The 191,302-nt window shown below is 68.3% G+C and carries 150 protein-coding genes, 4 tRNA genes and 1 pseudogene; 84 read left to right on the top strand and 71 right to left on the bottom strand.

All coding sequences use genetic code 11. The annotated features are described in order from the left end of the window. Nucleotides 1-159: 159 nt before the first annotated feature. The 4 genes from IP92_RS15835 to IP92_RS15820 all read right to left on the bottom strand — a co-directional run bounded on the left by IP92_RS15835 (nucleotide 160) and on the right by IP92_RS15820 (nucleotide 5,858). Entirely contained in the window at nucleotides 160-1,128 is a 969-nt protein-coding gene (locus IP92_RS15835) for an IS1595 family transposase (RefSeq protein ID WP_229418813.1), read from the bottom strand. 99 nt (nucleotides 1,129-1,227) lie between these two features. Continuing rightward, the gene (locus IP92_RS15830) at nucleotides 1,228-3,168 is read right to left on the bottom strand and encodes a PAS domain S-box protein (protein ID WP_229418812.1); all 1,941 of its coding nucleotides are present in this window, start codon (nucleotides 3,166-3,168) and stop codon (nucleotides 1,228-1,230) included. A gap of 71 nt (nucleotides 3,169-3,239) precedes the next feature. Beyond that, nucleotides 3,240-3,572, bottom strand: coding sequence for a hypothetical protein (locus IP92_RS15825; RefSeq protein ID WP_145876569.1), 333 nt, complete (start codon nucleotides 3,570-3,572; stop codon nucleotides 3,240-3,242). Nucleotides 3,573-3,728: 156 nt separating this feature from the next. Continuing rightward, complete coding sequence (locus IP92_RS15820) at nucleotides 3,729-5,858, bottom strand: putative bifunctional diguanylate cyclase/phosphodiesterase (RefSeq protein WP_145876567.1); 2,130 nt, start codon at nucleotides 5,856-5,858, stop codon at nucleotides 3,729-3,731. Nucleotides 5,859-6,169: 311 nt separating this feature from the next. Here IP92_RS15820 and IP92_RS15815 point away from each other — a divergent pair, with 311 nt between their 5' ends. The 3 genes from IP92_RS15815 (at nucleotide 6,170) to IP92_RS15805 (ending at nucleotide 11,764) form a co-directional block, all read left to right on the top strand. Continuing rightward, on the top strand, nucleotides 6,170-6,481 hold the full coding sequence (locus tag IP92_RS15815; RefSeq protein ID WP_145876565.1) for a hypothetical protein: 312 nt from the start codon (nucleotides 6,170-6,172) through the stop codon (nucleotides 6,479-6,481). Nucleotides 6,482-6,734: 253 nt separating this feature from the next. Beyond that, a complete protein-coding gene (locus tag IP92_RS15810) occupies nucleotides 6,735-10,847 on the top strand; it encodes a PAS domain S-box protein (RefSeq protein WP_145876563.1) in 4,113 nt (1,370 codons plus the stop codon). Further along, nucleotides 10,844-11,764: a GGDEF domain-containing response regulator gene (locus IP92_RS15805; RefSeq protein WP_158206658.1), complete on the top strand. Its 921-nt coding sequence runs from the start codon at nucleotides 10,844-10,846 to the stop codon at nucleotides 11,762-11,764. The genes IP92_RS15810 and IP92_RS15805 overlap by 4 nt, the downstream gene beginning before the upstream one ends. 12 nt (nucleotides 11,765-11,776) lie before the next feature. On the opposite strand, the gene IP92_RS15800 is transcribed toward IP92_RS15805, so the two are convergent. Next, nucleotides 11,777-13,177 carry an amino acid permease gene (locus tag IP92_RS15800; protein WP_145876558.1) on the bottom strand — a complete coding sequence of 467 codons (1,401 nt, stop codon included), beginning with the start codon at nucleotides 13,175-13,177 and terminating at the stop codon, nucleotides 11,777-11,779. Nucleotides 13,178-13,398: 221 nt separating this feature from the next. Between IP92_RS15800 and IP92_RS15795 the strand changes: the two genes are divergently transcribed. Together IP92_RS15795 and IP92_RS15790 are read left to right on the top strand one after the other, a co-directional pair. After that, the gene (locus tag IP92_RS15795) at nucleotides 13,399-14,169 is read left to right on the top strand and encodes a lipid-binding SYLF domain-containing protein (RefSeq protein ID WP_145876556.1); all 771 of its coding nucleotides are present in this window, start codon (nucleotides 13,399-13,401) and stop codon (nucleotides 14,167-14,169) included. A gap of 2 nt (nucleotides 14,170-14,171) precedes the next feature. Then, nucleotides 14,172-15,656: a bifunctional aminoglycoside phosphotransferase/ATP-binding protein gene (locus IP92_RS15790; RefSeq protein ID WP_229418811.1), complete on the top strand. Its 1,485-nt coding sequence runs from the start codon at nucleotides 14,172-14,174 to the stop codon at nucleotides 15,654-15,656. An 87-nt stretch (nucleotides 15,657-15,743) separates the two neighbouring features. Here the strand turns inward: IP92_RS15790 and IP92_RS15785 are convergent, their stop codons facing one another. Further along, nucleotides 15,744-16,241, bottom strand: coding sequence for a flavodoxin family protein (locus tag IP92_RS15785; protein ID WP_158206657.1), 498 nt, complete (start codon nucleotides 16,239-16,241; stop codon nucleotides 15,744-15,746). A 193-nt stretch (nucleotides 16,242-16,434) separates the two neighbouring features. On the opposite strand from IP92_RS15785, the gene IP92_RS15780 reads away from it, so the two are divergent. Genes IP92_RS15780 through IP92_RS15765 form a run of 4 tightly spaced genes read left to right on the top strand, consistent with a single transcriptional unit; the run spans nucleotide 16,435 to nucleotide 20,669 of the window. Continuing rightward, entirely contained in the window at nucleotides 16,435-17,418 is a 984-nt protein-coding gene (locus IP92_RS15780) for a zinc-dependent alcohol dehydrogenase family protein (protein WP_145876697.1), read from the top strand. After that, nucleotides 17,415-18,719, top strand: a complete 1,305-nt coding sequence (locus IP92_RS15775; RefSeq protein WP_145876551.1) for an efflux RND transporter periplasmic adaptor subunit — start codon at nucleotides 17,415-17,417, stop codon at nucleotides 18,717-18,719. Before IP92_RS15780 ends, IP92_RS15775 begins: the two co-directional genes overlap by 4 nt. Further along, nucleotides 18,706-19,467 (top strand): ABC transporter ATP-binding protein, encoded by a 762-nt coding sequence (locus tag IP92_RS15770; RefSeq protein WP_145876549.1) that lies wholly within the window; start codon nucleotides 18,706-18,708, stop codon nucleotides 19,465-19,467. Before IP92_RS15775 ends, IP92_RS15770 begins: the two co-directional genes overlap by 14 nt. Then, complete coding sequence (locus IP92_RS15765; RefSeq protein WP_145876547.1) at nucleotides 19,467-20,669, top strand: ABC transporter permease; 1,203 nt, start codon at nucleotides 19,467-19,469, stop codon at nucleotides 20,667-20,669. The genes IP92_RS15770 and IP92_RS15765 overlap by 1 nt, the downstream gene beginning before the upstream one ends. On the opposite strand, the gene mgtA is transcribed toward IP92_RS15765, so the two are convergent. From mgtA to ftsH, 3 genes are all read right to left on the bottom strand, one after another. Continuing rightward, the gene (mgtA, locus tag IP92_RS15760) at nucleotides 20,609-23,332 is read right to left on the bottom strand and encodes a magnesium-translocating P-type ATPase (RefSeq protein ID WP_229418810.1); all 2,724 of its coding nucleotides are present in this window, start codon (nucleotides 23,330-23,332) and stop codon (nucleotides 20,609-20,611) included. The two genes, IP92_RS15765 and mgtA, sit on opposite strands and share 61 nt — an antisense overlap. After that, entirely contained in the window at nucleotides 23,329-23,748 is a 420-nt protein-coding gene (locus IP92_RS15755; RefSeq protein ID WP_145876545.1) for a bacteriohemerythrin, read from the bottom strand. Before IP92_RS15755 ends, mgtA begins: the two co-directional genes overlap by 4 nt. Before the next feature lie 134 nt (nucleotides 23,749-23,882). Further along, nucleotides 23,883-25,856: an ATP-dependent zinc metalloprotease FtsH gene (gene ftsH, locus IP92_RS15750; protein ID WP_145876543.1), complete on the bottom strand. Its 1,974-nt coding sequence runs from the start codon at nucleotides 25,854-25,856 to the stop codon at nucleotides 23,883-23,885. Between the two features lie 182 nt (nucleotides 25,857-26,038). Between ftsH and phbB the strand changes: the two genes are divergently transcribed. From phbB to IP92_RS15730, 4 genes are all read left to right on the top strand, one after another. Beyond that, a complete protein-coding gene (gene phbB, locus IP92_RS15745; RefSeq protein WP_145876541.1) occupies nucleotides 26,039-26,761 on the top strand; it encodes an acetoacetyl-CoA reductase in 723 nt (240 codons plus the stop codon). A 328-nt stretch (nucleotides 26,762-27,089) separates the two neighbouring features. Further along, nucleotides 27,090-27,890 (top strand): TorF family putative porin, encoded by an 801-nt coding sequence (locus tag IP92_RS15740; protein ID WP_145876539.1) that lies wholly within the window; start codon nucleotides 27,090-27,092, stop codon nucleotides 27,888-27,890. 10 nt (nucleotides 27,891-27,900) lie between these two features. Then, nucleotides 27,901-30,036 (top strand): methyl-accepting chemotaxis protein, encoded by a 2,136-nt coding sequence (locus tag IP92_RS15735; protein ID WP_229418809.1) that lies wholly within the window; start codon nucleotides 27,901-27,903, stop codon nucleotides 30,034-30,036. 151 nt (nucleotides 30,037-30,187) lie between these two features. After that, complete coding sequence (locus IP92_RS15730) at nucleotides 30,188-31,570, top strand: MFS transporter (protein ID WP_145876536.1); 1,383 nt, start codon at nucleotides 30,188-30,190, stop codon at nucleotides 31,568-31,570. 12 nt (nucleotides 31,571-31,582) lie between these two features. On the opposite strand, the gene IP92_RS15725 is transcribed toward IP92_RS15730, so the two are convergent. Beyond that, on the bottom strand, nucleotides 31,583-32,170 hold the full coding sequence (locus IP92_RS15725; RefSeq protein ID WP_145876534.1) for a hemerythrin domain-containing protein: 588 nt from the start codon (nucleotides 32,168-32,170) through the stop codon (nucleotides 31,583-31,585). A 152-nt stretch (nucleotides 32,171-32,322) separates the two neighbouring features. Here IP92_RS15725 and IP92_RS15720 point away from each other — a divergent pair, with 152 nt between their 5' ends. Next, nucleotides 32,323-34,824, top strand: a complete 2,502-nt coding sequence (locus IP92_RS15720; protein ID WP_145876532.1) for a sensor domain-containing protein — start codon at nucleotides 32,323-32,325, stop codon at nucleotides 34,822-34,824. 8 nt (nucleotides 34,825-34,832) lie between these two features. On the opposite strand, the gene IP92_RS15715 is transcribed toward IP92_RS15720, so the two are convergent. Beyond that, nucleotides 34,833-35,171 (bottom strand): hypothetical protein, encoded by a 339-nt coding sequence (locus IP92_RS15715; protein WP_145876529.1) that lies wholly within the window; start codon nucleotides 35,169-35,171, stop codon nucleotides 34,833-34,835. Nucleotides 35,172-35,290: 119 nt separating this feature from the next. Between IP92_RS15715 and IP92_RS15710 the strand changes: the two genes are divergently transcribed. Both IP92_RS15710 and IP92_RS15705 read left to right on the top strand, forming a co-directional pair. Next, nucleotides 35,291-35,842, top strand: coding sequence for a dihydrofolate reductase family protein (locus IP92_RS15710; RefSeq protein WP_145876527.1), 552 nt, complete (start codon nucleotides 35,291-35,293; stop codon nucleotides 35,840-35,842). A gap of 3 nt (nucleotides 35,843-35,845) precedes the next feature. After that, on the top strand, nucleotides 35,846-36,724 hold the full coding sequence (locus IP92_RS15705; RefSeq protein WP_229418808.1) for an alpha/beta fold hydrolase: 879 nt from the start codon (nucleotides 35,846-35,848) through the stop codon (nucleotides 36,722-36,724). 342 nt (nucleotides 36,725-37,066) lie between these two features. Here the strand turns inward: IP92_RS15705 and IP92_RS15700 are convergent, their stop codons facing one another. After that, on the bottom strand, nucleotides 37,067-38,416 hold the full coding sequence (locus IP92_RS15700; RefSeq protein WP_145876524.1) for an MFS transporter: 1,350 nt from the start codon (nucleotides 38,414-38,416) through the stop codon (nucleotides 37,067-37,069). Nucleotides 38,417-38,622: 206 nt separating this feature from the next. On the opposite strand from IP92_RS15700, the gene cyoA reads away from it, so the two are divergent. From cyoA to IP92_RS15625, 15 genes are all read left to right on the top strand, one after another. Beyond that, on the top strand, nucleotides 38,623-39,678 hold the full coding sequence (gene cyoA / locus IP92_RS15695) for a ubiquinol oxidase subunit II (RefSeq protein WP_145876521.1): 1,056 nt from the start codon (nucleotides 38,623-38,625) through the stop codon (nucleotides 39,676-39,678). Further along, complete coding sequence (cyoB, locus tag IP92_RS15690) at nucleotides 39,659-41,662, top strand: cytochrome o ubiquinol oxidase subunit I (protein WP_145876519.1); 2,004 nt, start codon at nucleotides 39,659-39,661, stop codon at nucleotides 41,660-41,662. The genes cyoA and cyoB overlap by 20 nt, the downstream gene beginning before the upstream one ends. Continuing rightward, complete coding sequence (gene cyoC / locus IP92_RS15685; protein ID WP_145876517.1) at nucleotides 41,655-42,290, top strand: cytochrome o ubiquinol oxidase subunit III; 636 nt, start codon at nucleotides 41,655-41,657, stop codon at nucleotides 42,288-42,290. The genes cyoB and cyoC overlap by 8 nt, the downstream gene beginning before the upstream one ends. Next, nucleotides 42,287-42,709 (top strand): cytochrome o ubiquinol oxidase subunit IV, encoded by a 423-nt coding sequence (cyoD, locus tag IP92_RS15680; protein WP_145876515.1) that lies wholly within the window; start codon nucleotides 42,287-42,289, stop codon nucleotides 42,707-42,709. Before cyoC ends, cyoD begins: the two co-directional genes overlap by 4 nt. Continuing rightward, entirely contained in the window at nucleotides 42,706-43,530 is an 825-nt protein-coding gene (locus tag IP92_RS15675; RefSeq protein WP_145876513.1) for an SURF1 family protein, read from the top strand. Before cyoD ends, IP92_RS15675 begins: the two co-directional genes overlap by 4 nt. Next, nucleotides 43,514-44,878 carry an ATP-binding protein gene (locus tag IP92_RS15670; RefSeq protein WP_145876511.1) on the top strand — a complete coding sequence of 455 codons (1,365 nt, stop codon included), beginning with the start codon at nucleotides 43,514-43,516 and terminating at the stop codon, nucleotides 44,876-44,878. The genes IP92_RS15675 and IP92_RS15670 overlap by 17 nt, the downstream gene beginning before the upstream one ends. Before the next feature lie 18 nt (nucleotides 44,879-44,896). Then, a complete protein-coding gene (locus IP92_RS15665) occupies nucleotides 44,897-45,436 on the top strand; it encodes a response regulator transcription factor (RefSeq protein WP_145876508.1) in 540 nt (179 codons plus the stop codon). Nucleotides 45,437-45,848: 412 nt separating this feature from the next. Then, nucleotides 45,849-47,597 (top strand): putative bifunctional diguanylate cyclase/phosphodiesterase, encoded by a 1,749-nt coding sequence (locus IP92_RS15660; RefSeq protein ID WP_145876506.1) that lies wholly within the window; start codon nucleotides 45,849-45,851, stop codon nucleotides 47,595-47,597. 106 nt (nucleotides 47,598-47,703) lie between these two features. Then, on the top strand, nucleotides 47,704-49,146 hold the full coding sequence (locus IP92_RS15655; RefSeq protein ID WP_145876504.1) for an efflux transporter outer membrane subunit: 1,443 nt from the start codon (nucleotides 47,704-47,706) through the stop codon (nucleotides 49,144-49,146). Further along, a complete protein-coding gene (locus tag IP92_RS15650; protein WP_145876503.1) occupies nucleotides 49,139-50,218 on the top strand; it encodes an HlyD family secretion protein in 1,080 nt (359 codons plus the stop codon). Before IP92_RS15655 ends, IP92_RS15650 begins: the two co-directional genes overlap by 8 nt. Then, entirely contained in the window at nucleotides 50,218-52,923 is a 2,706-nt protein-coding gene (rbbA, locus tag IP92_RS15645; protein WP_145876501.1) for a ribosome-associated ATPase/putative transporter RbbA, read from the top strand. The genes IP92_RS15650 and rbbA overlap by 1 nt, the downstream gene beginning before the upstream one ends. Nucleotide 52,924: 1 nt before the next feature. Continuing rightward, nucleotides 52,925-54,046 (top strand): ABC transporter permease, encoded by a 1,122-nt coding sequence (locus tag IP92_RS15640; RefSeq protein WP_145876499.1) that lies wholly within the window; start codon nucleotides 52,925-52,927, stop codon nucleotides 54,044-54,046. A gap of 92 nt (nucleotides 54,047-54,138) precedes the next feature. Continuing rightward, entirely contained in the window at nucleotides 54,139-54,585 is a 447-nt protein-coding gene (locus IP92_RS15635) for a carboxypeptidase regulatory-like domain-containing protein (protein WP_145876497.1), read from the top strand. Between the two features lie 103 nt (nucleotides 54,586-54,688). Beyond that, nucleotides 54,689-57,373 carry a bifunctional acetate--CoA ligase family protein/GNAT family N-acetyltransferase gene (locus tag IP92_RS15630; RefSeq protein WP_145876495.1) on the top strand — a complete coding sequence of 895 codons (2,685 nt, stop codon included), beginning with the start codon at nucleotides 54,689-54,691 and terminating at the stop codon, nucleotides 57,371-57,373. Next, nucleotides 57,370-57,963, top strand: a complete 594-nt coding sequence (locus IP92_RS15625) for an NAD(P)H-dependent oxidoreductase (protein ID WP_145876493.1) — start codon at nucleotides 57,370-57,372, stop codon at nucleotides 57,961-57,963. The genes IP92_RS15630 and IP92_RS15625 overlap by 4 nt, the downstream gene beginning before the upstream one ends. Before the next feature lie 10 nt (nucleotides 57,964-57,973). Here the strand turns inward: IP92_RS15625 and IP92_RS15620 are convergent, their stop codons facing one another. Both IP92_RS15620 and IP92_RS15615 read right to left on the bottom strand, forming a co-directional pair. Beyond that, complete coding sequence (locus IP92_RS15620; RefSeq protein WP_145876491.1) at nucleotides 57,974-58,813, bottom strand: universal stress protein; 840 nt, start codon at nucleotides 58,811-58,813, stop codon at nucleotides 57,974-57,976. Nucleotides 58,814-58,837: 24 nt separating this feature from the next. Then, on the bottom strand, nucleotides 58,838-59,221 hold the full coding sequence (locus IP92_RS15615) for a TraR/DksA family transcriptional regulator (protein WP_145876489.1): 384 nt from the start codon (nucleotides 59,219-59,221) through the stop codon (nucleotides 58,838-58,840). Between the two features lie 154 nt (nucleotides 59,222-59,375). Here IP92_RS15615 and IP92_RS15610 point away from each other — a divergent pair, with 154 nt between their 5' ends. The 4 genes from IP92_RS15610 to IP92_RS15595 are packed head-to-tail and all read left to right on the top strand — an operon-like array spanning nucleotide 59,376 to nucleotide 63,376. Next, nucleotides 59,376-60,854: a sensor histidine kinase gene (locus tag IP92_RS15610; protein WP_229418807.1), complete on the top strand. Its 1,479-nt coding sequence runs from the start codon at nucleotides 59,376-59,378 to the stop codon at nucleotides 60,852-60,854. Next, nucleotides 60,851-61,264 (top strand): response regulator, encoded by a 414-nt coding sequence (locus tag IP92_RS15605; protein ID WP_145876486.1) that lies wholly within the window; start codon nucleotides 60,851-60,853, stop codon nucleotides 61,262-61,264. The genes IP92_RS15610 and IP92_RS15605 overlap by 4 nt, the downstream gene beginning before the upstream one ends. After that, nucleotides 61,261-62,745: a response regulator gene (locus IP92_RS15600; RefSeq protein ID WP_145876484.1), complete on the top strand. Its 1,485-nt coding sequence runs from the start codon at nucleotides 61,261-61,263 to the stop codon at nucleotides 62,743-62,745. The genes IP92_RS15605 and IP92_RS15600 overlap by 4 nt, the downstream gene beginning before the upstream one ends. Further along, nucleotides 62,738-63,376 (top strand): response regulator transcription factor, encoded by a 639-nt coding sequence (locus IP92_RS15595; protein WP_145876482.1) that lies wholly within the window; start codon nucleotides 62,738-62,740, stop codon nucleotides 63,374-63,376. The genes IP92_RS15600 and IP92_RS15595 overlap by 8 nt, the downstream gene beginning before the upstream one ends. 56 nt (nucleotides 63,377-63,432) lie before the next feature. Here IP92_RS15595 and IP92_RS15590 read toward each other — a convergent pair whose 3' ends face one another. Further along, entirely contained in the window at nucleotides 63,433-64,413 is a 981-nt protein-coding gene (locus IP92_RS15590; RefSeq protein ID WP_145876480.1) for an IS1595 family transposase, read from the bottom strand. A 241-nt stretch (nucleotides 64,414-64,654) separates the two neighbouring features. Here IP92_RS15590 and fnr point away from each other — a divergent pair, with 241 nt between their 5' ends. Next, nucleotides 64,655-65,428 (top strand): fumarate/nitrate reduction transcriptional regulator Fnr, encoded by a 774-nt coding sequence (gene fnr, locus IP92_RS15585; protein ID WP_145876478.1) that lies wholly within the window; start codon nucleotides 64,655-64,657, stop codon nucleotides 65,426-65,428. A 46-nt stretch (nucleotides 65,429-65,474) separates the two neighbouring features. After that, nucleotides 65,475-66,503 (top strand): 2-hydroxyacid dehydrogenase, encoded by a 1,029-nt coding sequence (locus IP92_RS15580; protein WP_145876476.1) that lies wholly within the window; start codon nucleotides 65,475-65,477, stop codon nucleotides 66,501-66,503. Here IP92_RS15580 and IP92_RS15575 read toward each other — a convergent pair whose 3' ends face one another. Genes IP92_RS15575 through IP92_RS15565 form a run of 3 tightly spaced genes read right to left on the bottom strand, consistent with a single transcriptional unit; the run spans nucleotide 66,504 to nucleotide 71,678 of the window. Continuing rightward, a complete protein-coding gene (locus IP92_RS15575; RefSeq protein ID WP_145876474.1) occupies nucleotides 66,504-69,020 on the bottom strand; it encodes a cation-translocating P-type ATPase in 2,517 nt (838 codons plus the stop codon). Further along, a complete protein-coding gene (locus IP92_RS15570; RefSeq protein WP_145876472.1) occupies nucleotides 69,017-70,804 on the bottom strand; it encodes a PHA/PHB synthase family protein in 1,788 nt (595 codons plus the stop codon). Before IP92_RS15570 ends, IP92_RS15575 begins: the two co-directional genes overlap by 4 nt. A 37-nt stretch (nucleotides 70,805-70,841) precedes the next feature. Next, nucleotides 70,842-71,678, bottom strand: a complete 837-nt coding sequence (locus IP92_RS15565) for a universal stress protein (protein WP_145876469.1) — start codon at nucleotides 71,676-71,678, stop codon at nucleotides 70,842-70,844. Between the two features lie 199 nt (nucleotides 71,679-71,877). On the opposite strand from IP92_RS15565, the gene IP92_RS15560 reads away from it, so the two are divergent. Beyond that, nucleotides 71,878-72,330, top strand: coding sequence for an Hsp20/alpha crystallin family protein (locus tag IP92_RS15560; protein WP_145876468.1), 453 nt, complete (start codon nucleotides 71,878-71,880; stop codon nucleotides 72,328-72,330). Between the two features lie 325 nt (nucleotides 72,331-72,655). Here the strand turns inward: IP92_RS15560 and IP92_RS15555 are convergent, their stop codons facing one another. The 9 genes from IP92_RS15555 to IP92_RS15515 form a co-directional block, all read right to left on the bottom strand. Next, complete coding sequence (locus IP92_RS15555; RefSeq protein WP_145876465.1) at nucleotides 72,656-74,752, bottom strand: TonB-dependent receptor plug domain-containing protein; 2,097 nt, start codon at nucleotides 74,750-74,752, stop codon at nucleotides 72,656-72,658. Nucleotides 74,753-74,842: 90 nt separating this feature from the next. Further along, entirely contained in the window at nucleotides 74,843-75,658 is an 816-nt protein-coding gene (locus IP92_RS15550; RefSeq protein WP_145876463.1) for a citrate synthase family protein, read from the bottom strand. Then, nucleotides 75,655-76,455: a citrate synthase family protein gene (locus IP92_RS15545; RefSeq protein WP_145876461.1), complete on the bottom strand. Its 801-nt coding sequence runs from the start codon at nucleotides 76,453-76,455 to the stop codon at nucleotides 75,655-75,657. The genes IP92_RS15550 and IP92_RS15545 overlap by 4 nt, the downstream gene beginning before the upstream one ends. Before the next feature lies 1 nt (nucleotide 76,456). Then, nucleotides 76,457-78,316 (bottom strand): thiamine pyrophosphate-binding protein, encoded by a 1,860-nt coding sequence (locus tag IP92_RS15540; protein ID WP_229418806.1) that lies wholly within the window; start codon nucleotides 78,314-78,316, stop codon nucleotides 76,457-76,459. Between the two features lie 414 nt (nucleotides 78,317-78,730). Beyond that, nucleotides 78,731-78,967, bottom strand: a complete 237-nt coding sequence (locus tag IP92_RS30795) for a hypothetical protein (RefSeq protein ID WP_371860939.1) — start codon at nucleotides 78,965-78,967, stop codon at nucleotides 78,731-78,733. After that, the gene (locus IP92_RS15530) at nucleotides 78,958-79,218 is read right to left on the bottom strand and encodes a hypothetical protein (protein WP_145876459.1); all 261 of its coding nucleotides are present in this window, start codon (nucleotides 79,216-79,218) and stop codon (nucleotides 78,958-78,960) included. The genes IP92_RS30795 and IP92_RS15530 overlap by 10 nt, the downstream gene beginning before the upstream one ends. Nucleotides 79,219-79,289: 71 nt before the next feature. Then, nucleotides 79,290-83,306 (bottom strand): EAL domain-containing protein, encoded by a 4,017-nt coding sequence (locus tag IP92_RS15525; RefSeq protein WP_145876443.1) that lies wholly within the window; start codon nucleotides 83,304-83,306, stop codon nucleotides 79,290-79,292. A gap of 1 nt (nucleotide 83,307) precedes the next feature. Continuing rightward, the gene (locus tag IP92_RS15520) at nucleotides 83,308-84,420 is read right to left on the bottom strand and encodes an ABC transporter substrate-binding protein (protein WP_145876441.1); all 1,113 of its coding nucleotides are present in this window, start codon (nucleotides 84,418-84,420) and stop codon (nucleotides 83,308-83,310) included. Nucleotides 84,421-84,526: 106 nt separating this feature from the next. Further along, nucleotides 84,527-85,405 (bottom strand): ABC transporter substrate-binding protein, encoded by an 879-nt coding sequence (locus IP92_RS15515; RefSeq protein ID WP_145876439.1) that lies wholly within the window; start codon nucleotides 85,403-85,405, stop codon nucleotides 84,527-84,529. A 188-nt stretch (nucleotides 85,406-85,593) separates the two neighbouring features. Between IP92_RS15515 and IP92_RS15510 the strand changes: the two genes are divergently transcribed. Next, nucleotides 85,594-86,379, top strand: a complete 786-nt coding sequence (locus tag IP92_RS15510; RefSeq protein WP_145876438.1) for an SDR family NAD(P)-dependent oxidoreductase — start codon at nucleotides 85,594-85,596, stop codon at nucleotides 86,377-86,379. 33 nt (nucleotides 86,380-86,412) lie between these two features. Here IP92_RS15510 and IP92_RS15505 read toward each other — a convergent pair whose 3' ends face one another. The 5 genes from IP92_RS15505 to IP92_RS15485 form a co-directional block, all read right to left on the bottom strand. Continuing rightward, nucleotides 86,413-87,015, bottom strand: a complete 603-nt coding sequence (locus tag IP92_RS15505; RefSeq protein ID WP_158206655.1) for a DUF3304 domain-containing protein — start codon at nucleotides 87,013-87,015, stop codon at nucleotides 86,413-86,415. Between the two features lie 71 nt (nucleotides 87,016-87,086). After that, the gene (locus IP92_RS15500) at nucleotides 87,087-89,132 is read right to left on the bottom strand and encodes a T6SS phospholipase effector Tle1-like catalytic domain-containing protein (RefSeq protein WP_145876434.1); all 2,046 of its coding nucleotides are present in this window, start codon (nucleotides 89,130-89,132) and stop codon (nucleotides 87,087-87,089) included. After that, entirely contained in the window at nucleotides 89,110-89,553 is a 444-nt protein-coding gene (locus tag IP92_RS15495) for a DUF3304 domain-containing protein (RefSeq protein WP_158206654.1), read from the bottom strand. Before IP92_RS15495 ends, IP92_RS15500 begins: the two co-directional genes overlap by 23 nt. 190 nt (nucleotides 89,554-89,743) lie before the next feature. Beyond that, on the bottom strand, nucleotides 89,744-90,595 hold the full coding sequence (locus IP92_RS15490; RefSeq protein ID WP_158206653.1) for a DUF4123 domain-containing protein: 852 nt from the start codon (nucleotides 90,593-90,595) through the stop codon (nucleotides 89,744-89,746). 2 nt (nucleotides 90,596-90,597) lie between these two features. Beyond that, complete coding sequence (locus tag IP92_RS15485; protein ID WP_145876428.1) at nucleotides 90,598-93,447, bottom strand: type VI secretion system Vgr family protein; 2,850 nt, start codon at nucleotides 93,445-93,447, stop codon at nucleotides 90,598-90,600. Nucleotides 93,448-93,617: 170 nt separating this feature from the next. On the opposite strand from IP92_RS15485, the gene IP92_RS15480 reads away from it, so the two are divergent. The 3 genes from IP92_RS15480 (at nucleotide 93,618) to IP92_RS15470 (ending at nucleotide 97,406) form a co-directional block, all read left to right on the top strand. Further along, nucleotides 93,618-94,190, top strand: coding sequence for a hypothetical protein (locus IP92_RS15480; RefSeq protein ID WP_145876426.1), 573 nt, complete (start codon nucleotides 93,618-93,620; stop codon nucleotides 94,188-94,190). Nucleotides 94,191-94,399: 209 nt separating this feature from the next. After that, entirely contained in the window at nucleotides 94,400-96,430 is a 2,031-nt protein-coding gene (locus tag IP92_RS30660; RefSeq protein WP_158206651.1) for a glycoside hydrolase family protein, read from the top strand. A gap of 10 nt (nucleotides 96,431-96,440) precedes the next feature. Next, the gene (locus IP92_RS15470) at nucleotides 96,441-97,406 is read left to right on the top strand and encodes a hypothetical protein (protein WP_145876422.1); all 966 of its coding nucleotides are present in this window, start codon (nucleotides 96,441-96,443) and stop codon (nucleotides 97,404-97,406) included. Nucleotides 97,407-97,750: 344 nt separating this feature from the next. On the opposite strand, the pseudogene IP92_RS15465 reads toward IP92_RS15470, so the two are convergent. Beyond that, nucleotides 97,751-98,824, bottom strand: a pseudogene (locus IP92_RS15465) (DUF2345 domain-containing protein); the annotation flags it as partial. Nucleotides 98,825-98,965: 141 nt separating this feature from the next. Here IP92_RS15465 and IP92_RS15460 point away from each other — a divergent pair. After that, entirely contained in the window at nucleotides 98,966-100,180 is a 1,215-nt protein-coding gene (locus IP92_RS15460; protein ID WP_145876417.1) for an MFS transporter, read from the top strand. 21 nt (nucleotides 100,181-100,201) lie between these two features. Beyond that, nucleotides 100,202-100,597, top strand: a complete 396-nt coding sequence (locus tag IP92_RS15455; protein ID WP_199271878.1) for a hypothetical protein — start codon at nucleotides 100,202-100,204, stop codon at nucleotides 100,595-100,597. Between the two features lie 272 nt (nucleotides 100,598-100,869). Here IP92_RS15455 and IP92_RS15450 read toward each other — a convergent pair whose 3' ends face one another. Beyond that, a complete protein-coding gene (locus IP92_RS15450) occupies nucleotides 100,870-102,309 on the bottom strand; it encodes a PA domain-containing protein (RefSeq protein ID WP_145876413.1) in 1,440 nt (479 codons plus the stop codon). Continuing rightward, on the bottom strand, nucleotides 102,296-103,354 hold the full coding sequence (locus IP92_RS15445; protein ID WP_145876411.1) for a choice-of-anchor J family PEP-CTERM protein: 1,059 nt from the start codon (nucleotides 103,352-103,354) through the stop codon (nucleotides 102,296-102,298). The genes IP92_RS15450 and IP92_RS15445 overlap by 14 nt, the downstream gene beginning before the upstream one ends. A 365-nt stretch (nucleotides 103,355-103,719) precedes the next feature. Between IP92_RS15445 and msbA the strand changes: the two genes are divergently transcribed. Next, nucleotides 103,720-105,540, top strand: coding sequence for a lipid A export permease/ATP-binding protein MsbA (gene msbA, locus IP92_RS15440; protein ID WP_145876409.1), 1,821 nt, complete (start codon nucleotides 103,720-103,722; stop codon nucleotides 105,538-105,540). Nucleotides 105,541-105,564: 24 nt separating this feature from the next. Here the strand turns inward: msbA and IP92_RS15435 are convergent, their stop codons facing one another. Beyond that, complete coding sequence (locus tag IP92_RS15435; RefSeq protein ID WP_145876407.1) at nucleotides 105,565-106,659, bottom strand: AI-2E family transporter; 1,095 nt, start codon at nucleotides 106,657-106,659, stop codon at nucleotides 105,565-105,567. 8 nt (nucleotides 106,660-106,667) lie between these two features. Then, nucleotides 106,668-107,534 (bottom strand): c-type cytochrome, encoded by an 867-nt coding sequence (locus IP92_RS15430; RefSeq protein ID WP_145876405.1) that lies wholly within the window; start codon nucleotides 107,532-107,534, stop codon nucleotides 106,668-106,670. Between the two features lie 168 nt (nucleotides 107,535-107,702). Here IP92_RS15430 and IP92_RS15425 point away from each other — a divergent pair, with 168 nt between their 5' ends. Genes IP92_RS15425 through IP92_RS15410 form a run of 4 tightly spaced genes read left to right on the top strand, consistent with a single transcriptional unit; the run spans nucleotide 107,703 to nucleotide 111,780 of the window. Then, nucleotides 107,703-108,044: a c-type cytochrome gene (locus IP92_RS15425; protein WP_229418805.1), complete on the top strand. Its 342-nt coding sequence runs from the start codon at nucleotides 107,703-107,705 to the stop codon at nucleotides 108,042-108,044. Beyond that, nucleotides 108,041-108,970 carry a cytochrome c oxidase subunit II gene (locus tag IP92_RS15420; protein WP_145876403.1) on the top strand — a complete coding sequence of 310 codons (930 nt, stop codon included), beginning with the start codon at nucleotides 108,041-108,043 and terminating at the stop codon, nucleotides 108,968-108,970. The genes IP92_RS15425 and IP92_RS15420 overlap by 4 nt, the downstream gene beginning before the upstream one ends. Beyond that, complete coding sequence (locus IP92_RS15415) at nucleotides 108,967-111,477, top strand: cbb3-type cytochrome c oxidase subunit I (RefSeq protein ID WP_145876401.1); 2,511 nt, start codon at nucleotides 108,967-108,969, stop codon at nucleotides 111,475-111,477. Before IP92_RS15420 ends, IP92_RS15415 begins: the two co-directional genes overlap by 4 nt. A 3-nt stretch (nucleotides 111,478-111,480) precedes the next feature. Further along, nucleotides 111,481-111,780 (top strand): hypothetical protein, encoded by a 300-nt coding sequence (locus IP92_RS15410; RefSeq protein WP_145876399.1) that lies wholly within the window; start codon nucleotides 111,481-111,483, stop codon nucleotides 111,778-111,780. A 135-nt stretch (nucleotides 111,781-111,915) separates the two neighbouring features. Here IP92_RS15410 and IP92_RS15405 read toward each other — a convergent pair whose 3' ends face one another. Beyond that, nucleotides 111,916-112,665, bottom strand: coding sequence for a DUF481 domain-containing protein (locus IP92_RS15405; protein ID WP_145876397.1), 750 nt, complete (start codon nucleotides 112,663-112,665; stop codon nucleotides 111,916-111,918). A 178-nt stretch (nucleotides 112,666-112,843) separates the two neighbouring features. On the opposite strand from IP92_RS15405, the gene IP92_RS15400 reads away from it, so the two are divergent. Then, a complete protein-coding gene (locus tag IP92_RS15400) occupies nucleotides 112,844-113,986 on the top strand; it encodes a DNA topoisomerase IB (RefSeq protein ID WP_145876395.1) in 1,143 nt (380 codons plus the stop codon). A gap of 2 nt (nucleotides 113,987-113,988) precedes the next feature. On the opposite strand, the gene lipP1 is transcribed toward IP92_RS15400, so the two are convergent. Then, the gene (lipP1, locus tag IP92_RS15395) at nucleotides 113,989-115,032 is read right to left on the bottom strand and encodes a LipP1 family hormone-sensitive lipase (RefSeq protein WP_199271877.1); all 1,044 of its coding nucleotides are present in this window, start codon (nucleotides 115,030-115,032) and stop codon (nucleotides 113,989-113,991) included. Between the two features lie 139 nt (nucleotides 115,033-115,171). Here lipP1 and IP92_RS15390 point away from each other — a divergent pair, with 139 nt between their 5' ends. From IP92_RS15390 to IP92_RS15380, 3 genes are all read left to right on the top strand, one after another. Continuing rightward, nucleotides 115,172-115,549 (top strand): four-helix bundle copper-binding protein, encoded by a 378-nt coding sequence (locus IP92_RS15390; RefSeq protein ID WP_145876393.1) that lies wholly within the window; start codon nucleotides 115,172-115,174, stop codon nucleotides 115,547-115,549. Nucleotides 115,550-115,695: 146 nt separating this feature from the next. After that, nucleotides 115,696-116,583, top strand: a complete 888-nt coding sequence (locus tag IP92_RS15385) for a hypothetical protein (protein WP_145876391.1) — start codon at nucleotides 115,696-115,698, stop codon at nucleotides 116,581-116,583. Next, the gene (locus IP92_RS15380) at nucleotides 116,580-117,500 is read left to right on the top strand and encodes an NAD(P)/FAD-dependent oxidoreductase (RefSeq protein ID WP_145876389.1); all 921 of its coding nucleotides are present in this window, start codon (nucleotides 116,580-116,582) and stop codon (nucleotides 117,498-117,500) included. The genes IP92_RS15385 and IP92_RS15380 overlap by 4 nt, the downstream gene beginning before the upstream one ends. Before the next feature lie 316 nt (nucleotides 117,501-117,816). Here the strand turns inward: IP92_RS15380 and IP92_RS15375 are convergent, their stop codons facing one another. The 6 genes from IP92_RS15375 to IP92_RS15350 all read right to left on the bottom strand — a co-directional run bounded on the left by IP92_RS15375 (nucleotide 117,817) and on the right by IP92_RS15350 (nucleotide 129,571). Then, nucleotides 117,817-120,441 (bottom strand): FAD-dependent oxidoreductase, encoded by a 2,625-nt coding sequence (locus IP92_RS15375; protein ID WP_145876387.1) that lies wholly within the window; start codon nucleotides 120,439-120,441, stop codon nucleotides 117,817-117,819. A 164-nt stretch (nucleotides 120,442-120,605) separates the two neighbouring features. Continuing rightward, on the bottom strand, nucleotides 120,606-122,393 hold the full coding sequence (locus tag IP92_RS15370; protein ID WP_145876385.1) for a glycoside hydrolase family 2 protein: 1,788 nt from the start codon (nucleotides 122,391-122,393) through the stop codon (nucleotides 120,606-120,608). Nucleotides 122,394-122,418: 25 nt separating this feature from the next. Continuing rightward, nucleotides 122,419-123,492: a galactokinase gene (gene galK / locus IP92_RS15365; protein ID WP_145876382.1), complete on the bottom strand. Its 1,074-nt coding sequence runs from the start codon at nucleotides 123,490-123,492 to the stop codon at nucleotides 122,419-122,421. A gap of 408 nt (nucleotides 123,493-123,900) precedes the next feature. Next, entirely contained in the window at nucleotides 123,901-125,193 is a 1,293-nt protein-coding gene (locus tag IP92_RS15360; protein ID WP_371860942.1) for an NCS2 family permease, read from the bottom strand. A 92-nt stretch (nucleotides 125,194-125,285) separates the two neighbouring features. Then, nucleotides 125,286-127,091: a phytase gene (locus IP92_RS15355; RefSeq protein ID WP_145876378.1), complete on the bottom strand. Its 1,806-nt coding sequence runs from the start codon at nucleotides 127,089-127,091 to the stop codon at nucleotides 125,286-125,288. After that, nucleotides 127,091-129,571: a TonB-dependent receptor gene (locus tag IP92_RS15350; protein ID WP_145876376.1), complete on the bottom strand. Its 2,481-nt coding sequence runs from the start codon at nucleotides 129,569-129,571 to the stop codon at nucleotides 127,091-127,093. The genes IP92_RS15355 and IP92_RS15350 overlap by 1 nt, the downstream gene beginning before the upstream one ends. A 266-nt stretch (nucleotides 129,572-129,837) precedes the next feature. On the opposite strand from IP92_RS15350, the gene IP92_RS15345 reads away from it, so the two are divergent. After that, the gene (locus IP92_RS15345; protein ID WP_145876374.1) at nucleotides 129,838-130,713 is read left to right on the top strand and encodes a GGDEF domain-containing protein; all 876 of its coding nucleotides are present in this window, start codon (nucleotides 129,838-129,840) and stop codon (nucleotides 130,711-130,713) included. Beyond that, entirely contained in the window at nucleotides 130,710-131,732 is a 1,023-nt protein-coding gene (locus IP92_RS15340; protein ID WP_145876372.1) for an AraC family transcriptional regulator ligand-binding domain-containing protein, read from the top strand. The genes IP92_RS15345 and IP92_RS15340 overlap by 4 nt, the downstream gene beginning before the upstream one ends. Nucleotides 131,733-131,759: 27 nt before the next feature. Here IP92_RS15340 and cphA read toward each other — a convergent pair whose 3' ends face one another. The 5 genes from cphA to IP92_RS15315 form a co-directional block, all read right to left on the bottom strand. Next, nucleotides 131,760-134,405 (bottom strand): cyanophycin synthetase, encoded by a 2,646-nt coding sequence (gene cphA / locus IP92_RS15335; protein WP_145876370.1) that lies wholly within the window; start codon nucleotides 134,403-134,405, stop codon nucleotides 131,760-131,762. Then, complete coding sequence (locus tag IP92_RS15330; protein WP_145876368.1) at nucleotides 134,402-135,301, bottom strand: cyanophycinase; 900 nt, start codon at nucleotides 135,299-135,301, stop codon at nucleotides 134,402-134,404. Before IP92_RS15330 ends, cphA begins: the two co-directional genes overlap by 4 nt. Then, complete coding sequence (locus IP92_RS15325) at nucleotides 135,298-136,203, bottom strand: isoaspartyl peptidase/L-asparaginase (RefSeq protein WP_145876366.1); 906 nt, start codon at nucleotides 136,201-136,203, stop codon at nucleotides 135,298-135,300. Before IP92_RS15325 ends, IP92_RS15330 begins: the two co-directional genes overlap by 4 nt. Nucleotides 136,204-136,223: 20 nt before the next feature. Continuing rightward, complete coding sequence (locus IP92_RS15320; protein ID WP_229418803.1) at nucleotides 136,224-137,252, bottom strand: methyltransferase; 1,029 nt, start codon at nucleotides 137,250-137,252, stop codon at nucleotides 136,224-136,226. A gap of 69 nt (nucleotides 137,253-137,321) precedes the next feature. After that, nucleotides 137,322-138,758, bottom strand: a complete 1,437-nt coding sequence (locus IP92_RS15315; RefSeq protein WP_199271875.1) for an iron-containing redox enzyme family protein — start codon at nucleotides 138,756-138,758, stop codon at nucleotides 137,322-137,324. Between the two features lie 243 nt (nucleotides 138,759-139,001). Here IP92_RS15315 and IP92_RS15310 point away from each other — a divergent pair, with 243 nt between their 5' ends. After that, a complete protein-coding gene (locus IP92_RS15310) occupies nucleotides 139,002-140,204 on the top strand; it encodes a glycosyltransferase (protein WP_145876364.1) in 1,203 nt (400 codons plus the stop codon). 9 nt (nucleotides 140,205-140,213) lie between these two features. Here IP92_RS15310 and IP92_RS15305 read toward each other — a convergent pair whose 3' ends face one another. Then, nucleotides 140,214-141,287, bottom strand: a complete 1,074-nt coding sequence (locus IP92_RS15305) for a flavodoxin family protein (RefSeq protein ID WP_145876362.1) — start codon at nucleotides 141,285-141,287, stop codon at nucleotides 140,214-140,216. A gap of 356 nt (nucleotides 141,288-141,643) precedes the next feature. Between IP92_RS15305 and IP92_RS15300 the strand changes: the two genes are divergently transcribed. The 5 genes from IP92_RS15300 (at nucleotide 141,644) to IP92_RS15280 (ending at nucleotide 146,889) form a co-directional block, all read left to right on the top strand. After that, complete coding sequence (locus IP92_RS15300; protein ID WP_145876359.1) at nucleotides 141,644-143,029, top strand: class I SAM-dependent methyltransferase; 1,386 nt, start codon at nucleotides 141,644-141,646, stop codon at nucleotides 143,027-143,029. Continuing rightward, nucleotides 143,029-144,369: a sensor histidine kinase gene (locus tag IP92_RS15295; RefSeq protein WP_145876357.1), complete on the top strand. Its 1,341-nt coding sequence runs from the start codon at nucleotides 143,029-143,031 to the stop codon at nucleotides 144,367-144,369. Before IP92_RS15300 ends, IP92_RS15295 begins: the two co-directional genes overlap by 1 nt. Further along, nucleotides 144,369-145,481: a hybrid sensor histidine kinase/response regulator gene (locus tag IP92_RS15290; protein ID WP_145876355.1), complete on the top strand. Its 1,113-nt coding sequence runs from the start codon at nucleotides 144,369-144,371 to the stop codon at nucleotides 145,479-145,481. Before IP92_RS15295 ends, IP92_RS15290 begins: the two co-directional genes overlap by 1 nt. Beyond that, the gene (locus tag IP92_RS15285) at nucleotides 145,478-146,467 is read left to right on the top strand and encodes a response regulator (protein ID WP_145876353.1); all 990 of its coding nucleotides are present in this window, start codon (nucleotides 145,478-145,480) and stop codon (nucleotides 146,465-146,467) included. Before IP92_RS15290 ends, IP92_RS15285 begins: the two co-directional genes overlap by 4 nt. A gap of 77 nt (nucleotides 146,468-146,544) precedes the next feature. Beyond that, a complete protein-coding gene (locus tag IP92_RS15280; RefSeq protein ID WP_145876351.1) occupies nucleotides 146,545-146,889 on the top strand; it encodes a hypothetical protein in 345 nt (114 codons plus the stop codon). 34 nt (nucleotides 146,890-146,923) lie between these two features. Here the strand turns inward: IP92_RS15280 and IP92_RS15275 are convergent, their stop codons facing one another. Beyond that, on the bottom strand, nucleotides 146,924-147,559 hold the full coding sequence (locus tag IP92_RS15275; RefSeq protein ID WP_145876349.1) for a LysE family translocator: 636 nt from the start codon (nucleotides 147,557-147,559) through the stop codon (nucleotides 146,924-146,926). 82 nt (nucleotides 147,560-147,641) lie between these two features. Between IP92_RS15275 and IP92_RS15270 the strand changes: the two genes are divergently transcribed. From IP92_RS15270 to IP92_RS15260, 3 genes are read left to right on the top strand one after another with little or no spacing between them, the layout of a single operon-like run. Continuing rightward, nucleotides 147,642-148,595 carry a helix-turn-helix transcriptional regulator gene (locus IP92_RS15270; RefSeq protein ID WP_145876347.1) on the top strand — a complete coding sequence of 318 codons (954 nt, stop codon included), beginning with the start codon at nucleotides 147,642-147,644 and terminating at the stop codon, nucleotides 148,593-148,595. A gap of 12 nt (nucleotides 148,596-148,607) precedes the next feature. Beyond that, entirely contained in the window at nucleotides 148,608-149,420 is an 813-nt protein-coding gene (locus IP92_RS15265) for a DNA/RNA non-specific endonuclease (RefSeq protein WP_229418802.1), read from the top strand. Next, a complete protein-coding gene (locus IP92_RS15260; RefSeq protein ID WP_145876345.1) occupies nucleotides 149,417-149,671 on the top strand; it encodes a hypothetical protein in 255 nt (84 codons plus the stop codon). The genes IP92_RS15265 and IP92_RS15260 overlap by 4 nt, the downstream gene beginning before the upstream one ends. Here the strand turns inward: IP92_RS15260 and IP92_RS15255 are convergent, their stop codons facing one another. Together IP92_RS15255 and IP92_RS15250 are read right to left on the bottom strand one after the other, a co-directional pair. Next, the gene (locus IP92_RS15255) at nucleotides 149,672-150,244 is read right to left on the bottom strand and encodes a hypothetical protein (RefSeq protein ID WP_145876343.1); all 573 of its coding nucleotides are present in this window, start codon (nucleotides 150,242-150,244) and stop codon (nucleotides 149,672-149,674) included. It abuts the gene before it with no gap. Nucleotides 150,245-150,329: 85 nt separating this feature from the next. Continuing rightward, complete coding sequence (locus IP92_RS15250; RefSeq protein ID WP_145876341.1) at nucleotides 150,330-150,902, bottom strand: helix-turn-helix domain-containing protein; 573 nt, start codon at nucleotides 150,900-150,902, stop codon at nucleotides 150,330-150,332. 193 nt (nucleotides 150,903-151,095) lie between these two features. Here IP92_RS15250 and kbl point away from each other — a divergent pair, with 193 nt between their 5' ends. The 6 genes from kbl (at nucleotide 151,096) to moaD (ending at nucleotide 157,852) form a co-directional block, all read left to right on the top strand. Next, complete coding sequence (gene kbl, locus IP92_RS15245; protein WP_145876339.1) at nucleotides 151,096-152,313, top strand: glycine C-acetyltransferase; 1,218 nt, start codon at nucleotides 151,096-151,098, stop codon at nucleotides 152,311-152,313. Between the two features lie 16 nt (nucleotides 152,314-152,329). Next, nucleotides 152,330-153,292, top strand: a complete 963-nt coding sequence (locus IP92_RS15240) for an NAD-dependent epimerase/dehydratase family protein (protein WP_145876337.1) — start codon at nucleotides 152,330-152,332, stop codon at nucleotides 153,290-153,292. Between the two features lie 50 nt (nucleotides 153,293-153,342). Then, nucleotides 153,343-154,734 carry an L-serine ammonia-lyase gene (locus IP92_RS15235; protein ID WP_145876335.1) on the top strand — a complete coding sequence of 464 codons (1,392 nt, stop codon included), beginning with the start codon at nucleotides 153,343-153,345 and terminating at the stop codon, nucleotides 154,732-154,734. A gap of 158 nt (nucleotides 154,735-154,892) precedes the next feature. Then, the gene (gene thrC, locus IP92_RS15230; protein ID WP_145876333.1) at nucleotides 154,893-156,380 is read left to right on the top strand and encodes a threonine synthase; all 1,488 of its coding nucleotides are present in this window, start codon (nucleotides 154,893-154,895) and stop codon (nucleotides 156,378-156,380) included. Between the two features lie 22 nt (nucleotides 156,381-156,402). After that, complete coding sequence (locus tag IP92_RS15225; protein ID WP_371860941.1) at nucleotides 156,403-157,593, top strand: molybdopterin molybdotransferase MoeA; 1,191 nt, start codon at nucleotides 156,403-156,405, stop codon at nucleotides 157,591-157,593. Between the two features lies 1 nt (nucleotide 157,594). After that, nucleotides 157,595-157,852, top strand: a complete 258-nt coding sequence (gene moaD, locus IP92_RS15220; protein ID WP_199271874.1) for a molybdopterin converting factor subunit 1 — start codon at nucleotides 157,595-157,597, stop codon at nucleotides 157,850-157,852. Nucleotides 157,853-157,857: 5 nt separating this feature from the next. On the opposite strand, the gene IP92_RS15215 is transcribed toward moaD, so the two are convergent. Continuing rightward, nucleotides 157,858-158,070 (bottom strand): hypothetical protein, encoded by a 213-nt coding sequence (locus IP92_RS15215; protein ID WP_145876327.1) that lies wholly within the window; start codon nucleotides 158,068-158,070, stop codon nucleotides 157,858-157,860. A 220-nt stretch (nucleotides 158,071-158,290) separates the two neighbouring features. Between IP92_RS15215 and IP92_RS15210 the strand changes: the two genes are divergently transcribed. The 3 genes from IP92_RS15210 to IP92_RS15200 are packed head-to-tail and all read left to right on the top strand — an operon-like array spanning nucleotide 158,291 to nucleotide 163,538. After that, on the top strand, nucleotides 158,291-159,127 hold the full coding sequence (locus IP92_RS15210) for a phosphate ABC transporter substrate-binding protein (protein WP_145876325.1): 837 nt from the start codon (nucleotides 158,291-158,293) through the stop codon (nucleotides 159,125-159,127). A gap of 18 nt (nucleotides 159,128-159,145) precedes the next feature. After that, nucleotides 159,146-162,262: an EAL domain-containing protein gene (locus IP92_RS15205; RefSeq protein ID WP_158206649.1), complete on the top strand. Its 3,117-nt coding sequence runs from the start codon at nucleotides 159,146-159,148 to the stop codon at nucleotides 162,260-162,262. A 28-nt stretch (nucleotides 162,263-162,290) separates the two neighbouring features. Then, the gene (locus IP92_RS15200; RefSeq protein WP_145876321.1) at nucleotides 162,291-163,538 is read left to right on the top strand and encodes a TIGR03862 family flavoprotein; all 1,248 of its coding nucleotides are present in this window, start codon (nucleotides 162,291-162,293) and stop codon (nucleotides 163,536-163,538) included. Between the two features lies 1 nt (nucleotide 163,539). On the opposite strand, the gene IP92_RS15195 is transcribed toward IP92_RS15200, so the two are convergent. From IP92_RS15195 to hpnC, 16 genes are all read right to left on the bottom strand, one after another. Then, nucleotides 163,540-164,625, bottom strand: coding sequence for a ferritin-like domain-containing protein (locus IP92_RS15195; protein WP_158206648.1), 1,086 nt, complete (start codon nucleotides 164,623-164,625; stop codon nucleotides 163,540-163,542). A gap of 22 nt (nucleotides 164,626-164,647) precedes the next feature. Further along, a complete protein-coding gene (locus IP92_RS29910) occupies nucleotides 164,648-166,513 on the bottom strand; it encodes a hypothetical protein (protein WP_158206647.1) in 1,866 nt (621 codons plus the stop codon). Nucleotides 166,514-166,550: 37 nt separating this feature from the next. Then, the gene (locus IP92_RS15190; RefSeq protein WP_145876317.1) at nucleotides 166,551-167,048 is read right to left on the bottom strand and encodes a VOC family protein; all 498 of its coding nucleotides are present in this window, start codon (nucleotides 167,046-167,048) and stop codon (nucleotides 166,551-166,553) included. Between the two features lie 45 nt (nucleotides 167,049-167,093). Then, a complete protein-coding gene (locus IP92_RS15185; protein WP_145876315.1) occupies nucleotides 167,094-167,312 on the bottom strand; it encodes a hypothetical protein in 219 nt (72 codons plus the stop codon). Between the two features lie 35 nt (nucleotides 167,313-167,347). Further along, nucleotides 167,348-168,073 carry a UbiA family prenyltransferase gene (locus IP92_RS15180; RefSeq protein WP_158206646.1) on the bottom strand — a complete coding sequence of 242 codons (726 nt, stop codon included), beginning with the start codon at nucleotides 168,071-168,073 and terminating at the stop codon, nucleotides 167,348-167,350. Continuing rightward, nucleotides 168,070-169,434: an alkaline phosphatase family protein gene (locus tag IP92_RS15175; RefSeq protein ID WP_145876312.1), complete on the bottom strand. Its 1,365-nt coding sequence runs from the start codon at nucleotides 169,432-169,434 to the stop codon at nucleotides 168,070-168,072. The genes IP92_RS15180 and IP92_RS15175 overlap by 4 nt, the downstream gene beginning before the upstream one ends. Then, a complete protein-coding gene (gene eboE / locus IP92_RS15170; protein ID WP_158206645.1) occupies nucleotides 169,412-170,599 on the bottom strand; it encodes a metabolite traffic protein EboE in 1,188 nt (395 codons plus the stop codon). The genes IP92_RS15175 and eboE overlap by 23 nt, the downstream gene beginning before the upstream one ends. After that, entirely contained in the window at nucleotides 170,596-171,783 is a 1,188-nt protein-coding gene (locus IP92_RS15165) for a 3-dehydroquinate synthase (protein WP_145876310.1), read from the bottom strand. The genes eboE and IP92_RS15165 overlap by 4 nt, the downstream gene beginning before the upstream one ends. Nucleotides 171,784-171,804: 21 nt before the next feature. Continuing rightward, nucleotides 171,805-172,701 (bottom strand): TatD family hydrolase, encoded by an 897-nt coding sequence (locus tag IP92_RS15160; protein WP_145876308.1) that lies wholly within the window; start codon nucleotides 172,699-172,701, stop codon nucleotides 171,805-171,807. 18 nt (nucleotides 172,702-172,719) lie between these two features. Further along, nucleotides 172,720-173,622, bottom strand: a complete 903-nt coding sequence (locus tag IP92_RS15155) for an EboA domain-containing protein (protein WP_145876306.1) — start codon at nucleotides 173,620-173,622, stop codon at nucleotides 172,720-172,722. Nucleotides 173,623-174,002: 380 nt separating this feature from the next. Then, nucleotides 174,003-174,815 carry a head GIN domain-containing protein gene (locus tag IP92_RS15150; RefSeq protein WP_307724855.1) on the bottom strand — a complete coding sequence of 271 codons (813 nt, stop codon included), beginning with the start codon at nucleotides 174,813-174,815 and terminating at the stop codon, nucleotides 174,003-174,005. Between the two features lies 1 nt (nucleotide 174,816). Continuing rightward, nucleotides 174,817-175,587, bottom strand: coding sequence for a DUF1700 domain-containing protein (locus IP92_RS15145; protein ID WP_145876304.1), 771 nt, complete (start codon nucleotides 175,585-175,587; stop codon nucleotides 174,817-174,819). A gap of 15 nt (nucleotides 175,588-175,602) precedes the next feature. Next, nucleotides 175,603-175,725, bottom strand: coding sequence for a hypothetical protein (locus IP92_RS30655; protein WP_260071211.1), 123 nt, complete (start codon nucleotides 175,723-175,725; stop codon nucleotides 175,603-175,605). 104 nt (nucleotides 175,726-175,829) lie between these two features. Continuing rightward, complete coding sequence (gene hpnE / locus IP92_RS15140) at nucleotides 175,830-177,170, bottom strand: hydroxysqualene dehydroxylase HpnE (RefSeq protein WP_229418801.1); 1,341 nt, start codon at nucleotides 177,168-177,170, stop codon at nucleotides 175,830-175,832. Nucleotides 177,171-177,272: 102 nt separating this feature from the next. Further along, the gene (hpnD, locus tag IP92_RS15135) at nucleotides 177,273-178,106 is read right to left on the bottom strand and encodes a presqualene diphosphate synthase HpnD (RefSeq protein ID WP_145876302.1); all 834 of its coding nucleotides are present in this window, start codon (nucleotides 178,104-178,106) and stop codon (nucleotides 177,273-177,275) included. A 57-nt stretch (nucleotides 178,107-178,163) separates the two neighbouring features. Beyond that, nucleotides 178,164-178,988 (bottom strand): squalene synthase HpnC, encoded by an 825-nt coding sequence (gene hpnC / locus IP92_RS15130; RefSeq protein ID WP_145876300.1) that lies wholly within the window; start codon nucleotides 178,986-178,988, stop codon nucleotides 178,164-178,166. Between the two features lie 163 nt (nucleotides 178,989-179,151). On the opposite strand from hpnC, the gene IP92_RS15125 reads away from it, so the two are divergent. The 11 genes from IP92_RS15125 to IP92_RS15075 all read left to right on the top strand — a co-directional run bounded on the left by IP92_RS15125 (nucleotide 179,152) and on the right by IP92_RS15075 (nucleotide 191,004). Next, entirely contained in the window at nucleotides 179,152-180,303 is a 1,152-nt protein-coding gene (locus tag IP92_RS15125; RefSeq protein WP_229418800.1) for an efflux RND transporter periplasmic adaptor subunit, read from the top strand. After that, nucleotides 180,300-183,386 (top strand): efflux RND transporter permease subunit, encoded by a 3,087-nt coding sequence (locus IP92_RS15120; RefSeq protein WP_145876298.1) that lies wholly within the window; start codon nucleotides 180,300-180,302, stop codon nucleotides 183,384-183,386. Before IP92_RS15125 ends, IP92_RS15120 begins: the two co-directional genes overlap by 4 nt. Nucleotides 183,387-183,710: 324 nt before the next feature. After that, nucleotides 183,711-183,797: transfer RNA gene (locus IP92_RS15115), tRNA-Leu, on the top strand. A gap of 31 nt (nucleotides 183,798-183,828) precedes the next feature. Further along, nucleotides 183,829-185,169 (top strand): trigger factor, encoded by a 1,341-nt coding sequence (tig, locus tag IP92_RS15110; RefSeq protein WP_145876296.1) that lies wholly within the window; start codon nucleotides 183,829-183,831, stop codon nucleotides 185,167-185,169. A 110-nt stretch (nucleotides 185,170-185,279) separates the two neighbouring features. Further along, complete coding sequence (gene clpP / locus IP92_RS15105) at nucleotides 185,280-185,897, top strand: ATP-dependent Clp endopeptidase proteolytic subunit ClpP (RefSeq protein WP_371860940.1); 618 nt, start codon at nucleotides 185,280-185,282, stop codon at nucleotides 185,895-185,897. A gap of 236 nt (nucleotides 185,898-186,133) precedes the next feature. Then, a complete protein-coding gene (gene clpX / locus IP92_RS15100) occupies nucleotides 186,134-187,402 on the top strand; it encodes an ATP-dependent Clp protease ATP-binding subunit ClpX (RefSeq protein ID WP_145876292.1) in 1,269 nt (422 codons plus the stop codon). Nucleotides 187,403-187,687: 285 nt separating this feature from the next. After that, nucleotides 187,688-190,099, top strand: a complete 2,412-nt coding sequence (gene lon / locus IP92_RS15095) for an endopeptidase La (RefSeq protein ID WP_145876289.1) — start codon at nucleotides 187,688-187,690, stop codon at nucleotides 190,097-190,099. Nucleotides 190,100-190,330: 231 nt separating this feature from the next. After that, nucleotides 190,331-190,603 carry an HU family DNA-binding protein gene (locus tag IP92_RS15090; RefSeq protein ID WP_107142294.1) on the top strand — a complete coding sequence of 91 codons (273 nt, stop codon included), beginning with the start codon at nucleotides 190,331-190,333 and terminating at the stop codon, nucleotides 190,601-190,603. A gap of 80 nt (nucleotides 190,604-190,683) precedes the next feature. Further along, nucleotides 190,684-190,759, top strand: a tRNA-Val gene (locus tag IP92_RS15085). A 49-nt stretch (nucleotides 190,760-190,808) separates the two neighbouring features. After that, nucleotides 190,809-190,885: transfer RNA gene (locus IP92_RS15080), tRNA-Asp, on the top strand. A gap of 42 nt (nucleotides 190,886-190,927) precedes the next feature. After that, nucleotides 190,928-191,004: transfer RNA gene (locus IP92_RS15075), tRNA-Asp, on the top strand. Nucleotides 191,005-191,302 lie beyond the last annotated feature (298 nt).

Here is a 191,302-nt window from a genome sequence, read left to right as displayed (position 1 = left end):
GCTACTTCGCCGCGCGCGGCATGGCTGCGCAGGCGATGCACAGCAACCACTGAGCGGCGCGCACTGCGCAGCAAATGAGCCGGCCATGTGCCGGCTTTTTTTGTCCGCGCTGTTCGCGTTGGCTGAGCTTTCATCCCGGAACGGAACTTATCGCAGATATTACGGTCGCTCCTGCTGCCGGGGTGCAACGGCCGCCCGCAGCCAATGCTCGGGGATGATGAGTGCCGCCGCGTCGAGCACCATTTGCCAGCCGGCGTAATTGGCCAGGTAGCGGCTCGCGACACCGCAAAAACTGCGCAGCCAGGTCTTGAAGCGGCTGTGCCAGCCATTGACGCCGTTGACGTGGATGGCGCCGCGCGCGTACTCGCCGGCGCGCACGTTGATCGCCCGATGGCTGATCCCGGCCAGCTTCGCAAAGGCCGGATAGGCGGCAGCACCGTCGCTGACCAGCAATGCATCGCCCGCCAGCACCGGTTTCAGGAAGCGCAGCAGGCGCCCGGCGTCCGGCTCGCCCTGGCCGGCATGAAAAGCGTGCGTGGTGTCGCCGCGATCGCGCGCGACCAGCACACACTCGTGCTGCTTGCTTATGCCGCGGCACGTCGCCTTGCCCCCGCGCTTGCGCGGCGGCCTGTCGAGATGGCGCGAGCCCTTCTGCGATTCAAGGACATACGTTTCGTCGGCCTCGACGATGCCCTTCAGCGTTGGCGGCTCCTCGCGCCGCACGGCGGCAACGAAACGGTGGCGCCAGCGAAAGCTGGTCGACTTCGCAACCGCGACGCGTTCGGCGGCAGCGCGCACCGTGCGCGACTCGATCAAGCACTGAAAATATGGGAGCCATTTGTCGCGATGCCGTAGGCGCGCCAACTGCGTGCCGGTCAGCGCATTGAAGCTGTGCCGGCAGGCGATGCAGCGATACCGCTGCAAGCCGTTCGCGTGGCCGCTGCGGTGACAGCGCGCATTGCCACAATGAGGACAGGCACACCGCCCCTTCGCTTGTTCGATCAGGGCGAGGCAGCGCCCGGGCGCCTCCAGCGCGGCGAGCCAATCACGCAAGCAAGCGATCTCGTCAGCCGATAGCGGCAGCTGGGCCAGTGTGCGAAACAGGTGTTGAAAGCCGCTCGTGCCCATCTTTGCCTCCTGTTATCGATGAGTTATCTCAACAGAAGATCAGACAGCGTTGATGCCTGGAAGTTCCCCAACCTTACGCGAACAGCGCGTTTTTGTCCGTCAGGGCAGGGGACGAATCCAGCCCCGGCCGGCCTGCTTGGCCAGGTACATCTGCCGGTCCGCTTCCCGCAGCAGCTCGGCGGCGTCCAGCTCTCCCTCGAGAGCGTGCAATGCGATGCCGATGCTGGCGCCGATGGCCGCTTCCCCTGCGCCTGCCGCCACCGGCTGCACCAGCGCGGCAATCAGCTTTTCCGCCACCGTGCGCGCTTCCGCCAGCGTGTAGGGTTGCCCCTCCAGCACGACGACGAATTCGTCGCCGGCCAATCGCACCACGCTGTCGTTCGCCCGTACCGCAGCGCGCAGCCGGCGCGCGACCTCGCGCAGCAGCTCGTCGCCCGCCTCGTGGCCGAGGCGGTCGTTGACGGCCTTGAAGCCATCCAGGTCGATGAACAGCACGGCAAAGCCGATGCCGTGGCGGCGCGAGCGTGCCTGCGCCTGCGGCAGCAGTTCGGCCAGCGCGCGCCGGTTCAGCAGCCCCGTCAGCGGGTCATGGCGGATGTCGTGCTCGCGCTGCGCCTCGGCGCGCTTGCGCTCCGTGATGTCGTGCAGGAAGGCGGAGAACGTGACACGGTCGTCGATGCGCGTCGCGTGGATCCGCACCTCGACCGTCAACGCGCTGCCGTCCTTGCGGTGGGCCGGCAGTTCCAGCCGCTTGCCCAGCACCACCGCCTCGCCGGTGGCGCGAAAGCGGGCGATGCCCCGCTCGTGCTGGGCGTGCATCTCCTGCGGAATGATCAGGTCTTCCAGGCGCCGGCCCTGCGCTTCGTCGGCCGTCCACTGGAAGGTGCGCTCGGCCTGGCGGTTCCACGCGATCACGCGGCCCGTGTCGTCGATGCCGATGTAGGCGTCGTTCGCGTATTCCAGTACGCTGGTCAGCTGCGCCTCGCGGGTGCGCAGCGCCTGCTCCGCGTGCCGCTGGCTGGCGATCGCGGCCGTCAGCCGTTCGTTGGCGCCCTGCAGCTCGCGGGTGCGGGCGCGGACGCGGTCTTCCAGGTCCGCATGCAGCGCGGCCAGCTGCTGTTCCGCTTCCTTGCGCGCCTGGATGTCGATGACGGCCACGATGAAGTAGGCCGGCTGTCCCGCATCGTCGCGCTTCAGGCTGATGGTCGTGTGCACCCACACGGCGCCGCCGTCGTGGCGCAGGTAGCGCTTCTGGCGTTCGTACTGGCCGATCCGGCCGGCCAGCATTTCCTGTACGGCCGCCTTGTCGACGGCCCGATCGTCCGGGTGGGTGATCTGCCAGAACGTGAGCTGGCGGAATTCCTGCTCGCTGTAGCCGAGGATCGCGCAGGCGGCCGCGTTGACGGTCATCCAGCGCCCTTGCATGTCGATCAGCGCGATGCCGAAGCTGGCCAGTTCGAAGATCGAGCGCAGCCGCTCCTGCGTGGCGCGCATCGCCACGTCGGCCGTGTGCAGGTGATCGCGCGCGGCCGACATTTGTTCGCGCCGCTGCACTTCGTCGGCGACGATCGCCGCCAGATCTTCCAGCGCGGCCAGCTCGGCGGCGGCGAGCGCGCGCGGCCGGGTGTCCATCGCGCACAGCGTGCCGATCGCATGGCCCGCCGCCGTGCGTACCGGCACGCCGGCGTAGAAGCGCAGGCCCGGCAGCCCCAGCACGAGGGGATTGGCGGCGAAGCGGGGATCTTCCAGCGTATCCGGCACGACGAGCGGCGCGTCCTGGGCGATCGCGTGGGTGCAGAACGAGATGTTGCGCGGGGTTTCCGTGAGCGGTGTACCGACGCGCGACTTGAACCACTGGCGCTCGGCATCGACCAGCGAGAACAGCGTGACGGGCACGCCAAGCAGCTGGCTGGCGAGCCGCGTGACGCGGTCGAACACGGGCTCGGGCGGCGTGTCGAGCAATTGCAGTGCGTGCAATAGCGCGACGCGCCCCGCTTCGTCGGGCGGCCGTGGATCGCGGCTTGATATCGGCTCGTTCATGGCCGCATTGTAGCGGCTGCAGTGAGGCGCGCCGCGCGGGTGGCGGGCTGCCGTGCCGACGGTGCCGGCGCTCAGTGCCGCAGCCCGGCGCCGTCCTGTCCCCGCACGGGAGCGCGGCGCGGCACGCGGCCGTCTGCCGGGGGCGACAGCACGCGCAAAATGGTTTCCGGCGGCAGGCCGTGCTGGCTCAGGTAGGCCCAGGCCAGCGCGGCGCCGCGCTCCGCGTCGAAGCGGATACCCTGGTCGACGACGTCGGCAAGTGCCGAGTTACTGCGGCGCTCGCCATCGCGTGCGGGGTCGCTGCGCCGGTCGCCGGCGCCATCGCGGGGGTCGTCGCTGCGTCCGTCATTGCGTCCGTCGTTGCGTGTTCCTGCGCTTCTATTGCTGCGTTTGTCGGAATTCATGCGGGCTCCCTGAGCGGAACACGGGCGGTTTGGACAGCATCCGCTGTTGCAAACCGCAAGTCAAGCTGACTCATGTATTTTCTGGCGTACCGGCCGGGATTATCGCACCGGCGCGGCGCCTGCTCCGCACGGCAGACACCGCTTCGGCGCGCCATCTCAATGGTACTGGTAGCGTTGTTCGAACTCGTCCAGCGGCAGCGGCGGCGCGAACAGGAAGCCCTGGAAGGCGTCGCAATGCTGCTCGCGCAGGAAGGCGAACTGGCGCTCGTTTTCCACGCCTTCGGCAATCACCTTCAAGCCCAGCGTCTTGCCCAGCGCGACGATCAGCTCGGCGATGGCGCCCGCGTTCGCCTCGGCATCGACGCCGCTGACGAACGAGCGGTCCACCTTCAGCGTGGACAGCGGGAAGCGCTTCAGGTAGCTGAGCGACGAGTAGCCGGTGCCGAAGTCGTCCAGCGAGAACAGCACGCCGTGGGTGCGCAGCCGCGCCATCTTGGCGATCACATCCTGCACGTCGCCGGCAAACGCGCTTTCCGTCAGCTCCAGCGACAGCCGTTCGGGCGGCGCACCCGTTTCGGCCAGGACCGCCAGCACCCGCTCGGCGAAGTCGGGCTGCTGCAACTGGCAGACGCTGACGTTGACGGCCAGTGCCAGGTGCGCCAGCCCCGGCAGGTGGGCCCACCGTTCCAGGCAGACGCAGGCTTCGCGCAGCGCTTCCAGGCCGATGGCGACGATCAGCCCGGTGCTTTCCGCCAGGTCGATGAACTCGCCCGGCCCGACCAGGCCACGGCGCGGGTGCTGCCAGCGCACCAGGACTTCGCCGCCGACGAGCCGGCCTTCGGCATTGAACTGCGGCTGGCAGTGCAGCGGGAATGCGTGCTGGCCGAGGCCGTCGCGCAGGTCCGCCTCCAGCGTGCTGCGCTGCTCGATGGCGGCCTGCATGGCCGGGTCGAAGAAGCGCAGCGTATCGCGGCCGGCGCGCTTGGCGTGGTACATCGCGATGTCGGCCTGGCGCAGCGCCGCTTCCACCGAACCGACCTCCTTGCCGAACAGGGCGATGCCGATCGACGGCGTGATTGTCGCGTTGCGCGGCGGCGCGCCGGGCCGTGCCAGCGCGTGCGGCCGCGCCAGCACGTCGAGGATCTTGCGCGCCACCTTGCCCGCCTCGATGGCCGCATCGCCCGGCGTCGCCGCCAGTTCTTCGAGCGCGACTGCGAATTCGTCGCCGCCCAGCCGCGCCAGCTGGTCCGTATCGCGCACGGAATGACGCAGCCGTTCCGCCACCTGGCACAGCAGGCGGTCGCCCGCCTCGTGGCCGTGCGCGTCGTTGATCTGCTTGAAATTGTCGAGGTCGACGAACAGCAGCGCGCCGACGGACGCCGTGCGCGCGGTCCGCAGCGCGATGCGGCGCAGCTGTTCGAGCAGGTGGCGGCGGTTCGGCAGCCCCGTCAGCTGGTCGAAATACGCCAGGTCGTGGATGCGCCGCTCGTGTTCCTTGCGCTCCGTGAGATCGGTATTCGTGCCGGACAGCCGCACGGCCCGGCCGCTGCCGTCGCGCAGGACGAAACCGCGCGACAGCACCGGCACGTAATGGCCGTCGCGGTGGGCCAGCCGCATCTCGATCGCGAACGTGCTGTCGTGTCCCGTCAACAGGGCGCGGATGAATTCGCTCACGGAACCGATGTCGTCCGGGTGCGTGTAGCGGCGCCATGTGCTCTGGTCGACGGCTTCCACCTGGGGCGGATAGCCCAGCATGTCCCACCACCGGTCGGAGTAATGGCATTCGCCGGTGCGCAGGTCCACGTCCCACGTCGCATCGGTCGAGCCCAGCAGCGCGAGGCGCAGCCTTTCCTCGGACTTGCGCAGGCGCGCTTCGGCCTCCTTCAGCTGCGTGCAGTCGATGAAGCAGATGACGACCTCGCACACGGCGCCAGCGTGGTCCAGCACGGGATAGCCGCTGCACAGCAGCCAGCACGGCTCCGTATCGCCGGGCCGGCGCAGGCCGACGACGAGGTCGCTCAGCTCGCGGCGGCTGTGCAGCACGCGCCACATGGGGTGGTCATGCTCGGCCAGCGGCTGGCCATCCTCGTCCATCAGCACCCAGTCGTCGCGCGACGCGGCCGCGCGCGGCAGCGACGTGTGGTCGCGGCCGAGTATGCGCTGCGCTGCCCGGTTCGCGTCGCTGACGCTGCCGTCGGCCCGGTGCACGACGACGCCGGCCGGCAGATGGTCGAGCAGCTCGCGCAGGCGGAGGTTCGTCCGCGCGGCGGTTTCATCGGCTTTCATGGTGATCTCCGATCGCATCGTAGCGCGGTGGCACGGGCGGCGGCGCGTCGCACGATATTGCGGAAAAAGCCACACCGCACGTGCCGATTGCCTTTAAAGAATTTTTCGTGCAATATGGTAACCGTCCGCCGCCCCCAAACTCCTGCCGCGCGGACCGAGTTCCCTTCCGCACCTCCGCGGGGACGCCGCTCCTGGCGCATCTCACCACCACCGGTTGTTGTACCCGACGCACCCCTTGCAGGGTCCCTCGCGCACACGCCGGCCGACAAGGCCTTTCCTGGCCCGTGAACTGCAAACCTTTGGAGATAGACATGACGACCCTGAACCTGAACAACGACGGCCTGCTGAACTACGACCCGAACCGTCTGCTCGACCACCTGATCGAGCGCCTGAACCTGAAGAATGACGCTGCCCTGGCCCGCGTGCTGGAAGTGGCGCCGCCGGTGATCAGCAAGATTCGCCACTTCCGCCTGGCGATCGGCGCTTCGCTGCTGATCCGCATGCATGAAGTGTCGGACATCACGATCGGCGACCTGCGCATGCTGATGGGCGATCGCCGCGGCAAGTTCCGCGTGGCGTTCTCGCAGAACGACGTGCCGGCCCAGCACCTGCACGCGGCGTGATGCGGCCGGCAAGGATGATGCGGGAAGGCAACACCCAGCTGCATCCGCGTGCCGTCCGCGTCATTCCTGCGCTACACTGACGGGCGCCGCCCCATCGCGGGGCCGCCCAGTATTCCCCACCGCGAACCCCCGCCCCCGGTTCCCTGAGATCCACCCTGTCAGGAAATTCGATGCCAGCTTGCCGGGCGGCCGTTCGCCCCTCCCATTTCGACCCTCGATTCGTTCCCGTCCCGTGCATGCGCCGGAGCGCGGCATGATCGGCTGCCTGTCGGCGCGCCGGCGGCGCATCCGTTCCTGGCTGGCGCTGTGGCTCGCGCTGTCCGTGCTGCTGTTGACGGCAGTGCTGGTGGCGCTCGTCGGCTACCTGGCGACGGGCGAATTGAAGCGCACCATCGGCGGCGGTCTCGCCGAGCGGGCGCGCTATGCGGCGCAGCAGCTGGACGGCATCATGTACGAACGCTATCGCGAAGTGCAGATGCTGGCGGCGCGGCGCGAGTTCACGGCGGCCGACCTGTCCCCGCTGGACAAGCGCCGCGTCGTCGAACGCCTGCAGGAAAGCTATCCGCTGTACGCGTGGATCGGTCTGGCCGACACGCACGGCAAGGTCGTCGCCGCGACGGGCGGCCTGCTGGAAGGCGCCGACGTCAGCCGGCGGCCCTGGTTCAGCGGCGCGCCGGCGGGGCATCACGTGCACGACGTGCACGAGGCGGCGCTGCTGGCGCAGCTGCTGCCGCGCGAGGAAGGCGGCCTGCCGCGCTTCGTCGACATCGCCTTTCCCATCCGCGACGCGCAAGGCAAGTCGCATGGGGTGCTGGCCGCGCACCTGAACTGGCGCTGGGCCGAGCAGATCCGGCTGCGGCTGGACGCGGCCGGCGCGACGGAGGCGCAAACGCTGATCGTCAGCCGCGACGGCAAGGTGCTGGCCGGCCCCGCCGTGATGAAAGGCATGGCGGTGCGTTCGGCCACGCTGGACAGCGCGCGCGGCCAGGGCTCCGGCTATGCCGAGGAACTGTGGGGCGACGGCCGGCGCTACCTCGTGGCGGCCGCCGCCACGCAGGGCGAGGCGGGCTATCCGGGCCTGGGCTGGGTCGTCGTGGCCCGCCAGGACACGCAGACGGCGTATGCGGCCGTGCGCCGCCTGCAGCTGCAGGTGCTGTTTGCCGGGATCGCCGTGGCCGCCGCGTTTTCGCTGCTGGGCTGGCGCGTGTCGCGCCTGATTACCCGGCCGCTGCAGAAGGCCGCGGCATCGGCTGCCGCGATCGCCCAGGGTGATGCCGAGGGGGCGATCAGCGTGCCGCGCGGCGGCTTCGTCGAACTGGCCGCCCTGACGGGTGCCGTCAACGCCAGCCTGTCGCGCCTGAAGGACAAGGAACGCCAGCTGACCCGCATGAACGTCGAGCTCGAGGAGCGCGTGGCGCTGCGCACGCAGGACCTGGCGCAGTCGCTCGACGCGGCGCGCCGTGGCGAAGCGCGCATCCGCGCGATCCTGGAGACGGCGCACGACGCGTTCATCGGCATGGACAGCGAAGGCCGCATCACGGACTGGAACCCGCGTGCCGAGCAGGTGTTCGGCTGGCGCCGCGACGAGGTGCTGGGCCTGGCGCTGCAGGACACCATCGTGCCGCCGGCGCAGCGCGCGGCCCATGCGGCGGGACTGAAGCGCTTCCTCGCCAGCGGCGCGGCACGCATGCTGGGGCAGCGCATCGAGGTGACGGCGCTGCGCCGCGACGGCACCGAATTCCCCGTCGAGATGACGATCGGGCTCGTCGACGTGAACGGCATCCGTTCGTTCGGCGCCTTCCTCAACGACATTTCCGCGCGACGCGAGGCGAAACGCCTGCTGGCCGAGAGCGAACGCTTCCTGCGCGCGATCACCGACCATTCGACCGCACTGATCGCCTATCTCGACCGCGACGAGGTGTACCGCTTCGCCAACCGCCGCTTCCAGACGCTGCTGGGAGTCGATCCCGATGCGCTGCTGGGCCGGAGCCTGGGCGATCTGGTGGGCGCCGAGGCGTATGCCGGCCTGCGCCACCACATCGACGCGGTGCTGGCCGGCCGCGCCGTGCACTTCGAGACGGAGTTCGACATGCCGGGCTGGCCGCGCTGGTTCATGGCCGACTATATTCCCAGCATCGGCCCGGACGGCACTGTGCAGGGCTTCCACGTGCTGGCGATGGACATCAGCGATCGCAAGATGGCCGAGCTGGCGCAGGCCCGCAACGAGCGCCTGGCGCAGGCGGCCAGCCGCGCCAAGAGCGAATTCGTCGCCAACGTCAGCCACGAGATCCGCACGCCGATGAATGCCGTGCTGGGGCTGGCGCACCTGCTGGAAAATTCCGGCCTGTCGCCGCAGCAGCGCGAATACGTGGGCATGATTCAGTCGTGCGGCAAGACGCTGGTGGGCATCATCAACGACGTGCTGGACTTCTCGAAGATCGAGGCGGGCCGGATCGACATCGCCGCACTGCCGTTCGAGCTGGGCGAGATCGTCGAGGCGGCCGCCACGGCGATGCGTGCCAGCGGCAAGCCGCTGGAACTGGTCGTCGACGTTGACCCGGCGCTGCCGGCCGCGTACATCGGCGACGCGATGCGGCTGCAGCAGGTGCTGCTGAACCTCGTCGGCAATGCGCTGAAGTTCACGGGGCAAGGGCAGGTCGTGTTTTCCGTGACCCGCATCGCGCAGCACGGCAGTACCGTGACGTTGCGCTTTGCCGTGCGCGACACGGGCATCGGCATCGAGCCGGAGCAGCAGGCGCGCCTGTTCACGCCGTTCGAGCAGGCCGATGCCGGCATCTCGCGCCGCTTCGGCGGCACCGGCCTGGGGCTGGCGATCGCCCGCCAGCTCACCGAACTGATGGGCGGCCGCATCGCGCTGACCAGCACGCCCGGCGAAGGCAGCGAATTTTCCGTTACGTTGGCGCTGTCGTGCGCCCAGCCGCTGCCGCTGGCGCCGGCCGCGCCGCTGCGCATGGCCGTCGTCGGACCTGCCCGCACGAGCCGCGTCGGGCTGGCCCGCGCCGTCGAGGCGCTGGGCTGGAGCGCCTGCTGGGCCGATACGCCGGATGAGGCGGCGGCCGCGGCCGAGGCCCCGGTGGACGCGATCCTCGTCGATGGCGACGCGGCGCTCGTGCAGGCGGCGCGGGCCGCACTGGCGCGGCGCTGGCCCGGCCAGGCACCCGTCGTGTTGCAACTGACGGGCGGGCCGGAACAGGTCGCTCCGGCGCCGGATGCCACCCCGCTGGTGCGGCCGGTGACGGCGCAAAGCCTGCGCGCGGCGCTGGCCGGCGTCGTCGCGGCCGCGCCCCATGCCGAGCCGGCCGAGCCGGGCGGCGCGGCAGCCGCACCGGCCGAACTGGCCGGCGTGCGTGTGCTGCTGGTCGAGGACAACGCGCTGAACCAGCTTGTCGCGAAAGGTATACTGGAGCCGGTCGGTGCCGTCGTGACGACGGCCGCCAATGGACAGGAAGCGGTCGACCTGATGACGGCCCAGCGCCAGGGCAACCGCAACGACTTCGACATCGTGCTGATGGACGTGCAGATGCCGGTGATGGACGGTTACACGGCGACGCGGATCCTGCGTACCCGGCTGGGCTTGCGCGTGCCGATCATCGCGATGAGTGCGGGCGTCACGCCCGCTGAGAAGGAGCAGTGCCTGGCTGCCGGCATGAACGATTTCATTCCGAAGCCGATCGACGTGGAGCAGATGATGACGATCATGCTGGACAATTTGCGGCAATCCTCGCCGGCCCCGGCGGCGCCACCGGCCGCGCCGGCGCAGGCGTTCAATGTGGAGCGGCTGGCGGCGCTGTCGGCGCGCGATCCGGCCCAGCGCCAGTCGCTGGTGACCCTGGTGGCGCGGATGGCACGCGAGGCGCCCGCCGACCTGGTGCGGGCGCGCACCACGTGGCAGGGCGGCGACGGCAAGGCCGCCGGCAAGATCCTGCACGGCTTGCGCGGCTCCGTCGGCAGCCTGGGCGCACGCAGCTTCGCCGCCGTTACCGTCGAGCTGGAAGCTGCGCTGCGCGACGAGCGTCAGGACGTTGCCGCCCGCCTGTTCGACAGCGCGGCGCGCGAACTGGACGCGACGACGACGGCCGCCCGCGCGTGGCTGGCCGGCCAGGAACGCGAACCGCAGCCCGACGGCGGCCCGGCCACGGCCGCGCAGCCGGAGCAGGTACGGCGCTGGATCGCGCTGCTGCGCGAGCGCGACCTGGACGCGGCCACCGCGTACGAAACGTTGCGCGCGCCGCTGGCCGCCCGGCTGACGGCCGACCAGCAGGACGCCGTGGCGGCGGCGATGGCCGCCCTCGACTTCGACGCCGTGCTGGCCGCGCTGCCGGCCGCGCTCGTGGAGGACAAGTGACGCCCACCAATACGATCCTGATCATCGACGACAGCCCCGACACGATCCGCCTGCTGTCGGCGATGGTACGCGAGCAGGGCAGGGTACTGTTCGCCACCAGCGGCGCGGCCGGGCTGGAACTGGCCAAGGTGCAGCGCCCGCAGCTGATCCTGCTGGACGTGGAGATGCAGGGGATGGACGGCTTTGCCGTCAACGAGCAGATCCGCCGCGATCCCGACCTGCGCGGCAGCGCCGTCATCTTCGTCACGGCGCAATCGTCGCCGGAAGCGGAGATCGCCTGCCTGGATGCCGGTGCCGTCGATTTCATTCCGAAGCCGCTCAACGCGGCCGTCGTGCAGGCCCGCGTGCGCACGCACCTGCGCTTGCAGGCGGCGTTGACGGCGCTGGACGAGCTGGCCAACCAGGACGGCTTGACGGGCCTGTACAACCGCCGTTATTTCGACCGCCAGCTGGCGGCGGAATTCGCCCGCCACCGGCGCCATCAGTTGCCGCTCGGGCTGGCGCTGATCGACGTCGACGACTTCAAGCTGTTCAACGACCGTTATGGCCACCAGCGTGGCGACGGCTGCCTGCAGGAAGTCGCGGAGGCGCTGCGCGACGGTGCCCGCCGCCCCGGCGAACTGGCGGCGCGCTATGGCGGCGAGGAATTCGTCGTGCTGCTGCCGAACACGACACCGGACGCGCTGGAGCGCTATGGCGACTGGATGTGCCGGCGCATCGGTGCGCTGGGCATCGCCCATCCGGGCGCCTCGGCCGCGCCGCACGTCACGTGCAGCATCGGCCTGTGCGCATTGCTGCCCGGGCCGGACGATACGGCCGAAGCGATGCTGCACGCGGCCGACATGGCGCTGTACCGCGCCAAGCGCGCCGGCCGCAATCGCAGCGTGATGGCCGGCCCGGAACCGCAGCCGGCCTGACGGCCCGACCGCCTAGTCGTGCGTGCCGCTGGCCAGCGGCGGCACGATGCCGGCCTTTCTCTGCTTGGCCCAGTAGCCGGCGCACAGCACCAACAGCCACACGGGGATCAGGTACACCGAGATGCGCAGTTCCGGCGTCAGGTACATCACGACCAGCACGCCGGCCAGGAAGGCCAGGCACAGCCAGTTCGTGAACGGCGCCAGCGGGCTGGGGAAGCCGCTGCTCGCGCCGCTGGCCCGCTTGGCGGCACGGAAGCGCAGGTGGATCCAGCTGATCATGCCCCAGTTGATGATCAGCGCGGACACGACGAGCCCCATCAACAGTTCCAGCGCCTTGCCCGGCATGAAGTAGTTGACGCTGACGCAGATCGCCGTCGCCAGCGCCGACACGGCCAGCGCGGCCAGCGGTACGCCGCGGCGGTTCACCTTCAGCAGCGCGCGCGGCGCATTGCCCTGCATCGCCAGGCCGTACAGCATGCGGCTGTTGCAGTACACGCAGCTGTTGTAGACGGACAGCGCGGCCGTCAGCACGACGACGTTCAGCGCATGGGCGACCCAGTTCGCATTGAGCGCATGGAAGATCAGCACGAACGGGCTGCCGCCGGCGACGACCTTCTGCCACGGGTACAGCGACAGCAGCACGCCCAGCGCGCCGATGTAGAAGATCAGGATGCGGTAGATCGCCTGGTTGGTCGCCTTCGGGATCGTGTGCGACGGATCGTCCGCCTCGGCCGCCGTGATGCCGACCAGTTCCAGCCCGCCGAACGAGAACATGATGACGGCGATCGCCATCACGAGACCCGTCACGCCGTTCGGGAAGAAGCCGCCGTGGCGCCACAGGTTCGTCACCGACGCTTCCGGCCCGGCGCCGCCCGACACCAGCAGCCACAGGCCGAAGCCGATCATGCCGACGATCGCCAGCACCTTGACGATGGCGAACCAGAACTCCATCTCGCCGAACGCCTTCACATTGGTGAGACTGATCGCATTGATGACGACGAAGAAGCCCAGCGCCGTCACCCAGGTGGGCACGGCCGGCCACCAGTACTGGATGTAGACGCCGACAGCCGACAGTTCGGCCATGCTGACGAGCACGTACAGCACCCAGTAGTTCCAGCCCGACAGGAAGCCGGCCAGCTGGCCGCAGTACTTGTCCGCGAACCAGCTGAACGAGCCGGCGACGGGTTCGTCGACGACCATCTCGCCCAGCTGGCGCATGATCAGGAACGCGATGATGCCGGCCACCGCGTAGCCGAGCAGCACGGCCGGGCCGGCCATCCGGATGGTCTGGGCGATGCCGAGGAAAAGCCCGGTGCCGATCGCGCCGCCCAGCGCGATCAGCTGGATGTGCCGGCTTTTCAGGCCCCGCTTGAGCCCGCCCCCGTCGTGGCCTGGTTGTGCGTCCGCTGTCATGTTCTCCTGCCGCAGATGTTCAAAGAGCACGATTCTATAGCATCGGCCGGGGTGGGGCGGAAGCGGCGTTGCCCAGCACGATTTGCCCAGTCCGGTTTTGACGGCCGCCTTGCCGACGGCTCGGGCAATGCGTGCAGTTTTGATCCTGTTCAAGGTTGCTGCGGCTTGCACTGGTTAGCATCTTTGCATCGATCGTCTTTACCCACCCACAGGAGCGCATCATGAGAAAAAGCGGAAGCGGTTGGATGCAATGGATGGCGGCGCTGGCCGCACTGGCCGTGCTGGCCGGGCCGGCGGCGGCGCAGGATGCGAAGCAGGGCGCCAAGCAGGATACAACGCAGGAGGCGAAGCACGGAACGGATACCACGTCGGCCGGCGGCAAGCAGGGCGCGACCGCGAGCCGGCACGTGACCGACGCGGTGGCGGTCGCCCGCAAGCTGGAGGGTGAAGAACGGATGCGCACGCTGCTGCACGATGCGAAGGGCGTGTTCATCATCCCGAAATACGGCCGCGCGGCGCTCGGCGTGGGTGGCTCCGGCGGGGCCGGCGTGCTGCTGGTGCACCGCCCGGACGGCGCCTGGAGCGACCCCGTCTTCTACAACACGGGCGGCCTGTCGATCGGCCTGCAGGCCGGCGTGCAGGGCGGCGCGCTGGCGCTCGTGCTGAACAACGAAAAGGCCGTCAACGAGTTCCTGAAGAAGAACAACTTCTCGCTGAACGCCAAGGCGGGCCTGACCGTCGTCAACTGGAGCAAGATGGCGCAGGGCTCGGCCGGCGCCGGCGACGTGCTGGCATGGAGCGACACGAAGGGCCTGTTCGGCGACGTGCTGACGCTGGAAGTGAACGACATCCGCTTCAACCAGCAGCTGACCAACGCCTACTATGGCCGCACGCTGTCGGCCAGCGACGTGGTGGCCGGCAAGACCAGCAACCCGCAGGCCGAACCGCTGGTCCAGGCGGTGGCCGGGGCAGCGGGCGGCGCGGCGCGCTGAACGTGACGGCGCTGGAGGAGCAGCGCGCGCTGGTCGCCGCGCTGGTCCGCACGCTGGCGCCCGCCGAACTGTTCGAGACGCATATCTCGTGGGTCGTCGTGGCGGGCGACATGGCCTGGAAGATCAAGAAGGCCGTGCGGCTGGCCTTCCTGGACTGGCGCGCGCCGGCGGCGCGGCGCGCGTGCTGCGACGAGGAGGTGCGCCTGAACCGGCGTTACGCCCCCGGCCTGTACCTGGGCGTGGTGGCCGTCACGGGCAGCGTGGCGGCGCCGCGCATCGGCGGCGCCGGGCCGGTACTCGAGTACGTGGTGGCGATGCGCCGCTTCCCGCAGCACGCGCTGTGGACGGCGCGCCTGGCCGCCGGCGAACTGGGCAGCGCGGACGTGCAGGGGCTGGGCCACGTGCTGGCTCAGTTCCATGCCGTGGCGGCGCCGTGCCCGGCCGATGCGCCGTGGGGCACGGCGGCGTGCGTCATTGCCCGCACCGCCACCGACCTGGCGGAGCTGCGTCCGTTGCTGCCGGACGAAGGGCCGGCGCTGGACGCGCTGTGCCGCTGGCATGCGCGGGCCGCGTGGGGGCACCGGCGGTTCACCTGGCGGCATGCCCACGGCGCCGTGCGCGAATGCCACGGCGACCTCCATTGCGGCAACCTCGTCACGCTCGACGGCGCGGCGATGCCGTTCGACGGCATTGAATTCGACCCCGCGCTGCGCTGGATCGACACGATGCACGACCTTGCCTTTGCGTGGATGGACCTGCGCTTCCACGGCCGGCCCGACCTGGCGGCGCGCCTGCTGAACGCTTACCTGCACGCGGGCGGCGACCATGGCGGGCTGTGCGTGCTGCGCTACTACACGGTGCAGCGCGCACTGGTGCGGGCCAAGGTGTGCGCGCTGGCGGGCGACGCCGCGTTGGCGCGCCGCTACCTGCTGTATGCGCACACGCAGGCCGCGCCGGCACGGGGCGCGCTGCTCGTCACGCATGGCTATTCGGGCAGCGGCAAGTCGACGCTGGCCGACGGCCTCATCGAACCGCTGGGTGCGCTCGTGCTGCGTTCCGACGTCGAGCGCCGGCGCACGGTGGGCGCGCAGTACACGTCGGCCGCGACCCGTGCCACGTATGCGCACCTGCTGCGGCTGGCACGCCGGGCGCTGGCCGCGGGGCTGCCGGTTGTCGTCGACGCGGCCTGCCTGCAGGGCTGGCAACGGGCCGCCTTTGCGGCGCTGGCGCACGCGCGCGGCGTGCCGTTCCTGCTGCTCGACGTGCATGCGCCGCTGGCGGCACTGCCGGCCCGGCTGCGCGCGCGTGCCGCGGCGGGCGCCGATCCGTCCGATGCGGACGAGGCCGTACTCGCGAGCCAGCTCGCCCACGCGGAACCGCTCAGCGCGGCCGAGCGGGCCGGTGCGCTGGCGGTGGCCGGCGGGGAACCTTGCGTGCCGCTGGTGCGCCAGGCGCTGACGCGGCTGGGTTGGCGGGACGCGCGATGAACGGGATCGACATGCGCCCGCTGCCGACGGATTCGTCCAAGCGGCGGTGCGGCAAGGCTGCCGAGCGCGGCACCGCCGGCGGCGAACTCAGGGCAGCGGCGCCAGCGCGACGTGCTCGGACAGCTCGCGCGTGTACGCCGGTGCCTGCGACTGCAGCTTGCCGGCCTCGATGTCGCGGTCCGTCAGCACGAGGCGGCCGGCCAGCGGCTTGCCGGCCAGTTCGGCGATCTTGTCGAGCACCTTGTCGCCGCCGCTGCCGCCCATCGTGCAGAACGCCGCCAGCCGGCGGCATTGCGCGCCATGGTGCGACAGGAAGCTGTACACGGGAGCCGGAACGTGCCCGGCCCACACGGGCGTGCCGACCAGCACCAGCTGGTAGGCGGATGGGTCGTGCGTCAGCGGCTGCAGTTCCGGCGTACGCAGGCGCAGCGTGTCGAGCGCGGCGCGCAGGTAGCCGCCGATGCCCTGGTAATCGCGCAGCGGCCGCAGCTCCTCGATGTCCGCCGCACAGCCGGCGGCGATGGCCTCGGCCACGCGCCGGGTGTAGCCGGAGCGCGAGAAATAAACGATCAGGTAAGGGTTCATGTCGACCTCACGTAGCGGAAGACGGCCCACTGGATGCCGGGCCGCTTCCCATGTTCTGCGCTTTATCATGCACAGTGGGTGATCGGGATCAAATTTGGCGCATTGCGCTTGCTCCCGCCGCTGTCCGACCTCGCTAAGCTGGCGTCAGGAGGTTGCGATGCGTACTGAACACCCGCCACGGCCCGGCGCGACGATGCGCGCGATGGTGCTCGACCGCCCCGGCGCGCCGCTGCGCCCGTCACGCCTGCCGGTACCGGTACCGGGGCCCGGCCAGATCCTGCTGCGCGTGGGCGCCTGCGGCGTCTGCCGCACCGACCTGCACATCGTCGACGGCGACCTGGCGCCGCACCGTGCGCCGCTCGTGCCGGGCCATGAAGTGGCCGGCACCGTCGCGGCGGTGGGGGCGGACGTGCCCGCATGGCAGGTGGGCGAGCGCGCCGGCATCCCGTGGCTGGGCGCCACCTGCGGCCGCTGCCCGTTCTGCCGGCAGGGGCGCGAGAACCTGTGCGACGACGCGCGCTTCACCGGCTACGATGTCGACGGCGGCTATGCCGAGTATGCGCTGGCCGATGCGCGCCATGCCTGCCGCCTGCCGGACGGCTACGACGACGTGCACGCGGCACCGCTGCTGTGTGCCGGGCTGATCGGCTATCGCGCGTATGCACTGGCGCCCGACGCGCGGCGCATCGGCCTGTACGGCTTCGGCGCGGCGGCCCACCTGATTGCCCAGGTCGCACGGGCGCAGGGGCGCGACGTGTATGCGTTCACGCGACCGGGCGACGTGCGCGGGCAGCGCTTCGCGCGCGAGCTGGGTGCCGTATGGGCCGGCGGTTCGGATACGCCGGCGCCCGTGCCGCTCGACGCGGCGCTGCTGTTCGCACCGGTCGGTGCGCTGGTGCCGCTGGCGCTGGCGGCCGTGTGCAAGGGCGGCAGCGTGATCTGCGCGGGCATCCACATGAGCGACATCCCGGCGTTTCCATATGCGCTGCTGTGGGGCGAACGGAGCGTGCGCTCGGTGGCCAACCTGACCCGCGCCGACGCGGCCGCGTTCATGGCGCTGGCCGCGGCGATCCCGCTCGTCAGCGCGACCACCGTATTCCCGCTGGAACAGGCCAACGAGGCGCTGGCCGCGCTGCGCGGCGGCAGCTTCGACGGCGCCGCCGTGCTGGTGCCATGAACGCGCCGCCGTCGCAGGAACGCCTGCCGCCGGAGCGCGAGCGCGTGCCTTCGCAGCAGGCCGTGCAGGCGGCGCTGGCCCCGGCGCGGCGCTGGCCCCGCTGGACCGGCTGGCTGCTGGCCGCCGTGCTGCTGGCGGGCGCGCTGGGCGGTACGGCATGGTGGCACCAGCGGGCGGCGCAGACGCGCATCGTGTACGACACCACACCCGTCACGCGCGGCGACCTGCGCCTGACGGTGACGGCGAACGGCACGTTGCAGCCGACGCGCACGGCCAACATCGGCAGCGAGCTGTCCGGCATCGTGGCACGGGTGGATGCGGACGTGAACGACCGGGTCCGCACCGGCCAGGTGCTCGTCGAACTGGACACCGCGAAGCTGAACGACCAGGTGCAGCGCTCGCGCGCGATGCTGGCGGCGGCGGACGCGGCCACCGCGCAGGCGATCGCCACGCGCACGGAAAGCGCGGCCACGTTGCGCCGGCTGGACGACATGTCCCGCATGTCCGGCGGCACCTTCCCGTCCCGCGCCGACCTCGATGCGGCGCGGGCCGCGGCCGCGCGCGCCGAGGCCGCCGTGCACAGCGCCGCGGCGAATGCGGCGGCCGCACGGGCGGCGCTCGCGACGGACGTGAAGAACCTGGCGCGGGCCGCCATCCGCGCACCGTTCGACGGCATGATCCTCAGCCGCAACGTCGAGCCGGGCAATGCGGTGGCCGCATCGCTGCAGGCCGTCACGCTGTTCACGCTGGCCGAGGACCTGCACCGCCTGCGCCTGCTCGTCAACGTCGACGAGGCCGACGTCGGCGCGGTGCGCGTCGGCCAGCATGCCACGTTCACCGTCAGTTCCTGGCCGGAGCGGCAATACCCGGCGGCGATCGCGCGGCTGTCGTATGGCTCGACGATCGCCGACAACGTCGTCACCTACGTCGCCTGGCTCGACGTCGACAACGCCGACCTGAGCCTGCGGCCCGGCATGACGGCCACTGCGACGATCGCCGCCGCCGTGCACGCGGGCGTACTGCTGGTGCCGAACGGCGCGCTGCGCTATACGCCAGCCGAGATGGCGCACCGGCCGGCGCCCGGCATCGCCAGCCGGCTGCTGCCGCGCCCGGCGGCCCAGCAGCGCAGCGCCGGCACGGCCGCGGCACCGGGCAGCCGCGTCGTCTGGGTGCTGCAAGGCGGCGTGCCGGCGCCCGTGCAGGTGACGACCGGGTTGTCGGACGGCCGCCACACCGAGGTCACCGGCGGCGCGCTGCGGCCCGGCATGGCCGTGATCACGGGCCAGCATGAGCGCCCGTGACCCGTCGACGAGCGCGCTGGCGGACGTGCCGGCCGGCGTTCCCGTCATCGCGCTGCGCGGCGTGCGCAAGCGCTACGGCAGCGGCGCGGCGGCGCTGGCGGCGCTCGACGGCATCGACCTGGCCGTCGGTGCCGGCGAGTTCGTCGCCATCATGGGTCCCAGCGGCTGCGGCAAGTCCACCGCGATGAACATCATCGGCTGCCTCGACACGCCGGATGAGGGCAGCTGCCTGTTCCAGGGCGTCGACGTGGCGCCGCTGACGCGCGACCAGCGCGCGCAACTGCGGCGCCGCTGGCTGGGCTTCGTGTTCCAGGGCTTCCACCTGCTGCCGCGCACGTCCGCGCTGGAAAACGTCGAGCTGCCGCTGCTGTATCGGGGCGTGCCGGCTGCACGCCGGCGTGAGCTGGCGCGCGCGGCGCTGGCCGCGGTCGGCTTGCAAGGCTGGGAGCGGCATCTGCCGAACGAACTGTCCGGCGGCCAGCAGCAGCGGGTGGCGATCGCCCGCGCCATCGTCGGCGACCCGGCGGTGCTGCTGGCGGACGAGCCGACGGGCAACCTGGACAGCCAGCGCAGCCGCGAGATCATGGACCTGCTGGCAAACCTGAACCGTACGCGCGGCATCACCGTGCTGATGGTCACGCACGAGCCGGACATGGCGGCCTATGCCGACCGGATCGTGCATTTCCGCGACGGCCGCATCGAGCGCGAAGAGCGCAACCCGGCACCGCTCGCGGCGGGGGCGCGCTGATGCTGGCCAACGCGATGCTCCTGGCGCTGCGTTCGCTCGCACGCAATCCGCTGCGCTCGGCGCTGACGATGCTCGGCATCGTGATCGGCGTGGCTGCCGTGATCACGATGGTCACGCTGGGCAATGGCGCGACCCTGGCCGTGCGCCAGCAGATTTCCGCGCTGGGCTCGAACCTGCTGATGGTGCGGCCGGGCCAGCGCCAGTTCGGCGGCCCGGCCGGCGCGCCGCCGTTCCGCGAGGCCGATGCGCAGGCCGTCGCCACGCAGCTGGGCGGCGTGCGCGACGCGGTGCCGGAAAGCCGCACCAGCGTCACCGTGATCGCAAACGGGCGCAACTGGAGCACGTCCGTCATCGGCGGCGGCGCCGGCTGGCTCGCCGCCGGCAACTGGACGGTCGCGGCCGGGCGGCCGTTCGAGCCGGCCGAACTGCGCTCGGGCGCGGCCGTGTGCGCGCTTGGCGACACGGTGCGGCGCACGCTGTTCGGCGGCGCCGATCCGCTGGGCCAGGCCCTGCGCGTGCGCCAGTTCTCGTGTCGCGTCGTCGCGCTGCTGGCACCGAAAGGGCTGGGGGCGATGGGCAACGACCAGGACGACCTCGTGCTGCTGCCGCTGCACACGCTGCAGCGCCGCGTGACGGGCAACGTGCACGTCAACACCTTGCTGGTGTCGCTGGAGGAAGGCGCCGACAGCCGCACCGTCGCGCGCGCGCTGGGCGTGCTGCTGCGCGAGCGGCGCAAGCTGGCGGCCGGCGAGGAAGACAACTTCAACATCCTCGACACGCGCCAGCTGGCCGACACGCTGTCCGGCACGACGCGGGTGATGACGACGTTGCTGGGCGCCGTCGCCGCCGTCAGCCTGCTGGTGGGCGGCATCGGCATCATGAACATCATGCTGGTCGGGGTCACGGAGCGGACCCGCGAGATCGGACTGCGCCTGGCGATCGGCGCGCTGGAGCGCGACGTGCTGCTGCAGTTCCTCGTCGAGGCGGTCGTGCTGTCGGCCTGCGGCGGCCTGGCCGGCATCGCGCTGGCGGCCGCGGCGAGCGCCTTGCTGGCCGGCGCGATGGGCCTGCCGTTCGCGTTCGATGCCGGCATCAGCGCGCTGTCGTTCCTGTTTTCCGGCGCGATCGGGATCGTGTTCGGCTACTTCCCGGCGCGGCGCGCGGCCCGGCTCGATCCGATCGACGCGTTGCGCCACGAGTGAGCGGGCGGGCCGGCCACATACGCCTTCAGCCACTGCGCCATGCCCAGGTAGCCGGCCAGCAGCGCCGGCAGCACCAGCCAGTACACCGGAGGCAGCGGCACGAAGCCCAGCGCGGCGCCGACGCTGGACGACGGCAGCCAGACCCCGACCGCGCAGACGGCCGCCGTCGTCATCGCCAATGCCGGCGTCGAGCGGCTTTGCACCAGCGGCAGGCGGGCCGTGCGCAGCACGTGCACGACCAGCGTTTGCGACAGCAGCGACTCGACGAACCAGCCGGTCTGGAACAACGCGGGATTCGTCGCGCCGCCGCACAGGTACCACAGCGCGGCAAAGGTGAGGTAGTCGAACAGCGAGCTCAGAGGCCCGAGCACGGCCATCGCGCGGACGATCTCGCCCATCTCCCAGCGCCGCGGCCGGCGCAGCCAGCCGGGATCGACGCGGTCGCCGGCCAACGCCGTCTGCGACAGGTCGTACAGCAGGTTGTTCAGCAGGATCTGGGCCGGCGCCAGCGGCAGGAACGGCAGCAGCACGCTGGCACCGACGATGGACAGTACGTTGCCGGCCGCCGAGCTGGCGCTGATGCGCAGGTGCTTGCTGATGTTGCCGAACACGCGCCGCCCTTCGCGCACGCCGTCGGCCAGCGCCAGCAGGCTTTTCTGCAGCAGGATCACGTCGGCCGAATCCTTGGCGATGTCCACCGCGCCATCGACCGAGATGCCGACGTCGGCCGCGCGCAGCGCCTGCGTGTCGTTGATGCCGTCGCCCAGGTAGCCGACGACGTGGCCGCGGCGCTGCAGCGCGCGGATGATGTCGGCCTTCTGCTGCGGCGTCACGCGGGCGAAGATGGTCGCCTGCGCCACCTGGTCGTCCAGTGCCGGCCCGCCGGCGGCCAGCTCGGCGCCCGTCACGCTGCCGTGCACGGCCAGGCCCACGTGGCGGCACACGCTCGCGGTCGTGACGGGGTTGTCGCCGGTCAGTACCTTGACGGTGATGCCCCGTTCGGCCAGCAGCGCCAGCGCGCGTGCCGCGCTTTCCTTCGGCGGATCGAGGAAGGCGATGTAGCCCTGCAGGACCAGGTCGCGTTCATCGGCCACGGTGCACGCGGCCGCGCCGTGCGGCAGTTCGCGGGTGGCCACGGCGATCACGCGAAAGCCGTCCCCGTTCAGCGCATCGGCGGCGTCGGACAGCGCGGCGCCGTGGTGCGGCTGCAGCGGCACCAGCGTGCCGTTGTCGTCCGCATGGCTGCACGCCGGCACCACTTCCTCGACGGCGCCCTTGCAGACCAGCAGCCGGCTGCCGTCCGGCCGCGCGACGATGACGGACATGCGGCGGCGCTCGAAGTCGAATGGCAGCTCGTCGACCTTGTCGTAGCCGCCGTCCGGGCGTAGCGCGGGGCGCGCGGCGACGTATTGCAGCACGGCGTCGTCAAGCAGGTTGCGCAAGCCGGTCTGGTAATGGCTGTTCAGCCAGGCGTAGCCGGTCACGCGGTCCGACTCGCGGCCCAGGTAGTCGACGTGGCGTTCCAGGATCACGCGGTTCTGCGTCAGCGTGCCCGTCTTGTCGGTGCACAGCACGTCCATCGCGCCCATGTTCTGGATCGCGTTCAGGCGCTTGACGATCACGTGGCGCCGCGCCATCGCCAGCGCGCCCTGGGCGAGATTGACGGTGACGATCATCGGCAAGAGTTCCGGCGTCATGCCGACGGCAACGGCCACGGCGAACAGCAGCGCCTGCAGCCAGTCGCCCTTGCCGGCCGCGTTCAGCAGGAACACGAGGGGCACCAGCACCAGCATCGTGCGCAGCATCAGCCCCACGTAGCGGGCCACGCCGCGATCGAACGCCGTGATCTCGCGGGCGTCGGCTGCCGCGCTGGCGATGTGGCCGAACATCGTCGCGTCGCCCGTTGCCAGCACGACGGCCGTCGCGCTGCCGCTCAGCACGTGGCAACCGGTCCATGCCAGGTTCGGGATGGCCAGCGGTGCCAGCGTGGCGGCGTCCGGCACCGCGTGCGCCGTCTTCTCGACGGGCATCGCCTCGCCCGTCAGCGCCGATTCGTCGATGAACAGGTCGCGCGCTGCCACGATGCGCAGGTCGGCGGGAATGCTGTCGCCGGCGGCAAGCAGCACGACGTCGCCAGGCACCAGCGCCGCCGACGGTACCTCGGCGCGGCCGTCCGGCGCACCGGGCCGGCGCACCACGACGGTGGTGCGCACCAGCGCGCGCAGCCGCTCGGCGGCACGCCCGGAGCGGCGCTCCTGCACGAATGACAGCAAGGTGGACACCAGCACGATCGCCGCCACCAGCAGCGCGCTCCAGCGCGCGCCCGTCAGGTAGTTCAGCACGGCCAGCGCGAGCATCAGCAGCGATAGCGGGCTGGCGGCCAGGCGGGCGAAATGGCGCCAGGCCGCCAGGCGCGCTCCGGCCGGGGCGGCGGGGGCCGCATGCCGGGCCGCGGCGACAGCGGATGGCAGGCCGGCGGATGCGGTGCCGAGGGCGGCCAGCGCATCATCCGAGGACAGCGCGGCCAGCGCTGCAGCCGTAGGCAGCGCAGCCGGCGCAGTGGTCGGAGGCAGCGCAGCCGGCGCAGTAGGGGAATGCAGGGCGGCCGGCCCCTGCGGGGCGGCGTGGCCCGGCGTTGCAGGCCCCTGCCGCATGCCGTTCATCGCGTGGCCGCGCGGACCTCGCGGGCAAGCAGGGCGGCAGCGGCCAGTGCCTGGTCCATCGTCGTGATATGCAGGTGCAGCCATTCTGCCAGCAGGTCCACGGCGCGCCGCGCCGGCGCCGGATCGCCTTCGGCCAGCGCGGCCGACGCGTGGTGCAGGCCGGACAGGGCGCGCGCATGCTGCTCGCGGTGGCACGCGAGGCCCGGGTAGCCCATGCGTTCCATCAGGTCTTCCTCGCCGCGGAAATCGCGCTCCAGCGCGGCCACGGTGGCCTCGTAGGCGGGCAGGAAGCCGTCTTCCGGCATCGCCGCGAGGTGGGCCAGCGCGTCGAACAGCGCCCGGTGGGTGGCGTCCAGCGCCGGATCGCCCAGCGACAGCTCGTCGCTCCAGCGGGTATCGTCTTGGGATGTAGCCATGGCATCTCCTTGCGGCTCGGGTTCGTTGGTCGAATCGCTCCAGTGTCGTCGCCGCCTTGTCGGAAATCCATGATCGAAGTCAAGCGCAGGGCTGCGCAACCTGGCGCAAACCGGCGAACGGCGCGGCGTACGGCTCAGCGCATCGCCAGTGGCGGGCGCTCCGGCTGCGCTGCCGGCGGCGGCGACGCGGCGTCGCGCGCGCCTTCCTCGATCAGGCGCGTCAGCATCGTCCGGTCCACGACCTCGACGTCGAGCAGCCGGCGCGCCAGCGCGTCGAGGGTGGGGCGGCGCACCCGCAGCGTGTCGCGCACCCGCGCATGGGCCGCCTGCAGCAGCGTGCGCACTTCGTCGTCGATCTCGCGGGCCGTGCGCTCGCTGTAGCCGCCCCGTTCGGCCGGCAGCGGCTGGCCGCCGTTCCACCATGGCGGCGCGGCCGGGTGTTCGTAGCTGGCCAGGCCGATGCGGCTGCTCATGCCGAACTGCGCGACCATCTGGTGCGCCATGCCGGTGGCGCGCTGCAAGTCGTTCTGCGCACCGGTGGAGACATCGCCGAACGCCAGTTCCTCGGCCACGCGGCCGCCCAGCAGCACATCCAGGCGGTCGAGCAGCTCGCTGCGGCGCAGCAGGTAGCGCTCTTCCGCCGGCGTCTGCTGGGTGTGGCCCAGCGCGCCGATGCCGCGCGGGATGATCGAGATCTTCGTCACCCGGTCGGCGCCCGGGCGCAGCTCGGCGATCAGGGCATGGCCCGCCTCGTGCCACGCCACGGTTTCCTTCTCGCGCCGGTTCATCACGCGGCTTTTCTTTTCGATGCCGGCCACGATGCGGTCCAGCGCCTTGTCGAAGTCGCTCATCGTCACGCTGGCCTGGTCCTGGCGCGCGGCCAGCAGCGCCGCCTCGTTGACGAGGTTGGCCAGGTCGGCGCCCGCGAAGCCCGCCGTGCGGCCGGCCAGCGCGGCCAGGTCGACGTCGGCCGCCAGCACCACCTTCTTCGCGTGCACGGCGAGGATCTGCGTGCGGCCCTTCAGGTCCGGCCGGTCCAGCGCGATGTGACGGTCGAACCGGCCGGCCCGCAGCAGCGCCGGGTCGAGGATTTCCGGGCGGTTGGTGGCCGCCATGATGATCACCGCCTTGCTCGACGCAAACCCGTCCATCTCGACGAGCAGCTGGTTCAACGTCTGCTCGCGTTCGTCGTGCCCGCCGAAGCCGGTGACGCCGCGCGCCTTGCCCAGCGCGTCGAGTTCGTCGATGAAGATGATGCACGGCGCCTTGTCCTCGGCCTGGGCGAACAGGTCGCGCACGCGGGCGGCGCCGACGCCGACGAACATCTCGACGAATTCGGCCCCGCTGATCGAGAAGAACGGCACGCCGGCCTCGCCGGCCACCGCTTTCGCCAGCAGCGTCTTGCCGGTGCCTGGTGCGCCGACGATCAGCACGCCCTTCGGGATGCGCCCGCCCAGGCGGCGGTAGCGCTCCGGGTTCTTCAGGAACTGGACGATCGCGATCAGTTCGTCGCGCGCCTCGTCGATGCCGGCGATGTCGTCGAACGTCACGCCGGTGTCCTGCTGCATGTAGACGCGGGCGCGGCTCTTGCCGATCTCCAGCGCACCCGTCAGGCCGCCGCCCAGCTTGCGCGCGGCCGAGTTCCACAGCATCGCCATCAGCAGCAGCGGCACGGTCCAGATCAGGATGGAGCTCAGCCAGGAACGGTCCGGCGCCGCGTCGAACGTCACGCCGGCCGTTTCCAGGTCGGACACGAGGTCGGGATCGTCGATGCGGCGGGTGATGAAGGTGCGGTCGGCGCGGTGCTCGGTGCGCAGCGCGGCGGCGCGAGCGGCCGGCAGCACGCGCTCGAGGCCTTCCAGGTTCAACTGGCCGGAGATGTCGGCGCTGCCGACGACGACGTCGGCCACCTTGCCGGCCGCCAGCAGCGTCTTGAACTCGCTGTACGGCACGGTGCCGCCGGGAGTGCCGCGCAACATCAGGAACATCGACAGCCCGAGCAGCGCCAGCAGATACCACCCGGAAAACCGCAGGTTCGGGATGCCGTCGGCGCCGTCGCTGCCTCGCTTGCCCGCCGCAGGCGGCGGTTCCCGCTGATCGCTCTGCATTTGCAAGTCCCTCTCTGTCAGGAAAATACTGTAATGGTGCGTACTGCGTCACGTCATCACTTGAGCATGATTCAAGTCAAACCGCAGGCAGATTCCTCGTTGGACCCATGCCCGGCGGGGAAGTTTCTGCCTATGCTGGCGTCTCGCCGTGCAGCCGCGCGGCTATCGAACAAGGAGGAGAGATGAAGCGCATCGCATTGGTGACCGGGGGCACACGGGGGATCGGGGAAGCCGTCTCGATCGCGTTGCAACGGGCGGGGCACGACGTGGCCGCCGTCTACCACAGCAACGAGGAAGCGGCTTGCGCGTTCTCGGACCGGCACCGCATCCCCGTGTTCCGCTGGGACGTGGCCGACTACGACGCGTGCGCCCAGGGCGTCGCGCTGGTCGAGCGCGAGCTGGGGCCGGTGGGCATCCTCGTCAACAACGCGGGCATCACGCGCGACGTCACCTTGCACAAGATGACGCCGGCGCAGTGGTGGGAAGTGATCCATACGAACCTGGGATCGATGTTCAACATGTCGCGCCGGGTGATCGAAGGCATGCGCGAGCGGGGCCATGGGCGCATCGTCAACATCAGCTCGATCAACGGCCGCAAGGGCCAGGCCGGCCAGTGCAACTACGCGGCCGCGAAGGCCGGCATCTTCGGCTTCACGAAGTCGCTGGCGCTGGAGAACGCCAAGCGCGGCGTCACCGTCAACGCGATCGCGCCGGGCTATTGCGACACCGCGATGGTGGCCGCCGTGCCGCAGGACGTGCTGCAGGCCATCGTTGCGCAGATTCCCGTCGGCCGGCTCGGCACGCCGGACGACGTGGCGCGGCTGTGCGCTTTTCTCGCCGACGACGCGGCCGGCTTCATCACGGGCGCCACGTTCGACGTGAACGGCGGCCAGTACCTGGGGTAGTCCGGTCAATGGCGCGCCGCCCGGGACACACCGGGCGACGCGTGGCGTTGGTCGCGCCGGCGCCATCTTCCGCAGCGGTCATCTCCATGCCCCGAACCCTGTCGGGCATGGCCGTTCTTGCCATGCCCACTCTTCAATTGCTTGCTTCGCCTGCAACGGCGGGCGCCGTTTGTTGTCGGGATACCGCAACGAATGTGAATATTCCGTGACCAAAAGGTCAAATCTCACCAAATCTCACGGAATTCGGCTGTAGTATTTCCCTGCGGATATACACATTCCACCGGCGGCCGCAAGCCGCCTCGTCAAACGACCATCAAACGGGATTCACATGAACAAAGGCCACTTTACGGGCCAGGGCGTCCTATTGCCCGCGCTTTTCGCTTGCAGCCTTGGCGCCGCGCAGGCGCAGGAAACGGCTGCAGGGGAAGCGCCGGCCGCACAGCTGACGGCCAACGCCAGCGTCGTGTCGCAATACGTGTCGCGCGGCGTGCGGCAGACGTGGGGCAAGCCGGCCGCGCAGGCCGGCGTCGATTACGTGCACCCGAGCGGCTGGTCCGCCGGCACGTGGGCATCGACGATCAGCGACCGCTTCGTGGAAAAGGGCACCGTGGAATGGGACCTGTACGGCGGCTACGGCGGCGCGGTCGGCGACATCGGCTACAGCGTGCTGGCCTACTACTACAAGTACCCGGGCGCCGTGATCAGTGCGACGGGCACCAAGTTCGATTACGCGGAACTGTCGTTCGGCCTGACGTACAAGATGGCCTACGCGAAGTACAACCGCACGGTGACGCGCGACTTCTTCGGCATCACGAACGCCCGCGGCACCGGCTACCTGGACGTCGGCGTCAACCCGGAACTGGGCAACGGCTGGACGCTGAACCTGCACGCGGGCGACGGCCGCGTGGCCGGCGCCGGCAACGACATCTGGAACTGGCGCGACGCGAAGGCCGGCGTGACGAAGACGCTGGGCGGCGGCTGGAGCGCGTCGGCCGCGCTGACGCGCGCCTGGGGCAAGACGGACATCTACAAGACCTACACGACCGGCATGCCGAACGGCGCCGGCATCGTCGAGTATTCGAACGTGGCGAAGGCGACCTTTGTCGTCGCGGTGACCCGCACCTTCTAAGGAGAACGATATGACGCAAGCAAAGGAACGCCGCGGGATGTCGCTGAACGCCCGCATCTGCGCGGCCGCCACGACGCTGGTGGTGCTGAGCCTGGCCATCACGGCGGCCGTGACGGGCCTGCGCAGCCGCGACAGCGCGGAGGACGCTTCGATGCAGCTGGCGCGCACGCAGGCGGCCGAAGCGGCCGATGCGCTGCAAAGCCGCATCAACAGCAACCTGGCCGCCGTCGTCACGCTGGGCGGCAGCGTGCGCAACACGCTGGCGGCGAAGCACGCGCTGGACCGCGACCAGGTGGGCGAACTGACCAAGGCCATCCTCTCCGGCTCGCGCGACCTGATCGGCGGTGCGGTGACGATGGAACCGAACGCGCTGGACGGCAAGGATGCCGAGTTCGCGAACCAGGCGCCGCGCTTCGATGCGACCGGCCGCTACATGCCGTACTACACCCGCAAGGCCGATGGCGGCGTGCTGATCGAACCGATCGTGTTCGGCACCGCGCCGGGCGCCAATGACTGGTACGACATCCCGAAGAAGACGCAGAAGCTGTTCTTCACGGAGCCGTACGCGTACCCGATCAACGGCAAGGACGTGCTGATGGCATCGCTGGTGGCACCGATCGTCATCGACGGCAAGGTGCAGGGCGTGGCCAGCGCGGACTTCGCGCTGACGACGCTGACCGACATCCTGGCGCACATGAAGACGGTCGAATCGGGCCAGCTGTCGCTGGTGTCGAGCGGCGGCCTGTATGCAAGCCATCCGGAAGCTGCCCGCAACGGCAAGAAGGCGGACGATATGCCAGCGGCGGCGCTGCAGGCAATCGGTGCCGGCAAGCCGTATCAGTACGAGGAAGCGGGCATGGTGCATTTGCTGCAGCCACTGCACCTGCACGACGACATCGCGCCGTGGGCCGTGCGCCTGACGTTCCCGAAGAGCGTGGCGACGGCGCCCGCGCGCGACCTGCTGCTGTTCACGGTGATCGTGTCGGCGCTGTGCGCCGTCGCGGCGGGCTTCGTGATGGTGTGCGTGCTGCGCCGCCTGACCCGCCCGGTGCGCGACCTGGCCCGCACGATGACGCAGCTGGCCGGCGGTAACGCCGACCTGTCGAAGCGCCTGAAAGTGCGCGGCAACGATGAACTGGCCGTGATCGGCACTGGCTTCAACCAGTTCGTCGCGAAGATCGAGCAGGTGCTGGCCCGCGTGCGCGACAGCGCCGACAGCGTGGCGGCGGCCAGCGGCGAGATCAGCCAGGGCAACCTGGACCTGTCCGGCCGCACCGAGCAGCAGGCCAGCGCGCTGCAGCAGACCGCAGCGTCGATGGAAGAGCTGACCAGCACCGTGCGCCAGAACTCCGAGAACGCGACGCAGGCGCGCGAACTGGCCGCCAACGCATCGGATGTGGCAACGCGTGGCGGCGCCGTCGTCGCCCAGGTGGTCGATACGATGGCGGCGATCAACGCTTCGTCGAACAAGGTGGTGGACATCATCTCCGTCATCGACGGCATCGCGTTCCAGACCAATATCCTGGCGCTGAACGCGGCCGTGGAAGCGGCCCGGGCGGGCGAACAGGGCCGCGGCTTCGCGGTCGTCGCCAGCGAAGTGCGCAACCTGGCACAGCGCAGCGCCAGCGCGGCGAAGGAGATCAAGGCGCTGATCGGCGACTCCGTGCAGCAGGTCGAGCGCGGCAGCACGCTGGTGCACGACGCCGGCACGACGATGGACGAAGTGGTGGGCAGCGTGCGCCGCGTGGCGGACATCATCGCCGAGATCGCGTCCGCGAGCGCCGAGCAAAGCGGCGGCATCGGCCAGGTGAACCAGGCGATCGGCCAGATGGACGGCGTGACGCAGCAGAACGCCGCCCTCGTCGAAGAAGCGGCCGCCGCGGCCGAAAGCCTCAAGATGCAGGCCGCCGTGCTGGTGTCCCTGGTGGGCGAGTTCCACATCGGCGAGGCGGACGATGGCGCGTCCCTGGCTGTTCCGGCTCCGGCTCCGGCACCTGCCGCGGCCACGCCGGCGCCCGCCAAAGCCGCGGCCAAGCCGAAGGCCACGCTGGCCACGCCGGCAACACAAGCCGCCCAACCGGCCCGTTTCAAGGCAACGGCCGGCAAGCCGGTGACGGCCGGCGGCGACGAGTGGGAAGAGTTCTAACGAGCCGCTGTAACCGAGTTCTGTCTTGCCGCGTTCTCTCGCGGTATCCGGACCGTCAGCGGGCCGGTTCCACGGTGTCGCACGATGCCGCGGAGCCGGCCCGTTTGCTTTTCTCGGCTATATTGCTGTTTTTTTACAACATAGCACGCCGATGTCCGACACCCCCGCCGAACGGCGCGCCCGCGCCGTCCCGTGGCTGGTGGCTTGCGCGTTCTTCATGGAGAACCTGGACGCCACCGCGATCACCACGTCGCTCCCGCAGATGGCGGCCAGCTTCGGCACGCGGCCGGAACACCTGTCGATCGGCCTGTCCGCCTACCTCGTCGCGCTGGCCGCGTTCATTCCGGCCAGCGGCTGGCTGGCCGACCGTTACGGACCGCGCCGCGTGTTTGCCGCGGCGATCGGCGTGTTCACGTTCGCGTCGGTGCTGTGCGCACTGGCGCCATCGCTGGCCGCGTTCACGGCCGCGCGCGTGCTGCAGGGCATGGGCGGGGCGCTGATGGTGCCCGTCGGCCGGCTCGTCGTGCTGCGCAATACGCCGAAGGAGCACCTGGTGCGGGCGATCGCCACCGTCACCTGGCCGGGCCTCGCGGCACCGATCATCGGCCCGGCGCTGGGCGGCTTCATCACGGCCACGTGGAGCTGGCACTGGATCTTTCTTGTCAACGTGCCGCTGGCCGCCGCGCTGCTGGTGGCGGCGTGGTGGATCATCCCGTCCGCCGGGGCGGCGCCGCGGCCGTTCGACCTGCCGGGCTTCGCGGGCAGCGGCGCGGCCTGCACATTGCTGATGGTGGGTGTCGAACTGCCCGGTCACGGGCAGTGGATGGCGGCCGGGCTCACGCTGCTGGCCGGCGCCGCGCTGCTGTGGTGGTCGGCGCGGCACTTCCGCCGCGTGGCGGCGCCGTTGCTGGACCTGCGGCCGCTGGCCATCCGCACATTCGCCGTCACGGTGCGCGGCGGCTCGCTGGCGCGGATCGCGATCGGCAGTGCGCCGTTCCTCGTGCCGCTGATGCTGCAACTGGCGTTCGGCCTGCCCGGCACGACGGCCGGCATGCTGCTGTTGGCCCTCTTTGCCGGCAACCTGGCGATGAAGCCGCGGACAAGCTGGGCGATGCGGCGCTTCGGCCTGCGCAATGTACTGGTGGGGAATGGGATGCTGCTGGCCGTGGGGTTCTGGCTGTGCGCATTGCTGCGAGTGGACACGCCGCTTCCGGCGGTGGCCGCCGTGCTGTTCTTCTGCGGTGCCAGCCGCTCGATGCAGTTCACGGCGCTGAACACGATCGCGTTCGCCAACGTGCCGCCACCGCAGATGAGCGGCGCGTCGACGCTGTTCTCCGTGCTGGCGCAGGTGAATGCGGGGCTCGGCATCGCGGCCGGCGCGCTGCTGTTGAAGGTGGCCGAACTGGCCGGGTGGGGCCATGAACCCGCCGCCTTCCGCTTCGCGTTGGGCGCGATGGGGCTCGTCGCCCTGGCGGGCGTCGTCGACAGCCTGCGCCTGCCGGCCGATGCCGGGGCGCAGGTGGTTGGAAGGTAAGCCGTCAGCGCATCAGGCCTGCGCTGGCTTGCGCGGCAGCAGCTTGGTGGCCGCGAACGCGGCGCCGGCAATGCCGAGCACCATCGCCATCGTGCTGCCGGAGAAGCCGACCGCCGTGTTGGCGGCGATCCTGCCGGCCTGCGGCGTGACGAGCTGCAGGCGCCGGCGCGTCATCTCGGCACCCAGCTCACTGAGGCGCTCGCGCGGCAGCTTGCGCTCCGCATCGGGCAGCAGCACCGTTTCCTCGTCCGCCACGTGGTGCATCACGTCGCGCATCAGTTCATGCATCAATTCGTCATGCTTTGCCTCGGTCGGCTTGGTGGCGCGCAGCTGCGCGATCACGCGGCGCATGTCGTTGTGTTCCGGCTCGGCTTTCAGCATCGTCGGGTCGGTGCCTTCCAGCTGCCGCATCACCGGGTAGAAGATTTCCTCTTCCAGCGTGGCGTGGATTTCCAGGGCGGTGCAGATGGTTTCCGCAAGCGCCTTCTTCACTTTCGGCTTCTGCGACGTCGTGTACTGGTGGAACGTCACCAGCACGTGCGAGTGGTCGAAGCGGATCATGTCGGTAATCGTCGGGCTGAGCTTGTTCAGTGAAAACATGTTCTTCTCCTTGTGGGTTCCGGCAACAGCCCATCTTAGCCGCGGCGCCGCGTTGCTTGCGTAGGAATAGCCCTCAGTGTGCTGTCGGCGCATTGCGCACAAACGGCAGGGGACGGGTTATAGTTCACTACAGAACCCGCCAGGAGCCGAGGATGAGATTCCAGCACCGCGCCCCCACGCGTAGTACGCTGCCCATGCAGGGAAGGGGGTGGCGCAGCCGCCGCCCGCTGACGCGCTTCGACGACCTGTTCCAGGACCATCCGCAGCCGATGTGGATCTACGACCTCGTCACGCTGCGCTTCCTGCGCGTCAACGCGGCCGCATGCAGCCATTACGGCTACTCGGAAGCGGAGTTCCTGCACATGACGATTCGTGACATCCGTCCGCCGGCCGAGCAGGCGAAGCTGCACGCCGACCTGGCGTCGTCGCCGGCGGCGCTGCCCCAATCGTCCGGCATCTGGACCCACCTGAAGCGCGACGGCCGGCCGATCTCGGTGCGCATCTCGTCGCACGCGCTGATCTACGAAGGGCGCCGCGCGCGCCTCGTGTTCGCGCTGGACGTGACGCAGCAGGTCGCGACGGAACGGGCGCTGTACAAGTCGCAGCAGCTGTACCGCAACCTGATCGACACGATGCCGCTGCAGGTGTTCTGGAAGGACCTGCAATTGCGCTACGTGGGCTGCAACCGCCTGTTCTCGCGCGCGGCGGGGCTGGACGACCCGGCCCGCGTCGTCGGCAAGCGCGACCAGGATTTTCCGTGGCAGCACGGCACGGGCGAACAGGCGGCCGAGGACCGCGCCGTGATCGCCACGGGCCAGCCGGTGCGCGAGCGCGAGCAGACGCTGGCCGGGCCGGATGGCCGCCAGCGCTGGCAACTGGTGAACAAGCTGCCGCTGTACGGGCAGAACGGCGAGATCGCCGGCCTGCTCGGCACGATCGAGGACATCACGGCGCGCAAGGAAGCCGAGGAGACGCTGCGCCTGCAAAGCCGCGCGCTCGATGCATCCGTCAATGCGATCCTGATCACGCACCGCATCGGCCGGGACGACGTGATCGCGTACGCCAACCCCGCGTTCGCGAAGATCTCCGGCTACGAGCTGGCCGAGGTGATGGGCAAGGATTGCCGTTTCCTGCAGGGCGGCGACCGCGAACAGGAAGGCTTGTACGCGCTGCGCGATGCGCTGCGCGCCGAGCGCGAAGTGACCGTCGTCCTGCGCAATTACCGCAAGGACGGCTCGCTGTTCTGGAACCAGCTGCACGTGGCGCCCGTGCTGGACGCGCACGGCGTGCGCACGCACTGGGTCGGCGTGATCAACGACATCACGGCGGCGATGCGCTACCAGCAGGAGCTGGAACACCAGTCGACGCACGATGCGTTGACGGGGCTGCCGAACCGCCACCTGTTCCAGGACCGGCTCGAACAGGCCATCGCCTATGCGTCCCGCTATGGTCACCAGCTGTGGGTCGTCGTGCTGGACCTGGACAACTTCAAGCTGATCAACGATACCCTGGGCCACGCCGTCGGCGACAGCCTGCTGCAGACGGTGGCGGCGCGGCTGCGCGGCGCGCTGCGCGATTCGGACACGGTGGCGCGCCTGGGCGGCGACGAATTCATCCTGCTGCTGCCGGACCAGCCGGGGCAGGGCGGCGCGACGCTGTCGCCGCGCACCGTGCAGACAGTGCTGGACGCCGTCAGCGCACCGATGCGCCTCGGTGCGCACGACCTGGCGCTGACGTGCAGCATGGGCGTCTCCGTCTATCCGCGCGACGGCGACACGGCGCCGGCCCTCTTCAAGCATGCCGACATCGCGCTGTACCGCGCCAAGGACGGCGGCCGCAACCAGCTGCAGTTCTACACCAGCGAGATGAATGCGCGGGTGACCGAGCGCACGCTGATCGAGGGCCACCTGCGCAATGCGCTGAGCCGGGGCGAGTTCGTGCTGTACTTCCAGCCCCGCATCGATTGCCTGACGGGGCGCGTGGCCGGCCTGGAAGCCTTGATCCGCTGGCTGCAGCCGGAGCTGGGCCTGGTGCAGCCGGACCGCTTCATCGGCGTGGCCGAGGAGACGGGCCGCATCGTCGAAATCGGCGAGTGGGTGCTGGTCGAGGCCTGCCGGCAGGCGCGCGCGTGGCAGGATGCGGGCTTGCCGCGGATACCCGTCGCCGTCAACGTGTCGGCACGGCAGTTCCGCCAGGCCGGCTTCGTGCAGGAAGTGTTCGGCGCGCTGGAAGCGGCCGGCCTGCCGGCGCAATACCTGGAACTGGAGCTGACGGAATCGCTGATGATGCAGAACGTCGATGGCGTCATCGCCGCGATGCGGCAGCTGAAGGAGGGCGGCGTGCGGCTGTCGATCGACGACTTCGGCACCGGCTATTCAAGCCTGTCCTACCTGCGCCGCTTCCCGCTGGACTACCTGAAGATCGACCGCAGCTTCGTGCGCGACATGTTGCACGATAAGCCGGGCGAGGCGATCGTCCGCTCGATGATCACGCTGGGCCACAGCCTCGGTTGCCGGATCATCGCCGAAGGCGTCGAGACGCGCGACCAGCTGGGCTACCTGACCCGCGAAGGCTGCGACGAGATCCAGGGGTTCCTGTGCAGCCGGCCCGTGCCGGTCGAGGCGGCTGCCGAGATGCTGCACGCGGAATCGTGAGGGGCCGCTTACGGTTTCACCGCGCGCAGGCCGCCGGTGAGCGCAGTCGTCCACGCCTCGGTCATCATCGTGAACGCCTGCTGGTGGGCGCCGCACAGCTGCAGGAAGGTGCGCTGCTGCACCTCGGCGGCGTTCTGCGCCAGCGCGACGACGCTGCGCTGCGCCGCCTCCATTGCCGCATGCGCCGTCTGCTGCTGGACGATGCGGCCGGTGCTCGTCCATAATTCCTGGAATGCGTTCTGCAGCGGCGTCGCATAGGCGTTGTGCAGCCGCGCCACGATGTCGACCAGCGGCGGCGCGCTCGGTGTGGCGCCCGGGAACGTGAACTGGAACGTGGTGGTATTCATGAGTTTCCCTCCAGATAGCGTGAATGGAATGCTGCAGTGCCGCACGGTACAGGGAAAGTATAGGCAAAGGGCGGCGAACGCGCTGTCCTGTTGGCCGCCACGACGAAGGAGATCAAGCAATGAAGACGCAGTACTACTCGGCGGCCAGCCTGGACGGCTATATCGCCACCGAAGACGACTCGCTGGACTGGCTGTTCGCCCTCGGCAGCCTGGGCGAATCGAGCTATTCCGACTTCATTGCCGGCGTCGGCGCGCTGGCGATGGGCGCCACCACGTACGAATGGGTGCTGCGTCACAGCGCGGCGGTGATCGCCGAAACCGGCTCGCCGTGGCCGTACGCGCAGCCGGCCTGGATCTTCACGCACCGCACGCTGCCGGCGATCGACGGCGCCGACATCCGCTTCGTGCAGGGCGACGTGGCGGCCGTGCATGCGCAGATGCGCGCGGCGGCGGGCGACAAGAACCTGTGGGTGGTCGGCGGCGGTGAACTGGCCGGGCAGTTCCTCGACGCGGGCCTGCTGGACGAGCTGATCGTGCAGGTCGGTTCCGTCACGCTGGGCGGCGGCAAGCCGCTGCTGCCGCGTCGCTTGCTGCCGCCGGTGCTGCGCCTGACGTCGGCGCGACAGATGAGCGCGGGCATGGTGGAACTGCGCTACGACATCCAGAAGTAACGTGTGCAAGCGGCGCCACGCCGCATCGACAAGGAGAAGGCGATGCTGGAAGCGGACCTGAAGCTGGACAATGGGCACACGCTGCATTACTACGACCAGGGAGCACGGGACAGCGATGCGCTCGCGGTGTTCTGGCTGCACGGCACGCCGAACATCGGGCGCCCGCCCGAGCCGCTGTTTGCCGAAGGCGCCCGGCTCGGCATACGCTGGCTGGGCTACGACCGGCCGGGCTACAGCGGCTCGACCCGGCGGCCGGGCCGCGACATCGCATCGGCCGCGACGGATGTGGCGCGCATCGCCGACGTCCTCGGCATCGAGCGCTTCGCCGTGATGGGCCATTCGGGCGGCGGACCGCATGCGCTGGCCTGCGCGGCGCTGCTGCCGGACCGGGTGGAGGCAGCCGTCAGCGGCGCCGGCCTGGCGCCCTACAACGCGGCGGGCCTGGACTGGTTTGCCGGCATGCGTCCGTCCGGCGTGGCGGGCCTGCGCGCGGCGCTGGCGGGCCAGGATGCGAAGGCCGCGTACGAAGCGGCCAAGCCGGAATTCGATCGCGAGATGTTCACCGGCGCCGACTGGGCCGCGCTGGCGGGGCCGTGGGGCTGGTTCGAGAGCGTGGTCCAGCCGGCGATCGTGGCCGGCCCGGACGGCCTGATCGACGACGACATCGCGTACGTAACGCCATGGGGTTTCGACTGCACGGCGATCACCCGGCCCGTGCTGCTGCTGCACGGCGGCGCGGACCGGCTCGTGCCGCACAGCCATTCGGCGTGGCTGGCACGGCGCTGCCCGACGGCCGAGCTGTGGGACCAGCCGGATGACGGGCATATCTCGGTGCTGAGCAATGCGCCGCGGGCGCTGGAGTGGCTGCGCAGGCAGGGGTAGCGTCAATAAGCGGGGCATTACCGATGCCGCCGAGCTGGAAGCGGTCGAGATCGACTTGACGCTTGCGCGCCTCGAAGAGTTCGAGCCCGATTTCGATGACATATCGTTCACTGCCCTGAAGGCGATTCATCGACACCTTTTTCAGGATATCCCGGCAAGCAATTAAAAAGCGCTGTCACCCGAGCTTGTGGAATGGCCATCGCGCTGTACGGATGTCGCTCCCTCCTGTCGTCATCCATGCCATGGAGGTGGGCAGCCGAACGATTCCACAAGCTGAGGTGACAGCGCGAAAAAAAAAAGCGGCGAGCTCGCAGCTCGCCGTTTCTATTGACACGCAGCCGTTCAGTCCCTGATCTCCAGCGCCCGGTTCACCGACAGGGCCGCCAGCGAGCCGACCGCGCCGGACAGCAGGTACAGGCTCACATAGCCGAGTCCGAAGTGCGCCGACAGGCCCAGTGCGACCAGCGGGGCGAAAGCGGCGCCCACGAGCCAGGCCAGGTCGGACGTCAGCGCGGCGCCCGTGTAGCGGTGGCGCGCGGCGAAGTTCGCCGTCACGGCGCCGGCGGCCTGGCCATACGACAGGCCCAGCAGGCCAAAGCCGACGATGATGAAGATGTTCTGGCCCAGCTCACCGCCTTGCAGCAGGGTGGGCACGAAGCCCGAGAACACGGCGATCAGCGCGGCCAGCGTGCCGAGCGTCGTGCGGCGGCCGAAGCGGTCCGCGATCAGGCCGGAAGCGATCGTGCCGACGATGGCCAGCGCCGCGCCCCACATCTGCAGCACGAGGAAGTTGTCCAGCGCGCGGGTCGAGTACAGCTGCACCCACGACAGCGGGAACACCGTCACCAGGTGGAACAGCGCGTAGCTGGCCAGCGCGGCCAGTGCGCCGATGATCACGTTGCGGCCCTGCGTGTGCGACAGCTCGGACACGCTGACCGGCTCGAGCTCGCGCTCGTCCAGCAGCCGCGCATATTCCGGCGTGGAGACCAGGCGCAGGCGGGCGAACAGCGCGACGACGTTGATCGCGAACGCGACGAAGAACGGATAGCGCCAGCCCCAGTCGAGGAAGTCCAGCGCCGACAGGTTCGCGACCATGTAGGCGAAGATGCCGGCCGCGATCAGGAAGCCGGCCGGTGCGCCCAGCTGGCCCAGCATCGCATACCAGCCCCGCTTGTTCTGCGGCGCGTTCAACGCCAGCAGCGACGGCAGGCCGTCCCACGAGCCGCCCTGGGCGAGCCCCTGGCCGATCCGGAACAGCGCCAGCATCACGACAGCGGTCGTGCCGGCATCCGCGTACGACGGCAGGAACGCGATGCCGACGGTGGAGCTGCCGAGCAGGAAGAGGGCGCCCGTCAGCTTGCCTTCGCGCGAGAACTTCCTTTGCACCCACATGAAGAACAGCGTGCCGAACGGCCGAGCGATGAAGGCAAAGGAAAAGATGACAAATGAATACAGCGTCGCGTTCAGCCGGTCGTCGAACGGGAAGAACAGCGAAGGGAAGACGAGCACCGAGGCGATCGCGTAGACGAAGAAATCGAAATATTCGGATGCCCGCCCGATCACCACTCCGACCGCGATTTCGCCGGGATGAATTTCTCCATCGCGCGCATTAATGTTGCGTGCGCCGCTGCTGGTGGGACTTGGCTGATAATCCGCCGGGATGTTACTTCCGTCATAGGTAGTCGTTGCCATAATCGTCTCTCATGTCGTTTTGTTCACAAGTTCAAGCGAACGGACGGGAAACCTTGATGGAACCCCTGAAGACGACTTTGACCGAGCCCCGACGGACGGTGATACAGAACCTGCCAGCGGGGGTGAGACAAAGTGTCCAATTCCATTTCGCATGCCTGTGACGGTACAGTAGCATGTTCTCAATCCTCTGTAGCGCACATAACTTAATGAAATCATCAATTGTTCGCAGTGGACTGGGTCTTCTCACCATGTTGTGGCTCACCGGCTGCAATACGGTGGTGTTGAATCCGTCCGGTGATATCGCGGCGCAGCAGGCCCATCTGGTAATGGTCTCCGTTTACCTGATGCTGCTGATCGTCGTTCCCGTCATTGTCCTGACGCTGTGGTTCGCATGGCGTTATCGTAAGAGCAACACCGCGGCGAAGTACGATCCCGACTGGGATCACTCCACCAAGCTGGAGCTCGTGATCTGGGGCGTGCCCCTGCTGTTGATCATCGTGCTGGGCCTGATCACCTGGATCAGCACCCACCTGCTCGACCCTTACCGTCCGCTGCAGCGCATCGACGATAAGCGTCCGATCCCGGCCGGTGTCCAGCCGCTGGAAGTGCAGGTCGTGGCACTGGACTGGAAGTGGCTGTTCATCTATCCGGAGCAGGGCATCGCCACCGTGAATGAACTGGCAACGCCGATCGACCGGCCGATCAAGTTCCGCCTGACGTCGTCGACCGTGATGAATGCCTTCTACATCCCCGCGATGGCCGGCATGATCTACACGATGCCGTCGATGGAAACCCAGCTGAACGCAGTGATGAACAAGGTTGGCACGTACGACGGCTTCTCGTCGAACTACAGCGGCGCCGGCTTCACGCACATGAAGTTCAAGTACCACGCGATGAACGATGCTGACTTCAATGCCTACGTGGCGAAGGTGAAGGCCGGCGGCGGTTCGCTCGAGCGTTCCGAATACCTGCAGCTGGCCAAGCCCAGCGAGAAGGACCCGGTACGCCGCTGGGCCTCGGTCGACGGCACGCTGTACAGCGCGATCCTGAACCTATGCGTCGAGCCGGGCACGAAGTGCATGGCGCAGACGATGCACGAGGATGCGCAGCGCAACAGCAAGCACCACGCCCACGAGGCGGCGCGCAAGCAGGGCGCCAGCGAAGTCGCCCGCCTGGCGCAGGCCGAAGCGGAAGTCTGCGAGACGCCCGCACAGAAGTCCACCCTTACGATGAAGAGTCACAATGCAAGCGTATCCAACTGAAACCGATCCGATCTTCGGCCGGCTGACTTGGGAAGCGATTCCGTTCCATGAACCGATTCTGCTCGCCACGTTCGCCGCGGTCGCCCTGGGCGGCCTCGCGCTGCTCGGCGCGCTGACCTACTTCCGCCTGTGGGGCTACCTGTGGAAGAACTGGTTCACCAGTATCGACCACAAGAAAATCGGCATCATGTACATGATCCTGGGTCTCGTCATGCTGCTGCGCGGCTTCGCCGACGCGCTGATGATGCGTGCCCAGCAAGCCATCGCCTTTGGCGACGGCGCCGGCTTCCTGCCGCCGCACCACTACGACCAGGTCTTCACCGCCCACGGCGTGATCATGATCTTCTTCGTGGCGATGCCGCTGGTGACGGGCCTGATGAACTACGTGGTGCCGCTGCAGATCGGCGCGCGCGACGTGGCATTCCCGTTCCTGAACAACTTCTCGTTCTGGATGACCGCGATGGGCGCCGTGCTGGTGATGGCGTCGCTGTTCGTCGGCGAGTTCGCCCGTACCGGCTGGCTGGCGTTCCCGCCGCTGTCCGGCATCCTCGCGTCGCCTGACGTCGGGGTGGACTACTACATCTGGTCGCTGCAGGTGGCCGGTGTCGGCACCTTGCTGTCCGGCGTGAACCTGATCGTCACGATCGTCAAGATGCGTGCCCCCGGCATGGACATGATGAAGATGCCGGTGTTCACGTGGACCGCGCTGTGCACCAACATCCTGATCGTCGCCGCCTTCCCGGTGCTGACGGCCGTGCTGGCCATGCTGGGCATGGACCGCCTGCTGGGCACGCACTTCTTCACGAACGAACTGGGCGGCAACGCCATGATGTACGTGAACCTGATCTGGATCTGGGGCCACCCGGAGGTGTACATCCTGATCCTGCCTTGCTTCGGCATCTTCTCGGAAGTCGTCGCGACGTTCTGCAACAAGCGCCTGTTCGGCTACACCTCGATGGTGTACGCGACCTGCGTGATCATGGTCCTGTCCTACCTCGTGTGGCTGCACCACTTCTTCACGATGGGTTCCGGCGCGTCGGTGAACTCGTTCTTCGGCATCACGACGATGATCATCTCGATCCCGACGGGCGCGAAGCTGTTCAACTGGCTGTTCACGATGTACCGCGGCCGCATCCGCTACGAACTGCCGATGATGTGGACCGTCGCCTTCATGGTTACGTTCACGATCGGCGGCATGACGGGCGTGATGCTGGCGATCCCGCCGGCCGACTTCGTGCTGCACAACTCGCTGTTCCTGGTGGCGCACTTCCACAACGTGATCATCGGCGGCGTGCTGTTCGGCCTGTTCGCAGGTATCAACTACTGGTTCCCGAAAGCGTTCGGCTTCAAGCTTGACGTCTTCTGGGGCAAGGTCTCCTTCTGGCTGTGGGTCGTGGGCTTCTACGTGGCGTGGATGCCGGTGTACGCACTGGGCTTCATGGGCGTGACCCGTCGCCTGAACGTGATCGAGGACGCGTCGATGGCGCCGTACTTCCAGATCGCCTTCCTGGGCGTGGTGATGATCGCCGGCGGTATCGGTGCGATGCTGCTGCAGTTCGCCGTGTCGTTCATGCGCCGCAAGCAGTTGCAGGACGTGACGGGCGACCCATGGGGCGGCCGTACGCTGGAGTGGTCGACGTCGTCGCCGCCGCCGGACTACAACTTCGCGTTCACCCCGGTCGTGCATGACAACGACACGTGGGCCGACATGAAGAAGAACGGCTACCAGCGTCCGTTGAAGGACTTCGTGCCGATCCACATGCCGGCCAACACGGGCGCGGGCTTCATCATCGCGGCACTGTCCGCCGTGATCGGCTTCGCGATCATCTGGCACATGTGGATCCTGACCGGCCTCGCGTTCGTCGCAATGCTGGTGGTGATCATCGTCCACACGTTCAACTACAAGCGCGATTACTACATTCCGGCGGACGAAGTGACCCGCACGGAAGACCGCCATACCGCTCTGCTGGGAAGCCATGTCTGATATCTCTGTAACCTCCGCCGGCGCCGTGGGCGCCGATCCGAGCTCGCGCTACCTGGTGCGCGAGCATCATCCGGAAAACGGCACGATGCTGGGTTTCTGGATTTACCTGATGAGCGACTGCCTGATCTTCGCCTGCCTGTTCGCGACCTATGCCGTATTGGGTCGCAACTACGCCGGCGGCCCGGGCGGCGCCGAGCTGTTCGACCTGAAGCTGATCGCGCTGAATACGGCGTTCCTGCTGTTCTCGTCGATCACGTACGGCTTCGCGATGCTGTCCGCGAAGGTGAAGAACCAGTCCGCCACGTTGCTGTGGCTGGCCATCACGGGCCTGTTCGGCCTGGCCTTCCTCAGCGTGGAACTGTATGAGTTCAACCACCTGATCCACGAAGGCGCGGGCCCGCAGCGCAGCGGCTTCCTGACGTCGTTCTTCGCGCTGGTCGGCACCCACGGCCTGCACGTGACGTTCGGTGCGATCTGGCTGGTGACGTTGATGGTCCAGATCGGCAAGCACGGCCTGAACCCGGTCAACCTGCGCCGCCTGAACTGCCTGTCGCTGTTCTGGCACTTCCTGGACGTGATCTGGATCGGCGTGTTCACCTTTGTCTACCTGATGGGAGTCCTGCCATGAGCGAGCACAATCACCACCACGGTCATGGCGACCACGGCCACGACCACCACGATGACCACCACGATGGCTCCGCCATCCATGGTTCGATGAAGGATTACGTGATCGGTTTCATCCTGTCCGTGATCCTGACGGCGATCCCGTTCTACCTGGTGATGAACCACGTGATCGAAAGCCCGGCCACCACCGGCTTCGTGATCCTCGGTTTCGCCGCCGTGCAGATGGTCGTGCACATGGTCTACTTCCTGCACATGAACAGCAAGTCGGAAGGCGGCTGGAACATGCTGGCGTTGATCTTCACCGTGATCATCGTCGTCATCACCCTGGCCGGCTCGATCTGGGTCATGTACCACATGAACAAGAACATGATGCCGAACATGCCGCACGTGACGACGCCGCAGCAGCTGCACGACATGCCATGAACGACGCGCCTTTCGGCGCAAAGGCAACGCCGCACGGTAACGAGGCGGCGCGCTTCAACGGGGCGCGCATCGCTCTCGCCGCCGCTGCGGCGTTTTTCTTTTGCGTTTTCGTTTCGCTGGGCACCTGGCAGGTCAAGCGCCTGCAATGGAAAGAGGACCTGATTGCTCGCGTCGAAGCGCGCGTGCATGCCGAGCCGGTAGCCGCGCCGCGCGCGGCCGAGTGGCCGCAGGTGACGGCCGCGTCGCACGAGTACCGCCGCGTGCGGGTGTCGGGCACGTTGTTGTACGGCCTGACCACGCGCGTGCAGACGACGACGGCGCTGGGCATCGGCTTCTGGTTGATGACGCCAATGTGCACCGAGGATGGCATCGTGCTCGTCAACCGGGGCTTCGTGGCGCAGCAGGCGGGGGATTACGAGCGGGGGACGGCGCCGAAAGCGACCGCGCCGGTGTGCCCGGCTGCCGGGCCGCGTGTCGAGGTGACGGGTTTGCTGCGCCTGGCCGAACCGAAGGGCCGCATCCTGCGCGACAACGATCCCGCCCGCGACCGCTGGTACACCCGCGACATCGCCGCGATCGCCCAGGCCCGCGGCCTGGGCCCGGTGGCGCCGTACTTCGTCGACGCCGAAAAGGGCCAGGAACACGCCCAGGCGGGCGAGCAGGTCACCGCCGGCCTGACGGTGATCGCGTTCCCGAATAACCATCTTGCCTATGCGGGTACCTGGTTCGCTCTGGCAGCGATGGTCGCCGGCGGCTATTATCTCGTCCTGCGCTACGAACGCACGCGCAAGGCGAGAGGAATGGATGACAGGGAAGACTGAACCGCCCGAGCGGCTGGAACGGCGTCGGGCCGACGGCCGGCGCGAACGGGTGTCGGCCGCCGGGGTCGAATACGCGGCCGGCCACCAGAACATGATGCAGCTGATCCAGCTGCGCTGGATCGCCGTGTTCGGCCAGGTCGCCACGATCGTTGGCGCCACCTATGTGTACGGCATCCGCCTGCCGCTGGTGCCGATGCTGCAGGTGCTGGCGTGCCTGATCGCGTTCAACGTCGCCAGCCACCTGCGCTGGCACGAGGTGCGCTACGTCCGCAACACCGAGCTGTTCATGGCGCTGCTGGTCGACGTGGCGATCCTCACTTCGCAGCTGTACCTGTCCGGCGGCGCCACCAATCCCTTTGCCTTCCTCTATCTGCTGCAGGTGATCCTGTCGGCCGTGCTGCTGCGCCCACCGTATGCGTGGACGTTCGTGCTGATCACGGCCGCCTGCCTGGCCGGGCTGTCGCGCTACTACCTGCCGCTGCCGCTGGCAGTGGACCACGAGCGCGGCATCCTGTCGCTGTACGTGCAGGGCATGCTGATCTGCTTCATGCTCAATGCCGCGCTGCTGGTGTTCTTCATCACGCGCATCAATGCCAACCTGCGTGCCGGCGACGCCCAGCTGGCCAACCTGCGCCAGCGCGCGGCGGAGGAGGAACACGTCGTGCGTATGGGCCTGCTGGCGTCCGGCGCGGCGCATGAACTGGGCACGCCGCTGGCGACGCTGTCCGTCATCCTGGGCGACTGGAAGCGCATGCCGGAATTTACCGGCAACCCGGAGCTGCTGGAGGAAGTCGTCGAAATGCAGGCGCAGGTGCAGCGCTGCAAGGCGATCGTGTCCGGCATCCTGCTGTCGGCGGGCGAGGCGCGCGGCGAGTCGTCAGTGAAGACGACGCTGGCCACGTTCCTCGATGCGCTGGCGCAGGAATGGCGCACCAGCCGTCCGGTGCAGCACTTCGTCTACGACAGCCGGCTGGGCAGCGACCTGCCCGTGGTGTTCGACGAGACGCTCAAGCAAATGGTCTGCAATGTGCTCGACAACGCGCTGGAAGCGTCGCCCGGCTGGGTGCGCATGGAAGCGATGCGGGGTGGCGACGAGCTGACGCTGCGCGTCACGGACAAGGGGCCGGGCTTCGAGCCGGCGATCCTGGCGCAGATCGGCAAACCGTATAATTCCACCAAGGGCCGCCCCGGCAGCGGCCTGGGGCTGTTCCTCGTCGTGAACGTCGCCCGCACGCTGGGCGGCACCGTCAGCGCGCGCAACCTCGACGGCGGCGGCGCCGAAGTGGCGATCCGCCTGCCCGTATCGGCCATCGCCCTCGAGGGCGCCCCTGCCTCCACTGATGTTTGAAGCAATGACCCTGACGTAATGACCGAATCCCAACGCTGCCTGTTGATCGTCGAGGACGACGATGCCTTTGCCCGCACCCTCGGCCGCTCGTTCGAGCGGCGCGGCTACCATGTGCTGCATGCCGCCAACGTCGACGAAGCGGCCGCGCTGCTGGAGCACGACACGCCCGGCTACGCCGTGGTCGACCTGAAGCTGAAGGGCAATTCGTCGGGCCTGGCCTGCGTGCAGATGCTGCACCAGCACGACCCGGAAATGCTGATCGTCGTGCTGACCGGCTATGCGAGCATCAACACAGCCGTCGAAGCGGTCAAGTTGGGCGCCTGCCAATACTTGGCGAAACCATCCAACACGGACGACATCGAAGCCGCTTTCGCCCACGTGGCCGGCAACGCGGACGTCGAAGTGACGGGCCGCACCACCTCCGTCAAGACGCTGGAGTGGGAGCACATCCACGCGGTGCTGGCGGAAACGGAGTTCAACATCTCCGAAGCAGCCCGCCGCCTCGGCATGCACCGCCGCACCCTGGCCCGCAAGCTGGAAAAGCAGCGCGTGAAATGACCCCGTACGCCGCCGTCCAGCAATATTTCCAAAATTCGGGGACTGTCCCTCGTTTTTGGAAATTGTGTGGCGCCACAGCTGCACCGCTTCATATTCCCGCAGTTTTTCGCCGGCGATCGTGTCAATAGACGCGCGATCGCGACATTGGCTTTTGGGCAAGCGAAAAAGTTTCCAAAATCGAGGGACAGTCCCCTGTTGTAAAGCGACCAGCTCAGCTTTATGTAGTCCGACCTGTTGCCGCGATAGGACGACGCTATCGCACGGATCGCCAAATTGTCGTGCGTGGCACGGCAAAGGTCGCTACAATGATGTTGCCCCGACTCAACATTGATTGTTGCCGGGCGTACCGGTGCCCAAGCCATGCATCGCCAAATTCACGGCGCCCTCACGGGTGCATACCCTGATTTGACCGATGACCGCCCATAACGAAGCCGCGCGCATCGACGCGCTGCGCAAGCTGGACTTGCTGGACACCCCGCCTTCCGAGGCTTTTGACCGCATCACCCGCATGGCCGCGCGCCTGTTCGACTTGCCCATCGCCGCCGTGTCGCTGACCGATACGGACCGGCAGTGGTTCAAGTCGCGCGTCGGCGTCGCCCACTGCTCGATCCCCCGCGAAAAAGCGCCGTGCGACGGCGTCTGTTCGAGCGGCACGGTGCTCGTGATTCCCGACATCCTCGCCGACGAGTACTACCGCGACAGTGCGCTGGCTGCGACCGGCGCCCGCTTCTATGCCGGCGCGCCGCTCGTCACCCGCGAGGGCTATACGCTCGGCGCGATGTGCGTGCTGGGCATGGAGCCCCGGCAGATCCGCGCCGACGAGGCATCCCTGCTTGTCGACCTGGCCGCGATGGTGATGGCGCAAATCGAGCTGCAGCACGCGCTGGGCCGCATCGACCCGATCAGCGGCCTGCCGAACCGTAACCAGTTCATCGACGATCTCGGCGACATCGAACGCGACCGCCCCCGCGGCGAGCAGCGCCTCGCCGTGCTGGCCCACCTGGCCAGCCCCGCGCAGCTGGCCAATGCGGCGCGCGTGATGGGCTCGACGTACCTGGACACGATGGTCGGCGAGGCCGTGCGCTCGCTGCGCGCCGAGTTCGGGCTGGAAGCGAAGATGTACCAGGTGGCGGCCAGCCAGGTCGCCGTGCTGTTCCCGCCCGAGATGACGCTGGCGGCCTGCCGCACGCGGTTGCGCCGCTGGCTGGCCGGGCAGGGCGACTGGTCGACGTCGCGCTTCGTGACGACACCCGCCGTCGGCATCGCCCCGTTCGAACTGGGCCTGACCGCGGCGATGGACGTGCTGCGGATCGCCCAAAGCGCCGTGCACGACGCGTTCACCGCACCCCAGCAGATGGCCGTCTACTCGTGCGAGCAGGATGCCGCCTATCGCCGCCGCTTTACATTGCTGGGCGAATTCGGCCGCGCGCTGGAAGGCAGTGGCCAGCTGCGGCTCGTCTACCAGCCGCGCATCGACCTGGCCAGCGGCGGCTGTGTCGGCGCCGAGGCGCTGCTGCGCTGGCGCCACCCGGAACTGGGCGACGTGTCGCCGGGCGAATTCATGCCGGTGATCGAGCAGACGTCGATGGCCCGACCGACCACGGCGTGGGTCGTCGACGCCGCCTTGCGCCAGCTGCGCGCGTGGCAGGATGCCGGCATCGCGTTGACCTTGTCCGTCAACGTGTCGGCGCCGAACCTGCTGGAAGCGGACTTCGCCGACGTCGTCGCCGAGCGGCTGCTTGCGCACGGCGTGCCGGCCGCGCACCTGGAACTGGAGATCACGGAGACGACGGCGATGGAAAACTTCGCCGCCGCCGAACGCACGCTGGCGGCGCTGCACGCGGTCGGCGTGCGCATCGCGATCGACGACTTCGGCACCGGCTACAGCAGCCTGTCCTACCTGCAGAGCATCCCGGCGCACGTCGTGAAGATCGACCAGAGTTTCGTGCGCGGCATCGAGTCGGACGAGCGCAAGCGCGCCCTGGTCGCGGCGATGATCTCGCTGTCGCACGACCTGGGCTACCGCGTCGTTGCCGAAGGCGTCGAGACGGAAGGCGCGCGCGAGCTGGTGCGCGCCGCCGGCAGCGACGAAGCGCAAGGCTGGCTGTACGCGAAAGCGCTGGAAGTGGATGCATTCACGGCCTGGCATGCGACGCATTGACGCTCGGCACTGTTAGTAATTGATCAGGATCATGGTTCGCTAGGGAGGGGACGGCCTATAGTGGCGCTGCGCCCGCGTGTTGCGGCGCACAACGCATTTATCGACCATGGCCGAATTCACCGATACCACCCGCAAGCTCGCCGCGCTGCTGCTGGCCGGCGCCTTGTCCGCCTGCGCCGGGCCAGCCCAGCGGGTCGCCATGCCCGTGCCGCCGGAACGGTGGCCCGCCGACGCCGCTGACGACGGCGCCGCCGCCACGCCGCTCGACTGGCGCGACTACTTCGACCATCCCGCATTGCAGGCGCTGATCGCCCGCGGCCTCGCCTGCAACGGCGACGTGCGCACGGCCGCCGCCCGCGTACGCGAAGCGGCGGCGCTGGCCGGACTGCAGCACGCGAATCGTTTTCCCGCCATCGGCGCCGGCATCGACGTGCAGCGCAACCGGATTCCCCACGACCTGAGCCCTACCGGCCACGACCTGCTGAGCACCCAGTACCAGGCCGGCGTGCAGGTCAGCTGGGAAGCGGACCTGTGGGGCCGCCTGGCCGCGCTGGACGATGCGGCGCTGCAGGCATGGCTCGGCAGCGAGGCATCGCGCCGCGCGGTCGCGCTGGCGCTGATCGGGCAGGTCGCGGAGCGCTATCTGGCGCTGCGCGAACTGGACGAACGCATCGTGCTGGCCGAGCGCACGCTGGCCAGCCGCAATGCATCGCTGCGCATCTTCCGCCGCCGCGTGGAGGAGGGCGCCACGGCGCGCCTCGACCTCGCCCAGGTGCAGACCTTGCAAACCCAGGCCGAGGCCCTCGTCTCGCAGCTGCGCCAGCAGCGCGCGCTGCAGGCGCACGCGCTGGACGTGCTGACGGGCGGCGCCGGCGAACCGCCGCCGGAACAGGGCCGCTTCGACGACTTGCTGGTGCTGCGCCCGCTGGCGGCCGGCCTGCCGTCCGACGTATTGCTCGCCCGCCCGGACGTGGCGGCCGCCGAACGGCAGCTGCGCGCCGCGCGCTACCAGGTCGATGCGGCCCGCGCCGCGTTCTTCCCCCGCATCAGCCTCACGGGCAGCTACGGCAGCGCCAGCGCCCAGCTGGCGGGCCTGTTCGACAACGGCAGCCATGCATGGACGTTCGCGCCGACGCTGGCCCAGCCGCTCTTCGACTTCGGCCGCAACCGCGCCAACCTGGGCGCCGCCGAGGCCCGCACCGAGGCGGCGGTGGCCACCTACGACAAGACCATCCGCACCGCGTTTCGCGAAGTGGCCGATGCGCTGGCGTCGCGCCATCACCTGGCCGACCAGGTGCGCATCGGCGAGACGGCGCTGGCGGCGCAGCGCGAACGCGATCGGCTGGCGCGGCTGCGCTACGACAACGGCGCGACGACTTACCTGGAAGTGCTCGACGCGCAGCGCGACCTGCTGACGGCCGAACAGCAGCAGGTGCAGGTGCGCCGCGCGCTGCTGTCCGCGCAGGTCAGCCTGTATCTCGCACTGGGTGGCGGCAGCGGCGCCGTCGACACGGCGGCATGTACACAACAAGGACGGGATCATGGATAAGAAGAACGTGGTGCGCTGGCTCGTGATCGGCGCCGTACTGCTGGCTGGCGTGGTCGGCGTGGCGTGGGGCTGGCACCGCCTAGCTGCGCCGTCCGGGCCCGGCGCGGGCTTCATCAGCGGCAATGGCCGCATCGAGGCGACCGAGATCGACGTGGCGACCAAGCTGCCGGGCCGGGTGGCAGACATCCTTGTCGACGAAGGCACGTTCGTCAACGCCGGCCAGCCGCTGGCCGTGATGGACACCCAGTCGCTGCGCGCCCAGCGCGACGAAGCGGCCGCGCGCGCGCAGCAGGCCCGCGACGCGGTGGCGGGTGCCGAAGCCCAGTTGGCCGTGCGCCAGAGCGACCGCGCCGCCGCGGCGGCCGTCGTCGCCCAGCGCGAGAGCGAGCTCGATGCCGCGTCGCGCCGGCTGCGGCGTTCGACGACGTTGTCGGCCGACGGCGCCGCATCGGCCCAGGAAATGGACGACGACCAGGCCCGCGTGCGCGGCGTGAACGCGGCGCTGGCCGCGGCGCGGGCGCAGGAAAAGGCCGCGCAGGCGGCCGTCGCGGCGGCCCAGGCGCAGCTGGTCGGCGCCCGCTCGGCCGTGGTGGCGGCGCAGGCGACGACGGCGCGCATCGACGCCGACCTGGCCGACGCCACGTTGCTGGCGCCCCGCGCCGGCCGGGTGCAGTACCGCGTGGCGCAGCCGGGCGAGGTGCTGGGCAGCGGCGGCAAGGTGCTGAACCTGGTCGACCTGCGCGATGTGTACATGACGTTCTTCGTGCCGGAAACGGCGGCGGGCCGCATCGCACTGGGCAGCGAAGTACGCATCGTGCTGGACGCGGCGCCCGGCATCGTGATCCCCGCGCGCGTGTCGTTCGTCGCCAGCACGGCGCAATTCACGCCGAAGACGGTGGAAACGGCCAGCGAGCGGCAGAAGCTGATGTTCCGCGTGAAGGCGCAGATCGATCGTGGGCTGCTGGAACGCCACCTGGCGCAGGTGAAGACGGGCGTGCCGGGCGTCGCCTGGCTGCGCACGGACCCGGCGCGGCCGTGGCCCGAGCAGCTGACGGTGCGCAAGGACCTGTGATGGAGCCGGTTGCCGCCGTCACGGGCCTGACCCTGCGCTACCGCGACGTGGCTGCCCTGGACGGCGTCGCGCTGGCCGTGCCGGCCGGGATCGTGGCCGGCATCATCGGGCCGGACGGCGTCGGCAAATCGAGCCTGCTGGCGGTGCTGGCCGGGGCGCGGCGGATCGGCGCGGGCGACGTGCGCGTGCTGGGCGGCGACATGCGTTCGCGCCGCCACCGCGCCGCCGTCTGCCCGCGCATCGCCTATATGCCGCAAGGGCTCGGGCGCAACCTGTATCCCACGTTGTCGGTGCGCGAGAACCTCGTGTTCTTCGCCCGCCTGTTCGGCCACGGCGGCGCCGAGCAGCGCCGCCGCATCGCGCTGCTCACCGATGCGACGGGGCTGGCGCCGTTCCTGGAACGGCCGGCCGGCCAGCTGTCCGGCGGCATGAAGCAGAAGCTGGGGCTGTGCTGCGCGCTGATCCACGATCCCGATTTCCTGATCCTCGACGAACCGACCACCGGCGTCGATCCGCTGGCCCGCGCCCAGTTCTGGGACCTGATCGGCGCGATCCGCGCCACGCGGCCCGCGTTGTCCGTGCTGGTCGCCACCGCCTACATGGACGAGGCGGCCCGCTTCGACTGGCTGGCGGCGATGGATGAGGGCCGCGTGCTGGCCACCGGCAGCCCCGCCGAACTGCTGGCGCGCACCGGTACGGCCAACCTGGAGGAAGCTTTTGTCGCGCTGCTGCCGGCCGAGCGCCGCGCCGGCCACCATGAGCCGGTCGCGCCGCCGCGCGGCGTCAGCGGTACCGAGGTGGCCATCGAGGCGCATGCGCTGACTTGCCGTTTCGGCGATTTCACGGCCGTCGACAACGTCAGCTTCCGCATCGGCCGCGGCGAGATCTTCGGCTTTCTCGGCTCGAACGGCTGCGGCAAGACGACGACGATGAAGATGCTGACAGGCCTCTTGCCCGCCACCAGCGGCACAGCCACGTTATTTGGCCAGCCGGCGCAGGGCGGCTCGGTGGCGATGCGCCGCCGCGTCGGCTACATGTCGCAGGGCTTTTCGCTGTACGGCGAGCTGACCGTGCGCCAGAACCTCGTGCTGCACGCGCGGCTGTTCGGCGTGCCGCCCGCCGACATCGCCGCCCGCTGCGACGAGATGGTCGCGCGCTTCGGGCTGGCCGACGTCGAAGCGGCGCTGCCGCCGCACCTGCCGCTGGGCGTGCGCCAGCGGCTGTCGCTGGCGGTGGCGATGGTGCACCGGCCGGACCTGCTGATCCTCGACGAGCCGACGTCCGGCGTCGACCCGGTCGCGCGCGACGCGTTCTGGCAGCTGATGCTGGAACTGGCGCGGCGCGACGGCGTGACGATCTTCATCTCGACTCACTTCATGAACGAGGCACTGCGTTGCGACCGGATCTCGCTGATGCACGCGGGCCGGCTGCTGGCCAGTGGCGCGCCGCAGGAGCTGATCGACGCACGCCATGCGGCCACGCTCGAAGAAGCCTTCATCGGCTACCTGAAGGATGCCGGCGGCAGCGGTACGCCGCCCGATCCGGAGGCGTTGCGGCCCGCGGTGGCGGGGGGGGCGCGGGGTGGCGGCGCGGGCCGGCTGCTGGCCTGGCTGCGGCGCGAGGCGCTCGAACTGCGCCGCGATCCGGTGCGCGCCACGCTGGCGCTGTGCGGCTCGCTGATCCTGCTGGTCGTGATCGGCGTGGGCATCAGCCTGGACGTGGACAGCCTGCGCTTCGCCGTGCTGGACCGCGACAACACGGCGCTGTCGCGCGATTACGCGCTGAACCTGGCCGGCTCGCACTACTTCGTCGAACGCCCCGCCCTGACGGACGAGGCGGAGCTGGACCGGCGCATGCGCTCCGGCGAACTGGCGCTGGCGCTGGAAATCCCGCCCGGCTTCGCGCGCGACGTGACGCATGGCCGGCCCGTGCAGATCGGCGCGTGGATCGACGGCGCGATGCCGATGCGCGGCGAGACGGTGCAGGCCTACGTGCAGGCGATGCACCTGCTGTGGCTGCAGCAGAAGGCGCAATACCGCTACGGGCTGACGCTGTCCAGCGCGGCCGGCATCGAAACGCGCTACCGCTACAACCCGGACGTGCGCAGCCTGCCGGCGATGGTGCCGGCCGTGATCCCGCTGTTGCTGCTGATGCTGCCGGCGATGCTGGCCGCGCTGGCCGTCGTGCGCGAAAAGGAGATGGGCTCGATCGTCAACCTGTACGTGACGCCGGCGCGGCGCGCCGAATTCCTGCTCGGGAAGCAGGTGCCGTACGTGCTGCTGGCGATGCTGAACTTCCTGCTGATGACGGCATTGGCGGTGACGGCCTTCGGCGTGCCCGTGCGGGGCAGCTTCCCGGCGCTGTGCCTGGCCGCACTGGTGTATGCGATCGCATCGACCGGCATCGGCCTGCTGTCCTCGACCTTCACGCGCAGCCAGATCGCGGCGATCTTCCTGACGATGATCGGCACGATGATCCCGGCGATCCAGTTCGCCGGGCTGCTGAACCCCGTCGCATCGCTTGAAGGCGTGGGCCGGGTCGTCGGCGCCGTCTACCCGGCGTCGCACATGCTGTCGATCAGCCGCGGTGTGTTCAACAAGGCGCTGGGCCTGGCGGACCTGGGCCCGGACTTCCTGGCGCTGGCGCTTGCCGCGCCCGTCATCGTCGGCGCGGCCATCGCGCTGCTGCCGAAACAGGAGCGTTGACATGGCCAGCCTGCTGCGCATTTACCGCCTGGGCGTCAAGGAGCTGTGGAGCCTGTGGCGCGATCCGATCATGCTGGCGCTGATCGTCTGGACGTTCTCGATGGCGATCTGGATCGCCGCCACCGCCCGGCCGGACACGCTGACGCATGCGGCGCTGGCGATCGTCGACGAAGACCAGTCGCAACTGTCGATGCGGCTGCGCCTTGCGTTCGCGCCGCCGCAATTCAACCCGCCCGTGCTGCTGACGCACGACCAGATCGATCCAGCGCTGGACGCTGGGCGCTACACGTTCGTGCTGGTGATCCCGGCCGGCTTCCAGCGCAAGCTGCTGGCGGGCCGGCAGCCGGCGCTGCAGCTGAACGTCGACGCCACCCGCATGAGCCAGGCCTTCACGGGCAGTTCCTACATCGGCCAGATCGCACAGGGCGAGATCGCCGAGTTTACCCAGCGCTACCGGGGCGCCGCCGCGCAGCCGGTGGAGCTGGCGCTGCGGGCGCGCTTCAATCCCGCGCTGTCGGAACGGTGGTTCGGCGGCGTGATGGAGCTCGTCAACAACGTGACGATGCTCTCCGTGATCCTGGCCGGCGCGGCGCTGATCCGCGAGCGCGAGCACGGCACCGTCGAGCACCTGCTGGTGATGCCGGTGACGCCGCTCGAGATCCTGTTGGCCAAGGTGTGGTCAATGGGCGCCGTCGTGCTGCTGGCGGCGCTGCTGTCGCTGACGTTCGTCGTGCGCGGCGCGTTGGGCGTGCCGATCGAAGGCTCGGTGGCGCTGTTCCTGGCCGGCACGCTGCTGCATCTGTTCGCGACGACGTCGCTGGGCGTGCTGATGGCGACGCTGGCGCGCAGCATGCCGCAATTCGGGCTGCTCGTGATCCTCGTGCTGCTGCCGCTGGAAATGCTGTCCGGCGCGACAACGCCGCGCGAGAGCATCCCGTTCGGCGTGCGCGAGCTGATGCAGCTGGCGCCGACGACGCATTACGTGGAGCTGGCCCAGGCCGTGCTGTACCGCGGCGCGGGGCTCGACATCGTGTGGCGCCCGCTCGTCGCGCTGGGCGCGATCGGCGCCGCGCTGTTCGGGTTGACGCTCGTCCGCTTCCGCCGCGCGATGGCCGCCCTGTAGGGGAACCCCGACCGCGCACCGCACGATCGACCGATGGCATCCTGGCATCGTTCGCGCGATACTGTAAGGGTCGCACAACAAGGGGAAATCGAATGAAGCCGATCAGGACGATGGTGACTTTCGCGCTTGCGTGCGGGCTGCAGCTGGGCATGGGCAGCACGTGGGCGCAGGATGGACTCGTGACGGGCAGCAGCGGCGCCGTCACCTATGCAAGCGGCGGTGTCGGCAGCGAGCAGCGCGAGGCGCTGGCGGCGATGCGCGCCGATTTCAACCTGCGGCTGACGTTCGCCACGCGGGGCAGCGGCGAGATGCGCGCGGACGTGGCGCTGACGATCACGGACCGCAAGCGCAATCCCGTGCTGTCGCTCGACGCGGCGGGCCCGCAGGTGTATGTGAAGCTGCCGCCGGGGACCTACTGGGTCAACGCCAAGGCGGACGAGCAGGAACAGAGCCGCAGTGTGACGATCGGCCGCAATGGCGCCGCCCGCGAGGTGTATTTCTACTGGGGCGCGAAGCCGGATCAGGCCACGACGCAGTAATCGCACGTGTTTGGGTTGATTTTGATTCAAATCAACTTTCTTGCGCTGTACATTCGCTAACCTTTGCGGCAGCGCACAATTTTCGCTGACGCAAGGAGAGCCGATGACCATCCGCAACCTGCAACACCTGTTCGCGCCGCAGTCCGTGGCCGTGATCGGCGCATCCGACCGGCCTGGCAGCGTGGGCGCCACCGTCTACCGCAACGTGCTGGACGGCGGCTTCGGCGGCCGGATCTTCGCCGTCAATCCCGGCCACGACATGGTCGCCGGGCGGCCCGCCTACGCCGACGTGGCCGCGCTGCCGGAAGCGCCCGAGCTGGCGGTGATCTGCACGCCGGCCGCCACGGTGCCCGGCCTGATCGACGCGTTGGGCCGGCGCGGCACGAAGGCTGCCATCGTGCTGTCGGCCGGGCTGGGCGCGGCGGGGCCGGGCGGCAAGCCGCTGCGCCAGGCGATGCTGGACGCGGCGCGGCCGCACCTGCTGCGCATCCTGGGCCCGAACTGCCTGGGGTTGCTGGTGCCCGGCATCGGCCTGAACGCCAGCTTCGCGCCCGTCGGCGCGGCGCCGGGGCGGCTTGCGTTCGTGTCGCAGTCCGGCGCGCTGGTCACGGCCGTGCTGGATTGGGCCCATGCGCGCCGCATCGGCTTCTCGACGTTCGTGTCGGTGGGCGACGGCAGCGACATCGACATCGGCGACCTGCTGGACTGGCTGGCCGCCGACCCGAACACGGATGCGATCCTGTTGTACGTGGAAAGCGTGCGAAAGGCCCGCAAGTTCATGTCCGCCGCGCGCAGCGCCGCGCGTGGCAAGCCGACGTTGATCGTGAAGGCCGGCCGCGCCGAGCAGGCCGCCAAGGCCGCGTTCAGCCACACGGGCGCGCTGGCCGGCGCGGACCTCGTCTATGACGCGGCGATCCGCCGTGCCGGCATGCTCCGCGTGTACCGCACCGAGGACCTGTTCGACGCCTGCGCGATGCTGGCGCACAGCCGGCCGTTGCGGGGGCCGCGGCTGGCCATCGTCACCAACGGCGGCGGCCTGGGCGTGATGGCCACCGACGCGCTGGTGGCCGGCGGCGGCCAGCTGGCCGAGTTGTCCGGTGCGACGATCGGCCGGCTCTCGGCCGTGCTGCCGGCCACCTGGTCGAACGCGAACCCCGTCGACATCATCGGCGACGCGCCGCCGGAGCGCTACCGCCAGGCGCTCGAAGTGCTGCTCGATGCGGCCGAAGTCGATGCGGTCGTGCTGCTGCACGCGCCGACGGCGATCGTGCCGTCCGCCGACGTGGCGCGCGAGGTGCTGCCGCTGTTGCGCAGCGCCAACCGGCCCGTGCTGACGTCGTGGGTCGGTGGCGACAGCGTGGCCGGCGCCAGGGCGCTGTGCCTGGAGGCCGGCGTGCCCGTGTTTGACACGCCGGAAGGTGCCGTCGAAGGCTTCCTGCAGCTGTGGCAGTACCGCCGCAACCAGGACGCGCTGATGCAGGTGCCCGCGCCGCTGGCGCCGGCAACGGTGGACCGCCGCCGCGCGCGCACGGCCGTCGATGCGCTGCTGGCGGCCGGCACGTTGCGTGTGCCCGAGGCGGACAGCAAGGACATCCTGGCCGCCTACGGCATTCCCGTCGCCCGCACGGCAGTCGTCGCCAACGACGAGGAAGCGCTGGCGGCCGCCGTGTCGATCGGCTACCCGGTCGCCGTCAAGCTGCTGTCGCCGGACGTCGTGCACAAGTCCGACGTGGGCGGCGTCGTGCTGGACGTCGACCATCCCGATGCGTTGCTGGCCGCGCTGCGCGACATCCGCCAGCGCCTCGCCGCCGCCCGGCCCGACGCCCACATTACCGGCTACACGGTGCAGCAGATGGTGCGCCGGCCCCGCGCCGTCGAACTGATCGTCGGCATCACGACCGATCCCGTGTTCGGCCCCGTGGTGCTGTTCGGCCAGGGCGGCGTGGCCGTCGAGGTGACGGCCGACCAGGCGATCGGCCTGCCGCCGCTGAACCGCGTGCTGGCGCGCGAGCTGATTGGCCGCACGCGCGTGGCGAAGCTGCTGGCCGGCTACCGCGACCGGCCCGCCGCCGACTTCGAGGCGCTGTGCGACGCGCTGGTGCGCATCGGCCAGGTCGCCGCCGACCTGCCGGAGCTGGCGGAACTGGACATCAATCCGCTGCTGGCCGACAGCGACGGCGTCATCGCGCTCGATGCGCGCATGCGCCTGGCGCCGGTGCCCGCCGGCACGGGCGCGCTGGACCGGCTGGCGATCCTGCCGTATCCGGCCGGTCTGGAACGCAGCGTGCCGTGGAACGGCGGCAGCGTGACGATCCGCCCGGTGCGGCCGGAAGACGGCGCCGCCCACCAGGCGTTCTTTGCCGCGTTGACGCCGGAGGACGTGCACTTCCGCCTGTTCGCCGCGCTGCGCGAGCTGTCGCCGGCCCAGCTGGCCCGCTTCACGCAGATCGATTACGCGCGGGAGATGGCGCTGATCGCGACGCGGCCGGGGCCCGATGGCCGCGCCGAGACGCTCGGTGTGGCCCGCGTCGTGGCGGACCCGGACAATGTGCGCGGCGAATTCGCCGTCACGATCCGTTCGGACCTGAAGGGCAGGGGGCTGGGCCACCTGCTGCTGGGAGCGCTGGTCGACTACTGCCGCGCCAGCGGGCTGGCCGAGATCGTCGGCACGGCACTGCCGGACAATGTGCGGATGATCGGCCTGGCCCGCGCCGCCGGCTTCGCCGTCGAGCGCAGCGGCGACGTGATGGCGCTGCGGTACACGTTGCGCCCGGAGGCGGCGGCATGACGCACGTGCTGATCGTGCAGGGCCATCCCGATCCGGCCGGCGGCCACCTGTGCCACGCGCTGGCGCAGGCGTATGCGGAGGGCGCGGCCGCGGCCGGCCACGCCGTCGAGACGGTGACGCCGGCGCTGCTGGAGTTTCCGCTGCTGCGCAGCGCGGCCGAGTGGGAGCATGGCACGTTGCCGCCCGCGCTGGCCGATGCGCAGGCGGCGCTGGGCCGGGCGGACCACGTGCTGCTGGTGTTCCCGTTGTGGCTGGGGGATATGCCGGCGCTGTTGAAAGGCTTCCTGGAACAGGTGGCGCGGCCCGGCTTCGCGCTGGCGCGCGATGCGGACAATTCGCGCAATCCGCTGAAAGCCGGCCTGCTGAAGGGGAAAAGCGCGCGCGTGGTCGCGACGATGGGGATGCCGGCGGCGATCTACCGGTGGGTCTACCGTGCGCACAGCGTCAAGTCGCTGGAGCGCAATATCCTCGGCTTCGTCGGCTTCGCGCCGGTACGGCACACGCTGGTGGGCACCGCCGGCAACCTCGACGAGGCGGCCGTGCGGCGCTGGTGCGGCCGCATGCGCCGGTTGGGGGCGCATGGGCAATAGGCATCGTTCGTCAGTGCGCCAGCAGCACCGGCACGTGCTGGTTGTCCAGCAGCGAGCGGGTGGCGCCGCCGGCGATCCATTCGCGGTAGCGGCTGTGGCCATACGCGCCGGCGACGATCAGGTCGGCGCTCGCGTGCTCGGCCTGGCGCAGCAGCGCGGTGCCGGCCTCCGTCTCGGCATCGTCCACGGCAACTTCGACGCGCACGCCGTGGCGCGCCAGGTAGGTGGCCAGGTCGGCGCCGGGCTCCTCGCCGTGCCGCAGCGGCAGCAGTTGCGGCGCGATGACGGCGATGCGCACCAGCTGCGCCTTGCGCAGCAGCGGCAGCGCGGCCATCACGGCGCGCGACGCTTCGGTGCTGGCGTTCCAGCCGACGACGACGCGCGTGCCGACGGCCGTGTTGCGGCTGGCGGCCGGCACCGCGAGCACGGGGCGCGTGCAGTGCAGCGCCACGTAGTCGGCCACGCCGGTCGCGACGGGGGCGCCGAACGTCGTGCCGGCATCGTTCTGGCCCACCACGATCAGGTCCGCATACGGCGATTGCAGGACCAGCGCGCGTTCCGCGTTGTCCTCGATCAGGCGGGTTTCGACGGACGGCACGCCAAGGCGGCGGGCTTCGTCCTGGAAGCGCGCCAGCGCATCGGCGGCGCGTTCGCGCAATTCCTGCAGGTCGACCAGCGGCAGCGGGCCGAACGGCGATGCGGCGACCATCGCGTAGTCGTGCGCGGCAATCCCGGTCACGGCGCTGCCGATCAGGTGGGCGCCGTGGCGTTCCGCGAGGTCGGCGGCAATCTTGAGCCGGGTGGGAAACTGGCTGCCGTCGTCGACGTGCAGCACGATCGTCTTGTACATGATGGCTCCTTCGGTGAAATGTACTCAGGCGGGATGGCGGCGCCGCTCGCGTTCGGCGGCTTCCTGGCACGCCACGCAGCTTTCCGCCGCCGGCATCGCCTGCAGCCGCTCGGGAGGAATGTCGCCGCCGCAGTAGATGCAGGTGCCGTAGCCGCCGATCGACAGCCGACGCAGCGCCGCGTCCAGGCGGCGCAGCACGATGGTCTCGTGGCCCAGCCACGCCAGGTCGTCGGCCAGCTCTTCGTAGGCCTCGCTGGGGTCGACGCCGGCGCCCAGGTAGTCGCGCAGGCCGGCCGGCACGTCCTGGCCGCTGGTGTGCAGGCGCTCGCGCAGTTCGGCCGCCAGCAGGTCGCGGCGGCGGCGCAGGTCGGTGCCCAGGGCCTGTGTCTGGGCAGTGGTGAGGCTCATGCTGGTCTCCATCCTTGTCGCAAGTTCGATGCTTTCAATGTATTACCGCGGGCGCCCCGCGTCATCCCTGGGGTTTGACCGAAGTCAAAAATCGGTTGATGATTAACACTTTGCGCCGCGTTCGCTGCGGCGCGCCGACTGGAAGGAGTCGCCGTTGAACGTCCCACTTGCCGCCCGCAGCCTGGGCTGGCTGCTCGATGCGGCCACCGATGCGATGCTGATCTGCGATGCGCGCGGCCGCATCGTGCTGGCCAACGGCGCGCTGGCCAGGCTGTTCGGGCATGCCCCCGGCGCCCTCGACGGGCAGGAGCTCGAGGTGCTGCTGCCGGCCGGCCTGCGGGCCGCCCATGCCCGTCTGCGCGAGCAGTACATGGACCAGCCACGCCCACGGCCGATGGGCATCGGGCTGGAACTGGAAGCCGTACGTGCCGACGGCACCGGGTTTCCCGTCGAAGTCAGCCTGTCGCCGCTGCGCGACCCGGAAGGCCCGTCGCTGGTGCTGGCGACCCTGCACGACATCAGCAAGCGCAAACGCGCAGAACACGCGCTGCAGGCCAGCGAGGCGCGCATGCGCGCCGTGTTCGAGACGGCCGTGGACGGCATCATCACGATCGACGAACGGGGCATCATGGAGCGCCTGAATCCCGCCGCCGAGCGCATGTTCGGCTGGTCCGAGGCGGAGGTGGCCGGCCGCAACGTGTCGATGCTGATGCCCGAGCCGGACCGCTCGCGCCACGACGGCTACCTGGCCCACTACCTGGGCACGGGGGAGCAGCGCATCATCGGCAAGGGCCGCGAGGTGCACGGCCTGCGCCGTGACGGCAGCGTGTTCCCGATGGAGCTGGCGGTGGCCGAGATGCGTATCGGCGAGCGCCGCATGTTCACGGGCCTGGTGCGCGACATCACGGCGCGCAAGGCGGCCGAGGACGAGGTGCGCCGCCTGCTGCAGGAACTGACCGGCGCGAACGAGGAATTGACGAGCTTTGCCTACGTCGTGTCGCACGACCTGAAGGCACCGCTGCGCGGCATCGGTTCGCTGGCGGACTGGATCGCCACCGACTACGCCGACAAGTTCAACGACGAAGGGCGCGAGCACATGCGCCTCTTGATCAACCGGGTGCACCGGATGGGCGCGCTGATCGACGGCATCCTGCAGTATTCGCGGGTGGGCCGGGTGCGCGAGACGCGCGTGCCGGTGGACCTGAACAAGGTGCTGGCCGAAGCGGTCGACCTGCTGGCCCCCAGCACCGGCGTCACGGTGCGCGTCGCGCCCGGCATGCCGACGATCGTCACGGAACCGACCCGCATCGGCCAGGTGTTCCATAACCTGATCTCGAACGCGATCAAGCACATGGACAAGCCGGACGGGCATGTGGACGTCACCTGGGCCGACGAGGGCGCGCAGTGGCGCTTCGCCGTGACGGACAACGGCCCCGGCATCGAGGCGCGCCATTTCGAGCGCATCTTCCAGCTGTTCCAGACGCTGGCGCCGCGCGACCGGGTCGAGAGCACCGGCGTCGGCCTCGCGCTCGTGAAAAAGATCGTCGAGATGTATGGCGGCACCGTGACGGTACAATCCGAACCTGGCGCGGGCGCCACCTTTTCCTTTACGCTGCCGAAGGCGCAACGATGAAAGTACCGAACAAACCCATTCTGCTGGTCGAGGACGACCAGGTCGACGTGATGACGATCCGCCGCGCGCTGCGCGAGATCCACGTGACGAACCCCGTCGTGACGGCGGAAAACGGCGAGGACGCGCTGCGCTACCTGCGCGACGCGGCCAGCGACACGCCGTGCATCATCCTGCTGGACCTGAACATGCCGATCATGAACGGCATCGAGTTCCTGCAGCATGCCAAGGCGGATGAAACGCTGCGGCGCATTCCCGTGATCGTGCTGACGACGTCCGAGGAACAGCAGGACAAGGTGAGCAGCTTCGACCTGGGCGTGGCCGGTTACATGGCCAAGCCGGTCGACTACCGCCGCTTCGTCGAGATGATGCGCTCGATCGACCTGTACTGGACCATCAGCGAAATGCCATGAGTGCCGACCCGATCCGCGTGCTGATCGTCGAGGACGACCTGGTCGATCGCCTCGCGTGCCGGCGCATGCTGGCCGCGTCCGGCGGGCGCTTCGAGCTGATCGAGGCGGACAGCGGCGGGCAGGGGCTGGAAATCGCGGCCACGGAAGCGCCGGACTGCATCCTGCTCGACTACCGCCTGCCGGACCTGACGGGCCTGGAGTTCCTCGGCCGGCTGGCGGAGCAGCGCCCACGCGGTGGCCAGCCGCCCGTGCTGATGCTGACGGGCGCGGACAGCGCCGCCGTGGCCGCCGAGTCGATCCGCCGCGGCGCCCGCGAATACCTCGTCAAGGATGTCGAGGGCGCCTACCTGCAACTGCTGCCGGGCGCCGTCGAGCGGCTGCAGCGCGAGCAGCGGCTGATCAACGAGCAGCGCCGCACCGAGGCGCGCTTTCGCACGCTCGTCGAGCAGATTCACGCGATCAGCTACGTCGTCGCGCCGGGCGACCCGGAGCGGCTGCAGTACATCAGCCCGCAGGTGCGCGTGCTGGGCTACACGGCCGAGGAATGGCTGGCCGACCCCGGCCTGCATGCGCAGCGCATGCTGCCGGACGAGCGCGAGGGCGTGCTGGCGGCGATCCGCGCCAGCCGCGCCAGCGGCCAGCCGCTGCGGCTGGAATACCGGCTGGTGACAAAAAGCGGCGCCACGCTGTGGTTCCGCGACCAGGCCGACATGGTGCAGGGCGACGACGGCGAGCCGCTGTTCATGCAGGGCATTCTGGTCGACATCACGGCGAACAAGCTCGCCGAGCAGGAACTGGAACGTTCGCACCGCGAGCTGCGCCGCCTGGCCGCGCACCAGGAAACGATCAAGGAGCAGGAGCGCCAGCGCATCGCGCGCGAGATCCACGATGAGCTGGGCGGCCTGCTGACGGGTATCAAGGCGTACATCTCCGTGGCGGCCGAGCGGGCCCGCGCCGGCACCGTCGGCACCGATGGGCTGCTGGACGAGGCGGCCGGGCTGGCGCAGACGGCGATCGAGACGGTGCGCCGCGTGATCACGGACCTGCGCCCCAGTGTGCTGGACCAGCTGGGCATCTGGGCCGCGCTGGAATGGTACGTGGCGCAGGTGGCGCAGCGCTCAAACCTCGATTGCCGCTGCACGATCGACGAGGACACGGCCGCGTCGACGCTCGACGACGAGCGCAGCATCATGCTGTTCCGCGTGGCGCAGGAAGCCCTGACGAACGTCGTGCGGCACGCCGGGGCCAGCCGTGTGCAGCTGTGCGTGCGCCGCACCGGCAACGTGCTGGAAATGACCGTCGACGACGACGGCAAGGGGATCGGCGCGACCGACGGGATCGACGGCACGCGCGATGCATGGGGCATATTGGGCATGCAGGAACGGTCGCGCCGCTTTGGCGGCGACGTGACCGTGTCGAGCCAGCCGGGGCGGGGTACCCGCCTGCTGCTGCGCGTGCCGCTGGAGGAAGTGGATGGATAAGAAGATCGAGGTGCTGCTGGTGGACGATCATACGATCGCCCGCAACGGCGTGCGCCTGATGCTGGGCACGGCGGACGACATCGCCGTGCAGGGCGAGGCGGCCGACGCGCAGCAGGCCGTGGAATTGCTGAAGACGCGCACGTTCGACGTGGCGCTGCTGGACATCACGATGCCGGGCAAGAACGGCCTGGAGCTGTTGAAGACGCTGCGCAGCGACTGGCCGAAGATGGCAGTGCTGATGCTGTCGACGTATTCGGAAGAGATCTACGCGGTGCGCGCATTGAAGCTGGGCGCGGCCGGCTACCTGACCAAGGACGTGCCGACCGCGGTGCTGATCGGCGCCGTGCGCAAGGCGGCCGCCGGCGGCAAACACGTCAGTCCCGCGCTGGTGGAAAAGCTGGCGATGCTGATCGGCGGGGGCGGCGGCATGGCCACGCACGAGGAGCTGTCGAACCGCGAGTTCGAGGTGTTCAAGCTGATCGCGGCAGGCGAATCGCTGGTGCGCATCGGCGAACTGCTGCACCTGTCGCCGAACACGGTGACGACCTACCGCACCCGCATCCTGGAAAAGATGGGCATGACGACGAATGCCGACATGACGCGCTACGCGCTGGAGCACGGCATCATCTAGGCGCTGTCACCCGAGCTTATGGATGGCCTCGGTTGCTCGGTGATGTGCGACCTTGTTCACGGCGGGACGGCCGGCACCGTCCTGACGCCCAGCGCCGCGGCCAGCAACACGGCGGGCGCGGCGATGCGGCCGCCATCGAGCGCGTAACGCCAGCCGAGGTAGTTGACCAGGTAGCGGCTGGCCACGCCCCGGAAGGTCCGTAGCCACTGGTGCAGCCGGCTGTGGTAGGCATTGACGCCCTGCACATGATAGATACCGCGCACCCGGATGCGGGCCTGTACGCTGACCGGCTCGTGGCGGATCCCCGTGGCGGTGGCGAAGCTGTGATACGCCGCCGCACCATCGGAGACCAGCACGGCGGAAGATGCCAGCGCCGGCCGCAGCCAACGCTCCAATTTCACTGCCGTGATCTGGCCACGCCCGGCCACCCAGTCGCAGGTGCCTCCGCCGCGCTGGCGCGCCACGAGTAGGCAGTCGTGTTCGTTCGTGATGCCGCGCGAGTGCGCCACACCACCCCGGCGGCGTGCCGGCCGGGCCAGATGGCGCGATCCTTTCTGCGATTCGAGCAGGTAAGTCTCGTCCGCCTCGACGATGTGTTTCAGCTCCTCGGGCCGGTCATTGCGCGCCTCCGTCAGGAACCGGTGGCGCCAGCGAAAGCTCGTGTTGCGATGGATGCCCGTGCCGGTGGCGGCTGCGCGCACCGTGCGCGAGTCGAGCATGCTTTGCAGATACGGCAGCCAAGCGTCGCGCCGGCGCAGGAACGCCAGCGGCGTGTTGGTCAGCGCGTTGAAGCTGCGGTCGCACTCCCGGCAGCGGTAGCGTTGCAGCCCGCCGACGACGCCGTGCCGGTACAGCCGCGCATCCCCGCAGTGCGGGCAGCACGTGACTGGCCGCAGCTGTGCGATCAGTTGCAGGCATTGCGCCAGCGCCGCGCTGTTGTCGAGCAACGCCCGCAAGCCCGCCCGTTGCGCATCGGTCAGTTCGGGCAGCCAGCCGCGTACCTGCGCGCAGGCGTTTGCATAGCGTTTGGTCTCCATCGCTCCTCCCGTTGTCTGTCGGTATGACAACGGATGAGCCGGATGGTTCCATCAGCTCGGGTGACAGCGCCATCATCTAGGCGCGGTTCGCGTTAGGTGAGCGAACAGCGCCTCATCTGATCGGACAGGCCGTGTAGTGGATGCCCTACACGAAGTCGCCGCCTTACCCGCTGCCGCTTCGCGTCTACAGGAGCGATACTGGCCTCATTGCAAATCGCACCACAAATACAAAGAGGCCACCATGCACATCGTCCTGCACCCCGAACCGACCGCCGCCCGGCCCACCGCGGCGCGCTGCGCGCAGTGCGCGTTCCGCGCGCTGTGCCTGCCGGAGAACCTGTCCGACAGCGAAGTGGTGCGGCTCGAGCAGATCATCGGCCGGCGCCGCCGCGTGCTGCGTGACGACGTGCTGTTCCGCATGGGCGAGCAGTCGGGCATGCTGTACGCCGTGCGCTTCGGCCACTTCAAGAGCGTGCAGACGGACCGCCGCGGCGACCAGCACATCACCGGCTTCCAGATGGCCGGCGAACTGCTGGGCATCGACTCGATCGGCACGGGCCAGCACGCCAGCACGGCGATCGCGCTGGAGGACAGCGAAGTGTGCGAGATCCCGTATGCGAAGCTGCAGGAACTGCTGGTGCAGATCCCCCGCCTGATGGCGCACTTCCACCGCATCATGGGCCGCGAGATCCTGCGCGAACAGGCCGTCATGATCTTCCTCGGCAATATGCGCGCCGAGCAGCGCCTGGCCAGCTTCCTGCTGAACCTGTCGGAGCGCTATGCGATGCGCGGCTACTCGTCGCGCAGTTTCCAGCTGCGCATGTCCCGCGAGGACATCGGCGGCTACCTGGGCCTGACGATCGAATGCATCAGCCGCCAACTGGCGCGCTTCCGCCAGAACGGCTGGATCACGCTGAACAAGCGCTCGGTCGAGCTGACCGACCGCGAGGCGCTGGTGGCGCTGGCCGCCGGCCTGCAACCGGCGCTCGACGAACGGCAGCAGCGCGCCGCCTGACGGTCCTTTGCTAGAATCGGCGGGCCCGTCAACTGAAAGGACCCCGATGGCCGTACCGCAATCGACCCGGCTGGCGCTGTTTTCCGCCCAGCCGTACGACCGCCGCTTCTTCGAGGAAGCGCGTGCCGGCCTTGCCCAGCATGGCCGCGCGAGCGTCGACATCGTCTATCACGACACCGCGCTCGATATCGGCACCGCCGTGCTGGCCCAAGGCTGCGACGCCGTGTGCGTGTTCGTCAACGACGTGCTGGACGCGGCCGTGCTGCACAAGCTGCACGATGCCGGCGTGCGCGCGGTGCTGCTGCGCTGCGCCGGCTTCAACAACGTCGACCTGGGCACGCTGGCCGGCCTCGGCATGTTTGCCGCCCGCGTGCCCGCCTACTCGCCGGAAGCCGTGGCCGAGCATGCGCTGGCGATGATCCTCACGTTGAACCGCCACACGCACCGGGCGTGGAACCGCGTCCGCGAAGGCAATTTCGCCCTCGATGGGCTGCTGGGGTTCAACCTGCACGGCAAGACGGCCGGCATCGTCGGTACCGGCAAGATCGGCCTGGCCACGGCGCGCATCCTGCGCGGCTTCGGCTGCCGGGTGCTGGGCCACGATCCGTATCCGGCGCCCGCGTTCGAGGAACTGGGCAGCATGGTGCCGCTGGACGACCTGCTGGCCGAATCGGACATCGTATCGCTGCATTGCCCGTTGATGCCGGCCACCCACCACCTGATCAACCACGCGACCCTGGGGCGCATGAAGCAGGGCGCGATGCTGGTGAACACGTCGCGCGGCGGCCTGATCGACACGACCGCCGTGATCGGCGCGTTGAAGTCGCGCCGGCTCGGCGCGCTGGCGATCGACGTCTACGAGCAGGAAAGCGCGCTGTTCTTCCGCGACCATTCGTCCGAGATCATCGCCGACGACGTGTTCGGCCGCCTGACGACGTTCCCGAACGTGCTGATCACGGGCCACCAGGGCTTTTTCACGATCGAGGCGCTGCGCGAGATCGCCGCGATCACCTTCGACAACCTGGAGTGCTGGCGCGCCGGCCAGCCGTGCGCGCACCTGCTGCCGGCCGCGTGATCAGGCGGCCCGGCGGCGCGCCGGCACGAGGCGCCCGGCCAGTTCCAGTACCGCCACCGTGAGCAGGCCGACGCCGGCCGCCGCGCCGGCCAGGCCCGCGTCCAGCACCGTGAAACGGAACAGCGCGGCGGCCGGCGGCACGTACAACGTCACCGCCAGCGCGGCCAGCGCCGCGGCGGCGATCGCCCAGAACACGGGGTTGGCGATGCGCAGCGCCGCCAGCGCGCTGCCGTCCCGGCCCCGGTGCGACAGCAGCAACGCGAGGTTCGCCAGTACCAGCGCGGCAAAGCCGAATGCGCGGGCCTGCGGCGCCGGCAGGTGCGCGACGGCATATGCGTAGGCGCCCGCCAGCAGCACCAGTACCGCGCCCCCCTCCAGCACGGCCCGGGCGATCGCGGCGCCGCTGAACAGGTGACTGCCGCGTGCGCGCGGCGGGCGGCGCATCGCGTCGTCCTCGGCCGGCTCGTTCTCGAACACGAGTGCGCAGGCCGGATCGATCACCAGTTCGAGGAACACGATGTGCAGCGGATACAGCAGCACGGGCCAGCCGAACAGCGCCGGCAGCAGCGCCATGCCGGCGATCGGCACGTGGATCGCGGCCACGTACGCCATACTCTTGCCCATGTTGGCGAAGATACGCCGGCCCGCCGCGATCGCCTCGACGATCGATGTGAAGCGGTCGTCCAGCAGGGTCAGCTCGGCCGCCTCGCGCGCCACGTCGGTGCCGCGCTTGCCCATCGCGATGCCCACGTCGGCCGCGCGCAACGCCGGCGCGTCGTTGACGCCGTCGCCCGTCATGCCGACCACGGCACCCCCGCGCTGCAGCGCCTGCACGATCGCCAGCTTCTGTTCTGGCACGATGCGCGCGCACACGTCCACCGTCGCCAGCCGCTCGGCAAGCGCGGCCGGGTCCAGCGCCTCCAGCTCCGCTCCCGTCACGACGGCGGCGCTGCGCAAGCCCGCCTGGCGCGCGATGGCGGCCGCCGTGTCGGGATGGTCGCCGGTGATCATCACGATGCGCAGGCCGGCCGCCTGGCACGCGGCGACGGCGGCCGGGATGTCGGCACGCAGCGGGTCTTCCAGCGCGCACAGGCCGGCCAGCTCGAACGGCAGGCCGGCGGGGTCCACGGGCCACGCGCCGTCGTGGAACGCGGCGGCGACAGCCAGCACGCGCAGGCCGTCCGCCGCCATGGCGGCCGCGGCTTGCAGGGCCGCCTCGCGCTGCGCCGGCGCGATACGGCACAGCGCGATCACCGTTTCAGGCGCGCCCTTCGCAGCCAGCAGCGCGGGGCCGCCGTCCGCCGGCTGCCAGGCCTGCATCAAGGCACGGCGCTCGGCACTGAGCGGGTATTCGTGGACGAGCGTCCATCCCGGCGGGATGGCGGGGGTGGGCAGCAGGCCGGCACGGCCTTGCAGCGCGTGTTCGAGCGGATCGTGGGAACGGACCGGCGTGGCCAGCAGCGCCGTGCGCAGCACGTCCAGCAGCGCCGGCGGCATGCCGGGCCCCGGCTGCGCCGCGATACCGCGTTGCCACAGCCGGCGCAACGTCATCCGGTTCTCCGTCAAGGTGCCCGTCTTGTCGACGCACAGCACGGACGTCGCGCCCAGCGTTTCGATCGCGGCCAGGCGGCGCGTCAGCACGTTGGCGCGCGCCAGCCGCCACGCGCCCAGCGCGGGAAACACCGTCAGGATCACCGTGAACTCTTCCGGCAGCACGGAGATCGCGAGCGCCACGCCGGCCAGCAGCGCCTGCAGCCACTGACCGTCGCGCGCGGCCAGCACCAGCACGAGCAGCGCGCTAATTCCGAGTCCCAGCGCGGCGAACCTGCGTGCCAGCTGGGCGCTTTGCTGTTGCAGCGGCGACGGCGGCCGCACGACTGTGCCGAGCGATGCGCCGATCCGCCCGATCTCGCTGCGCGGCCCCGTCGCCGTGACGCGGGCACGGCCCTGGCCCTGCACGATCAGCGTGCCGGAATAGACCCACGGCTGGTCGTCGCCGCCCGGCCGCGCCGGACCCGGATCGCCGGCCGCCACGGCCTTGCGCACGGGGACCGATTCGCCGGACAGCAGCGCTTCGTCGGCCATGATGCCGTGGCAGGACAGCAGCAGCGCATCGGCCGGCACGCGCGCTCCCTCGGCCAGCAGGATGACGTCGCCGGCGACGAGGTCGCGCGCCGGGATGCGCTGCTTGGTACCGTCGCGCAGCACAAGCGCGAGCGGGCTGCCCAGCTCGCGCAACGCCTGCAGCGCCCGTTCCGTCTTGCCTTCCTGGTAAAGCGTCATGCCGATCGTCACGCCGACCATCAGGGCCAGCACGCCGCCTTCCAGCGCCTCGCCCAGCAGCAGGTAGAGGAGGGCGGCGCCGCACAGCAGCAGGAACATCGGTTCGCGCGCCGCATCGGCGGCAATGGTCCATGCGGTGCGCGCTTCGCGCTCGGGCAGCGCGTTCGGGCCGTCGCGGGCCAGGCGGCGCGCGGCCTCGGCGGACGCGAGGCCGGCGTCGTCCGGCACCGTCATGGTTGCAGCACGTAGCGCCCCGGCGCCGCGTCCAGGGCCGGGCTGGCCGGCGGCGGCGGCATCAGCGGCCCGGCCTGGTCGGCAAGCCATGCTTCCCATGCCGGCCACCACGAGCCCTGCACGACGGGCACGCAGGCGTGCCAGCGCTCGGCGTCGATGAACGCCGTGTCCTGGCTGTGCGTGGCGATCTGGTAGCTGCGCTTGCCGCTGTCCGGCGGCGCGACGACGCCCACGTTGTGGCCGCCGGACGTCAGCAGGAACGTCACGTCCGTATCGGCCAGCAGTACGATCTTGTAGACGGAACGCCACGGCGCCACGTGGTCCGTCAGCGTGCCGACGGCGAACATCGGGACCTCGACATCCGTCAGCGCGACGGGGCGGCCGTCGACCTGGTAGCGGCCGTGCGCCAGGTCGTTGTGCAGGAACAGCTGGCGCAGGTATTCCGAGTGCATCCGGTACGGCATGCGCGTCGCATCCGCGTTCCACGCCATCAGGTCGGTATCGCGGTCCGGCAGGTTCAGCAGGTAGTGCTTCAGCCGGCGCGACCAGATCAGGTCGTTCGAGCGCAGCAGCTGGAACGCGCCGGCCATCTGGCGGGTGTCCAGGTAGCCCTGGCTCCACATCGCCGCTTCCAGGTAGCTGACTTCGCTCTCGTCGATGAACAGCGACAGCTCGCCCGGTTCCGTGAAGTCGACCTGCGCGGCCAGCAGGGTGACACTGGCCAGGCGGTCGTCGCCGTCGCGGGCCATGGCGGCCGCGGCGATCGACAGCAAGGTGCCGCCCAGGCAGTAGCCGCAGGCGTTGACGCTTGCCGCGCCGGTCTGCGCGCAGATCGCGTCGATGGCGGCCATCACGCCGAGCCGGCGGTAGTCCTCCATGCCGAGGTCGCGGTCGTCCGCCTGCGGGTTCTTCCACGAGATCATGAACACGGTATGGCCCTTGCCGACCAGGTAGCGCACCAGCGAGTTGTGCGGCGACAGGTCGAGGATGTAGTACTTCATGATCCATGCGGGCACGATCAGGAGCGGCGTCGCATGGACCTGCGGCGTGACGGGGTCGTAGCGCAGCAGCTCGATCAGTTCGTTGCGCAGCACCACCTTGCCGGGCGTGATCGCCACGTCGCGGCCCGGCATGAAGGCGCTGTCCGCCGGCGTGCCGCCCAGCGCCTTGCTGGCGTCGACGGCCGCACGCATCGCACCGGAGAGCAGGTTCATGCCGCCGGCCTGCAACGTGGCGGCCTGCACGACGGGATTGGTCAGCACGAAGTTAGACGGTGCCGCGCAGTCGAGCAGCTGGCGTGCGACGAAGGTGATGACTTCGCTGTGGTGCGGCGACACGCCGCGCACGCCCATCGTGGCGTGGTGCCACCATTGCTGCTGCAGCAGGAAGCCCTGCGACAGCACGTTGTACGGCCAGCGCTGCCAGCCGGGATCGGCAAAGCGGCGGTCCTGCGCCAGCGGTTCGATCACCTGGCACGGGTCGCAATGGGGTTGCACGGCCTCGGCCGCATAGCGCAGCCAGCTGACGACGCTGGTCGTGCCCTGCACGAAGAGTTCCTGCTGCTTCGACGGCGCCAGCAGCAGGTGGCTGGCCCAGTCGAACCAGGCCGTCGCCAGCGCGGCCGGCGACACGGAGTTCGTCATCCGCGCCAGGATGGCGTTCAGCAGCAGGTCGGCCGCGGCGTTGTCGGTGCCCCGTTCCGGGGTCTCATGCAATGTGCCGCCTTGCCAGGCGCTGCCTTCCGGTTGATAGGCACAGTAGGAGGTAAGGGGAACCCGCGTCATGGCCGGGCTCCCCTGGTGGGGATGGTGGGGCGCATGGTCAGTGCGCCATCAGCAGCGGCATCGTCATCTTCTCGAGCAGGCCGCGGGTGACGCCGCCGGCGATCCATTCGCGGTAGCGGCTGTGGCCATATGCGCCGGCCACCAGCAGGTCGGCCCCGGCGTCGCGCGCCAGGCCGATCAGCGCCGGCGCCGTGCCGGCGTCGCTGCGCTCGCGCACCACCTCGACGTTGACGCCGTGGCGCGCCAGGTAGGTGGCCAGGTCGGCACCCGGCTGCTCGCCGTGCCGCTCCGTCATCTCGTCCGCGTTGATCAGGGCGACCAGCACCGACTTGGCCGTTTTCAGCAGCGGCAGCGCGCCGGCGATCGCGCGCGACGCTTCCATGCCGGCGTTCCAGCCGACGACGACCGTATTGCCGACCTCGTCCGTCGGATAGTCGTCCGGCACGACGAGGACGGGGCGGCTGCAGTGCAGCGCCACGTATTCGGACAGGTCAGTCATCAGGCGCACCCGGCTGCGCGCGCGGGCGCCGCGGCTCAGCACGATCAGGTCGGCGTACAGCGATTCGAGCAGCAGCGCGTGCTCGGCGTCGTCCTCGACGGTGCGCTGCTCCCACGACGCGACACCGAGGCGTTGCATCTCGGCCGTGAAGCCTTGCAGCTGGCCCTCGGCGCGCTCGCGCAGCTTGTCGAAGTCGCCGTCCGGCAGCGCCCCCATCGGCGATGTGCCGAGCAGCAGGTAATCGCGCTGGCTGATCCCGGTGACGGCGCTGCCGACGAGGTGGCCTTCGTTCAGCGCGGCCAGGCGCGCCGCGACGGCGAGGCGGGGCCGCAGCTGCGGGCTGTCATCCACATGCACCACGATGGTCTTGTACATGGTTCACTCCTTCGGTATGGCACCGCGGCACGGCGCCGTGATTGGTAGGTGTCCGTAGACCAGTGTACGAGCGTCCTTGTCGCGAGTCAGTCCGCTTATTTGATAAAGGTCAAATACGGCACGAAAGATCGGGGTGTTGAAACTGCGCGCGGGCGGCGTAAACTAACGGATGCAGAACATGAAGCAGAAGGAGGACATCATGGCCAATCATCTGATGAACTTTGATCCGTTTTCCGGACTGAGCTCCGAACTGAGCCGCTTCGATCCGCTGCGCAATGTGGAAGAGCTGCTGCGCGACTTCGGTGGGCGCGGCATCCACGGCACGCAGCCTGCGATGCGGCTGGACGTGTCCGAAAGCGAGCAGGGCTATTGCGTGAAGGCGGAAATTCCCGGCGTGAAGAAGGAAGACATCCACGTGGACGTCGACGGCAACCGCGTGACGATTTCTGCCGAGACGCGCCAGGAACACGACGAGAAGAAGGAAGGCAAGCTGGTGCGCAGCGAACGCTACTACGGCCAGCAATACCGTTCGTTCACGCTCGACAAGCCCGTCGACGAAGCCCAGGCGCAGGCGCGCTACGAGAACGGCGTGGTGGCGCTGACGTTGCCGAAGAAGGCGGGCGGCAACGGCCGCAAGGTGCAGATCACCTGAGGGTCGGACCCCGCCGGGGTCTGACCCAAGGATGTTGGGCCTTGGGTCTCAGCATGAGCCCGTGCAGCGCCTGCTTTCACCCCAAAATGCAGCGTCTAGGGTCAGACCCGGGATCCGGGTCTGACCCCAGATGTTGGGTCTTGGGTCTCAGCATGAGCCCGTGCAGCGCCTGCTTTCACCCCAAAATGCAGCGTCTAGGGTCAGACCCGGGATCCGGGTCTGACCCCAGATGTTGGGTCTTGGGTCTCAGCATGAGCCCGTGCAGCGCCTGCTTTCACCCCAAAATGCAGCGTCTAGGGTCAGACCCGGGATCCGGGTCTGACCCTTACATCGTATAAACGGCCTGCACCGTGAACGCACGCGGTGCCATCGGCAGGTCCTTCGGAATCGACAGGCCCGGTGCCAGGCTCGGTTCGCGCACGTCCGCGTCGAACAGGTTGCGCACCGAGGCCGTGAAGTTCCAGCCCTGCCGGTTGCGGCGCGTGCCCAGGGTCAGGTCCACCGTCGTGTAGCCGCCCAGCGGGGCTCTGGCGTCGCCGGCGGCGCGCTGGCGTTCGCCCACCCAGTTCAGCTGCGAACTGGCCATCATGCCGCTGGAGAATTGCCAGTCGGCCCGGGCATTCACGTGGTGGTGCGGCGCATAGCCGGCGTCGCGGTCGGTGGCCTTGTCGACCGAGCGCTGGTAGGCGTAATTGCCGACCATGCGCACGGTGCGCAGCGGCGTCCACGTGCCTTCCAGTTCGAACCCGCGGCCCATCTGGTCGCCCGTGTTCGCATACGTCGCGCCCGTGTTCGGGATGCGGTTGGCGACGGTGCGGATGATGTTGCTCATATCGTAGTGGAACAGCGTGGCGTTCAGCTGCGCGTCGGCCGTGGCCTGCCACGCGAACGACAGTTCCACCGTGCTGTTCTTTTCCGGCTTCAGGTCCGGATTGCCCAGCGCGACCGGGTTCGTGATGCTGTAGCTTTCGTTGAACGACGGCGCCCGGAACGCGCGGCCGTACAGCAGCTTCGCGGTCAGGTCGTAGCTGGCATCCCACACCAGCGCGACGCGCGGATTGGTCGTGCCGCCGAAGTCCGAGTACTGGTCGTGGCGCACGCCGGCCGTCAGGTTCCAGTCCTGCGCCAGGCGCCACTCGTCCTGCAGGTAGATGTAATCGATGCGGCGCCGGTGCGGCAGGATGAACGGATCGGTGTCGACGAAGTCCACCACGGCCGGCAGCGGGATCGGCGTCCCGCCCGGCGTGTAGTTGAAGTTGCGGCTCTCGTGCGTGCGGTACATGTCCAGGTCGTCGTGGCCGACGCCGATGCGCACGTGGTGATCATCCCAGCCGCTGTAATCGGCCCAGGCGGACAGGCGCACGATCCGTTCGTATTCGTCCGGACCGCCGCGCATGCCGTTCGGGAACGTCCCGGTCGGCAGCCTGGTACCCGGCGGCAGCAGCATGAAGTCGACGGGGAATTCCTGCTCGTAGTGCTGGGTGTTCAGCGCGGCGCCGAAGCCCCAGTTGCGCGTGACGTTCGGATCGGCCCACGACAGGCCCGTGGTGATCCGCTCGCTGCGCTGCTGGCCGGTCGGATCCAGCGCGGAGGAGATGCCGGCGCCGGTGCCCAGGTCGTCGCGCAGCTTGTAGCCGAAGCGCGCCTTCCACTGCCGGTACGACAGCTCCAGGTTCGCGTCGGTGGCCGTGTAGCCCACGTTGACGGGGCCGGGCGCCAGGCTGACATGGGTGCCGAACAGGGCGTCGTTGCGGGTTTGCGCATCCGCCTCGATGATGCGCTTGAAGCCGTCGCTGCTGCCGCGGCGCAGGTAGGCCGCCACTTGCACGGGGCCGATCATGCCGCCGTGCTGCACCCAGCCGTCGCGCGTCTGGAACGAGCCGGCGCGCGCGCCGATCTCGGTGCCCGGCGTGTCGGTGGCCGCCTTGGTGATGATGTTGATGACGCCGGAGAACGCGTCGGAACCGTACAGCGCCGAGCCGGGGCCGCGCATCACCTCGATGCGGGCGATGTGCTCGACGGGGTAGCCTCCCCACAGATTGCCCTTGCTGCCCGTGAAGGCCGTCGTCACCGGCACGCCGTTCTGCAGCACCAGCAGCTGCGGCGTGAACTGGCTGACGATGCCGCGCACGACATATTGCGGCGTGTAGTTGTTGGCGCTGCGGTTGACGTGCAGGCCGGGCACCGTTTCCAGCACCTGGTCCAGGTCCGTGGCGCCCATCGCCGCGATGTCGGCCGCCGTGATCACGGTGGCGACGCCGGGGGCGCGGCGCAACGTCATGCTGTTGCCGGTGGCAATGCTGACACTGTCGTTGTCGCCATAGACCAGGCTCAGTTCCTCTTCTTCCGTGGCCGGCTGGGCCAGCGCACCTGCCAGCGGCAGTGCGCAGGCAACCAGCACTACCAGGGTTTTCCGCCTCATGTTCTGCAACTTCACAAGCGCTCCTCACTTCTCTTGCCGAATACAAACGATTGCATTGTAGCCTGAGCAATGAAAGATGCACACGAAAAATCAGTCTGGAGTGCGGCGCCGTTGCCACGTTCGCTCGGCAACCCCGTGGTAGGCGACTCCGGAGCAGGGCGTCGGGAACGTCGTGCCGGCCGGCCGGGCGGCCGCTTCGGCCTGGCACGGCGCCATTCCGGCCAGGAATGTCGGCACACGCAGCAGCTGGTAGTCGCGCACCGTCAGGCCCATGTCGGCGATCAGCGCCGCGTGCAGCGCCGCATAGTTCATGCGCAGCTGCGGCCAGTGCGGCAGCAGGATGCGCTCGATCGCGTAGGCGGCGCGCAGGTGCGGGCCCTGGTCCAGGCCCAGCCGGCCGGCGATGGCGCGCACGACGGGGATGCGCTCGTCGGTCGAATTGATCGGCCGGCCGTAGCCGTAGATGCGGCGCGCGCGCGCCTCGGCCAGCACCAGCGCTTCCAGGTCGTCGCCGGCTTCCATCGCCGCGGCGGCCTGCTGCAGGAAGGCGAACGCGCGGATGCCGGCGCCGCCGCCGTACACTTGCGCTTCCGACAGCGCCAGGCCGGCGACGATGCCGAGATTGGCGGAAGAGCGCGTGCTGCCGGCCAGCGCGGCGACGCGGTTGTTCCACAGCCGGCCGTCCGGATAGCTGGTGTTGACCCAGATCGCGTGCAGCAGGCGCACCTCGGCCGGGTCGAGCCGGCGGCCGACGATGCCGAGCACGTACAGGTCGACCCAGTCCGCGTCGGACAGCTCGCGGTGCAGGTCGCGGCCGCGGAAGATCGCATGGCTGCCGGGCCAGCAGGCGCCGACCCTGGTGGTCAGCTTGCCGGCGTGGCGTTGCAGCAGTTCGGGCCCGTTCATGCGGCCTCCAGTTCGACCGAATAAAACGGGAAGCGCTTGAAGCCTGTTTCGCCTTGCTCCAGCGCGTGCGCGGCGGCGCCGGGCAGGCGCAGCAGCAAGGTCAGCATCTCGCCTTCGGCCGGCGTGAAGCCCAGGTCCGTGAAGACGCAGGCCGCGACGCCCATCAGCGCCAGCGGCCGGCCGATGGCGGCGCGGGCCGCCTCGACGTTCTCGGCCAGCCAGCGGGTGCGCGCCCCGGCGCTGCGGACGGCGCCAAGCAGCTGCATGACCGGCAGCGGCGTCGCGACGCCATGCGGATCGCAGCCCGGCACGTGTTCCCGCGCCGGCCACGTATCAACGGGTTGTTCCCGTTCGCACCAGGCCAGCCACGCGGCGAAATCGCCGCCGCAGTCGCGCCACATCGTCATCGCATCGTGCACTTCGCGCGCGCCGCCGATGCGGCCGGCACCGACCGACAGCGCGGCGATCAGCGCCGCCGCCGCGGCCGAGCCGCCGACGGCGCCGCACATCGCGGCATGCACCGAGGGGTCGCGCGGGCCCGGGTTGGCCAATGCGACGGCCAGTGCTTCCAGCGCATCGAGCGCCGCGTCACCGGGCAGTTCGTCGCGCAGCAGCAGTACCAGCATCTCGATCCAGCGCGCATTGCCGGCCAGCGTGCCGAACACGTCGTAGCCGCGGCAGAACGCCGTGCGGGCGGCGAACGGATTATCGGGCTGGGCTTCCTCGCGCCAGATGCGCGTGTGGACCAGGTCGCGCACGGCCGCTGCCGGCGCTTCGAGTTCTCGCGTGTCGCGCATGTCAGGCTCCGTCGTCCAGCAGCACGCGCAGGCGGCTGGCCATCGGCGGCACTTCCTCGCCGTCGATGTGCACGTCCAGCATGGTCGGGCCGGGGTGGTTGCAGATGGCCTGCATGTCCAGCGCTTCCAGGTCAGCGGGCGAACGGATCGTGAACGCCTGGCCGCCCAGCGAACGGGCCAGCATCGCGAAGTCGGTCGGCGGGAGTGCATAGCCGATCCGCTCGCCGCCACCGAGGCGCTGGCCGTGCTTGACCATGCCCAGCGCGCCGTCGTTCAGCACGACGAAGATCACGCACAGCTGCTCGGCGACAGCCACCGACAGTTCCTGGCCGCTCATCAGCATGCTGCCGTCGCCGGTGATGCAGACGACCGGCACGTCCGGATTGGCGGCCGCCGTCCCGACGGCGGCGCCGATCGCCCAGCCCATCGGCGCGAAGTGGCTCGTCAGGCGCAGCCAGCCGCCGTTGCTGCGGCGCCGGCCCGCGCTGCGCTTGCGCTGGGCCGGACCTTCCTCCAGCCGGCGCTCGCCCAGGCGGCGGTCGTGCGGCTGCAGGTAGTGGGCGGCCCAGGCCACGCTGTTGCCGGCATCGGCGAAGAAGCGGGTGCTGGGTGGGAACATGAGCGACAGCTCGCGCATCAGGCGCTGCGGCTTGACGGGCGCGGCATCGCTGGTGAAGGCGGCCGCGGAGTCGAGCATGCTGTCCGGTTCCCAGTCGATCGCATCCAGCGTGCGGGCCGTGCGGCGGCGTTCGAACTCGATGACGGCGTCGCGGCGCACCTGGTGGGTGCGTTCGACGAGGCGCGTGAAGATCGGCAGCAGGCTGCCGCGCAGGTGGGCGCGCGCCATCGGCGTACGGGCCAGGTGTTCTTCCGATTCGTCGATGTGCACGAGGCGCTCGTTGAGCAGGCTGGCGTTCCAGCCGCCCGTGTTCCATTCGCCCATGCTGCAGCCGATCGCCAGGATCATGTCCACTTCGGGATCGCGCAGCGCCATCTCGGCGGCGGCGTGGCCGCCAAAGCCGAACACGCCGCGATAGAGCGGGTGCTGCGGGCTGACGAGGCCCTTGCCGTCCGGCGTCGTGACGAACGTGGCGCCTTTCAGCACGGCGAATTGCAGGATCGCGTGGATCGCGTCGCCGCAGGCGCCGCCGATCAGCATCACGACCTTGCGGCTGTCCGCCAGCATCTGGCGCAGGCGTTCGATGGCGCCGTCGTCGACCAGTTCCGCCGGTTGCAGCAGCGCGTTCAGGTCGTACGTGGGCTTTTGCTGCAGGGCGGGAGCGCGGAACACGTCCACCGGCACGGACAGGTGCACGGGCCCGCGCGGCGCGCGCATCGCGTGCTGCAGTGCGGTGATCAGCTTCCATTCCAGCTGCATGGCATGCGACACGAGCGAGTTGTAGCGCGTGCAGTGGCGGAACATCGCCATCACGTCGATGCCAGTGCAGGCCGATTCCTGCAGGCCGTGCTTGCCGAACGACGGCAGCGCGGGCTGGCCCGTGATGACGAGCAGCGGCACGTCGTTGCCGTAGGACGTGGCGACGGCGGTGATCAGGTTCGTCGCGCCGGGGCCGGACGTGGCCACGCAGACGCCGATCTTGCCGGTCTCGCGGGCATAGCCGTCGGCCATGAACGCCGCGCCGGCCTCGTGGCGCGCGACGATGTGCGACAGGTTGCCGCCACGGCGCTGGTTGCGCGCGATGGCGTTGTACAGCGGCTCGATGGCGCCGCCGGGAATGCCGAAGACGTAGTCGATGCCAAGTTGTTCCAGGTAGGCGACCAAGAGGTCGGCCATGTCGAGGGATGCGGAGTGCTGCTGCGGGCGCGCGGCTTGTGACGGCGCGACGGTCGTGTCGAACATGCTGAATTCCCAGTTAAATGGACAGCGGCCGCGCCGGGTTCGCCGGTGCGGGCCATCGAAGTTATTCTTTGTTAATGAACGGAATTTTGCTGCGGTGCGGAATGATAGCGTATTTTGGTGAGAATTGCTCGCCGGATATAAAAATTACTAAAAAGAAATTTCCGGGCGAACGGAAACAAGCTGGTGCGGCGGCCGGGCGCAGGGCGGGAATCCAGAGGGGCGGGGCAGCCGGATGGGCGCGCGACAGCACGGCGCGCGTCGGGAATACAAGCGGAAACGGGAGGGAATGTAGCGGTGTCGGTGGCGGTGGAGTTTTTAAAAAAATATGCCGGCCGATTTAACAAAGGCGCTGTCACCCGACCCTGTTGGATTCCGAGGCCGGGGTAGGTCCGCATGCCGCGGTTTCGCGGTTACTCAGCACGCCGCTGCCGCGCGGGTGCGCCAGCCCGGCGCGGATTTCAGCAGGTCCGCCGGCGTCGTGATCCGGCCGCCGCCCAGTGCATGGCGCCAGCCCAGGTAGTTCGGCAGGTAGCGACTCGCCACGCCGAGGAACGTGCGCAGCCACGTCTTGAAGCGGCTGCGATAGTGGTTCACGTTCTGCAGGTGGTAGGGGTCGCGTTTCCGGATATCGCGCGCGAGGTTCAGCGCCACGTGGTCAACGGATGGGCAGCGATGGAGGCGCGGTAGGCGTCGGCGCCATCGGTCACCAGCACGGCGTCCGTATCCAGTGCCTTCGGCAGGCACGAAGACAGCTGCTTGCCGGTGACGCGGCCGCGCCCCGTCCACCAGTCCCGCGTCTTCCCGCCGCGATCGCGCGCGACGAGGATGCAGTCATGCTCCCGTATCGCTGCCGTCGATACAGCTGAGACAACACAACAGCCGGGAAGTTCAGTTCGTTCCAACACGGCCGGGGCACAGCGCCCTTGACAAAGGCGCTGTTCGAGCGGCGGCGAACAGCGCCCTGGCAAGCCGCTCAGGCGGCGGCTTCCCGCTCGGCGACGAGCTGCGCGAACTGCGCCGCCGGCACCGGTGGGCTGAGCAGATAACCCTGCAGCAGGTCGCAGCCGCGCGCCTGCAGGAAGTGCAGCTGGGCTTCCGTTTCGACGCCCTCGGCCACGACTTCCAGGCGCAGGCTGTGCGCCAGCGCGATGATCGCCGTGACGATGGCGGCGTCGTCGACGTCCTGCGGCACGTCGCGCACGAACGAGCGGTCGATCTTGATGATGTCGACGGGGAAGCGCTTCAGGTACGACAGCGACGAGTACCCCGTGCCGAAGTCGTCGATCGACAGCCGCACGCCCAGGTCGCGCAGCGCATGCAGCGCGGCCAGCGTATCCTGCGCGTTTTCCATCAGCGTGCTTTCGGTGATCTCCAGCTCCAGCAGGTGGGACGGCAGCCGCGTCTCGGCCAGCACCTGGCGCACCGTGTCGGCGAAGCCCCGCTGCAGCAACTGGCGCACGGACAGGTTGACGGCGACGCGCAGCGGCGGCAGGCCGTCGGCGATCCAGCGCTGCAGTTGGGCGCACGCGCGCCGCAGCACCCAGTCGCCCAGCGGATTGATCAGGCCCGTCTCCTCGGCCAGCGGAATGAACTCGGCGGGCGGCACCATGCCGCGCGTCGGATGGCGCCAGCGCACCAGCGCTTCCATCGCGACGATGCGGCCCGCTTCGACGGTCGCCTGCGGCTGGAAGTAGACCTCCAGCTGCTCCTGCTCCAGCGCGCGGCGCAGGTCGCTCTCGAGCCGCACGTGCTCGGAAATCGACTGTTCCATCGACGCTTCGTAGAACTTGAATCCGGTATTGGTGCGCTTGGCGCGGTACATCGCGCTGTCCGCATGCTTGACGAGCGTGGCGACGTCGGTACCGTCGTGCGGGTACATCGCGATGCCGACGCTACTGGTGACGAAGATGTCGTGGCCGTCGATCTGGAACGGGCTTTCCAGCGCGCGGCAGATCGCATGCGCGGCGGCGGCCGCCCCGGCCGGGCCATCCAGGTCGCCCAGCACGACGGTGAATTCGTCGCCGCCCAGCCGCGCCACCGCATCGACGTTGCGCACGCTCTGGCGCACCCGCTTGGCGACAGCCACCAGCAGGCGGTCGCCCACGTCGTGGCCCAGGTTGTCGTTGACGTACTTGAAGCGGTCCAGGTCCATGAACAGCACGGCCAGCTGCTGCTGGTGCTGTCCCGCGCGCTCGATGCCCTGGGCCAGCAGCTCGAAGAACAGCGTGCGGTTCGGCAGCCCGGTCAGGAGGTCGTTGTAGGCCAGGTGGCGGATCTTCTTCTCGGCGCGATTGGCCTCGATGATGCGGCGCACCCGCTGCGACAGCACGGCATAGTGGATCGGCTTCGGAATGTAGTCGGAGGCGCCGGCCGCGAACGCGCGCTCGACGGACGTGTTGTCCTGCAGCGCCGTGATCATCAGCACGGGAATCCCGCTGCCGCCCGGCATGTCCTGCAGCCGCGCGCACGCTTCGAAGCCGTCCATCACGGGCATCACCGCGTCCATCAGGATCACGTCCGGCTGGCAGCGCGGCAGCATCGCCAGCGCCTGCGCGCCATCCTCGGCCTCCTCGACGAGGAAGCCGTCGCGCTGCAGCGTGTGGCGCAATGTGGTGCGGGTGCTGCGGTCGTCGTCGACGATCAGCACGTGGGCCTGGGCCGCCAGCGGCAGTTCGCTGTCGGCCTGCGGCGTATCGACTTCCGCGCGCAGCAGCCGGTCGACGGCCGCATGCGCCTCGCGCAGCGCCGGCAGCAGCGGCTTGATCGCCGCCGTGTCGTCCTGGGTCGCCAGGTGTTCCGCTTCCTGCGCCAGCGAGGCGAGGGCATAGGCGCCCAGGTTGCCGGCCGCGCCTTTCAGCGCGTGGGCGCGGGCCCGGGCGATGGGGGCGTTCTCCGCGATCAGCGCCTGTTCCAGTTCGGCCAGGTACACGGGCGCGTCTTCGAGGAACGGCTCGACGGCCTGCGGCAGCGCCGGCCCCAGAATTTCGCGCAGCTTGTCGAACACGGCGCGGTCGATGACGCCGTCCTGGTTCGGCACGGTGCCCGTGTGCGCTTCGTGCACGACGGGCGGCAGCGCCTCGTCCGCGTGGGGCAGCCAGCGCTCCAGCTTCTGGCGCAGCTCGACCAGCGTGATCGGCTTGGCCAGGTAATCGTCCATGCCGGCGGCCAGGCATTTCTCGGCATCGCCGCGCTGCGTGTTCGCCGTCATCGCGACGAGCGGCGTGCGCCGGCCCAGCGCCTGTTCCAACACGCGGATGTGGGCGGTGGCTTCGTAGCCGTCCATCTCCGGCATGCTGCAATCCATCAGGATCAGGTCGAAGCGGGCGCCCTGCGCCGCCTCGATGGCTTCGCGGCCGTTCGACGCGAACTCGCACACGCAGCCGTGCAGCGACAGCATGCCGGCCGCCACCATCTGGTTGGTGCGGTTGTCCTCGGCGACCAGCACCCGATACGGCGCGCTGGGTCCTGGCAGCGCCGGCAGCCGTGCGGCCGCCGGCGGTTCCGGCTGCAGCAGCGCGGCCGCGCAGCGGATCGTGAATTCGAACGTCGTGCCTTCGCCGAACGTGCTGGTGACGCCGATCTCGCCGCCCATCAACGTGGTCAGCTGGCGGCAGATCGCCAGGCCCAGGCCCGTGCCGCCGAAGCGGCGCGTCGTGGACGGATCGGGCTGGACGTACGATTCGAACAGCATGCGCTGCACGTCCTCGCTCATGCCGATGCCCGTGTCGCGCACGATGAAGCGCAGTGTGTCCGCGGTCGGCATGTTGACCCGCACCGTCACTTCGCCGCGCTCGGTGAACTTGACGGCGTTGCCGAGCAGGTTGATCAGGATCTGGCGCAGGCGCAGCGCGTCCGCGTGGATCGCCGCCGGCACGCCCGGCGCCACGTCGTAGCCGATCGCCACGCCTTTCTGGTGCGCCGGGCGCGCCACCAGCTCGATCGTCTCGGCCAGCAGCTTGGCCAGCTCGAAGTCCGATTCCTGCAGCGCGAGCTTGCCCGCGTCCATTTTCGAAAAATCGAGGATGTTGTTGATCAGTTCAATCAGCGTGCGCGACGCGTTCCACGCCACATCCACGCATTCCTGCTGGCGCGGCGTCAGTTCCATCTCGCGCAGCATGTCGAGCATGCCGACCACGCCGTTCAGCGGCGTGCGCACCTCGTGGCTGACGGTAGCCGCGAACTGCGCCTTGACCTGCGCCATGTTGACGGCCGCGTCGCGCGACTCCTTCAGCTCCTGCTCGCGCTCTTCCAGCACCGTCATCATCTGGTTGAACGCATGGGCCATGTCGATCAGTTCGCGCGGGCCGGCCGCCTCGGCGCGCAACTGCGACTCGCCGGCGCGGGCGCGCCGCATCAGGTTCGACAGCGCGGCCAGCGGATTCGTCATCCGCCGCGTCAACAGGCGCACGGTGACGAGCAGGATCGCCGCGACGGAGAACGTGATCGCAAGGTTCCCCAGCATCAGCGACCATGTGAGCTTGTTCAGCGTGCCTTTGCCGACCTGCACGTGGACGTAGCCGAGCAGCTGCGGTTTCTGTTCCTGCATGTCGAACGGCGAGGCTTCCGTCTGGCCGCCCAGCACGGGCGCGGCGAACAGCCACGCATCGCCGTTCTCGGCGATCAGGCGGGCCCGTTCCGGCGCGGCGTCGACGGGCGGCGGCAGCACCCATTTGCCGCCATGCGCCTGCGACAGCAGCACGCGGTTCTTCGCGTCGGTGATCTGCACGCCCGTCACGTCCGGGAAGGCCAGGGTGCTGCCGACGACGTCGCGGGCGTTTTCCGGCGAGTGGAACAGCAAGGCCAGCGTGCTTTGGCGGGCGAACGTGTCGGCGATGCGCTGGCCCTGGCCGATGAAGTAGTCGCGCATCCGCGAGCTTGCCTGCATCGAGTTCATCAGCGACGAGAACAGCGCCAGCCCCAGGATCGCCGCCGAGACGATCACCGACAGCTGCAGGCCGAACGCGGTGCGGCGCAGGTATTTGTCGAACATGTTACGGCTGCGGGAACACGAAGTCGAAACTGCGCTGCTGCTGGTGGCCGAGCTGCAGGCCCATGTGGCTGGCGGTGCGCACGTTGATCGCCGTCTGCAACGTGCGCGACGGCGCCAGGCTGCCGCGCCGGCTGCCGCCGTTCAGCATGCCCATCGCGGAGCTGGCCAGGGTGCGGCCCATCTCCACGTTGTTCGGCACCATCGCAAACAGCGCGCCTTTCTTCACATGCTGCACGTTACTGGAGAACAGCGGCACGCCGGCGTTCCACGTTTCGCGCAGCACCAGCGGCAGGATCGTGCTTTCCTCGACCGTCGTGGCGTCGTGCGGCAGCCAGACGGCGTCGCGCCGGCCATCCGCGCCGGAGATCAGGGAAGGGTACAGCTGGGCGGCGCGCGCCATGTCGCCGGCCACGTAGGCGGCCAGTTCGAGGCCCTGCGAGCGCGCCGCTTCGCGGGCCAGCCGGATCAGCCACTCGGAATTCTTCGGGTTGTAGACGACGATCACGCGCCGCAGGTCCGGCAGCAGCGCGTGCAGGCGGGCGAACAGCAGCGCCGGGTCGGGCGTCAGGCTGATGCCGGCCACGTTGTCGGCGTCCGACAGCAGCAGCACGCCGCCGACGACGACGGAGATGTCGCGGTCCAGTCCCGCTGCGGCAGCCAGCCCCTGGCGGCCCAGCGCGATGACGACCTTGGTGCCGTTCTGCTTGAGCATCGCATTCAGTTCGTTCGCCTCGATGCGCGTATCGACGGGATAGCTGCGCACCGGCAGGCTGGTACGTTCCTCGATCCCCTGGATCATGCTGGTGAACGCGGAGCGGAACGGCTGCTCGACGTTCGGATACAGCACCGCGATCGTGCCCTTGCCGATCGACGCGCGCACGTCCGGGCGGCGCAGCTGGTCCTCCAGCTGGGCCAGCGTGACGTGCTTCACTTCCGCAGGCCAGGCCATCGACGAGATGCCGCCATCGATCGTTTCAAACAGCGCGCCGACCGTGTCGCGCGCCTGCGCGGGCACGCCGGGCAGCTCGATCGTGGGGGACGCAACGGCCTCTTTGCAGCAAAGGGCGAGGATGACGGCGCACGCCAGCGCGCGCCGAAGACGGGTACGGATCATGTTGTTCTTTCAACGCAAGCAGACGTCGCTTGCCGGCACCCTATAGTATATTCGCAATGCTTTAGCCAATAAGAAATAAATTTACTAAAAGCATCAGAAACGGCGGCTATGGGAAGATTGCATCGAAAGAGTGTTGCTCCATATTAACAGTAAGGCCAATGTGCCCGGCCGTCCGGGTATTGAACGCCACCTTGACGGCCCGTAGCGGCTGCAGGCCAATCTTCGCTGTGGCATCCGGCGCCTGGGCCAGCGCGGCCAGCTCGCGGCCGAGCGCCGCGTTGTCGGGGTAGAGCGCGAACAGCACGCCTTTTTTCACGTGCAGGATGCTGCTGGAAAACAGCGCGACGTTGCGATTCCACGACTCGCGCAGCACCAGGGGCAGCACGGTGGCATCGTCGGCGGTGACGGCGTCCTGCGGCAGCCACACGGCGTCGCGCTTGCCGTCGATGCCGGCAAATGCCGTTTCGTAGCGGCGCACGGCGGCGGCCAGGTCCTGCGCCTCGAGCGCAACAAGTTCCAGGCCCTGGGCCCGCGCCGCGTCGCGCGCCAGGCGTACGGCGCCGGCGCTTTGTTGTGGACTGTACACGACGATGACGCGTTTCACGCCCGGCACCAGCGTCTTCAGCCACGTGAACAGTAGCGCCGGGTCCGGCATCAGGCTGATGCCCCTGAAGCGCTCCTGCTCGGGCAGCGCGCTGATGCCGCCGACGACGACCCCCAACGCATCGAAGGCGCCGGCCGTCTTCAGGCCCTGGCGCCCCAGCGCGATGACCGTGCGCACGCCGGTGCGGCGCAGCGTCGTCTGCAGTTCAGCCGCGTCCTGCGCGGGCCCGACGGCCACGCTGCGCACCTTGCCGCGCGCCTGCTGCTCGACGCCGTCGATGATTTCAGTGAACACCTTGCGGTAGGGCTCGCCGATATCGGGGAACACCACGGCCAGCGTATCCGGCCCGGCACCGACGGACGCCCAGGCGCAATTGCCCATGACCGCACCCGCCAGCAGAACCAGCGTGAACGTGCGCCGCGGAAGGTCGGAAAAAATGCGGATCAAGTAAGGAGTGACGCAAAAATATTGCACTAGTGTATCCCCGGCCCGTGGGTTTGGACAGTTTTTTTGCCGCCTGCACGAATGGGACAGCCACGCTATAGTGGTCTTTTTGCCAAGGAGGGACCATGCATATCGATCTGACCGGAAAAACCGCCATCGTCACGGGCTCCACACGCGGCATCGGCTTCGCGATCGCCGCCGGCCTGGCCCGCGCCGGCGCCGCCGTCGTCGTCACGGGCCGCCAGCAGCAGGATGTGGATGCGGCGTTGGCCCGCCTGCGCACCGACGCGCTGGGGGCTACCGTGCGCGGCCACGCCGTCGACCTGGGCAACGCGGCGGGCTTCGCGCAACTGGCGCAACTGGAACCGGAATGCGACATCCTCGTCAACAACCTGGGCATCTTCGGCCCGCAGCCGTTCGACGAGATCCCGGACGAGGAATGGACCCGCTTCTTCGAAGTGAACGTGATGTCCGGCGTGCGCGCCAGCCGCGCGTGGCTGCCCGGCATGCGCCGCAAGAACTGGGGCCGGATCGTGTTCATCTCGTCCGAATCGGCGATCAACATCCCGGCCGACATGATCCACTACGGCTTCACGAAGACAGCGAACGTGGCGATCGCGCGCGGCCTGGCGAAAAGCCTGGCCGGCACGGGCATCACGGTGAACTCGGTGCTGCCGGGGCCGACGTTGTCCGAGGGCGTGCAGCACATGGTGGCGCCGGGCGAGAGCGCGGCAAGTGCGCTGGAAAAAGCCAACGCGTTCGTGCGCGAACACCGCGCGAGCTCGATCCTGCAACGGGTGGCAACGCCGGAGGAGGTGGCCAATATGGTCGTCTACGTGTGCTCGCCGCAGGCGTCGGCGACGACGGGAGCGGCGTTGCGGGTGGATGGGGGGACGGCGGATACGATCTGATTAACGGGCCGCTACCTGGGGCCGCCGGCTCGTTCATGCGTCGGGCTTGCGGTCGTTCGGACACCTTGGGTAGCGGGATTTATCCTCTCGCTCAGCGGGGAGCTGCAGGCGGGGTAACGCAATTTCAGACGTGATCGCTGCGCGGATCGAGCCGTCGGGATAAAAATGCACTTCGAAATTCTGGGGCTCTTGTGGTATGTCTTCGTCAATGACGACCTCGCGCTCCTTGAAGATCGGATGCAAGTCGTCGTAGACCTCGTTCGACATCGTTGATTTCACGTGGTAGTAGCATGCGTCGGCCTCCCAGCGCACAGTCACCTTGCGGACCTGTTTTCCAGGTACGTATGAAACGCAGCATGTGCTGCCGCCACCACCGCTCGTTGGGGTGCTGACGAAAATATTGCCGCCGCCTTGGCCGTTAACGCTGAACGATCCGATGTGGCGGTTCGTGTAGTTGTAGCCCGAGATCGCCAGCATGACCGGTTTCCTTCGCGCCTCCCTGGCCTGCGTATGATGCTGTTGCGGGGTGCACCCGACCAATGCCGGGAAAGCAAGTCCCAGCGCCACAATGACGGCCGCCAGTCTGGATTGCCCGTCTGTGGGGAGCCGCTGGTGGCGACGGCGTTGAACGTTCATGTAAAACACCGATGGTCTTGGTTTTATTATCGGGTGCATCGAGCGTCGATACGGTATGCGGGGCCGGCTCGTCATGCATCCTCTACGAGCGCATCGCGCCTGACACTCGCATACTGACGCTCATGGGTTTCCGGCACTGCTTCCCTGCGCGCATAGCGGTACTTCTCGTCACCGCCGAGATAAATAACGCGAGGATCAGACGGGAGTGTTGCATCCGTCGCGAAGCCACTCAAAGAGTCGTGTACATAATGTTCGAAGAACGCAAAAATCTTCTCGTCCTTCAGCCCGCGGTTGTGGATGTATTCGTCCTCGTACGCATCCATCAAGGCCCTGTAGTGAGGACGGAGTTCCTTGCGCAATTCCGTCCTTGGCGCACCGCCGAGCCATCCCGTCTCTGCGTACACACGGCGTATCGCCTTGACGTCCTCCAACAACTGCCGGTCATACATCGAGATCGCTTCGTGCAAGGTCGACATATCCGGCAGAGCGTCTGCTTTTGCCTTCTCACTCAAGTACCGATTCCGCGTGGCGGCGCGGCGCGCCTCCGCGAGCTTGATCGACGCATCGTATTCCCGGAGGTCCAGCCTTGGATTGCCGTATTGGCTCTGGATATACGCTTGCCTCCGTGCGATCGCAAGGCTATGGGCACGCTCGGCTTCGCTGTCGGCCTTTTCCAGCTGTTCAAGCTGTGCTTTCAAGGCCTTCGCCTCCGCACTGTACTGCTGGCGCGCCTGGCTGACCCGCTGTGCTTCCGATCGGTCCCCCGCCGCTTTCCGGCGAATCGAAGCAAAGCGCCAGGCGTAGTAAAGGCGCATCTGGGAGTTGATGCTGTCGCCGAGTGATGTTGTCGAGGGCAGCTTTGATAAGTAATAGTTGAAATGCTCGTGTAATGCGGTGCCCACGTCAAAATCAAGTGCGTTGGCCTCCATCCAGGCAGTTTTCGGCAGAAGCGGAACCCCTCGTGCGAGAGCTGCCTCGTACATGCAATTTAACGGAATCTGACTCAGCTTCTCGAGCGCGTCCGGAGATCTGCCGCCTTCTCCGGGACGGTACCCGCCGCCGACGTCCGAATGGGCGCCCGGATAAACAACCTCGTGAAAGTGGTCCACCACGTCAATATGGCCATCGGCTGCCACCCACACACTGTCGAGGGGGAACGAATTCCTGAACTCGTGCGCGGCGACGAAATGTTGCACTTCCTCCACCGCACGTGGGATTGCGAGTTCACCTCCCCAGGCCTGGTGTCCATCCGCGTAGCCTGGCGCGGGATCGGCCCCAGATTTTCCTTCGGGCGCAAACGCCAATTCGGATGGCAGTGTGTCCTTATATTTCGGAGCATTCAGCCTCACCTGCATTGACCATTTTCCCCCACCAAAGTACGCCGCGCCAGGGTCGGTTGTATTGCTGCTCAGGCCCATGCCCACCGAAGCAACGGTGTCGAAAAGCCCCATGAAGCGAACGTGCAATGGCGCACCCCCAGCGCGAAGGCGCCACCCTTCGTCGCCGACGTCCGCCCGTTGGCTGATCACCCGATTGACGAATGCGCGCGCCAGTGCGGCGCCACGGCTGAATCCAAATGCCGCGATGTTCACTTCAACGATGCGATTGCTTGGCGAGTTCGCACGTGCAAGATGCGGCTTCAGCAACTTGTCGAATTGACTCAGTGCCCAGTCGAGCCGTCGATCACCCATCCTTCCCATGACCAGCCCCAATTTGCCTCCGCCATCGTCGCCAACTTCTTTGAAATAGGTTCCGACACCCGGGATGTAGATGCGATAAATGCCTCTCGTTTTATCTTCAGGCGCGTGGGCGTTGTACAACCGCGCGACGTTGCTGTGCTTGAGGGTTCCCGCGTCCGCGTCCAGGTTGTTGCCGGTTCCATCGAAGAAAAAACTCAGCCAAAGACGCTGCAAGCAACTCCCGGGGCTGGGTTCCTTGGGCGCAGAGTGGGCGGCAAGTTGCAACGTCCGTAGTCCAGGGAGCGCCTTGAAAGTGCCAGCTTTCTCCGCAGGCATCCGGCACGCCTGATCCACACCGTCGCGCAGACCCTCCGGCGATGGGCCGATCGGAGGCGACTTACCATCGCCGACCTGATCATTCTGCTGGTTTCTGGTCATTTGGGCACCTCGGATATCGGGACTTGTCTTCCCTCGTAGAATCCAAATGCAGTCGTGGGTCCGAAGCCTCGGCGGTGATCGCCGCCTGCACCTCTCCTCCCGGGTAGAAATGCACTTCGAGTACTTCCGGATGAGAGGGGATCGGACCGGCGACGGCTACCTCCCGCTCCTCGAAGAAAGGGTACAAAGCGTCATAGACCTGACCGGAGTACTCAACTTTTTTATGGTAATAGCAGCCGCCTGTCTGCCAACGGACCGTCACCTTGGGCACTGGGCTGCCAGGTTCGTAGAGAACGCAGCACGCTCTTCCCCCGCCACCGCTGGTCGGAGTACTGACAAATATATTGCCTCCGCCTTGGCCGTTGACGCTGAACGACCCGATTGACCTGTTCGTGTAGTTGTAGCCCGTGATCGCCAGCATTACAGGCTCACCTGCCACGGGCGGGCTAGGATCACCGCCGGCATCGTGCGGCGTACAGCTCGATAGCGAGGGTACGGCCAACGCGACCATAAGCGTTATCGTAGTTGCAGCCCGCGTTCGTGCGTGAGGTTTCCTAAGCCCTGCTATCGTTCCCATCCGTGTGTCGTCCATTGCTAAGTCTGTTCAGTGATCATGATTGGGCTAGCGCACTGCTGAAATCCATCTCGCCTCGCTGTACCGCGCCCAGCAGCGGGCGCCACTTCGCAGTGGCGCAAAAGTCTTCGCCTTCGAGCAGCGCAATGCCGCAGTAGAGCGTAAGGTCACGCGTGGAAGTCAAGCCTATCCGCCGTGCATCTGCGATGTGCCGCTCCAGGAAATCGGCGCGCTGCGGAAGCGACACCTTGCGCCACGGTTCCGGAACGAGCGCGGCCAACTGTTCGGCCACCTGATCCGGTTCGCTTGCGGCGAGCAAAGCGAATTCCTGCGTGGCGGTCAGCCGTAATGGCACAGTGTGTTCGTCGCACGCGGCACAGCGCGAGGGCTGCGCTACGAGTGCTCCCCGCCGATCGAAGTACCACCAGCCGTCGGCGACGCCGAGGAATGCCTCCTTCCGCTGTGCGTCCAGAACGCCCAGCAGCGCCTCGAAGACGCGCGGATCGAAAAAACGCAGCAGTACGTTCATCTCCTCGGACAGCATCGCATCGAGTCGGCATGCGAGCCGTGCCGCCACTTCGTCGATGGGCAGCGGTGTCGCGAGCAGCAGCAGCGACGATGTATAGGTGCCATGTTCCGCAACCCATTCGAGCAGCCGGCGATGCCCGTCGGCCCAGGCTTCGGATAGCGAAAACAGCAGGGGTGCCACGGCCGCCGCGCCTTCCTCGTGCGAGCCCTCGAAGAGAGTGCGCCAGGCGATGCCGGCACGTGCAAGTTGCTTGTCGAGGCCCGGCATGCCGCCATGGTCGGCAAGGCCGTACACTTCGCTGCCGGGAAAGTCAGATGTGGCAACCGCGGCGAAGCCCACCAGGTCGAAATAGGGTTCCATCGTCACCTCATCGCAAACGGAGCGCCCGACGCACGTGCCTTCATCAGGCATTCGACGCAGATGGCCTGTGGAAGCAACGGCAGCGGGTACTGCATCCTGTCCGGCCCCTTGAAGCTCTTCGTGCCCGCACGGATAGTGAGCTTGCCCGGGCACTGCACGGTGATGTTGCCACCATCGATCGTGATGTTGGCGCCGCCGGCCGTCGACAGCGAGATGCTTTTCTTCGCCGCCCACTCGGCGAACGATGCGGCGCTGACCACTTTGACGTCGTCGCGGGCCTGGATCGCCAGCGTGTCCGACTGCGCCTGCACGTCGATCGCATCCTTCGCGGCGATCGCCTGCAGGCCGACTCCCTCGGCGCCCGCGGCGACGGCGCCTGCCAGCACGCCGATCGCCTGGCCTGCATGCACGCGCATCTGCGCGCCGGACACGACCTGCGTGTCGGCACCGCTCATCAGCGCGACCGCTTCGCCGTTCGCCAGCTGCAGCGCCTGGCCCGCGGTCACCGCGAGGCCCGCCTTGGCGCTGATCGCCACGACGGGGTCGGTGGCGTGCGGGATCTTGCCGTCGGCCGGCTTGGTGGATTTGCCGGCGGCGTCGCCGCGCGCGGCGCCCACCTCCTTGCCGTCGACCATGCCCGACACGGCCTTCAACATCGCTTCCAGCGGCGCGGCGCCGTCATCGAGGACGCTGCTGTTGGCCTGCTTCGCGCCCGTGTGGGTCGCCAGCGTGACGGTGCCGTGCGTGCCGGCTGCCTCGCTGAACGTCTCGCCCAGTTTGACGGCTTGCTTGAGCAGCGCGATGCCGGCGGCGTTGTCGCCGGCCGGGTCGCGCGCATCGGCGCTGTGCTGCATCTTGTAGCTGGAGACGAGCAGGCCGGCGCCGGCGCGTACGGCGCCGTAGGCATCCGTGCGCAGTTCGCCGCCCTGGCCGCGCAGGCTGCCGCGGTAGTTGTCCGCCGTGTGGATCAGGTGGCCCAAGGTCAGTTCCGATTGCGCGTGGGTGCTGCGCAGCTGTACGCGGCCTTGCGCGTCGGTGTCGTCGAACAGCAGCTGGTTGTAGCCCTGGCCGCCGAACTCCTTGCTGCGCAGGCCCCACTGGGCCGCCGCGTTGCGGTGGCCGTCCGCGCCGGCTGACGCCCCGTGCCACACGGGGCTGTTGCCGGCGGCCAGATTGCCCTGCGCGGACGGCGCGCGATCTGCCGCGTGGCCGAACAAGCTGGCGTCGTCGTTCGCGGCGGCCGCGCCGCCCGGTGTCGGGGCGACGCCGCCTTCGCCCTGGCCGTTGTACAGCGCGCCGACGATCAGCGGACGGTCGATGTCGTTCTCGATGAATTGCACCAGCACTTCCTGGCCGATGCGGGGCAGGAACTGGCTGCCCATGCCGCCGCCGGCGGCGCGCTGCGCCACGCGCACCCAGCACGATGCGTCGCCCTGTTCCTGCCAGTGGAAGCGGATGCGCACGCGGCCCAGCGCGTCGCAATACAGTTCGTCGGCGCCGGACGGCTGGTCGGCGCCGTCGGCACCGATCACGATCGCGCTTTGCGTGCCGAGCGCCGTCGGCTTCGTGCGGCCGTGGGGCAGGGCGGGGCGCCAGACCACATCAACGGCGATCGCCTGGAAGGTGTTGCCATAGCCGGTCGCGCGGGCTTGTTCGAGTACGAGGGGCAGGTCGCCCGATGCCGCGTCGCGTTCGCGCAGCGCTTCTTCGAGCAGCTCGGGGATCGGGCCGAACAGCTCGGCCAGCCCGAGCACGGCCGGTGCCGGCAGGTTGTTGACGCCGACGCTGGTCACGTGCAGCACGGTGAACGCAGGCGGCGTGCCGTCGTCCGCCAGTGCCAACGGGCCCTGGGTGACCGCCACGCGCGTGCCGGCGCGCAAGGTGCGGACGGTGGAGCGGCCATGCCATTGCAGGACGCCCGCTTCGCGCGATTCCATCCGCAGGCGGGCGTAATGCTCGGCTTCGTCCGCGTTCGCGTAGCCGTACTGGCCCGGTACTTCATAGTCTTCCAGCGCGGGCAGCTTGGCGGCGCGGGTGCGTGCCGGCACGCTGGCGGCGACCGCCTTCTTGGCCTTGTAGTCGTAGGAAAGGAGGGTGGCCGTCGTTGCCGTCAGGCCGTGCCGGGACTGCAGCGCCTGGATCGCGTCCTGCTGTTCGCGGGCGCGGGCGCCGTGGAAGCGGATGCCGCCATCGGCGGCGCTGATCGGGTCTTCGGCGATGGCCTCCTCGCGCGTGCTGTCCGCGAACAGCACCATGCGCTCCTCGCCATCGGCGTGTTCGAAGCGCCACGCGAGGCCTTCTTCGGTCAGCAGGCGGCGCACGAAATCGTAGTCCGACTCGCGGTATTGGCAGCAGTAGCTGCGGATCGATACCGCCGCGAGGTGCGCGTCGACTTCATCGCTCCAGCGCCATTGCGCCAGCGGAGAATAGCCGCCCAGCACGTCGTCGACGATCTCGATGACGCTCTTGTCCTGCCAGACGCGGCTCGCGCGCGCTTGTGTCAGGCGCCACAGCCAGGGCGTCAGGCGCAGGCGGTAGCGGGCGAAGCCGCCTTCGCTGCCCAGCATCGCGGCCTGGGTGATCTCGCCGCCGTATTGGGCGCGGCTGCCGTCGGCCAGGCTGGCTTCCAGCGTGGCGCGGGTGCCCAGCAGCGCGGCCGTGTCCAGGTGCGCGCTGGTCGACAGCGCGATGACGTCGCGCGTGCCGATGCCGTGCACGGTGTCATCGGCGGCGAAGGCTTCGACGAGCAGGTCGGCGTCGGCCGGGCTTTCCAGCTTGAGCTCGTACAGGCGGGTCTCGGACGAGAACTGGGCGAGGGCGGTGGTGATCCGGGTGAGCAATTCCGACGACATGGCGTGTGACCCGCAAAAAGTTAATACGAATATAAACGCTGCCCGCTTGGCCGGTCAACGAGCTCTGCGGATGGAAAAAACTGCGCGGCGCGCTGTGACATTGCGCGTATTTTCAGCAGGCATGATTGCCCTATAATCAGGCGCATTCATCCACAGCCGCCGCCACCGCCTTGACCTTCACGACGCTCCTCCGCCGCGCCGCCTGCGCGCTGACGCTTGCCGCCAGCGGCGCCGCCATCGCCGGCACCGCCGCGCCGCGGCTGTGGGAAGCCGTCAAGCCGTCCGATCCGAACGTGCGCATCTACATCCTGGCCGCAGGAGCGGACGACGACGACGGCTACTTCGACCGCATCGTGATGCCGGCCTTCGCCCTGTCGCACGTGCTGCATCACGAGGTGCCGGTCGCCAGTGCGGCGCATGGCGGCCTGTGCGGCGTCGCGCAGATCCACGCCGTGGACGTCGATCCCGCGAGCGGCACGCCGTTCCCGTCGTGCCTGGCAACGGACCGCGCCGCCTTGCTGCGCGCCGCCAGCGCGCCCGCGGCCGCCGACCCGCAATGCGCGCGCAGCGCGGCCTGGCTGGGCGAGTTCGCGAGGATGGACGACGGGTTGACGCATTTCGTCATCGCCGACGTCGACACGCGCGAGCGCGGCTGCAAAGGGTTGTTGGGCGAGCTGGCCGAGGCGGGGTATGTGCTGTGGCCGGTGGCGGAGTTCGGCACGGAGCGGGCGGACGCCGGGTGATGTTCGCGCACAGTTCAGTGATGCCTGCGGGAATTCTTTCAGATATAATATTGCTTCAATGATAATCGTCGCGCCGGTGCGAGCAGCCCGGCGTGCGTGCGCAACCAACGGAAAGCAGTGGAATGCCAGGTGCCCAGAAACCCGGATCGGACGATCAGAGTCATGTCAAATTGCAGCTGCTGGACCCGCTCGGGAACAGCATCGCCGGTTTGAAATATTTGGTCCTGGACCAGGGCCGTATCGTCGCCAAGGGCGTCACCGACGCCAAGGGCAATATCGAGAAATTCGTCGCGAAGATCGGCACCGAGCTGAGCTTGCACGTGGAGCGCTTCGGCACCGACGAGATGAAGAAGGTCAAGACCCTGGTGCCGTGGGCGGACCAGTTCTCCGTCAAGCTGCTGAGCGGCAAGGTCAAGCAGGAAGTGCCGCTGCAGGAGGCCAAGGGGAACGCTGGGGAATACCAGCGGCGCACGTACAAGGTCAAGCCGAAGGACAACCTTTGGCGCATCGCGCGCGACAACGGCACGTCGGTGCAGGAGCTCGCGCGCCTGAACGGCATCAAGCCTACCGACATGATCCATCCGGACCAGGTGCTGAAGCTGCCGCTGCGCAAGGATGGCGCGGCGCCCGATGCGCCGGACGGCCCGCCACCGCCGCCACCGCCGCCCCCACCGGCGCCACCGCCGCCGGCCCCCGTGCCGCATGATGACGGCCCGGTCGAGCCGCAACCCGCGCCGCCGCCGCCATCGCCGCCGATTCCGGAACAGAAACCGGAAGCGACGCCACCGGCGGGTGCCGGCCAGCCGGTGCCCGCCAAGCCCGAGCCGGGGCGCGGCGAGAACGGCACGCCGAAGACGACGATTCCGCTCGTGTGCGACCAGAGCGGCTGCATCAAGCTGGGCGACAAGGGGCCGCTGATCGAGGAGATCAACATCCGCCTGACGGGCTTCGGCGGCACCGCCACCGCCGACAAGCCGTTCGCCGAGTTCACCGCGAAGACCGAGGCGGCCGTCAAGCGCTTCCAGGAGGATTACATGGGCGTCGCCGGCACCGGCAAGGTATGCGGTGCCGTGCTGATCGCGCTCGACGAGTTCCGCACCAAGTATCCCGTCAGCATGGCGGGCATGGCCTGCCCCTGCGGCAAGTGCAAGGGCTTCGGCAATGGCTACACGACCTCCGAGAAGGCCGGGATCAAGAACGGCAAGGGCTGGCACGCCGGTACGGAATTCCCCGGCATGCATCGTGCGCTGCTGTGGGCGATGCGCGCCGCGCTGTTCTACACGTCGGTCAAGGAGAAGGCGCTGGGCTACAAGTTCCTGGCCGTGTCGTCCGGCTACCGCTGCTGGTACAACAACAAGCAACACAGCCGCACGTCGACGAACCACATGGGCAATGCGCTCGACCTGCAGTTCACCCGCAACGGCGGCAAGGTCCGCTGCGCCGGCGCGGACGTCGATACGCTGCGCGCCAAGGTCTTCGTCGCGCGGATGGGCGCCCAGCTGTCGTGGCCGAACAAGAACAAGGTGTCGCTGGAAACGGCGAAGCAGGGCGCCAAGAGCTGGGTGCACATGGACGTGCGCGAATTCCACCCTGCGCTGAAAGCCGACCGCTACTACGCGACATCGCAGGGCGCGGTGGACGGCTTGCCGCTGATGGAGCTCGCCAAGCAGGAAAACCGCCTGAAGCTCGTCAACTGCGCCGGCATTCCGCCGGCTGCGCCGAAGGCCGAGGAAAAGACGGATCGCCTGCCGATCGACTCGCTGAAGCTGTCGGCCGAAGGCATCGAGTTCATCAAGGGCTGGGAAAAGTATGGCGAGAAGCCATATGACGACTCGGAAGGCTATTGCACCGTCGGCTTCGGCCACCTGCTGGCGAAGAAGACTTGTGCGAGCATGAAAGCTGCCAAGGATGCAGAATACGAGCTGTACAAGGACGGGGTGACGAAGGACGAAGCGGAAAAGATCCTCAAGAAGGATATCAAGCGCATCACCGACAAGGCCAAGCTGGCGATCCAGGTGCCGATGTACCAGCACGAGTTCGACGCGGTGATGAGCCTCGCGTTCAACTGCGGCGGCATCAGCAAGTTCCCGAAGCTGATGTCCAAGCTGAACACGAAGGATTACAACGGCTGCTGCGACGAGTTCGCGGACATCACGAACGGCGGCCAGGGTGGTCTCGTCAAGCGCCGCCAGGCCGAGATGAAAATGTTCAGGAATAAGATCTATGATTCAACGCACTAAAGGAACACCCATGCGCAAGCTCATTCCGTTCGCCTTCGCGGCCGCCGCGCTGGCACAGCATGCCGGCGCCGCCGAGCTGTCGGGCACGTGGCGCTTCGAGAAGAGCGCGGATTACCACGGCCAGACGAAGATCCCGGCACCGAAATCGCCGGTACTGCAGATCGTCAACCAGCAAGCGGCGTTCTCGCCATCGTGTCTGGTCAAACTGGACAAGGCCCGCTACGCCTATTCCGAGCCGTTCCAGGGGCTGCTGAAGGAAGGCGTCGACGAACCGAAGCTGGAAAAATACCTGGGCAAGAACTTCGGTTTCTCGATCACCGGCAGCAAGGACTACTACGAAGCGGACGTCGACAGCGATTGCAACGGCATGCAGCGCGAATTCCTCGTCAGCGGCGACAAGCTGCTGGTGCCGGTTGCCGGCTCCGGCTTCTACAGCTATGTGCGCAGCGACGGCGGCACGGCGGCTGCCGTCGATCCGAAGCTCCCGTTGGGCGGCCGCAAGCTGAGCCAGCTGCCGTTCTCGGTGCCGGCCTACACGGGCTTGTGCCTGGACCTGGTGCCGCTGGTGAAAGGCGTGCCCCAGGCAACCGCCAAGTGCGCACCGGTCTACTATCCGTATGTCGCCAACGCGAAGGATGCCGATGCGTTGGCCAAGCTCATTGGCAATCACGACTACAAGAAGGGTGGCGGAAGCCACGCGGCAGACTACGCGCCGCCGTTCGCGAGCAAGCTGCACCCGACGTTTGCCGTGCTGCCGCCGCTGAAGGACGTGCTGCTGGTGCGCGTGGACGACCTGGAGGGCGGCAACGAGAAGCGCGATGTGATGTCCGGCGTCTTCCTGGCCATCAAGGACGGCAAGGTGACGGACCAGCTCAACGAAGGCTGCACGATCGACACTGCCTACAACTGCGTCGACGCGGATGGCAAGAAGCAGTATCAGCTGCTGGAGAGTGGCAAGTTCAAGAAGCTGCCGTGACTGCGTGACAAGGCAGGCGTCGCGCGACGCCTGCCTGCCTTCGGTCCCCTGCCGGGACCGCTCCATTTCACATCACCTCACGCGGCGCTGCCGCCGCTGTTCTGCTCCAGATCGTCGTAGTCGACGATCAGATCCCATTCATCCAGTGAGCGGCCGGTGAGGATTTCCATCTTCTCGCCTTGTTCGGCATAGATCTGCGCCGAGCGGCCATGCTCGTCCAGCGTACCCCGCTTGACGCGCTGGTCGCCCACCTTCGCGGCATACGACACGGCGCCGAAATCGTGCTGGACGAACAGGTCGTGCACGTCGAGCCGCTGGCTGAAAGCAGCCGGCAGGTTCGGCACCGGCAGATACGGCATGCTGACTTCCTTGCGCTCCGGCCCTTTGAAGCTCTTCTTGCCCGCATGGATCGTGATCTTGCCCGGGCACTGCACGGTGATGTTGCCGCCGTCGATCGTGATGTTGGCGCCGCCGGCCGTCCACAGCGAGATGCTTTTCTTCGCCGCCCACTCGGCGAACGACGCGGCGCTGACCACCTTGACGTCGTCGCGGGCCTGGATCGCCAGCGTGTCCGACTGCGCCTGCACGTCGATCGCATCCTTCGCGGCGATCGCCTGCAGGCCGACGCCGTCGGCGCCCGCGGCGACGGCGCCTGCCAGCACGCCAATCGCCTGGCCTGCATGCACGCGCATCTGCGCGCCGGACACGATCTGCGTGTCGGCACCGCTCATCAGCGCAACAGCCTCGCCGTTCGCCAGCTGCAGCGCCTGGCCGGCCGTCACCGCGAGGCCCGCCTTGGCGCTGATCGCCACGACGGGGTCGGTAGCGTGCGGGATCTTGCCGTCGGCCGGCTTGGTGGATTTGCCGGCGGCGTCGCCGCGCGCGGCGCCCACCTCCTTGCCGTCGACCATGCCCGACACGGCCTTCAACATCGCTTCCAGCGGCGCGGCGCCGTCATCGAGGACGCTGCTGTTGGCCTGCTTCGCGCCCGCGTGGGTCGCCAGCGTGACGGTGCCGTGCGTGCCGGCTGCCTCGCTGAACGTCTCGCCCAGTTTGACGGCTTGCTTGAGCAGCGCGATGCCGGCGGCGTTGTCGCCGGCCGGGTCGCGCGCATCGGCACTGTGCTGCATCTTGTAGCTGGAGACCAGCAGGCCGGCGCCGGCGCGTACGGCGCCGTAGGCATCCGTGCGCAGCTCGCCGCCCTGGCCGCGCAGGCTGCCGCGGTAGTTGTCCGCCGTGTGGATCAGGTGGCCCAAGGTCAGCTCCGATTGCGCGTGGGTGCTGCGCAGCTGTACGCGGCCTTGCGCGTCGGTGTCGTCGAACAGCAGCTGGTTGTAGCCCTGGCCACCGAACTCCTTGCTGCGCAGGCCCCACTGGGCCGCCGCGTTGCGGTGGCCGTCCGCGCCGGCTGACGCCCCTGGCTGAGCATTTTTTGACCGAAGCAAAGTTGCTTGGAATATATCATGCGCAGCGCCATTCGTCACCGCTGAGCTGTTTCAGGCGGGCTGGACACCCGTCGGCCCAGCAGCCACATAAACGTTTGGCAACGGAACCGGTCAATGAGCAGTGCACACCGCACCCTGGCGATCCTAGCGTTCACGCAGATCGCGTCGTGGGGCTCCCTGTACTACGGCATCACGATCCTCGGGCCGGCACTCGGTGCCGAGCTCGGGTGGCGCAACGAGCTGGTCTACGGCGCATATTCGTGGAGCCTGATCCTGTCGGGGCTTGCGGCCACGCCGGCTGGCGCGCTGCTGGACCGCCATGGCGGCCGCGCGGTGATGGGCCTGGGCTCGCTGCTGGGTGCTTTCGGCATGCTGCTGCTGGCCGGCACGCAGTCGGTACCCGTGTATTTCGTCGCCTGGACCATCCTGGGTTTCGCGATGGCGCTGACCTTGTACGAAGCCGCGTTCGCGACGATCAACCGCGAGTTCGGCTGGGATGCGCGGCAACTGATCTCGACGTTGACGCTGTTCGGCGGCTTCGCCAGCACCGTGTTCTGGCCGCTGACGATGCGGCTCGACGGCGCGATCGGCTGGCGCGCCACGTGCGTCGCCTACGCAGCGTTGCACCTGTTCGTGTGCCTGCCGCTGCACCTGTGCCTGCCGCGTCGTGCGCACGGGTCTGCGACCCCCGCGAACGAGTCCGGCGCGGTGGGCGCGGTGGCGGACCTCGACCTGCGCACGGCGCTGCGTCATCCGGCGTTCTGGAAGCTGGCTTGCGCGTTCGCCGTCAACGCGCTGATCTTCTCGGCGCTGGCCGTGCACCTGATCCCAATGCTGAAGGACTTCGGCCACGGCGCCGCGGCGGCCGTCACGATGGCCGCGCTGATCGGCCCTGCCCAGGTGGCCGGGCGGATCGCGGAGCGGGTCTGGTTCCGCGACGCGCCACCCGCCAACATCGGCCGGCTGGCCTTCGCGGCGATGCCGGCGGGGCTGCTTGCCATCGGCCTGTGGGCCGAACACCAGTGGGCGGCCGGGCTGTTCTGCGTGCTGCTGGGCGCCAGCAACGGTGTGCTGACGATCGTGCGCGGCACCGTGCCGCAGCAGATGTTCGGGCGGCGTCACTACGGCGCGATCGCCGGCGCGATGGCGGGGCCGTCGCTGCTGGCGCGTGCCGCCGGGCCGCTGTTGACCGCCGCGCTGCTGGGTGCCGGCGTGCCGGGGCGCATGCTGCTGCTGGTGTTCCTCGTTTGCGCCGTGCTGTCGTTGCTGTGCTTCCTGTCCGCCCTGCAGGCAAAGCGGCGAGCGGCTATCATGGACGCCCCCCTGTAACGAGAACGACTGGAGAAACAAGTGACCGACCCGACCCGCGCCGCGCTGCGCGACCTGGCCAGCAGCGCGCGCAAGCTGCACAAGGCGATGCTGGACGTCGAAACGCAGTATTTCGGCGCTGTCGGCGGCGTGCTGGAACACCTGCAGCTGGTGACGAACCACCCGCATTTCGCGTGGTTGCTGAAACTGTCCGGCCTGATGGCGGAACTCGACGAGCGCCTGGACGACGACGAGCCGTTCGACACGTTCACCGCCGGAGAGTGGCGCACCGCATTCGAACAACTCGTCGGTCCCCGCCCGCCGATCGACGAAGACTTCCGCAAGCGCTACCTGGCGCTGCTGCACGACGCACCCGAAGTGGCGATGGCCCACAGCGTACTGCGCCAGGCGCTGGCCCGGCTGCCCCAGGCGGAGTAAACGCTGCAATCTTTCCAAAAAACGGGGACTGTCCCTCGTTTCAGGAAACTTTTTGCTTCACTCTTGCCGTGCAACACGAGAAACCCGCTAAGGTCGGACATCTTCGGCGAATCGGGGCAGGACTGTTTCCGGTGTCGTCGCGGAGCTAACAAAATTTCCAAAAATGAGGGACAGTCCCCTGTTGTTTAGCGACCAGCTCAACTGTTGAGGGACGAAAAAAAGGCCGGGCAATGCCCGGCCTGTCAATGCAAAACAACTGAAGAGGGTAAGGCTTACCAGCCGATGTCTTTCAGCAGCGGCAGCGTCAGGTCCTTCGGCGGCTCGACTTCGTGCGTCAGGTCGCCGTTGATCGCCGGCTCCATCAGCTGGTTCGGCGAAGCGGCCGTCGTGTAGTGCGAAACGGACGAACCCGGCTCGAACGTCGTCGGCGTGTACATCAGGATGCGCTTCTGCTTGTCGGTGCCGGCCAGTTGGGTCGGATCCGCGCCCAGCGTTGCCAGTACGCCCGAAGCCGTGCGGCTGCGGTAGGCCAGCGCTGCCTTCAGGGCCAGGCCGTCGGCCTGCGAGATGCGCACGGCGGGAATCGTGATGGTCGGATCGCTGCCGCTCATGCCGGCCGGGTCGCCAGGCGCGTTGTCGGCGACGATCATCGCCTTCGCGCCAGCGGCTTGCACGTTCAGTGCCTTCTGCACGAACGGGCAGGTGCCGCGGTCGACCAGCGCGATATTGCCTTGCACGGCCTTCGCGTTGGCGGCCGACAGCGGCGCGCACGCCAGGCCCGTGTTCGTGGCGCGGTCTTCGACCACCGGCATGATCTGGCCGGTCAGGGGGGCGTCGATGATGCGCGGGCCGAAGCTCGCCTCGCCGAATGCCTTGTCGCCGGCGGACGCGCCCGCGGCCGGGCCGGAGATCGTCACGACGCCTTTCGCACCCAGCACATCCGGCACGGCGGCGTTGACGTTCGGGCCGTCCCACGACAGGCCGTTGCCGCTCACCGCGTTGGCGACGCGCTCTTCCTCGGACAGGTCGATCCACTTCGTGTTGGTGCGGTTGTCCGTCATGAAGTGGTCCCAGATCGCCGGCGAGCCGGCCAGGTATTCGCCCGTCTCCTCGTCGGTGAAGCTCTGGAAGCCCAGGCCGTGGCCCATCTCGTGCAGCAGCACGGTGACGAAGTCCGTCGAGCTGCCGTGGTTGCCGTCCAGGCCCAGGTAGAACTTGGAACTCGGCAGGCAGTCCGGGAACAGGCCCAGGCGCGAGTTGAAGCGCGCGCGGATGTCCGGCGTGTCAGGCGACTGGTCGACGCCCGACAGCTTGTTGGCCAGCGCGCCCGGATACCAGGTGCCCGCTTTCGGCGCGTTCGCGAAGTCGCCGAACACTTCCAGCGTGCCGGCCGAACCCAGCACGGCGCTGTTCGCCGTGCAGGTCAGCGGTTCGAAGCTGGCCTGGATGCGGATCGGCACCGAGCTGTCCAGCTTCGCGCCCCAGATGTTGGCCGCGTACGTGAACGCGATCAGGCGCTGTTCGCCCAGGGTCGTGCCGGTATTGCCGCCGACAGGTTCGACCGGGGTCGTGTCGTTGAAGCCCACGCCCGGGGCGTTGGCATTGACGATGATGATCTGCGTGGCGGCATGGGCCGCGCCGGCGGCGCCGAACGCGAAGGCGACAGCGGCGGCGATCTGTTTTACGCGGGCGTGCATGTTATTGCGCTTCATAGTGCTTGTCCTTGGCTTGCGCGGTGCGCTGGTTGTCGATCAGTGCGTTGGCGGCGTCTTCGCCGGTGACGCAAGCTTCGGTGACGGAGCCGTCCGCGTTACGCGTCAGCACCGAGTAGACCGCCTTGTGCTCTACATTCAGAGAGCGGGCGCCATGCTTGTTGACGACCACTTGCGGAGCCTTCGACACGCCGCGCGCCAGATTGGCTTCGCGAGCCGCGGCGGCTTGCGGCACCAGCTTGCGGTATTCGGCCGGTGTCGGCGCGCGCAGCTGGCCGGATTCGGCGTCGCGCACGACGACCATGCCGCTCTCCTTGACGGCGCTGCTCTGCGTCACTTCCTGCGCCGTATCGGCTGCCAGCGCACCGGACGACATGCCCAGCGCGGCCAGCGCCAGGCCGGCACCCGCGGCGGCGCGGCGGTTGCGGCGTGCCGCGAAGCCGACGCCGGCCAGGCCCAGGCCCAGCATCAGCCAGGTCGACGGTTCCGGCACGGCGGCGATCGCCACGCTGTCGATGCCGATGTAGTTCGACGTGTCATAGCTGCCGGTATAGTGGAAGCCGAAGCGGCCCGTGCCCGTGCCGGTGACCGTCGCCGTGTACTGGGTCCAGCCGTCCGGGTAGGCGGTGCCGCCGCCGATCGTCAGCAGTACGTCGCTGAAGCCAGCCGGCGCCGTGCCCGTGCCGAATGCCACGTGCAGCGTGTCGCCGAAACCTTCCGCACTCGAGCCGCGCGTGTAGAACGTCAGCTGCGTCGTGCCGCTCAGCGTGAACTCCGGGGTGATCAGCCAGTTGTCGATCGCGCCATTCGCCGCGGCGGTATCGAAGTTCGACGCGATATAGGACGCCGCACCGCCGGCATAGGCGTTGAAGATGCCCGTGTTCCCCTGGAACCACGACTCGGCACTGCTGCCGTTCAGGGTCCAGCCGCTCAGCGCGCCGACGTCGTCGAACCCTTCGATCAGGGACGTCGGCGGCGTATCCGCATGCGCGGCCGCCGATAGTGTCAGCGCCGCCGATGCAAAGAGAGTGAGGAAGGTTTTCATTGATTCACTTTCGTTGACTTGTGGAAGAGAGGTGCAAAATGTTTTGCAAATTGCAAGACGAGTATAAGACCAATAATTGTCGAGATGCACACAACCTGCTTACAATTTGTAATGTTTATTTGATTCGTATCGAAAATGCAACGCAACGCGTGTTTCTCTACCGAAAGCCCAGTATCCATGCGGGTTCCAGGGCATTCGAGGCGATCTTCGCCCGCACGCTTGCGCTGCCTCTTGACGACAGAAACGATCTGTGATGTGTAATCAGATGTAACGGCTGTTACATCTGCCGTCCCGGGCGGGGCGGGATTTCGTCACGGCATCGAAGGCAGGTACAATGCTGCCTTTACCTCTGTCAGCCCCCTCACGTGTCGAGCCGCCAACTGTATTACCGCCTGCTGCAGCAGTTCTCTCCCTATGCCGGTGCGCTGGTCGCGACGCTGTTCGCCGTCGGCATCGCGTCGCTCACCGACGTGGTGCTGATTCGTCAATTGCAGAACGTCGTCGACGCGCTGGGGCCGAACGCGGGCACCCATGGCGCCGCGGTGGCCGGCGGCGTGCTGGCATCGGTGCAGGGCTGGCTGCATCGGCTGCCCGCCGTGGACGCCCGCGAGGCCGCGCTGTGGACGATCCCCGCGATCATCATGGCGCTGGCGTTCCTGCGCATGGTCAGCAGCTTCGCCGGCGACTACGGCTCCGCATGGCTCAGCAACCGCGTGCAGGCTGACCTGCGCGGCAAGATGTTTGCCCGTATCCTGCGCCTGCCGAACGGCTATTTCGATCGCTCGTCCACCGGCACCACATTGTCGCGCGTGGCGTTCGACGCGAGCCAGGTGTCGCAGGCGGGCCTGAACGTCGTCAACGTCGCCGTGCGCGACTCGGTGGCGACGGCCGGTTACCTGGTGTCGCTGTTTACGATCGACTGGCAGCTGGCCGTGTTCTGCCTCGGGCTGTTGCCGCTGGTGGCCGCCGTCGTCATCTTCGCGGGGCGCCGCATGCGCCGCCTGTCCGAGAGCGCGCAGCACGCGATGGGCGAGCTGACCCGCGTGCTCGACGAGAGCATCGGCGGCCAGCGCGTCGTCAAGATCTTCGGCGGCCAGCACTACGAACAGCGCCGCTTCGACGACGTCGTCAAGCTCAATCGCCAGCTGGCCGTGAAGCATGCGGCGACGGCGGCGATGAATTCCGGGATCATCATGATGCTGATCGGCGTCACGCTGTCGGCCGTGATCTACTTCGCGCTGGTGCGCGCGCAGGCCGGCGCGCTGTCGGCCGGCGCCTTCGTCGCCTTCATGGGCTCATTGATGGCGATGCAGTCGCCAATCAAGAACCTCACCAAGATCAACGAGCCGCTGCAGCGCGGCCTGGCGGCGGCGAAATCCGTGTTCGGCCTGATCGACGCACCGGCCGAGCCGGATACCGGTACTCGCACGCTGACGCGCGCGCGGGGCGACGTGGTGTTTGACGCCGTCGGCTTCCGCTACGGCGTCGACGTGGATGCGGCGTCCGCGCTGGCCGACGTGTCGCTCGACATCCGCGCCGGCGAAACGGTCGCCCTGGTGGGCGGCTCCGGCAGCGGCAAGACCACGCTGGCCAGCCTGCTGCCGCGCTTCTACGACGTGACGCAAGGCCGCATCCTGCTCGACGGCGTCGACTTGCGCGAATACCGTCTGGCCGATCTGCGCGCGCAGATCGCGCTGGTGAGCCAGGACGTGGTGCTGTTCAACGACACGCTGGCCGCCAACATCGCGTATGGCGACCCTGCGCCGGACCAGGCCCGCATCGAAGCGGCGGCACGCGCCGCGTACGCGCACGAGTTCATCGAACGCCAGCCGCAGGGCTATCTGACGGAGGTGGGCGAGAACGGCCTGCGGCTGTCCGGCGGCCAGCGGCAGCGCCTGGCGATCGCCCGCGCGCTGTACAAGGATGCGCCGATCCTGATCCTGGACGAGGCCACCAGCGCGCTCGACACCGAGTCGGAACGCCAGGTGCAGGCCGCGCTGGAGCGGTTGATGAAGGGGCGCACGACGCTCGTCATCGCGCACCGGCTGTCGACGATCGAAAACGCCGATCGCATCGTCGTCATGAGCAGCGGCGGCATCGTTGAAATGGGCACGCACGACGTACTGCTGGAACGCGCCGGCCAGTACGCCCGGCTGTACCAGACCCAGAAGCAACTGGCGCACTGACGCCGGCAGCCGCGTCGCAAGCCGTCAGTCGCCGTTCCGCTGCGACGGCGTGCGCACCGGGTCCTTCAGCACGTCCTGCACATACAGCATCGACACCAGCACGGCCAGCACGGCCGTCAGCGGCGTCGCCAGCGCCACGCCGGCCATGCCGAACAGCGCGCCGAACAACAGCTGCATGACGATCGTCAGCGCCGGCGGCAGCGACACGGTGCGCTTCTCGATCAGCGGCGACAGCAGGTAACCTTCGGCCAGCTGGATCGCGCCGAACAGCAGCACGACGTACAGCGCCTGCTGCGGGCTGTCCGAAAACGCGATCAGCACGGCCGGCACGCCCGCCATCAACGGCCCCAGGTAAGGGATGAAGTCGAGCAGGCCGGCGATCAGGCCGAGGATCAGCGCCAGCGGCACGCCCAGCAGCGCCAGGCCGGCGGCCGACGCGACGCCGACCAGCAGCATCGACGCGGCCTTGCCGAGCAGCCAGCGGGCCAGCGTGCGGCCCAGTTCATCCATGACCTCGCGGGCCCGGGCCCGTTTCCTCGGCGGGACCAGCGTGACCAGGCCGTCGATGTAGAGGTGCGGCTGCGCCGCGAAATAGACGCCGACGAACAGGATGATGACGGCATTGCCCAGTGCCCCCATCAGGCCGGTGAAGAACAGGCCAGCATTGGGCACGAGCTGCGTCAGCTGCTTCTGCATCTGTTCCGGCGACGGCATGCTGCTCATCAGGCGCTTCAACAGCGGCTGCTGTTCCATCGCCGCGCGCAGCCGGTGCAGCGCTTCCGGTACCGCGGCGCCCAGTTTATCCGCCTGTTCGCCGATCTGCGGCGCCATCAGCCAGCCGCCGACGCCGAACACGAGCAGCAGCATGGCAACCACCAGCGCGAGCGCGACCTGGCGGTGCACATGCAGGCGCTTGCGCAGCAGGCCGGCCAGTTCGTACAGCAGGATCGCGAACAGGATGCAGGCGAATACGAGCAGCAGTGCGTCGTAGGCGAACCAGATTGCCGCCAGCGCCAGGATGGCGAGGATGCCGATGCCGTTGACGAGGGCGACCCGGCGCGTGAAGCGGTGGTCGCCATGGTGTTCCTGCCGTTGCCGGCTGTTGTCGTGATCGTCCATTTGCCTCCTCAATCCCTGGCCAGCAGATAGGCCGCCATGTCGCGCGCATCGCGCTCCGTGACGCCCAGCGCCGGCATCGTCGTTTGCGGATCCACCGCCTGCGGCGTGCGGATCCAGCGCACCAGGTTGTCCGGCGTATTCGGCAGCACGCCGGCCACGTACTTGCGCCGCCCCAGCCCTTGCAGCGGCGGACCGACATAGGTATCCGGCCCCGTCACGCCCGGGATCTTGTGGCACGCGCTGCAAGCGTACTGCGTCAGCGCGATGCGGCCGCGGCGCGCATCGGGTGCGCCGAGCGGCGGCGCAGCGGGGGCGGGCGATTCGGCCGCGTCGGCGGCCGCCGTGACCTCGCGGTAGCTGGCCGCCGTGTGCAGCGGCAGCCGGCCGAGGAAGGCGACGATGTCCCACATCTCCTCGTCCGCCAGGCGGTATTCCCAGGCCGGCATGCCGCTCATCTTGATGCCGTGGCGCGTGATCCAGTACAGTTCGCGGGGCCGCCAGCGCCGCGCCGCGTCGACCAGCGGTCCGGGCAGCGGTTGCATGCTGCGGCCGATGTCGTGCTGCGCCACGCCCGGGCCGCCATGGCATTGCTCGCAATAGCGGCGGTACAGGCGTGCACCGCGCCGCAGCTGTTCGCGCTCCTGCGCCGCGCCGGCCGGTGGCGGCACGACGACGTCGCGCGCGTGGAAGCGCACCGACTCGTGCATCCCTTTCTCGAGCAGCGTGTGCACCACCTGGAAGTGCTGCCGCGTGGCGGCCACGCTGTACCAGCCAGCCTCCAGCACCAGATACCCGCCCACGGCGGCGCCCAACGCCAGCAATGCCGTGGTGGCCAGTGCGGTCGTGGCGATCAGGCGGAGGCGGTTCGAGGCCATGCAGGGGTGCGCACCATTGAAAAATCCGATCTTGTCTTTGTTTTATTATATGGATTCCCCCGGTTTCTGCAGGAAGAGTGCGTGCGCGAAACAAACCGTCTGCCGATCATCCGACCCGCGGCGGTGAGCGCGAGGATAGGACCTCTGTTTGCAGCCCTGTATGCACCCTTGCTCGCATCCATGCTGGCCGCATGCGGTGCGGACAAGGAGTCGATGCAGCGCGTGGAAGGCGGCGATGCGGCGCGCGGCAGGCGGCTGCTGGTGCAGTTCCAGTGCGGCGCGTGCCATTCGATCCCCGGTGTCGAGGCGGCGCGCGGCACCGCCGGCCCGCCGCTGGACAAGTTCGGCCGCCAGAGCTACGTGGCCGGGCGGCTGCCGAACGTCCCGGAGCCGCTGGTGCGCTGGATTGTCGATCCGCCCGCCGTCAAGCCGGGCACGCTGATGCCGAACCTGGGCGTCACGCCGGACGATGCGCGCGACATGGCGGCCTACCTGTACACATTGCGATGACCGCGCCGTATCCGCAATCGGCGCTGGCCGGCGCCGGCCCGGATGCGGCCCTGATCGGCCAGCTGGGGTGGACGATGACGATCGCCGGCACCGTGCTGTTCGTCGCCGTGATGTTCCTGGCCTTGCGCGGATGGCGGGCGCGCCGCCATGTCGATACCCGCGTGTGGATCATCGGCGGCGGGATCGCGCTGCCGCTCGTGCTGCTGACGGCACTGCTGTGGTGGAGCCTGGCGACGACGGCGCGGCTGGCGCGGCCATCGTCGCTGACGCCGCTGCGCATCGCCGTCACGGCCAAGATGTGGTGGTGGGAGGTGCGCTACACCGATCCGGCGACGGGCCGCGACATCGTCACCGCCAACGAGATCCGCATCCCGGCCGGCCGCGCCGTCTACCTTGGCCTGACGACGAGCGACGTGATCCACTCGTTCTGGGTGCCGGCGCTGGCCGGCAAGGTGGACATGGTGCCTGGGCGCGTGCACGGCCTGACGTTGCGCGCCGACCGGCCCGGCGTCTGGCGCGGCCAGTGCGCGGAATTCTGCGGCGCGCAGCACGCGAAGATGGCGCTGCACGTGGTGGCGCTGGCACCAGGCGAGTTCGATGCGTGGCTGGCGGCGCAGGCCCGGCCAGCCCCGCAACCGGCCGACGCCCAACTCGCGCGCGGCCGCGCGGCGTATCTGGCACGCCGCTGCGATGCGTGCCATACGGTGCGGGGCGTGGGCGCGGGCGGCACGCTGGGACCGGACCTGACGCACGTCGGCGGCCGGCGGTACCTGGCGGCCGGCACGTTGGCGACGCACCGCGGCACCCTGGCCGGCTGGATCGCCGACCCGCAGGCCATCAAGCCTGGCGCGCGGATGCCGGCCACGCGCGGACTGGAAGGCGACGAGCTGCGCGCGCTGGCCGCCTGGCTGGAGTCGCTGAAATGACGCGCAAGCTGCCCAACAGCGTACCGCGTCCGGCCGGGGAACTGGAGCGGCTGAAGGCGGTATGGCGTACGCCGCGCGGCTGGCGCCTCTTGAGCTCCGTGAACAACTCGACGATCGGCCTGCTGTACATCGGCACGTCGCTGCTGTTCTTCCTGCTGGCCGGGGTGCTCGGCCTGTTGATGCGGGTGCAGCTCGCGGTGCCGGAGAACGGCCTGCTGGGGCCGGGCACGTACAACCAGGTGTTCACGATGCACGGCACCGTGATGATGTTCCTGTTCGCGATTCCCGTCGTCGAGGCGATCGCCGTGTTCCTGCTGCCGGCGATGCTGGGCGCGCGCGACCTGCCGTTCCCGCGGCTCTCGGCCTATGCCTACTGGGCATATGCGCTGGGCGGGCTGGGCTTCTTCTGCACGCTGTTCGTCGGCCTGGCGCCGGACGGCGGCTGGTTCATGTACCCGCCGCTGACGGGCAAGACGTATTCGCCCGGCCTGAACGCCGACTTCTGGCTGCTGGGGATCGGCTTCATCGAGATCTCGGCGATCGCCGGTGCGATCGAACTGATCGTCGGCATCCTGTTCACCCGTGCGCCCGGCATGACGCTGGCGCGCATGCCCGTGTATGCGTGGGCGATGCTGATCGTCGGCGTGATGATCGTGTTCGCGTTCCCCGCCGTGATCGCCGGCACGGCGCTGCTGGAACTGGAACGGGCATGGGACTGGCCATTCTTCGTTGCCGACCGCGGCGGCGATCCGATCCTGTGGCAGCACCTGTTCTGGTTCTTCGGCCACCCGGAGGTGTACATCATCTTCCTGCCGGCGGCCGGCATGGTGTCGACGATGATCCCGACCATTGCCGGCACGCCGCTGGTGGGCCGGCGCGCCGTCATCGTCGCGATGGTCGCCGTCGCGTTCTTCAGCTTCGGGCTGTGGGCGCACCACATGTTCACGACGGGGCTTGGGCACCTGGAAGGAGGCTTCGTGTCCGCGGCCAGCATGGCGGTGGCCGTGCCGACGGCGATCCAGGTGTTCGCGTGGATCGGCACGGTGTGGAAGGGGCGCGTGTGCGTCACCGCGCCGGCGCTGTTCCTGCTCGGCTTCCTGTTCATCTTCGTGCTGGGCGGCCTGACGGGCGTGACGGTGGCCGTCGTGCCGTTCGACTGGCAGGTGCACGACAGTTACTTCGTCGTCGCGCACTTTCACTACGTGCTGATCGGCGGGATGGTATTCCCGATGTTCGCGGCGCTCTGCTACTGGCTGCCGCTGGTGAACGGCCACGCGATCGGCGAACGCACGGCGCGCTGGTCGTGCGGCCTGATGTTCGTCGGCTTCAACGTCGCGTTCTTCCCGATGCACATCACGGGCTTGCTCGGCATGCCGCGGCGGGTGTACACGTATCCGTCGGGGCTGGGTTGGGACGTGTGGAACCTCGTGTCGACGGTGGGCGCGTTCGTGTTCGCGGCCGGCGTCGTGCTGTTCTTCGTCGGGATGACGCGCGCGTTGCTGCGGCCGGAGCGCGAGCATGGCAACCCGTGGCAGGCGGGCACGCTGGAGTGGCTGCCGGCCGACAGCCATGCGACGCGCAGCATCCCGCAGGTCGATTCGACCGACCCGCTGTGGAGCAACCCGGACCTGGCGCGCGAGGTGGAGGAGGGCGCGCACTGGCTGCCCGGCACGGCGACGGGACTGCGCGAGACGATCGTCACGACACCGGTACGCGCCGTGCTGCGCTACGTGCTGCCGCTGCCGACGGACAGCTGGTGGCCATTCCTGTCCGCGGCGGGAACGGCCGGCTTCTTCCTGCTGCTGACGGCCAAGCAGACCTTCATCGCCTGGCTGTGCGGCTTTGTCGCGATCGGCGCACTGCTGGCGTGGCTGTGGCAGCAGGATCGTCCGGCGCCGTGCCGGGACGTGGAGGTGGGCGAGGGCGTGCGGCTGCCGGTCGGTGCAGTCGGCACGGCCAGCCACAGCTGGTGGGCGACACTGATCATGCTGGCCGTCGACGCGGGCATCTTCCTGTCGTTCCTGTTCGCATACGTGCACGTGTCGATGCGGCTGGACGTGTGCCCGCCGCCCGGTGCGCGGCTGCCGGCGCCGTGGCTGCCGGCGCTGTCCGTGCTGCTGACCGCGGGCGGCGCCGTGTTGATAGCCTTGGCGCTGCGCACGCCGTTGGGCGGCCGGCAAAGGCGGATGCGCTGGCTGGTAGGTGTCGCGTGCGTGCTGATGCTGGGCGGGTATGGACTGGAGCTGGGCGGGCAGTTGGCCAGCGGCCTGAATCCGGTCCGGCATGCCTGGGGCGCCGCGGTCGCGACGCTGGTTGCGTACCAGGGCTTGCACGTGCTGTTGTGCGTCTGCCTGGGCGCGTACGTCGTCGCCCGCTCGCTGTGTCGCCACCTGACGCCGGCCAGCCGGGGCTCGCTCGATAACGCGGCGCTGATCTGGTACTACACGGCGCTGCAAGGTGTGGCGAGCAGCGCCGCCGTGCACGTGTGGCCGCTGCTGATGGGGTGACGCATGGGCGACGGCTTCTTTCGCAAGCTATGGCTGGGCACGGCGCCGCTGATCCTGTGGGCGGCGCACTTCTTCTTTTGCTACCTGTACGTGGCGGCCGGGTGCGGTGCGGCGACATGGGCGGTGCTGCTATCCGTCACGGCCGTGGCGCTGGCCCTCGCGGGATGGCTGGTCGCGAGCGCATGCCGGGCCGGCGTGCCCGATACGCTGCTGGAGATCACGCGGCTGGGCGCCGCGGTATTGGGCATCACCGGCATCGCGTGGAGTGCGTTGCCGCTGCTGGCTCTTGGTGCTTGCGGCTGAGCTTGTGTCACCGGTGCCAGGCACCAGTGACACGGACTCGGCAACTGGTAGAGCCGAGTTCGTGTCCTTTTTGGGGCCTTCCGGGGTCTGACCCCAGCGGGACACGAAGTCGACAGTGGGGCGCTCTGCCGGTGGTCAGAACGAGTACACGAGCGTCAGCGACGTTTGCGTATCCGTGTTCTTCTTGTCGACGGGGACGTTGCTGTCGTTGCGGGCGCTGAAGGCCGCTTTCATCTGCATCGTGCCGTTGATCTTCGTCGACAGCGACGTCTCGGCCACCGAGTGGGTGTTCGACGTGCCGCGCTCGACGGCCACCGATTGGGCGAACAGTGCGGACGGGCTGATCTGCCAGCGCACATTCGCCGCGCCGCGCACGGTGACGCCGTCTTCTTCCTCGCCGGTGGCGCGTACGCCCGAGAAGTAGCCCGGGCCCAGTTCGACTTCGACGATCTTGTCAGGCGACTTGTACAGGCGCTTGCCGCGGCCGATCGACACGGACGAGTAGCGCGTGTAGGCGCCGAAGCGGTCGTCGACGTGGGAGCCCAGCACGTACAGGCGCTCGCCGTCTTCCATCAGCTTGTAGGCGGCCTTGGCCGAGAAGGCGAAGCGCTCGGCCGAGCGGACGTACTTCTTGCCGTCGCCCTCGTCCGTCTGCACCTGGTCTTCCTTGAAGAAGCCGGTCAGGATGTACTGGTTGCTCCAGTCTTCCAGCTCCTGGCGGGCGTCGATCTTGCCCGTGACGGAAGTACCGGTGGTGTTGCCCGAAGTGGTGATCGCGCCCAGCTCGGCGGACGTACTCCAGGTGCGTTCTTCGATCGTGTCGGCGGCGAACGCTGCGCCGTGCCCAAAGGCCATCGCGAGGATGAGTACAGAACGAAAAGTCATTGGTGTCTGTGGCTCGTACGGAAACGGTGGAGCCGGCATTGTACCCCAGCATCGGGAAGGATGTCTCAAGGGAAGTCTGTACCGTAGTCGGCCGTTGTCCTGACGTTCACGGGTGTTGCCCACCGTACGGAACGTCTTGCCGGCCGCTGACACACTGTGTCCACAACCAGGAGCTCCGATGAAACCCGAAGAACTCGTCACCGACCCGCCGCAGGCCGCGCGCGCCGCCGGCTTGCGCTATGTGAACGACGCCAGGCCGGGCCTGTCCCGCCTGCCCGCCGACGGCGGCTTTCGCTATGCCGATGCCGACGGCGCCGCGGTCACCGATGAGGCCACCCTGGGCCGCATCAAGTCGCTGGCGATCCCGCCGGCGTGGACGGACGTGTGGATCTGCCCACATGCGAACGGCCACCTGCAGGCGACGGGGCGCGATGCGCGCGGCCGCAAGCAGTACCGCTATCACCCGCGCTGGCGCAGCGTGCGCGACGAGGTCAAGTACGAACGGATGATCGCGTTCGGCCAGGCGCTGCCGGGTATCCGCAAGGCCGTCGACGGGGCGCTCGGCTTGCCTGGCCTGCCGCGCGAAAAGGTGCTGGCGACGATCGTCTACCTGCTGGAACACACGATGATGCGCATCGGTAACGAGGAATATGCGCGCGACAATAAATCGTTCGGCTTGACGACGTTGCGCAACCGTCATGTGCGCATCGACGGCAAGGAGGTCGAGTTCCGCTTTCGCGGCAAGAGCGGGGTGTTCCACGACGTCAAGGTGGCGGACCGCCGGCTGGCCCGCATCATCGGCAAGATCCGCGACCTGCCGGGGCAGGAGCTGTTCCAGTACGTCGACGACGACGGCACCACGCATTCGGTCGACTCGGCCGACGTCAACGAGTACCTGCGCACGATCACCGGCGAGGATTACACGGCGAAGGATTTCCGCACGTGGTCCGGCACCGTGCTGGCCGCGCTGGCGCTGCAGGAATTCGAGAAGTTCGATTCGGAAACGCAGGCCAAGAAAAACATCGTGCGGGCCATCGAATCGGTGGCGAAACGCCTCGGCAACACGCCGTCCGTGTGCCGCAAGTGCTATGTGCACCCGGCCGTGCTGGAAGCCTACATGGATGGCGCGGAACTGGCCGCGCTGCGCGCCCGCGCCGAGGAGGAATTCGAGAAGGAGCTGCACGCGCTGCAGCCGGAGGAGGCGGCCGTGCTGGCGCTGCTGCAGGAGCGCCTGGCGCGGGCCGAGAAGACCGTGCAGCCCGCCAAGGGCAAGCGCAGCCGGGCCGCGAAGAGTACCCGGCTGCAGGCGGCCGCCGCCTGACCTTATTTGGCGGCGAACGCCTTCTTCAGGTTGTCGATCGCGAACTTCTGCGCATCCTCGGCCTTCGGCACGACCGGCGCCATGCCGAAGAACTCGTGGGTGACGCCGTCGAACTGGCGGTACTCGACCTTCACGCCGTCCTTTTTCAGCTTCTCGACATAGCGCTCGCCTTCGGTAGCGAGCGGGTCGATCTCCGCCGTGATGACGGTGGCCGGAGGCAGGCCTTTCAGGCTGTCCGCCTTCAGCGGCAGCGCGTACGGGTTCTGCGCATCGTCCGGCCCGTTCAGGTACTGCTTGAAGAACCACTGCATCATCGGCTTGTTCAGCGGCTTCGCGTTGGCGTTGCGCTGGTATGAAGGCGTGCTCATGTCGTCGCCGACGACGGGGTAGATCAGCAGCTGGTGCAGCGGCGCCTTGGCGCCCTTGTCGCGCGCCATCAGCGCGACGACGGTGGCGAGATTGCCGCCCGCGCTTTCGCCGGCAACGGCAACGCGGGCCGGGTCGCCGTTCAGTTCCTTCGCATGGTCGAGCACCCAGCGGTAGGCGGCGAACGCATCGTCCGGTGCGGCGGGGAACTTGTGCTCCGGCGCCTGGCGGTACTCGACCGACACGACGACGGCCTGCGCGCCTTTCGCCAGCGCGCGCACCGATGCGTCGTACGTCTTCGTATCGGCCAGCACGAAGCCGCCGCCATGGTAGTACAGCAGCACGGGGAACGGGCCTTTGCCGGCCGGCGTGTAGACCGCCAGCGGGATGCGGCCTTGCGGGCCGTCGGCGGCCATCTGCTTCACCGTCGCGCCCGCCTGCGGGGAGGTGCTCTTGCCCTGGTCCTTCAACAATTGCTGGACGGCGTCGGCCGGCGTCGGCTGCTGGCGCGCCTCCTGCGGCGTCAGCGTCTCGATCGGTTTGCCGTCCAGCGCGGCCAGTGCGTCGAGCACCTGCTGCATGCGTGGCTCGGCCTTGGGCGGCTCGGTGCTGTCGATGGCGAAGGCCGCGGTGGCGACGACCAGGCTGGCGCAGGCCAGCGATAAGCTGTTGATCTTCATCGAGGCTCCCTGTAGTGAAGGTAGGTCCAGCATCCGGCATACGGTCGAGTTGGTTCCGTGCGCCAATTCACCATGGCGCCGCGGCGCCTGCACGAAGCGTACAGTATGCGTTCGGTATCACACATAAGGGGGACGTATCATGTATGAATCGTGTATCGAAGCATGTGATGACTGCGCGCGTGCGTGCGACATGTGCGCCAGTGCGTGCCTGCGTGAGGAAGACCCGAAGATGATGGCCCAGTGCATCGCGCTGGACATCGATTGCGCCGCGCTGTGCCGCACCGCCGCTGGCTTCATGGCGCGCGGCAGCAAGCTCGCGGCCGAGCTGTGCAGCATGTGCGCGGCAATGTGCGACGCCTGCGCGCAGGAGTGCGGCCAGCATCCGATGCAGCATTGCCAGGATTGCGCCGCCGCGTGCCGCCGCTGCGCCGATGAGTGCCGCCGCATGGCCGCCAGCGGCATGGGGGCCGGGGCGTCGGCGGGGCAGGGGATGCGCGGCGGGATGGCTGCGCACTGAGGGGAAATCGACGGCCGCCGGCGGCGGCTGTCGAGGGAAAATGGCAGGTCGGGGAGGCTTCCGACTGGCGCATGCGGCATGCTCCTACGGCCGCGCGCGGCGCCGCGTGACAGAATCGGCGCACCAATCAAATCAAGGAGAACGTCATGAGGATCCATCCGATTCTGCTGGCGGCCGCGCTCGGTGCGACCGCGGCATCCGCCCAGACGGTCACGACGCCGGCAGGCGGCACCACCGGCGGGCAAGTCAACACCGGCGTCAACACGGGCGTCGGCACTTCCGTCAACACAGGTGTCAACCGCGGCACGGCCGGCACCACCACGAGCACGACCGGGACGGTCAGCGCGCCCGGTCCCACGCCTGTCAACGGCATGGGCCAGACGACGGGCACGATCGGCACGCCGGGCGTGACCACGCCGCTGGGCACGGTCGGGAATACGCCCACCACGATCACCGGCACGACCACCAGCGGCAGCACGCTGTCGCAGGGCCGCACGGGCTCGTCGGCCGGATCGCCGGCCACGCAGGGCACGCTGAACAACGGCACCGGTGCCGTCGGCGGCACCGTCAACAACAGCGGCTATAACGGGGCCGGCACCGGTGCTGTCAACGGCGGCGCCTACAACGCGACCGGCACTGGCACGTACAACGGTGTGGCACCGACGGGCACGAACCGCTCGACATCGACGCGCGGGCCAGCCGGCAATCGCGCCGGCGGCACGACGTCGTCCGGCGCATCGGGCAGCGGCACGACGATGGGCACGAGCGGTGCGACGACGGGCACCAGCGGCACCAGCACCGGCGCCAGCGGCACGACCACCGGCACCAGCGGGACGACGAAGGGCACCAGCGGTACCACGACGGGCACCAGCGGTACGACGACCGGCACCAGCGGCACCACGTCGGGTACGAGCGGGACCAGCACGGGCACGAGCGGCACGACGGGTGGGACGAGCGGAACCACCGGTACCACCGGCACCACCGGCACCACCGGCACCAGCTCGGGTTCCAGCACCAACGCGACGGGTCGGTGAGTACACGCCTGTGTGAAGTGCTGATCATCGGCGGCGGTCCCGGCGGCCTCACGGCCGCCGTGTACCTGCGGCGCTTCCGGCGCGACGTGATCGTCGCCGACAAGGGGAACAGCCGTCTCGGCCTGATCCCCGTCAGCCACAACTATCCGGGCTTTCCCGGCGGCGTGCCGGGCCGCGAGCTGCTCGGCCGGCTGCGCCAGCAGCTGGAGTGCTACGGCGGTGGCGTCGACGAGCTCGAGATCACCGGCCTGACGAAGGTGGACGACGTGTTCGTCGCCACGCACGAAGGCGGCGAGATCCGCGCCGCCGCCGTGCTGCTGGCGACCGGCGTTGCCGATGCCGGCCTGCCCGTCGAAGGGTGGTACGACGCCGTGGCCAGCGGCGCCCTCCGGCTGTGCCCCGTCTGCGACGGCTACGACATCCTCGACAAGCGCGTCGCCGTCGTCTCACAACCGCATAACCGCACCGGGCACGCGCTGTTCATGCGCACCTTTTCCTGCGACGTCACGTTGTTCGAGCGCGAGCCCGATGCGCCGCTGTCGCCGGAGGAAGAAGAAAAGCTGCGCGTGGCCGGCGTGCGCTACGTCGCTTCCCCTCTGAAGGGCGTGACGCTGACGAATGCGATGGAACCGGTGCTGCACACGGAAGACGGCGCCGATTACCGCTTCGACGTGTTCTACCCGATGCTGGGCGAAACGGCCCGCTCGGGCCTGGCGCAGGCGTTGGGTGCGAAGTGCGGCGAATGCGACAAGCTGATCGTCGACGACCACCAGCGCACGACGGTGCCGGGCCTGTACGCCGTCGGCGACGTGGTGCTGGGCCTGAACCAGATCAGCGTCGCAACCGGCCACGCCGCGATCGCCGCCACCGCAATCCACAACGCGCTCCCCTGGCAATTCCGCCGCCGCACCGGCTGAAACATTTCCTAACATTGGGGACTGTCCCTCGAATCCGGAAATCTTTCCAAAATCGAGGGACAGTCCCTCGTGTCGCTGGTACCACACGTTGTTGTAACCGGACGACGTTTGCGCGCCAATCGCTGATCAACCACCGCTGGATATCGGCCCGTCATTCGCTGGCGCGTGTTGCCGAATTCGAGGGACAGTCCCCGAATTCCGGAAATATTTCCTGAAACGAGGGACAGTCCCCTGTGTGGGGAAAACAACGCGGTAAGCAAGCGCGAAAAAAAACGGCGGCCCCGGAGGACCGCCGTTTCCGTGGAGGAGACGCGGGTTATGCGTCGGCCTTCACTACGGGCTTCGCGCTTGTTGCGGGTGGAGCGAGGCGGGCCGTGACGGTTTCGGCGGCTTTCTTGCCGGCCAGGAAGGCGTGGTCGGAGTTGTAGTACTCCCACTCGCTGTAGCGGCCCGCCAGCACGATGTCGTGCTGCAGCAGCCAGTCGCGCACCGTCTGCACGTTCTTCGCGCGGCTGTGGTCGTACAGCACGTAGGCGTACGGCATGTCGACGATGTTCGCGCACAGCACTTCGTCGTCCGGCTGCATGAAGCCGACCTTGATGCAGTCCTGGATGCAGCGGGCGATCAGGTCGTCGCCATCGACCGGCAGCGGTTTCCACGGCGAGTACGAAATCTCGCAGGTGAAGCCGAAGCCGCCCGGCGCGTTGCACTCGGGGCTCGCGTTACCCTGCACGAAGATGCGGTGGAAGATCGAATCCTCGGGGTAGTAGATCCAGTGCTTGTCCGTGACGTTCTCGCGGTTCACACCGATGTTCACGCAGCGGATCGAGATGTGCTGCAGGCCTTTCGCGGCGGCTTGCACTTCTTCCGGCGCCTCCGGCCCGATCAGCTTCACCAGCTCCGGCAGCGGCATCGTCGACACCAGCTGGTCGTAGCGGAAGCGGCGGCCGTCGGCCAGCGCGATCACGTGTTCGCGCGGCAGTACCTGCGCCACGTCGGCATTGAGCTCGATCTTGCCCTTGATGTGCGGGACGAAGCCGTTCACCAGTGCCTGGAAGCCGCCTTTTTTCGGATAGCCGAAGCGGGCGTTCGGGCCCATCGGCTTGGCGACAGGTTCCAGCGCGCCTTCGATGATCTGGCCCAGGTCCGGCAGCGGGACGCGGCCGCCTAGCCACGACGTTTCCATGTCCTTCAGGTCCACGGTCCAGATCTTCTTGTTGTAGGGGATGGCGAAGTGCTTCGCGATGCCCTTTCCCCACACCTTGTAGATGAACTCCTCGAAGTTCTTCGGCTCGCCCTTGACGGCGGTGCCCGACGCGTTCGCGGCATCGGCCGTGCCGTCGGCGCAGCAATCGGCCGTCTCGCTGTTCGCGCACGTTTCACCGGCGGCTTCCTCTTCGGAGCCGTAGCGTGCTTCGATCGCACCCAGCACGCACTCCTTGATGACGGCCGGCGGCAGGCCATACAGCGCGCCCTGGAACGGGTAGCGGGTGTACACCTGCTTCGAGTAAACCCATGCCTCGCGCATCTGCCAATGCTGGTTGTCGCCCAGCAGGATGTCGTACAGCTTCAACACGTACGGGTCGTTCGAGAACATGATGTGGCCCGCGTAGTCGAACGTGAAGCCCTTGTCCTCGATCGAGCGGCACCAGCCGCCCACGGTCGTATTTTTCTCCAGCAGCAGCGTGTCCTGGCCCAGGTGATAGGCGGCGGACAGGCCGGTCGGGCCGGCGCCGACGATCACGCAGCCGACCTTCTGCGCATTGGACGGGCTGCGCAGCGGGTTGACGTTCTGCGGTGCGGCGTCCACGGACATTTCAGGGGTAGTCAGGCGCGCGAACTTGCGGGCCGGGGTCGTATTGTCGATCAATTCTCGCATCCGTTGTGCAGTGGTTTCCCAGGAAGTGTTGGCGACGACCTCGCGCATGCGCTCGGCCATCTGTTTGGTTTGCTCCGGCGTCTGGCGCAGCGCCGCTTCGCAATGGGCGACGAATTCCTCAGGCGTGTGGCCGATCGCCACGATGCCGCCGTAAGGCTGCTCCACGTCGCGGATCGCCGTGGAGACGATCGGCAGTTCGGCCGCCATGTATTCCAGTACCTTGGTCGGGCTGATGAACTTCGTCGCTTCGTTCAGCGCGAACGGCATCAGGCACACGTCCCAGCCGGCCAGGAACTTCGGCAGTTCCTCGTAGCTGCGCTGGCCCAGGTAGTGGATGTTCGGGCGCTTCGGCAGGTGCGCCGGGTCGATCTTCACGACCGGGCCCACCAGCACGATCTGCCAGTCCGGGTGCGCATCGGCGACCTTGGCGGTCAGCTCCGTGTCGAAGCGCTCGTCGATCACGCCGTAGAAGCCCAGGCGCGGGTGGGGAATGGCGGCCTGGTCAGGATGGCTGTCGCCACGGGCCAGCGCCTGGGCGAAGTGCTTCGCATCGACGGAGCTGGAGAAGCAGTGCGCGTTCGCATGGCGGGTGCGCTTCGCTTCATACAGGCTCGGGCCGCCCGTGAACACGAGGTCGGCGATGTTGAGCAGCGCGGTTTCCCGTTGCAGCAACTGGCGCGGCGGGTTCTTGAATGCCGACAGTTCGTCCATGCAGTCGTACACGACGAGGCTTGCATGCAGCTGCGGCAGCAGCGGCAGCGCCATCGGCGTGTAGAACCACACGATGGGGTCCTCTTTTTCCGGCACGAGTTTGGCGACCATCGGCTGCAGCAGCGGAATCTGATCGTCGTGGAAGCCGGTTTGCTGCACGCTCGTGTGCGGCTGGCAAACCGTGATGTTCGGCGCCGGCTGCCACGTCTTCATGAAGCTCTCGCCATCGTGATGGATGGGCTCTTCCACGAACACGATCTTGTAGTTGTTAGCCAGGCGTGTCAGCAGGTGCTGCGGACGTTGAAAGACGAAGTCCCAGCGCAGGTGGCAGAACACGATAATGGTCGACATAGTTTCTCCCTTGCCCCATATACGGGTCGTTAGTTGTGGTTTAAAAAGGCCGCGCCTGGCACGCGCAAGGCGTTACCGGAGCGCTCGGAAAGCACTGGTCTATCAAGGCGGCGGTCACGGCCCCGGGATGCCGTTCCCACCACGCCGAACGAAGCTGTGCTTTCCTAGTTCGGCTCAGGCGGATCCTGTACGACGAGTTGCACGCTGCGGGTGGCGGCGCTGATCTTCTCGAACGGGATCTTCGGCGTCCGGTCCGCGTTCAGCAGGCCATTCGCTTCCTGATACGTATCGGCGAACTGCGTGTAGCAGAAGCCGGAAAACATCTGTGTTTCGTTCACGACCTTCAGGAGCGCCGTGTAATGCTCGTAGAAGGCTTCCGCCGTGTTGGCACGCGAGTAGCCCCACGTATCCGTTTCCGGCGCTTTCGTGTCGAAGGCGATGCCGCCGAATTCCGTCAGCACGATCGGTTGCCCGCGGTGCGGGAACCCATCCAGCGTCAGGATGCGACCGCCGGGGCGACGCTGGTCGAACAGCGTGCGGGCCGGGTCGGAGACCTCGTAGCGTGCCTTCAGGCGCTGCGGGTCGCTGTCGTAATCGTGAATGCCGAGGATGTCGGTGGCGGAGGCCTCCCAGCCATCGTTGCCGATCACGGGGCGCGTCGAATCCATCATGCGCGTCATGTGATACAGCGCTTCCACTGCATTGCGATGTGCCTGCATCGACGTCAGGTTCGGCACACCCCACGACTCGTTGAATGGCACCCACACGATCACGCATGGGTGGCTGTAGTCGCGCTCGATCGCTTCCTGCCATTCCTTGATCAGGCGCGTCATCGACTTCGGGCTGAACGAGTACGCGGAGGGCATTTCCTCCCACACCAAGAGACCCAGCTTGTCCGCCCAATACAGATAGCGCGGATCCTCGATCTTCTGGTGCTTGCGCACACCGTTGAAGCCCATCAGCTTGGCCAGCTCAACGTCGCGCTTCAGTGCCTCGTCGTTGGGTGCCGTGATGCCGCTGTCGGGCCAGTAACCCTGGTCCAGCACCAGGCGCAGCGGGTAGGGCCGGCCGTTCATCATGAAGCGGTCCCGGTTGATCGCCACCGAGCGCAGTGCTGTGTAGGATCGTACAGTTTCCAGCACAACGCCGTCGCACCGTAGCGTGAGTTCGACGTCCAGCAAGGTGGGGCGCTCCGGGCTCCACAGCAATTCGTTGCGCGAATCGTCGATGCCCGGGTCGGAAATGGCGATCTTCCGATTCGCCTCCTGTCCCATCAGCTTGTATTCGTCGTCGGCCAGCAGGTTCTTGCCGTGCCACAGCTTCACTTCGACCGTCAGCTTCTCGCGGCGATCGCCGCCGGCGCGCACTTCGCAGCCGATCTCGAAGCCGTCGAAGTGCGGCGTCCAGCGCACCTGCCGGATGTAGGTGGCGGGTACCTGTTCCAGCCACACGGTCTGCCAGATGCCGGTGGTGCGCGGGTACCAGATCGAGTGCGGTTCCAGCTGCCAGTCCTGCTTGCCGCGCGGCTTGGCCAGGTCGTGCGGATCGTCTTCAGCGCGCAGCACGATCACCTGGCGCTTGCCTTCGACCAGCGCATCGGTGATGTCGGCGGAGAACGACGTGTGGCCGCCCTGGTGCTGCGCGACGAGGCGGTCGTTGACCCACACCTTCGCTTCGTAATCGACGGCGCCGAAATGCAGGATGGTGCGCTCGTCGCGGCTGTCCATGTCGAACTCGAGCCGGTACCACACGACTTCGTGGAAGCCCATGTCGTGGATGCCGGACAGCTTCGTCTCGGGCGCGTAGGGGACGCGGATCTCGTGCGTCCACTCGATGTTCTGATCGGGGCGGCAGTAGCGCCGCTCGTCGTCGTACGCGAACTGCCACATGCCGTTCAGGCTCTGCCAGTTGTCCCGTACCAGTTGCGGTCTTGGATATTCGAAGTCGCTCATCGGTTCCTCGGTTGTTATGGTCTTTTCACTGGGTGGGTGCGGGAATCAGCAGCGTCGCGGCAGCGCCGCCGGCATTGACACGATCCACGGCGCGCCGTCCCGCGGCAGCCGCCGTGCCGGTGCGGCACAACGCCACGCAAGCCCCGCCGAAGCCGGCGCCCGTCAGGCGCGCGCCATACACGTCGGGATCCTTGCGCAGCACTTCCGTCAATTCGTCCAGCGCGGCGATCGATACCTGGTAGTCGTCGCGCAGGCTGTAGTGGGATTGGTTCATCAGCTCGCCGAAACGGGCGGCGTCGATGTCGCCGCACGCTTCCAGCACGCGGTTGTTCTCGCTGATCACGTGCCGCGCGCGTTCCTTCAGCGGGGAGGGCAGCTTGTCGGCGGCGGCCGGATCGGTCACGTCGCGCAGCGCCTGCACGCCAAGCATGCCGGCGGCGGCTTCGCATTCGGCGCGGCGTTCGTTGTACTTGCTCTCGGCAAGCTGGCGCGGCACGCCGGAATTGATCACGATGAGTTCGCTGTTGGCCGGCAGCGGCAGCACGCGGTAGTCCAGCGTGCGGGCGTCCAGGAACAGCATGTGCTCTTCGTCGGCCAGGCTGGCGGCCATCTGGTCCATGATGCCGCAGTTGACGCCGGCATAGCGGATCTCGGCCTGCTGCGCGATCTGCGCCAGCGTCACGCCATCCAGGTCGATCTTCAGCAGCGCACGTAGGGCGCGCAGCGTGGCCACTTCCAGCGCGGCCGACGACGACAGGCCCGTGCTCAGCGCCAGGTTCGAGCGCACGTACAGGCGCAGTGGCGGAATCGGCTGGCCGCGTTGCGCCAGCAGGCGGATGCAGCCTTCGATGTAGCGGGCGAAGCCGGGCGGGCTCGATTCGTCGGGGGCCCAGGAAAACGCCTGGTCCAAGGTGGCGGAGTAGGCGTGGAAGCGGCCGTCGTCGCTGCGTGCGGCCATCACGTCGGTGCGCTGCGGCGTCGCGACGGGCAGCATGTAGCCGTCGTTGTAGTCGGTGTGTTCGCCGAGCAGGTTGACACGGCCCGGTGCCCACAGGTGCACCTCGGGAGCGGAGCCGAAGAAGTCGTTCGGCGACTTCATGGCGCTCTCCGGTGTGCCGGAGGAGATGCAACGCCGGCGCCCGCCGCGAATGCCGGCGCGGACGCAAGCGTCCCCGGCATACGGATGTGCAACCTGGGTTGCAGCGTGCGGCGGTGCGGTGGTGTTGGCATCTGACAGGTTTTCCATCTCGGTCATCTCGAGTGGAAATCCTATCAATTACTGACGCGGCCTTAAGTCAATTCCGCGCAGTAACTTTACCGCTTTTCGACTCAGCAATTCGTAACTTCCGGTCACCGCAAGGGGCAACGGCACGGCCCTATGAAAGGTGCCTAACCGTCAGTTACTTTTTTGTAGGAGGATTCTGGCATGCGGCCTAGTGAAGAACTGACAATTTTTAAAGCAATTTTTCCCTGCTTCACCAGTATCGCGCTGCCGAGCGCCGATAGTTCAGGCGCCGATCCACACATACTTGAAGATGAACACGAGGGCGATGATCCAGACGATCGGTTTCACTTCCCGCACGCGGCCGGTAAACAGTTTCAGTGCGGCATAGGTGATGAAGCCGAACGCGATGCCGTGGGCGATCGAGTACGTGAACGGAATCAACAGCGCCGTGACGGCGGCAGGGATGCTTTCCGTCGTTTCCGCCCAGTCCACGTCGGCCAGGTCGCGCAGCATCAGGCAGGCGACGAACAGCAGCGCCGGCGCGGTGGCGTACGCCGGCACGACGCCGGCCAGCGGCGAGATGAACAGGCAGGCCAGGAACAGCAGCGCGACAACGACGGCCGTCAAGCCCGTCCGGCCGCCGGCCTGCACGCCGGCAGCGCTCTCGACGTAGGCGGTGGTGCTGGACGTGCCCAGCACGGAGCCGGCGACGATCGCCGTGCTGTCCGCCAGCAGCGCCCGGTTCAGGCGTTGCATCTTGCCTTCCACCAGCAGGCCGGCGCGGGCCGCCACGCCCATCAGCGTGCCCGTCGCATCGAACAGTTCGACCAGGAAGAACACCAGCACGACGTTCAGGATGCCGGTGCCCAGCGCGCCGGAAATGTCCAGCTTGGCGAAGGTGGGCGCCAGCGACGGCGGCGCCGACACGATGCCGTGGAAGGTATTGCCGCCAAAGAAGAACGACAGCACGGTGACGACGACGATGCCGATGAGGATCGCGCCCCGTACTTTCAGCCGGTCCAGCGTGACGATCAGCAAGAAGCCGACGATCGCCAGCAGCGCCGTGCTCTTGTGCAAGTCGCCGACGGTCACCATCGTGGCGGCATTGGCCGTGACGATGCCGGCGCTCTTCAACGCGATCAGCCCGAGGAACAGCCCGAGGCCGACGGTGATCGCCGTGCGCAATGACGTCGGAATGCCCTTGACGATCATCTCGCGCAGGCCGAACAGCGACACGATCAGGAACAGGCAGCCGGAAATGAACACGGCGCCCAGTGCGACGGGCCACGGCACACCCATGCCCAGCACGACGGCATAGGCGAAGTAGGCGTTCAGGCCCATGCCGGGCGCCATGCCGATCGGATAGTTCGCGTACAGGCCCATGATCGCGGTGCCCAGCGCCGCGGCCAGGCAGGTGGCGACGAACACGGCGTCCTTTGGCACGCCGGCGTCGCCGAGAATGGCGGGGTTGACGAAGATGATGTAGGCCATCGTCAGGAAGGTCGTCACCCCGGCGACGACCTCGGTGCGCACATCCGTGCCGCTTTCCTTGAGTTTGAATAGTTGTTCGGCGATCGACACGGCGCTCTCCCTGTTGTTGTAACAGGGCGAAGCATACCGCATGGTGTCGGGCGCCGGTGTCCGGCGCCCGATTTTCCGCCGCATCCTCAATCGAGCCGCAGCGCCTTGGCGATGTCGTCCCACGCGACGAGCTTGAAGTTCTGCGGCCCGTCCGGCATCCGCTTGTAGCCGTCCTGCACGACCAGCATGCCGCGGCCATACGGCCCGCCCAGGTTGGCCGACGTCACCTCCAGGCCGTCCGTCTCGGAAGTGCCGTCGATGCCGGCCACCGCGTCGATGCCGATCCGGAACGCGCCGCGCACCTTGTAGGGCGGCGCGGCGTCCAGCACGACGTAGCTGTCGTTGCCCTGGCTGGAGACGACGACGTAGCTGCGCGTGCCGGCCCGGTAGATGCCGACACCTTCCACGTCCGCATGCAGCAGGCCGCCGACGGGCAGCGCCATCGTCAGCTTCGCTTCCTCTTCGGCGGCGGCGGACGTCACCCACAGCCCGCGCTTTTCCTCGCCGACGAACAGGCGGCCACTGGCCTCGTCCGCCACACAGCCTTCCGGCTGGGTCGCCGTGCGGAAGCGCCGCACGACCTTTGCCGTGAAACGCCCGCCGTCACGGTCGATCCGGTAATGCAGGTAGCGGCCGTCCTTGTCGTTGACGAAGGCATCGAGGCCGCCCGTCTTCGGCCGGTACAGGCAGGCGCCGTAGATCTCGGCCAGCTCCGTCGGCAGCCGCGCCGCCTCGCTGACGGTGCCGTTCGCATCGATCGTGAACAGCACCATCGCGTTCTCGTCGCGCTGCGTGGCCATCGCCAGGTCGAAGCGCTCGGTGCCGAACGCCACGTCCTGGCGCACGTCGACGTTATTCAGCCGGCCCGCTTCCAGCAACTGCGTCTGCCGGCCCTGCAGGTCGTACACCAGCAAGCCCTGCTTCTTGTCGGTGCCGAGGATGCGCGAGGCGGCCGGATCGTGCGGATGCAGCCAGATCGCCGGATCGTCGGCCGCGTCGCCGGCACGCGCCACGCTGGCCGTCTGGGCGCGCGGCACGACGATCGGCAGCGCTGCGGCGGGTTTTACTGCCGCCGCCCACGCCAGCTTCACCGGCCGCCAACCGTCGGCCGTGCGAGCCAGCAGGCCGTCGCCGGAGGCCAGCGCGCCCGCGTCGATGCGGGGCACGGGTGCTGCGCGCCACGTGTCGCCGGCGCGGCGCCATGCGTGCAGCTTGCCCTTGCCGTCCGTCGCCGCCAGGCCATCCGGCAGCACGGCCAGCGCACCGGCGCCGCCCGTCATCTTGCCGAACGGCGGTGCCAGCGCGACCGGCCGGCGCAGCGGTGCGCCTTCCGGATCGGCGCGATACGCCCACACGCCCAGCTCCTCCTCGGCCACGTACAGCGTGGCAGTGGTGTCATCGACCCGGCAGTGCTGCGCATGGGGCGGCAATGCCAGGTGGCGCACGTGCCGCGCCGGAGACTGGCCCGCACCCAGCAGCCACTGGTCGGCCTGGCCGTCCTTCGCAACCGTGAAGACATGCGTCAGGTGGTGCGCATCGCGATACAGGCACGCCGCTTCGATGCCGTAACCCGGCTCCGGCAGCGCCGGCAGTGCCGTCAGCGTGCCGGCAGCCGCGTCGACGCGCACGGGGATGGGGCGCTCGGCGTTGGCGTCGACGACGAGGGCCAGCGCCCCGTCGCCGTCGGCGCGCACATCGAGCTGGCGGCCCCGCACGGCGATCGTGGCCCGTTCGCTGCCGGCTGCATCGACGAGGCGCAGCGCGTGCTTGTCCAGCGCGAGCCAGCCGCCCGGGATGGCCGCCAGATCGCGCGCGTGTGCCAGGGTGGCCGGCACCTGCGCTTGCGCCGTCAGCGCGGCACCCAGCAAGATCAAGGTGAGTGCGCGCCGCATCAGAACAGGCTCGCTTTCAGGCCGATCTTGTAGGTGCGGCCATACTGTTCATACTGCACGTTGTGCGCCTTGACGCCCTGGTACACATAGTATTTTTCGTTGTTCAGGTTGGCCGCCTCGAACGTCAGCTGCCAGCCTTTCGCCACCTGCCACGCGAACGACAGGTCCACCTGCTTCTGCGTATCGACGATGCGGTCGCCGCTCGCGTCCAGCACGTCGTCGCCCAGCTCCAGCAGGTAAGGGGACTTGTAGTTGACGGCCAGCCGTGTGCTGATCGGGCCCATCTCGTAGCCGACCATCAGGTTCGCCATGCGGTTCGACTGGCCCGGCATGCGGATCGTGCGCGTGGCGCGCTTGCCGGCTGCCGCATCGAAGCTGTCGATGCGCGCATCGGAGCTCGTGAACGCGCCGTTCACGCCCACCAGCAGGCCGTTGAACGGCGCGGGCAGCATGCGCAGGCTCTGCTGCCAGGACAGCTCGATGCCCTTTACTTTGGCGCTATCGCCGTTCGCGTACGACGTTGCCGTCGTGTAGCCGGCCCACCGGCCGCTGCCGGCCAGGTTCGTCGCATACGTGAAGTTGCTGATGTCCTTGTGGAAGACGTAGGCCGACATCGTGCCGTCGTTGCCCAGCACCCGTTCGATGCCCAGGTCCAGGTTGTGCGACTTCAACGGCGCCAGGTCCGGATTGCCGATCGTCGCCTCCGTCGTGCTGGCCAGGCTGATGCCGGGGGCCAGCTGGCTGAAGTTGGCGCGGACGACGGCGTTGCTCCAGGCGGCGCGCACGCTGGTGCTGCGGTCCAGGTCGAAGCGGGCCTGCACGGTCGGCAGCCAGTTCGTGTACGAGCGGCTGGCCTGGCGCGGCGTGACGGCCGTGCCGTTCACTTGCGCGCCCAGCGCATCGAAGCGCGTGCGTTCACCGCGCACGCCGGCCAGCACGGACCAGTCGCCGCGCGCCACGGTGCCCTGCACGTACGCCGCGTCGATGTCCTCGCTCATCGCGAAGTCGTTCAGTGCCGACTCCGCGGCCAGTTGCGCGCCGGCGCGGGGCAGTGCCGCGATACGGGCACGCACGGCGGCCGGGTCGATCGCCTGGCCGATCTTGCCCAGTGCGTAGTCGAGGCTATCGCCGCGGACGAAGCCGGCCAGTGTCGTCGGGCCCGCGCCCCAGTAGTTGCCGCTGGACGTCTTGGAGCTGTTGTACGCCCACTGGTTCGTGTCGTTATCCTTGTCGCGGCGGCTCGCCTTGGCGCCGAACTTGACCGCCGTGCGCCAGTCGCCCGACTCGATGTCGCGGCCCAGGTCCAGCCGCACGTGTTTCGCGCGGTCCTCGGAATAGCGCTGCTGCAGCGTGATCGCGTTCAGCGTGTAGTTGGCCGGATCGAACACGGCGGCAGGTGCGATCAGCCGCGGCGCCATCGTGTTCGTGAAGCCGATCCCCGTGAAGCTGCCGCGGAAGCGCGCATCGTTGATCGACTCGGGCGTGTCATCGGTGGCGCGGCTCGCCGCCGCTTCCGCATGCAGGCGCCACGCGTCCAGGCGCACGTCGCTGGATGCCGTCAGCGAGCGGATCTCCTGCGTGTACTTGCGCTGGCGCAGGCGCCGTTCGACGCGGGCGCCGGCCGTCTGGCCTTCCGCCAGGTCGTCCGTCTTGATATTGCTGACGGTGAGGCGGTCGCGCACTTCGTCGTCCGAGAAGCGGCTGACGAAACTGCGCAGCGCATAGCTCTGCGCCGCATCCGGGCGCCAGTCGAGGTTCAGTGCGGCCGCATAGCGCTCGCGGACCGGCAGGTAGTCGCGCAGCTCGAAACCGGCCAGGCGGTTGCCGTTCCATGCGCCGCCCGTCTCGACGTTGTCGGAACCGAACTTGCGCTTTTCGCCGGACAGCCCGGCAGCAACGCCCAGCTTGCCGTCGGCGAAGCGCTGCGCCCACAGCACGTTGGCCGATGGGCTGGTCTGGTCCGTGTTGGTATCGCGGCTGGCGCCGGCGCCCACGCTGAGCAGGCTGCCCGGCAGGTCGAACGCGGACAGCGTCTTCACTTCGACGGAGCCGCCCAGCGAATTCGCATCCTGGTCCGGCGTCAGCGTCTTGGTCACTTCCAGCGTGCGGATCAGGCCCGCCGGCAGCACGTCCAGCGCCACGGCGCGGCGCGTCGCTTCCGGCGACGGCACCAGTGCGCCATTGATCGTGACGGCGTTCAGGTCGGCGTCCAGCCCGCGCACGGTCACGTAGCGGCCTTCGCCCTGGTCGCGCTGCACGGCGACGCCCGGCAGGCGGGCCAGCGCCTCGGCCGCGTTCTTGTCCGGCAGGCCGCCGATGTCGTCGGACGAGACGACGGACACGATGTTGTCCGCTTTTTCCTGGGCGGCGATCGCACGGGCCAGGCTGACGCGCTGGCCGGTGACGACGATGGTTTGATCGGCGGCGTGGACACCCGTCGCGGCCAGCAGGCCAAGGGCGGGGAGGGCAAGATGTCGCATGAATGATGAATGGTTGGTGGCAAACGGGGCGGATTCTAGGCAGCCAATGTGACCGATCGGTGACAGGGTTGGCCGCCGTCTCCGCGTTGCAGCCGCGATGAGCTGAAATGACCCGGCAATCGCCGGGCGCCAGGGACGGCGCGGGCCGCGGCCCGCGAAATGGCGCGCCGCCTTGAGCCGATCGCACCCCGTGCCAAAAAGGCACACCGTCATCGTCTTGTCACATCGGCACGCTAACCTTGCCGGTCGCCTTTCGCCTGAAGCCCATGAACACGTACCAACGCCACGCCATCGTCGCCGCCTGCCTCGCGGGCACCGCCTGCCTGCTGCTGTATGCCACCGCCGGCACGGCAAAACCGTTCGCCATCTGGCACTGGATGGACATCGCCGGCGAAGGCGGCACGGCCGTGATGGCATTCCTGTGGTGCCTGATCGTACTGGGCAGCCGGCCGGACGGCCGCGTCACGCGCCTGCTGGCCGGGGGACTCGCGGCGATCTGCGTGGGCTCCTGGGCCGATTGCATGGACGAGTTCTGGCGCATCGACAAGGCGGCGCTGTGGGATAACGCGCTGGAAGCGCTGATGCCGCTGGGGATGGCCGTGCTGACGGCCGGCCTGTATTACTGGCGCCAGGAACAGGCCAGCCTGACGGAACACCTGAAGAAGCGCGAGCGGCTGTTCCGCGACCACCGCGCGTTCGACCGCGTCACGCAACTGGCGGACGCGCGCTACCTGCGCGCCCAGCTGGAGCGGGAACGGCAGCACGGGCCGTGTGCGCTGGTACTGCTTGATATCGACGGGTTTCACCGCGTGAACCGCGAGCACGGCCAGGCCGAAGGTGACCGGGTGCTGCAGGCCGTCAGCCACATGCTGCTCCTGAACCTGCGCAACGACGACCTGCTGTGCCGTTATGCGGGCGATCGGTTCGCCGTGCTGATGCCGGGCCTGTCCGAGGCCGCGGCGCGCGACGTGGCACGCCACCTGTGCGTGATGGTCGCCATGATGCGCCACCATGCGGGCGGCGTGCCGCTGACGCTGACCTTGCGCCACAGCTGCGGGGCCTTGGGGGCAAGCGCTGGCGCCGGCACGGCCGCGCCGGATACGCTGCTGGCTGAGCTGTGCCGCCAGATGGATGCCGCGTGATCGCCTGGAGCGCCGCCACCGACCCGACGATCCCGGCGCACCAGCAGCCGGCGCTGGTGCTCGAATACGCGCGCAGCCGCGACGTGGCCGATGCGGCGCTGCTGCGCGGCACGCGCGTCACCCCAAGCGATCCCGCCGGATTGGTCGCGCCGGCCGATTACCTGCAATTGCTGACGAATGCGCTGCGCGCGCTGGACAATCCGGAGACGAGCTTCATGCTGGGCCAGCAGCTGTTGCCCGGCCATGACGGCGCGCCCAGTAACGCCCTGGTGCAGGCGCCGAACCTGCGCGCCGCGCTGACGTTGCTGTGCCGCTGGCATGCCCGCCTGACGCCGCTGCTGCGGCCCCGCTTTGAAACGTGGGATGGCGTGGCTGCCTTGTACTGGGTCGACAGCCATGGCGCACCGGCGCTGCGCGGTGCGCTGGTGGAGATGCACATGACGGCCGTCGTCGCGCTATGCCGCTGGCTCGGCGCCGAGCGGCTGCCGTGGCGTTTCTGCTTCAACCGCGCGGCGCCGCGCCACGTCGAGCAGCACCACGTCCACCTGGGCAGCGCGTTGCGGTTCGGCTGCCAGTTCGATGCGATGCTGATCGGTGCGGCGTACCTGGACCGGCCCTGGCCGCGCGGCAGCGCGCTGGCGGCGGACCTGGCGGCGCGTGCGGCGGCCGGCGAGCCTGAACGCGCGCCCGGCCTGCTGGCCGCGCTGTACGACTATCTGCTGGAGCGGGTGCGTGTGGCACCTTCGCTGGAACAGGCCGCGCACGACTTCGGCGTCAGCCCGGCCACGTTCAAGCGGCAGCTGGCGCGCCACGGCACCCACTTCCAGGCAGAGCTGGACCAGGTGCGCACGCACGTGGCGCTGTGGCTGTTCCAGGCGCAGGGCGCGGACAACGACGCGGTCGCGCGCCACCTGGGCTTTCACGACGCGGCGAACTTCCGCCGCTCGTTCAAGCGGTGGACAGGCCAGGCGCCGCTGTCGCTGCGCAGCGGCCTCAGTGAGGCGCTCGGCCTGGCCTGAATCCGTCCCTGGCCGTTCAGTCGACCGTTATGCCGCCTGCAGCGCGGCCTGTTCTGCGATGCGCCGGGCGCTGGCCGGATCGCTGTCGCGCAGTGCGTCGGCCACGTCCCGCAGCGACGTCGCGCAGGCGAAGATCAGCACGTCGCCGGGGCGGCACAGCGACAGCCCGTGGCGCAGGGCTTCGTGGCCGTCCAGCCGGCAGTGCACCGGTGCCTCGCCCTTGCCGGCGGCCAGCGCGCCTTCGTGCATCAGCCGCATGCACTCACCCACTTCGCGCCCGCGCTTGTTCGATTCGTAGATGACGATCTCGTCGAAGTTGCGCGCGCACGTTTCGCCGACGGTATGCATGTCCGTGTCGCGCCGGTCGCCCGGCGCCGTGATGACGGCCAACGTGCGGCCCCGCGTCAAGCCGCGCGCCATGCCGGCCAGCGCCGCGTAGGCGGCCGGGTTGTGGGCGTAGTCGACGACGACCGTCACGCCCTGCACGTCGAACACGTTGCTGCGCAGCGGATTGCTGCGGCCGTCGGACACGAACGTCGAGAGGCCGGCGGCGATTTGCTCCAGCGTGAAGCCGGTCGCGAGCAGTGCGGCCGCCGCGGCCAGGCCGTTGGCGATGTTGTAGCGGGCGTGGCCGCCCAGCGTGGCAGGCATGTCCTTTGCCTTGAGCAGCACCTGGTGGCGGCTGCCGTCCGCGATCACCAGTTCGCCGTCCTGCAGGTAGGCGGCGCGGCCGCCGTTGTGCAGGTGCTTCAGCAGCACTGGGTTGTCGGGGTCCAGCGAGAAGAACAGCACCTCGACGCGCTCGCGCAGCTTCTGCGCCATGCGCACGCAGTGGCGGTCCTCGGCATTCAGGACGACGCAGCGCGACGCGGCATTCGCGACGACGCCTTTCACGCGCGCCAGGTCCTCGACCGTGTCGACGCCTTCCAGGCCCAGGTGATCGGCCGACACGTTCAGCACGACGCCGACATCGCAGCGGTCGAACGCCAGGCCGCGCTTCAGGATCCCGCCGCGCGCCGTCTCCAGCACGGCGAAGTCCACCGCCGGGTCGGTCAGCACGGTGCGCGCCGACCAGTAGCCGCTGCAATCGCCGTGCGCGATCTGGCTGCCGTCGATATAGATGCCTTCCGTCGTCGTCGCGCCGGTGCGGTGGCCGGCCGCGCGGGCGCAGTGCGCCGTCATCAGCGTGGTCGTCGTCTTGCCGTTCGTGCCCGTGATCGCGATGACGGGGATGCGGCCGTTATCGATCCCGTACATCGCTTCGACGATCGCGTCGCCGGCATCGCGCGGCGTGCCGGCACTGGGGTACTGGTGCATGCGGATGCCCGGTGCCGCATTGACTTCGATGATCGCGCCATCCTGTTCCGCCAGCGGGCGGGCGATGTCGCGGCACACCAGGTCGATGCCGGCCACGTCCAGCCCGATCTTGCGGGCCGCGCGCACGCAGATGTCGCGCGTCTCGTCCGGCAGCAGGCTGGTGACGTCTTCGGCGGTCCCGCCGGTGGACAGGTTGGCATTGCCGCGCAGGAGCACCGGCACGCCGACGGGCGGCACGCTGTCCAGCGTATAGCCCTGCGTGGACAGGGCCCGCTGCGCATGCTCGTCCAGCGGAATCTGCGTCAGGATGTTCGTATGGCCCTTGCCCCGTGCCGGATTCGCGTTCTCGACGGCGACCAGCTCGCGCACGGTGCGGTGGCCATCGCCGACCACGGTGGGCGGCCGGCGCAGCGACGCGGCGGCCACGCGCTCGCCGGTGACCAGCACGCGGTAATCCTGGCCCTCGACATGGCGTTCGACGATCACGCTGCGCGAGAACGCGCGGGCGGCCGCGAACGCCGCGTCCACTTCCTCGGGCGTACGGCATTGCGTCGTCACGCCCTTGCCCTGGTTCGCGTCCAGCGGCTTGATCGTCACGGTACCGCGCAGCTTGCGGGCCGCGCGGCGCGCTTCCTCGGCCGTCGTCACGACGCTGCCGGCGGGGACGGGCACGGCCGCCTCCTTCAGCAGCGCCTTCGTCAGCTGCTTGTCGCTGGCGATCCGGCAGGCGATATTGCTGGCGTCGCCCGTCATCGTGGCCTGCAGCCGTTTCTGCTTGCTGCCCCAGCCCAGCTGGAACAGGTTGGCGTTCTCGGTGACGCGGAAATACGGGATGCGCCGGCGCCGCGCCGCCTGCAGCACGGCGGCCGTGCTGGTGCCCACCGCGTGCTGCTGGGCGGTGCGGCGCAGCGCGGCCAGCGGCTCTTCCAGCGCGAAGGACTCGCCGCGCGCCAGCGCGCCGACGATCGCCAACGCCAGGTCGAACGCATCGCGCGCCACCGCTTCTTCCTTGAAGGCGCAGACGACGCGGTACACGCCCGGCTGGCCGCGCACGCGGCGGGTGCGGCCGAAGCCGGCCGGCGTGCCGGCCAGGCATTGCAGCTCCAGCGTGACGTGTTCGATGATGTGGCCCATGTAGGTGCCGTCGCGCAGCCGCTCGGCGAACCCGCCGTAGTGGCCAGGCGAGCAGCGGTGCGCCATCAGGCTCGGCATCATTGCCAGCAGCGCCGCGGTGAAGCCGGGAATCGCGTTCGATGCCACTTCGTGCAGGTCCTCGAGGTCCAGCACCGTCAGCAGGCAAGGGCGCGCGGCGTACAGGTTGGGGCCACGCAGCACGCGCTGATCCAGGATGTTCATGACAGGGGATTCCTCTTGGTGACGTTGCGAACGAAGTCGGCCAGCGCGGCGGGCGTGTCGCGCGTCGCGTCCGGGGCCAGCTGGTGGGGGTGGTGGATCTCTTCGGCCAGCGCAAAGCTGCTGCCGGCCGGCAGCAGGTGCAGGCGCACGTCGATCAGCTGCGGCGTGCTGCCCGCCGGGATGTCGGCCACGTTCGAGATCATCGCGCGGCCGTCGACGACGGTGACGCTGCCGGCGCCAATAACCTCGATGCCGACACCGCGCTCGACGACCAGCGCAGTGTCCTCGTCGATGCCGATGCCGAGCAGGTAGGGGTTTTGCGCGACGATGGTCAGCAGCCGGGCCAGCCGGTGCCGCTCGCTGAAGTGCTGGTCGATGACGACGCGCTGCACGAAGCCCAGGCCGGCGCCCAGGCTGACGGAACCCTTTTCGGGCAGCAGGTCGGCCTTGCCGTCGGCCAGCATGTGGCCGCACATCGCGGAGGCGCCGGCGCTGGTGCCGCCGATGCAGGCGCCCGCTTCCTTCAGCGCGCCGTGCATCGCCTCGTCCAGCAACGTCCCGCCGATCATCGCCAGCAGGCGCTTCTGGTCGCCGCCCGTCATCCAGATGCCGTCGCAGGCGCGCACGCGGGCGGCCATCTCCGCATCGTTGGCGGCGGCGCGGTCCGGCAAGTCGACGCGAATGGTTTCCTTGACGCCCAGTTCGCGGAATACCTCGTCATAGCGGCGCCACATCTCGTCCGGCACCCGGCTTGCGGCCGTGATGACGGCGATCGTGGCAGCGGCGCCGCCGCACAGCTGTACGTAGCGCGACAGGATCTCCTTGCTGTTCTCGCGGTCTTCGTGGCCGCCGACGATGACGAGGTGGCCATGCTGACTGCGGTCGAACGCCGTCATGCGTCCCCCGCCGACACGACGGCACACGGCATTTCGCGGTTGCTGTGCATGCCCGTTTCAGTGCGGCTGACGGCGATGACGCCCACGTCGATCTCCCGCGGGAACAGGTCCACGCCGCGACGGATCGCTTCGTCGACTGGCATGCCGCCGGCGATCCAGCCGTACACGGTATAGGCCAGCAGGCGGCGCACGATGTGCTCGCCGATGCCGGTGACAGCCACGGCGCCATCCGGCCCCGCGTAGAAGCCGCTGCCGATGATCGGCGTGTCGCCGACGCGGCCCAGCAGCGACGGTGCGGAGCCGCCGGTGGAGCAGGCGACGGCAAACGTACCGTCCGCGGCTCTCGTCACGGCACCGACCGTGTCGCACGGGTTGAACACACGCGGCGTGTCGTAGTTCCAGTAGTCGGCAAACGCGCGGTTCGCCACGCCCGGCGTGGCCGGCTCGCGGCTGCCCAGCGTGGCCATCAGGCGCTCGTGCTTGGCACGCTGGCGCTCGCTGATCTGGTGGTGGATGGGGAAGCCGGCGGTACGGGCGAAACGCTCCGCCCCTTCACCGGCCAGCAGCCAATGCGGCGTGCGGGTGATCGCCTGCGCCACCAGTACGGGGTTCTTCACGCGCTGGATGCAGGCCACGGCGCCCAGCGCGCCTTGCGAATCCATCACGGCCGCATCCATTTCGATGGTGTGACCGTCGAGGCACAGCACGGCGCCGCTGCCGGCGTTGTAGCGGCCATCGTCTTCCAGTGCCACGCAGGCGGCCACCGCGCCTTCCAGCGCGCTGGCGCCGCCCGCCAGGCGGTCGCGACCCGTGCGGGCGGCGAAGCGGCAGCCGTCGTCCTGGTCGCGGCTGCCGCCCGCGCCGCCGTGCACGACGACGGTCGCTTGCAGTTGTTCGCTCATGGTTTCCTTGTCGATCAAGTTCAATGCAGGGGTTTCGCGGCCTTCAGCCAGACGGCCGCGATGCGGTCCGCCTCGGCATAGGCCGGTGTGTCCAGCTCCTCGCCGAACACGTCGGGGTCGAGTTCTTCGTAGTGCCATGCCATGCCCGCCTGGTCCAGCAGCGGGGCGATGCGGTGCAGGAACGGATCGTCGTTGCGCACCATCGCCACGCCCGTGTACAGCAGCAGGCTGCCGCCGGGCGCGAGCCGGCCCAGCGCCTGGCGCACGAGGGTCAGCGACAGGCCGATGCCCAGTTCGCCGCCGCCATGGCGGTAGGCGCGCTCGGACTTGTCGAGCAGGTAGGGCGGGTTCGACACGATCAGGTCGAATTCGCCGGGCGCACCGTGGAGCAGGTCGCTGCGCTGCACGGCCGTATTGGCCGTACCGGCCAGCGCCGCGTTCACGCGGCACAGGTGCATCGCCCGCTCGTTGATGTCGAGTGCCAGCACTTCGGCTTGCGGGAAGCGGCGCGCGACCGTCAGCGCGCCCGGGCCAGCGCCGGCGCCCACGTCCGCCGCGCGCAGCACCGGACGGCCGGCCGCGGCGATCGCCGCCAGTTCACCGCGCAGCGCACGGGCGAAGCGGTAGGTGTCCGGGCCGAAGAACACGGCATCCGCCTCGTTCGTCGGATAGGCGGAATGGAAGTACAGTTCGCCGTCCAGCGTGGCGGCGCGCAACGTCGAGCGCCAGCCGTCGCGATGGGGCTGGGCGATGCCGGCCCGGATCATCAGCGCCAGTAGCTCGGGCGACAGCGCGTCGGCCCGGAACGGCCGGCTCCAGCCGAAGATGTCGCACAGGTCGCGCGCCCACACGTGGTCGGTACGCGCCTTGACGCGGCTGTGCGTGGCCGGCGTCACCGTCGTGAACCGGTAGTTGGCGGCGCGCAGCGCGCGGCCCACCTCCAGCAGCACCGCCGCATCGGGCAGCGGCTGGGCATGCGCGCGTGCGGGTGCCGTCTCCGGGACGGCCCCGGCGGAAATGGAAGCGCCGCGGGCTGTGTCGGTCATCATGGTGAGCCTCGTCTCGTGGTTGTTATGGGGGCCGCGGCGGCGCGGCGGGATGCTGTCAGGCGGCTGCGCTTACTGGTACAGGCGGGCGAACACGCGGGTGGCCATCAGGCCGGCCGACGTGTGATGCTGGCTGGGTGCCATCAGGCCGGCCAGCAGCGCCATCGCCTCGTCCTTGCTGGCCGTGGCGGCCAGTTGTGCTTCCAGCAGGCGCAATTCGCAGCCGATGGTTTCCCATGCATGCTCGTCGGCCGGGAACACGTGGCGGATCACGCCGCGCGGGGCATGGCTGCGCTGGCCCGTGCCTTCCAGCGTGTCGATCGAGCGGCGCTGGGCGCGGTGGCTGATCGTGCGCGGCACCGCCGGCTCGGCGCCGTTGCGCGGCGTGGCGATCCAGTCGCCCAGGAGTTGCTGTTCGTAGGGGCTGAACACGCCGAACATCTCGGCGCGCTCGCCGTGGATCAGCTTCCAGAAGCGGCTGTTCTCGGCCGGCTCGCCGCGCCGGATCCAGCCCTGCTGCTCGAGTTTTTCGAGGAATTGGGGGATCTGCGCGGGTTCGGCCAGCCAGTCGTTGATGGTGCGGCCGGCCACGCGGCAGTAATCGGAATGCATATTGCGTCCGACCACGCTTTTCGCGGCCAGCATCGCCACCGTTTCCCGCTCCAGGTCGAACGACGCGATGGCTTCGACGGTGCCGAGACCCAGGTCGTTCAGCCGGAAGCCGGCCGCCACGCGGCGCATGAAGGCGGCGCTGTCGCCGACCCGCGGCAGCACGCGGCGCAGGGATTCCAGCGCCGTGTGGGCATGGCCCGTGTCGGCATTGTCGACGGTGACGTGGAGCGTGAAGTAATAGGGGTCGATGCCCAGTTCGTTCAGTTCGTATGACGTGATGAGCAGGTGCAGCGGCAGCTGCTCGTAACCCAGGTTGTAGCCGACCAGCTCGGGCAGGAAATCGTCGGCGCCATGGGCCAGCGCGAGCTGGATGGCACCTTGCACGAAGTGGCGCGCCGGCAGGTCCTGCCAGTTGCCGCAGCCATGCTGGTCCAGCAGCTTGCGGTAGATCGTCACGTGGTTCTTGTCCGGCACGCCGTTGCCCAGCTCTTCGAGGTAGATGCGGATCAGCGGCTGATAGTCCGGGTCGCTCCACCGTTCCAGCACGCCGTACAGCCAGGCGCCGTCGACCAGCTTGGTCGGCGCGACGGCCTTCAGGAAGTACAGCGCCTGGGCACGCGAGCGGAAATAGCGGCGCGGCGCACCGTTGCGGCGGGCCGCCAGGTATTCGCGGTATTCGGCGCCGACGGCGTCCGTATGCGTGGCGATCCACTCGGCGATGCCGTCCACGGTATCGGGCAGGTCACACGGCAGGTTGGCCGCCTCGTCCAGCCGGGCCACCAGGTATTCGGCGGCAAGGTTGGGGTCGGCCCCGTCGTACAGCGCGTGATACACGGCTTTCGCATCCGTGCTGTCGATGGTGGATTCGGGGCGTTGGGCGAGGGCGGTCGTTGGCATTCTTATCTCGTTCGGCTGAGTTGATTTTGACAACAGCATTGTCATCTGTATAACGAGTATGCGGTGCCGCTGCCAGGCTGAGTAGCGGCATGCATCCCGTGGCGGTGTAAGAGAGGGATTACAGGTGTCGGATTCTGACTGTCGTTGGGCGCGGATTTGCGTAATAAGGCGCTGTGCCCCGGTGACAGCGCCCTATATAATGGCCGCGGCCGACCTGGCCGCGCTTCGTGGACTGTGAACGACATGGCACATATACACCTGGCATGGGAACTGGGCGGTGGCCTCGGCCACGCGGGGCGGCTGAAGATGCTGGCGCGCGTACTGCTGGCGCGCGGCCATCGGGTCAGCCTGACGTTGCGCGACCTGGGCTTTACGCAGCGCGTGCTGGCCGACCTGCCGGTACCGCGCTTCCAGGCGCCCGTGTGGCTGCACCGCACAGAGGGGATGCCGCCGAACCAGGCCAGCCTCGCCGAAATCCTGATCGCCGCCGGTTACCTGGAAGTGCCCGGCCTGGCCGGCCTCGTGGAAGGCTGGCGCGGGCTGTTCGGTCAAGCCCGGCCCGACCTCGTCGTGGCCGATTATGCGCCGACCGCGCTACTGGCGGCGCGCAGCCTGGGCGTGCCGACGAGCTCCGTCGGCATCGGCTTCTGCAGCCCGCCGCCAGACCGGCCATTGCCGTGCCTGCGGGACTGGGAAGGCGTGGCGCCGCACCGTCTTGCCCGGGCCGAGGCCCATCTGCTGAACGTGGCCAATGCCGTGCTGGAAATGCACCGCGCCCCCGAATTGCCGAACGCCGCGCGCCTGCTGCTGGGCGATGCGCCGTTGCTGTGCACGTGGCCGGAGCTCGACCATTACGGCCGCGGCCCCGGCGACGGCGCCTGGCTCGGCCCGGTCTGCATGCCGCTGGGCGGTTCGGCGCCGGCCTGGCCGCCGGGCGACGGTCCTCGCGTGTTCGCCTACCTGAAGCACGACCACGGCAGCCATGCGGCGGTGCTGCAGGCGCTGGTGGACGAAGGCTGCCGCGTGCTGTGCTACCTGCCCGAAGTGGCGGCCGGACGGCCCGCGCCCGTACTGTCGTCGCACATCGTGTATTCGGCGCACCCGGTGGCGCCGGAAGTGGCGCTGCATGGCGCCGCGCTGTGCGTGTGCCATGCCGGCGAGGCGACGCTGGTGCAGTCGCTGCTGGCCGGCGTGCCCGTGCTGATGCTGCCGATGCAGCTGGAGCAGTTCCTGCTCGCGCGGCGCGTCGACAGCTGGGGCGGCGGCATCAACGGCGCCCGGGTGAAGGCGGGTGGCGACTGGCGCGCGCTGGTCCGGGCATTGCTCGACGACGGCAAGTTCCGCGCCGCGGCCGCCGCGTTCGCCCACCGGCGCGGCGCGCGCAGCGTGCTGGAACGCACCGAGGGCGTCGTCGACGCGTTCGAGCGGCAACTGAGCGGAGCCTGACTTCCCGCCTTACTTTGGCCTCGGGCGCCGCAGCCGTGCATCCGGCTTCGACAGCCGCCCGGCGCGCAGCTCGCGCACGGCTTCGGCCACGGCGCGCGCCGCGTTGCGCACTTCTTCCTGCAGCGCCGCATCCTTGTCCAGCGCCGCATGGCTCTCGGCATACGATTCGTAATAGCCGATGTAGCGCTCGACGACGGCCTGTTGTCCGGCAGCGATGAGGCCCATCCAGTCGAGCCAGTCGGCCAGGTTGCGGCGCTGGCTTTCCGTGCCGGCCACGTCGCCGTGCACGAACACGCCGTAGGCGCGGCCGGCCAGGTGCTGCGGGTAATCCCAGCCTTGCAATTCCAGCGCCTTGGCTTCCTCAGGCTCCTTGCCGTGCGTGCTGGAGGGATCGGGGTTGCCGCCGTCCGCGCACACGAGGCGGTCGATCATCAGCTTCAGCGGCGACGGCGACTGGTACCAGTACGTCGGCGCGACGATCAGCACGCCGTGCGCCAGCACCCAGCGCTCGTAGATTTCGTTCATCCAGTCGTTCACCTGGTTCAGGCTGTGGTTCGGGTAGCAGCTGCACGGCCAGTGGCACAGCGGCATCGCCGTCGATACGCACCCCTTGCACGGGTGGATGTGATGATCGTAGGTGGAGGTCAGCAGCGACAGGTCGAGCACATCGGCCTCGATGCCCTCGGTTTGCAGCGCGGTGCGCGCCAATTCGACCATCCGGAACGTCTTCGACATCTCGCCGGGGCAGGTGCCGTCGTTGCGTGCGGCGCCCACGACCAGCAGCACGCGCGATGGCGTGGCCGGGTCCTTCTGGCGCCGCTCCGCTTCCAGCAGCCGGTCGCGCGCGGCCTTCCACCCGACCGCCAGGTCGTAGTCCGGATCCGCGAAACCCGGCCCCGCCTTGACGGTGATCGGCGCCTTGCGGCTGTCGCAGTAATTGCGCCACGCGACGTCTTCGAGCTGGGCGATCTGTTCGCGCAGCGGGTCGAAGCGGGGATCGTAAAACGATGCCGTGAACTTGCGGTGGAATGCATCCCGATCGAGCTTGCCGGGCGCCTGGCCCTTCCTTACGTCTTGCGTCATGTTCGCCTCCGTGGTGCCAGTGTGGCGCGGAGCGTGCAAGGCGTCTGTACGGCACCGTACCGTCCAGGACGGCGCTGGGCGAGCCCACCGCACAGCCGGCTGCCGATCAACTTTGTGATTGTTAGTTGCTTTCCGCCGGCGTAGATGGTTCCAGCAGGCAAGAAGAACCAGTGACAGGGCCGTCCGACGCGGCTGCGCGCAGGGCCCGGCCGGGCTTGCCTGACATTTCACGGACATTTCTTTGTGGAATTTCGTATAGGCAAGAGAAAACGGCCGTGCGCTGGGGAAAAGGTTCATTGCAGGGGTTAGTTCATCGATGTACACTCGGCATTACCATTGCCAGCACAAGCTCATACGTGTACTCACCAACACAAATCGATCCTGTCGTCAGCTTCTACAACACGCAAGGCGAAGCTGTCCGCGCCACGATCGTCAACCTGCAGCGCCGCTCGCTGGTGATGGAAGTGTATAACCCGTGGTCGATTGTCCAGGTCAGCGAAGTGCTTTCCGAGCTGACGGTGCGGATGGGCGCCCGCAATGCGTACGTCGGCAAGGCCGTCGTCATCAGCATGGTCAACACGGGGCTGACGGCGATCGTGTCGGTCAGCTTGACGGACGAGTGGCGCGAGCTCACCGAAGTGGCGCTGGCGCCCGGCGTCATCGGCCGCAAGGCGCAGGCGTTCGTGGACGGCTGGAGCGAGCGTTTTCGCATCCGCCGCGATTACCAGATCGTCATCAACGAGACGCGCGCCTTCCTGGCCGACGCGTCGCGCTGGCTCGAACAGGTGGACCTGGCGGACGGCCAGCCGGGCAATCGTTTGCCCACCGAGTATTTCCATGAGCTGGCGCTGCCGCTGATGAGCAAGATGAAGACCTGCTTCGACGAGCTCAATCACCAGGCCTCGCTGGTCGACGACGAGCTGGCGCCGGCGCACCGCGCGTTCGCGCAGGCCGCGCTGCACCCACTGATCCTGCGCGCGCCGTTCGTGTTCCGCACCTATACGAAGCCGCTGGGTTACGCGGGCGACTACCAGATGGTGAACCAGATCCTGGGCGATCCCCGCGAAGGGCCGAGCACCTACTTCCAGGTCGTCAACACGGCTTTCCTGCAGACGGCGGTGGCGACGGCGCACCGGCACCGCATCGACATCCTCGTGCGATACCTGACCGGGCTGGCGCAGCAGGCCCGCGCCGCCGGCCGGGCGTTCCGCGTACTGAACGTGGGCTGCGGCCCGGCCGCCGAGATCGCCCGCTTCCTGGAGACGTTCGACGAGCCCGAACTGCTGTCGTTCCAGCTGGTCGACTTTTCCGCCGAAACCCTCGATTGGACGCGCGCGCGGCTCGATGCCGTGCAGCGTGCCACCGGCAAGCGCACCCGCATTGACTTCGTGCAGGACTCCGTGCACCAGCTCCTGAAGCGCCGCGACACGGAAGGCGCCGGCCAGGGCGAGTTCGACGCGGTGTATTGCGCCGGCCTGTTCGACTACCTGTCGGACAAGGTGTGCGCGCGGCTGAACGGCTACTTCGCATCGCGCACGCGGCCGGGCGGGCGGCTGCTCGTCACGAATGTGCATAGCGCGAACCCGGAGCGCTTCAGCATGGAGCACGTGCTGGAGTGGTACCTGATCTATCGCGACGAGGCGAAGATGCAGGCGATCCTGCCCGCCGGGCGCGGCGAGACGCACGTGTACACCGATCCCACCGGTGTCAACGTGTTCGCCGAAACCACGGTTGCGCGCTGATGGGGGCCGCTGCCACGACGGTGCGCGGCAGCTACGCCAGGGAGCTGTCCGGATTCCACCTGCTGCAGAGCCGCGCGTGCGCCGTCACGGTCATCGTGCTGGTACTGCTCGGCGTGGTGCTCGACTATGCCGTGTACCCGGACCAGATGCTGCGCTTCGCGCTGGCGCGCGTCGTTACCGGGCTGGGCGTGCTGGCCGGCCTGGGGTTGTTGTACCTGCCGTTCGGCCGGCGCCACGTGCACGCGGTGACGTTCGTCTGGCTCACGTTCCCGCAGCTGATGATCGCCTGGATGATCCACGTGACGCAGGGCGAGGCATCGCTGTTCTACGCCGGGATCATCCTGACGATCTTCGCGGTCGGCACGCTGTTCCCGGTGGGGTATATGTACACGCTGGCGTTCGGCATGCTGACCTTGCTGCTGTACTGGCTGGCGTGCGTGACGCGGGAGAGCGGCGTGCGCGATCACGGCCAGTTCCTGTTCCACTCGACGATCATCCTGTTCGCCGTGGCCGGCAGCACCGTCTATACCTATTACAATGAAAGGGGGCGGCGCCAGCTGTTCGAGCTGAAGGACGAACTGGCCCGCAAGAACGAGGAGCTGGAAAGCACCAACCGCAACCTCGCCGACATCAAGGGCCAGATGCTGCAGCAGGAGAAGATGGCGGCGCTGGGCACGTTATCGGCCGGCCTGCTGCACGAGGTGAACAACCCCGTCAACTTCTGCATGATGGCGATCGACGTGGCGATGGAGGAGCCGGCAGCGCAGGCCAGCGCCACGCTGCGCGAGTGCCTGGCCGATGCGAAGCAGGGGATGCAACGGGTGCAGTACATCGTCTCGGACCTGAAGACGTTCGCCTACCGCAACGAGGAAACGCAGGACGCGGCATTCCTGTTCGAGCGTGCGCTCGATGCGGCAGTGCGCCTTGTCGGCCACGAGACCAAGGGCATCGCGATCGGCCGCGACATCGATGGCGACATGCTGGTGCGGGGCGACGAGGCGGCCATCATCGGCGTGCTGATCAACCTGCTCAGCAATGCCGCGCTGGCGCTGCGCAAGGAGCCGAACGGGGCGCCGCGAATCGTCGTCGGCGCGCGGCCGGATGGTGCGCGGGTGCGCGTATGGGTGGTCGACAACGGCCCCGGCATCCCGCCCGAGCACCTGTCGCGCGTGTTCGAGCCGTTCTTCACGACCCGCGAAGTCGGGCAGGGGCTCGGCCTGGGGCTGGCGATCTGCTACAGCGTGGTGCAGCGCCACGGCGGCCTGCTGTCTGCCGAGAGCGTGCCGGGACAATGGACGAAGTTTACTTTCGACCTGCCGCGGGCAGGCGGGGAGCGTTGATGGAAGCGACGACGGTGCTGTACGTGGACGACGAGGACCTGGCGCGCAAGTACTTCGGCCGCGCGTTCGGCAGCGATTACCGCGTGCTGACGGCACCGGGTGTCGATGCCGCGCTGGCGCTCCTGGCCGAGCACTCCGTCGACGTGCTGGTCACCGACTGGCGCATGCCGGGGCGCGCCGGCGGCGAACTGCTGCGCGAGGTGGAGCGCCGCCGGCCCGGCCTCGTGCGCATCCTCGTCACCGCGTACGCGAACAAGGACGTGCTGCTGGAAACGGTGAACGGCGGCGACGTGTTCCGCGTGCTGGAAAAGCCCGTGCCGCAGGACACGCTGCGCGAAGTGCTGCGGCTGGCCTGCGCCGAGGCGGCACGGCGGGCGCGCGAGCGCGCGGTGCGCGAACAGGGCATGCTGGCGGTCGAGGAAACGGTGGCGTTCCTGGCCCACGAGCTGGGCACGCCGCTCGCGTCGATCGCCGATTTCGCGCAGACGATCGCGCGGCGCGTGGCCGAGCGCGACGACGAAGGCTCGCCGGCGCTGCTGCGTGCCCGCATCGGCAACGCCGTCGCCCACATGAACGATAATGCGCGCTACTGCCAGTCCGTGCTGGACGCGTTCGTCGACACGATCAAGCGCGCGGCGCTGGCGCCGGCCGCGCGGGTAGCGGCCGACAGCGCGCAGCGGATGGTGGCGGCGCTGCTGGCCGCGTATGCGATGGCGCCTGAACAGCGCGACGCGATCGTGGTCGACGTGCGGCACGACTTCCCGATCGCGGCGGCGCCGAACTGCGTGGCGCTGGTGCTGTCCGCGCTGGTCGGCAATGCGCTGCGCGCGCTGGACGGCCATCCGGCGCCGCGCCTGACGGTCACGGTGGGTGTGGACGAGCGGCCGGTGCTCGCCGTGTCCGACAACGGCCCCGGCATCCCTTCCGCGATCCTGCATCGCCTGCTGCTCGACCCCGTATCGATGCACGGTGGCGCGGGGCACGGCTGGAGCCTGATTTTCTGCAACCGGGTGATGCAGTCGTTCGGCGGCGCGCTGCGCGTGCAGTCGAAAGAGGGGCGGGGGACGACCGTCACGATGAATTTTCCAGAAACACAAAAGGAACAAGCATGATCGATGCTGCCAAACCATTGCCAGCCATCCTGTACGTCGACGACGAGCCGACGGCACTGAAGTATTTTCAACGCGCGCTGGGCGCGCAGGCCAATGTGCTGACCGCCGAATCCGTCGAGGAAGGCAAGCGCATGCTGGACCAGCATGCCGACACGATCGCCGTCCTGGTGTCGGACCAGCGCATGCCCGGCGCGTACGGCAACGAACTGCTGTTCTACGCGTGGGACCGCTATCCGCACATCGTGCGCATCCTGACCACCGCGTTCTCGGAAATCGCCCATACGGTGGAGGCGGTGAACCAGGGCCAGATCCACCGCTACATCCAGAAGCCGTGGGACATCTCGGCGCTGCGGATGGAGATGAAGCAGGCCGTCGAGCTGGCGCGGCTGCGCCGCGAGCACGCCCAGCTGCTGCGCGAAAAGCTGCTGATCCGCCAGAAGCAGGCGGTGGCGAACCGGATCGGCACGCTGTATGCGCTGTGTGCCGGCGTGGCGGGGGAGGCCGGCGCGCAGGGTGCCGCCGTGCCGATCGAAGCGTACCTGGCCGCCGCGCTGTGCGCTGGCCTGACGCCGCCCGAGCCGGACTGGCTGATGATGGATTACTCGGACCTGATCAGCTCCGAGGCGTTCCGCAGCGCCGCGTTCGCGGCTGCCGTCCGCACGCAGCTCGATGGCTTGCTGGCGCGCGGCGGCGGCGCGGCGGACGTGTTCGACCGCCTCGCGGAGGTGTTCGCCGACGGCTTCGACCGCGCGGCCGACGGCGGCACGATCGTCCACACGTCGCGGCTGACGGAATTCCTGGAAACCCCGACAGCCAGCACCGTCTCGCAGCAGCATGCGTTCTGGCTGGCGGCGCTGTTGTGGCTCGGCACGCACGGCCAGACGCTGCAGATGGCCGGCGGGCCGGATGGCGTGCATGTGAAGCTGGTGGGGGCCGACGCCGCACCGACGCCGGCCCAGCTGGCAGGGTGGATCGAGCAGTTTTGACGGGGCACCTGCTGTGCGACGCAGCGCTGCGCGCTTCGCTACCATGACATCCGTATAACGGAATCGAGGAGGATGTCATGCCACGAGGTGCCAGCCCGAAACGGGAACGCGAATACGAGAAACTCGAACAGCGCTTCGAGAAGGAAGGCCGCTACAAGGGCCGCGAAGAGGAAGTGGCCGCGCGCATCGTCAACAAGCAGCGCCGCGACTACGGCGAGACGAAGACGGCCAAGGCCAAGGACCGCGCGGGCGCATCGCCGGACCGCGGCGTACCGATCGCCAACTACGAGCACCTGACGGTGCCTCAGGTGCGCAGCGCTCTAGCCGAACTGACGGCCGCGCAGCGCCGCAAGGTGCGCACCTATGAAGTCAAGCACAAGAACCGCAAGGGGGTACTGGAGGCGCTGGACCGGCTGCACTGAGCGTCGGCGGCAGGCTTGGCCGTCAGCCTTGCGGTCAGGCCTGCGCCGCCTGCCACAGGCCCAGTGCGGCGGTGGCCAGCAGCAGCACCCCCAGCGCGCGTGCCGTCCAGGCGGCCGCGCCGCCGCTGCGCCCGAACCAGGTGGATGCCCGCGCGGCCGCCAGCGCCAGTGCGCCGTACACGGCAAGCTGGGTCAGCGCCGTGATCGCGCCCAGCACGCCGGACTGCATCCACACGGGGCCGTGTTCCGCATGGAGGAATTGCGGGAACACGGCCAGCATGAATACATAGGCCTTCGGATTCATCAGGTTCGTCAGCATCGCGCGCCGGAACGCGGCGGCAGGTAGCAGGTCCGCGCCACGCGTGCCGGCCAGCGCGAAGCCATCCGCGCCGCGCAGCAGCGCCCAGCCGATCCATCCCATGTACGCCGCGCCGCCCAGCAGCAGCGCCGGATACAGCGCCGGCCACACGCGCAGCAGCGCGGCCACGCCCAATGCCGCCATCAGCACGTGGCACGCGCCGCCAGCGACGATGCCCGCCACCGCGGCGAGTCCGGCACGCCGGCCGCCGATCAGCGCGCTGCCCAGCACGAACGCCATGTCCAACCCCGGCAGCGCGACGATGCCAAGCACGACGGCGAAATACAGCCACAGGTTGATCGAGTAGGACATGTGCCGCTCCATGAGTGGAAAGCGCACAGGCTAAGGTTCATTCAGGTCGGAATCCGCCCTGATTCGATGCTATGCTCAACCCATGTACCATCCCACCACCCGCGTGCTCGCCGTGCTCGAGCTGCTGCAGACCCACGGCCGGCTGAGCGGCACCGAGCTGGCGAGCCGGCTGGGCGTCGACGGCCGCACGCTGCGCCGCTACATCGTCATGCTGGAAGAGCTGGGCATTCCCGTGACGGCGGAGCGGGGCCGTTATGGCGGCTATGCGCTGATGCCCGGTTTTAAGCTGCCGCCGATGATGTTCACGGACGACGAGGCGCTCGCGCTGGCCGTCGGCCTGCTGGCCGCGCGCAGCCTGGGCCTGGCGGACAGCACGCCGGCCGTCGCCAGCGCGCAGGCCAAGCTGGAGCGCATCATGCCGGACGGCTTGCGGCGGCGGGTCGGCGCCGTCGATGCGTCCGTGCGGCTCGATCTCGCGCGCGGGACCGCTCCCGGCAGCAACGACGCGCTGGCGGCGCTGTCCGCCGCGGCCCAGGCTCGCCAGCGCGTCCGGCTGACGTACCGCGCCCCGGCGGGCGACGTCACCGAGCGCGAGTTCGACCCGTATGGCCTGGCGTATTACCTGGGCTTCTGGTACGTGGCCGGCATGTGCCACCTGCGCGCGGATTTGCGCACGCTCCGGCTCGACCGGGTGGTGCAGGTGCGCCCGCTCGTGCGCGCGTTCGTCCGCCCGGAAGGCTTCGACCCGCTGGCGCACGTGCGCAGTGCCGTCGCGACGGTGCCGCGGGCCTTTTCCGCCACCGTGCTGTTGAAGACTGACGTGAGCAGTGCGCGCGCCAGCCTGCCCGGCTACATGGGCGTGCTGGAGCAGGCGGAGGACGGCGTTCTGCTGCGGTCGGAGGCGGATGAACTGCCTTGGCTGGCCCGGCAACTGGCGGCGCTGCCGTTCCCGTTCGAGGTCGTGCACCCGCCGGCGCTGTGCGCAGCGGTGCGCGAACATGCGGTGCGCCTGTTGCAAACCGCAAGCGTCGGCTAGAATGCGCATCGAATGTCTTTACACGTCCTGCCGATGCCCGTTCACCTGATCCGCGCCGCCGCGCTGGCGGCCTGCCTGTTCGCCACCCACGCCTTTGCCTCGCCATCCTGCCCGCAGCACTATGTGCAGGGCCAGGCGCCGCACATCCTCAACGACAAGATGGCCCGTGCCACGCACGAGCTGTGCTACGACGTGTTCGGTGTGATGCACTCGGGCGTCACGCGCACGCCGCTGTGGTCGGCCGAGCACCTGACGGCGCGCGGTGTCGCCGCGGCCGAGGACATGTCGCGTGAGAACGCCTTCCACGCGGAGACGCGGCTGCCGGCCGGGCAGCGCGCCGAGCTGGCCGACTACGCGCGCAGCGGCTTCGATCGGGGCCACATGGCGCCGTCCGGCGACATGCCGGATCGCGGCAGCCAGTACCAGAGCTTCACCCTGGCGAACATGGTGCCGCAGGATGCGGACAACAACCGCCACGTGTGGGCCGGCATCGAGCAATCCGTGCGCAAGATGGTCAAGAAGGAGGGCGACCTGTACGTGATCACGGGCCCCGCGTTCCTCGGCGGCGAGCTGCGCAAGGTGGGCAATGTGCTGGTGCCGAGCCACCTGTACAAGGCCGTGTACAGCCCGCGCCAGCGCGCCGGCGGTGCGTGGTTCGTGGCCAACGAGGCCGATGCCCGGCCGAAGACGATGACGATCGCCGAACTGGAACGCACGATCGGCATCAATCTGATACCGTCGCTGTCGGCACGGCAGAAAGAAGTGATGCTGAAGCTGCCGAAGACGAACACCAAGCGTTCACGCGGAAAGGATAAGTACCAATGACCAGGAAATTCGTCCCCTATGCGAACGAGGCCGACGTGCTGACGATCGGCGGCCTGACGATCGAGAACCGGCTGGACCGGATCACGATCGACGGCGACATCGACCTGACGATGGACAAGGCGGGCCTGACGCACGCCCGCGAGCTGTACCAGCTGCTGGGCGCCGCCGTCGCCCGGCTGGAGGCGCAGCAGGACTTGCCGGCGACGTTGCCGGCCCCGCAGGTCAAGAAGGTCGGCAACCCGTTCGGTTGATCAGCGCATCCGCGTGACGGCCGCCTCGCGCAGCGGCCGCCAGCCGAGGCACGCCTCGATCAGCCGCCGGTAGCGCGTATCCACGTGCGGCGGCGTGCGGCGGATGTAATGCTCCGCGGCCTGGCGCGTCTCGCCTTCCAGCCCGGCCAGGAAGGCCAGCACTTCCGCGCCGCTGGGCACCCGCCCATCCACGCCGTCGAACTTCGGCGGCAGCGCCGTCCATACCGCCGCATCGATGCTGCGCGCGCGCAGCCATGCGGCGACGGTGGCCTGCTCGCCGCTCGCGAGCTCCGAGGGAATGCTGCCCACCCACTCGGGCCGGCCCGGCGTGATCTTTTCCCGTTGCCGCAGCATCGCCCGCGCCGTGTCGAGATCGCCGGTGTCGAGGTAGGCCCAGTACGTCGGCACCGGGGCCGCGCCGGGGCACAGCGCGAGGGCCAGCTCGGCGCTGTCGTCGCTGTCGCGCACGAACTCGAGGGGGAGCAGGGGGCCGCCCGGGTGCCAGCCCGAGGCGAGTTTCAAAGGGCCCGGCTGCCACAGCAGCGAACCCCAGGCGATGCAGACGATGTTCATGGCGCCGTGGTGTCGTGGACAAAGCGCCATTGTAGGCGGCCCTGCGGGGACGCAGAGCACGCCACACCTGGCACCGCCTGACCCCTTAGCGGTGGATCACCACCAGCAGCGCCTTCCCCTCCGTCTTGCCGGGATTGCGGATCGCGTGCTGCTGGTCCGCGGGATAGCGCGCCGTACCGCCCAGCTTTACTTTCTTCTTCTGCGTTCCCACTTCCAGTTCCATCGACCCGTGCAGCACGGTCAGGTGTTCCGTCGTGCCCGGATCGTGGGCCTGCGACGCCAGTTCGCCGCCGGGCGCCAGCGTCAGTTCGTACCACTCGTATTTCCCGGCCAGTTCCATCGGCCCCAGGATGCGCAGCACGTAGCCGGCGTGGTTGCCGGGCAAGGTGGGGGTTTCGTGCGCGTCGAGCACGCGGATCGTCTCGACGGGGCGCTGGTCGTCGTCGAGCAGCTCGCCGATGGCGACGCCCAGCGCATTGGCCAGGCGCCACGTGATCGCAATCGTCGGGTTGGCTTTCTCCCGTTCGATCTGCGACAGCATCGATTTCGACACGCCGGCGATGCGCGACAGGTCTTCCAGGGTCAGCCCGCGCGCCAGGCGCAGGCGCTGCAAGGCGGCGCCCACTTCGGGCGGCGCATTGGCGATGGATGGTTTCATGTTCACAAGATGGGTTGCAAAGTTCAATATGCTTATGTACTATCCAGTATATTGAACTCGCGTTCAAGATATTGAATACCGGAGAAAATATCGGAATCGGCCGAAAGTTCGATACCCTGTTCTCCGCGAAGCACGGTACAACACAGGTGTCGCAGCGGTCAAGCGACGTCGATTCCACCCCCCGAGGAGAACCATGAGCGAACAAGCGAAGCTGCCAGCCACCGCATCCTTCTACAGCGGCCTGCGCACCAACCTGGACACGCTGCGCGAGCAGGGCCTGTACAAGCCCGAGCGCGTGCTGGCATCGCGCCAGGGCGCGGAAGTCACCAGCGCGGACGGCCGCACGCTGATCAATATGTGCGCCAACAACTACCTCGGGCTGTCGGGCGAGGAATGGGTGGCGCAGGCGTCGATCGACGCGACCGAACAGTACGGCTACGGCCTGTCGTCGGTGCGCTTCATCTGCGGCACGCAGACGGTGCACAAGGAGCTGGAGCGGGCGATTTCCGAATTCCTCGGCACCGAGGACACGATCCTGTACGCCGCCGCGTTCGACGCGAACGGCGGCGTGTTCGAGCCGCTGTTCGACGAGAACGACGCGATCATCTCCGATGCGCTGAACCACGCGTCGATCATCGACGGCATCCGCCTGTGCAAGGCCGCGCGCTTCCGCTACGCGCACAACGACATGGCCGACCTGGAAAACCAGCTGAAGGCGGCCGCCGGCAAGCGCCACAAGATCATCGTCACGGACGGCGTGTTCTCGATGGACGGCACGATCGCCCAGCTGGACCGCATCGTCGCGCTGGCCGAACAATACGGCGCGCTGGTGATGATCGACGAATGCCACGCGTCCGGCTTCATGGGCAAGACGGGCCGCGGCACGCACGAGCACCACAATGTGATGGGCAAAATAGACATCATCACGGGCACGCTGGGCAAGGCGCTGGGCGGAGCGATGGGCGGCTTCACGTCGGGCCGGAAGGAAGTGATCGACACGCTGCGCCAGAAGTCGCGCCCGTACCTGTTCTCGAACACGCTGGCGCCATCGATCGCCGGCGCGTCGCTGGCCGTGTTGAAGCGCCTGTCCGCGTCGACCGAGCTGCGCGACCGCCTGCACGAGAACACCGCGCACTTCCGCCGCGAGATCGAGCGCATCGGCTTCACGATCAAGCCGGGCACGCACCCGGTGGTGCCGGTGATGCTGTTCGATGCGCCCGTGGCGCAGCAATTCGCGGCGCGGATGTACGAGCTTGGCGTGCTGCTGTCCGGCTTCTTCTACCCGGTGGTGCCGATGGGGCAGGCGCGCGTGCGCGTGCAGCTGTCCGCCGCCCACACCCGCGAACAATTGGACAAGGTGCTGGCCGCCTTCGAACAGGCCGGCAAGGAACTCGGCATCCTCAAGAACTGATAGTGAAAGCATAAGCATGGAACGTGTACTCGTCATTGGCGCCAACGGCCAGATCGGCAGCGAACTGGTGGAAGCCCTGGCCGCCAAATACGGCCCCCACAATGTGTTCGCGACGGACATCTCGCCGAACAATCTGTATAACGCGCCGCAGTACCAGGTGCTCAACGTGCTGGACGAGGAAGCGCTGGCGCAGCTGATTTCGTCGCAGGACATCACCCAGGTCTACCAGCTGGCCGCGATGCTGTCCGCCACCGGCGAACAGGCGCCGCTGAAGGCCTGGAAGCTGAACATGGACGGCTTGCTCAACGTGCTGGAGATCGCCCGCGAACGGGGCGAGGCCGGCAAGCCGCTGAAGGTGTTCTGGCCGTCGTCGATCGCCGCATTCGGCCCGAACACGCCGTTCGATCACACGCCGCAGCTGACGGTGATGGACCCGACGACGATCTACGGCATCAGCAAGCTGGCCGGCGAACGGCTGTGCGAGTACTACCACCTGAAGTACGGCGTGGACGTGCGCAGCATCCGCTATCCCGGCATCATCAGCTACAAGTCGCCGCCGGGTGGCGGCACCACGGACTACGCGATCGCGATCTTCCACGCGGCGCTGGCCGGCGAGCGCTACGAGTGCTTCCTTGGCCCGCAGACGACGCTGCCGATGATCTACATGCCCGATGCGATCCGCGCGACGATCGAACTGATGGAAGCGCCGGCATCGCAGGTGAAGGTACGTTCGTCGTACAACGTGGCCGGCCTGTCGTTCAACCCGGCCGAACTGGCCGCCGCGATCAAGGCGCGCCTGCCGCACTTCACGATCGCCTACAAGCCGGACAGCCGCCAAGAGATCGCCGACACATGGCCGCACAGCCTGGACGACGCGCCCGCGCGGGCCGACTGGGGCTGGCGCCACCGCATCGGCCTGGATGACATGGTGAAGGACATGCTGGCCAATGTCGACGTCAAGGTCAGCCGCGCCGCCTGAGCGCAGCGACCGATTACACCTATAAAGAAAGAGACGAGGAGACGTCAACGATGGACATGAGCGTGTTCGACCTGTTCAAGATCGGCATCGGCCCTTCCAGTTCCCACACGGTGGGCCCGATGGTCGCGGCACGCCGCTTCCTGCTCGACAATGGCCCGCTGGACGACGTGGTCGGCGTGACGGCCGAGCTGTATGGCTCGCTGGCGCTGACGGGCGTCGGCCACGGCACCGACAAGGCGGTGATCCTGGGCCTGATGGGCGAGACGCCGCAGGACGTCGATCCGGACCGGGTCGACCAGATGCTGGCCGCCGCCGGGGAGCGCGGCGAACTCGCGCTGCTGGGCACGAAAACCGTGCCGTTCGTGCGCGCGCAGCACCTGCTGTTCCACAAGACGGAGAACCTGCCGGAGCACCCGAACGGCATGCGCTTCATCCTGCGCCGCAGCGACGGTTCGGAGGTGCGCAAGGTGTATTACTCGGTCGGCGGCGGTTTCATCCGGGCCGAAGGCGAGGGTGCTTCCGGCGATGTCGCCGGCAATGCAGCGCCGGCGACCCCGGTGCCATACCCATTCGACACGATGGCCGACCTGCTGGCGCACGGTGAACGCAGCGGCCTGTCGATCCCCGCGATGCTGCGGGCGAACGAGCTGGCGCGCATGCCGGAGGAGCATCTGGACGCGGGCCTGGACCGCATCTGGCGCGTGATGAAAAGCTGCATCGCCCACGGCCTCGAGACGGCGGGCCAGCTGCCGGGCGGCTTGAACGTGAAGCGCCGCGCGGCGACGTTGTGGCGCCAGGCGCAGGGCGCCGACCGCGCCAACGACCTGCCGCACGATGCGCTGAATGGCGTGTCGCTGTACGCGATGGCCGTCAACGAGGAAAACGCCGCGGGCGGGCGGGTCGTCACGGCGCCGACGAACGGCGCGGCCGGCATCATCCCCGCCGTGCTGAAATACTATGCGGAAGACTGCAAGCCGCTGGACCCGACCGCCGGCGTGCGCGACTTCCTGCTGACGGCCGCCGCGATCGGCATGCTGTGCAAGCGCAATGCGTCGATCTCGGGCGCCGAGATCGGCTGCCAGGGCGAAGTGGGCGTGGCCTGTGCGATGGCCGCGGCCGGCCTTGTCGCGGCGCTGGGCGGCAGCAACCCGCAGATCGAGAACGCGGCCGAAATCGGCATCGAGCACCACCTGGGCATGACGTGCGACCCGATCGGCGGCCTCGTGCAGATCCCGTGCATCGAACGCAACGGCATGGGCGCCGTCAAGGCCATCACGGCCGCGTCGCTGTCGCTGAAGGGCGACGGCACCCACTTCGTCAGCCTGGACGAGGTCATCGAAACGATGCGCCAGACGGGCGCCGATATGCAGGCGAAATACAAGGAAACGTCGCTGGGCGGGCTGGCGATTCATGTGGTGACGGTCAACCACGCGGCCTGCTGACGGATGAGTCTGTGTCCGCCGGACCATGGTCCGGCTGCCAGGCACCAGTGACACGAGTTCAACAGCATAAAATTCAGAAAGCTGGCAAATTTCGCAAAGAAACTGCGGCCGCACTATAATTAGGTTCCTTTTTGCAGCGCACAACTCTGAATCCCGATATGCAATACGTGTCCACCCGCGCCGACGCGTCGGCCGCAGCATCTTCTTCCGCGCAGTTTTCCGCTCAGTTTTCCAACATTCTCCTGGGCGGCCTGGCCCCCGATGGCGGCCTGTACCTGCCGGCCGAGTACCCGCAAGTGACCGGGGCCGAGCTCGACGCCTGGCGCAAGCTGTCGTATGCCGATCTCGCCGTCGAGATCCTGAAGAAGTTCGCCACCGATATTCCGGCCGCGGACCTGCAGGCCCTGGCGCGTCGCACGTACACGCCCGAGGTGTACCGGAATGCCCGGAAGGACGAGAACGCGGCCGACATCACGCCGCTGCGCGTGCTGGCCGACCAGGGCGGCAAGAAGCTGATCCTGCAGGCGCTGTCGAACGGCCCGACCTTGGCGTTCAAGGACATGGCGATGCAATTGCTCGGCAACCTGTTCGAGTACGCATTGGCGAAGCAGGATGCGCAGCTGAACATCTTCGGCGCCACGTCCGGCGACACGGGCAGCGCCGCCGAATACGCGATGCGTGGCAAGCGCGGCATCCGCGTGTTCATGCTGTCGCCGCACAAGAAGATGAGCGCGTTCCAGACGGCCCAGATGTTCAGCCTGCAGGATCCGAACATCTTCAACATCGCCGTCGAAGGCGTGTTCGACGATTGCCAGGACATGGTCAAGGCCGTCTCGAACGACCTCGAATACAAGGCGCGCCACAAGATCGGCACCGTCAATTCGATCAACTGGGCCCGCGTCGTCGCGCAGGTCGTCTACTACTTCCGCGGCTACCTGGCGGCTACCACGTCGAACGACCAGAAGGTGTCGTTCACCGTCCCGTCGGGGAACTTCGGCAATATCTGCGCCGGCCACATCGCCCGCATGATGGGCCTGCCGATCGACAAGCTGGTGGTGGCCACCAACGAGAACGACGTGCTGGACGAATTCTTCCGCACCGGGATCTACCGCGTGCGCAAGTCGGCCGAGACATACCACACCAGCAGCCCGTCGATGGACATCTCGAAGGCATCGAACTTCGAGCGCTTCGTGTACGACCTGGTGGGCCGCGACCCGGCGCGCGTGAAAGCGCTGTTCACGAAAGTGGAGACGGATGGCGGCTTCGACCTGTCCGGCGCACCGGGCAGCGACGGCGACGAATTCGCCAAGGTCGCCCAATACGGCTTCCAGTCCGGTAAATCGACGCACGCCGACCGCCTGGCGACGATCCGCGCCGTGGAGCGCGATTTCGGCATCGTCGTCGACACGCACACGGCCGACGGCATCAAGGTCGCCCAGGAGCGCATCGAGGAAGGCGTGCCGATGATCGTGCTGGAGACGGCACTGCCGGCCAAGTTCAACGAAACGATCCGCGAAGCGCTGGGCCGCGATGCGGAACGCCCGGCCGGCTTCGAGGATATCGAGGCGCTGCCGCAGAAATACACGGTGATGCCGCCGGACGTCGACAAGATGAAGGCCTATATTGCAGCCAACACGGGGCTGTGACATGGCGGGCGAGCGCAAAGCGATGCTGACGCGGCAGGAGGCGCTGGACTTCCTGCTGGCCGCCTGCCGCCCGGTGACGGACATCGAGACGGTGCCCACGCTGCAGGCCAACGGCCGCGTGCTGGCGGTCGATTGCGTGTCCGACCTGGACGTGCCCGCGCAGGACAATACGCAGATGGACGGCTACGCGGTGCGCGCCGCCGATTGCGCCGGCGGCGCTGCCACGCTGCCCATATCTCAGCGCATCCCGGCCGGCCACGTCGGCGAGCCTCTGCTGCCCGGCACCGCCGCGCGCATCTTCACGGGCGCCTTCATTCCGCCAGGCGCGGATGCCGTCGTGATGCAGGAACAGTGCGAAGCGGATGGCGCGACCGTCACGATCCGTCATACGCCGCGGGAGGGCGAGTGGATCCGCCGCGCCGGCGAGGACATCCGCAAGGACAGCGTGATCCTGCCCGCCGGCACGCGGCTGCGCGCGCAGGAACTGGGTCTCGCAGCCGCTGTCGGCCTGGCCAACGTGCCGGTGCTGCGCCGCGTGCGCGTGGCCGTGTTCTTCACGGGCGACGAGCTGACGATGCCGGGCGAGCAGCTCGAGCCGGGCGGTATCTACAACTCGAACCGCTTCGTGCTGCGCGGCCTGCTGGAAAACCTGGGCTGCGAAGTGTCGGACTTCGGCATCGTGCCGGACAGCCTGGATGCCACCCGCAACGTGCTGCGCGCAGCGGCGCAGGATGCGGACCTGATCATCACGTCGGGCGGCGTCTCGGTCGGCGAGGAAGACCACGTGAAGCCGGCGGTGGAAGCCGAAGGGCAGCTGGCGATGTGGCAGATCGCGATCAAGCCGGGCAAGCCGCTGGCGTTCGGTGCCGTCGGCAGCGCATCGTTCATCGGCCTGCCGGGCAACCCCGTGTCCAGCTTCGTCACGTTCCTGCTGTTCGTGCGGCCGTTCCTGCTGAAACTGCAGGGCGCCACGCCGCGCGACGCGCTCGCGTACCCGCTGCGCGCCGACTTCGACTGGAAGGGCGACCGCCGCAACGAGTTCCTGCGCGCCCGCCTGAATGCCAACGGTGGCCTCGACCTGTTCCCGAACCAGGGTTCGGGCGTGCTGACGTCCACCGTGTGGGGCGATGGCCTCATCGACAACCCGGCCGGCCAGGCGATCCGCCCCGGCGACACCGTGCGCTTCATTCCGTTTACCGAATTGTTGTATTGATATGCGAATCAACCTGAAATTCTTCGCCAGCGTGCGCGAACAACTGGGCACGTCCGTCGAGAGCCTCGACGTGCCGGCCGGCGTGGCCACCGTCGGCGCGCTGCGCGCATTGCTCGTCGCCCGTGGCGGCGCCTGGGCCGAGGCGCTGGGCGAAGGCAGGGCGCTGCGGATGGCTTGCAACCAGCAGATGTGCGATGCCGGTGCGCCGCTGCTCGACGGCGCCGAGGTGGCGTTCTTCCCGCCCGTGACGGGCGGCTGAATCTCCTAGCGGCGGCGCGCTTCCGCCTCAGCCAGCGCCTTGCGGTAGCGGCGCCACGCGACGCCGACAAAGATGGCGGCCGCCACGGCTGCCCAGATCGCCGCGCTGGCGTAATCGATGGGCCGCGCACTTCCCTTTGCCCATTCGATGATGGCCAGGATCGCAAACAGCGGCAGCGCCGCGAGCAGATAACGTTTGATCCAGAATCCGGCACCCATCTTGTCTCCTTGCTCTTGCGTTGGTCGGGACCGCCAGTATGCCGCAGTGCGGCCGATCCGCCACACCGCGCGCCCGCCGGCGGCATTTGACGGCAAATGGATTGTTTCAATAGGGCAAGCAACGCTATACTGAAACGCCCGGCCACGTCCTCGCCGGCTCGCTCGTTCCCGTCGCCTCCACCCCGCGGCTGCCCTGTTTCTTGTGTCCGGGAGACCGCCGATGCGCCCTGTCCGTTTAGTCGTCGTCGCCGCGCTGGCGTTGCTGGCGCTGTGCGTGCCGCTGCTCGTCCAGCGTTCGTTCAGCGCCGCCGCGCCCGCGCAGCGGCTCGTCATCGAAGGATCGACGACGATGGCGCCGCTGATCGCCGCGGTGGCGCGCCGGTTCCGGCAGCGCCATCCGGAAGTGACCATCGAGATCGTGCCCACCGGGTCGGCGGCCGGCATCGCCGCCGTGCGGCAGGGGCGAGCGACGATCGGCATGGTGTCGCGCAGCCTGAACGACGATGAGCGCGACCTGTACGGCCTGCCGATCGCGCGCGACGGCGTCGCCATCGTCGTCCACCGGGCCAATCCCGTCACACGATTGACGCATGCGCAACTGGCCGCCGTGTTCGGCGGATCGGCGACCGACTGGCGCCAGGTCGGCGGCGACGCCGGCCCGGTCCACGTGGTGGCCGGACCGACGGGTGCGGGTTCGACGGGCCTGTTCGGCGCCTACCTGGGCCTGGCGGGCGGGATCCGCAGCGCCGACCTGCGGCCGACGAACAGCGGCCGCCTGGGCATCGTCGCCAAGGATCCGGCGGCGATCGCCTATGTATCGATGGGCGAGGCGGAGCGGGCGATCACGGCCGGCGCGCCGCTGCGGCTCTTGCCGGTCGAGGACATTTGGGCCAACAGCAAGAACGTGCGCAGCGGCGACTATCCGATCTCGCGCCCGCTGATGCTGGTCAGCCGCGGCGCGCCGAGCGGCGCCGCGCGTGCGTTTTTCAATTTTTGCGGCCCTGCGCAGATCGACGATGTGGTGGCTGCGTTCGAGTTCGTGCCTTACCTGGATTGAAGCGTGATGGGATATCCGTTGGAACGCCTGAGCCTGCGCGCCAGGCTGGCAATCGGCTTCGGCGCCGTGATCGGCCTGATGGTGCTGGCCGACCTGGCCGCGATGGTGGGCCACGAACATTCGCGCGCGGCGTTCGCCCGCTACCTGGACCGCGAGGACCGCATCAGCGACATCTCCGTCAACAGCCAGGCCGCAATGGAAAAGGCGCGCCGCTACGAGAAGGAATTCCTGCTGAAGGTGCGCCTGCTGCCGTATGACGAAGCGCGCTCCCGCTACGCCACGCTCGTCACCGACCAGGTCGAAACGGTGCGCGCGAACATGGCCGCGATCCGTGTGCTGGGCGGCAGCCCGGACCTGGCGCGCATCACGCGCGAGGTGGACGGGGCGGCCGCGCAGTACGTACAAGGGTTCCTGGAAACCGTCGAGCTGTACGGCCGGCTGGGGCGGGCCGGCACCGGTCTGCAGGGCCGCTTCACGGCCAGCGCGCGCGAACTCGAACTGGCGCTGGCTGCCAGCGGATCGCACCGGCTGATGGCCGACCTGCTGACGATGCGGCGCGAGGAAAAGAACTTCCTGCTGCGCGGCTTGCAGCGCCACGCGATCGCCACGTTCGACGCGGGCGCGCGGCTGCAGTCCGGCCTCGCGGCGCTGCCGGCCGATCGGGCCGAAGCGGTCCGGCCGCACCTGGCCGAGTACATCGCCGCGTTTCGCGAGTACCGCGCCGTGGCGGCCCGGATCGACGCGACGGCGGGCGACTACCTGCAGGCCGTGAACCGGATGGAACCGCGGCTGAACGAGCTGCGCACGATGTCGGACGATGCGCTGGCCGACACCCGGGCCGCCGTCGGCGCGGCGCAGCAGAACATGACCTTGGCCGTGTTCGGCGGCGGCATCGCGACCTTGCTGCTCGGCGCGCTGATCGCGCGGCTGATCACCCGCAGCGTGCGCCGCTCGATCGATGCCAGCGTCGACCTGGCCGGTGAACTGGCTGCCGGCAACTGGGCGGCGCGGTTGCCGGCGCTGCCGGCCGGGCACGAGTTCGGCGCGCTGTCCGGCGCGATGAACGCGATGGCGCACGAGTTGCAGCAGGCCCGCCTGCGCGACCATGCCCGCACCGCCGAGCTGGAAAACCTGAACCGCATGCTGCGGCTGCTGTCGCGCTGTAACGAGATCGTGGGCCGGGCCGGGTCCGAGGAAGAATTGCTGGCCGCGCTGGCACGCCTGTTCGCCGACGACGGTGCCTGGCTCGACGCGCACTTGACGCTGGGCGAGTACGGCGGCGACAGCGGTGTCGCACTGCCGCTCCGCTACCGGGGCGAATACCTGGGCGAGCTGCGCCTGCGTGCCTGTGATCCCGCTGGCGTCGAGACGCAGGAAGCGGCGCTGCTGCACGAACTGGCCGACGACCTGGGCTTCGGTATCGGCAGCATGCGCGAGGCGGCGCGCCGCCAGGCCGCCGAACTGGCGCTGGAACAGCAGGCCAACTTCGACCGCGACACGGGCCTGCCCAGCCGTGCGCTGTTCGACGTGCGCGTGCAGCAGGCCGCCCGCCCGGTGGCCGTGCTGGTGGTGGGCCTGGACCGGCTGCGGCAACTGGTCGACAGCGAAGGGCTGGACGCGGGCAACCTGCTGCTGCGCCACGTGGGCGCGGCGCTGACGGCCGAGCTGCCGGCCGGCGCCACCGTCGCGCGCCTGCACGGCAACGAGCTGGCCATCGTCGTGCCGATCGGCGACGGCGACGTGCTGGCGCTCGCCGGCCGGCTGCTGCCGGCCGTGCAAAAGCCGCTGGCGCTGCCGCGCGGCGAGGTGAGCACGACGGCCAGCATCGGCATCGCACTGTCGCCGAAGGATGGGCTGGACGCGGCCGACCTGCTGCGCGCGGCCGGCGCCGCGATGGGCAGCGCGGCCGCCCAGGGCGGCAACCGGCTCGGTTTCTACGCGCCCGAGATGAACGAACGGATTAGCGACCTGTTCGCGCTGGAAGCGGACTTGCGCCAGGCGCTGGCCAACGGCGAGCTGTGCGTGCATTACCAGCCGCGCGCGATCCTGGCCAGCGGCGCGATCGTCGGCGCCGAGGCGCTGGTGCGCTGGCAGCATCCGGTGCGCGGCCTGCTGGCGCCGGGCGAATTCATCCCGGTCGCCGAGATGTGCGGCCTGATCGCGCCGCTGGGCACGTGGGTGATGCGCGAAGTGTGCCGGCAGCAGCGGGCGTGGCGCGATGCCGGCCTGCCGTCGCTGGCCGTCGCCGTCAACGTGTCGCCCAGCCAGTTCCGCGACCAGGACCTGGCCGCCCTGGTGCGCCAGTCGCTGGACGAATTCGGCCTGCCCGCTTCCTGCATCGAGCTGGAGATCGTCGAGTCGGCCGTGATGCGCGACATCGAGCACGCGGCGCAGCGGCTGCAGGCGCTGAAGGCGACCGGCGTGACGCTGTCGCTGGACGATTTCGGCACCGGCCACTCGTCGCTGTCGCGGCTGCGCGAGCTGCCGTTCGACCACCTGAAGATCGACCAGTCGTTCGTGCGCAACCTGACGACCGACCCGGCCGACGCCGCGATCTGCCAGTCGATCATCGCGCTGGCGCACAACCTGCGGCTGACGGTGATCGCCGAAGGCGTCGAGACCGAAGGGCAGGCCAACTACCTGCGGCTGTCGCACTGCGACCAGATGCAGGGCTTCCATTTCGCCCGGCCGATGCCGGCCGACGAGCTGGGGCGCCTGCTGCAGCGGGGCGCCGCGCCGCTGCCGGCACGCGAGGACGAGCGTCGCACCGTGCTGCTGGTCGACGACGAACCGAACATCGTGGCGTCGCTGCAGCGCCTGCTGCGCCGCGAGGGCTACCGCATCCTGACGGCGAACAGCGGGGCGGAAGCGCTGAACATCCTGGCGACCCGCAAGGTGCAGGTGATCGTGTCGGACCAGCGCATGCCGGCGATGACGGGCTCGGAATTCCTGTCGCGCGTGCGCGACCTGTATCCGGACACGGTGCGCATCATGCTGTCCGGTTATTCGGACCTGGCCACGGTGACGGAAAGCGTCAACAAGGGCGCCATCTACAAGTTCCTGCACAAGCCGTGGGACGACCAGGCGCTGCGCGCCGACATCCGCGACGCGTTCCTGTATCACGAGGGAGCGTGATGGGGCGATGCTTTACAATACCGCCCCGATGAATACCCCAGCTTCCCGTCCCCTCGTTGCCGTGATCGGCGGCGGCCCCGCCGGCCTGATGGCCGCGGAAGTGCTGTCCCGTACGCGGCGCTTCGATGTCCACGTCTACGACGCGATGCCGTCCGTCGGCCGCAAATTCCTGCTGGCCGGCCGCGGCGGCATGAACATCACGCATGCGGAACCCTACGACACCTTTGTCACCCGCTACGGCGCCCGCACCGGCGTGCTGCGGCCGATGCTCGATGCGTTCGGTCCGGACGCCGTGCGCGCCTGGGTGCATGGGCTGGGCATCGAGACGTTTGTCGGCACGTCCGGCCGGGTGTTCCCCACCGAGATGAAGGCAGCGCCGCTGCTGCGCGCCTGGCTGCACCGGCTGCGCGAGGCCGGCGTGCAGTTCCACCAGCGGCACCGCTGGACCGGCTGGCAGGACGGCGCGCTGCGCTTTGCCGCGCCGGCCGGCGAACTGGCGATCCGCCCGGCGGCCACGGTGCTGGCCCTCGGTGGCGCGAGCTGGGCGCGGCTCGGTTCGGACGGCGCCTGGGTGCCTCTGCTGGCCGAACGGGGCGTGCCGGTGGCGCCGCTGGTGCCGTCGAACTGCGGCTTCGACGTGGGCTGGAGCGAGCATTTCGCCAGCCGTCACGCGGGCCAGCCGTTGACGACCGTGGCGGCCACGTGGATCGATGGGGCCGGCGCGCGCGTGCGCAGGCAGGGCCAGTTCGTCGTGACGGCGACCGGGGTCGAAGGCAGCCTGATTTACGCGCTGTCGGCCCCGGCGCGCGATGCAATCGCCCGCGACGGCAGCGCCGTCATCGAACTGGATCTGTTGCCGGACCTGCCGGCCGACCGCGTACTGGCCGAAGTGACGCGGCCGCGCGGCGCGCGTTCGCTGGCGAGCCACCTGCAGGGGCGGCTCAGCATCAAGGGCGTCAAGGCGGGGCTGCTGCACGAATGCCTGACGCGCGAACAGTACGCCGACCCGGCCACCCTGGCACGCGCGCTGAAGGCGCTGCCGCTGCGGCTGGCCGCGCCGCGGCCGATCGACGAGGCGATCAGCAGCGCCGGCGGCGTGCGCTTCGACGCGCTCGATGCGCGCTTGCCCACGATGCTGCAAGCGCTGCCCGGCGTGTTCGTCGCCGGCGAGATGGTGGACTGGGAAGCGCCCACCGGCGGTTACCTGCTGACGGCCTGCCTGGCCGGCGGTGCCGCGGCGGGCGAGGACGTGGCGCGCTGGCTGGCCGGCGACTGAGTCATCCCGCGCGGGCCGCCGTCCCGCGCGGCCTTTCCACGGGCGCCGCGTCCAGGTACTCGAAGCTGGGGCCGGTGTGGAATGCAGGGTTGGGGATGGCCGCCATCATCGCCTTGGCCTGCGATTTCAGCGACATCATGAGGCCGATCGCCCCCTTCATCCTGTCCCCGGTGCCGTCGCCGCCCAGCAGCGCGTGCAGCGATTTGAGCAGCGCCGTGTACGAATAGTTGAAGCGGTCGCACTGGAAGCGCGCCACGCCGCCCGCCGGATAGTTCGCGGCGAGCGGATCGGCCGGCGCCGGAAAGACGCCGGTGTCGTCGAACGGCACGGCAGCGCCGCCATAGGCGTATTGCTCGTCGACGGGGCCGACGCCCGGCGTCGCGATCAGCGCCTTGCCTTTCTTGATCTGCATGAAGCGGTAATAGTGCGCGATGCCGCCGCCGTCGCCTTCGAGCGGCGAGCGGCTGGTCCCTTCGCCCTGTTCGACGATGCGCCTGAGCGCCTCCTGCGCGGACGCGAGGTCGGTGACGATCACCGCCTCGCGCATCAGGTCCGGCCCGACCTGATGGCGTGGCGGATTCGCGAACGATCCGGCCGGCAGGTTGCCCAGCGCTTCGATGATGGTGCCGTAGAACTGGCCGATCGTGACGGGGCCTTCCGGCAGCGCGGCGCTCCGGAAGGTCTTGTAGTTGATCGGATGTTCCGGCTCCTCGATGTCGAGGAACAAATCCAGCTGCTCCGTCGAGAATGGCCGCAGGTGCACGGTCAGCTCGCTGTCGACGTCACCGGGCAGCGGGCCGGGGAAGCGGGGAATGAAGTCCGGCGTATCGACGACGGGCGTGCCGCCCAGCGCATTGAGCACATTAGCTGCCAGCACCATGTGCAGCATCTCCTCGATGACGACGGACTGGATGATGCCGGCAATCGCCGCGTTCTTGTGTGCGTCCAGCGAATAGAGGGCATACAGGTAGACGGGGATCGTCGCGTGTTCCAGTTCGATGGCCGACTGCAGCGTGGCGCAGACGGCATCGACGGTCGGCGATTGCGGGTCCAGGCGGTTCAGGACGGATCGTTTCAGGCGGATCATGGCTGCTCCTCGGGGTCGGGTGTCATTGCATCTGGCGCACGACGAGCCGGCGCGCGGCGGCGGCGGCCTTGCCGCCCTTGAGCATCGGCTGCGCGGCGCCCGCCTGGTCGTCCACGGCGGGGCCCTGCGGCCGAAATGCCGGCGTGCCGGTGCCGCGCCGCGGGTCGGCCAGCCACTGCAGGATGACCTGGCGCTTCGTCGGCGACAGGTCGCGGGTGGCCGGCATCGCATTCGGATTGGCCGGATCGAGCCCGAACGCGAGCTTGAGCAGATCGGCGTTCGCCACCACCTGGTCGTAGTCGCCCATGTCCAGGAAGCGGTTCATCACCGGGTACAGGTTGGCGTACTGCTGGAAGATCGGCTGCAGCGTATCCCAGGTGACCGGCTGCGCCGGCGCGAAGCCGCTCCACAGCAGGATGCTGACGAAGTCCCACTGGTTCATCGGGCCCTGCAAGGCCGGGTCGGCGAACAGCGGTCGGATGCCGTACACTTGGCCGTCGATGCCGTAGCTAGTGCCGCCGTTGAAGTAGCGCGGCGTGCCGGGGTCGCCCGGCGTCATCTCGATCAGCGCGATGCCTTGCGCGTCCGTCGTGGCCCGGCGGTTGAACGGGATCGCTTCGGCCGGCACGCCGACCGGCGGCACGTCCGACTGGTTGATGCTGTTCGACGGCTGCAGTTGCGACGGGTCGGCGAACAACGCGATTTCCGTGTCCGGCAGCGGGCGGCCCCAGCGCATCGCCCGCACGGGGATGCTGGCTTTCTCGCCGGGGCTCAGCCGGAACACGAACTGGTCGGCGCGCACGTAGGCGCCGCTCGGCGGCTCGGCAAGGTACACCGGTTGCGCGGCCTGGGGCGCGCCGGCGATCGCCAGCGGCGCGGCGACGGCCGCGGCCAGCTGCGCGTCGTCCAGCGGCAGGCTGACGACGCCCGCTGTGCGCGCGTACCAGCCGGGCTCCAGGTAGCCGTCCGGGCCCTGCGCGGGAATCTTGCCGAGTACGGTCGCGTTGCCGCCGCTGCCGGATGCGCTCACTGTCAGGTCGCCCAGGTCGACCGGCACGCCGCCCACTGTCACCGTCGGCAGCGCGTTGCCCAGGTCCAGCAGCAGGCAGCGCGCGGCGTCGTGCAGCACGGCGCCGCAGTGATTGAGCTGGCCGGTGGGAATGAAGAAGCCGCCCGAGCCGGGCAGCGGGGTGGCGATCAGGTGGCGCCCGAGCAGCACGTGATCCGGCTCGTCCGGCAGCAATGGCCCGATGGTGCCGGCGATGCGGCCGCACGTGAAGTCGGGGGACGTGTAATCCATCGAGTAGCCGTCCAGGTTGAACATGATCGACAACTTGCCCGTGCCGGCGCACGCTTCGCGCAGATGGCGCAGGAAGGGCGAGGCCGCGATGTCGCCCCATTCGAGGTCGGTCAGCACGGACAGGTAGGCGGCGCACGCCACCATGTCGCCGCCGCCCACTTGCGCGCGGTTCCAGATGTCCGTGAACGCGGCCGGCTGGTAGTTCGCGCGCAGCAGCGTGTTGCCGTGCTGGTCGACCAGGCGCACCTGCAGCCCCCAGATCTGCGACACCATCTGCTGTTCGCTGTCGAGGTCGGCCAGCTTGGCACTGACCCGCGTGTCGGAATCGGCCACCGTGAATGCGAGGATCGGATCGCCCGCATCGACGGGGCCGGTGTCGCCCCAGGCGGACGTCACGCGGCAGCCCAGCAGACGCCAGCTCGCATCGCCCTGCGGATTCCACCAGCCGTTCAGCGCGCTGCCCTTCAGTTTCTGGTAGCTCGCGTCGAAGGTGGCGTTGTTGAAGTGACCGGGATCGTTGTTGACGGTCGAGACGTTCGCCTGGAACTTGCCGGCGAAATGCAGGCGCAGCGGATGCAGGTAACTCATGGGACCCTCCCTGGTGGTGGTGTTGGCGTGGTGCCTGTCATGGGGCTTTTAACAAACCGATGACGTTGTCTTCCGGATCGGCGATCATCGCGAACTCGTAGCCGTCGGCGGCGGCCGGCGGCATCGTGCAGCGCCCGCCAGCCGCGGCGGCGGCCGCGATCGTGCCCGGCAGGTCGTCGACCAGCAAATAGAAGCTCGACCCTGCCGCATAGCCGGGGATCGCCGGATCGGCCTGGCCGATGCCGCCCAGTGCCGCCGCGCCGGGAACCGCGAAGTGCACATAGGCGAAGCCCGTGGTGCCGCGCTCGTACTGCCAGCCGAACACCTTGTGGTAGAAGGCCGCCAGCCTGTCCTGGTCGCGCGCGATGATCTCGAACATGCCGCACGGGTGGCGGTTGGCCGTCGCCTGCGCCGGTGCCGCGTGCAGGCCGCGCACGAAGCCGGCATGCCGGGCCAGGAACGTGGCCGTCATGAACGGTTTGCCGGCCGTGCCCGCGAACAGCGCGCCATGCTGTTCGACGAATCCCTTGAACACGGGCCCGTGCAGGTGCGCGAGGAATGCGTCGGCGTCGCGGTACTCCTAGAAGAACAGCACCGTCGTCGGCGCCGGCGGCGGCAGCGCCTGCAGGCGCGCGTCGCCGGTGAACGGCACGTGGATGCAGTACACGAGGGTGGCGGGTTCCTGCGCGTACACCTCGTCGGCCAGCTGCGCGAGCGCACGCAGCGCTTCCTGTTCGCTGCCGGGGCGGAGGAACCAGGTCGAGGTGAGGCTGACCGTGCCCGGATCGGGTGGCGTCATGTCGTCTCCTGTCGGTTGACTGCGGTGGTAGGGAATCAGTCGCCGCGCACGCGGCGCTGGCCGAGCCGGGTCAGCACGGTGCCCAGCACGCCGGCCGCCAGCCAGGGCAGGCCGGCCCACCATGCGGCCAGGGCACCGTCCACCAGCGGCATCAGCGCGATCAGCCACGGCACCACTGGCCAGCGGTAGCGCCCACCCGGCATGCGGTGCTCGCCGCGGGCGACGGCCGTCAATGCCAGTACATAGGCTGCCTGGACCGACGCGGCCAGCCACACCGGCTCGGCCACGGTGCCCGTCAGCGCGGCGGCCGTGACGACGTAGACCAGCAGCCGCGCGCATGCCATCAGCAGCACCGATGCGGCATGGGCCTTGTGCAGGTAGTCATAGGCGCAGATCACGGCAAGCAGTGCGATGCCGGCGCCAAGCCCCGCGGCGGACGGCATCGCCAGCAGCGCCGCCAGCGCGAGCCCGAACAGCAGGAACGTCGTGCCCCATGCCTGCCTGATGCCGATGCGGCCCGCCGGGATCGGCCGGAACGGCTGGTGCAGCGCGTCGTGCGTGCGGTCGCACAGGTCGTTCAGCGCCATGCCGCCGCAGTAGAAGCACGACAGCGACACCATCAGCAGCAGCACCGGCGCCGCCCCTTGCGGGGTGGCCAGCGGCCAGCCGCACAGCAGCGCGGCCGTCAGCACGTTCATCCACACGGTGGGCAGGTTGCTGACCCGGCACAGCGCCAGCACGGGGGCGAGGGCGGGCATCATTGGAACACGTGGTCGAGCAGCAGGCCGCATACGTCCGTGGCGCGGACGGTCGGGGCGGGGATCAGCTGCGGGCGGGAACTGGCCAGCACGGGCGCATCGAGCGGATCGCGCGGCGCCACGCCATGCGATCCTTTCACGAGCCCCGCATCGAGCGGGATCAGGTCCATCTTGTAGCGCATTCCCAGCTTCTTCCTGGCCAATATCAGCGCGGCCTTCATCGCGGGGAAGCGGATCGCCGGGTCGACGAACAGCTCGGCCGGGTCGTAGCCGGGCTTGTTGTGGATGTCGACGGTGCGGGCATAGTCCGGCGCACGCGCATCCTCTTCCCAGAAGTAGTAGGTGAACCAGCTGCTCGGCTCGGCCAGGAGTACCAGCTCGCCCGCCCGTTCGTGGTCGAGGCCCGCGGCACGCTTGCCGGCGCCGTCCAGCACGTCGGCCACGCCCGGCACGGCGGCGCACAGCCTGCGCACGGTGGGCAGCGCGCCGGCGTCGCGCACGTACACGTGGGCGACCTGGTGGTCCGCCACGGCGAACGCCTGCGACGCGCCGGGGTCCAGGTAGTCGCGGCCCAGGTCCTGCTTGATCGCCAGGAGGCCCGCGGCGCGCAGCACGCGGTTGATGTGGATGGGGTGGGCGACGGGCACGATGCCGTACTCGGACAGCAGCACGACGGCGACGCCGCGCGCCTGGAAGTAGTCGATCAGGTCGGCGCAGACGTCGTCGATCTGGCGCAGGTCGCCGGCGATGTCGCCATCCGGGCCTTGCCGCTGCAGGCAATAATCCAGGTGCGGCAGGTACACCAGCTGCAGCGTCGGCGCATACTGTTCCTCGACGTCGCGCGCCGCACGGGCGATCCACGCGCTGGAGCGGATGCTGGTGCGCGGGCCCCAGAATTCAAAGAGCGGGAACTGGCCGAGGCTGTCCTTCAGGCGGGTGCGCAGCGCCGCCGGCTGCGTGTAGAAGTCCGGCAGCTTCAGGCCGTCCGCGCAGTACAGGGGACGGGGCGTCAGTGTGATGTCGGCCGTCGTCGCCATCGCATACCACCAGAACGTGTTCGCGCACGTGAACGCGCCGTTGCGCGCGCGTGCCTGGTCCCACAGGCGGGGCGACTGCACCAGCCGGTTGCTCTGCCGCCAGAGCCACACATGATCGAGCTCGCGGAAGTACCAGCCGTTGCCGACGATGCCATGCTCCGTCGGCAGCCGCCCCGTCAGGTAGGTCGTCTGCACGGAGCACGTCACGGCCGGCAGCACGGCTTCGATCGTGGCGGTATCGCGGGCAAAGGCGGCGAGGCGCGGCATGCCGGCGTCCAGCAGCCGGCGCGTCAGGCCCACGACGTCAATCACGGCGGTGCGTTGCATCGAGCAGCTCCTTTACCCAGGTCAGTTCACGGACGATCGAGGCGGCCAGCGGTTCCGCGCGCAGCGCCGCCGGCAGCACGCCGAAGCTGTAGGTCTCCACTTCCAGCGGCACGGCGGCCGGCACGCGCGGCAGCAAGGCTTCGAGGAAGTCGCGCGTCGTGCCGAGGCCGTCGATCTCGGCCAGGAAGATCGGAACGTGGAAGTGCACCCGGCATTCGTCGTCCGAGCCGCGCCCCGCGCCGGTGGCGAGCAGCTGCGGCAGGTCGGCATAGCGCTCCATGCGCCCGGCCGCCGTGCGCAGCACGGCCTGGTGCAGGTAGGTGGGCTCGTCGAAGCGGCGCAGCCGGGCGATCGCGGCACCCCGTGCGCGCAGGGCCGACGACACCTGCACGCGCAGCAGCGGCACGCCGGCGCCGGCCAGCATGCCGAGGCAATCGGCCGGCGTTTCGAATTGCACGGCCTGGTGACAGGCGTCCAGGCAGATGCCAAGGAACGGTGCCAGCGACGGCGGCAGCCGCAGCCGGTCGAAGCAGTCCAGCACTTCGTCGGTGCGTTCCAGCACGCAGTACGGTTCCGGTTCCAGCGCCAGCGTGATCATCGCGTGGCCGGCGTCGCGCAGCCGCGCCAGGTGCGTCAATGCGTCGACGAGGTTGCTGCGCACGAGCGGCCAGTCGCTCTCGTCGAAGCCGGCCCGGAATGCGATCGGCACCGTTGAAATGGACATCGTGCCGGCGTGTGGACACCACTGCGCGGCGATGTCGGCCAGCCGGCACGTGTAGGCCGCGCGCTGCGGCATGCGCCAGTCGGGCTGGTAGACGGCTTCCTTGATCGCCTGGCCGTGGAACGGCCCGTACGGGAAGCCGTTGATCGTCGCCACATGGCAGCCGTGCTCCGCGCACCAGTCGCGGAACGCGGCGACGCGGCCGGCATCGAGTTCCGCGGCCGCCTGGCCGGACAGGCGCAGGCCCAGCGGGAAATCGGCATCCGGCGCGAACGCCGCCTTGACGGCCAGCGCGTGCCGCTCCAGGTTGTCCAGCACGTCCGCCCATCCTTCGCCGGGATGGATGTTGGTGCAGTAGGTAAGGGTGCGGAACGTCAGCGTGCGGTCCGTCAGGGTGCGGTCCGTCAGGGTGCGGTCCGTCAGGGTGCGGTACGTCGGCGTCATGACAGCGCCCCGGCAGGCACCGGTGCGACGCCGGCCCGGCGCGGATGCCAGTCCGCCAGCATGCGCACGCAATCGGCCATCGCTTGCGTGTCGATCGTGTCGACCTCGACGCCGCGGCCGATCCCGGCGAGCAACGTGATGCACAGCGCGCCGCCCAAGTGCTCGCGGAACGCGGCCAGCGCGCCGGCGATGTCCAGGCGGGCGAGGGCCGGGTCGGACAGCACGAAGCCGAGATCGGCCAGCAATGCCAGCACCTGCTGCGCGTCGGCGGCACCGAGCAGGCCGACGCGGCGCGAGTACAGCGTGTCGAGTGCGATGCCGATCGCCACCGCCTCGCCATGGCGCAGCCGGTGGCCGGACAACTCCTCCAGGCTGTGCGCCGACCAGTGGCCGAAATCGAGCGGCCGCGCACTGCCCCGTTCGAAGGGATCGCCGCCGCAGCGGATCTGCGCCAGGTGCAGTTCGGCGCAGCGCACGATCATCGGCTCCAGCGCGTGCGGCTGCAGGTCCGCCAATGCATGGCGCTCGCGCAGCAGCCGGGCAAAGAACGCCGCGTCGCGAATCAGCGCCACCTTGACCGCTTCGGCGATGCCGGCGCGCCGGTCTGCGGCCGGGCCGCTGGCCAGCAGCGCGAAGTCGTTGACGACGGCGAACGGCGGCACGAACGTGCCGAGGAAATTCTTGCGGCCCATCCAGTTGACGGCGTTCTTCACGCCGACGCCCGCATCGTTCTGCCCCAGTACCGTCGACGGCATGCGCACCAGGCGGATGCCGCGGTGTGCCGTGGCGGCCGCGTAGCCGATCGCATCGAGCACGGCGCCGCCGCCGATCACGGCCACATAGCTGTGCCGGCACACGCCAAAGCGCACCACGCGCCGGTAGAACGCATCGACGTCGGCGCCCGCATTCTTTGCGGCCTCGCCGCCGCGCACGGCCCAGGGCGGGCAGGCCAGTTCCACCGTCTCCGCATGGGTTTCGGCATAGGCCTCGATCGCGTCGCACAGGCCGGGCAGCGCGTTGGCGACCCCGTCGTCGACGGCAACCAGCAGGCGCGCCCGGCCTCCCGAAGGCGGGCGCAGCAGGTCGGCCAATACCGGATTGCCTGGCGCGAAGGCGTCGCGCGTGAAGCACACGGGGTAGTCGTAGCGCACCTCGAACTGCTGGTCTATGCGGTATTCGAGCATCGCGGCTCCATCGGCGGAAAGTCAGTTGGGAACGGGGGCGTCGACGCGCGGCGGCTGGCCGCGCAGCACCGAGTTGTCGGCGTACGTCTGGCGCTGGTCGATGGCGGCGGGGCGGGCCAGCGCATCGGCGTCGATCTGGCCGGACTGGCCGTACGCGGCCAGCGCGTTGCCCCACGTCGTCAGCGCGATCGCGTCCGCATCGATGCCCCGTTCGCGCATCAGGTGCGCCGTCTTCGGCACCGACAGCGGATCGCTGACGCCCCAGTCGGCCGAGCTGTCGACGATGATGCGCTCCGGCCCGTACTGCCGCACCACCTCGACCATCCGCTCCGACCCCATCTTCGTGTGCGGATAGATCGTGAACGCGGCCCAGGCGCCCGTCTCGAGCACGGCGCGGACGGTCTCCTCGTTGTTGTGATCGATCACGAGCTTGTGCATCGGGATGCCGTGCTCGCGCGCGATGTCGATCGAGCGGATGGTGCCGGCCTTCTTGTCCCGGTGCGGCGTGTGCACCATCACGACGAGGTCGTACTCGCGGGCGATCTCCAGCTGGCGGCGGTACGCGTCTTCCTCTGCCGGGGTGATCTCGTCGAAGCCGATCTCGCCGATCGCCACGACGCCTTCCTTCAGCGCGAAGTCGGGCAGCACTTCCAGCACCTCCTGCGCCAGCCGCACGTTGTTGGCTTCCTTCGAATTGAGGCCGATGGCGCAGTAGTGGGCGATGCCGAACTGCGCGCAGCGAAAGCGCTCCCAGCCCACCAGGCTGGAAAAATAATCGATGAAGCTGCCGACGCTGGTGCGCGGCTGCCCCAGCCAGAACGCCGGTTCGATGACGGCACGGATGCCGGCGGCGGCCATCGCCTGCAGGTCGTCCGTCGTGCGCGACGAGATGTGGATGTGCGGGTCGAAGAATTTCATGGTGCGATCCTCATGGGGCTAAGCTGCGTGGTGGGCAAAGAGGCGGCCGAATGCCGCGTGGCTGAAGTCCTGCTGACGCAATACGGCACCCGCCTCGAGGGCCAGGTCGCGGGAACCGTCGCGCCACGCGGCGGCATGCTCGCGTGCGCCGGCCCGCACCAGCGCGAACAGCGCGGCGGCGCGGTTCAGCGGCACGGCGCCATCGAGTTCATGCGACAGCGCGAGCAACGCACGGGCGCCGCCGTGCGGCCCCAGGCACAGCCACAGCTGCGGCGGCACGGGCCGGCCGGCGCTCTTGCGCTCGTCCGCGAAATCGAGGGCCATGCGCGCCAGCTCCGGCGACAGCCGGTCGTCCAGGCCGTGCACACGCCACAGCGGTGCGTCGATGAACACGGCCTTCAGCACGAGCTGGTTCCAGGCGACGCTGTCGAAATGGCGCGCCGGGTAGGGCGAGTCGCAGGCGACAGCCTCGAACAGCGTGCGCATATTGCTGCGGCACGCTTCGGCGGCCTGCACGACGAAACGCTCGCCATCCGGCAGCAGCGGCAGGCTCCGATACAGTGCGCACAGCTCGCCGTGGTCCGCATAGCGCAGGCAATGCAGGAACGCCGGGTCGAATGCGTCGCCGCCAGTGGCCTGGCAGTGCAGCACCAGCACGATGCGCGCCGTCTCGAGGGTGCTCCAGCGGGCCGGATCGAAACCCAGCGCGCGTGCCTGCGCCAGCGCGCCGTCGTCAGAGGCAAGCGGCGTGCCGGCGCGCACGGCGCGGCTGGCCAGCGCGATCAGCCGCGGCAGCCGTTCCGGTGCGCGCGCCAGCTCGGCGGTACCCTCCGCGATGAAAGCCTGGGCAGCGGGTGCGAGCCGTGCGGTGAGCAGCGTTTTCAGCAGCGGTTCCAGCGGGGTCGCGGGTGTCGTGGTCATGGCCGGCCTTCCGTTTGCCGCTGAGCCGCGGCGGCTGGGTGAAACGGCGTGCGTACTCCCGGCGGTTGCGCGGGCAACCGTCAGCGAACGCGGTGATGGAGCGGCGGGTGCGCCGCGAGGCGTGTCCGGCTATGGGCCGGGCGGTGCGGCGGGCAGGGGCCGCGGGCGTGGACGGTCGGGCAGGATGTTGCGGTGCATAGCGCCTCCCTGTGGGTTCGGGTGATGGTCCAACGGCCCAGCAGCGTACGACCGGCGCGCGTTACCGATGGGTGGTACGGCGCTCTGATGTGAAATATGCTACGCCGATTTTTCCTGCGGGTAGGACGAATCTGCCTGTTCCGTTTGGCAGAGGCGGGAGGACGTGAAAACGTGTAGCGGGACTAATCCCAGGTGACGGAGCCGGAGCCGGTGCGGTTGACGCTGCGCTGGTCCGGGTTGCCGTACACGGTGACGTCGCCGCTGCCGGCGATCGTGATGTCGGCCGACTTGCGGGCGAATACCTCGGCCGTGCCGGAGCCCTTGACGTCGACCGTCACGTCGTTCGACGCCATGTGCTGCGCATCGACCGTGCCCGAGCCGGTCAGTTCGGCGGACAGCGTATTGCAGCTGCCCGAGGTGCTGATCGAGCCGGAACCGTACAGCGCCAGGCGCACGTCGTCGCCGTTGCCGGCCTTCAAATCGAGGCCGCCGTTGCCGTGCACGGCCGCTTCCACGCGGCGGTAGCGGCCGGAGAACGACAGGCCGCCGGAACCGTTCAGCACGATCTCGAGCCGCTCGCCGGAAAAGCCGGAGACATTGCTGTCGCCGCTGCCCCGGATCGCGATGGCGTTCAGCGACGGCAGCACGAGTTCGACCTGGAGCGGGCGGCGGTGATGGAACACCATGCCGGTCGTGCCGATGTGCAGCGTGCCGTCTTCCTGCGTCGTGGCCACGTTGCCCAGCAGGCGCTGTTCGCCGCGCACTTTCAGCGACGGGGCGCTGCCCTGGCGCAAGGTCAGGTCGATCGGGCCTTGCAGGTCGATCGCCGTGATGCCCGGACCGATCTCGCGCACCTCGGTGCGGGTGACCCGGCCAGCCGTCGACGACGGGTTGGCCACGCCCTGCGCGCGCAGCATCGTGTAGGTGACGCCGATCAGCGCCAGCGCGAGGACGAACAGCGACAGGCCGATCTTGACCAGGGTTGCGATACGCATGTCAGCGGCCCCGCAGCAGCGCGTGATTCATCTGCACGTAGCGGCGCAGGCCGATGGCGGTGTAGCGGGTGACGACGAGCGACACGAGGAACAGCGCGATCCCGCCCAGCACGAGGCCGAAGCCGATCGCCGTCTGCGCCGCGCGGGACGCGCCTTCCGGGTCGACCGTGATGCGCACGCTGCCGTCGGCCATCGCCTCGGCATTGTCCAGCAGCTTGCCGGAGCGGCTCGTTTCGTCGTCGATTTCCTCCTGCAGCTCGGCCGGGCGTTCCTGCGTCACCTCGATGCCGCGCTCGCCGATCGACACGCGGGTTTGCTGGCGGCCTTCGTCCTCGTCGTTGATGACGCGGTGCAGCGGCCCGGACATGACGATCTCGTTGGCGCCGGCCAGGCCGCTCGCGGTCACGGCGATACCGCTGACGTAGAACGCGAACGAGCTGACGTAGACAGCCACCAGCAGTGCCATGAACACGGCCGCCGGCACCACCATGAACAGGTTGAAGATGGCCAGGCCAACGAACGACAGTGCCATCCGGGCAAAGCTCTGCGGCGTCTTCTTGCGCTCGAACGAGGCCAGGTGGGCGTTGGCGCGCAAGGTCATCGCGATCTTGCGCGGATCATCCAGTTCCGCCGCGATGTCGGTCTCGCCACGCCCGGCATTGACGCCGTCGATGAAGCGCTGCTCGTAATAGGCGAGCGTTTTCGCCACCGTTTCCGGCGGCAGGCCCGTCATGGCCTTGGCCAGCGCGTCGAGGTAATCCTGCTTGCCCATTCAATATTTCCTAGTTCAGTGCATGCTCAGTGCCAGCGGCAGCGCGACGGGATGGGTGGGCGCTTCCAGCTGCACGATCGCCGCTGCGCAGAGCAGTACGATGGCCACGACGGCGATGCTGGTCAGTGCGAGTCTCATGTCCGTTCCTTGTACCTGGTTTGATCCGATAGTGCCACTGTACCGGTCCGGCATGGCGCGGGCCAGCCGCGTGCGACAGGCTGCAAAATCAGGGGACCAGGCGGTCATGGACGGGGACAGGACGGCAGCGCGGCCCGCGCCGCGGCGATGCCGCTGCGCACCGCCATCTCGAGCGTGGCCGGATACTCGCCCGCCGTGTAGTCGCCGGCCAGCAGCAGGCCGGGCATGCCGGTCACGTTGGCGGGGCGGTCCAGACCCGCCATGCACGCATACGTGGCGCGCTTCTCGGTGACGACCTTGGTCCACGCGGGGCTGGCCAGCCCGGGCCGGCCGAACGCCTGCGCCAGCTGCGCCGCGACGGCGCTTGCCAGTTCCGCCTGCGGCAACGCGGCCGCGGCGCCCGATGCGCTGACGATGACAGCGAACAGGCCCGCCTGGCCAGGCTCGAGCTGGCCGCGGTCGAACACGAACTGGCCCCAGCGGCCTTCCTCCGGCACATCTTCCAGTGCGAAGAACGGTTGCGGCAGCCGCTCCGCCAAGCCGTATTGCAGGTAGCAGGTGGTGATCGGCTCGGGTTTGAAAGCGTCCAGCCGGGCCGCCAGAGCCGCATCCAACCCGGCCAGCAGCGTGGCCGCGGCGGCGGCCGAGGTGGCCAGCACGACCTGGTCGAATGCCTGCTCCAGCGCACCGCCGACGGCGCTGCCTTGCGCCGTCACGAGCCAGGTGCCGGCATTACGGGCGATCCGGTCCACTTTCGCGCCCGCGTGCACGGTCGCGCCATGGGCGGCCAGCCAGCGCGCGGCCGCGTCCGGGAACAGCGCGCTGAGGTCGTGGCGCGGCAGCAGCATGTCCGAGGCGGCGCGGCGCGCGCCCAGGCTGTCGCGCAGCACGGCAAGAAAGACGTTGGCGGACGCCGTCTCCGGCGGCGTGTTCAGCGCCGCCAGGCACAGGGGGCGCCACATCAGGCGGATCAAGGTCGGGGTCTGGTCGTAGCGCTCCAGCAGTTCGGCGACCGTGCAATCGTGGTCCAGCCGCCAGCCCATCCAGCGCGCCGTCGTGGAAAAACGTGCCATCGCCACCTTGTCGGCGCCCGTCAGGCCCCGGGCACGCAGCAGCGCGACGGCCAGGTGCAGCGGCGCCGGCAGGCGGGGCGCGACGAAGCGCATGCCGCCCGGCGGGTAGCACATCTGCAGCGGGACGGACAGGACGGCGCGACGCGGCTCGACGCCGACACGGCGCATCAGCCGCAGCGTGTCGTCGTAGGCGCCCAGCATGATGTGCTGGCCGTTGTCGAGCGTGCGGCCGGCCGCTTCGATGCGGCGCGCGCGGCCACCGAGCGTGCGGGCCGCTTCGTACAGCGTCACCTGCGCGCCGCCGCGCACCAGCTGGACGGCCGCCGCGCAGCCGGCCCAGCCGCCGCCGACGACGGCTATGCGTAAGCCCACGATGCACCTCCAGAGTGGGCAGGGCAAGGCGCGACGCCGCAGAAAGTACGCGCGGTACGGCAAGGCGCCGCAACGCCGCCATGGCCGCTCTGGAGGCGCATCTCAGCCACGGACCCAGGTTTTCCAGGCGAGCCACAGCTTGCGGATCGGCGTCAGCGAGATGCGCTGGTTCAGCACGTGGAAGCCGTCCCGTTCGATTTCATCGAGCAGGGTGCGGTAGATCGCCGCCATGATCAGGCCGGGGCGCTGGGCGCGGCGGTCTTCGCGCGGCAGCAGCGCGAACGCCTCGTCGTAGGCACGTTGCGCGCGCGCCGTCTGGAAGGCCATCAGCTTCGTGAAGTTGTCCGTGTGGCGGGCGTTCAGCAGGTCCGCCGCCGTCACGCCGAACTGCTGCAGCTCGTTGATCGGCAGGTAGATGCGGCCCTTGCGCGCATCCTCGCCCACGTCGCGGATGATGTTCGTCAGCTGGAACGCGTGGCCCAGCTTCTCGGCATACACCAGCGTCTCCGGACGGGTGGCGCCGAAGATGCTGGCCGACAGGATGCCGACGACACCCGCCACGTGCCAGCAATACTTCGACATGCCCGCGTAATCGAGGTAGCGGGTCTGGTTCAGATCCATCTCCATGCCGTCGATGATGGCCTGCATGTGCTCCTGGCGCAGCGTGTACGGCGCCACGTGGGGCGCCAGCGCCTGCGTTACCGGGTGCGTCGGCTTGCCGTCGTACATGGCCGCGACCTCGGTGCGCCACCAGGCCAGCTTGATGCGGGCCAGCGATTCGTCGGTGCATTCGTCGACCGTGTCGTCCACTTCTCGGCAGAACGCATACAGCGCCGTGATCGCCCGCCGCCGCTCCGGCGGCAGGAACAGGAAGCTGTAATAAAAACTCGAGCCGCTTTGTGCGGCCTTCTGCTGGCAGTAGTCGTCGGGTGACATGTTATTTTTACAATATTACGCGGTCAAAGCCGCTATTCTATAGGCAAGCGCGGCATTTTATAGGGAAGCGTCGCGCATCCATAGGGCCCGCCAGAAAACTTTCAGCCAGTCGCCCCTCGCCAGCGTGGGGCGGCGGCGGAACACGTCGTAGTCCACTTCCTCGATCGCTTCCAGGATGCGCAGCCCGCCTTGCACGATCATCCGCAGTTCCAGGCCGATGCGGCCCGGCAGGCGCAGCGCCAGCGGTGCACCGGACAGCATCAGCGCGCGCGTCCGTTCGATCTCGAAGCGCATCAGCGCGCGCCACTTGCCGTGCGCGCCCGGGTCGTGCAGGTGCGCGGGCGAGATCACGAAGCGCGCCAGATCTTCCATCGGTATGTAGATACGCTCTTTTTCCTGGTCGATCGCGACGTCTTGCCAGAAGTTGATGAGTTGCAGGGCGGTGCAGATCGCATCCGAGTCGCGCACGTTCTCGGCCGTGGCGGCGCCGTACAGGTGCAGCATCAGCACGCCGACCGGGTTGGCCGAGCGGCGGCAATAATCGAGCAGCTCGGCGTAGCTCTGGTAGCGGTGTACCGTCACGTCCTGGCGAAACGCGGACAGCAGGTCGTGGAGCGGCCGGAACGGCAGGTCGTGCGCGGCGATCGTCGCGGCCAGGCGCTGGAACAGCGGATCGCCGGGCGGCTTGCCCAGTTCGACATGCACGAGCGCCGCCTCGTACTCCTTCAGCGCGGCCAGCCGCTGCTCGGGTGTCGCATGGCCTTCGTCGGCGATGTCGTCGGCGCTGCGGGCGAACGCATAGATGGCCTGGACGGCCGGCACAAGCCGGCGCGGCAGCAGCAGCGACGCGACGGGAAAGTTTTCGTAATGATCGACTGCCATAGGGGGATCGCTCTAACTGACGCGAAAGTCATTTGCAAACGGCTAGTTGCCGTCTATAATTTTTGAGTTAATTAACGGAAAGTCATTTAATTTCAGCCCGCAATCATAGTGGCTCCGCGACGCCGCTGCAATTGCAGCCGAACCAAGAGTGAAGGAAAACACCGTGCAAGTCCCGAAGTTTCCCCTGCGGTTCCCCATCGGCGTCGCCGGCGCCGCGCTGTCGGCCGCGCTGTTGGCCACCCTTCTGGCCGCCTGTTCCAAACCCGCCGAGAAGACGGAAGACATCCGTCCCGTGCGCGCCATCGTGCTGCAGGCGTCCGACGTCGACGTCAACGCCGAGTTCTCCGGCGAGGTGCGGCCGCGCTATGAATCGCAGCTGGGCTTTCGCGTGCCAGGCAAGATCGTCACCCGCAAGGTGGACGTGGGCGCCGTCGTCAGGAAGGGCCAGGTGCTGATGCAGCTCGACCCGCAGGACCTGAAGCTGGGCCAGGCACAGGCGCTCGCGACGCTGCGCGCGGCCGAGACGAGCCGCGACCTGGCGCTGGCGGATCTGAAACGCTACCGCGAGCTGCGCGCCCAGAACTTTGTTGCGCAGGCCGTGCTCGATGCGCGCGAGTCGGCCTACAAATCGGCGCAAGCCAATGTCGACGCGGCCGCCGCGGCCTACCGCGAGCAGACCAACCAGACAGGGTATGCGAGCCTGGTGGCGGACGTCGATGGCGTCGTCACGGCCGTGGCCGCGGAGGCGGGGCAGGTGGTGCAGGCGGGCACGCCGGTCGTGAAAGTGGCGCGCACCGACGAGAAGGAAGTGGTGTTCGGCGTGCCCGAAGACAGCGTCGAGGCGCTGCGCACGGTGCGTGACGTGAAGGTGCGGCTGTGGGCCGCGCCGGAGCAGGCCGTGCCCGCCACGATCCGCGAAGTGGCGCCGGTGGCCGATCCCGCCACCCGTACGTACACGTTCAAGGCCACGTTGCCGGCCGCGCTGACGCAGGCCAAGCTGGGCATGACGGCCGTCGTGCAGTTCGTGTCGACGTCCGCGCAGCCGAAGCTGAAGGTGCCGCTGACGGCCCTGTTCCATGAGCGGAACGCGACGTCCGTGTGGGTCGTCGAGCGCGGCACCGTCAAGCTGGTGCCCGTCACGGTGACGGGCGCGGACGGCAACGACCTGGTGATCGGCAGCGGCGTGCAGCCGGGCCAGACGGTCGTCACGGCCGGCGTCCACCTGTTGAAACCGGGCCAGAAGGTGCGCATCCTCGGCGACGAGCTGCAGAAGACGGTGCCCAAGTCGGCACCTGCCGCCGCCAAGGGGGCATGATGAAGGACTTCAATCTGTCGCGCTGGGCGCTGGAGCACATCCCGCTGACGCGCTACCTGATCGCCGTGCTGCTGATCGGCGGCATGCTCAGTTATAAGAACCTGGGGCAGGACGAAGACCCGCCGTTCACGTTCCGCGTGATGGTGGTGCAGGCGTTCTGGCCGGGCGCGACGGCGTTGCAGATGGCCGACCAGGTCACGGACAAGCTGGAGAAGAAGCTGCAGGAGACGCCGTACATCGACGAGATCAGCAGCTATTCGAAGCCGGGCCAGACCTTGATCATGCTGTCGCTGCGCGAATCGACGCCGCCGAAGGAAACGTCCAACTCGTGGTACCAGGTCAGGAAGAAGGTCGGCGACATCGCCGCCACGCTGCCGCAGGGCGTCGTCGGCCCCACGTTCAACGATGAATTCGGCGACACCTACGGCTCGATCTTCGCGCTGTCCGGCGACGGCTTCACGTATGTCGAGATGAAGGATTACGCGGACTTCGTGCGCCAGCAGCTGCTGCGGGTCGGCAAGGTGTCGAAGGTCGAGCTGTTCGGCGTGCAGGACGAGAAGATCAACATCGAATTCTCGCACCAGAAGTTCGCCCAGCTGGGCATTCCGTTCGACCAGATCGTCAACCAGATCCAGACCCAGAACGCGATCGCCTCGACCGGCACGCTGGTCACGCCGACGGACAATCTGCAGGTGCGTGTGACGGGGGCGCTGACCACCGTGAAGGACCTGGAGAACCTGCAGCTGCGCGCCGACGGCACCACGTTCCGGCTGGGCGACTTCGCGACGATCAAGCGCGAATACCAGGACCCGCCGCGCGACAAGATGCGCTTCAACGGCAAGGAAGTGATCGGCCTGGGCGTATCGATGGAAAAGGGCGGCAATATCATCGTGATGGGCAAGGAGCTCGAGCAGACAGTCACGGAACTGAAGAAGAAGCTGCCGGTCGGTATCGAACTCGAACGCGTGTCCGACCAGCCGCAGGCCGTCACGGCGTCCGTCGGCGAGTTCGTGCACACGTTGATCGAAGCCGTGCTGATCGTGCTGGCCGTCAGCTTCGTGGCGCTCGGCCTGCACACCAAACCGAAGCTGCGCCTGGACGTGCGGCCCGGCCTCGTCGTCGCGCTGACAATCCCGCTGGTGCTCGCCGTGACGTTCCTGTTCATGCGCATGCTCGACATCGACCTGCACAAGATCTCGCTGGGCGCGCTGATCATCGCACTGGGCCTCTTGGTCGACGACGCGATCATCGCCGTCGAGATGATGGTGCGGAAGATGGAGGAGGGCCTGTCGCGCTTCGAGGCCGCCACGTTCGCCTACACGTCGACGGCATTCCCGATGCTGACGGGTACGCTGATCACGGTGGCCGGCTTCCTGCCGATCGGCCTGGCGAAATCGGCCGCCGGCGAGTACACGTTCTCGCTGTTCTCGGTGAATGCGATCGCGCTGATCACGTCGTGGGTCGCGGCCGTGACGTTCACGCCCTACATCGGCTACGTGCTGTTGAAGGTGCAGCCGCACGCGCCGGGCGAGCATGGCCACGACGTCTTCGATACGCCGGGCTACCGCAAGTTCCGCCGCGTCGTGAACTGGTGCGTCACGTGGCGCAAGACGACGATCGCGGCGACGCTGCTGGTCTTCGCGCTGGGTGTGTACGGCTTCAACTTCATAGAGAAGCAGTTCTTCCCCGATTCGTCGCGGCCCGAGCTGATGGTGGAGATGTGGTCGCCGGAAGGCACGGCCTTCTCGTACAACGAGGCGCAGGTGAAGAAATTCGAGGCGTTCATCCGCAAGCAGCCGGGCGTCGTGTCGGTGACGAGCTACGTCGGTACCGGCAGCCCGCGCTTCTACCTGCCGCTGGACCAGATCTTCCCGCAATCGAACGTGTCGCAGATCGTCGTGCTGCCGCGGGACCTGCATGCCCGCGAGGCGCTGCGCCAGAAGATCACGCGGGCGTTCAAGGAAGACTTCCCGGAAGTGCGCGGCCGCGTGAAGCTGCTGCCGAACGGGCCGCCGGTGCCGTATCCGGTGCAGTTCCGCGTCACCGGCACGGAAGTGGACAAGGTGCGTACGATCGCGGACCAGGTCAAGGACGTGATGCGCGCCAATGCCAGCACGGTGGGTGTCAACGACAACTGGAACGAGTCCGTCAAAGTGCTGCGGCTGGACCTGGACCAGGACAAGATGCGCGCGCTGGGCGTGACGACGCAGACGGTGATGCGGGTGGCGAACACGATCCTGTCCGGCACCACGGTCGGCCAGTTCCGCGAAGGCATCCGCCTCATCGACATCCAGGTGCGCCAGCCGCTGGCCGAGCGCGAAACGATGGAAGCGCTGAACAACACCAACGTGCCGACCGCGAGCGGCAAGTCGGTGCCGATCTCGCAGCTGGCCAGAGTGCACTTCGTGTGGGAGCCGGGCGTCGTCTGGCGCCTCGGGCGCGAATGGGCGATCACGGTGCAGGCCGACGTCGTCGAAGGCATCCAGGGGCCGACGGTGTCGGGCCAGATCAATCCTAAGCTGGACGAATTGCGCGCGCACCTGCCGGCCGGCTACAAGATCGAGGAGAAGGGCGCCGCGTCCGATTCCGGCGAGGCGGAGCAGTCGATCTCGGTGAACCTGCCGCTGGCGCTGTTCCTGATCTTCACGTTGCTGATGCTGCAGCTGCACAGCTTCTCGCGCGCCTTGCTGGTGTTCCTGACGGGGCCCCTGGGCGTGGCCGGGGCCGCGTTCGCGCTGCTGCTGTTGCACCGGCCGCTGGGCTTCGTCGCGAACCTGGGCATCATCGCGCTGTTCGGCATGATCATCCGGAACTCGGTGATCCTCGTCGACCAGATCGAGCAGGACATCAAGGCGGGCAGCACGCCGTGGGATGCGATCGTCGAATCGGCCGTGCGGCGCTGCCGCCCGATCCTGCTGACGGCCGCCGCCGCGGCGCTGGCGATGATCCCGTTATCGCGTTCCGTGTTCTGGGGCCCGATGGCGGTGGCGATCATGGGCGGCCTGGTGCTGGCGACGGCGCTGACCTTGCTGTTCCTGCCGGCGTTGTATGCGGCGTGGTTCCGGGTGAAAAAGCCAGTATAGGGTCGGACCCGTTGGGTCCGACCCAAGACTCTGCTTTTTGGGTTTGAATTTGGCCTTCACCCCAATAATCAACGGCTTGGGTCAGACCCGGCGGGTCTGACCCTATGATGAGTTGGTGAAACGTCAAATTTCATCCCCATTCTCTGGAAAAACCAGTAAAATACCGTGTTGAAGTTGAAAGCCCCTGTGTAGCGCAGGGTAGGGCGACCCGTTTTCACTTAATGGTCGCCCTTTGCTTTTGTGCCGGGGACCCCGAAAGATGCCGCGCGGTATGCATTTATATGCGTACAACCTTGCGCGGTTTTTTTCGAGGTCCCCTCCAGCGCGAGGATGGCGAAATTGGTAGACGCACCAGGTTTAGGTCCTGACGCCAGCAATGGTGTGGGGGTTCGAGTCCCCCTCCTCGCACCAACAGTATTTACATTTTTTGGACGATTTTTACATGGCAACTGCTGTCGAAAACCTGGGCAAACTCGAACGCCGTCTCACGATTTCCTTCCCGCTGGCGGATGTCCGCTCCGAAGTGGAAAAGCGCCTGAAGGTGCAGGCCAAGTCCGCTCGTGCTCCCGGCTTCCGCCCGGGTAAGGTGCCGATGAAGATGGTCGCGGCCCAGTACGGCTACCAGATCGAGACCGAAGTGCTGAACGACAAAGTCGGCCGCGCTTTCAACGACGCCGCCAACGAGAACAACCTGCGCGTGGCAGGTTTCCCGAAGATCGAGCCGAAGGAAGGCTCGCCGGAAGGCCAGCTGACGTTCGATGCGACGTTCGAGGTGTATCCGGAAGTCGAGATCGGCGACCTGTCCCAGGCCGAGATCGAGACCGTGACGTCGACCGTGACCGACGTCGAGATCGACAAGACGATCGACATCCTGCGCAAGCAGCGCGTGCACTTCCACACCAAGGGTGAGGCAGGCGAGCATGGCGACGGCGGCGAAGCCGTGGCCGCCAACGGCGACCGCGTGACCGTGGACTTCGTCGGCAAGATCGACGGCGAGGAATTCGCCGGCGGCAAGGCCGAAGACTACACGTTCGTGCTGGGCGAAGGCCGCATGCTGCCGGAATTCGAGGCAGCCACCGTGGGCCTGAAAGTGGGCGAATCGAAGACGTTCCCGCTGGCCTTCCCGGAGGACTACCATGGCAAGGACGTGGCCGGCAAAACCGCCGAATTCACGATCACGCTGAAGAAGCTGGAATGGGCGCACCTGCCGGAAGTCGACGCGGAATTCGCGAAGTCGCTGGGCGTGGCCGATGGCGACCTGGCCAAGATGCGCGAGGACATCAAGGTCAACCTGGAACGTGAAGTCAACGGCCGCGTCAAGGCGCGCAACAAGGAAGCCGTGATGGACGCGCTGGTCAAGACCGCCACGCTGGACGTGCCGCAAGCGCTGATCGCCCAGGACACCGAGCGCCTGGCCGAGATGACCCGCCAGGACATGGCTGCCCGCGGCATGAACGTAAAAGATGTACCATTCCCTCCAGAGCTGTTCAAGGACAAGGCCGAGCGCCGCGTGCGCCTGGGCCTGATCCTGTCCAAGCTGGTCGGCGACAACAACCTGCAGGCGACGCCTGAGCAGGTGAAGGCGCAGATCGAGGACTTCGCCCAGAGCTACGAAGATCCGCGCGAAGTGCTGAAGTACTACTACAGCGACCGTCGCCGCCTCGCTGAAGTGGAAGCCCTTGTATTGGAAGAAAACGTCGTTACTTACGTCCTGGGCCTGTCGAAGACGTCGGCGAAGGAAGTCCCGTTCGACGAACTGATGGGAAGCGCAGCACAGGGCTGAAGTCGTAGTTAGGTCACCCCCCTGCAAACATCCGGCACCGGCCGGCTGGCCGTTCCGCGCCGCGGACGCCAGCCGGCCGGTGCGCTTCACAAGGAAAAGGAATGATCGGAATGAACCGCAATCCGGCACTGGACACGGAAATGCTCGGCCTGGTGCCGATGGTCATCGAACAGAGCGGTCGTGGCGAACGCTCGTATGACATCTACTCGCGCCTCCTGAAGGAGCGCGTGGTATTCATGGTAGGCCCGGTCAACGACCAGATGGCCAACCTGATCGTGGCGCAGCTGTTGTTCCTGGAAAGCGAAAATCCCGACAAGGATATTTCGCTGTACATCAACTCGCCCGGCGGTTCCGTTTCCGCCGGCCTGGCGATCTTCGACACGATGCAGTTCATCAAACCGGATGTGTCGACGCTGTGCACGGGCATGGCCGCCTCGATGGGCGCCTTCCTGCTGGCCGCCGGCGCGAAGGGCAAGCGCTTCTCGCTGCCGAACTCCCGCATCATGATCCACCAGCCGTCAGGCGGCTCGCAAGGCCAGGCGTCCGACATCGAGATCCAGGCCAAGGAAATCCTGTACCTGCGCCATCGCCTGAACAGCATCCTGGCCGAACGCACGGGCCAGACGATCGACCAGATCGCCAAGGACACGGACCGCGACCGGTTCATGTCTGGCGACGAGGCGGCCGAGTATGGCCTGATCGACAAGGTGTTGACGACCCGCGCTTGACGCAGCTCAAGCGCCACCCCAAGCGATAGCATAGCGCGTCACGCGAAAAGCGAAAAAAACGCCCGGACGCTACACCGTTCCGGGCGTTTTATTTTTATTTCGGGTAGCATGTGGTTGTGTGCAGGACTTCTTGCCTGATCACATGCGCCAGTGCGTGCGGGGGTTCGATTTCCGTGCGCGCGCCGGTGCTTTTCATTCTTGGTCTGCACCATTCTTGTAACTAAAGAAAACGTCCCATGTCCGACAAAAAATCTTCCAGCGGCGAAAAACTCCTGTACTGCTCGTTCTGCGGCAAGAGCCAGCACGAGGTCAAGAAGCTGATCGCCGGGCCCTCCGTCTTCATCTGCGACGAGTGCATTGATTTGTGCAATGACATCATCCGCGACGAGACGTCCAGCATCGAATCCGTCACGGGCGCGAAGTCGGACCTGCCGACCCCGCACGAGATCGCCGAACTGCTGGACCAGTACGTGATCGGCCAGCTGACGGCCAAGCGCATCCTGTCCGTGGCCGTGTACAACCACTACAAGCGCCTGAAACACCTGGGCAAGAAGGATGATGTCGAGCTGGCCAAGAGCAACATCCTGCTCGTCGGCCCGACCGGTTCCGGCAAGACGCTGCTCGCGCAGACGCTGGCCCGCATGCTGAACGTGCCGTTCGTGATCGCCGACGCGACCACGCTGACGGAAGCGGGCTACGTGGGCGAGGACGTCGAGAACATCATCCAGAAGCTGTTGCAGAGCTGCAACTACGACGTTGAGAAAGCGCAACGCGGCATCGTCTACATCGACGAGATCGACAAGATCTCGCGCAAGTCGGACAACCCGTCGATCACGCGCGACGTGTCCGGCGAAGGCGTGCAGCAGGCGCTGCTGAAGCTGATCGAAGGCACGATGGCCTCCGTGCCGCCGCAGGGCGGCCGCAAGCACCCGAACCAGGACTTCGTGCAGATCGACACGACGAACATCATGTTCATCTGCGGCGGCGCGTTCGACGGCCTGGCGAAGATCATCTCGAACCGTTCCGAGAAGAGCGGGATCGGCTTCTCGGCGACCGTGAAGAGCAAGGAGCAGCGCACCGCGTCCGACATCATGCTGGAAGCGGAACCGGAAGACCTGATCAAGTTCGGCCTGATTCCCGAGCTGGTGGGCCGCCTGCCGGTCGTCGCCACGCTGTCGGAACTGACGGAAGAGGCGCTGATCCAGATCCTGATCGAGCCGAAGAACGCGCTGGTCAAGCAATACAGCAAGCTGCTGGAAATGGAAGGCGCCGAACTGGAAATCCGTCCGGCCGCACTGCATGCGATCGCGAAGAAGGCGCTGGCCCGCAAGACCGGCGCACGCGGCCTGCGCTCGATTCTCGAGCACGCGCTGCTGGACGTGATGTATGACCTGCCGAATCAGCAGAATGTCACCAAGGTGGTGATCGATGAAAACACGATTACCCAAGGTGCAAAGCCCTTGTTGATTTATCAGGAATCGCCGAAAGCGTCTGGCGAGAACTGAAACGATTGAATGGCCAAGAAACTAAGGACTGCACACTGCTCGTAAAAAGCGTTTTGCATCCGTAGGGCAACGCAGTACAATCGAAACCAATAAGAGAAGCAGGCTTCACTCGGAAAGCCACTCGCGGCGCCTGTCGCGCGTGGCTTTTTTATTTGCCTCTTCTTTTAGAGCAACGCTGGCTAGATTTTCAGCAATTATGTATTGTCGGAAATTATTCTGGCCGCGGGTCTTGTGATTCGGCTGCGAGTGCCTACATCATAAACATGCTTTTACATAAGGTACGCCATGACAACTTCCAAATTAACTGAGCAGACCCAACTGCCGTTGTTGCCTTTACGGGATGTCGTCGTTTTCCCGCATATGGTGATACCCCTGTTCGTGGGGCGTCCAAAATCGATCAAGGCGCTGGAAGCGGCAATGGAGCAGGGCAAGAGCATCATGCTTGCCGCACAGAAGGCAGCCGCCAAGGACGAGCCGTCCCCTGCCGACATTTACGAGATCGGCTGCGTCGCCAACATCCTGCAAATGCTGAAACTGCCCGATGGCACCGTCAAGGTGCTCGTCGAAGGCGCGCAGCGTGCACGCATCCGCAAGATTACCGATACGCCGACGCACTTTGTGGCTGAGCTGCAACCGCTGGACTCCGAGATCGGCGACGATTCCGAGATCGAGGCGATGCGCCGCGCGATCGTCCAGCAGTTCGACCAGTACGTCAAACTGAACAAAAAGATTCCGCCCGAGATCCTCGCATCCCTGTCGGGCATCGACGACGCCGGCCGCCTGGCCGACACCGTTGCCGCGCACCTGCCGCTCAAGCTCGAGCAGAAGCAGGTCATCCTGGAGATCTTCAACGTTGCGAAACGCCTGGAGCATCTGCTGGGCCAGCTGGAAGGCGAGCTGGACATCCTGCAGGTCGAGAAGCGCATCCGTGGCCGCGTCAAGCGCCAGATGGAAAAGTCGCAGCGCGAGTACTACCTGAACGAACAGGTCAAGGCCATCCAGAAGGAACTGGGCGAAGGCGAAGAGGGCGCCGATTTTGACGAACTCGAGAAGAAGGTGCAAGCCGCCAAGATGCCGAAAGAGGCACTGGACAAGGCCAATGCCGAACTGAAGAAACTGAAGCTGATGTCGCCGATGTCCGCCGAGGCGACCGTCGTGCGCAACTACATCGACACCCTGGTGTCGCTGCCGTGGAAGAAGAAGTCGAAGGTCAACAGCGACCTGTCCAACGCCGAGAAGGTGCTGGAGACGGATCACTACGGCCTCGAGAAGGTCAAGGAACGCATCCTGGAATACCTCGCGGTGCAGCAACGCGTCGACAAGCTGAAGGCGCCGATCCTGTGCTTCGTCGGTCCTCCGGGCGTCGGCAAGACGTCGCTGGGCCAGTCGATCGCCCGTGCCACCAACCGCAAGTACGTGCGGATGGCATTGGGTGGCGTGCGCGACGAAGCCGAGATCCGCGGTCACCGCCGTACCTACATCGGCTCGATGCCGGGCAAGGTGCTGCAGTCGCTGTCGAAAGTCGGCGTACGCAACCCGCTGTTCCTGCTGGACGAGATCGACAAAATGGGCGCGGACTTCCGCGGCGATCCGTCGGCCGCGCTGCTCGAGGTGCTGGACCCGGAACAGAACCACACGTTCTCGGACCACTACATCGAGGTGGACTTCGACCTGTCCGACGTGATGTTCGTGGCGACGTCGAACTCGTACAACATCCCGCCGGCACTGCTGGACCGGATGGAAGTGATCCGCCTGTCCGGTTACACGGAAGACGAGAAGACCAGCATCGCGCTGCGCTACCTGCTGCCGAAGCAGATCAAGAACAACGGCCTGAAGGAAGGCGAGATCACGGTGTCCGAAGCGGCCATCCGCGACGTGATCCGCTACTACACCCGCGAAGCCGGCGTGCGTTCGCTGGAACGCGAGGTGTCGAAGATCTGCCGCAAGGTCGTCAAGCTGCTGTTGCTGAAGAAGACCGAGAAGAAGGTGGCCGTCACGCCGAAGAACCTGGACAAGTTCCTGGGCGTGCGCCGCTACGACTTCGGCGTGGCCGAGAAGGACAACCAGGTAGGCCAGGTGGTCGGCCTCGCCTACACGGAAGTGGGCGGCGAGCTGCTGACGATCGAGTCGGTGACGATGCCGGGCAAGGGCAACGTGATCCGCACGGGTACCTTGGGCGACGTGATGAAGGAATCGATCGAAGCCGCCCGCACCGTGGTACGGAGCCGTGCGCAGCGCCTGGGCATCAAGCCTGAAGCGTTCGAGAAGCAGGACATCCACATCCACGTGCCGGAAGGCGCGACGCCGAAGGACGGTCCGTCCGCCGGCATCGCGATGACGACGGCGATGGTGTCGGTGTTCACCGGCATCCCCGTGCGTGCCGACGTGGCGATGACGGGCGAGATCACGCTGCGCGGCGAGGTGTTGCCGATCGGCGGCCTGAAGGAGAAGCTGCTGGCGGCGCATCGCGGCGGCATCAAGACGGTGCTGATCCCCGAGCAGAACGTGAAGGACCTGGCCGAGATCCCGGACAACGTCAAGAACAAGCTCGAGATCGTGCCCGTGCGCTGGATCGACAAGGTGCTTGAAGTGGCGCTGGAACGCCAGCCGGAGCCGCTCGCGGACGTGCCCGCGGTCGAGGCGGTGCCTGCCGCGGCGCAGAAGCCGGACGGCCAGACGGAAGTGGTGAAACACTAAGTACCGTTAGCAAGCTGATCATAAGCTGAGCGGAAAAGGGCGCCGGAAGGGAACTTCCGGCGCTCTTTTTTTTATTTTCTCCAGTCATTTTTTACATCTTGCAGCCTTGACACAGAGTGAAGCGCCCCTGTCTAATACGGCCTGAGATTTTTCTCTGCCTTAACAAGTACCGTCTGCGGCGTCGTCGCAAACGGTATAAACGATTTAAACCTTTGTGACGGGGAACATGCTGTGAACAAGACTGAACTGATCGACCATATCGCGACTTCCGCTGACATCTCCAAGGCGGCCGCGGCGCGCGCCCTGGACGCGATGATCGATGGCGTAACCACCACTCTGGCCAAGAACGACAGCGTCACCCTGGTCGGCTTCGGCACCTTCATGGTGAGCGAGCGCGCTGCCCGTACCGGCCGCAACCCGCGCACCAAGGAAGAGATCACGATCGATGCAGCGAAAGTACCGAAATTTAAGGCTGGTAAAGCGCTGAAAGATGCTGTAAACTAATGGACTTCGGTGCGCACGCCGCACCGAATCGGGCGTTGAACTCGAGCTTTAAGTTCTAGCTTGTTGCGATCACGTTCGTTGGGCGCTTAGCTCAGTTGGTAGAGCGGATCCCTTACAAGGATTAGGTCGGGAGTTCGACCCTCTCAGCGCCCACCAGTCCGGACACGGCCGGGCAGCGGTAAAAACCGTGTAAATCGTTTTTGCAGGAGCGGTAGTTCAGTTGGTTAGAATACCGGCCTGTCACGCCGGGGGTCGCGGGTTCGAGCCCCGTCCGCTCCGCCAGCAAAAACGAACAGCATTTCGCTTCGAGAAGAAGCACTACCTGGAGCGGTAGTTCAGTTGGTTAGAATACCGGCCTGTCACGCCGGGGGTCGCGGGTTCGAGCCCCGTCCGCTCCGCCAGAATAAGCAAAAAAAGCCCGGCTTGCCGGGCTTTTTTGCATTCTGGCGCAGCGGAGGGCTCCCCCTGCGGGGAGCCCGGCGGGCCTCGAAGGGTTTCGCCTGCAGGCGAAACCGCGGCCGGCAGGATGTCGGCGAGTCCCGTCCGCTTTGAACACTCGAAAGCCCGGCGCACCGGGCTTTCTCACTTCAGGCCTTTACGCTCCGCTCCAACGTACTCTCGCTTCGCTAACCCCTCGCTCCGCTACCCCTCGCTCCGCTACCCCTCGCTCCGCTACCCCTCGCTCCGCTACCCCTCGCT

The organism is Pseudoduganella flava, from assembly GCF_007830495.1.
Taxonomy (GTDB): domain Bacteria; phylum Pseudomonadota; class Gammaproteobacteria; order Burkholderiales; family Burkholderiaceae_D; genus Rugamonas; species Rugamonas flava.
Note: the sequence above shows the minus strand (reverse complement) of the source record. Positions and strands in the feature narration are given on the sequence as shown.

Excerpts from the sequence above, each read along its gene's own strand:
- IP92_RS15835 (WP_229418813.1), bottom strand. The coding sequence starts at position 1,128 with ATGGGCACGAGCGGCTTTCAACACCTGTTTCGCACACTGGCCCAGCTG.
- IP92_RS15830 (WP_229418812.1), bottom strand. The coding sequence starts at position 3,168 with ATGAACGAGCCGATATCAAGCCGCGATCCACGGCCGCCCGACGAAGCG.
- IP92_RS15825 (WP_145876569.1), bottom strand. The coding sequence starts at position 3,572 with ATGAATTCCGACAAACGCAGCAATAGAAGCGCAGGAACACGCAACGAC.
- IP92_RS15820 (WP_145876567.1), bottom strand. The coding sequence starts at position 5,858 with ATGAAAGCCGATGAAACCGCCGCGCGGACGAACCTCCGCCTGCGCGAG.
- IP92_RS15815 (WP_145876565.1), top strand. The coding sequence starts at position 6,170 with ATGACGACCCTGAACCTGAACAACGACGGCCTGCTGAACTACGACCCG.
- IP92_RS15810 (WP_145876563.1), top strand. The coding sequence starts at position 6,735 with ATGATCGGCTGCCTGTCGGCGCGCCGGCGGCGCATCCGTTCCTGGCTG.
- IP92_RS15800 (WP_145876558.1), bottom strand. The coding sequence starts at position 13,177 with ATGACAGCGGACGCACAACCAGGCCACGACGGGGGCGGGCTCAAGCGG.
- IP92_RS15795 (WP_145876556.1), top strand. The coding sequence starts at position 13,399 with ATGAGAAAAAGCGGAAGCGGTTGGATGCAATGGATGGCGGCGCTGGCC.
- IP92_RS15785 (WP_158206657.1), bottom strand. The coding sequence starts at position 16,241 with ATGAACCCTTACCTGATCGTTTATTTCTCGCGCTCCGGCTACACCCGG.
- IP92_RS15780 (WP_145876697.1), top strand. The coding sequence starts at position 16,435 with ATGCGCGCGATGGTGCTCGACCGCCCCGGCGCGCCGCTGCGCCCGTCA.
- IP92_RS15775 (WP_145876551.1), top strand. The coding sequence starts at position 17,415 with ATGAACGCGCCGCCGTCGCAGGAACGCCTGCCGCCGGAGCGCGAGCGC.
- IP92_RS15770 (WP_145876549.1), top strand. The coding sequence starts at position 18,706 with ATGAGCGCCCGTGACCCGTCGACGAGCGCGCTGGCGGACGTGCCGGCC.
- IP92_RS15765 (WP_145876547.1), top strand. The coding sequence starts at position 19,467 with ATGCTGGCCAACGCGATGCTCCTGGCGCTGCGTTCGCTCGCACGCAAT.
- mgtA (WP_229418810.1), bottom strand. The coding sequence starts at position 23,332 with ATGAACGGCATGCGGCAGGGGCCTGCAACGCCGGGCCACGCCGCCCCG.
- IP92_RS15755 (WP_145876545.1), bottom strand. The coding sequence starts at position 23,748 with ATGGCTACATCCCAAGACGATACCCGCTGGAGCGACGAGCTGTCGCTG.
- ftsH (WP_145876543.1), bottom strand. The coding sequence starts at position 25,856 with ATGCAGAGCGATCAGCGGGAACCGCCGCCTGCGGCGGGCAAGCGAGGC.
- phbB (WP_145876541.1), top strand. The coding sequence starts at position 26,039 with ATGAAGCGCATCGCATTGGTGACCGGGGGCACACGGGGGATCGGGGAA.
- IP92_RS15740 (WP_145876539.1), top strand. The coding sequence starts at position 27,090 with ATGAACAAAGGCCACTTTACGGGCCAGGGCGTCCTATTGCCCGCGCTT.
- IP92_RS15735 (WP_229418809.1), top strand. The coding sequence starts at position 27,901 with ATGACGCAAGCAAAGGAACGCCGCGGGATGTCGCTGAACGCCCGCATC.
- IP92_RS15730 (WP_145876536.1), top strand. The coding sequence starts at position 30,188 with ATGTCCGACACCCCCGCCGAACGGCGCGCCCGCGCCGTCCCGTGGCTG.
- IP92_RS15725 (WP_145876534.1), bottom strand. The coding sequence starts at position 32,170 with ATGTTTTCACTGAACAAGCTCAGCCCGACGATTACCGACATGATCCGC.
- IP92_RS15720 (WP_145876532.1), top strand. The coding sequence starts at position 32,323 with ATGAGATTCCAGCACCGCGCCCCCACGCGTAGTACGCTGCCCATGCAG.
- IP92_RS15715 (WP_145876529.1), bottom strand. The coding sequence starts at position 35,171 with ATGAATACCACCACGTTCCAGTTCACGTTCCCGGGCGCCACACCGAGC.
- IP92_RS15710 (WP_145876527.1), top strand. The coding sequence starts at position 35,291 with ATGAAGACGCAGTACTACTCGGCGGCCAGCCTGGACGGCTATATCGCC.
- IP92_RS15700 (WP_145876524.1), bottom strand. The coding sequence starts at position 38,416 with ATGGCAACGACTACCTATGACGGAAGTAACATCCCGGCGGATTATCAG.
- cyoA (WP_145876521.1), top strand. The coding sequence starts at position 38,623 with ATGAAATCATCAATTGTTCGCAGTGGACTGGGTCTTCTCACCATGTTG.
- cyoB (WP_145876519.1), top strand. The coding sequence starts at position 39,659 with ATGCAAGCGTATCCAACTGAAACCGATCCGATCTTCGGCCGGCTGACT.
- cyoC (WP_145876517.1), top strand. The coding sequence starts at position 41,655 with ATGTCTGATATCTCTGTAACCTCCGCCGGCGCCGTGGGCGCCGATCCG.
- cyoD (WP_145876515.1), top strand. The coding sequence starts at position 42,287 with ATGAGCGAGCACAATCACCACCACGGTCATGGCGACCACGGCCACGAC.
- IP92_RS15675 (WP_145876513.1), top strand. The coding sequence starts at position 42,706 with ATGAACGACGCGCCTTTCGGCGCAAAGGCAACGCCGCACGGTAACGAG.
- IP92_RS15670 (WP_145876511.1), top strand. The coding sequence starts at position 43,514 with ATGACAGGGAAGACTGAACCGCCCGAGCGGCTGGAACGGCGTCGGGCC.
- IP92_RS15665 (WP_145876508.1), top strand. The coding sequence starts at position 44,897 with ATGACCGAATCCCAACGCTGCCTGTTGATCGTCGAGGACGACGATGCC.
- IP92_RS15660 (WP_145876506.1), top strand. The coding sequence starts at position 45,849 with ATGACCGCCCATAACGAAGCCGCGCGCATCGACGCGCTGCGCAAGCTG.
- IP92_RS15655 (WP_145876504.1), top strand. The coding sequence starts at position 47,704 with ATGGCCGAATTCACCGATACCACCCGCAAGCTCGCCGCGCTGCTGCTG.
- IP92_RS15650 (WP_145876503.1), top strand. The coding sequence starts at position 49,139 with ATGGATAAGAAGAACGTGGTGCGCTGGCTCGTGATCGGCGCCGTACTG.
- rbbA (WP_145876501.1), top strand. The coding sequence starts at position 50,218 with ATGGAGCCGGTTGCCGCCGTCACGGGCCTGACCCTGCGCTACCGCGAC.
- IP92_RS15640 (WP_145876499.1), top strand. The coding sequence starts at position 52,925 with ATGGCCAGCCTGCTGCGCATTTACCGCCTGGGCGTCAAGGAGCTGTGG.
- IP92_RS15635 (WP_145876497.1), top strand. The coding sequence starts at position 54,139 with ATGAAGCCGATCAGGACGATGGTGACTTTCGCGCTTGCGTGCGGGCTG.
- IP92_RS15630 (WP_145876495.1), top strand. The coding sequence starts at position 54,689 with ATGACCATCCGCAACCTGCAACACCTGTTCGCGCCGCAGTCCGTGGCC.
- IP92_RS15625 (WP_145876493.1), top strand. The coding sequence starts at position 57,370 with ATGACGCACGTGCTGATCGTGCAGGGCCATCCCGATCCGGCCGGCGGC.
- IP92_RS15620 (WP_145876491.1), bottom strand. The coding sequence starts at position 58,813 with ATGTACAAGACGATCGTGCTGCACGTCGACGACGGCAGCCAGTTTCCC.
- IP92_RS15615 (WP_145876489.1), bottom strand. The coding sequence starts at position 59,221 with ATGAGCCTCACCACTGCCCAGACACAGGCCCTGGGCACCGACCTGCGC.
- IP92_RS15605 (WP_145876486.1), top strand. The coding sequence starts at position 60,851 with ATGAAAGTACCGAACAAACCCATTCTGCTGGTCGAGGACGACCAGGTC.
- IP92_RS15600 (WP_145876484.1), top strand. The coding sequence starts at position 61,261 with ATGAGTGCCGACCCGATCCGCGTGCTGATCGTCGAGGACGACCTGGTC.
- IP92_RS15595 (WP_145876482.1), top strand. The coding sequence starts at position 62,738 with ATGGATAAGAAGATCGAGGTGCTGCTGGTGGACGATCATACGATCGCC.
- IP92_RS15590 (WP_145876480.1), bottom strand. The coding sequence starts at position 64,413 with ATGGAGACCAAACGCTATGCAAACGCCTGCGCGCAGGTACGCGGCTGG.
- fnr (WP_145876478.1), top strand. The coding sequence starts at position 64,655 with ATGCACATCGTCCTGCACCCCGAACCGACCGCCGCCCGGCCCACCGCG.
- IP92_RS15580 (WP_145876476.1), top strand. The coding sequence starts at position 65,475 with ATGGCCGTACCGCAATCGACCCGGCTGGCGCTGTTTTCCGCCCAGCCG.
- IP92_RS15575 (WP_145876474.1), bottom strand. The coding sequence starts at position 69,020 with ATGACGGTGCCGGACGACGCCGGCCTCGCGTCCGCCGAGGCCGCGCGC.
- IP92_RS15570 (WP_145876472.1), bottom strand. The coding sequence starts at position 70,804 with ATGACGCGGGTTCCCCTTACCTCCTACTGTGCCTATCAACCGGAAGGC.
- IP92_RS15565 (WP_145876469.1), bottom strand. The coding sequence starts at position 71,678 with ATGTACAAGACCATCGTGGTGCATGTGGATGACAGCCCGCAGCTGCGG.
- IP92_RS15560 (WP_145876468.1), top strand. The coding sequence starts at position 71,878 with ATGGCCAATCATCTGATGAACTTTGATCCGTTTTCCGGACTGAGCTCC.
- IP92_RS15555 (WP_145876465.1), bottom strand. The coding sequence starts at position 74,752 with ATGAGGCGGAAAACCCTGGTAGTGCTGGTTGCCTGCGCACTGCCGCTG.
- IP92_RS15550 (WP_145876463.1), bottom strand. The coding sequence starts at position 75,658 with ATGAACGGGCCCGAACTGCTGCAACGCCACGCCGGCAAGCTGACCACC.
- IP92_RS15545 (WP_145876461.1), bottom strand. The coding sequence starts at position 76,455 with ATGCGCGACACGCGAGAACTCGAAGCGCCGGCAGCGGCCGTGCGCGAC.
- IP92_RS15540 (WP_229418806.1), bottom strand. The coding sequence starts at position 78,316 with ATGTTCGACACGACCGTCGCGCCGTCACAAGCCGCGCGCCCGCAGCAG.
- IP92_RS15525 (WP_145876443.1), bottom strand. The coding sequence starts at position 83,306 with ATGTTCGACAAATACCTGCGCCGCACCGCGTTCGGCCTGCAGCTGTCG.
- IP92_RS15520 (WP_145876441.1), bottom strand. The coding sequence starts at position 84,420 with ATGATCCGTACCCGTCTTCGGCGCGCGCTGGCGTGCGCCGTCATCCTC.
- IP92_RS15515 (WP_145876439.1), bottom strand. The coding sequence starts at position 85,405 with ATGGGCAATTGCGCCTGGGCGTCCGTCGGTGCCGGGCCGGATACGCTG.
- IP92_RS15510 (WP_145876438.1), top strand. The coding sequence starts at position 85,594 with ATGCATATCGATCTGACCGGAAAAACCGCCATCGTCACGGGCTCCACA.
- IP92_RS15505 (WP_158206655.1), bottom strand. The coding sequence starts at position 87,015 with ATGAACGTTCAACGCCGTCGCCACCAGCGGCTCCCCACAGACGGGCAA.
- IP92_RS15500 (WP_145876434.1), bottom strand. The coding sequence starts at position 89,132 with ATGACCAGAAACCAGCAGAATGATCAGGTCGGCGATGGTAAGTCGCCT.
- IP92_RS15495 (WP_158206654.1), bottom strand. The coding sequence starts at position 89,553 with ATGCTGGCGATCACGGGCTACAACTACACGAACAGGTCAATCGGGTCG.
- IP92_RS15490 (WP_158206653.1), bottom strand. The coding sequence starts at position 90,595 with ATGGAACCCTATTTCGACCTGGTGGGCTTCGCCGCGGTTGCCACATCT.
- IP92_RS15485 (WP_145876428.1), bottom strand. The coding sequence starts at position 93,447 with ATGTCGTCGGAATTGCTCACCCGGATCACCACCGCCCTCGCCCAGTTC.
- IP92_RS15470 (WP_145876422.1), top strand. The coding sequence starts at position 96,441 with ATGCGCAAGCTCATTCCGTTCGCCTTCGCGGCCGCCGCGCTGGCACAG.
- IP92_RS15460 (WP_145876417.1), top strand. The coding sequence starts at position 98,966 with ATGAGCAGTGCACACCGCACCCTGGCGATCCTAGCGTTCACGCAGATC.
- IP92_RS15450 (WP_145876413.1), bottom strand. The coding sequence starts at position 102,309 with ATGAAGCGCAATAACATGCACGCCCGCGTAAAACAGATCGCCGCCGCT.
- IP92_RS15445 (WP_145876411.1), bottom strand. The coding sequence starts at position 103,354 with ATGAAAACCTTCCTCACTCTCTTTGCATCGGCGGCGCTGACACTATCG.
- IP92_RS15435 (WP_145876407.1), bottom strand. The coding sequence starts at position 106,659 with ATGGACGATCACGACAACAGCCGGCAACGGCAGGAACACCATGGCGAC.
- IP92_RS15430 (WP_145876405.1), bottom strand. The coding sequence starts at position 107,534 with ATGGCCTCGAACCGCCTCCGCCTGATCGCCACGACCGCACTGGCCACC.
- IP92_RS15420 (WP_145876403.1), top strand. The coding sequence starts at position 108,041 with ATGACCGCGCCGTATCCGCAATCGGCGCTGGCCGGCGCCGGCCCGGAT.
- IP92_RS15415 (WP_145876401.1), top strand. The coding sequence starts at position 108,967 with ATGACGCGCAAGCTGCCCAACAGCGTACCGCGTCCGGCCGGGGAACTG.
- IP92_RS15410 (WP_145876399.1), top strand. The coding sequence starts at position 111,481 with ATGGGCGACGGCTTCTTTCGCAAGCTATGGCTGGGCACGGCGCCGCTG.
- IP92_RS15405 (WP_145876397.1), bottom strand. The coding sequence starts at position 112,665 with ATGACTTTTCGTTCTGTACTCATCCTCGCGATGGCCTTTGGGCACGGC.
- IP92_RS15400 (WP_145876395.1), top strand. The coding sequence starts at position 112,844 with ATGAAACCCGAAGAACTCGTCACCGACCCGCCGCAGGCCGCGCGCGCC.
- lipP1 (WP_199271877.1), bottom strand. The coding sequence starts at position 115,032 with ATGAAGATCAACAGCTTATCGCTGGCCTGCGCCAGCCTGGTCGTCGCC.
- IP92_RS15390 (WP_145876393.1), top strand. The coding sequence starts at position 115,172 with ATGTATGAATCGTGTATCGAAGCATGTGATGACTGCGCGCGTGCGTGC.
- IP92_RS15385 (WP_145876391.1), top strand. The coding sequence starts at position 115,696 with ATGAGGATCCATCCGATTCTGCTGGCGGCCGCGCTCGGTGCGACCGCG.
- IP92_RS15375 (WP_145876387.1), bottom strand. The coding sequence starts at position 120,441 with ATGTCGACCATTATCGTGTTCTGCCACCTGCGCTGGGACTTCGTCTTT.
- IP92_RS15370 (WP_145876385.1), bottom strand. The coding sequence starts at position 122,393 with ATGAGCGACTTCGAATATCCAAGACCGCAACTGGTACGGGACAACTGG.
- galK (WP_145876382.1), bottom strand. The coding sequence starts at position 123,492 with ATGAAGTCGCCGAACGACTTCTTCGGCTCCGCTCCCGAGGTGCACCTG.
- IP92_RS15355 (WP_145876378.1), bottom strand. The coding sequence starts at position 127,091 with ATGCGGCGCGCACTCACCTTGATCTTGCTGGGTGCCGCGCTGACGGCG.
- IP92_RS15350 (WP_145876376.1), bottom strand. The coding sequence starts at position 129,571 with ATGCGACATCTTGCCCTCCCCGCCCTTGGCCTGCTGGCCGCGACGGGT.
- IP92_RS15345 (WP_145876374.1), top strand. The coding sequence starts at position 129,838 with ATGAACACGTACCAACGCCACGCCATCGTCGCCGCCTGCCTCGCGGGC.
- cphA (WP_145876370.1), bottom strand. The coding sequence starts at position 134,405 with ATGAACATCCTGGATCAGCGCGTGCTGCGTGGCCCCAACCTGTACGCC.
- IP92_RS15330 (WP_145876368.1), bottom strand. The coding sequence starts at position 135,301 with ATGACGGCGTTCGACCGCAGTCAGCATGGCCACCTCGTCATCGTCGGC.
- IP92_RS15325 (WP_145876366.1), bottom strand. The coding sequence starts at position 136,203 with ATGAGCGAACAACTGCAAGCGACCGTCGTCGTGCACGGCGGCGCGGGC.
- IP92_RS15320 (WP_229418803.1), bottom strand. The coding sequence starts at position 137,252 with ATGATGACCGACACAGCCCGCGGCGCTTCCATTTCCGCCGGGGCCGTC.
- IP92_RS15315 (WP_199271875.1), bottom strand. The coding sequence starts at position 138,758 with ATGCCAACGACCGCCCTCGCCCAACGCCCCGAATCCACCATCGACAGC.
- IP92_RS15310 (WP_145876364.1), top strand. The coding sequence starts at position 139,002 with ATGGCACATATACACCTGGCATGGGAACTGGGCGGTGGCCTCGGCCAC.
- IP92_RS15305 (WP_145876362.1), bottom strand. The coding sequence starts at position 141,287 with ATGACGCAAGACGTAAGGAAGGGCCAGGCGCCCGGCAAGCTCGATCGG.
- IP92_RS15295 (WP_145876357.1), top strand. The coding sequence starts at position 143,029 with ATGGGGGCCGCTGCCACGACGGTGCGCGGCAGCTACGCCAGGGAGCTG.
- IP92_RS15290 (WP_145876355.1), top strand. The coding sequence starts at position 144,369 with ATGGAAGCGACGACGGTGCTGTACGTGGACGACGAGGACCTGGCGCGC.
- IP92_RS15285 (WP_145876353.1), top strand. The coding sequence starts at position 145,478 with ATGATCGATGCTGCCAAACCATTGCCAGCCATCCTGTACGTCGACGAC.
- IP92_RS15280 (WP_145876351.1), top strand. The coding sequence starts at position 146,545 with ATGCCACGAGGTGCCAGCCCGAAACGGGAACGCGAATACGAGAAACTC.
- IP92_RS15275 (WP_145876349.1), bottom strand. The coding sequence starts at position 147,559 with ATGTCCTACTCGATCAACCTGTGGCTGTATTTCGCCGTCGTGCTTGGC.
- IP92_RS15270 (WP_145876347.1), top strand. The coding sequence starts at position 147,642 with ATGTACCATCCCACCACCCGCGTGCTCGCCGTGCTCGAGCTGCTGCAG.
- IP92_RS15265 (WP_229418802.1), top strand. The coding sequence starts at position 148,608 with ATGTCTTTACACGTCCTGCCGATGCCCGTTCACCTGATCCGCGCCGCC.
- IP92_RS15260 (WP_145876345.1), top strand. The coding sequence starts at position 149,417 with ATGACCAGGAAATTCGTCCCCTATGCGAACGAGGCCGACGTGCTGACG.
- IP92_RS15255 (WP_145876343.1), bottom strand. The coding sequence starts at position 150,244 with ATGAACATCGTCTGCATCGCCTGGGGTTCGCTGCTGTGGCAGCCGGGC.
- IP92_RS15250 (WP_145876341.1), bottom strand. The coding sequence starts at position 150,902 with ATGAAACCATCCATCGCCAATGCGCCGCCCGAAGTGGGCGCCGCCTTG.
- kbl (WP_145876339.1), top strand. The coding sequence starts at position 151,096 with ATGAGCGAACAAGCGAAGCTGCCAGCCACCGCATCCTTCTACAGCGGC.
- IP92_RS15240 (WP_145876337.1), top strand. The coding sequence starts at position 152,330 with ATGGAACGTGTACTCGTCATTGGCGCCAACGGCCAGATCGGCAGCGAA.
- IP92_RS15235 (WP_145876335.1), top strand. The coding sequence starts at position 153,343 with ATGGACATGAGCGTGTTCGACCTGTTCAAGATCGGCATCGGCCCTTCC.
- thrC (WP_145876333.1), top strand. The coding sequence starts at position 154,893 with ATGCAATACGTGTCCACCCGCGCCGACGCGTCGGCCGCAGCATCTTCT.
- IP92_RS15225 (WP_371860941.1), top strand. The coding sequence starts at position 156,403 with ATGCTGACGCGGCAGGAGGCGCTGGACTTCCTGCTGGCCGCCTGCCGC.
- moaD (WP_199271874.1), top strand. The coding sequence starts at position 157,595 with ATGCGAATCAACCTGAAATTCTTCGCCAGCGTGCGCGAACAACTGGGC.
- IP92_RS15215 (WP_145876327.1), bottom strand. The coding sequence starts at position 158,070 with ATGGGTGCCGGATTCTGGATCAAACGTTATCTGCTCGCGGCGCTGCCG.
- IP92_RS15210 (WP_145876325.1), top strand. The coding sequence starts at position 158,291 with ATGCGCCCTGTCCGTTTAGTCGTCGTCGCCGCGCTGGCGTTGCTGGCG.
- IP92_RS15200 (WP_145876321.1), top strand. The coding sequence starts at position 162,291 with ATGAATACCCCAGCTTCCCGTCCCCTCGTTGCCGTGATCGGCGGCGGC.
- IP92_RS15195 (WP_158206648.1), bottom strand. The coding sequence starts at position 164,625 with ATGATCCGCCTGAAACGATCCGTCCTGAACCGCCTGGACCCGCAATCG.
- IP92_RS29910 (WP_158206647.1), bottom strand. The coding sequence starts at position 166,513 with ATGAGTTACCTGCATCCGCTGCGCCTGCATTTCGCCGGCAAGTTCCAG.
- IP92_RS15185 (WP_145876315.1), bottom strand. The coding sequence starts at position 167,312 with ATGACGCCACCCGATCCGGGCACGGTCAGCCTCACCTCGACCTGGTTC.
- IP92_RS15180 (WP_158206646.1), bottom strand. The coding sequence starts at position 168,073 with ATGATGCCCGCCCTCGCCCCCGTGCTGGCGCTGTGCCGGGTCAGCAAC.
- IP92_RS15175 (WP_145876312.1), bottom strand. The coding sequence starts at position 169,434 with ATGCAACGCACCGCCGTGATTGACGTCGTGGGCCTGACGCGCCGGCTG.
- eboE (WP_158206645.1), bottom strand. The coding sequence starts at position 170,599 with ATGACGCCGACGTACCGCACCCTGACGGACCGCACCCTGACGGACCGC.
- IP92_RS15165 (WP_145876310.1), bottom strand. The coding sequence starts at position 171,783 with ATGCTCGAATACCGCATAGACCAGCAGTTCGAGGTGCGCTACGACTAC.
- IP92_RS15160 (WP_145876308.1), bottom strand. The coding sequence starts at position 172,701 with ATGAAATTCTTCGACCCGCACATCCACATCTCGTCGCGCACGACGGAC.
- IP92_RS15155 (WP_145876306.1), bottom strand. The coding sequence starts at position 173,622 with ATGACCACGACACCCGCGACCCCGCTGGAACCGCTGCTGAAAACGCTG.
- IP92_RS15150 (WP_307724855.1), bottom strand. The coding sequence starts at position 174,815 with ATGCGTATCGCAACCCTGGTCAAGATCGGCCTGTCGCTGTTCGTCCTC.
- IP92_RS15145 (WP_145876304.1), bottom strand. The coding sequence starts at position 175,587 with ATGGGCAAGCAGGATTACCTCGACGCGCTGGCCAAGGCCATGACGGGC.
- IP92_RS30655 (WP_260071211.1), bottom strand. The coding sequence starts at position 175,725 with ATGAGACTCGCACTGACCAGCATCGCCGTCGTGGCCATCGTACTGCTC.
- hpnD (WP_145876302.1), bottom strand. The coding sequence starts at position 178,106 with ATGTCACCCGACGACTACTGCCAGCAGAAGGCCGCACAAAGCGGCTCG.
- hpnC (WP_145876300.1), bottom strand. The coding sequence starts at position 178,988 with ATGGCAGTCGATCATTACGAAAACTTTCCCGTCGCGTCGCTGCTGCTG.
- IP92_RS15120 (WP_145876298.1), top strand. The coding sequence starts at position 180,300 with ATGATGAAGGACTTCAATCTGTCGCGCTGGGCGCTGGAGCACATCCCG.
- tig (WP_145876296.1), top strand. The coding sequence starts at position 183,829 with ATGGCAACTGCTGTCGAAAACCTGGGCAAACTCGAACGCCGTCTCACG.
- clpP (WP_371860940.1), top strand. The coding sequence starts at position 185,280 with ATGAACCGCAATCCGGCACTGGACACGGAAATGCTCGGCCTGGTGCCG.
- clpX (WP_145876292.1), top strand. The coding sequence starts at position 186,134 with ATGTCCGACAAAAAATCTTCCAGCGGCGAAAAACTCCTGTACTGCTCG.
- lon (WP_145876289.1), top strand. The coding sequence starts at position 187,688 with ATGACAACTTCCAAATTAACTGAGCAGACCCAACTGCCGTTGTTGCCT.